Origin of the sequence: Vreelandella sp. F11 (assembly GCF_042466685.1) — a bacterium.
Taxonomy (GTDB): domain Bacteria; phylum Pseudomonadota; class Gammaproteobacteria; order Pseudomonadales; family Halomonadaceae; genus Vreelandella.
Window position 1 is genome coordinate 854,056 of the sequence record NZ_CP170448.1, and the last position, 230,686, is coordinate 1,084,741.

184 protein-coding genes and 4 pseudogenes (2 of these 188 running past the window's edge) are annotated in these 230,686 nt (G+C 54.6%); 106 read left to right on the forward strand and 82 right to left on the reverse strand.

Annotated elements, in window-relative coordinates:
* The 6 genes and pseudogenes from guaB to traJ form a co-directional block, all read left to right on the forward strand.
* Nucleotides 1–658 carry the 3' portion of an IMP dehydrogenase gene (gene guaB, locus ACFIOZ_RS03930; RefSeq protein ID WP_226250377.1) on the forward strand. Its footprint begins 812 nt before the window's first position, so only the last 658 of its 1,470 coding nucleotides appear in the window; its start codon lies off the left edge, out of view; it ends in the stop codon at nt 656–658.
* A gap of 96 nt (nt 659–754) precedes the next feature.
* Complete coding sequence (guaA, locus tag ACFIOZ_RS03935) at nt 755–2,332, forward strand: glutamine-hydrolyzing GMP synthase (protein WP_386082398.1); 1,578 nt, start codon at nt 755–757, stop codon at nt 2,330–2,332.
* Between the two features lie 584 nt (nt 2,333–2,916).
* Nucleotides 2,917–3,777: a sce7726 family protein gene (locus ACFIOZ_RS03940; protein ID WP_386082399.1), complete on the forward strand. Its 861-nt coding sequence runs from the start codon at nt 2,917–2,919 to the stop codon at nt 3,775–3,777.
* A gap of 33 nt (nt 3,778–3,810) precedes the next feature.
* Nucleotides 3,811–4,755, forward strand: coding sequence for a sce7725 family protein (locus ACFIOZ_RS03945; RefSeq protein WP_386082400.1), 945 nt, complete (start codon nt 3,811–3,813; stop codon nt 4,753–4,755).
* 671 nt (nt 4,756–5,426) lie between these two features.
* Nucleotides 5,427–7,433 carry a tetratricopeptide repeat protein gene (locus ACFIOZ_RS03950; RefSeq protein ID WP_386082401.1) on the forward strand — a complete coding sequence of 669 codons (2,007 nt, stop codon included), beginning with the start codon at nt 5,427–5,429 and terminating at the stop codon, nt 7,431–7,433.
* 224 nt (nt 7,434–7,657) lie between these two features.
* Nucleotides 7,658–7,981: pseudogene (gene traJ, locus ACFIOZ_RS03955) on the forward strand (conjugal transfer transcriptional regulator TraJ).
* Between the two features lie 998 nt (nt 7,982–8,979).
* Here traJ and ACFIOZ_RS03960 read toward each other — a convergent pair.
* A complete protein-coding gene (locus ACFIOZ_RS03960; RefSeq protein WP_386082402.1) occupies nt 8,980–10,512 on the reverse strand; it encodes a hypothetical protein in 1,533 nt (510 codons plus the stop codon).
* 272 nt (nt 10,513–10,784) lie between these two features.
* On the opposite strand from ACFIOZ_RS03960, the pseudogene ACFIOZ_RS03965 reads away from it, so the two are divergent.
* Together ACFIOZ_RS03965 and ACFIOZ_RS03970 are read left to right on the forward strand one after the other, a co-directional pair.
* Nucleotides 10,785–11,738 (forward strand): annotated as a pseudogene (locus ACFIOZ_RS03965) (IS30 family transposase).
* A gap of 175 nt (nt 11,739–11,913) precedes the next feature.
* Nucleotides 11,914–16,446, forward strand: coding sequence for a hypothetical protein (locus ACFIOZ_RS03970; RefSeq protein ID WP_386082403.1), 4,533 nt, complete (start codon nt 11,914–11,916; stop codon nt 16,444–16,446).
* 342 nt (nt 16,447–16,788) lie between these two features.
* On the opposite strand, the gene ACFIOZ_RS03975 is transcribed toward ACFIOZ_RS03970, so the two are convergent.
* On the reverse strand, nt 16,789–18,489 hold the full coding sequence (locus tag ACFIOZ_RS03975) for a hypothetical protein (protein WP_386082404.1): 1,701 nt from the start codon (nt 18,487–18,489) through the stop codon (nt 16,789–16,791).
* Between the two features lie 528 nt (nt 18,490–19,017).
* Between ACFIOZ_RS03975 and ACFIOZ_RS03980 the strand changes: the two genes are divergently transcribed.
* On the forward strand, nt 19,018–19,512 hold the full coding sequence (locus ACFIOZ_RS03980; RefSeq protein ID WP_386082405.1) for a JAB domain-containing protein: 495 nt from the start codon (nt 19,018–19,020) through the stop codon (nt 19,510–19,512).
* 131 nt (nt 19,513–19,643) lie between these two features.
* Here ACFIOZ_RS03980 and ACFIOZ_RS03985 read toward each other — a convergent pair whose 3' ends face one another.
* Both ACFIOZ_RS03985 and ACFIOZ_RS03990 read right to left on the reverse strand, forming a co-directional pair.
* Nucleotides 19,644–20,873 (reverse strand): SIR2 family protein, encoded by a 1,230-nt coding sequence (locus ACFIOZ_RS03985; RefSeq protein ID WP_386082406.1) that lies wholly within the window; start codon nt 20,871–20,873, stop codon nt 19,644–19,646.
* A gap of 180 nt (nt 20,874–21,053) precedes the next feature.
* A complete protein-coding gene (locus tag ACFIOZ_RS03990) occupies nt 21,054–22,007 on the reverse strand; it encodes a hypothetical protein (RefSeq protein WP_386082407.1) in 954 nt (317 codons plus the stop codon).
* A 226-nt stretch (nt 22,008–22,233) separates the two neighbouring features.
* Between ACFIOZ_RS03990 and ACFIOZ_RS03995 the strand changes: the two are divergent.
* From ACFIOZ_RS03995 to ACFIOZ_RS04005, 3 genes and pseudogenes are all read left to right on the forward strand, one after another.
* Nucleotides 22,234–22,559: pseudogene (locus tag ACFIOZ_RS03995) on the forward strand (hypothetical protein); the annotation flags it as partial.
* Nucleotides 22,560–22,630: 71 nt separating this feature from the next.
* Nucleotides 22,631–24,361 (forward strand): hypothetical protein, encoded by a 1,731-nt coding sequence (locus ACFIOZ_RS04000; protein ID WP_386082408.1) that lies wholly within the window; start codon nt 22,631–22,633, stop codon nt 24,359–24,361.
* Nucleotides 24,358–26,061 carry a hypothetical protein gene (locus ACFIOZ_RS04005; RefSeq protein WP_386082409.1) on the forward strand — a complete coding sequence of 568 codons (1,704 nt, stop codon included), beginning with the start codon at nt 24,358–24,360 and terminating at the stop codon, nt 26,059–26,061. The genes ACFIOZ_RS04000 and ACFIOZ_RS04005 overlap by 4 nt, the downstream gene beginning before the upstream one ends.
* Nucleotides 26,062–26,150: 89 nt before the next feature.
* Here ACFIOZ_RS04005 and ACFIOZ_RS04010 read toward each other — a convergent pair whose 3' ends face one another.
* The 11 genes from ACFIOZ_RS04010 to ACFIOZ_RS04060 all read right to left on the reverse strand — a co-directional run bounded on the left by ACFIOZ_RS04010 (nt 26,151) and on the right by ACFIOZ_RS04060 (nt 37,989).
* Entirely contained in the window at nt 26,151–26,558 is a 408-nt protein-coding gene (locus ACFIOZ_RS04010; RefSeq protein ID WP_386082410.1) for a hypothetical protein, read from the reverse strand.
* A gap of 195 nt (nt 26,559–26,753) precedes the next feature.
* Complete coding sequence (locus tag ACFIOZ_RS04015; protein ID WP_386082411.1) at nt 26,754–27,464, reverse strand: SDR family oxidoreductase; 711 nt, start codon at nt 27,462–27,464, stop codon at nt 26,754–26,756.
* On the reverse strand, nt 27,464–27,847 hold the full coding sequence (locus tag ACFIOZ_RS04020) for a 5-carboxymethyl-2-hydroxymuconate Delta-isomerase (RefSeq protein ID WP_386082412.1): 384 nt from the start codon (nt 27,845–27,847) through the stop codon (nt 27,464–27,466). Before ACFIOZ_RS04020 ends, ACFIOZ_RS04015 begins: the two co-directional genes overlap by 1 nt.
* A 15-nt stretch (nt 27,848–27,862) precedes the next feature.
* Nucleotides 27,863–29,245, reverse strand: a complete 1,383-nt coding sequence (locus ACFIOZ_RS04025) for an MFS transporter (RefSeq protein ID WP_386082413.1) — start codon at nt 29,243–29,245, stop codon at nt 27,863–27,865.
* On the reverse strand, nt 29,242–30,522 hold the full coding sequence (locus ACFIOZ_RS04030; RefSeq protein ID WP_386082414.1) for a hypothetical protein: 1,281 nt from the start codon (nt 30,520–30,522) through the stop codon (nt 29,242–29,244). Before ACFIOZ_RS04030 ends, ACFIOZ_RS04025 begins: the two co-directional genes overlap by 4 nt.
* A gap of 47 nt (nt 30,523–30,569) precedes the next feature.
* Entirely contained in the window at nt 30,570–31,448 is an 879-nt protein-coding gene (locus ACFIOZ_RS04035) for a hypothetical protein (protein WP_386082415.1), read from the reverse strand.
* A gap of 8 nt (nt 31,449–31,456) precedes the next feature.
* A complete protein-coding gene (locus ACFIOZ_RS04040; protein WP_386082416.1) occupies nt 31,457–33,226 on the reverse strand; it encodes a thiamine pyrophosphate-dependent enzyme in 1,770 nt (589 codons plus the stop codon).
* A gap of 16 nt (nt 33,227–33,242) precedes the next feature.
* A complete protein-coding gene (locus ACFIOZ_RS04045; protein WP_386082417.1) occupies nt 33,243–34,382 on the reverse strand; it encodes an enolase C-terminal domain-like protein in 1,140 nt (379 codons plus the stop codon).
* Entirely contained in the window at nt 34,360–35,232 is an 873-nt protein-coding gene (locus ACFIOZ_RS04050; RefSeq protein ID WP_386082418.1) for an alpha/beta fold hydrolase, read from the reverse strand. The genes ACFIOZ_RS04045 and ACFIOZ_RS04050 overlap by 23 nt, the downstream gene beginning before the upstream one ends.
* 11 nt (nt 35,233–35,243) lie before the next feature.
* The gene (locus ACFIOZ_RS04055; RefSeq protein WP_386082419.1) at nt 35,244–36,908 is read right to left on the reverse strand and encodes a GH3 family domain-containing protein; all 1,665 of its coding nucleotides are present in this window, start codon (nt 36,906–36,908) and stop codon (nt 35,244–35,246) included.
* A gap of 97 nt (nt 36,909–37,005) precedes the next feature.
* Nucleotides 37,006–37,989, reverse strand: coding sequence for an aldo/keto reductase (locus tag ACFIOZ_RS04060; RefSeq protein WP_386082420.1), 984 nt, complete (start codon nt 37,987–37,989; stop codon nt 37,006–37,008).
* A gap of 333 nt (nt 37,990–38,322) precedes the next feature.
* Between ACFIOZ_RS04060 and ACFIOZ_RS04065 the strand changes: the two genes are divergently transcribed.
* Nucleotides 38,323–39,210, forward strand: coding sequence for a LysR family transcriptional regulator (locus ACFIOZ_RS04065; RefSeq protein ID WP_386083987.1), 888 nt, complete (start codon nt 38,323–38,325; stop codon nt 39,208–39,210).
* Here the strand turns inward: ACFIOZ_RS04065 and ACFIOZ_RS04070 are convergent.
* Nucleotides 39,202–39,345 (reverse strand): annotated as a pseudogene (locus ACFIOZ_RS04070) (IS30 family transposase); the annotation flags it as partial. The gene ACFIOZ_RS04065 and the pseudogene ACFIOZ_RS04070 overlap by 9 nt on opposite strands.
* On the reverse strand, nt 39,344–40,264 hold the full coding sequence (locus ACFIOZ_RS04075) for a DMT family transporter (RefSeq protein ID WP_386082421.1): 921 nt from the start codon (nt 40,262–40,264) through the stop codon (nt 39,344–39,346). The pseudogene ACFIOZ_RS04070 and the gene ACFIOZ_RS04075, both read right to left, overlap by 2 nt.
* Nucleotides 40,265–40,357: 93 nt before the next feature.
* Between ACFIOZ_RS04075 and ACFIOZ_RS04080 the strand changes: the two genes are divergently transcribed.
* The 9 genes from ACFIOZ_RS04080 (at nt 40,358) to ACFIOZ_RS04120 (ending at nt 45,668) form a co-directional block, all read left to right on the forward strand.
* Nucleotides 40,358–41,332, forward strand: coding sequence for a LysR substrate-binding domain-containing protein (locus tag ACFIOZ_RS04080; RefSeq protein ID WP_386082422.1), 975 nt, complete (start codon nt 40,358–40,360; stop codon nt 41,330–41,332).
* Between the two features lie 292 nt (nt 41,333–41,624).
* Nucleotides 41,625–41,894 (forward strand): hypothetical protein, encoded by a 270-nt coding sequence (locus ACFIOZ_RS04085; RefSeq protein WP_386082423.1) that lies wholly within the window; start codon nt 41,625–41,627, stop codon nt 41,892–41,894.
* Nucleotides 41,895–41,897: 3 nt separating this feature from the next.
* Nucleotides 41,898–42,422 (forward strand): helix-turn-helix transcriptional regulator, encoded by a 525-nt coding sequence (locus ACFIOZ_RS04090; RefSeq protein WP_386082424.1) that lies wholly within the window; start codon nt 41,898–41,900, stop codon nt 42,420–42,422.
* A gap of 34 nt (nt 42,423–42,456) precedes the next feature.
* Nucleotides 42,457–42,675 (forward strand): hypothetical protein, encoded by a 219-nt coding sequence (locus ACFIOZ_RS04095; protein WP_386082425.1) that lies wholly within the window; start codon nt 42,457–42,459, stop codon nt 42,673–42,675.
* Between the two features lie 371 nt (nt 42,676–43,046).
* Complete coding sequence (locus ACFIOZ_RS04100; protein WP_386082426.1) at nt 43,047–43,868, forward strand: type IV toxin-antitoxin system AbiEi family antitoxin domain-containing protein; 822 nt, start codon at nt 43,047–43,049, stop codon at nt 43,866–43,868.
* Between the two features lie 14 nt (nt 43,869–43,882).
* Nucleotides 43,883–44,131: a hypothetical protein gene (locus ACFIOZ_RS04105; RefSeq protein ID WP_386082427.1), complete on the forward strand. Its 249-nt coding sequence runs from the start codon at nt 43,883–43,885 to the stop codon at nt 44,129–44,131.
* Between the two features lie 181 nt (nt 44,132–44,312).
* Nucleotides 44,313–44,495 (forward strand): hypothetical protein, encoded by a 183-nt coding sequence (locus ACFIOZ_RS04110; protein ID WP_035563869.1) that lies wholly within the window; start codon nt 44,313–44,315, stop codon nt 44,493–44,495.
* A gap of 505 nt (nt 44,496–45,000) precedes the next feature.
* Nucleotides 45,001–45,255 (forward strand): FitA-like ribbon-helix-helix domain-containing protein, encoded by a 255-nt coding sequence (locus tag ACFIOZ_RS04115; RefSeq protein WP_280112863.1) that lies wholly within the window; start codon nt 45,001–45,003, stop codon nt 45,253–45,255.
* A complete protein-coding gene (locus tag ACFIOZ_RS04120) occupies nt 45,252–45,668 on the forward strand; it encodes a type II toxin-antitoxin system VapC family toxin (RefSeq protein WP_386082428.1) in 417 nt (138 codons plus the stop codon). The genes ACFIOZ_RS04115 and ACFIOZ_RS04120 overlap by 4 nt, the downstream gene beginning before the upstream one ends.
* Nucleotides 45,669–45,799: 131 nt before the next feature.
* Here the strand turns inward: ACFIOZ_RS04120 and cml are convergent, their stop codons facing one another.
* The 3 genes from cml to ACFIOZ_RS04135 form a co-directional block, all read right to left on the reverse strand.
* The gene (gene cml / locus ACFIOZ_RS04125; RefSeq protein WP_386083989.1) at nt 45,800–46,978 is read right to left on the reverse strand and encodes a CmlA/FloR family chloramphenicol efflux MFS transporter; all 1,179 of its coding nucleotides are present in this window, start codon (nt 46,976–46,978) and stop codon (nt 45,800–45,802) included.
* 516 nt (nt 46,979–47,494) lie between these two features.
* Nucleotides 47,495–47,971 carry a DUF805 domain-containing protein gene (locus ACFIOZ_RS04130; protein WP_386082429.1) on the reverse strand — a complete coding sequence of 159 codons (477 nt, stop codon included), beginning with the start codon at nt 47,969–47,971 and terminating at the stop codon, nt 47,495–47,497.
* Nucleotides 47,972–48,445: 474 nt separating this feature from the next.
* Complete coding sequence (locus ACFIOZ_RS04135; protein ID WP_386082430.1) at nt 48,446–48,820, reverse strand: GFA family protein; 375 nt, start codon at nt 48,818–48,820, stop codon at nt 48,446–48,448.
* Nucleotides 48,821–49,353: 533 nt separating this feature from the next.
* On the opposite strand from ACFIOZ_RS04135, the gene ACFIOZ_RS04140 reads away from it, so the two are divergent.
* From ACFIOZ_RS04140 to ACFIOZ_RS04175, 8 genes are all read left to right on the forward strand, one after another.
* Nucleotides 49,354–50,364 carry a hypothetical protein gene (locus tag ACFIOZ_RS04140; RefSeq protein WP_386082431.1) on the forward strand — a complete coding sequence of 337 codons (1,011 nt, stop codon included), beginning with the start codon at nt 49,354–49,356 and terminating at the stop codon, nt 50,362–50,364.
* Nucleotides 50,365–50,557: 193 nt separating this feature from the next.
* Complete coding sequence (locus tag ACFIOZ_RS04145) at nt 50,558–51,508, forward strand: DUF808 domain-containing protein (protein ID WP_386082432.1); 951 nt, start codon at nt 50,558–50,560, stop codon at nt 51,506–51,508.
* Nucleotides 51,509–51,769: 261 nt separating this feature from the next.
* The gene (locus ACFIOZ_RS04150) at nt 51,770–52,351 is read left to right on the forward strand and encodes a DedA family protein (RefSeq protein WP_386082433.1); all 582 of its coding nucleotides are present in this window, start codon (nt 51,770–51,772) and stop codon (nt 52,349–52,351) included.
* Nucleotides 52,352–52,615: 264 nt separating this feature from the next.
* Entirely contained in the window at nt 52,616–53,626 is a 1,011-nt protein-coding gene (locus tag ACFIOZ_RS04155) for a TRAP transporter substrate-binding protein (protein WP_386082434.1), read from the forward strand.
* An 83-nt stretch (nt 53,627–53,709) separates the two neighbouring features.
* On the forward strand, nt 53,710–54,213 hold the full coding sequence (locus ACFIOZ_RS04160) for a TRAP transporter small permease (RefSeq protein WP_386082435.1): 504 nt from the start codon (nt 53,710–53,712) through the stop codon (nt 54,211–54,213).
* A gap of 4 nt (nt 54,214–54,217) precedes the next feature.
* Nucleotides 54,218–55,498, forward strand: coding sequence for a TRAP transporter large permease (locus ACFIOZ_RS04165; RefSeq protein ID WP_386082436.1), 1,281 nt, complete (start codon nt 54,218–54,220; stop codon nt 55,496–55,498).
* Nucleotides 55,499–55,522: 24 nt separating this feature from the next.
* Nucleotides 55,523–57,121: a gamma-glutamyltransferase gene (gene ggt / locus ACFIOZ_RS04170; RefSeq protein ID WP_386082437.1), complete on the forward strand. Its 1,599-nt coding sequence runs from the start codon at nt 55,523–55,525 to the stop codon at nt 57,119–57,121.
* Between the two features lie 25 nt (nt 57,122–57,146).
* Nucleotides 57,147–57,833 (forward strand): TetR family transcriptional regulator, encoded by a 687-nt coding sequence (locus tag ACFIOZ_RS04175; protein ID WP_386082438.1) that lies wholly within the window; start codon nt 57,147–57,149, stop codon nt 57,831–57,833.
* Nucleotides 57,834–57,876: 43 nt separating this feature from the next.
* Here ACFIOZ_RS04175 and ACFIOZ_RS04180 read toward each other — a convergent pair whose 3' ends face one another.
* Nucleotides 57,877–58,713, reverse strand: coding sequence for an AraC family transcriptional regulator (locus ACFIOZ_RS04180; RefSeq protein ID WP_386082439.1), 837 nt, complete (start codon nt 58,711–58,713; stop codon nt 57,877–57,879).
* 106 nt (nt 58,714–58,819) lie between these two features.
* On the opposite strand from ACFIOZ_RS04180, the gene ACFIOZ_RS04185 reads away from it, so the two are divergent.
* The 3 genes from ACFIOZ_RS04185 to ACFIOZ_RS04195 all read left to right on the forward strand — a co-directional run bounded on the left by ACFIOZ_RS04185 (nt 58,820) and on the right by ACFIOZ_RS04195 (nt 60,519).
* Nucleotides 58,820–59,596, forward strand: a complete 777-nt coding sequence (locus ACFIOZ_RS04185) for a sulfite exporter TauE/SafE family protein (protein ID WP_386082440.1) — start codon at nt 58,820–58,822, stop codon at nt 59,594–59,596.
* 238 nt (nt 59,597–59,834) lie between these two features.
* The gene (locus ACFIOZ_RS04190) at nt 59,835–60,209 is read left to right on the forward strand and encodes a type II toxin-antitoxin system RelE/ParE family toxin (protein WP_386082441.1); all 375 of its coding nucleotides are present in this window, start codon (nt 59,835–59,837) and stop codon (nt 60,207–60,209) included.
* Nucleotides 60,202–60,519, forward strand: a complete 318-nt coding sequence (locus ACFIOZ_RS04195) for a helix-turn-helix domain-containing protein (RefSeq protein ID WP_386082442.1) — start codon at nt 60,202–60,204, stop codon at nt 60,517–60,519. Before ACFIOZ_RS04190 ends, ACFIOZ_RS04195 begins: the two co-directional genes overlap by 8 nt.
* An 89-nt stretch (nt 60,520–60,608) precedes the next feature.
* Here the strand turns inward: ACFIOZ_RS04195 and ACFIOZ_RS04200 are convergent, their stop codons facing one another.
* Both ACFIOZ_RS04200 and ACFIOZ_RS04205 read right to left on the reverse strand, forming a co-directional pair.
* The gene (locus ACFIOZ_RS04200) at nt 60,609–61,688 is read right to left on the reverse strand and encodes an ATP-binding protein (RefSeq protein WP_386082443.1); all 1,080 of its coding nucleotides are present in this window, start codon (nt 61,686–61,688) and stop codon (nt 60,609–60,611) included.
* Nucleotides 61,685–62,443, reverse strand: a complete 759-nt coding sequence (locus ACFIOZ_RS04205; protein WP_386082444.1) for a response regulator — start codon at nt 62,441–62,443, stop codon at nt 61,685–61,687. The genes ACFIOZ_RS04200 and ACFIOZ_RS04205 overlap by 4 nt, the downstream gene beginning before the upstream one ends.
* A 179-nt stretch (nt 62,444–62,622) precedes the next feature.
* Between ACFIOZ_RS04205 and ACFIOZ_RS04210 the strand changes: the two genes are divergently transcribed.
* Genes ACFIOZ_RS04210 through ACFIOZ_RS04220 form a run of 3 tightly spaced genes read left to right on the forward strand, consistent with a single transcriptional unit; the run spans nt 62,623 to nt 68,460 of the window.
* Nucleotides 62,623–63,783 carry an efflux RND transporter periplasmic adaptor subunit gene (locus tag ACFIOZ_RS04210; RefSeq protein ID WP_386082445.1) on the forward strand — a complete coding sequence of 387 codons (1,161 nt, stop codon included), beginning with the start codon at nt 62,623–62,625 and terminating at the stop codon, nt 63,781–63,783.
* An 18-nt stretch (nt 63,784–63,801) separates the two neighbouring features.
* Nucleotides 63,802–66,906, forward strand: coding sequence for a multidrug efflux RND transporter permease subunit (locus tag ACFIOZ_RS04215; protein WP_386082446.1), 3,105 nt, complete (start codon nt 63,802–63,804; stop codon nt 66,904–66,906).
* 39 nt (nt 66,907–66,945) lie between these two features.
* Nucleotides 66,946–68,460: an MFS transporter gene (locus tag ACFIOZ_RS04220; RefSeq protein ID WP_386082447.1), complete on the forward strand. Its 1,515-nt coding sequence runs from the start codon at nt 66,946–66,948 to the stop codon at nt 68,458–68,460.
* A 128-nt stretch (nt 68,461–68,588) separates the two neighbouring features.
* On the opposite strand, the gene ACFIOZ_RS04225 is transcribed toward ACFIOZ_RS04220, so the two are convergent.
* Nucleotides 68,589–69,098 carry a cupin domain-containing protein gene (locus tag ACFIOZ_RS04225; protein ID WP_386082448.1) on the reverse strand — a complete coding sequence of 170 codons (510 nt, stop codon included), beginning with the start codon at nt 69,096–69,098 and terminating at the stop codon, nt 68,589–68,591.
* Between the two features lie 234 nt (nt 69,099–69,332).
* Between ACFIOZ_RS04225 and ACFIOZ_RS04230 the strand changes: the two genes are divergently transcribed.
* Together ACFIOZ_RS04230 and ACFIOZ_RS04235 are read left to right on the forward strand one after the other, a co-directional pair.
* Entirely contained in the window at nt 69,333–70,532 is a 1,200-nt protein-coding gene (locus tag ACFIOZ_RS04230) for a Bcr/CflA family efflux MFS transporter (protein ID WP_386082449.1), read from the forward strand.
* A 414-nt stretch (nt 70,533–70,946) separates the two neighbouring features.
* Nucleotides 70,947–73,073 (forward strand): TonB-dependent siderophore receptor, encoded by a 2,127-nt coding sequence (locus tag ACFIOZ_RS04235; protein WP_386082450.1) that lies wholly within the window; start codon nt 70,947–70,949, stop codon nt 73,071–73,073.
* Between the two features lie 80 nt (nt 73,074–73,153).
* On the opposite strand, the gene ACFIOZ_RS04240 is transcribed toward ACFIOZ_RS04235, so the two are convergent.
* From ACFIOZ_RS04240 to ACFIOZ_RS04255, 4 genes are all read right to left on the reverse strand, one after another.
* Nucleotides 73,154–73,450, reverse strand: a complete 297-nt coding sequence (locus ACFIOZ_RS04240) for a DUF1330 domain-containing protein (protein ID WP_022519811.1) — start codon at nt 73,448–73,450, stop codon at nt 73,154–73,156.
* Between the two features lie 173 nt (nt 73,451–73,623).
* Nucleotides 73,624–74,088: a 3TM-type holin gene (locus tag ACFIOZ_RS04245; RefSeq protein WP_386082451.1), complete on the reverse strand. Its 465-nt coding sequence runs from the start codon at nt 74,086–74,088 to the stop codon at nt 73,624–73,626.
* Nucleotides 74,085–74,372 carry a hypothetical protein gene (locus tag ACFIOZ_RS04250; protein WP_386082452.1) on the reverse strand — a complete coding sequence of 96 codons (288 nt, stop codon included), beginning with the start codon at nt 74,370–74,372 and terminating at the stop codon, nt 74,085–74,087. Before ACFIOZ_RS04250 ends, ACFIOZ_RS04245 begins: the two co-directional genes overlap by 4 nt.
* 17 nt (nt 74,373–74,389) lie before the next feature.
* Complete coding sequence (locus tag ACFIOZ_RS04255) at nt 74,390–74,938, reverse strand: glycoside hydrolase family 104 protein (protein WP_386082453.1); 549 nt, start codon at nt 74,936–74,938, stop codon at nt 74,390–74,392.
* Nucleotides 74,939–75,818: 880 nt separating this feature from the next.
* Here ACFIOZ_RS04255 and ACFIOZ_RS04260 point away from each other — a divergent pair.
* The 4 genes from ACFIOZ_RS04260 to ACFIOZ_RS04275 all read left to right on the forward strand — a co-directional run bounded on the left by ACFIOZ_RS04260 (nt 75,819) and on the right by ACFIOZ_RS04275 (nt 80,460).
* Nucleotides 75,819–76,514, forward strand: a complete 696-nt coding sequence (locus ACFIOZ_RS04260; RefSeq protein WP_386082454.1) for an XRE family transcriptional regulator — start codon at nt 75,819–75,821, stop codon at nt 76,512–76,514.
* 723 nt (nt 76,515–77,237) lie between these two features.
* On the forward strand, nt 77,238–78,311 hold the full coding sequence (locus tag ACFIOZ_RS04265) for a hypothetical protein (protein ID WP_386082455.1): 1,074 nt from the start codon (nt 77,238–77,240) through the stop codon (nt 78,309–78,311).
* A 1-nt stretch (nt 78,312) separates the two neighbouring features.
* Complete coding sequence (locus ACFIOZ_RS04270; RefSeq protein ID WP_386082456.1) at nt 78,313–78,444, forward strand: hypothetical protein; 132 nt, start codon at nt 78,313–78,315, stop codon at nt 78,442–78,444.
* A gap of 264 nt (nt 78,445–78,708) precedes the next feature.
* The gene (locus ACFIOZ_RS04275; RefSeq protein WP_386082457.1) at nt 78,709–80,460 is read left to right on the forward strand and encodes a hypothetical protein; all 1,752 of its coding nucleotides are present in this window, start codon (nt 78,709–78,711) and stop codon (nt 80,458–80,460) included.
* Between the two features lie 233 nt (nt 80,461–80,693).
* On the opposite strand, the gene luxS is transcribed toward ACFIOZ_RS04275, so the two are convergent.
* Nucleotides 80,694–81,218, reverse strand: coding sequence for an S-ribosylhomocysteine lyase (luxS, locus tag ACFIOZ_RS04280; RefSeq protein ID WP_386082458.1), 525 nt, complete (start codon nt 81,216–81,218; stop codon nt 80,694–80,696).
* A 79-nt stretch (nt 81,219–81,297) separates the two neighbouring features.
* A complete protein-coding gene (gene hisI, locus ACFIOZ_RS04285; protein ID WP_386082459.1) occupies nt 81,298–81,711 on the reverse strand; it encodes a phosphoribosyl-AMP cyclohydrolase in 414 nt (137 codons plus the stop codon).
* 116 nt (nt 81,712–81,827) lie between these two features.
* Between hisI and ACFIOZ_RS04290 the strand changes: the two genes are divergently transcribed.
* Entirely contained in the window at nt 81,828–83,012 is a 1,185-nt protein-coding gene (locus ACFIOZ_RS04290) for an S-(hydroxymethyl)glutathione dehydrogenase/class III alcohol dehydrogenase (RefSeq protein ID WP_386082460.1), read from the forward strand.
* An 18-nt stretch (nt 83,013–83,030) separates the two neighbouring features.
* Here ACFIOZ_RS04290 and ACFIOZ_RS04295 read toward each other — a convergent pair whose 3' ends face one another.
* Nucleotides 83,031–83,543 carry a hypothetical protein gene (locus tag ACFIOZ_RS04295; protein WP_386082461.1) on the reverse strand — a complete coding sequence of 171 codons (513 nt, stop codon included), beginning with the start codon at nt 83,541–83,543 and terminating at the stop codon, nt 83,031–83,033.
* A gap of 194 nt (nt 83,544–83,737) precedes the next feature.
* Between ACFIOZ_RS04295 and pip the strand changes: the two genes are divergently transcribed.
* The gene (pip, locus tag ACFIOZ_RS04300; RefSeq protein WP_386082462.1) at nt 83,738–84,688 is read left to right on the forward strand and encodes a prolyl aminopeptidase; all 951 of its coding nucleotides are present in this window, start codon (nt 83,738–83,740) and stop codon (nt 84,686–84,688) included.
* Here pip and ACFIOZ_RS04305 read toward each other — a convergent pair.
* The 7 genes from ACFIOZ_RS04305 to ACFIOZ_RS04335 all read right to left on the reverse strand — a co-directional run bounded on the left by ACFIOZ_RS04305 (nt 84,685) and on the right by ACFIOZ_RS04335 (nt 91,293).
* Nucleotides 84,685–85,866 (reverse strand): AAA family ATPase, encoded by a 1,182-nt coding sequence (locus ACFIOZ_RS04305; protein WP_386082463.1) that lies wholly within the window; start codon nt 85,864–85,866, stop codon nt 84,685–84,687. The genes pip and ACFIOZ_RS04305 overlap by 4 nt on opposite strands.
* Before the next feature lie 181 nt (nt 85,867–86,047).
* Entirely contained in the window at nt 86,048–86,428 is a 381-nt protein-coding gene (locus ACFIOZ_RS04310; RefSeq protein WP_386082464.1) for a hypothetical protein, read from the reverse strand.
* A gap of 35 nt (nt 86,429–86,463) precedes the next feature.
* Nucleotides 86,464–87,615 (reverse strand): alpha/beta hydrolase, encoded by a 1,152-nt coding sequence (locus ACFIOZ_RS04315; protein WP_386082465.1) that lies wholly within the window; start codon nt 87,613–87,615, stop codon nt 86,464–86,466.
* 130 nt (nt 87,616–87,745) lie between these two features.
* Entirely contained in the window at nt 87,746–88,171 is a 426-nt protein-coding gene (locus ACFIOZ_RS04320; RefSeq protein ID WP_386082466.1) for a Rid family hydrolase, read from the reverse strand.
* 248 nt (nt 88,172–88,419) lie between these two features.
* On the reverse strand, nt 88,420–89,823 hold the full coding sequence (locus tag ACFIOZ_RS04325) for an ATP-binding protein (RefSeq protein WP_386082467.1): 1,404 nt from the start codon (nt 89,821–89,823) through the stop codon (nt 88,420–88,422).
* Nucleotides 89,792–90,478 (reverse strand): response regulator transcription factor, encoded by a 687-nt coding sequence (locus ACFIOZ_RS04330; RefSeq protein WP_386082468.1) that lies wholly within the window; start codon nt 90,476–90,478, stop codon nt 89,792–89,794. The genes ACFIOZ_RS04325 and ACFIOZ_RS04330 overlap by 32 nt, the downstream gene beginning before the upstream one ends.
* Nucleotides 90,478–91,293 (reverse strand): MipA/OmpV family protein, encoded by an 816-nt coding sequence (locus ACFIOZ_RS04335; RefSeq protein WP_386082469.1) that lies wholly within the window; start codon nt 91,291–91,293, stop codon nt 90,478–90,480. Before ACFIOZ_RS04335 ends, ACFIOZ_RS04330 begins: the two co-directional genes overlap by 1 nt.
* A gap of 249 nt (nt 91,294–91,542) precedes the next feature.
* Here ACFIOZ_RS04335 and ACFIOZ_RS04340 point away from each other — a divergent pair, with 249 nt between their 5' ends.
* From ACFIOZ_RS04340 to ACFIOZ_RS04350, 3 genes are read left to right on the forward strand one after another with little or no spacing between them, the layout of a single operon-like run.
* A complete protein-coding gene (locus tag ACFIOZ_RS04340; protein WP_386082470.1) occupies nt 91,543–92,661 on the forward strand; it encodes an efflux RND transporter periplasmic adaptor subunit in 1,119 nt (372 codons plus the stop codon).
* Nucleotides 92,658–95,717 carry an efflux RND transporter permease subunit gene (locus ACFIOZ_RS04345; RefSeq protein ID WP_386082471.1) on the forward strand — a complete coding sequence of 1,020 codons (3,060 nt, stop codon included), beginning with the start codon at nt 92,658–92,660 and terminating at the stop codon, nt 95,715–95,717. The genes ACFIOZ_RS04340 and ACFIOZ_RS04345 overlap by 4 nt, the downstream gene beginning before the upstream one ends.
* 8 nt (nt 95,718–95,725) lie before the next feature.
* A complete protein-coding gene (locus ACFIOZ_RS04350; RefSeq protein WP_386082472.1) occupies nt 95,726–96,868 on the forward strand; it encodes an amidohydrolase family protein in 1,143 nt (380 codons plus the stop codon).
* Nucleotides 96,869–96,991: 123 nt separating this feature from the next.
* On the opposite strand, the gene crtB is transcribed toward ACFIOZ_RS04350, so the two are convergent.
* The 10 genes from crtB to ACFIOZ_RS04400 form a co-directional block, all read right to left on the reverse strand.
* Nucleotides 96,992–97,918: a 15-cis-phytoene synthase CrtB gene (gene crtB / locus ACFIOZ_RS04355; protein ID WP_386082473.1), complete on the reverse strand. Its 927-nt coding sequence runs from the start codon at nt 97,916–97,918 to the stop codon at nt 96,992–96,994.
* Nucleotides 97,908–99,401: a phytoene desaturase gene (locus tag ACFIOZ_RS04360; RefSeq protein ID WP_386082474.1), complete on the reverse strand. Its 1,494-nt coding sequence runs from the start codon at nt 99,399–99,401 to the stop codon at nt 97,908–97,910. The genes crtB and ACFIOZ_RS04360 overlap by 11 nt, the downstream gene beginning before the upstream one ends.
* Nucleotides 99,398–100,588: a lycopene beta-cyclase CrtY gene (crtY, locus tag ACFIOZ_RS04365; RefSeq protein WP_386082475.1), complete on the reverse strand. Its 1,191-nt coding sequence runs from the start codon at nt 100,586–100,588 to the stop codon at nt 99,398–99,400. Before crtY ends, ACFIOZ_RS04360 begins: the two co-directional genes overlap by 4 nt.
* Before the next feature lie 60 nt (nt 100,589–100,648).
* Nucleotides 100,649–101,710, reverse strand: a complete 1,062-nt coding sequence (fni, locus tag ACFIOZ_RS04370; protein WP_386082476.1) for a type 2 isopentenyl-diphosphate Delta-isomerase — start codon at nt 101,708–101,710, stop codon at nt 100,649–100,651.
* Complete coding sequence (locus ACFIOZ_RS04375; protein WP_386082477.1) at nt 101,700–102,200, reverse strand: sterol desaturase family protein; 501 nt, start codon at nt 102,198–102,200, stop codon at nt 101,700–101,702. The genes fni and ACFIOZ_RS04375 overlap by 11 nt, the downstream gene beginning before the upstream one ends.
* A 15-nt stretch (nt 102,201–102,215) precedes the next feature.
* Nucleotides 102,216–103,424, reverse strand: a complete 1,209-nt coding sequence (locus ACFIOZ_RS04380; protein ID WP_386082478.1) for an ABC transporter permease — start codon at nt 103,422–103,424, stop codon at nt 102,216–102,218.
* Nucleotides 103,421–104,398: a heme ABC exporter ATP-binding protein CcmA gene (gene ccmA, locus ACFIOZ_RS04385; protein ID WP_386082479.1), complete on the reverse strand. Its 978-nt coding sequence runs from the start codon at nt 104,396–104,398 to the stop codon at nt 103,421–103,423. Before ccmA ends, ACFIOZ_RS04380 begins: the two co-directional genes overlap by 4 nt.
* Before the next feature lie 9 nt (nt 104,399–104,407).
* Nucleotides 104,408–105,286, reverse strand: coding sequence for a polyprenyl synthetase family protein (locus tag ACFIOZ_RS04390; RefSeq protein WP_386082480.1), 879 nt, complete (start codon nt 105,284–105,286; stop codon nt 104,408–104,410).
* A 200-nt stretch (nt 105,287–105,486) separates the two neighbouring features.
* Nucleotides 105,487–106,719, reverse strand: a complete 1,233-nt coding sequence (locus ACFIOZ_RS04395; RefSeq protein ID WP_386082481.1) for a sensor histidine kinase — start codon at nt 106,717–106,719, stop codon at nt 105,487–105,489.
* The gene (locus ACFIOZ_RS04400; protein WP_386083991.1) at nt 106,719–107,396 is read right to left on the reverse strand and encodes a response regulator transcription factor; all 678 of its coding nucleotides are present in this window, start codon (nt 107,394–107,396) and stop codon (nt 106,719–106,721) included. The genes ACFIOZ_RS04395 and ACFIOZ_RS04400 overlap by 1 nt, the downstream gene beginning before the upstream one ends.
* Before the next feature lie 426 nt (nt 107,397–107,822).
* Between ACFIOZ_RS04400 and ACFIOZ_RS04405 the strand changes: the two genes are divergently transcribed.
* The 3 genes from ACFIOZ_RS04405 (at nt 107,823) to ACFIOZ_RS04415 (ending at nt 110,704) form a co-directional block, all read left to right on the forward strand.
* Nucleotides 107,823–109,664, forward strand: a complete 1,842-nt coding sequence (locus tag ACFIOZ_RS04405; protein WP_386082482.1) for a DUF3413 domain-containing protein — start codon at nt 107,823–107,825, stop codon at nt 109,662–109,664.
* A 160-nt stretch (nt 109,665–109,824) separates the two neighbouring features.
* On the forward strand, nt 109,825–110,049 hold the full coding sequence (locus ACFIOZ_RS04410; RefSeq protein ID WP_386082483.1) for an efflux RND transporter permease subunit: 225 nt from the start codon (nt 109,825–109,827) through the stop codon (nt 110,047–110,049).
* Between the two features lie 88 nt (nt 110,050–110,137).
* Nucleotides 110,138–110,704, forward strand: coding sequence for a sugar O-acetyltransferase (locus tag ACFIOZ_RS04415; protein ID WP_386082484.1), 567 nt, complete (start codon nt 110,138–110,140; stop codon nt 110,702–110,704).
* Nucleotides 110,705–110,847: 143 nt separating this feature from the next.
* On the opposite strand, the gene ACFIOZ_RS04420 is transcribed toward ACFIOZ_RS04415, so the two are convergent.
* Entirely contained in the window at nt 110,848–111,591 is a 744-nt protein-coding gene (locus ACFIOZ_RS04420) for an SDR family oxidoreductase (protein WP_386082485.1), read from the reverse strand.
* 166 nt (nt 111,592–111,757) lie between these two features.
* Here ACFIOZ_RS04420 and ACFIOZ_RS04425 point away from each other — a divergent pair, with 166 nt between their 5' ends.
* A complete protein-coding gene (locus ACFIOZ_RS04425) occupies nt 111,758–112,690 on the forward strand; it encodes an AraC family transcriptional regulator (protein WP_386082486.1) in 933 nt (310 codons plus the stop codon).
* Nucleotides 112,691–112,734: 44 nt separating this feature from the next.
* Here ACFIOZ_RS04425 and ACFIOZ_RS04430 read toward each other — a convergent pair whose 3' ends face one another.
* The gene (locus ACFIOZ_RS04430) at nt 112,735–113,571 is read right to left on the reverse strand and encodes an SDR family oxidoreductase (RefSeq protein ID WP_386082487.1); all 837 of its coding nucleotides are present in this window, start codon (nt 113,569–113,571) and stop codon (nt 112,735–112,737) included.
* A gap of 109 nt (nt 113,572–113,680) precedes the next feature.
* On the opposite strand from ACFIOZ_RS04430, the gene ACFIOZ_RS04435 reads away from it, so the two are divergent.
* Entirely contained in the window at nt 113,681–114,574 is an 894-nt protein-coding gene (locus ACFIOZ_RS04435; protein ID WP_386082488.1) for a LysR family transcriptional regulator, read from the forward strand.
* Between the two features lie 60 nt (nt 114,575–114,634).
* Here the strand turns inward: ACFIOZ_RS04435 and ACFIOZ_RS04440 are convergent, their stop codons facing one another.
* A complete protein-coding gene (locus ACFIOZ_RS04440) occupies nt 114,635–115,024 on the reverse strand; it encodes a RidA family protein (protein WP_386082489.1) in 390 nt (129 codons plus the stop codon).
* 140 nt (nt 115,025–115,164) lie between these two features.
* Here ACFIOZ_RS04440 and ACFIOZ_RS04445 point away from each other — a divergent pair, with 140 nt between their 5' ends.
* Nucleotides 115,165–116,088 (forward strand): LysR family transcriptional regulator, encoded by a 924-nt coding sequence (locus ACFIOZ_RS04445; RefSeq protein ID WP_386082490.1) that lies wholly within the window; start codon nt 115,165–115,167, stop codon nt 116,086–116,088.
* Here the strand turns inward: ACFIOZ_RS04445 and ACFIOZ_RS04450 are convergent.
* From ACFIOZ_RS04450 to ACFIOZ_RS04460, 3 genes are read right to left on the reverse strand one after another with little or no spacing between them, the layout of a single operon-like run.
* Complete coding sequence (locus tag ACFIOZ_RS04450) at nt 116,069–118,153, reverse strand: FUSC family protein (RefSeq protein ID WP_386082491.1); 2,085 nt, start codon at nt 118,151–118,153, stop codon at nt 116,069–116,071. The two genes, ACFIOZ_RS04445 and ACFIOZ_RS04450, sit on opposite strands and share 20 nt — an antisense overlap.
* Before the next feature lie 3 nt (nt 118,154–118,156).
* Nucleotides 118,157–119,041 carry an efflux RND transporter periplasmic adaptor subunit gene (locus ACFIOZ_RS04455; protein ID WP_386082492.1) on the reverse strand — a complete coding sequence of 295 codons (885 nt, stop codon included), beginning with the start codon at nt 119,039–119,041 and terminating at the stop codon, nt 118,157–118,159.
* A 48-nt stretch (nt 119,042–119,089) separates the two neighbouring features.
* A complete protein-coding gene (locus ACFIOZ_RS04460) occupies nt 119,090–119,308 on the reverse strand; it encodes a DUF1656 domain-containing protein (protein WP_386082493.1) in 219 nt (72 codons plus the stop codon).
* A gap of 235 nt (nt 119,309–119,543) precedes the next feature.
* Between ACFIOZ_RS04460 and ACFIOZ_RS04465 the strand changes: the two genes are divergently transcribed.
* From ACFIOZ_RS04465 to ACFIOZ_RS04475, 3 genes are all read left to right on the forward strand, one after another.
* Entirely contained in the window at nt 119,544–119,993 is a 450-nt protein-coding gene (locus ACFIOZ_RS04465; RefSeq protein WP_386082494.1) for an Rrf2 family transcriptional regulator, read from the forward strand.
* Between the two features lie 149 nt (nt 119,994–120,142).
* Nucleotides 120,143–121,036 carry an NAD(P)/FAD-dependent oxidoreductase gene (locus tag ACFIOZ_RS04470; protein ID WP_386082495.1) on the forward strand — a complete coding sequence of 298 codons (894 nt, stop codon included), beginning with the start codon at nt 120,143–120,145 and terminating at the stop codon, nt 121,034–121,036.
* Nucleotides 121,037–121,146: 110 nt separating this feature from the next.
* A complete protein-coding gene (locus ACFIOZ_RS04475) occupies nt 121,147–121,884 on the forward strand; it encodes a YoaK family protein (RefSeq protein WP_386082496.1) in 738 nt (245 codons plus the stop codon).
* A gap of 94 nt (nt 121,885–121,978) precedes the next feature.
* Here ACFIOZ_RS04475 and ACFIOZ_RS04480 read toward each other — a convergent pair whose 3' ends face one another.
* On the reverse strand, nt 121,979–123,145 hold the full coding sequence (locus ACFIOZ_RS04480; RefSeq protein WP_386082497.1) for an MFS transporter: 1,167 nt from the start codon (nt 123,143–123,145) through the stop codon (nt 121,979–121,981).
* Between the two features lie 140 nt (nt 123,146–123,285).
* On the opposite strand from ACFIOZ_RS04480, the gene ACFIOZ_RS04485 reads away from it, so the two are divergent.
* Nucleotides 123,286–124,125, forward strand: coding sequence for a helix-turn-helix transcriptional regulator (locus ACFIOZ_RS04485; protein ID WP_386082498.1), 840 nt, complete (start codon nt 123,286–123,288; stop codon nt 124,123–124,125).
* 178 nt (nt 124,126–124,303) lie between these two features.
* On the opposite strand, the gene ACFIOZ_RS04490 is transcribed toward ACFIOZ_RS04485, so the two are convergent.
* Entirely contained in the window at nt 124,304–125,206 is a 903-nt protein-coding gene (locus tag ACFIOZ_RS04490) for a LysR substrate-binding domain-containing protein (protein WP_386082499.1), read from the reverse strand.
* A 183-nt stretch (nt 125,207–125,389) separates the two neighbouring features.
* Here ACFIOZ_RS04490 and ACFIOZ_RS04495 point away from each other — a divergent pair, with 183 nt between their 5' ends.
* On the forward strand, nt 125,390–125,968 hold the full coding sequence (locus tag ACFIOZ_RS04495; protein WP_386082500.1) for an NAD(P)H-dependent oxidoreductase: 579 nt from the start codon (nt 125,390–125,392) through the stop codon (nt 125,966–125,968).
* Nucleotides 125,969–126,043: 75 nt separating this feature from the next.
* Here ACFIOZ_RS04495 and ACFIOZ_RS04500 read toward each other — a convergent pair whose 3' ends face one another.
* The 3 genes from ACFIOZ_RS04500 to msrP form a co-directional block, all read right to left on the reverse strand.
* A complete protein-coding gene (locus tag ACFIOZ_RS04500; RefSeq protein WP_386082501.1) occupies nt 126,044–127,837 on the reverse strand; it encodes a S8/S53 family peptidase in 1,794 nt (597 codons plus the stop codon).
* Between the two features lie 101 nt (nt 127,838–127,938).
* On the reverse strand, nt 127,939–128,556 hold the full coding sequence (gene msrQ, locus ACFIOZ_RS04505) for a protein-methionine-sulfoxide reductase heme-binding subunit MsrQ (protein ID WP_386082502.1): 618 nt from the start codon (nt 128,554–128,556) through the stop codon (nt 127,939–127,941).
* Nucleotides 128,556–129,572, reverse strand: coding sequence for a protein-methionine-sulfoxide reductase catalytic subunit MsrP (gene msrP / locus ACFIOZ_RS04510; RefSeq protein ID WP_386082503.1), 1,017 nt, complete (start codon nt 129,570–129,572; stop codon nt 128,556–128,558). Before msrP ends, msrQ begins: the two co-directional genes overlap by 1 nt.
* A gap of 174 nt (nt 129,573–129,746) precedes the next feature.
* Here msrP and ACFIOZ_RS04515 point away from each other — a divergent pair, with 174 nt between their 5' ends.
* The 9 genes from ACFIOZ_RS04515 to ACFIOZ_RS04555 all read left to right on the forward strand — a co-directional run bounded on the left by ACFIOZ_RS04515 (nt 129,747) and on the right by ACFIOZ_RS04555 (nt 138,252).
* Nucleotides 129,747–131,402: an FMN-binding glutamate synthase family protein gene (locus ACFIOZ_RS04515; RefSeq protein WP_386082504.1), complete on the forward strand. Its 1,656-nt coding sequence runs from the start codon at nt 129,747–129,749 to the stop codon at nt 131,400–131,402.
* 58 nt (nt 131,403–131,460) lie between these two features.
* Entirely contained in the window at nt 131,461–132,435 is a 975-nt protein-coding gene (locus ACFIOZ_RS04520) for a DUF2157 domain-containing protein (RefSeq protein WP_386082505.1), read from the forward strand.
* Nucleotides 132,432–133,514: a DUF4401 domain-containing protein gene (locus ACFIOZ_RS04525; protein WP_386082506.1), complete on the forward strand. Its 1,083-nt coding sequence runs from the start codon at nt 132,432–132,434 to the stop codon at nt 133,512–133,514. Before ACFIOZ_RS04520 ends, ACFIOZ_RS04525 begins: the two co-directional genes overlap by 4 nt.
* Entirely contained in the window at nt 133,511–134,047 is a 537-nt protein-coding gene (locus ACFIOZ_RS04530) for a GDYXXLXY domain-containing protein (RefSeq protein ID WP_386082507.1), read from the forward strand. The genes ACFIOZ_RS04525 and ACFIOZ_RS04530 overlap by 4 nt, the downstream gene beginning before the upstream one ends.
* Before the next feature lie 158 nt (nt 134,048–134,205).
* Nucleotides 134,206–135,933 (forward strand): mechanosensitive ion channel family protein, encoded by a 1,728-nt coding sequence (locus tag ACFIOZ_RS04535; protein WP_386082508.1) that lies wholly within the window; start codon nt 134,206–134,208, stop codon nt 135,931–135,933.
* 57 nt (nt 135,934–135,990) lie between these two features.
* The gene (locus tag ACFIOZ_RS04540) at nt 135,991–136,188 is read left to right on the forward strand and encodes a hypothetical protein (protein ID WP_386082509.1); all 198 of its coding nucleotides are present in this window, start codon (nt 135,991–135,993) and stop codon (nt 136,186–136,188) included.
* Nucleotides 136,189–136,293: 105 nt separating this feature from the next.
* Nucleotides 136,294–136,665 carry an antitoxin Xre-like helix-turn-helix domain-containing protein gene (locus ACFIOZ_RS04545; protein WP_386082510.1) on the forward strand — a complete coding sequence of 124 codons (372 nt, stop codon included), beginning with the start codon at nt 136,294–136,296 and terminating at the stop codon, nt 136,663–136,665.
* Entirely contained in the window at nt 136,662–137,411 is a 750-nt protein-coding gene (locus tag ACFIOZ_RS04550) for an RES family NAD+ phosphorylase (RefSeq protein ID WP_386082511.1), read from the forward strand. The genes ACFIOZ_RS04545 and ACFIOZ_RS04550 overlap by 4 nt, the downstream gene beginning before the upstream one ends.
* An 85-nt stretch (nt 137,412–137,496) precedes the next feature.
* Entirely contained in the window at nt 137,497–138,252 is a 756-nt protein-coding gene (locus ACFIOZ_RS04555) for an alpha/beta hydrolase family protein (RefSeq protein WP_386082512.1), read from the forward strand.
* 103 nt (nt 138,253–138,355) lie between these two features.
* On the opposite strand, the gene ACFIOZ_RS04560 is transcribed toward ACFIOZ_RS04555, so the two are convergent.
* The gene (locus tag ACFIOZ_RS04560) at nt 138,356–141,823 is read right to left on the reverse strand and encodes an acyl-[ACP]--phospholipid O-acyltransferase (protein ID WP_386082513.1); all 3,468 of its coding nucleotides are present in this window, start codon (nt 141,821–141,823) and stop codon (nt 138,356–138,358) included.
* 160 nt (nt 141,824–141,983) lie between these two features.
* Between ACFIOZ_RS04560 and ACFIOZ_RS04565 the strand changes: the two genes are divergently transcribed.
* Nucleotides 141,984–142,733 carry a helix-turn-helix domain-containing protein gene (locus ACFIOZ_RS04565; RefSeq protein ID WP_386082514.1) on the forward strand — a complete coding sequence of 250 codons (750 nt, stop codon included), beginning with the start codon at nt 141,984–141,986 and terminating at the stop codon, nt 142,731–142,733.
* Here ACFIOZ_RS04565 and ACFIOZ_RS04570 read toward each other — a convergent pair.
* Nucleotides 142,730–143,665 carry a LysR substrate-binding domain-containing protein gene (locus ACFIOZ_RS04570; RefSeq protein ID WP_386082515.1) on the reverse strand — a complete coding sequence of 312 codons (936 nt, stop codon included), beginning with the start codon at nt 143,663–143,665 and terminating at the stop codon, nt 142,730–142,732. The two genes, ACFIOZ_RS04565 and ACFIOZ_RS04570, sit on opposite strands and share 4 nt — an antisense overlap.
* 97 nt (nt 143,666–143,762) lie before the next feature.
* Between ACFIOZ_RS04570 and ACFIOZ_RS04575 the strand changes: the two genes are divergently transcribed.
* Nucleotides 143,763–144,692 carry a DMT family transporter gene (locus ACFIOZ_RS04575; RefSeq protein ID WP_386082516.1) on the forward strand — a complete coding sequence of 310 codons (930 nt, stop codon included), beginning with the start codon at nt 143,763–143,765 and terminating at the stop codon, nt 144,690–144,692.
* A gap of 36 nt (nt 144,693–144,728) precedes the next feature.
* Complete coding sequence (locus tag ACFIOZ_RS04580; protein WP_386082517.1) at nt 144,729–145,595, forward strand: putative RNA methyltransferase; 867 nt, start codon at nt 144,729–144,731, stop codon at nt 145,593–145,595.
* A 151-nt stretch (nt 145,596–145,746) separates the two neighbouring features.
* On the opposite strand, the gene ACFIOZ_RS04585 is transcribed toward ACFIOZ_RS04580, so the two are convergent.
* The gene (locus ACFIOZ_RS04585; protein WP_007111402.1) at nt 145,747–145,953 is read right to left on the reverse strand and encodes a cold-shock protein; all 207 of its coding nucleotides are present in this window, start codon (nt 145,951–145,953) and stop codon (nt 145,747–145,749) included.
* Between the two features lie 397 nt (nt 145,954–146,350).
* On the opposite strand from ACFIOZ_RS04585, the gene ACFIOZ_RS04590 reads away from it, so the two are divergent.
* Nucleotides 146,351–147,607, forward strand: coding sequence for a dicarboxylate/amino acid:cation symporter (locus tag ACFIOZ_RS04590; RefSeq protein WP_386082518.1), 1,257 nt, complete (start codon nt 146,351–146,353; stop codon nt 147,605–147,607).
* A 35-nt stretch (nt 147,608–147,642) separates the two neighbouring features.
* Nucleotides 147,643–148,125: a nucleoside deaminase gene (locus tag ACFIOZ_RS04595; protein ID WP_386082519.1), complete on the forward strand. Its 483-nt coding sequence runs from the start codon at nt 147,643–147,645 to the stop codon at nt 148,123–148,125.
* Nucleotides 148,126–148,193: 68 nt separating this feature from the next.
* Here ACFIOZ_RS04595 and ACFIOZ_RS04600 read toward each other — a convergent pair whose 3' ends face one another.
* Nucleotides 148,194–148,367: a YqaE/Pmp3 family membrane protein gene (locus tag ACFIOZ_RS04600; protein WP_290834869.1), complete on the reverse strand. Its 174-nt coding sequence runs from the start codon at nt 148,365–148,367 to the stop codon at nt 148,194–148,196.
* A gap of 154 nt (nt 148,368–148,521) precedes the next feature.
* On the opposite strand from ACFIOZ_RS04600, the gene ACFIOZ_RS04605 reads away from it, so the two are divergent.
* Complete coding sequence (locus tag ACFIOZ_RS04605; protein WP_386082520.1) at nt 148,522–150,597, forward strand: TonB-dependent receptor family protein; 2,076 nt, start codon at nt 148,522–148,524, stop codon at nt 150,595–150,597.
* A gap of 95 nt (nt 150,598–150,692) precedes the next feature.
* On the opposite strand, the gene ACFIOZ_RS04610 is transcribed toward ACFIOZ_RS04605, so the two are convergent.
* From ACFIOZ_RS04610 to ACFIOZ_RS04620, 3 genes are all read right to left on the reverse strand, one after another.
* On the reverse strand, nt 150,693–153,236 hold the full coding sequence (locus tag ACFIOZ_RS04610) for a glucose/quinate/shikimate family membrane-bound PQQ-dependent dehydrogenase (protein WP_386082521.1): 2,544 nt from the start codon (nt 153,234–153,236) through the stop codon (nt 150,693–150,695).
* 213 nt (nt 153,237–153,449) lie between these two features.
* Complete coding sequence (locus ACFIOZ_RS04615; RefSeq protein WP_386082522.1) at nt 153,450–154,448, reverse strand: NADP-dependent oxidoreductase; 999 nt, start codon at nt 154,446–154,448, stop codon at nt 153,450–153,452.
* 226 nt (nt 154,449–154,674) lie between these two features.
* The gene (locus tag ACFIOZ_RS04620) at nt 154,675–155,055 is read right to left on the reverse strand and encodes a septal ring lytic transglycosylase RlpA family protein (RefSeq protein ID WP_133732982.1); all 381 of its coding nucleotides are present in this window, start codon (nt 155,053–155,055) and stop codon (nt 154,675–154,677) included.
* A gap of 323 nt (nt 155,056–155,378) precedes the next feature.
* On the opposite strand from ACFIOZ_RS04620, the gene ACFIOZ_RS04625 reads away from it, so the two are divergent.
* Nucleotides 155,379–156,824 (forward strand): hypothetical protein, encoded by a 1,446-nt coding sequence (locus tag ACFIOZ_RS04625; protein WP_386082523.1) that lies wholly within the window; start codon nt 155,379–155,381, stop codon nt 156,822–156,824.
* Nucleotides 156,825–156,963: 139 nt separating this feature from the next.
* Here the strand turns inward: ACFIOZ_RS04625 and ACFIOZ_RS04630 are convergent, their stop codons facing one another.
* Complete coding sequence (locus tag ACFIOZ_RS04630; RefSeq protein WP_386082524.1) at nt 156,964–157,842, reverse strand: DMT family transporter; 879 nt, start codon at nt 157,840–157,842, stop codon at nt 156,964–156,966.
* 101 nt (nt 157,843–157,943) lie between these two features.
* Here ACFIOZ_RS04630 and ACFIOZ_RS04635 point away from each other — a divergent pair, with 101 nt between their 5' ends.
* Entirely contained in the window at nt 157,944–158,816 is an 873-nt protein-coding gene (locus ACFIOZ_RS04635) for a LysR substrate-binding domain-containing protein (RefSeq protein ID WP_386082525.1), read from the forward strand.
* Nucleotides 158,817–158,918: 102 nt separating this feature from the next.
* Complete coding sequence (locus ACFIOZ_RS04640) at nt 158,919–159,476, forward strand: cytochrome b (protein ID WP_226248024.1); 558 nt, start codon at nt 158,919–158,921, stop codon at nt 159,474–159,476.
* Between the two features lie 22 nt (nt 159,477–159,498).
* On the opposite strand, the gene ACFIOZ_RS04645 is transcribed toward ACFIOZ_RS04640, so the two are convergent.
* Nucleotides 159,499–161,304: a sensor domain-containing diguanylate cyclase gene (locus tag ACFIOZ_RS04645; protein ID WP_386082526.1), complete on the reverse strand. Its 1,806-nt coding sequence runs from the start codon at nt 161,302–161,304 to the stop codon at nt 159,499–159,501.
* Nucleotides 161,305–161,471: 167 nt separating this feature from the next.
* Nucleotides 161,472–162,344 (reverse strand): LysR family transcriptional regulator ArgP, encoded by an 873-nt coding sequence (locus tag ACFIOZ_RS04650; protein ID WP_386082527.1) that lies wholly within the window; start codon nt 162,342–162,344, stop codon nt 161,472–161,474.
* A gap of 207 nt (nt 162,345–162,551) precedes the next feature.
* Between ACFIOZ_RS04650 and ACFIOZ_RS04655 the strand changes: the two genes are divergently transcribed.
* The 5 genes from ACFIOZ_RS04655 (at nt 162,552) to ACFIOZ_RS04675 (ending at nt 169,383) form a co-directional block, all read left to right on the forward strand.
* Complete coding sequence (locus ACFIOZ_RS04655; RefSeq protein WP_386082528.1) at nt 162,552–163,829, forward strand: imelysin family protein; 1,278 nt, start codon at nt 162,552–162,554, stop codon at nt 163,827–163,829.
* Between the two features lie 108 nt (nt 163,830–163,937).
* The gene (locus ACFIOZ_RS04660; RefSeq protein WP_386082529.1) at nt 163,938–165,407 is read left to right on the forward strand and encodes a di-heme oxidoredictase family protein; all 1,470 of its coding nucleotides are present in this window, start codon (nt 163,938–163,940) and stop codon (nt 165,405–165,407) included.
* 42 nt (nt 165,408–165,449) lie between these two features.
* A complete protein-coding gene (locus ACFIOZ_RS04665; RefSeq protein WP_386082530.1) occupies nt 165,450–166,475 on the forward strand; it encodes an imelysin family protein in 1,026 nt (341 codons plus the stop codon).
* 3 nt (nt 166,476–166,478) lie between these two features.
* Entirely contained in the window at nt 166,479–167,567 is a 1,089-nt protein-coding gene (locus ACFIOZ_RS04670) for a DUF1513 domain-containing protein (RefSeq protein ID WP_386082531.1), read from the forward strand.
* Nucleotides 167,568–167,730: 163 nt separating this feature from the next.
* Nucleotides 167,731–169,383, forward strand: a complete 1,653-nt coding sequence (locus tag ACFIOZ_RS04675; RefSeq protein WP_386082532.1) for a multidrug ABC transporter permease/ATP-binding protein — start codon at nt 167,731–167,733, stop codon at nt 169,381–169,383.
* Nucleotides 169,384–169,388: 5 nt separating this feature from the next.
* Here ACFIOZ_RS04675 and fhuF (ACFIOZ_RS04680) read toward each other — a convergent pair whose 3' ends face one another.
* The 4 genes from fhuF (ACFIOZ_RS04680) to ACFIOZ_RS04695 all read right to left on the reverse strand — a co-directional run bounded on the left by fhuF (ACFIOZ_RS04680) (nt 169,389) and on the right by ACFIOZ_RS04695 (nt 174,002).
* Nucleotides 169,389–170,177, reverse strand: a complete 789-nt coding sequence (fhuF, locus tag ACFIOZ_RS04680; RefSeq protein WP_386082533.1) for a siderophore-iron reductase FhuF — start codon at nt 170,175–170,177, stop codon at nt 169,389–169,391.
* Nucleotides 170,178–170,325: 148 nt separating this feature from the next.
* Nucleotides 170,326–171,093 carry an ABC transporter ATP-binding protein gene (locus ACFIOZ_RS04685; RefSeq protein WP_386082534.1) on the reverse strand — a complete coding sequence of 256 codons (768 nt, stop codon included), beginning with the start codon at nt 171,091–171,093 and terminating at the stop codon, nt 170,326–170,328.
* A 524-nt stretch (nt 171,094–171,617) separates the two neighbouring features.
* Nucleotides 171,618–172,961: a glycerophosphodiester phosphodiesterase family protein gene (locus ACFIOZ_RS04690; protein ID WP_386082535.1), complete on the reverse strand. Its 1,344-nt coding sequence runs from the start codon at nt 172,959–172,961 to the stop codon at nt 171,618–171,620.
* 243 nt (nt 172,962–173,204) lie between these two features.
* On the reverse strand, nt 173,205–174,002 hold the full coding sequence (locus ACFIOZ_RS04695) for an inositol monophosphatase family protein (RefSeq protein WP_386082536.1): 798 nt from the start codon (nt 174,000–174,002) through the stop codon (nt 173,205–173,207).
* Nucleotides 174,003–174,307: 305 nt separating this feature from the next.
* Here ACFIOZ_RS04695 and ACFIOZ_RS04700 point away from each other — a divergent pair, with 305 nt between their 5' ends.
* From ACFIOZ_RS04700 to ACFIOZ_RS04740, 9 genes are all read left to right on the forward strand, one after another.
* Nucleotides 174,308–174,835, forward strand: coding sequence for an RNA polymerase factor sigma-70 (locus ACFIOZ_RS04700; protein WP_386082537.1), 528 nt, complete (start codon nt 174,308–174,310; stop codon nt 174,833–174,835).
* A gap of 123 nt (nt 174,836–174,958) precedes the next feature.
* Complete coding sequence (locus ACFIOZ_RS04705) at nt 174,959–175,165, forward strand: FecR/PupR family sigma factor regulator (protein ID WP_386082538.1); 207 nt, start codon at nt 174,959–174,961, stop codon at nt 175,163–175,165.
* 256 nt (nt 175,166–175,421) lie between these two features.
* Nucleotides 175,422–175,667 carry an MbtH family protein gene (locus ACFIOZ_RS04710; RefSeq protein ID WP_226248056.1) on the forward strand — a complete coding sequence of 82 codons (246 nt, stop codon included), beginning with the start codon at nt 175,422–175,424 and terminating at the stop codon, nt 175,665–175,667.
* On the forward strand, nt 175,657–176,397 hold the full coding sequence (locus ACFIOZ_RS04715) for a thioesterase II family protein (RefSeq protein WP_386082539.1): 741 nt from the start codon (nt 175,657–175,659) through the stop codon (nt 176,395–176,397). Before ACFIOZ_RS04710 ends, ACFIOZ_RS04715 begins: the two co-directional genes overlap by 11 nt.
* On the forward strand, nt 176,375–177,043 hold the full coding sequence (locus tag ACFIOZ_RS04720) for a 4'-phosphopantetheinyl transferase family protein (RefSeq protein WP_386082540.1): 669 nt from the start codon (nt 176,375–176,377) through the stop codon (nt 177,041–177,043). The genes ACFIOZ_RS04715 and ACFIOZ_RS04720 overlap by 23 nt, the downstream gene beginning before the upstream one ends.
* Before the next feature lie 31 nt (nt 177,044–177,074).
* A complete protein-coding gene (locus ACFIOZ_RS04725; RefSeq protein WP_386082541.1) occupies nt 177,075–178,076 on the forward strand; it encodes a TauD/TfdA family dioxygenase in 1,002 nt (333 codons plus the stop codon).
* Between the two features lie 46 nt (nt 178,077–178,122).
* The gene (locus ACFIOZ_RS04730; RefSeq protein WP_386082542.1) at nt 178,123–182,727 is read left to right on the forward strand and encodes a condensation domain-containing protein; all 4,605 of its coding nucleotides are present in this window, start codon (nt 178,123–178,125) and stop codon (nt 182,725–182,727) included.
* Nucleotides 182,728–182,752: 25 nt separating this feature from the next.
* A complete protein-coding gene (locus ACFIOZ_RS04735; protein ID WP_386082543.1) occupies nt 182,753–185,950 on the forward strand; it encodes a non-ribosomal peptide synthetase in 3,198 nt (1,065 codons plus the stop codon).
* 58 nt (nt 185,951–186,008) lie between these two features.
* Nucleotides 186,009–202,361: a non-ribosomal peptide synthase/polyketide synthase gene (locus ACFIOZ_RS04740; protein ID WP_386082544.1), complete on the forward strand. Its 16,353-nt coding sequence runs from the start codon at nt 186,009–186,011 to the stop codon at nt 202,359–202,361.
* Between the two features lie 211 nt (nt 202,362–202,572).
* Here ACFIOZ_RS04740 and ACFIOZ_RS04745 read toward each other — a convergent pair whose 3' ends face one another.
* The 4 genes from ACFIOZ_RS04745 to ACFIOZ_RS04760 form a co-directional block, all read right to left on the reverse strand.
* Nucleotides 202,573–203,481 (reverse strand): ABC transporter substrate-binding protein, encoded by a 909-nt coding sequence (locus ACFIOZ_RS04745; protein ID WP_386082545.1) that lies wholly within the window; start codon nt 203,479–203,481, stop codon nt 202,573–202,575.
* A 92-nt stretch (nt 203,482–203,573) separates the two neighbouring features.
* Entirely contained in the window at nt 203,574–205,709 is a 2,136-nt protein-coding gene (locus tag ACFIOZ_RS04750) for a TonB-dependent siderophore receptor (RefSeq protein ID WP_386082546.1), read from the reverse strand.
* 238 nt (nt 205,710–205,947) lie between these two features.
* Complete coding sequence (locus tag ACFIOZ_RS04755) at nt 205,948–206,793, reverse strand: formyltransferase family protein (RefSeq protein ID WP_386082547.1); 846 nt, start codon at nt 206,791–206,793, stop codon at nt 205,948–205,950.
* 174 nt (nt 206,794–206,967) lie between these two features.
* Nucleotides 206,968–208,260, reverse strand: a complete 1,293-nt coding sequence (locus tag ACFIOZ_RS04760) for a lysine N(6)-hydroxylase/L-ornithine N(5)-oxygenase family protein (protein WP_386082548.1) — start codon at nt 208,258–208,260, stop codon at nt 206,968–206,970.
* A gap of 174 nt (nt 208,261–208,434) precedes the next feature.
* Here ACFIOZ_RS04760 and ACFIOZ_RS04765 point away from each other — a divergent pair, with 174 nt between their 5' ends.
* Nucleotides 208,435–210,081: a cyclic peptide export ABC transporter gene (locus tag ACFIOZ_RS04765; protein ID WP_386082549.1), complete on the forward strand. Its 1,647-nt coding sequence runs from the start codon at nt 208,435–208,437 to the stop codon at nt 210,079–210,081.
* Here ACFIOZ_RS04765 and ACFIOZ_RS04770 read toward each other — a convergent pair.
* Nucleotides 210,067–210,675, reverse strand: coding sequence for a cytochrome b (locus tag ACFIOZ_RS04770; RefSeq protein ID WP_386082550.1), 609 nt, complete (start codon nt 210,673–210,675; stop codon nt 210,067–210,069). The genes ACFIOZ_RS04765 and ACFIOZ_RS04770 overlap by 15 nt on opposite strands.
* A 4-nt stretch (nt 210,676–210,679) precedes the next feature.
* On the reverse strand, nt 210,680–211,612 hold the full coding sequence (locus ACFIOZ_RS04775) for a siderophore-interacting protein (protein ID WP_386082551.1): 933 nt from the start codon (nt 211,610–211,612) through the stop codon (nt 210,680–210,682).
* 183 nt (nt 211,613–211,795) lie between these two features.
* Here ACFIOZ_RS04775 and fhuB point away from each other — a divergent pair, with 183 nt between their 5' ends.
* The 5 genes from fhuB (at nt 211,796) to ACFIOZ_RS04800 (ending at nt 217,087) form a co-directional block, all read left to right on the forward strand.
* Nucleotides 211,796–213,796 carry a Fe(3+)-hydroxamate ABC transporter permease FhuB gene (gene fhuB / locus ACFIOZ_RS04780; protein ID WP_386082552.1) on the forward strand — a complete coding sequence of 667 codons (2,001 nt, stop codon included), beginning with the start codon at nt 211,796–211,798 and terminating at the stop codon, nt 213,794–213,796.
* Nucleotides 213,793–214,581 carry a siderophore-iron reductase FhuF gene (gene fhuF / locus ACFIOZ_RS04785; RefSeq protein WP_386082553.1) on the forward strand — a complete coding sequence of 263 codons (789 nt, stop codon included), beginning with the start codon at nt 213,793–213,795 and terminating at the stop codon, nt 214,579–214,581. Before fhuB ends, fhuF (ACFIOZ_RS04785) begins: the two co-directional genes overlap by 4 nt.
* A gap of 61 nt (nt 214,582–214,642) precedes the next feature.
* The gene (locus ACFIOZ_RS04790) at nt 214,643–216,301 is read left to right on the forward strand and encodes a multidrug ABC transporter permease/ATP-binding protein (RefSeq protein ID WP_386082554.1); all 1,659 of its coding nucleotides are present in this window, start codon (nt 214,643–214,645) and stop codon (nt 216,299–216,301) included.
* 163 nt (nt 216,302–216,464) lie between these two features.
* Nucleotides 216,465–216,695 (forward strand): CopG family transcriptional regulator, encoded by a 231-nt coding sequence (locus ACFIOZ_RS04795; protein WP_386082555.1) that lies wholly within the window; start codon nt 216,465–216,467, stop codon nt 216,693–216,695.
* Nucleotides 216,695–217,087, forward strand: coding sequence for a type II toxin-antitoxin system VapC family toxin (locus tag ACFIOZ_RS04800; protein WP_386082556.1), 393 nt, complete (start codon nt 216,695–216,697; stop codon nt 217,085–217,087). The genes ACFIOZ_RS04795 and ACFIOZ_RS04800 overlap by 1 nt, the downstream gene beginning before the upstream one ends.
* Before the next feature lie 22 nt (nt 217,088–217,109).
* Here the strand turns inward: ACFIOZ_RS04800 and ACFIOZ_RS04805 are convergent, their stop codons facing one another.
* The 3 genes from ACFIOZ_RS04805 to ACFIOZ_RS04815 form a co-directional block, all read right to left on the reverse strand.
* Nucleotides 217,110–217,385, reverse strand: a complete 276-nt coding sequence (locus tag ACFIOZ_RS04805) for a HigA family addiction module antitoxin (protein WP_386082557.1) — start codon at nt 217,383–217,385, stop codon at nt 217,110–217,112.
* Nucleotides 217,386–217,399: 14 nt separating this feature from the next.
* Nucleotides 217,400–217,678, reverse strand: a complete 279-nt coding sequence (locus tag ACFIOZ_RS04810; RefSeq protein ID WP_386082558.1) for a type II toxin-antitoxin system RelE/ParE family toxin — start codon at nt 217,676–217,678, stop codon at nt 217,400–217,402.
* A 113-nt stretch (nt 217,679–217,791) separates the two neighbouring features.
* Nucleotides 217,792–218,709, reverse strand: a complete 918-nt coding sequence (locus ACFIOZ_RS04815; RefSeq protein ID WP_386082559.1) for a helix-turn-helix transcriptional regulator — start codon at nt 218,707–218,709, stop codon at nt 217,792–217,794.
* Nucleotides 218,710–218,794: 85 nt separating this feature from the next.
* On the opposite strand from ACFIOZ_RS04815, the gene ACFIOZ_RS04820 reads away from it, so the two are divergent.
* From ACFIOZ_RS04820 to ACFIOZ_RS04865, 10 genes are all read left to right on the forward strand, one after another.
* Complete coding sequence (locus ACFIOZ_RS04820) at nt 218,795–220,786, forward strand: TonB-dependent receptor (RefSeq protein ID WP_386082560.1); 1,992 nt, start codon at nt 218,795–218,797, stop codon at nt 220,784–220,786.
* Complete coding sequence (locus ACFIOZ_RS04825) at nt 220,783–221,814, forward strand: methyltransferase (protein WP_386082561.1); 1,032 nt, start codon at nt 220,783–220,785, stop codon at nt 221,812–221,814. The genes ACFIOZ_RS04820 and ACFIOZ_RS04825 overlap by 4 nt, the downstream gene beginning before the upstream one ends.
* On the forward strand, nt 221,811–223,055 hold the full coding sequence (locus ACFIOZ_RS04830; RefSeq protein ID WP_386082562.1) for an MFS transporter: 1,245 nt from the start codon (nt 221,811–221,813) through the stop codon (nt 223,053–223,055). The genes ACFIOZ_RS04825 and ACFIOZ_RS04830 overlap by 4 nt, the downstream gene beginning before the upstream one ends.
* 74 nt (nt 223,056–223,129) lie before the next feature.
* Nucleotides 223,130–223,684: a sigma-70 family RNA polymerase sigma factor gene (locus tag ACFIOZ_RS04835; RefSeq protein ID WP_386082563.1), complete on the forward strand. Its 555-nt coding sequence runs from the start codon at nt 223,130–223,132 to the stop codon at nt 223,682–223,684.
* Nucleotides 223,685–224,710: a FecR domain-containing protein gene (locus tag ACFIOZ_RS04840; RefSeq protein WP_386082564.1), complete on the forward strand. Its 1,026-nt coding sequence runs from the start codon at nt 223,685–223,687 to the stop codon at nt 224,708–224,710.
* A gap of 93 nt (nt 224,711–224,803) precedes the next feature.
* Nucleotides 224,804–227,278, forward strand: a complete 2,475-nt coding sequence (locus ACFIOZ_RS04845) for a TonB-dependent siderophore receptor (protein ID WP_386082565.1) — start codon at nt 224,804–224,806, stop codon at nt 227,276–227,278.
* 358 nt (nt 227,279–227,636) lie between these two features.
* Nucleotides 227,637–228,479, forward strand: a complete 843-nt coding sequence (locus ACFIOZ_RS04850) for an ABC transporter substrate-binding protein (RefSeq protein ID WP_386082566.1) — start codon at nt 227,637–227,639, stop codon at nt 228,477–228,479.
* Between the two features lie 114 nt (nt 228,480–228,593).
* Entirely contained in the window at nt 228,594–229,118 is a 525-nt protein-coding gene (locus ACFIOZ_RS04855) for a sigma-70 family RNA polymerase sigma factor (RefSeq protein ID WP_386082567.1), read from the forward strand.
* 9 nt (nt 229,119–229,127) lie between these two features.
* Complete coding sequence (locus tag ACFIOZ_RS04860; RefSeq protein WP_386082568.1) at nt 229,128–230,117, forward strand: FecR domain-containing protein; 990 nt, start codon at nt 229,128–229,130, stop codon at nt 230,115–230,117.
* Nucleotides 230,118–230,210: 93 nt separating this feature from the next.
* Nucleotides 230,211–230,686, forward strand: partial view of a TonB-dependent siderophore receptor gene (locus ACFIOZ_RS04865; RefSeq protein ID WP_386082569.1) — the beginning only. Its footprint extends 1,993 nt past the window's final position; only the first 476 of its 2,469 coding nucleotides appear in the window; it begins with the start codon at nt 230,211–230,213; its stop codon lies beyond the right edge, outside the window.

Genomic DNA, 230,686 nt, shown 5'->3' on the forward strand with positions numbered 1-230,686 from the left:
AGTGATTGGCGGCAACATCGCCACCGCCGGTGCTGCCCGGGCGCTGGCCGAAGCAGGCGCGGATGCCGTGAAAGTCGGTATCGGCCCTGGCTCGATCTGCACCACGCGCATTGTAGCCGGCGTTGGCGTACCGCAAATTACCGCGGTTTCCAACGTGGCCGAAGCGCTCAAAGAGTACGACATTCCGCTGATTGCCGATGGCGGCGTGCGCTACTCCGGTGACTTGGCCAAAGCGATTGCCGCTGGCGCCAGCGCCGTGATGGTCGGTGGCCTGCTGGCCGGTACCGAAGAAGCCCCCGGCGAAGTCGAGCTCTACCAGGGCCGTACCTACAAAGCCTACCGTGGCATGGGCTCCATGGGTGCCATGTCCCAGAGCCAGGGCAGCGCCGACCGCTACTTCCAGGATAAGAGCGAAGGCGCCGAGAAGCTGGTGCCGGAAGGCATTGAAGGCCGCGTTCCCTATAAAGGCATGATGAGCGCCATTGTTCACCAGCTAATGGGCGGGCTGCGCGCCTCCATGGGCTACACCGGCTGCCGCGATATTCAGGAAATGCGCACCAAGCCGGAGTTCGTACAAATTACCGGCGCTGGCTTTAACGAATCCCACGTCCACAACGTGCAGATCACCAAAGAAGCTCCCAACTATCGGGTGAGCTAACCAGCAAGATTAGTTATATGGCGCGGCGGGCATTGCCCCGCCGCTTGCTTTTTGGCCTTACCAGCGGCACCCACACCGCTTAACCGAGACCCCGCCATGAGTGACATTCACGCCCATAAGATTTTGATTCTCGACTTCGGCTCGCAGTACACCCAACTGATCGCCCGCCGCGTACGCGAGATTGGCGTCTATTCCGAAGTCCGCGCGTTTGATATCACCGAAGAAGAGATCCGCGAGTACAACCCCAACGGCATTATCATGGCCGGTGGGCCGGAATCCGTGACGGAACTGGACTCCCCGCGTGCGCCTCAGTGCGTGTTTGAAATGGGCCTGCCGGTGTTTGGTATCTGCTACGGCATGCAAACCATGGCCGAGCAGTTGGGCGGTAAGGTAGAAGGCTCCAACCAGCGCGAATTCGGCTACGCACAGATTCAGATCGACGAAGACAACGCGCTGTTCAAAGACATCAAAGACCACGTAGACGCTAAAAGCGGCAAAACCCTGCTGGACGTATGGATGAGCCACGGCGACAAGGTGGCCGAAGCGCCCACCGAGTTCACCGTGACCGCCTCCACGCCGAGCTGCCCGATTGCCGCCATGGCCTGGGAAGAGAAGCAGTTCTACGGCGTACAGTTTCACCCGGAAGTGACCCACACCCTGCAGGGCCAGCGCATTCTCGAGCACTTCGTGCTGGATATCTGTAAAGCTGAAAAACTGTGGACGCCTGCACAGATCATTGAAGACCAGGTACAGCGCGTGCGCGAGCAAGTGGGCGACCGCCACGTACTGCTCGGCCTCTCCGGCGGTGTGGATTCTTCCGTGGTTGCCGCATTGCTGCACAAAGCCATTGGCACCCAACTGACCTGCGTATTTGTCGATAACGGCCTGCTGCGTAAAGCGGAAGGCGACCAGGTCATGGAAACCTTCGCCAAGCATATGGGCGTGAAGGTGATCCGCGTAGACGCCGAAGAGCTGTTCCTCGGCAAGCTAAAGGGCGAGAAAGACCCGGAAGCCAAGCGCAAAATCATCGGCAACACCTTTATCGACGTATTCGATGAAGAGGCCAGCAAAATCGACGGCGTCGACTTCCTGGCCCAGGGCACCATCTACCCGGACGTGATCGAATCCGCTGCCTCCAAGACCGGCAAAGCGCACGTGATCAAATCCCACCACAACGTCGGTGGCCTGCCGGAAACCATGAAGCTCAAGCTGGTCGAGCCGCTGCGCGAACTGTTTAAAGACGAAGTGCGCAAACTCGGCCTGGAACTCGGCTTGCCCTACGATATGGTTTACCGCCACCCGTTCCCTGGCCCCGGCCTGGGCGTGCGTATTCTGGGTGAAGTGAAGAAAGAGTACGCCGACATCCTCCGCGATGCCGACGCCATCTTCATCGAAGAGCTACGCGCCTCTGGATGGTACGAAAAAACCAGTCAAGCCTTCGCTGTGTTCCTGCCGGTTAAATCCGTAGGTGTAGTCGGCGACGGCCGCCGCTACGAATGGGTCATCGCGCTACGCGCGGTAGAAACCATCGACTTCATGACCGCCCGCTGGGCGCACCTGCCTTACGAGCTGCTGGAGAAGGTTTCCAATAGGATTATCAATGAGTTGGAAGGGGTTTCGCGGGTGACTTATGATGTCTCCAGCAAGCCGCCTGCTACTATTGAATGGGAGTGAGGTGCGCCTAGGTATAATGCCTGACGCGGCTAAGCTGACCAAGGTCAAGGGTCTACCAAAGGGTAGGCCCTCTTTCTTTGCAATTCGTAACAGGATTAGGTTAACTCAGGTTAAGGTCGCTGAGACGACTGCCTATAGAGCAGGAAGTACAACGCAGACAGAACTGTCGCAGGGAAAGGATGTCATCCTTGGCGGTAGCGTGTTGGGAAATCAAAATTCCGTCGGCTTTTTTTTGAATTTTCTAACAAAAAACTGCAGGGCCGATAGACTATTCTTCATATAAACCAGTCGGTAAAAGGTTAGAAGAAGGTTCCATTTTCGCCGCGAAAGCAGCATGGTGGAAATGCAGCAGACACGCTCATCGGAGCTATATTGCATAGATGTACTTAATTAGCGCTTCTTGGCCGATGGGCACGGGTGCTCTGGAGCCAAGCTGCGCGCCGTGATGTATCTGGTCAGAATGGTCGATTCTAAGTGGTGCTGCTTAAATTCACCTACCACTCGATGGAATGAATCTTCTAGAATCAGCACCCTATTTTGCAATGCCTTGAAGAGGCTTCGCACACAGAAGGAGGATAAGGTTCTTGGTAAATACTCTATATTCATCATTTTTCCGCTCAAAAAACCTTATCGAAACTGCTTGGCACGGAACAACGGAAGTGACCCGAGGCGTGATTAAGCACCTAGTTGAAGAGCGGGTAATGAACGACACAGATCCGCTCGCCTATGCATGCGACCTTGCCTATGAGCGGTTGCTCTTGTCGTCCCGCCCCGAATACGTGTATAAAAATGTCCTTTTGTCGAAAATGGTGTTCGGGACGCATAGCCCAGCTACTACATCTTGGTTGTATGAGTTCCGAGTTGGTGAAGCACGTGCAGATGCAGTTTTGATCAATGGCGTTGCAACAGCCTTCGAGATAAAAACAGATCTTGATGATTTTTCTCGCGCCCAGTCTCAGCTAGAGGCTTATTATTCTTGTTTCGATAGAGTGGTATTTGTTGTTGGTGATGGGCAAGTTAAAAAAGCTCTTAAAGTTTTGCCGGATTATGTGGGCCTCTTAAGGCTTTCTACCAGGTGCCAGCTTTCAGAGATTCGGGAGGCAGTGTCACACACAAAAGATCTTTCCTCAGAAGCCATGTTTCACCTTTTTCGAAAAAAAGAACGCGAGGTTCTACAGAGTAAATACGACGTTTTTACTGATCACCTACCGCCGATAGAACGATACTCTGCTGCCCGTGATGCCATCTCTTTACTACCTCCGAAAGCTATTCACGAAACTTTCGTAGAGGCTCTCCGGAAACGAGAGCCTGCGACAAAGAAAGCAGCTATTTCTCACAGGCTACCCAACTCATTACGTGCCGCTGCTTTCGGATACAAAATGAGGAATGCTGACTGGTTGCTTCTTGCTTCGAGACTTCGAGAGCCAGCTTCCAACGCGCTTTAGGTTAAAATTCAGTTGTTAGCATGGAGTATAAGTATGTATTGGCCATTTTTTCGCTCTAAGCAAGAAGAAATGATTGCGCTAAAGGAACTTGGATCCCATTTGGGAAGTAACCTTGTAGTCCCCATTATCAAGCCGCACGATGCGACTTCGCGAGTTGAAGGGCAGATATCTAGAGTGTTGCAAGCAGGTTTGCGAACTGCACTCATCGTTAATACAAACGAAGGCTCTCCTGTGCCTTCAATCGCACAGATTATGGCGATGGAAAACAACTTAACAAATGCATATCCGAATCAAATATTTCCAACATTGGAGGTGCGACCTGGTATTACTGCTGCGGATGTGAGCGGATTTCTTAATACTTACAGTGGCCGAACCCAAGTTTTCGTGCATCGGGCACACACTCTTAATGCTGCAATTTTTCCCTCCAGTGATGCGATTCACATTTTTGAATCACATAAAGTTTCCCCGCATTTCATTTCTTCTTTTTCTGCGTCTCGACGCGTGATTCTTCGTGATGGGTTCAAAAAGCAATCTGTTAACGGAGACTACCCTTCTGTCTCTTATTTTGATGATTTGGCTTACAGTTATTGTGCACATGGTTACGATGGCTTTGGTGATTTTTCGGCCATAGGAGATGTGCCTTATAATAAAGGTGGAGGTCAGCCGAGTCACGTTGCTCTTCACCTTACAGAGCCAAATCAGAATAACACTTTTCACTGTCGTCACTTTGTTTCTGCTGTGCCACCAGCGACAACTGATGTTCAAACAAAGTATTTTGATGCGCTGGCACAGTTGATAGGGCATACGGGCTCGCCAGGAGTAGGTCCATTCAGTACTTTGGGAGTATCAGATTACTGTAAAAATCATGGGGCGGGAACTTTTCCTGGTTTAGGTTCTCCAAAACGTTGGTCTACAAAGCATCATATTCAATTGGTTCATTCTGTTCTTACTGCGTCTTTTGCTGTCCCTTGGATCTGAAACATGCATTGTGTCGCTGACATTATAATGTTTGGTTAAAAAGAATGGTTCTTATGTGTTGGATGGCACTTTGAAAGAGTCCAAGAAAATACCCTGAGCAACCGGCCATTAACAAGAAAATCCAGGCGACGCCTGTCTATGCATTGATCTGGTGTTATGTTCAATCTATCTAAATGTCCGCTTTTGGCCGAGGCTGTGTGAAAGCCTAAAAATCAGTTGGCGATTACAGAATTCAGCCGTATTGGCACGACTATCGGCTAGTAATACGCTTCAGAGTGCCTTCCTTTATTTCCATGTCTGAAATTGTTCGAGATAAAGCCTAAAAAATATCTTCTATAAAGCGTAACCGACTTCTACTAAGTGCGGTAGAGCCGGGGTCAGCATACCCTATGCTCGCATCGCCTGGATCAAACCCTTGGAACCGAGGATATTAATGACGCGTTTCATGTTGTAGGCAAGCACATGTAAGGCTCATTTCCGTGATGACGTTCTTAAGCCCTTTGGCGACGTCACCCCATCTTCAGTAGCACTGCAAAATTGACGCTCCGCCCACAATAAGTCTTTCATCTGCTGAGCTTGTAAAGGGAGGTGCTGCTACCCGGAACTTAACTTCTACATTCTATATTTCATATGGGAAATACGCTGAAGAAAATAATCGGCAATTTTCAGTATTGGATTTTGACATCATTGAGGATAAAAAAGAAATGGCTGGCGATATGGAATGCTTTGACGACCTTCCAAAGCGTGCCTCTAATCATGTGACGGAGGAGAAGGCAGAGACGGCATTTCAGAAATGCCTAACAGAGAGTGGTCGCTTTATCCTTCAGCGTGCTGACCGCAAGGACTATGGTACAGACTGCGAGATCGAAATTGTCGAGGATGGGAGAGCCACCAACATTAGGATTCACGTTCAGCTTAAGGGCACCGAGCGTGCACTGAATGCGGACGGCTCTCTCAGCGTTGAAATTAGTCGCACAAACCTGAATTACCTACTGATGCATCCGCATAGCTTTTATGCTGCCTATCACGTCCCAACGGCGACGCTACGCATCTGCCTTGCTGAGACTGTTCTCCGTAAATACGAGCATGCTGGAAAGAACTGGATCCAGCAGCAATCACTTACAGTCAGCTTTACGGAAGCTCTGACGACAGTGCGGTTAGGGCGACTTGCTGAATTGTCCAGTTCTGCAACTCGAGCGGCACGTAATCGTCGTGTTGAACAGGCCCGGGCGGCCCCAGGAGATTTGATTGGTCTCCTTCGCCGAGCTGTACCGGAGGTTCATGTTCCTGATGATCCAGACTCAGCTCGACAACTCTTGGAACACCTATATGAACAGGATGCTGATGAGGAAATTAGTGCCGCCTTTGACCGATTCATGGCCGTGCTTGGATCAGACGACGATGCCATGGGCTGTGCTTATATGTCCGAAATCAACTTGGGCATGTCCGAGAGAAGCCAGTTTCCTGAGCGGATCGAAGCAGCAGTGATTCATTTTAAGAAACAGCTTAGTGCGGGGCGCTACGAGCAGGGTGGCCTGTATTACACGATCGGTAATGCCTACTCGGCGCTCGGCCGAGAGGATCACGCCACAGAGGCCTATAAGGCAGCGTTGCTCGAACCTGCATTCGCGAATTCGTCAAGTCTGGCATCCCAAGGCCATAAGAATCTCGGGACAAGCTTTGAACGGCTCGGAGATGAGGTGCGAGCAGTTAAGCACTATCGCGAAGCTTTGCGGATGAATCCTCTCCTTCCTGAAGCCCATTATGCCTTGGCCCAATTCTACGTGAGTGAGGGCGAGTGGAAGAGCGCTCTTGAGCATCTGGATCAGGCCGTCTTCACAGATCCTACATACGCTAAAGCAGCTGGAGTTGCGGGTTGGCGAGCTAACGTGCTTTTCAACATGGGAGAGGGGAGTGCTGCGTTCCGCGAAATCAACAGTCTTCTAGCCCAAGCCGACCGCGAGCCATGGGTTTGGCCGTTTTTCGCACGACTGGTAGCTAGTTTCGGTCGGGCTACGGCTGAGAATGCGCGTCAGGCGCAGGGTTTCTGGTATCGCTATGTAGACGCTCACCCCGATACATCCGGAGGCCGTCGCGAGATGTTATTGGTGATCTTATATTTGCGGGCGGAAGGACAAGATATAGGCCAAACCTATACGGAGTTTCTGGATAAGTTTGTTAGGCATATTAAGCACATTGATAACACGGACGAAGCCGCGTTTTTGTGGGATCGCCTCGGACACTGGGCACAGGATGAGGGCAACTGGCTAGAAGCGGAGCGCTGTTTTCGGATGGCCTACGATCTGGCTGGCGGGCACTACGGCTACTGTCTAGGAACCGCTCTTAACTTTCTTGGACGATTTAAAGAGAGTCTGCCGATCCTGCTCGAGCAGGCAGAGCATATCCAACCCGATGCAATGAGCTGGTTTCAGCTTGGCGCGGCGTATGGCGATCTTGGGCAATCCGAACAAGCCATTGAATCCTATAAGAAAGCGCTCAATCTTGATTCCGACTACGACTTGGCGATGTTCAATCTAGGTGGTGTCTACTGGAATAGTGGGGACATAGTTGAAGCTTTGGAGATTTGGCGGACGGCGATTGAGCGTTTTCCAGACCATGAGCTTACCGCCAAACTCCAACGTGATTTCCCGCAGTTCTTTCCTCGGGGCACTGACTAGCCATTTATCCGTATACACGCCTGATTTTGATGTGGTTGGTTTTACCTGTTTAGCGTTAGAAAATTGGTGTCATAAGTTGGCAATGGCCCTCGGTGTCAGGATAGTTGTCGTCAATATGTTCACGATACCGGTTACGACCAGGCCGAAACTGGCCGAGCGATACTGGAAGCCTTCCATGAGGCTCTGGCCGCTATCCGTCAGGCGACAGGGAGCTAAGAAAAAATATGATGAACGATAAGACAGAACGAGTAACGAGGAAGAGCAGCACACCAATCAAAGTGTATTGCCTTCCCGAAGAAAAGAAACAGATCGAGGCATAAGCAAAGCGAGATGGCATGAGTGCTGAGCGCTATCTGCGTGAGGTCGATCCGGATTATCACATATTCGGCGTGGTGGATTATGAGCAGATTCGGGAGTTGACTCGGTTCAACGGCGACCTTGGCCGGTTGGACGGTCTGTTGAAGTTGTGGCTAGCCGATGACTTGCGAACGGCTCAATTCGGCCAGTCAACAATCCTTGCTGTTCTCAGCAAGATTGAGGCAGCGTAGGAGGAAATGGGAAACGTCATGACCAAGATTGTTGTTATACCGAGGCCTAACTCATGACAAAGGCCAAAGCGAATCGCCGCTGATTGCTAAAGCTGGCACCGCATCGAATGTACTCGTCATATGGACTTCTGCGGGCTAGTTCGACTTTGGAAGCATAAGATTCCGCCATATCCTGGCGAAGCTATAAGAGTTCGTGGGCTGTAAGTCTACCAATGTCTCGGCTGGCGGCGTCACCTTCGAGTGGCGAGACTTGGTTGTTGCCATTACTAGACTCTGTGGGATTCATCCTCCCCATGTTTCACCCTCAATTCGCCCTGTATACAGTCCATAAGAAGATCGTTTTCCGAGCTGACAATATTCAACAAGGATTTCAGCGTTTATTCAGAACGTTCACGATTGTGATGAGTACCCAGGCGGATATTCGTTCGAGGTTAGCTATCAAGTTGACGTCACAGCAGATGAACTGCCGCAACTAACGATTGGCAATTTGTTCTTCGAAGTGCAACAAGCTTAGTAGGCCCCATCGCCTTAAATGCCTAGATATACAGAATGTTCGAACTACCACTAACAGGGAGCCAAACTGGTGACAGTCCGCTTTGGGGTAGGCAGCTGTCCGCCACCTGACCGAAAGGACAGACTGCTCTCAGTCTGATCCAGATGCTTGTGTCTCGCATGCGTGTCCCCGCTTCTGGCGGAACCGTGAGAACATGCGCCGATCATAAGACGAACCTTGGTTCGTTACGATGCTGCTTTTATATGCATATTTCGATCATGTTATTTATTATGGCATCGAAGGATGATGATTTTTAAACTTGTTGTTAAATAATGTTTATTAAGGCTGATTTATAACTAAGTGGGAATAAAAGTTTTTTCAAAGCCCCGTAAGTGCTGGGGCTTTTGCTAAGAATATCAGTAGCGGTTAGGCAATTAACACGAGTGCTGGCTAGACTTAGAGCATTTATGGTCGGGTTGGTTTTAGATAGGATCTAGTAAATTAATTAATCGGCTAAAAGATGATCTTCTAAATCTTTATTTGGCACACTTTCTTGATTTTTAGTTAACCATTCTAAAGTAAGTATGGGTGCAGAGCGCATACGTTCTTTTGCTTGCGGGGTTGAAACATCAATCTCATTGAAACGCCCCTCAAGTTTTCTTAGGTGAGCATAGCAGCCTATATCAATTGCAAAGGCTTGAAAAGTGCCCGCTTGAGACTTGTGGGTTAAGGCTGATCCACAGTTGTGAATAATTCTATAATCAAGAAGCCTATAGATTAGCCCGCGAACTTGATCATTTTTCTTGAGAAGTTCTTCGCTAATATTAAAAATATTTATTTTTCTCTCAAGACAGAATTCTCGAATCAGATAAATTCCTTTTAGAAGACCCTCTTGCTCTTGATCTTGCGAGTCTTGCTTTAGTTCTTCGATTCGCCTTTCAAAATTGGAGCGGCTGCTTATTCTTACGTCATCTTTCCCAATTTTTCCATCGCCTTGGCTAACAGACGGAAGAATTTCTAAGAAAAGAGACATAACATCTCGTGGAACACCCCCTCCAGCCATCACTAGTCTAGAAAATCCTTGGCCTTTAAATAGCTCTGAAATTTCTTTTTTTGACATATTTGCTATCCTTCCAAAACCCTCAAGAATAGCTAAGTTTCGGCGACGTGTTTTTTCAAAGTCCCCAAAGTCGTAGTCGATGCTTACAGGCTGGAAGTCATGACGCTCTTGAGCTCCAAAAGGCTGTCCATCTCTGTCAACGTACAATGTGCTAGCATGCCTTAAGGTTGCAATCTTAAAGAAGAGAGGCAAATCTTTGCATAACCGGTGTACATAATCTACAACAAATGCTTGATGTACACGGTCTAGATGGTATAGGTCATCTATTTGAATAAAAACAAATTTAACTTTTCTCGAAATTTCAAAGAACTCTCTTATTTTTCTTTTATATCCGGGTAGATTTTTGTCGAGTTCTTTAAGCTTTGATTGGTGTTCTTGAAATGCCTGTTCTACACGAATAGAAGCGGCTGATGATTTGTCCGCCTTAAGTCCTAAATTTAGTCCGGAGTGCTTGGCGCCTGCTGAGGCTGATGTGGTTGAATTATCTTTTCTGCTCTCTTCAACTGTAATGTTTTTACTTGATTCATCAGGTCTTTCTTTAATACTGAAAATGTCAGAAATTACTTCATCAAGTATTTGTCGGAGTCTTTTTTTCTTTCCAAACCAACCAGTACAATTTTGCTGTAGCTCGAAGAAAACAGACTCTAAAATTTCTAATAATACATCTGGGAAACTATGCCTTTTGAAATCTTCGCAATTCAAATAAATTGTACGTATTTCATCAGAAGCCTGCTCAGCAGACTTGAACATTAAGAGAGTTTTTCCGCAACCTCTACGCGCAAAAATTGCATGATTTTGTTTGGCTCGCAAATCAAAAATTAGCGAGTCGGTGTCTACATAGGTTACGGAATCGCTGTGTCTCTGAATTCGCAAGTTTTCTGTAATTACTTCTCGGAGTTTAAGTATTTTTTCGGCCATTTTTGTCCTTGGTGAGTGCTGTGAGATTTTATCTCTTTCTAATTTTAGTGAATTTTCAAGATCTCTATATTTCAGTTCTTCGAGAAGCTTGGCTGAATGAGACTATTTGAAATTAGATGAGTTGATATTTTATGCTGAGTCAGCTGAGGAATTCAACCGGAAGTTGAAACACCTGTGATAGAAAAATAAATATTCCGGCAGGATTCGTTTAAGCCAGCTGGGCCGCAGAAACTGAGTCCAACACCTTAAAATTTTAGTAAGGTGTTAGACTTATGGCCTACACAGAGCCCAGTATGGAAGAGCGTTCCACCATATAGGTCAGTCTTTGGTAGAAGCTGAGGCTTCGACAAATAGCCAATGTGTTGCAACGATCTCCGACCTCCATCAGCCGCGAAGTACGATGCAATAAAACTCAGTGCGGTGCCTATCATGCTTATTATGCACAAACACATCGTTGTGCCAGGCGTGTCTTGTGCCGCCTTAAGCATGAGCTGCTTCTGGGCAATGATCGCTTTGAGCTGGTTATGTATATGCTTCTCAACTGCTTGTCTCCAGAGCAAATCATAGGCAAGCTCCGGGGTATGATAATGCCCCGATTTGAAGATGCTTACGTTTGTCGCGAGATGTTTTAGAGCGCCATTTACGCGTTTCCTGTGGGTGAGCTTAAGAAAGAGTTGATCCACTGCCTTCGCCAAGGCAAATCGACGCGTAACCCTCAGCGTTGGCAAATACCCGATACGTAGAGCATCCATCTTCGACCGCCAGAGATTGAGAAGCGTGCAATGCCAGGCACTGGGAAGGCGACTTTTAATCGAAGGTAAGAACATTACCTCTCCTGTTGGCACGTTAGACGCACTGAGTAGTGGGTACGTCATTCTAGCCAAACTCAACGATGCAATGGGAACCTCAGCGGTGAAAGGGTTTAGCACAGCGCTCAAGCGGATGCCGATAGCGGCGTGTAAAAGCATGGCCTACGACCAGGGCCGGGAAATGGCAAAGCCTGCAGACATCTCCCCGGCAACGGGGTAGCAATGAAAATATCAATGACCTGATACGATAGTATTTACCAAAGGGAACTGATCTTTCAGCACACTCAATAAGAGCTAGATGCTATTGCGTTACAGCTGAATATGAGACCTTGGAAGCGCTTTCCCTTTAGGTGTTGGATTGAAGAGGTGAGTGAGCTATTAGCGGGGCATCAAGGAAACCTACCAGCTGTTCATTAACGAGTGTCGCATTTAGAGTCTGCATCCACCCATTTGTTAGTGATTGTTAATATGTTTTTATTAGACACGAGAAGCGCTTTTTTAATTGGAGACAGCGTTTTTTATAAATTTTGCGGTAAGCTCAAGGGAAGTTATAACTGCAAAAAAACTTTAAACTTGAGTTAGTAGAATGCCTATGCCAACGCCAACCATAAATTTCCAATCTATCCGCTCCCATCACGGCAGCCAACATGGCGGGTTTGAGGAAGTTGTATGTCAACTCGCGGCGCTTGACTCTCCTAAGGAGCTTTCCTTTCATCGTAAGGGCGCCGGTGCTGACGCAGGTCTAGAATGCTATCGTGTCGAGCACGACGGGTCGGAAACTGGCTGGCAGGCCAAGTATTTTTTCGAGCTTGGTAGTGGCGAAGCAGGGCAGCTCAAGGAGTCCTTCGATAACGCCGTAGCCAAACACCCGATGTTAGCCCGTTTCATCGTCTGCCTGCCGTTCGACTTATCGGATGGGCGTGTCGGTGGACGTAAGTCCGAACGAGATCGTTGGGACGATTGGGTAACAGCACGACAGGCCTCTATTGCTCCCCGTGTGGTCGATATCGTGCTCTGGGGCAGTTTCGAGCTGACCGAGCGGTTGTCGCGGAACGACCCACTGCATGTTGGTCGTCGCACCTACTGGTTCGATCTCCCGCATTTCGGGGCCGAATGGTTTAGGGATAGGTTCGAAATCACCCGCATGGGGCTTGGCCGTCGTTACACGCCCGAGCTCAATGTCGAACTTTCAATCCGCCAGGCCTTAGCCGCGTTTGCGCGCGACCCCGAATTTGTGCGTCGGATCGCTGGTTGGGCTGATAACCTAGACGAGGCGCGGCATCGCTCACTGCGTTATATCGGCGCAGCGTTGGAGGCCACGAACAACATCGATGTGGCGATGCTTACCGAACAGGTGGCTGCGATTTCTTCGGCGTTTCGCACAGCTCCGCTCGGTCCCACAGATCCGCTGCCATTTGATGAATGGCGTGCCTTGGTCACGGCTGCGACCACTACGCTCGACTGCTGTTGGGCGGCGATCTGGAAGCTGCGCAGTCAGTCTGACGACAATAGTGAAATTGTTCGCAATGGTCTTTATTTTGCTGAGCATTTACGTGAGGCGCTTGATCGGGTTGCTGCGTCGCTTGATGCTCCATGGACTAGTCTCGCTAATACGCGACGCTTGCTGCTTAGCGGTGAGGCCGGTGTCGGCAAGTCGCACTTGCTTGCCGATGTCGCTGAACATCACATCGCCCGTAGCTTTCCTGCCGTGCTAACTCTCGGCGGCGCGTTTAGCGACGCTGATCCCTGGCGGCAGATTGCCGAACAGTTTGGGCTCACCAATACCCCGCCAGACACGATCCTTGGCGCGCTTGACGCCGCCGCTGAGGCCACTGGTACTCGTGCGCTGGTGATGGTCGATGCGATCAATGAACGAAACGGTATAGCGGTTTGGGCTGAACGGCTCGCTACATTCCTTGCTGTTGCTGACCGCTTTAGCCACGTGGTAATACTGGTTTCATGCCGCACCACGTTCCTTCCCTATATCGTACAAGATATTGACGATAATACGTTACCCCGAATTAAGCATCCTGGTTTTGCAGGCAAGGCGGCCGAGGCTGCGCGACGTTATCTAGATCAGCGCGGCATAGTGCGCATGGCAGCTCCGCATTTCGCGCCCGAGTTCGAGAATCCACTATTCCTACGCAGTTGCTGTGACATGTTAGAACGGCGGGGCGAGCGTGAGTTGCCGCGTGGCCTCGATGGAGTATCGAGCGTCTTCAATTTTTATTTCGGGGCGATCGTCGAAACTCTCAATCAGCGCATGAGATTGGTGCCCAGGCGCAAGTTCGTGGAGAAAGGCCTTAGAGCACTCACCGAAGCGATGGTCGCGGAGGGTATTGGCTACCTGTCGATCGATAAGGCAACTCAGATTCTTGATGAGGTTCATCCATCTGATGGGCGTACCGATCAAGACCTGTTTTTCCAGCTAGAAAACGAAGGAGTAATTGCGGTCGAACTAGTCCGTGAGGGAGATGCTACCATTGAAATGGTTCGCTTTACATTCGAACGGATGAGCGATCATCTTATTGCCCAGAGATTACTCGATATTCATGTCGGTGACGGTGATCCCGTGCCAGCCTTTGTCACTGGAGGCCCGCTCGCGGCATATGTGGCGGGCCGGGATTCATACCAATTTGCAGGAATCGCTGAGGCGCTCGCCGTCCAACTACCCGAGCGCTACGGAATTGAAATCATTGATGTGGTCGACAATAAGAGTGACTGCTGGAATCTGGTTCATGCTTTTCAGCTCAGCTTATTGTGGCGCCGTCAGGACTTCTTCTCCGAGCGAACCCTCGAATTGGTAGAGGAGTGGGCAGATGTGATCGGCGGTGATGCAGTGCTTGAGACGTTGCTCTTAATAGCAACCGAACCTAATAACCGTTTCAATGCTGATTATCTCGACCGCTGGCTGCGCCCGCTCTCGATGCCCGAACGCGACGTTCAATGGTCGACCCGTGTCATGCTCCTCATTGAGGAGAGTGAGGCAGGAGAGGAAGCGATCAACACGCTGATCGAATGGGTACTTGCTAATGGCTTAGGTCAGATCCAGTCGGCTCGCGCGCGGCTTGCCGCGATCACGCTAACTTGGCTCACTAGTCTCAGCCATCGTTGGATCCGCGACATGGCTACAAAATCACTTGCGACGCTGTTGGTTGATCGCTGCGATCTCGCTGCTATTCTGATCAGGCAATTCGCTGATGTCGATGATGCTTATATTCTCGATCGCTTGCTCGCGGCAGCCTATGGCGCGGCAACACGTTGCACGAGCGACGAGGGAATCGCCGAGCTTTCTCAGGCTGCTTTTACAGCGGTCTTTGCGCGTACTCCTCTTTCAACTCACGCTCTTGTCCGCGACCATGCGCGCGGTATTGTCGAATTCGCTGCAAGCCGCGGTGTCCTGCTTCCTGATGTGCCGCTTGACCGAGCCCGCCCTCCTTATTCTCGTGGAAAACCGCTTGAAACTATTAGTGAAGAAGCACTCAGCGACTATGTCCAAGACTATGGTGCCGGATCGTTCCGCGATCAGATCTACAGCTCGGCTGTAGAAGATGGTGATTTTGCACGTTATGAGATCGATTCGCTCGTAGATAAGTTCTTAAGGCTCCCACGCGAAGAGCGCGGTCGTTCAATCTCTGAGATTTATGATGAGTGGTGCAAAAAAGCTATCGTACCGCATCCCGAACGACAGGCAGCGTTAGCACAACTTGTGAGCGTCGCAGAACATGTATCCTCTATTACTCACGGCTTTGACATTTGGGGGCATGCTGGTGCGGATGACTTCAATAAAGCATACCGTGCCGCTGAACAGCAGCGTATGGAAGCAACCGAATCGCTCGAAAAACTGCTCGAGGAGGAGGAAATCCAGGAATTTCGGATCCGTGCTGCTAGCTATATCAACGATCGCATGTGGGATGAACACGCTGCGGTAACTCACCCAACATATTCTGGTGAACAATCGCGACGTTGGGTGGCCTGGCGGGCACATGAGCTTGGTTGGATCTCTGAGCGCTTCGCAGAGTTTGATCGTCATATGGCAAGTTCCGACCGCATGGAGCACCGAACTGAGCGTATCGGAAAAAAATATCAATGGATTGCTTATCACGAACTGGCTGGGCGGTTAGCTGACATCGCTCTAGTAGAGGGTGATTTTAAAGGTGAACCAGAGTTATACGACGGGCCATGGCAAATTGGAATACGTGAGATGGATCCAACCATTCTCGTAACCCGAACCAAGCAACATGATTCAGATCATCAAGGTTCAACTTGGTGGTCGCCTTATTCCCCTAATTGGCGCGAGGATTCGCCCGAGGCGCGGATTGCGTGGATGGAAGATCAATTACGAGATATTCCCAATCCTATTCAACAGATTGATGTCGCCGATTCAGATGGCCGACGCTGGTTAGTGCTTAATACAACTGTTGGCCGTAATCAATGGCGTATGGTCAATGGAGAGCGCGTGATTCATCGGATGACCTGGCATAAGGTCAAATCTATGCTTGTAGCACGAAATGACGTTGAGCGTTTGGAGAAACATCTCGCGGGTTCCCCGAGGGATCGAGACAACCCACCAGAAATTGAGATGCCTTGGGGTAGCTATCTTGGCGAATATCCCTGGCATCCTGCATTCGAAAGTATTGATGGTGTCTGGAACCTTGGTATCGGATCCAAACTCCACACTCAAGCAACTGTAGCTAATTGGTTTGTCGAGCGTGCCGGCCACAATTATTCGGTGGAGGAGAGTTTTAATCTTACGATTCCCGCCCCGGCGCTAATGCGTGGCCTCCATCTTCGTCTAGCTGACGGGCGTTCGCTTGCCTACTCTACTTCCAATGGGAAAGTTCTTTTCAAAGACCCTTCGGCTAATGAGCCTGGGTTTAGTGCGGCGGTCGTTGATCGTGATGCGTTCCGTGCCTTCCTAGACGCTGAGGGGCTAGAGATAGTGTGGATTGTCACGGGCGAGAAAAGTGCTCACGGTGGCCCACCCCATGGCCGTGGATGGGGTGGAATGCTTAACTACTGGGGCATTTACCGATTTAATGGTGACTCTATCCGCGGTGAGCTCAATTACAAACGCCAAGATGCGAGACCCGAGCAATTGAGGGAGCTTCTGGCCTATCCATGACACAATGAGACAGTTCATAGCTGAAAGCAGCTGTTGTGGATGGCGATGCGTCAGATATGCATTAGCCGGCGCCCACGCTAGCACTTCCTCCAGATCCCATACCACGCAGCGCCCGGTGAGCCGGAAGCGGCAAGGGAGTTCGGTTCGCTACTCCATTTCATAGATGGTTGTCTCTGCTAGGGGGCCATTCGGACGTAGCTCCTGACGTCATGGGTCAGTACGCTGCTATTGGCTCCCTTGCAATTCATTCACCTCCAAATTACGAAGCTGGCTCGACGGAGCTAGCTAGATACGCCTTACGTGCCAGCTTGGACAGCTGGTGGCTCGACTGATAACTCAACGCTACAAGCTAAACTCTGGCCCATCGTGGGAGTGGGGAGGGCGCCGATGCTTATGTATAGTCTTCTGGTATCCCTTTTCTGGCGTGTCGCGATAATATTCGCGCAGCCTTTTTCTCAGCGCAAGGACATAGGGCTCATCCTCGATGGCGACTAGAAATAAATGCCGAGGGAGACCTCCTGTCGTTCCACTTCCGAGGATGCGAAACGCATCCTCAATTGTGTCAAACGGTTCGCCCAGGTCGGATTCGGAATTACACAAGCCGAAGCTAACGAAGCTGGCCCAGTCCCAGCCATCTTTCCGCACATCTAGTCGAAGGTAGGTGGATCCAGGATCCTTCTGCGCATTGAGCGCGCACTGTTGCAGGGCTTCAGCTGAGCTGACTGTTGGCACTGGAGGATAAAGAGTAAACGGTGACTCATGGTAAAACAGGTAGTAACCCGCCCTAGGCAATCTGGAAAGCTTGGAAAGCTGGCCTTTGCTACTCCCTATGTTGGCAATGCCCTGTTTGGCTCGCTTGGCCTGTAGAAGCACGGCCTTCCGGCACCTCAATCCACCTACGGTCAGCGAAATGATGATGCCAAGGTCGGCTCCCACACGGGCTTCTTCGGCCTTACTCGCGAGTTGAAGTGTGCCCAGATAAGATGAGGACTTTGGATAGCCGAATTTCGGAATCCGTTTGGCGGCCCATCCTGACAACCAAGTTTCTACGTTGGTACTGAACCGGCCGTTGAGCGGATCCTCATGCGCCTCGGTGTCGGAAAGGAAGTCCGCCATTTGTTGTGCGCACTGGAACATAGACCAGTAGATAGTCCAGAGCACATCGACAGTAAAGTGCTGTGGCGATGTCGCTAGCAGCGGGAGAAGCTGCCACTGATCCGCCGGATGGGAACAGAGCGCTAGTTTCCTGGCTGGTTCACCTAGCATGCTGGCGGCTGCAAGTTTGGCCGAGGCCTCGGCAATTTCGGTAAAGGCGCCTGTAGCGGGAATGCCAGCATGGTCGCTATAAGCCCTATCCCGAATGTCCTGGGCTTCCTGCTGCCAACCTGCGTAAACAGCTGCAGAAGGACGAATCTGGAAAACGAGCTTCTCCAGAAGTTTTGTGGCTTCCACTACGTGATCTGTTTGCACCAAACCGGCAATGCTCTCGAAATTCTTGGCAAAGTCTGCGGCCAACCAACCTTCGCCGCATGCCGCGGTCATCGGCGCAGTTGCTACCTTCTGGAATTTGGCTAGCACTGCATGCCGTGCCTGATAGGACGAAAGGGTTTCATTCAGTGCAAGCAGTTTTCTCCGTTGCTCTTCTACATCGCGGTTGTGTACGGCGATGTCCCTGGTCCGCTGTGCTTTCACCTCTGATTCGTCGAATTGACGTTCGGCTTGCGCGTACTGGTCCTTGGTATGCCGCCAATCGCGCCATGCCCGAAATGTGTTCACGGGAGAGAGGATCCAGCCTAGCCCACTTTTCTGTCTAATACTGAGAAAGCGTTTCCTGCGTGTTACGGCCTGGGTACGCATTGGCGAGAGGGCTGTCTCGCGTTCTTGCTCCTCGCTTCGAAAGGCTAAGCCTTTGATACGACGGATTTCCTGTTCTGTTGCCCGAATCTGCTGGGCCAAGGAGCCGACAGTGTGCGATAGAAAAGAGGTCAGCCCGCGGCTGGTGAGGGCAAGAGCGTGCCTGTCAGAAATATGATTCGATGTCATCTTTGGCTTCCTGGCCTTATAGGTCATTTGCCGTTGCAGGGCAATTGCGCTAGAAGTAGCATCAATCTTTGAAGCAGTGTACCTGACCACCTTGCTGCCGCGCGCGATGCTGATGGGGCGATTGCAACAAAAGATGCAGCGGGCGCAGTTGTGGATCAGGCAGGGCAAGACAAACAATATCTAGTTCTAGCTACATCGTCCATGCATCCCTGCTTGCCGCCGTTGACTTGCGGGCTACGCACCGCGCTTCGTGCCGAATCGCGGCCATCCGGCTTTGATCCCTGACGCCTCCGGCCCAAAAGGGCCTGCGCGCTCCGCTTGGTATGATCGAGTGTGTGTAGTGGGTATGGTATGGGCGGTCTTGCTGTTCCCTTCACCGTAACACTGCGTTTTCGCCGTCAAGGGCCGCAAGCATTGCCGTAAGCGTTTGCTGCGCGGCCATGGCCGTTCATGACCCTGTGACAGCTTGCGCTGCGCAATGCTGACGCCGGTTCAGGGCAATTTCTCCCGAGCAACCGGAGCACGCTCATGACACAATTGTCCTTTTCCTCGTTCGATTCCTCTCTGCTGGCCCATGACGCGCAAGGGCGTTACCTGCCGGCGTCGGTAGATCAGATTCTTGACGCCGCGCGCCAGGTCATCGACCACAAAATACAGCGCGGTATGTCCTTCACTTCACCAACACTTGTCAAGGAGTACCTGTGTGTCAAACTGGCTGTTTTCGAGCACGAAGTCTTCGCAGTACTGTTCCTCGACTCGCAGCATCGCTTGATCGAATACACTCAGATGTTCAGGGGCACCATCGACAGCGCTTCGGTGTATCCAAGCGAGGTGGTCAAGGAAGCGCTGCGGATCAATGCGGCGGCGGTGATTTTCTCGCACAACCACCTCAGCGGAAATTCCGAGCCGAGCCGTGCCGATGAAGCCATCGCCAAGCGGCTCAAGGAGGCTCTGGAGCTGGTGGATGTACGCGCGCTGGATCATGTCATTGTCGCCGGTAGCGACACCACGTCCTTTGCCTAACGTGGCCTGATCTAACTCTGGGGGCTTCGGCCCCTTTTTTTGCTGCGCCTGATGGTGTGACTACATTACTGGCGTCTACTCCCAAGGAGGACTTGACGGCGGCGGACTATCAGCGCTAATTGTCAAAAGCACTATCGAAGATGGTTCAGAATCTTCTGAGGATTCCGGCAGGCCTCCAGCATTCCGTTGTACCAAACACTCAATGGATACGTTGGGTTGTTAGAGACTTCTAGCTCACGCTTTGCACGCAGATCGGCAATACAGGCTGGCGCCGAGTGGCCGACTGAACTCATGGTGTGCGCATCACCGGGCAAGGTCTTGAATAGATTGTAGGACCAGGCATCGTATCTGAACGGAAGCGGGTCTTGATTATCGTCTGCCCAGTCGACCAGAACGATTGGCCGATGTCGGTCTCTAACCTCGGAAAATGCCGTGTTTAGATGTAGATCGCCAAAGCCATATCCAAGGAATAGCAAACTATCGGCTTCGTGCACGAGACGGTTGACCTGCGCGAAGTACGTGCGGAAAGGTTGCCGAAGAATCTGTTGGGTCTTTCCGTAACCGGCCACGAAGGGAGACATTGGATAGGTCGTCCCTTCCATTGAGTCCTGACTGTTGCGACCGGTCGCATGAACCGTATGACTCTTCGATGGCGCAGCCACCCAGGTGATACCGTGCATGTCGTGTGCAACGCCTGTCATCGCGAAATGCACTGAGCCATGTAGGTGGTAGATGAAGTTCCAGTCTGTTCGGGTCAGGACGGACATCGGATCGAACTTGCCATCTGCGTTGAACCCAGTATAAAGATCCGGCGACGCTTGGGTGAAAAGGTTGTCATAGTTGAGTGTGATGATGCCGATATCAAACTCTTCCTTTAGTGCAGCCAGGAACTGCCTGAGTTCGGCGATCTCTGCTGCCTTCGCTTTGCTCGCGTCAGCGCAAGCGTCGATGAAGTGATTGACCAGTTCACTCATCAACGTGCTGGTCAGGTTCCCCAGAACCGCTCCATCGGCAGCTTTCCTAACCCGTCCGTGGATCACTTCCGGCAAAGAATTGGCCGTAAGCAACGCATTGGATCCGTGCAGCCGATCGAGGTCAGATAGGTAGGGAATCAACAGGTTGAGTTGGTACAGTATTTCCTCGAAATTCGCCCATTTGCGCAACCCCGGCTTCGTTGCACAACCGTAATACGCATTGATCGCGTCCCGGCAGTGACGGTAAAGATTGGAGGTAGGTTTTTTTGCTAGTGGGTGGCTATTGCTAGTGCTGGTGTCGAAAAAAACGTCTATATCGCTAACGGAGGGTAGGCCGAAATCCATGGATGCGCCAGCACCAACGGTTATCAATAGTTTCTTCTTCATAGGAATAAGTCCAGGTAAAAAAAGTTTCATAGTACAGGACACTTGAGGGCCGCGGCAGCGACCATCTACGCCCGTCAGATCAAGGAAGGTGACGGCACTGAAAGCTGGCCTAGTCACGCAGCAAGCCGACGGCCTGCCGGCCACTTCATTGTTGCAGGGGCCTTTATTTGCACATTAACGTCAATATCGAGGTGTTGTGAGGTTACACAACAGCAGAGTTGCCGGAATTTCCAGTGCTTGGTTCTGAGCCGGTATCAAGGAATAGTGGACATAGTCTGTTGATATAACGGAATGTACTCTGCATGATGGATGCTCAACAAGGCATTGCTCAGATTTACTGCATATATCAACAAATGAACCGTCATTCACAAAGACAATCAGTGCTGCATGGCTATCATTTGGTGTTACATATTGGCATAGCTGCGATAACGCGTTGTAAAGCGCGCTAGGGCCTCTCCAGATTTTGCACTCGGCTACTAATTGATGGCCGTTACTGGCAACCCCATCAAATGATGGCTTTGCTACCACAATGTCAGCATGCCCTTGAAATGCATGCGTTTCAGCGCCAGCCTGAAAACCGTCTCTCTGAAGTGTCAGCACAAGCTGCGAGCGCAATGCGTTCTCATCAAGTCCCTTATGGAGCTGGGCATTTTGCTCCCAGTGCTTTACATATTGCTGGATCACCTGCATGGGTGATGACCTAATTAAAGGTTGGTATGCTGAAGAGGCTATCAACATGCTTAAAAATTGTTCTACACGCTCAATAGTTTCATATTGTCCCCAATACAGCCTGAGCATATATCGGACGGTGTGATTTTCTGGGTAGCTTGCTTCGAAATCTTGCTGTGCAGCCTGGCCTATGGAGTTGTAATCCTGCTCTGGAGGAATTGATTTCCTTACGTTCGACACATACTCATCTATAAGCATGGACTTGTTAACATATGAAGTGTCGAGGCTTCCCTTTAAGTAATAGGCGCAGCCGCCGCCCTCCGCATACATGTCTCTTATTGGTGAGTTATGGCTCACATCGAACACGAACTCATTTTGATTTTTAAGACGCACCCAATCATTATGATATTCACTGAACTGATTGCACAAAACTTGCAAATTTTGCAGAATTTCTACCACATTCATATTGATATATCCTGTCTTTTTTGGCGCTCTTACATGGCATTATACAAAACAACTTCAACTACTCAGTAGTTTCTGTGAACCACGACAGGGCTGCATTTGCCCCAGCAGTTAAGAGGCCACGCGCTGGTTCTTATCGGCACACACCAGCGTCTGCAGTGTGCTCTGTAGTATTGCGAGACTATCGGTCAGAGCTGAGAAAAGGCATGGCATAGCCTAAAGGCGCTAAGCCGACGTCATTTTCATCGAGGAACTGCACAAAGCCGATTGGTACCATAAGACCAGCCAAGCCTTCGCGGTATTCCTGCTGGTGAAATCTGTCGGCGTGGTTGGCGACGGCCGTCGCTACTAATGGGTCATCGCCCTGCGCGCCGAGGAAACCATTGACTTCATGATCGCACGCTGGCCCACCTGCCGTACGAACTGCTGGAAACCGTCTCCAACCGTATCATCAATGAGATGGAAGGCATCTCCCGCGTGACCTACGACGTCAGCAGCAAGCCCCCTCGACGATCGAGAGGGAGGCTCTTATGTAGCACTATAAGCGCGAAATAGACTGGGAAATTTCATCGACCCTGAGGATCTTGTAAGCTCTTTTGGGAGCGAACGATCAAATAGGTAGACCAATGGCAACAGAGGGAACACCGGTAGACGAGACGGAATTAGCTACTCAGCTCCGCACAAGCGGCTTGGTTCGTGCTATTGCGGATCGAGAGTTCCGGCGTCTAGACGATAACCGCTCTGCGTTGGTCGAGGCGCTCGCGGCGATACTGAACGCTACCGATGCGCCACCAATTGATCTCCATGTCGAAGATGCGCTGGCAGAGCTGGAGGGACGGCGCTTCTTCCTCGTCCAGCATGTTCTATGCGACCTGATGCCTCTTCTGAATGTAGATCAGGAGGTCCTTCTTGCCTTCATCACGCGCTTGCTGGATACAGGTGGCAACGATCTGGATGCTGGCGCCCTGAGTACCGCTTTTGGGGAATGGACGAAGAAAGACGCAGCCAGATCTTCCCAGGTTTACGAATCAGCACGTACCGGCGATAACCGCGCTCTGCGTCAACTATCCACGGTTCTCCTAATGAACGCTGATGTCGAGGAAGGCCTAATTTTCGCGCAAGCTCACGATCGGGAAGCGAAGCTCGCAGCCATCTCGGCTTTGGGTGCCATGGAATTGGGTAAGCGCTACCGTGAGGTACTCGACACACTAACCCAAGAAGCGTCCAGCGACGATGAGGGTACCGCCCTTCGGTCTCTCGAAGCGGGCTACCGCGCTGCTGCAAAGCGAAAACTATGCGCACCAGCCAGTTTCGATGAACAACTCGAACGGGTTCTTCAGACGCAGAGCCCATCTGCTATTCACTTGGCGGCAGATCTCCTTTGGCGTTATCGAGAAGGCCTCACAGAGAATGTCATAGACCTGTGTCTCTATACCGTTGCAGATGTTGACCCAGACGATATTGTAACCATCTCGCACATTGATCATGCCTCATACCAACTTGTGAGAGATGGGCGCGCTGAAAAGGTGATCCGACTACTTGGTGAGTTGATCGATCGTTCAAAGGGGCAGATTACGCTAGGCGCGTTCCAGAGTACGTACCACGCGTTGACGCATGCAGGCGGTGAGGTGCTTGGTAGTGCGGTTATTTACTGGTTGCTCAATGGGGGAGTACACACTCGTAAATGCGTGGCGAATGAAGTATGCAGTGTTGGGAACGATGTTCCACCTTTCTCAATCCCCAAGTCCTCTCTTCCAACGGACTCATCAGACCAGCTGTTCCTTTGCCGGAAGGCTGTCGGGTGGTTCTTTATCGATCCACTGGCAGCGGTTGCTATACCATTAGCGATACTTCGCGACGGATGCCCGGATATAGCCAGTGATGTCCTCAGTCTGATCTACAACCCTCTGCTCCTGAGCTATGGTGGCAAGTTGAAGGACTACCTTGAACGCTACGTTGAAGAAGGCGGAGCGAACGGCTCTAGTATTACTGAACTGCTCACACGAAAGGCTGCCTTTCAGGATGCGATGGAGGGTATTGAACATTTGGTTGAACTGCACCCCAGCGAAATGCAGCGTGAGGTAGAGCGTACGCAGTGGAACGAGAGGATGGAACGAGGCATGGAGCAGGAAAGTCGGAGATCTATATTTGAGGATATCTTCGCCAAGCAATATATCCTTTATGGCCGCTCTTCGCTGACGCCGATTCATACTGGTGAGGGCGCCACGCATTTTACCGAGATCGAGATGAAATCGTTCTCGGTCTCGTCCGAATTGCCTCTCCTCAATATTGTTGACCCGGTCGGTCTCGAAAACTTGCTTGTACACCTCAAACTTGAGCCGCGAGAACAGCGATGAAACTTGTCTTGACGCACTATCTGCGCTCTCTACGCGAACGTGAGGAGCTCGATGCAATTTTGCCCGATCTTCTGGCTGAGAGTGGGTTCGAAGTTCTAACCCGTCCACGCCGTGGCACGGGGCAAGCCGGTGTCGACGTCGCTGCAGTCGGTCCCAACCCTGATCGAGATAATGTTAGAAGTTTGTTCTTGTTTACAATCAAGTCCGGTGATTTGACGAGAGAGCATTGGGATACCGGTCAGCAGGCCGTTCGGCCGTCGCTTAACGAGGTTCTGGATGACTACATCCCGAACCGCATCCCGCCACACCTGACGGATCTGCCCATCGTCATTTGTGTCTGCATGGGTGGGGAGATGCGTGAGAATGTTCGAGCCCAGTGGAGTGGCTTCTGCCGGACGAACGAGAAGGCTACCGTGCACTTCGCCGAATGGAATGGGGATCGCCTCGCTGATCTGATCCTTAGCGGCATGTTGCGTTCGGAGTTAATTGAGAGCGAAAGCCGAGGCGTGTTTCAGAAGGCGCTAGCGATGCTTGACCATCCCGACGTCGCATATCGGCATTTTAGCAGCTTGCTCAATACCATCTTCACCAAACCTAAGAACCAGACAGAGCGCACACGTCAGCTACGTAAGGCCTACCTGTGCCTTTGGATACTCTTCGTATGGGCTCGCGACGCCGGTAACCTCGAGGCAGCGTATCGAGCATCTGAGCTGGTGCTGCTACGTAGCTGGCCGTACTGCGATAATACCCGTCTGCGCAAAGGGTCGACGCAACAGGAACGGCTGGCTCATTTCGATCAGGTCTTGAAGCTTCATTTCATCATCGCCAACCTTCTTCTCGTCGAGAAGATTGGGCCGTTCGCCGATAAGTGCCACGCGCTTTCAATGGCCGTAAATTCTCGCAACGCGGTCGACATCAACCTTGCACTGTTCGAGACACTGGGAAGGTTGTCTCTTCACGGACTATGGTTGGATGCCATTAGTGCCTCGCAGGATGAAGCGTTTGCGCAGGCAATGAGCAAGGGGGCGGACAAGGTGCTTAATATAGTGATCGGGATGCTTAACGCGAACCCGACGCTTGCCGCCCCAGTTCGTGATGATTTCGCGATCGAACTAGCTCTTTTCATGCGTCTTGCAAGTGTGCGCGGCCGTCTTTCCGATGTCGCCGACTACATCCGTGGCATGTCCGATCACCTGTGCAACGGGCTGAGAATTCGGAATCACTATCCGACGCCGATGACAGAGTATCGAGATGTTCTCGCCCATCCCATAGACCGCAGTGATGCATACTTCGAAGAGCATACGCGCGCGGGGATTCTTTACACCTTCGTACTCGCTTGGCTTGCGATGATCGGAGATCAGGAACGTGCAGAACGTTTGCGTAGCACGTTGTTGGAGCACGCTCCGCACATGACACACCAAATCTGGATTCCCGAAGGACGAACGGATGATGTGTTTTGGAATGGTGATCGAGATCATGGGTTGTCGGTACCAGGGCTGCCACTCAACGACTCGCTAGAGGCCGTTTTTAATCTACTTAATCGCGTGATGGAAGAGCATCCGTTGCATGAGCGAGTAAGTGCTGTGAGAGTAGGTCTGATCCCTATCTTTCTCACAGCCTGCCGCCATTATCGTATGCCTTTGCCACCGCACGTTTGGCGAGGTCATGATCGTACCGCGCCGGACAGTACCGCCTCCTGAATTGAACTCTTGTAAAGCTGCGCAAGCAGAAGAACACTTCACGATGGAACAGTTATTAAAGCCTTTCAAGCTGAGCGCTTGGCGAAAGTTTAGTAAGTGCTCACCGTAATCAGAACAGTAACAACAATAGACAACACTATACCCATCATGGTGGTGCCGCTAACCGCCTCCTTGCGAAACAGCGAACCGAATACGACCGGTATCAACGAGTACATCGACACAATCACGATGCTGATAATGGCGAGTTGTCCTTCCCGTGATAGCGCATAGAGCGTAAGCCCCGGTGCACTGATACCGCCTGTTACGGTTGCGAAAAGTAGAAAGCGTTTTCGTGCTGGCTTTGTATGTTGGTAAAACGGCAGTAAACACAAGGCTCCGCTTAGCATGCATAGGGCGATACTATACAACGCCGCATGGTTAGGCGCCTGCCCAAGGAAGTGCAGTTGCAGTGTAAACCCCAAGCCCCCCAACCCAAAGAGCAGGCCTGTTCGGATCATGCTGTTCATCTGTTTTTTGTTTATCTGGCTGCCGCTCGCCGTTAACCGTTAACCAGATAGCGAGCAGGGCGATCATCACTCCGAGCGCGACGCGATCACATAGACATGTTGGGGAGATGACCGGTTGAGCTATAACTACTCCTGGCTGGTGACCAGGAGTAATAGTGGCAATAAGAGCTTTCCTAACGGAAACAATCAGGCTATCCGACCACCTCCGTCGACATATACTGTCGATCCTGTGGTGTAGTCATTGTCTATGAGAAAGCAGACTGCTTTCGCAGCATCGTTCGGTAAACCGACACGGCCGATAGGCAATTTATTAGCCGCCATATCAAACATCTCTAATCGTTTTTGGCTTGGCAGTGAGTCCCATAACTTGGTATCCATTAGACCAGGAGAAACAGTGTTGACGCGCACTGGCGCAAGCTCCAATGCCAGGGCGCGACCTAAGGCTTCAAGCGCCGCATTGATGGCGGATTGCAGTGCGCTCGCCTTTCCAGGGCGTACTGACAAATAACCCGCGACAAAGATGATGGAACCCTTCGCGGACACAGGAATGTATTTCGCTGCGGTATAAGCCCCCCAGAATTTGCTGTCCATGGCATGCCGGGCATCGTCAACGTTCAATGCCATGATGCCCCCCATAGGCGTGTCAGCGGCGCTAATCACCACATGATCCCAACATGGGCTGTCCTGCAGTGCCTGGATCTGAGCGGTGTCGGTGATATCAAGCTCCAGATGCTGGGCGGTATCGCTAAGCAGGCGCTTTGCCTCGTGCAACTTGTCAAGGTTGCGCGAGGCAATGGTCACGTTGGCGCCCATACGGTCAAGGATTTGTGCTGTTGCGAGTCCAACGCCGGAAGACCCGCCGATCACGAGTACAGATAAATTCATGAAGTCGAGCATTAGGCTTTCTCCTCTAAGTCAGAGGAACGGACGCGAGCGTAGGATTCTTTTTCAAGTTCGGTGATCTGTACCGCAATGTCACAGTTTCCATGAACCAACGCCTCATTGAAATATTCGGACAGAACCTCAAGGGCCACCCGCGAAATGTCCTTTTTTTGTTGCGTGCTCTTCCCGATGAAGGTCTCGATATTCAGTCGGACAAATGAGGCATTGTCCTTGGTTAGCCCGACATAGAAGGTGTCGACAGGGAATACACGAGATTTGAAATCTTGGATTCGTAAATCACCGGCTTTTGCCAGTTGAACGTGGAGGGTGCTGAACAGTCGTTTGCTGTCGATGCCAGCGCCTACATTTGTAGAATATTCAAGTGTCATGTGAGGCATTGTAAGATTCCTTTCTCAGGAGGTTGTTTCAGAAACAGCAGCATGAGGTTTGCTAAACTTGGTTAGCACTAGGCCAGCGCAAAGGATAAGTGCGATGAAAGCAATACACAGTGCTGGGATGATGCCCTGAGTGAACGAGTTAGTTGCAAAGTCACCGAGCATCAGCCCCATTGACGCCACGCCAATGAGCCCACCGATCTGCCGTGAGGCGTTGAGGACGCCTGAGGCCACGCCGATATGCTGGCTGTCGGCGCTGGATAACATTGCATTTGTCATCGCGGGCACGGCAAGACCAATGCCTAACCCCGCAACAATGAATTGCACAAGCATTGCACTGTACGAATGGAAATCTATAAAGGGGATGATGGAGGCATACCCCACAGCTGCTAGGCTGGTGCCCACCAGTAAGGTTTTCCTGAAACCACTGCGAACCATCAACTTGGCGGAATAGAGATTGGCGATCATGATTGCGCCGGTCATTGGTAGAAATGCCAACCCGGTTTGCAATGGCGAGTAGCTCCAGCCGTATTGGAAATACAGGCTGAACAGAAACACCAATCCATAGAACGCGAAATTGACCAAGATTCCGATTAGCGCAGAGGCGGTAAATTGTTTATTGGAAAACAAGTAAAGCGGTAGCATCGGCGAGTCGGCACGGTGCTCAACTAATATGAACAAGGCGGTGGTTGCAACGAAGCCAGCGATGCTTAGTAGTACCTCCTTCGATTGGAGACCATAGGCATTCACTTGAATCAACGCATATGTAAGAGATCCCAGTGCTGCCACCACCAGCAACTGACCTGCGATGTCGATCTTGCGTTCAATCAATGAATTTTTTTCCACCACAAATACATACGCGACCGTGATGCCCAATGCCGCGATTGGAATATTCACGTAGAAGATTGAGCGCCAGCCAAACATCGAAATCAGCACCCCGCCGAAGACAGGACCTAGCGCCAGGGCCATACCACCCGATGCCGCCCAGAAGCCGATGGCACGACTGCGTTCATTGGCGTCGGGAAAGGTCTGGTTGACGATTGCAAGTGATGCAGGAACTATCAGGGCTGCGCCGATACCCTGCAGCAGTCGAAAAACGATCAGTGAGGTGAGGCTGTCTGCGCTGCCACACAGCCAGGATGCCAAGGCAAATAGTGCAAAGCCGATCAGGAACACACGTTTGGGGCCAAATCTGTCACCGAGCGAACCGGTGGTCAACAAAAACGAGGCGAAGGTGAGGGTATAGCCATTCACCACCCATTCCAGGTAAGCGAGACTGCCTTCGAATTGCTCGTAGATTTGAAGCAATGCCACGTTAACGACGCTAACGTCCAAAATGACGATAACAAAAGCAAGACACGCAGACGCCAAGCTTAGATTCTTTCTTAGTAAAGTGTTCATTGTGCGATCCTTACCAGGGGGTGTTGACCAGGGAGTGAAGTTTCCAATAGCCCCAATTTGGTCATGAGCGCATAGTCGATTTCCTTGACGATAGAATCAGACATGGCCGGGCTGGCGTAGGAATAAAGAAGATGTAGGCGTCCGCGAAAACTGGACAAGTGTAGAACGACGCTGTAGTTGGCCATGTTCCGATTGACGGCGGTTTCCACAAAGTCCACTTGTCGATAAATGGCAGATGTGAAGTCGCTGATGCCACTATTGGTGATGCAAGGCCCTAGGAAAGTATCTGCGGCGCATAGCTCAGAGACTTTCAATTTGATGTGGCTATATCGAAGTGGACTGGGTGCCCAGGAACTACTGGCTTTCGATAGTGCGCTGCGATATTGGATGGCCTGGCTATCCAGCGGTATAGGCATTGCCTTCATGGGGCTCTTCAGTACATGGATATTGCAGCCGAGACCGCTCGCCAAGGCCTCGTCAAAGTGGCGACGCGAGTTGATTGCGGTATACAGTTCAACCTGTTTGATGCCGAGGCTGCAGGCATATGCTTCGGCGAGTGCCGCAGCAAAACACTCGTTCAAGGTGATGCCGCGCGCTTTGCAGGTCGTGATGATTGCTGCTGAAAGCTTGCGATCAAGCGTGCGGCGAAGGATTTTGGTTTTTCGGCCTGCAATCGGCGAGATGGTGCAATGGCGTTGGGAATTCGAGGCAATGCCGAGCGGCAGCGTAGACTCTCCGGCAGGAGCTGCTGTCACCCGCTTCAGCGGCTGTTTGCTACGATTAGGTATGAGCTTCGTCACCAGCCCTGTGCTGACATTCCAAAGTATGATTTCCAATAGCGACTGCAGCAGTACACGAGTGGTGAACGCATCAGAAATCACATGGCTTCGTGTGAAATAGATGTAGAGTGCTTTGGGCACTATGATGACTGAAAGCCTCCAGGGCCAGTCGGCTTGTAGTGGCGTGTTTATTTCTGTGATGAAAAGCTGTTGATGCTCAACTCCCTGGCTTTCTTGGTGAATTGTCAATTGCTCTGGCTGGTATGGCTTGCAGTAAAAAAATAGCTCCTCGTGTTCGGAATCTGTTTGGCTACTATGGATGGCGATGTTCAGCACCTCGTGCCTAGCGGCCCATTTTCTCAAATTGGCAGAGAGGGCGGTACTTTCAAAATCGCCGTTCACCCGGGCGGCTGTCACTACCTGTGTCGAACCATTTCCCATTTCGTGCATGTAATGGAAAGCCGCCTCGATATCGCTGAGTGCTCTAAGTATTTCCATAAAGTCCTCGTGCTTTAATGAACTGCTTTTATCCCAAGGAAAAGCGGTTACGCCCCTTGCAATACGAGTCGGTTGGAGAGTGACAAGTCCAGTTCATTGAATCGAAGCGAAATCGTGTCGCCGTCAATGAGTGAATGCCCTTGGTCGAAACTGTTCTGGTCCGCGCCCAAGAAGATGTAATGCATCAATCCTGTTTGTCGGAGTGCGGGTGACCTGAACAACATATCGATCAGTTGCTCCTGCTTGTAATAAAGCTGGTCGATTCCGGTTTCAAAGGTGCTGCTGAATGCAACCTGATGGTTTCGGAACACGTTGCAGGTTCCCGTTAGAACAAAGGGCGGTGGATGGAGAAAAATCCGCTCGCTGACAGAGCACTCCTTTAACTTGGCATAGGAAAATGCGGTGGGTGACGCCTTGATAGCGCCAATGTCGGTAATATCGTTACCGACGGTGAACCCGATATAGTGCGGCTTGCCCTGAGTATCGATCATATAGATCAATACAATTTCGGCTTCCTCACAGATCGCAGTAACACCGTGCTCAATGTTGAACGGCTCCCCGTCTGTTTTCAGCACATGCCCGGGGCCCTTGTAGAACCAAGCAGGTGTAGGGTTAGCTGTATTGCCGGAGGACAAAACCTTTTTTTTGTTTGTCAGTCCGAAACCGCTAACAATGACCCCTGACTTCTCCGGTAGTAGCAGAGGCGGTAGTAAAACGCGTTCTTTGGATGTGGTGGCTGAGAAGCCTTGTTCTGGCGTCGATTCAATAACCAGTTGCTTGAATAGTGAAAAATTATAATTGGACCTCAGCAAGAGTTTCTGAAGTTCGCCGGGTACATAGTGATAGGCCAATAATTCTCCATTGCGGCTGTGAGAAAACGAAATGTAATGTTGGTTGCGGTAGGTGAATTCAAAAAACGTATTCATCGGCATGCCTATTGAATGAGTAGCTCTACTACTGCCGGTTTCCCGTGTTGACGGATATATGTCACCGCCTCGACCACTGTGGCCGCGATGTCCGCTGCGTTCTTTACGGTGGGATAGGCTTTGACATTAAAGGATTGGGCGAGCTGGACGAAGTCGACAGGGTTTTGAAAGAAACTGGTCGCAATATGAGCTTTGTCGATATCCCGGTTGCGGCCACTTGCCACACGGATAGCGTGTTGGGTGGAGTTGAAATACAGTTGATTGTTCATTACGACAATCAGAAGCGGGACATTGTAAGCGGATAGTGTCCACAGTCCGCTCGGGGTATAGAGGAAATCACCATCAGACTGCAGATCGACACACAAGTAATCCTGATCTTTGAGTGCGAGTGCAGCTCCAGTTGAAGCCCCTAGTCCATAACCGAGCCCACCCCCACCGTTAAGGCCCAGGTAGCAGTTAGGCCTTTCGAGGTCCCAGAGCTTTTTTACCCAGCCATCCACCGTGATGCTTCCGCTGTTCGTCAAGACCCATGGAGTGTCTTTCAGGCCAACCCACACTTCCTGAACGGCGATGGAAACGTGGGGCACCGCGTATGTACGATGCTCATCAAGCTGCTTCTGGATACTCGCTTTTGACGCGCGTTGTGCCTGGATAAGCCGATCTTCACTGAATATTTTCTCAGACCTGTGAGCTGGTGTTTTGAGTTGTGCATCTAGGGCGGTTAGTTCGCTGAGCAACGATTCGAGAGATGCACAGGTGTCACCGATGTACGCTGTGCAGTTCGGAACGGGACGTTGATAATCGGTTGCCCATTTGCTGCTGAGCAGGTCGTTGCAATCTATAGTTGCAATCTCTACCTTGGTCGTGAGGTCGCTCAGTTGCTGGTCTGGGAAGATATCCAGCAAGGCTCCTTCCAGATCCTGAACCTCTAGGGCGATGACTAAATCAGCGAGAACGAAGTTATTCCTATCGTACTGGGTACCGTTGCGTAGATGGCGACTCGGGAAATTGAATCTGTTACCCCGATCAAAGATCACTGCTTGAACGAGCTCTGCAACGGCGACCAATGGCATTATGGTAGAGGGATTCCGACCTGAGAAATCCACGACGATTAGGGGCGCCTTGGCCTTTATCATCTTCTGTGCAATGGTGCGAACCGCGGTGTCACCCAGGCCGGGTAACTGAGGCGGGATTTCAGGCACAGGCATGGCTGCCAAAAGATTGTCTTGCAGCGGTTGCTCCTGAACGTCGAAGTCGACTGCGACCAGGGTTGGGGCGTGGACGCCCGCTTCCATGAGCTTTCTTGCCTTGTTAAGTGACATGACAGTAGCTGATTGACTGGTTGGCTGATCGCTCCATTTGACGAACTCGTTAACTGCGGCGGGTAGGTGCGTTGAGGTATGAATCCAGTCGATCCATGGTCGGCGCTTGGCGGCGTCGATGGGCCCATTCCCCGCGATCATGAACAAAGGCACTCGGTCGCACCAGGCATTGAAGATAGCCATTGACGCGTGCAGGAGTCCGACATTCGCATGAATGAGTATGGCCATGTGCTTGCCAGAGGCCTTGTAGTAGCCGTGGGCAATAGCCACCGCTATTTCCTCGTGGCAAGCCATCACAATCTCGGGGGCAAATCCTTTGTTAGCCTCAAAGACGAGCGAATCGTGAATTCCACGGAAAGAGGCGCCTGGATTGAAAACGACTTTGTCAAAACCGTTCGCACTCAAGAACTTGACGATATAGTCCGAAAAATAGGTGGTGTCCGGAAAGTTATTCACAGGAGACTCCCTTCGCTTAAATAAAGCGAGTTGTTTCGAATTGCTTAATAGCAGCTGTCGTTACGGTGCCAAAACCGATATCGACGGGAGCGGTTATGACATTTTTTACGCGGTTGACTCTAGATGAAGGCCGTGCGACTGGGGTGGGGAAAAACAGATCGGATTGTCCCGCTTCCGTTGTAAAAGCTTTGGGAAGCAAGAAACTCAATGTTCTGCCTGCATCGATCAGCGTTGCACATTCGGCAACTTGCACACCTACCTGATATCCGATGCCAACTGCGTCGGCGAAGCGTGCCAATTTCAGTGCTGGGGTGATGCCGCCGAGTTTGGCAACGCGTAAGTTGAAATACGTGCAACTTTCATGTTTTACCGCTTCTATGGCGTCTTCCTGGTTGCACAGTGATTCATCGAGCATTACCTTGATGCCCGTACTGCGCTGGAGCTTGGCGAGTGCTGAAAAACTGTGTGGAAGCAGAGGTTCTTCAATAATATTTACTTGTCGATCACGCAATGCTTTACAGCGAATGACCGCTTGGTCGAACGTCCAGCCCATATTGACGTCGAATATAATCTCCGTATCTAAACCTATTATTGAACGCAATCTGTCCAGAGTTTCTAAGTCATCGGAAAAGCGTGAGGTCGCTTTTACCTTCACGAGATGAAACGGTCCATGACTTGCCATGAATTCTTCTAATGGCAGGGAGGAATCCTTGACCTGAGAAAACGGTCTAGTTGTTTCCTCCCGTTCGGATTCTGTTAAGTATGCTAGTACCGACGTCTGCAATCGTTTGCAAAGCACATCAATTGCCAATAACTCAAGCGCGCAGTTAGTATTGTTCTGCGGTATGAAATCCAGCAGTTGGTTCACGCCGCATTCAAGCACTTCCTGCAACACACCGGCAGGGTCTGAAGATTCAAGACCAGAGTGGTAGCGTTTCCAATTTAGCTGTGCCAGCTCGGAGTCGACCGAATCCAGTGTCTCGCCCGTGACGTAGTTCCTGGGAGCGCATTCCCCGTTAGCTCTGACCTCCTCGTTTTCAAACGTGAGGATCAGCGACTCGGCTCGAGTTCTTTTCTTAGCTGAATGGCCAAAACTCCTAGCCATCGGCATATCGACTGTGTAGGCGGTTAACTTACACATGTGTACTGTGGCCATTGGAAGACACATAGGCCGAGACCCAATTAATCAGGCGTTGGCAGACGTTCGTGTAAAGCAAGTAATGCTTGTTTGTCGAAAGTTCCAGCGTCTCTCCCAAGTAATCGAATAGAGATAGGTACTGTTTTTTCGCACTTTCCAGATTGACGACAGGGTCTTCATAACCGCTAATGAAGATACTTGGCGTGTTCCGACAGAGCTCTTTTTGGTACAGGTACATCATTTCCATTTCGACTAGGCGAGCACGTGATGAGGCCTTGATCTTTCGGGTTGCAAGCTTGTCATTACTGATGAAATCCACGTAGCGGCGTTGATCGGAAAAGTCCTCTGGTTTCAGGCCTGCATCCCAGTACTCGTTCGACTGTTCGCGCAGCATCGCCTGGATTTTTCGTGGTGGCAGGGTGTGGTGAATTTTCCCCAGCCAAGACGAGCAGAAAACCAGAGACTCAAAATCAGTGTTGAACTCTGGGTCTGCCAGAAGGGCGGCAAGAAAAGAGCCGCCCAAGCAATGTCCAAACAACCCGAGCGGTATGGAATCACCGATCTTTGCCCTGACAACCCGGATGGCCGTGCGATAGTCTTCCAGCATCAGTTCGACAGGCGGTAGTTCGCCTCGGGAGCCATCACTGAGCCCGCACCCCCGGCGATCGAGAACATAGAACGCCACATCGTTTTCCGCGAACTGGCAACCTGCTTCCCAAAGCCAACCTGCATGGCTTTGTAACCCATGAAAATAGAAGACAGCGGCCTTCGGCGCTTCTGGCGTCCATGAGTGGAGCGCAAGATTACAACTCTCCATGGAGAGGTATTCAATACAACGTTCTAAATGTCTGGTATTTAAGATGTTCATGTCTGGCCCCATTAACGAGTTATTACGGCAGAGAGAAAATCAAGGTCTTGCTGGAAAGGCTTATACTTGTACTGGTTGGCGTTCGCACTGGCTCGCTTGCTCTCGACATAGCGAGTTATCGCATCCGATTCCACTGTGATTACCTCGATAGGGGCGAGCCTGTTCGATTCACGTTTTGCAGCGTATTCGATGTTTTCAACTTTTAATTGGCTATCCAGCGTTGTGGCCAGCACCGAGGAGTTGTGTGTGTCGCCGGATGTTACTTCGACCATGAAGGTATAATGGGGAGGCTCTCCCCAATTTGGCCCACACATGAATAGCCCCATCTCCATCTTGTGAATTTGGAACGTTCTTTTAATAGCTTCGGATATTTGTGTTTCGGTCAGCTTTTCTCCCGTAAAGGAGTGGAAGACGCCGTCTCGTCGAATGAAATGTATCCAAGGAATGCCATTAACGATTTTATCGACTCGGTAAATATCGCCGGTCCAGAGGCGGTAGAAGCCATTACCTTGGCTCATTATGAGATGGTAGTCGTTTCCCTCTTTTAGCTCGTCGAACAGCAATGTTTTTACATACTCACGACGCTCTACGATTTCCCGCAACGGCACGTCGGAGGGAACAAACTCAAAGTAGGCTTGGGTAATGGCGAGCGGTTGGCTATACGCAGTATCGTCGACCGGAATGGTGGTCACCCCCTCCGAGCCGCAACTCATAAAGGGAAGCTTCTTGACGCCGGGGAAAATGGAATCCAGCTTGCCTTTATATAAACTCGCCGAGGCGGTCAACCAGCAACTGACAAACTTCAGTTCCGGCCATATGTCGACCAGCGTAAAGTCAGGACGCGCTAGTATCGAATCCAGTGTTTCTGCCAGCGGCTCGTTTGGGGCGTCAAAGGGCTCACCTTTTAAGGTGCCGTTATGAATGTCTTCGATCAAGGTACTGCGGAACTTTGAAAAATAGTCTTTGATCGAGATGAGCGTGCTGGGATTGATTGCTGAAATGCAATGCAGCCGTTTACCCACGAAGTGTCGGATGCGGAGATACATTTTCTGATCATGGGCAATCGGCATCTCCGGAACAAACCATGGTTCTTCATACCATGGGGGGAACCAATCTTCAGTGCCGATTCTTGGGTGGCGGTTACTGATCGCCTGGTAATACACTCCTTGTAGATGCTCCTGTACGTTCTCCCTGACCGTTTGGGTGTCTAGCACGGCATAGGGGTGATCCATGATTTCGGGATAATTTCGAATATAGGTTGCCCACAGAACTTTCATGGCCGGTATTCGATAGGCCTGAAGCCAATGTAGGGTGTAAGGGATCTTCTTAGGTAAGCCGGTCGTCCCGCTGGTTTTTAGCCAGCGCATGACTGGACTACAGGTGAGTACGCCGCCTTTACATTGAGCTTCTCGCTCAATTAAAGGTGTGAAGTCTTCATATCTCATGATGGGTAGGATGTTACGAAATGAATCTTCATCGTTAACATACTCGGTATAGGATTGTTCTCTCCAATGTAGAGAGTTACGGCTAATATCTATGATGTCTTGCAGTACATTTCGCTGTACTTGCTTCGGATTTTGAAGTGCGCCCAGGTATTTATCATAAGCCGCCACGCACTCTTCTAAGAATTCATCTTTGCGTTCATACCAATCGAGAGAACGATCTTTACGAGACATGGAAATTTCCTTCTTCTCTAATGACGGGTTTATTGAACTAACGGGAAATCGTATCTACGCAGTAGACGGCTCTGAGACTGATATCTTGGGAAGCCAACTACCGGTCAACGAAGGCCATCATTCTTTCGTTGTAGCGTGGCCCTGAAGCAGGGAGCTCTCTCGTAATCTGCTCAAGAGCGTTCATCACCTCGGGTGACAGCGAGTAGTGACTGGCCTCGCAGTTTTCCTCGAAGTATTTGCGTCGTTTCGTGCCAGGGATGGGGACGATATCTTCGCCCTGAGCCAAGATCCATGCGATGGCGAGTTGAGCGGGCGTCATGCCCTGAAGTTCGGCGAGGGTTCTGATCTCTTTTGCAATTGATACATTGTTGTCGTAGTTTGCACCTTGAAGACGCGGATCCTGAGCGCGGAAATCCGATGCAGGGTAGTGTTCCGCGCGCTCTACGGTACCGGTGAGGAACCCACGCCCCAGGGGACAGAAAGACACGAGGCCGATACCGAGTTTCCTGAGAACCAGGAGCACATCCAGTTCGATGTTGCGCTCCCACAAAGAATATTCGCTTTGCACCACTGACAGAGGGTGAACGCGATGGGCTCGTTCTATAGTGTTGACCCCCACCTCGCACAGGCCAAGGTATTTCACTTTACCTGTGTGAACTAGGTCACCCATTACGCCGACCACCTCTTCGATAGGGATGTCCGGATCAAGACGATGCTGATATAGAATGTCAATGTAATCGGTGTCCAGGCGCTTCAGGCTGGCGTTCACTACATCGACGATATGTTCGGGGCGGCTGTTGACACCGACTATTTTGCCCCCTTGCAGGTCAAATCCGAACTTCGTCGCGATCACCGCTTTTTCGCGAATACCTTTGAGCGCCTTGCCGATAAGGACTTCATTGGTGAACGGGCCATAGGCTTCCGCGCTATCGAAGAAATTCACCCCGAGGTCGATGGCTTTGCGCAGTGTTTTGGACGACTCAACATCATTGGGCTTGCCATACCATTGACTCATGCCCATACAGCCGAGACCAAGCCTGGAAACCATTAGACCTTGTGAGCCGAGTTTTATATGTTTCATCGTTCACTCCTGAAATTGAGTTGATCTACATTTATTTTCTTAACTTTAATCAATGAGAAATCATGCACCTCTTTTGTATCTAGATCCGTACACCTTAAGAGCCACTGAGGCGTGGAATGGTGTTCGGTGCTACCGAAGTGGAGATATTCCACTTTTATATTTCTTTCTCTTTCTATGCCTTCCCAATTCTCGTAGATGACCTTCATCAGACTTACCTCCTGAGCTGGTTTCTATAGTTGTTCTATTGCTAAATTAAATAAAGGCAATATAATTAAAAACACCTTTTAGCATGACTAAAAAGAGTGGTTGCTTGTTATGGATAAATTAAAAGCGATGCAGGTTTTTGTTCAGGTGGTCGACAGTAACAGCCTTACCAAAGCTGCTCAGAAACTTGATCTTTCCGTCGCGATGGTTAGCAACTATCTGAAATTTATGGAACATGAATTAGGTGCGGCTCTGCTTGTCCGAACCACACGAAAGATATCCATTACGGATTTCGGGGCCTATTATTACAAGACATGCCATAGTGTCTTTGATCTGTTGCGTGAAAGTGAGGAAGTGGCTTCCCATATCATTGAAAACCCAGAAGGAGTTCTCAATATTTCCATGCCTCGCTCGTTTGGCATATTTGGGTTCCTACCGGCACTTGAGAAATTTTATCAAGCACATCCGAAGATAAGAGTTGATGTTTCGATAAACGATTCATTAGTGGATTTTTCTGATAGTCGCTTCGATGCTGCTGTGCGTCTAGGTTCGCTTTCGGATTCCTCCCTTGTAGCACGGCCCCTTAGACCCTACACGCTGGTTTTGTGTGCTTCACCCGAGTACGTGGCTAGGAAAGGAGAGCCTGCTACACTTCAGGATTTACTGGGACATGACTGTATCGCGACGCATTTTGACGATCATAAGACCGCATGGAACGCGCTACAGAATACCTGGGAATTCATAAATGCCGATGCCGAGTTCAAAAAAGTATCTGTTCCGGCACGAATGCAACTGAATGACGCTCAAGGTGTTTGTGTTATGGTTTTAAGCGGACAAGGCATCGCCTTACTTCCAGAAGTTATGGTAAGTTCTTACTTGGCAGAAGGTCGATTAGTTATGCTGTTGCCAGATTATAAGATTCCGCATCGGCCGATGAGTTTGGTATATAGAAAAAACTGTTATATGCCTTCTAAGTTGAAAGCATTTATTAGTTTTGTTGTTGAGGAATTTAGTTGATTTTGCATGCTGCGCCATTTCGCGGCCTTGGCCATAGGTCATGCTTTTTCGAGCAGTCGACGGTATCCGGTTCAAGGCAGCATTGAAGCCTGGTACCGCTGATATAGCGGTGGCATCGTTCATTTTAGCGAGATTAGCCCCGCCGTTGCCGTAACACCATCACCCCCGCGATTAAGATCATGCCCATACCCACCCAAGTCATGGCATCGGGCACCTCGCTGAATAGCAGGTAGCCCCAAAGGCTGGCAAAGATGAGGTAGGCGTAATCAAAGGTGCCGATCAACGCCGAAGGGGCAATTTGATAGGCCCTTGCCACCCCGGTATTCACAATGATCAGCAGTAGGGCGTAGGCGCCCACGATCAATAACGCTGTGGCGTCTAGCGGTTGCCATCCGGCGAACAGGAACGGTGCGCGTTCGGCAAGTGTTGCCGTGCTGTTGATTGCCACCAGCAAGCTGAAGAGAGTGCCTGCTGCCAGGAAGGCTAGATTTAATCCCAGGGTGAGAAGTAAGGGGTGTTCTCTTTGGCAGTGGTGGCGAGTGACCAGCATGGCTAGCGCATAAAAGAGGGCGGCAAGCACGGGTAGCAGTGTGGCAGGTGTGAAGGTGTCGCCTCCAGGGCGCAACACCACCACCACGCCCAGGAATCCGCAGAGTATGCCCAGCCAGGCCTGGAGTGAAAGATGCTCGCCCGCCCCAAAAGCAGCCAGCACGGCAATAAACAGCGGCGTGGTGTAAATGGCGACCGCCGCCACCGAAAGGGGAATCAGCGGTAGTGCTGCGTAGTAGGCTATCCACATCAGCAACAGAAGCAGGCTTCTAATCGCCACCCAGCGCAGAGATCTTACCTTTGGGCGGGGGCCTGAATGGCCAATGATCAACACTAACAGTATCGGCAGCGATAGTGATGACGCGATGACATAGAGTTGCCATAGCGACATACTGGCACTCAGATACTTAACCAGGGCGTCGGTCAACGCCAGCAGAAACACAGCCCCCACGATAAGGCTTATGCCCTGTAGGATATTATCTTGTGGTTCAGCGGTGGCCTTCATTGCAGCGTTCCAGAGTTGAATTCCGCTCTAGAATGCCGCTGCCTCTAGCAGTACTTCAAACAACTTCTGCGTCACAATGCATGAGCTCAGATTATGGATAACTTCATCAAGTATCTTCCACCACTGGCGACGCTACGACCCTTTGAGGCTGCTGCCAGGCTGGAAAGCTTTTCGCGCGCGGCCGATGAACTCCACCTGACCCAGGCGGCTATCAGTCGACAGATCCGTGCGCTGGAGGAAGACCTTGGCGTGATGCTTTTCGAGCGCCGTAATCGCAGTGTGTTTCTTACCCGCGAGGGGCGTGAGTTTGGCCGTACGGTCTCCCAGGCGCTGGAAAGCGTCGCCACGGGGGCTCAGGCGCTGCGCGGCGACCCGGATGATAAGCGCGTCGTGTTGTTCTGCCAGTTATGCGAAGCGTTCTATTGGCTGATGCCACAGCTGGCTGACTTTAATCGTCGCTATCCTGACATTGAGATACAACTGGCGACGTCGACACGGCCGATTACCGAATTTAGTGACAACTTCGACGTCGCGCTGCAAACCAACGGACGACCCAGCGGCAGCTATCGATTGGTGTTTACCGCCGAGGACGAGATATTTCCGGTCTGCAGCCCAGCTTACCTGAACGTTGTCTCCACGCCGCTGAGTCTCGATGCGTTACTTAATCATCGATTGCTGCACCACCACGCTGAACCGCCGGATTGGCTGGAGTGGGATGACTGGTTTCGGGCCATGGGGCACTTTGAACTCTCATCAGCGGAGAGTGCTGTTTTCGATAGTTATCCACTGCTACTGCAAGCGGCTGTCGCGGGGCACGGTATTGCACTGGGGTGGCGGCGCACGACGCAACGCTTAATTGAAAATGGCGAACTGATCCGCCCGGTGGCAGAGAGCTTGCCCCAGCACGATGCCATCGCCCTATACACACGCCAGGGCGCACCTCAACGCGTAGGCAGCGAAGCGTTATTGGGTTGGCTGCGTGAGGTGTTGGGTGATGGGCAGATTGCTAAAGCGACAGGCTTGGCGCTAGATGAAGTGGCTAAGCTGCACACTGAAGGTAAGCGCTGACCTGCTTTTATTTACATATTCCCACTTCATACATCAAACGAAAGGGCAGTCCAAATGACTGCCCTTTCTGTATTTGGCTGCTGAGGATGGCAGGCATCCCCATGCCATGAAAGTCCCCTGCGTCAGGTTAAGTGTTGCACCTACTGATATTCTTTCTTAAATTTTAATTAGGGAATTAAAAGAGACACTTGGGTCTATCTATTTAGATGAACGTCGGCAAGCATATGAATTGCTGCTGCAATGGTTGTCAATTGACAACCATTGAAGGGGGCTTCATACTCAGAGGCAAATAATGACTCGTACAGCACATCCGAAAAAAGAGATCGAAACTGCCCTCAAACATGCGGAAGCGGAGGGCTGGCGAGTTGAAGTCGGCGGTAGTCACGCCTGGGGCAAGATTTACTGTCCCTATAATGATGATGAATGCCGCTGCGGTGAGTTTTGTATCGCGAGCGTGTGGAGTACACCGAAAAATCCCGGCAGCCACGCCTGGGCAATTCGGAGAGTGGTGGACAAGTGCTCGACCCACAAGCGTCGAGACGAAGCGGAGCCGGAGGATTGAAGAATGGAATATGTTTTTACGCTGAAATACCAACTGGCTGATAGTGACTCTGACCTAGATGCGCTAGTGGAGCGTTTGGGTGCTGCCGGTTGCGATGATGCTCTAGTGGGCGTGGGGCAGCCGGGCCGCTTGGCGCTGGAATTCTCTCGTGAAGCGGGCAGCGCCGAGGAAGCGGTTCACACTGCCCTGGTTGACGTAAAAAAAGCGATCCCTTCCGCGCGGCTGATCGAGGCTTCGCCGGATCTTGTTGGCCTGACGGATGTAGCAGACGTTGTGGGCGTTTCGCGACAGGCAATGCGAAAGCTGATGCTCACCCACCGAGCGACGTTTCCTGTGCCGGTTCACGAAGGCAGTGCCTCCATCTGGCACCTGGCGGAGGTGCTTGACTGGTTGATGACCCGAGGGGGTTACCAAATTGATGTTGGCGTGCTGGATATTGCGAAAGTAGCATTAGAAGTGAATATAGCCAAAGAGGCGATCCGCCATCCGGTTCGTAGCCGCGAGGAAATGGAGTTGCTGACCGCGTAGCCAACAGTTCAATAGTTTGTTGGAGGATAAAGACATGTTGGCAGAAAATTTGGAAAACTGGGCTCAGCAAGAGCGCCAAGTAGGCATTCAGGAAGGCGAAAAGCTGGGCATCGAGAAAGGTGAGAAGCTGGGTGTTGAGAAAACAGCCCGTAATCTGCTTAAGCTGGGGGTGCTGAGTGATGAGCAGATTTCTGAAGCGACAGGCTTGGCGCTAGGTGAAGTGGCTAAGTTGCACACTGAAGGTCAGCGCTGATCCTTGCTTTCATTTACGTATTCCCGCTTCACACATAAAACGAAAGGGCAGTCCAAGTGACTGCCCTTTCTGTATTTGGCTGCTGAGGATGGAAGACATTCCCCATGCTATGAAAGAACTTGATGCAATGGTTCATATTCAGTAGTGAATAGCTGTTTGACGTGAATCAGCAGTGCGCGCTTAGCAAAACAAGCTAGTGGCAACCTGATTTCCTTTTGGCCTAAACGGTAGCCACTTAACCCAGTGGGTAAGCAACGCTTGAGGGCGGGTTCAGGATATAGCCAGAAGGCTCACCCATAGTGATCAAAAAACCTTTTAGGTAAACCTCGCATTCTCTGGACAGAGTTTTTGAAAGCCGTATTATGTTCACTATGAGTGAGCAAAAAGTATCAAAATTAAACCGCTTGTTAGCTAGCCTGGGAGACTCAGATTTAGTCTCCAGCCGCTGGTTGCAGGCGCATGGCTATTCGAGAAGCCTTGTGGCGCGCTATGTCACTAGCGGTTGGCTGGTGTCTCCGGCACGTGGCGTCTACCTGAGAAAGGGCGGGCGGTTGCAGTGGCAGGGTGTATTACGAAGCCTGCAAGAGCGTGAGGGCTTGGCGTTATACGTCGGTGGGCGCTTCGCGTTGGCAATGCAAGGGCATGAACACTACCTGCGGCTCGGCGAAGCTGCCACGGTAACGCTTTACGGGTTTACTCGGCCGCCTGGTTGGCTTAGCCAGTTGGATATGTCTGATCGATTTGAGTTCTGCGGCAAGCCCCCGTTTGACTGGCCGGTACCTGATTTCACTGCTGATATGCAGAAAAATCAGTTGCTTGAGCAGGGCCTTAAGCGGCAAGAGGTGCTTTCTGGGGTGGGAAGCATCGTTTGTTCTACACCTGAGCGTGCGATATTGGAATTGTGTGATGGCTCCCCTAGCGCAGCGCTGGTTTACGAAGCTGATACGCTTATGCAGAGCTTGGCCACACTGAGCCCAAGGCGCGTGACGGCATTGCTACGCCATTGCAACAGCATCAAAGCCAAGCGACTGTTTCTTGCCCTGGCGGATCGTTATCAGCATGCGTGGTTACGCCACCTATCGTTGGATGAGGTAGAACTCGGCAGTGGTAAGCGCGTTCTGGTGCCCGGTGGATGTTTGCATCCGATTTATCAGATCACGTTACCGAGGGACTTGGATGAGCACTTGGGATAAACGCTACACCGACCGTGTACAGCTGCTGGTCGATATTCTCCCAGTTGGTACGTCTTGCTGAGTGGATAGATGAGCCTTCGCGAGAATTTCTGCTTTCTGTTGAAGATGAGCAGCCGGACTTTGATCTGATTGGCCTGCCCCAGGCCCACGAACTGCCCGGCGTTAAACGCAAGTTGCAGAATTTGGCTCGCCGTTCAGGGGATAAGCGTCGGGCAGATAGGCTTCAATTAGAACAAGCGTTGTCGCGGCTTTGGCCTAAGTAATCACATTGAGAGTCTTTATTTTAATAGTATTAGTACAGCGCTCTCAGTCGCTGATCCACTTCACTTAGAGGTCAGTATCTGGTATTGCAAAAGTATTACCCGCTGGCTTAAACGCCACTTGCAGCGGCTAGGGGCTGAGGTCGACCTCAATCAGCTCAACAGTTTGGTGGAGGATAAAGACATGTTGGCAGAAAATTTGGAAAACTGGGCACAGCAAGAACGCCAGGAAGGCGAAAAGCTTGGCATTGAGAAAACGGCCCGTAATCTGCTCAAGCTGGGGGTGCTGAGTGATGAGCAGATTGCTGAAGCGACAGGCTTGGCGTTAGATGAAGTGGCTAAGCTGCGCACTGAAGGTCAGCGCTGACTTGCTTTCATTTACGTATTTCCGCTTCCCACATAAAACGAAAGGGTAGTCCAAGTGACCGCCCTTTCTGTATTTGGCTGCTGAGAATGGCAGACATTCTCCATGCCATAAAAGAACCTGATGCAATGGTTCATATTCAGTAGTGAATAGCTGTTTTGGCGCGGAGCGGTAGTGCCACTTGTATTTGCAGCAACTACCGATGCGCTCAATTTAGATGTTTTACGTGGCTGAGCCCTATTATAAGAACCCCCTTTACTAGCCCATGAGCCGAATATAAATTTTAATCGGCTCACAATATGATCTTAATCATCGGTGCAATCGGCTCGTGTAGTGCTGGGATAGCACCATCATGACCCTTGCAAAAGGTTGGTCTACTACGATCTTCTCAGCGAACTAGCTCTTTGATGCAAGCATCGTCCATATGCTTGCTTTATGCATTCGATATGATATTTTGAATGCAGCCAGGGCGCCGCCGCGCTTACTAAATGCGATAGGAGGTCGAGCTATGGGCATGATGACGATCAGAAGCATTCCTGACGAAGTACACAACGCACTGAAAGCGCGCGCCAAGAAAAATCATCGCAGCGCTGAAGCTGAAGTGCGTGCCATTCTGGAAGAAGCCACACGTCCAGCAAACCGCTTCAAAATGGGCGATGCCTTGGCGAATTTGAGCCGTAAAGCCGGGTTGACCAATGAAGACGTTGCTGCCTTGGAACAGGTTCGCGATCAGACACCTGCTGAGCCGATGAGGTTTGAATGATCGTTCTCGATACCAATGTTATTTCTGAGGCGATGAAACCTGATTCTGATCCGGCCGTCAGAGCTTGGCTTAATGAGCAGTCGGCCGAAACCCTGTATCTGACTACTGTCACACTGGCTGAGTTGATGTTTGGCATTGCAGCGCTGCCTAATGGCAAGCGCAAGGAGATGCTCAGCGAGGCATTGGATGGCCTTATGGCGCTGTTCAGAGGGCGAATTTTGCCTTTTGACGCTGACGCCGCTAGCAAGTATGCCGAACTGGCCGTAACGGCTCGAACCGCTGGGCGTGGTTTTCCCGTGCCGGACGGCTATATTGCAGCGATTGCCGTATCCCAGGGCTATCAAGTCGCATCACGCGACATGGCGCCATTTCAGGCGGCTAATGTGGGCGTAGTTAACCCTTGGGAGGTCTAGCTGTTCTTTACAAGCTACCCGGCGGTGGGCGCAGCACGCGTTATTCGGTGCTGCTTGGGTGAACAGTGGATGGCACCTTGTAGTGGCGATCTTTGCCATTTAAGGCTTGATCGCCACTGAAAAAGAACGAACTACCTCTGCTGTTTATACCGCGTTAATCCTACAAGCGCAGCCAACGTCATTGCCGCCATGCCGCCTGTATAAGCGATAAGAGGCCAAGCGGTACTACCATTTAGCGCTATCACAGCACCCGTGCCTATCACACCGACGATAAGACTTTGAACGCAGAAGTGCAGGGCAACGGCAGTGCCTGCCATCTCGTTAAATTCGTGAAGTGCACCATTGGCGGTAACGGAGGTTGTTAACACAATTCCGGTCGCAACTAGCCACATTGGTAGAATGAAAGACCAGAAACTGGGCGTCAGGAAGATTTCGCCCAGCCCAAGCAAACTCGCGCTTAAAAGTAGTAGTAGCATGCCACGAGTAACGCAGCCGGGGATCCCCCAGCGAGCCACAAAGCGCTTGGCGAAGCGTGTTGTTGCAATCATCACGATCGCTACCGTAGCGAAGGCATAGCTGAAACCTAGTTCAGAGAAGCCAGCCCCTTCAATGAGTACCCGCGGGGCGGTAGAGAAGAACACAAAGAATGAGCCCATTGCGGTGCCGAAAGCCAGCGTATAGATCCAGAAGTAAGGGCTCCTGAGTACGATACCAAAGCTTGCTCCACTAGCTTGTGTTCTGGTTCTCTTGGTCTCGTGCCATTTCGGTAATACGAATGGCAGTGCTATGAGTGCTGAGATACACAGTGCAAGGAATATGGCTTCCCAGCCGAAATATCTCGCAATTAAGGCTCCTGCAATGGGGCCTAGTGCGGGCACGCAAGCCAACATCGCGTTCATTAGGCTATAGATAACCGCGCTTTCGGGTGTATCCGCATAAACGTCGCGCACCGTTGCGAAAACGGCCACCAACATCGCGGCTGCACCCGCAGCTTGTACTAGTCGTAGTAAAACGAAAAGCCAGGCTGAAGTAGTCATCGCGAGTGCCAATGAAGTTGCAGCGAATACCACTACCCCACCCATCAATATCGGGCGCCGACCAAAACGGTCTGAAAGTGGCCCAAAGATAATCTGACCTACACCCAGCATAATCATGTAGAGGGTAAGCGTTAGCTGCACTACCTCGGGTGTCGTTCCGAGAATTTGCGGCATCGCAGGCACTATCGGCAGGTAAATATCCATGCCGAGCGACGCGAGAATATTAAAGGGAGCCAGTAATGCCAGCGCTACCGGCAGGCTGTAAGTCCACAGTCGAGATTTTCTAGTAGGCACGATGAATCTCCGCGCAAATAAGATTATTTGGCGGCGGCCTACCTTTACGGAATTGGTTTAAGCAGGCTGCCGCAACAACGGGAAAGGAGTGTTGCTGCGGCTTAATCGCCTGACTTTTTTGAACCCATGAGTCTGTGCTTCAGTCATTGGCCTAATAGCTTTAATAGCCTATCAGGAAGAGGGGCGTGTGCAAGCCTATAGCAATAGTTTAGAGAGTATAGCCACCGACAGCTGCTCTTGGTGGAAGCCGCCATATCTCGCCAGTAAGAAGCTATTTACTATTTACCACTCACCACCGCAATCAGCACCGTCGCCACACTAGGAGTCACAATGCGGATAATAACCAGTTGGCCTTCCTGCGATTGCACATACAGTGTAAGCCTCAATGCACTGACGCTGGGTGCTGCGGTTGCCAGCAGCCTGACCATACTTCCGTATTGGATCTCTCGCCCAGAAAAAAGCAATGAGTGCCCAAGGGCGATGGTGACTTATGCGTTATAGAGTTGCTGTTAAAAAGAGTAAAGACAGCATCACTAGTAATGACACATATACGCATTTGCTATTTTTAGGAGGTGCGGGGCCGAAACGATTCTCACCTTGAGTGCCTGGTAATAATAACATTAGTAGTAGCATTATAGGTGTTGCGATGGGAACGAAGAAAATCAACATCCACCATCCTGTTGCATTGAAATCATTTAATCTGCGTGTACAAAAGATAATTCCCATCACTGAGAGCATAATTAATACAAAAATCATAAATAGACTCAGTGCGTCATGCCACTCAGGATAGTAAAGAGTCCATAAAACATTGCTGGCAGCACCTATTGCCGCCCATATGATAAAGATAAGCAGCGAATATTTTAAAAAGCGCAACCTCCCTAATCGGCCGCGGCTATTCAAAATATCCAAGCTAAGCCCTGGCTTTTTAGCTTTGCTATGGTTTGAATCTGATGAGTGTGCAGGTTGGCTCATAAACTTCCATGTTAGTTTTAATTTATTGTAAACGCTTTAACTGCCGCCCGCCACTATCATCACCATCGCCATAATTGAAAACACTATCCCCCTCATAACGTTGCCGCTAACCCTTGCCCTGCGCACTAGTGATCCAAACACGAGGGGAATCAGTGGGTACATCGACATAATCACGATGCTGATAATGGCTAGCTGGCCCTCCCGCAATAATGCATACAGCGTTAGCCCTAGTGCGCTGATACAGTGCCCAGTTAATGGATTCTTCTACTCTGAAAAGCCACCGTTAGGTTTCGTACAGCCTCCGCTATCAATAAGTCAAACAGTTTGGTGGAGGATAACGGCATGTTGGCAGAAAATTTGCAAAACTGGGCTCAGCAAGAGCGCAAAGTAGGGATCCAGGAAGGCGAAAAGCTGCGTATTGAAGATAAGCGCTGATCGCTTGCCTTCTGACCTGAGCGGAAGCCCTTGAACTGCTCAATCTTCCCGATCCCGGTCATATCGCTCTACGTCAGGGAAGGGCGGTAACCAATGCTCGCGGCGAATATTCCAAAGCTCATACGTCGGTTTCAGTTGATTGGGTGAATCAAGGGCGCCCAGGTGTATTTCGATTTCTTCCTCGCTTACCGAAAAAACCGACGAACCGCAGGTCGGGCAGAAGTAGCGCCCCTGATAACTGTTGGGTTCGCCTTCGATAATGACAGCTTGCTTGGGGTAATCCGCCGCCGCGTAGAAAAGCGCCCCATGATGCTTACGACAATCCATACAGTGGCAAATACCTACCCGCAACGGCTCGCCATTGGCCACGATTCGGATCTTACCGCAGAGACAGCTACCTGTTAGTTGTTCCATTGCCAATCTCCAGAAGATTCATACATTCAAAGTAGGTGGCACTTCCTGTGTTGTCTTGCTGCCGTCTCGCTCGTATTTGATGCCAGCAAACTGAAATAAATCGAGCTGTTGCAGGAAGCGAATGAGCCCTCTAAGCCCGGAATTCGGTCGTATCTCGGTTACAAGCAGGCGTTGGTCTTAACGGCGGTTAAGCGGGTAACTCGCTTTACGGCGACTCTTTAAAAATAGCTACTTTGTGAACTATAAGTACACAAAATTTGATGATACCAAAGAGGTTTTCGGCGAGCTATTGGGTTAAAGATTAATTTTTGAACCATCAGGTTTTGTCTGGAAAATCGGCAAAACAACGGATCGGAATCGCCTAGACTACAAAGATGAGTGGAAGCAAAGTATAATTGGCTAGGGCGTATTGGAGGTGTTCAAAGTTTGAATGATTTTATAAACACGCTTCAACAACTGCTGGTCAGTATCCTGCTTGTTGTCCAGCATCTGTACGCCTACCTCGAATGTTACTGTAATACCAAGGGAATGATATGTTTCACATCTTGAAAGAACTTTACTGGTTCCGCTCAAAGAGCGAGCCGCGCATGGATCGGCACCGCTACTGGCTGGCTGCCTACCTGTTATTGAGCGTCCAATTAGGGGGGGCGCTTCTTGTGAGCCAAGACCGTCTCTTATGGGACATGACATCAAGCTACTATCCTGAAGCTTTTTTTTGGATTCACTATTTTACGCCGCACTTCTCATTGGATCTCGCATTGATCGTGCTGCACATCATTGTAGGTATTAACGCCTTCGGCCGGGTTGGGGGTAGCCTCGCAGGGATCGGCACTTATTCATTAGGGGCTTTATCCTCAATGAGCAATTGGGCGGCATCGAACAGTATGGAGGAGGGGCTTGGCTACCCACTGCTATCGATGGTGTTGCTGGCCATAATAGGCGTCGTGGCACTGTTCATGGGTTTCACGTTGCGCTCTCTTCGCGACGTCGAACCGTCACATGCACTTTTGCGTCAGCGGCCGGACATGCCTACGGAAAAACAGCTGAACTGCCTGGCCTTCTTGCGTCGCTACCTGTTTGTCCATTTGGTAATCGGCGTGGTGGGCGTTGCCATTAGCGGCATTATGGTTTGGCGCCTCAACAACCTATCAGTGATGGATTACTACGGGGCAGCCGATTCAACGTTGCAGACCGGTGGCTTGTTCCTACTGCTACTGGCATTGGTGGGAGGTATCTGGATCCTCGCGCTAATCGCCAAGCGATTAAACAGTTTTACCGATGCTACGGCGGTAATTTTCTGCTGGGGTATAGCCCTGACAGTCGTCATCGGAGGCGGTACGGTCTGGCTGGCAGTAAACGGGTTCTATGATAATAAGTGGCTGTTTCTACTGGCCAAAACAGTCGGTCTCAGCCTGTTGCCTATCAGCGTTGGCGCTCAGATTTATTTGCTAACCAAGCCTTCTAAACAGCTCTCCTCGGCAGAAGCGGCAATGGTGGAGCCATCGGGGCAGGCAACTGCTACTTCAGCGCAGATCGCTACCTGACGTTCCCCACTAAGCGACCATATCCAGCTTAACAAATACGCGGGCATGGTCGCTTATTATCAGAAAATAGCTGTTAGCAAGAGCCAGCAGGGCTGCTTTGGGCTGTCGTGCCCGATACTTACTCTTATTGGTGCTCTTACCCAGCCGCTTTGTGCTCTACTATCTGCACCTGTTATTCACGGAGGAAGCACCCATGGCCATAGGCGGCTTGATAGGATTGCTGGATGACATTGCCGCATTGGCGAAGTTGTCCGCAGCATCACTGGACGATGTGAGTGCCGCCGCTGGGCGTGCAACGGCGAAGGCGGCCGGGGTGGTGGTGGATGATACGGCGGTGACGCCGCAATATTTGCAGGGGGTAACCGCTGAGCGGGAACTGGCGATTGTGAAGAAGATCGCGCTGGGCTCGATCCGCAACAAGCTGATTTTTATCCTGCCGGTGGCGCTGCTGCTGAATCACTTTTTGCCCGCGCTATTGCCGATCATCCTGATGGTGGGCGGCACCTACCTGGCCTTTGAGGGCGCTGAGAAGGTCTGGCACAAGCTCTCTGGTCAGCATGACGACGATAAGCCAGCGGTAGAGAAGGGGCCGGAGGCCGAGAAACAGATCGTGAGTGGCGCCATTCGTACCGACCTGATTCTTTCCGCTGAAATCATGGTGATTGCGCTTTCAACCGTTTCCCATCAAGGGTTCTGGTCGCAGATGGTGAGCCTGGTGGTGGTCGCGTTTGTCATCACACTTCTGGTGTATGGCGTAGTGGCGCTGTTGGTCAGGATGGATGATATCGGCCTGAAGCTCGCCCAGCGGGAGAGTTCGGGCATGCAGACACTGGGCCGTGGTCTGGTGACCGCCATGCCTAAGGTGCTAGCGACCATCTCAGTCGTAGGAACCGTCGCCATGCTCTGGGTGGGTGGGCATATCCTGATGGCCAATCTGGGTGCCGATGGCACGGGTTGGTTCAACGCGCCCTATGAGTGGGTACACCATATCGAGCATGGCATTAGCGAGGCAACCGGTGCCTTGGGCGGCACACTGGGTTGGAGCTTCAATACGCTGTGCTCTGCGGTGATTGGCTTTTTGGTAGGCTCTGTGGTGGTGGGGGTGGTGCACCTCGTTCCTTCTAAAGAGGCGCATGTCGAGTAGGTGCGAACAGCGAAGGGAGCCTCAGGCATCTAAATGCCTGCCGGTAGCGAATCAACAGGCCTGGAGAGTCACCCGGCTCTGTCTGAAAGCTGGCTGTGCTCGATCGTGGTCAACATGGCAGAGTGATGGCGAAACCGACGTCGAACTACTTATATAAGCGTTGACGTTGGTTAGTGCTGACCAGTAAATGAGTGGCAGGTCACTGTAGCGCCCACACTCTGAGCTGCTTTATGCAGAGCGCAACTTTATGGATGAACGCCGATGACGTTTGAACATCTCGTGGCAGATTATGGAAGCTTCGGCCTGTTCTTGGGTGCAAGCCTGGAGGGCGAAGCCATCGCGATGCTTGGCGGTATTATCGCGCATCAGCATCTGGTTGGCTTTTGGTCCGCTGTAGGCTCTCTCGCTTTGGGCTCCTTCCTCGCGGATCAAGTGTTCTTCCTGCTCGGTCATTGGTGGCGCAACAGCACTTACGTCCGTTCGATCCATAATAGCGTAGCGGGAGGGCATGTACTGACGACGTTCAACGCTCACCCGAATGTTTTCGTGTTCTCATTTCGATTCATCTATGGCCTGCGCATTGCCAGCGCGGTCACCATCGGCACGACCGACTTTCCTTGGCCGCGATTCATCTTGCTCAATGCCGTTTCGGCGTTGGTCTGGGCGACGGTATGGGTCACGCTGGGTTACGTTTTCGGGAAGACGATAGAGGCGCTTTTTGCACGACTCAGCAACCTTCCTCATTTTGCGCTTGTTAGCGTTGCAGTTGGCATCTGCGTCGCGATATTGGCCGTGATCGCTGCTAAGAAGAGGCGAGGTCAGCGATTGAGTACGGATGATTGAGCGACGAAGAGTCCCAGGGTATGCCTGCACGTTCTTACCAGTCGCTGTCCGTCGCTGTAATGGCACTAGATCAATTCGCACCATATTGAGTCTTTTGGCACAAATTTGGTGCGAATTGATGCCTAGAGACGCTCTGTAAGCGGCAGAATTACTGATTTTTTGACATGGCATGGTAATTGCTTAGTGAATTAAGTAAGTAAACAGTTACTTAATTCGCTCCATGAAGAGTGTTTTCTGAATGGGCGCAATGGCAAGGATCACACCATGAAAAAGCAATTTAAGAATATGAAGCTGAAGGCTCTCGCTTGTAGTTTTGCATTGGGCGCTTTGGCACATACTGGTATGGCAAGCGCCGATATTAATATCAAGTTTCACCATGATTTGCCTGAAGATAGTGCGCAACACCTGGCGGCTGAGCGCTTCAGGGACATTGTGGCTGAGCGTAGCGGCGGTGAGGTTTCAGTCGAAATTTTCCCCAATAACACTCTCGGTGATGATGTCGAGGTCACCCAGCAGTTGCAGATGGGGGCTGTGGAAGCCGCCATTATTCCGACCGCCAAGCTATCGGGCTTCGTTCCCGCCATGCAGATCGTCGACCTGCCTTTCTTGTTCCCTTCTCCTGATGTCGCCCACACCGTTCTCGATGGGCAGGCCGGTGATGATCTATTGGCAACGGTAGAGCAGGTGGGCCTGAAGGGGGTTACTTTTTGGGAAAGTGGTTTTAAGCAATTTACCTGTGACCAACCCGTTAATGGCCCAGAAGACTTCGCTGGCCAAAAGGTACGCGTGATGCAAAGCCCGATCATCATGGAGCAGTTTAAAGCGATGGGCGCGAACCCCGTACCGATCTCCTTCGGCGAAACCTATAACGCCCTGCAACAACGCATCGTCGACTGCCAGGAAAATCCGCTGGTATCGATTACGCAGATGAAATTTTATGAAGTGCAGTCCGACGTGATCATCAGCAACCATGCGTATCTGGCCTATGCCTTCCTCTTCAGCCAGCGCTGGTTCGATAGCCTAAGCCCTGAAAATCAAGCGCTATTGACGGAGGTGGCCCGTGAAACCACGGCCTTCCAGCGTGAAGAAACCTCACGGCGTGAAGCGGATTACATTGCCACTATCGAAGCCAGTGGCACGAACGTCAGCACCTTGGATGATGCCCAACTGAGTGCTTTCAGAGAAGCCACGGCGCCGGTACACGATGAGTTTGCCAGTGACATTGGCGCAGATCTAATAGCGGAGTTTCAACAAGCTATCGCGGATAACCAATAGTCGCGCGTCAACTATTAAAGGGCTGATCGGTTTTCCCTTTGGCCCTTTCTTCCCCCTTGTTTACATCGCTGGTGGAGAACGCTATGCGCAAACTTGATCGCCTAATATCGCGTGCCGAGGAGGTTTCGATTGGCCTGCTGATTTTATCGGCCTCCTTGATTCTTTTCGCCAATGTCATTGCCCGCTACGTGTTCAACGATGGCTTTTCGTGGGCGGAGGAGTTGGTTCGTTACCAAATCGTATGGATGGTGCTGCTTGGCGCGAGCGTGGCTGCGCGGCAAGGCATCCATATTGGCATCGATATTCTGCGCAGGTTTAGTCCTCCGCTGTTGGCGAAATGGATAGCGTTGCTCGTTCATGTGGTTTCTATCGCTTTTTGCCTCTTCCTGGTGTTTTACGGTTTCCAGTTAACGGAGCAAACCCATCGGTTTGGTCAGGTGAGTTCTGCTCTACAAGCGCCCATGTGGATCGTTCAGTTGGCCATTCCAGTGGGGGCTCTTTTAATGGGCATTCGATTTACCCAGCATTTCTTCCGGACATTGCTGGGTAGAGAGCAAGCCACTGCCCACCTTGATCAAGTTGGATAAAAGCATGGTTATTACATTCCTGGTGTTATTGGCTGTGTTGATGTTAGTGGGGACGCCCATCTTTATCGCCTTGGCGGGCTCCGTCACGGTGGCGATGGGTAGCTTTAGCCATATTCCTTTGGCCATCGTGGCCGAGCGCTTGTTTGCAGGGTTGGATAAGTTTCCATTGATGGCGATCCCCTTTTTTATTCTCACCGGTAGTTTGATGAGTGCGGGTGGTTTATCGCAGCGAATCATCCGCTTGGCCAACTTGTTGGTGGGGCGTTTTACCGGTGGCATGGGGATGACGGCGGTATCCGCGAGTATGTTTTTTGGTGCTATTTCCGGATCGAGCCCGGCCACGGTGGTGTCGGTGGGCTCATTGCTCTATCCGGCCATGCGCAAGGAGGGGTATTCGGGTCAATTTTCGATTGGCGTGCTGGTGTCTGCCGGTTCATTGGGCATCATCATTCCGCCTTCGGTTGTGATGATCGTCTACGCGGCGGTCACGGGGGTGTCCGTGGGGGCATTGTTCATGGCGGGAGTGGGAGCCGGTTTGTTATACGCCGCCTGCTTGTTGCCTTACTGTTGGTACCGCGCCAAGAAAGACGGTGTCACTCCCATGAAGCCGCCAAGCTGGGGTGAAGTGCTGCTGGGATTCAAAGATGCTTCGTGGGGGTTAGGGGTACCCCTTGTCGTTTTGGGCGGGATTTACCTGGGTATCTTTACGCCCACTGAAGCCGCCGCTGTATCAGTGATTTATGCTTTGTTGGTCTCAGCCCTGATTTATCGTGAGAAGAGCTTTGCAGAGTTATTTCAAAGCATGATTGAAGCGGCGACCACAACGGCTCAGGTAATGATTATTCTCGCTGCTGCGTCAGTGCTGGCGTGGTTTCTTTCCAGTAATGGGCTAGCGGCGATGTTGGCCAACGCTATCCTGTCGTTATCCGACAATCCGTACCATATCTTCCTGCTGATCAATGTGACGGTACTGATTGCCGGCATGTTCCTCGATGCTTCCTCCATCATGGTGATTCTTGCTCCCCTGTTTTACACGGTGGGCATCCGCGTGGGTATTGACCCTGTCCATCTGGGGGCAGTGCTGACAGTGAACGGGGCGATTGGCATGTTTACGCCGCCCTTTGGTCTCAACCTGTTTGTGGCAGGCACTATCAGCGGTGTCGATTACGTCCAGGCGGTACGTGGTGCCTTGCCCTTTATTGGCATTGCTCTATTTGCCTTGATACTGCTGACCTATATTCCTGCGATCAGTATGTGGCTACCCAATATGGTGTATGGCGGCTAAACAGCCCGAATAAGGAGGGTAGCAATGTCTATTAGCACAACTTCATCAGCGTTGGCGCATTCCCATGAGGGAGTGGTGACCAGTCCCCATACGCTGGCAACAGAGGCGGGTCTTAAGGTACTTCGTGAAGGGGGCAACGCGGTCGAAGCGGCGATCACCATGGGGGCCTGCTTGTCAGTGACGTATCCGCACTTTACCGGCCTTGGCGGCGATGCCTTCATGATCATCGCGGATGCAAAGGGGGGTGTGCAAACCCTGTCAGGCATTGGCCAGGCGCCCCAGGCCAAGTTGGAGCTGTCGGGTCAATTGCCCGCGCGGGGGCCTGGTTCCATGTTAACCACGGCGGCCACGGTCGATACCTGGGGGCAGGCGCATAAGATTTCCCGTCAGAGCTGTGACGGCCAAATGGGCTGGGCAGCGCTGTTGGAGCCAGCGATACAGCTAGCGCGAGAGGGCTTCCCGGTGACGCCATCGCAGCGCTTCTGGCTTGATTTTCGTCGCGATGACCTGGCCATGATGCCCGGCGTACGAGAGCTCTTTATGTCAGGCGGGAAGGTTCCCCATGAGGGTGAAAAGCTATACCAGCCACAGCTGGCCGCTTCACTGCAGTCCATTGCGACCCACGGCTATCGGGATTTCTATGAAGGGCAGTTGGGGGCAAAAATTGCCGCAGGGCTGGCAGCGGCTGGATCTCCACTTACAGCCTCTGATTTAGCGGCTACCCGAGCACGTATAGAAACGCCGCTATCGGTGCCCTACCGGGGTGGCGAGCTGTTGGCCCATCGACCGCCCACCCAAGGGATGACCACGCTGGAAATCATGGGCATTCTTGAGCGCTTCGATCTCTCTAACATCGAGGAGGGCAGCGCTGATTATTACCACTTGCTGGTGGAGGCGGTTAAGCGTGCTTTTCTGGATCGTAACAGCCACCTGGCTGATCCTGACTTCTCGTCGGTGCCTTGTGAACGGTTGCTATCGCCTGCCCATCTTGATGCTGAAGCGGCAAAAGTGGAGGCGGAGAAAGCATTGGATTGGCCCTTTACTTACCAGCATGGCGATACGGTTTATCTGGCGGCCGCTGATCGTTTCGGTAATGCCGTCTCGATGCTACAAACTATTTATTACGATTGGGGTAGTGGCGTCAGTGTCGGTGATACGGGGATTTTGTGGCATAACCGTGGTGCCGCTTTCAGTCTTGATCCTGCTCATCCGAATGTGCTTGCCCCTGGAAAGCGCCCTTTCCATACCCTTAACCCGGGGATGTATCGTGTCGATGGCAAACCGCGTTTACTTTATGGTACCCAAGGTGCTGATGGGCAGCCGCAAACCCTCGCTGCCGTGCTGACGCGCTTGATAGACTATGGCATGGATCCACTCAGTGCGCTTAAAGCGCCACGCTTTCTACTAGGGCGAACCTTTTCCGATGGTCGTGACACGTTAAAGCTGGAGCAGGATGCGGGAGAGGCCGTTTTGGCTGAATTGACCCGGCGTGGTCATCAGGTGAGCCCGCTACCCGCACAGAGTGCCTTGGCTGGCCACCCGGGCGCGGTCGTCATCGACCCGGCGAAAGGCTTTTATGCGGCCCATGACCCTCGCAGCGATGGCATCGCGTTAGGGCTCTAGCCTCAAGAGAAACAAGGATGTGTTCATGACAAAAAGTAATACGCTCGATGTGAAACAGCGTGCCCGTAGCGAAGGCAAAAATCGCCGTAATGCGCATGAAACACGCGAGCGCCTGCTTCAAGCGGCGACTCAAGAGTTTTGCGAACGCGGCTACGATGGCGCTCGCATGGAACGTATCGTGCGTGCAGCCGATTGTAATGTGCGCATGGTTTATCACTACTTCGATGACAAAGAAGGCCTTTACCTAGCGGTTCTCGAACGGGTCTATGAGGAGCTGCGCGCCAAGGAGCAGGCACTCAATCTAGGCAACCTCGAGCCTGTGGCGGGTATGCGTGCGCTGGTCGAATTTACGTTTGATCACATGGCCGAGCATCCTGAGTTCACCAGCTTGGTGCGCAATGAGAACCTGCTGGGGGGGCGCATGCTGCGCAAATCGAGCAAAGTCGCCCAGCAAACGACGCCGCTCGTCGGCATGATCCGGGATACCCTAAAGCGAGGGGAAGCAGCAGGGTTATTTCGCTCGGCTGTAGACCCTACCCAGCTCTACATTTCGATTCTTTCGCTATCCATTATTCACATCAATCAACGCGACACGCTATCCATCATCTTCGAGCAGGATCTGGCTGATCCTGATTGGCTTGCCGAGCGGCGTGCCCATGCGGTCGAGGTAATACTCTCCTATCTATGTGTTGAGTCCCGGGTAATCAAATAAGCGATACGGGCTATTGGCAGAATGCCGATGCTTTCTTATCGACTCACTCATTTGCTCCATAAGTAGACGACCGCACACCATGCCCTGAGCCGCCGCTTTCTTCCGGTGGGCGACTAGCCGCCCGAACGAAGGCCGTGGGGGATTGGCCGAGCACCTTGCGAAACATGTTGGAGAAAGCGGCTGGGCTGTCGTAGCCGAGCTCCAGTGCGGTTCGGGTAACGGAATTACCAGACAGCAGCCTGGGAATAGCTGCCATTAGGCAGGCCTGCTGGCGCCATATCGCAAAGGACATACCGGTCTGCTGACGGAACAGGCGGTTAAATGTGCGCTGGCTGCGATGTAACTGCTGAGCCCACTCTTCTGGAAGGCTGTGAATGTTCGGCTGGCCAAGGCACTCTCTGCACAGTGTGGCTAATTGAGGATCGTGGGGCAGGGGCGCAAACAGTGGCAGCGATGTAGCCAGTTGGAGCTCGTGCAGGAGTAGTTGTGCCAGGGCGCCATCGCGCCCGCTTTCATCATAAAGTGCGGGGATGTGGGCAGAAGCCAGCAGCAGGTGATGCAGGAGAGGCGTCACGACCAGCACCTCACAGCTGCGCGATGTGCGTGGCGCAATGTGGGACTCGATATACAGGCTTCGGGTACTCACCCCATTCATGTGCACTTGGTGCCGCTTACCTGCGGGCAGCCAGACGCCGCTGAACGGGGGCACCATCCAGGTGCCATCATCCGTATTGACTTCCATCACGCCGGTCATCCCATACAGAAACTGGGCGCGGCGATGGGTATGAAAGTCGAGCAGTGTGCCGGGGCGGTAGTCAGTGCCGATGGCTACCAAGGGCCGTGCTACATGGTCTACGTCTGACAAGGGTGTATTGAGCATTGTCGTCAACTTGGCCGAAACACAATGATTATTGTCCAAATGGCGAATGTCGGCCAGTCCTCACCGAAATATCGTTTCTCCTATTGAGTTCATTAGGAGAGTGCCGGTGTATAGCGTATTGCTAATTTGTGGCGGGGTGGCCGGAGTCACGACCGTGTTGTTCGGTTTCGGCGGTGGGTTTGTGGTGGTTCCTTTGCTGTATACCCTGCTGATTTCTGTACATGGGCCGAATAGTGGTATCGGTCAGGCGGCCATGCATATAGCAGTGGCTACTTCGACCGCGCTGATGGTGTTTGCGGCTTCCCTGTCTACATGGCGCCACCATCAACGGCAGACCGTGCAATGGCACCTGGTGCGTCCGCTGGTGGGCTATATTGCCATGGGTGCCGTGCTTGGCGCGGCGGCTGCCGTGTCGTTAAGTGGCGAGTGGGTGCGCTGGGCGTTTATCGGCTATCTGGGTATTACTATTCTGGATGCTGTGCTTCGTCCCGGTTTTCTGCATCAGGCGAGAGGTGATATACGCCCCATGGGGCATCTGGTAACAGCGATGACAGGAATGTTCATTGGGGCTGTCGCTGCCTTGCTGGGCGTGGGTGGCAGCGTCATGACCGTACCGCTCATGCGCCGTAGAGGCGCAAGTATGACGGCAGCCACCGCCATGGCTAATCCGTTGTCGTTGCCCATGGCGGTGAGTGGCACCGCGACGTATGTGCTGATATCGGCAAATCACCCAGTGTTGGGGGACTGGTATGCCGGTTATGTGGATCTGCGCGCCTTGCTGGTACTCGCAGTGGGCTCATGGCTCGGAATCCGCCTGGCGTCGAACTGGATCGGGCGCATTCCTGATCGCACCCATGCCAGGGTGTACCTGTTACTGCTGTAGTTGGTGCTGGCGGTGATGGTTTTTGTGCGTTGAAGCGCCCGCTTTTACTTGACAGAATCATGGCAATTTTTATGTATAAATGAACAGTCTTTTGGTAAGGTTTACTTAGTCTCTGATGGCAGGCGCTTGAACCTCTCCTTTAGTATGGAAAGGTGACTCAAGCATTGGCTGAAAAGCAGCTAATCTAGCGGTGTGTCACACTATGTGTTATCTTTTTAAAGAAGCAGGAGCGTGATTAGTGAGGGTCTTCAAGAATGCTTGGTTTGAGCGTTTTGCTAAGAAGCAGAAACTTACGGATACCGCATTACTTGATGCCATCCTGCGGGCTGAGCAAGGTTTAATTGATGCCGATTTGGGTGGTGGAGTGATTAAACAGCGTGTGGCCCGCCCAGGGCAAGGTAAGTCGGGCGGGTATCGCACGATTATCCTTTATCGTCAGGCAGATCGCGCCTTCTTCGTATATGGTTTCGCCAAAAGCCAACAGAGCAATATCAATAATGAAGAGCAGGTGGCTTTCAAGCAGGCAGCTCAGTATATCCTCGACCTTTCAGAAGAGCATTTGTCTGAGATGATTCGAAGGGGCCAGTTTGCGGAGGTGAAAGATAATGACTAAGGAATACCGTAGTGAGGCGATGGCCGCGATCCATGAAACTATGGAAGCGTTGCATGAGGTGGGCGCGGTCGATAAGAAGACGATGCGCACTTTTGATGATACTTGCCTGACGAATGCACAACCGATCCCACCTGAAGCGATCCGGGCACTTCGTGAGCGTGAGCACCTTTCTCAGCCTGTTTTTGCCCGTTATCTCAACGTCAGCAAGAATTTGGTTTCTGATTGGGAGCGAGGCGTAAAACGACCTGGTGGGCCAGCGCTGCGCCTTCTTGCGATAATAGAAAAAAACGGTATTCAGGCTATCGCTTAACGCCACTTTTTAGCAGCGGCTCGCGATTGTGCTGCCACCGACCTCCGACCATTCAGCAATCACGCGCTATGTGATTACGTACTATGTCATCAAGCCCTATGTGATTGAGAAGGCCAGCGCAACTCAAAACAAGACCCACCCTCATCAGAAGGGTAGCATTTAGCCTCGCCACGATGGGCTCTGGCAATAGCCGCCACCACCGCCAATCCGAGCCCACTTCCTCGCTTGTCTCCTGGCATACCACTGTCAACGTCCTGCGCATGCCGGAATGCCGTAAAAATCTGAGAAGCATATTCCTGAGGGATACCTGGGCCGGCATCTATAACACGCAAAACACACCACCCGTCATTCTGGCGCGTTTGGATGATGAGGGCCCCTGGTGATGCATGCTGGCGAGCGTTTTCCAGCAACGCTAGCAATGCCTGACGAATACGGACGGGGTCGCAATACGTGGCGCCAGATTGCAGATCAAGGGTTGGATAATGATTTGATGCATTTAGGGCATGCCTACAAAATTCTATGACTGATTCAATTTCAGTCGAAAGATCACATTGCTTGATCTCAAGGTTGAGATGGCCGCTTTCGGCCAAGCTTACGGCGCGAAGGTCTTCAATCAGTTGTGCCATGCCGTCGATTTGGGTAAGGAGGCTCTGAAACTGGGGTCTTTCGGGCGGGAATACGCCTTCTGCCAAGCCCTGCAGGCGCCCGCGTAAAATAGTAACGGGCGTACGCAGCTCATGGGCAATCGCCGCATTCCAGAAGGTCATTTCCTTGGACATTCGCTGTAATTGGTCTGCCAAGGCATTGAAGTCGTTGGCTAACACGGCGGCCTCGCCTAACGAGCGATCACCCGTCGTGGCGCGTGCGTCCAGGTCGCCTTGCGCGACGCGACGCATGCTGTCTGTGACGGAGTTGAGGGGTACCAGAATGCGCCGCGCCAAGTGAATGCCCACTATCACGGCGAACGCCAGCCCAACCAGCGTAGTGCTAACGAGCCAAGCCCACTCTAGCCCCGACGGGAACATGTTGGGTTCGCTAATCGACCCCTGCCAAAAACGGAAGGTAATAAAATAGAACACATAAGAGGTCACCACGACTAACAGCGTTATGCCAAACGCCATCGCTGCCATTGTCAATGCGATTGTGCGGCTTAGCCCAATGAGCTTCATTCTGCCCCCCATAGGCGATACCCAACGCCGCGTATGCCTACGGGCATACCTATTACATCGACATCTTCCAGTTTTTTACGCAGCTTGCTGATATGGCTGTCGACAGTGCGCTCAAGCGCCTCGCCCTCGGGCAGGCAGGCGGCCAACAACTCTGCGCGGGTGCAAACTTTTTTGGGCGCGCGTGCAAGGTGCGTCAACAACCTGAATTCGGTGAGCGTCAACGCAAGGCTGTGCGACTTTTCTCCCACCTGAACAAAGGCTTCGTGCTGTTCCAGGTCGATCTCAAAGGGCGGCACCCGGAGGACATGGGGTTGATGGCTAGCATCAGCCATGGTGCGTCTTAACACTGCCTGAATGCGTGCGACGACCTCGGCAGGGTTAAACGGCTTGACGACATAATCGTCGGCACCAAAACGCAGCCCCATCAGTTTATCGATGTCCTGATCCATCGCGGTCAACATGATGACGGGCGTCTCACCGCGGTGGCGAACCTCTGACAGTACCTGCCAACCATCCAGCTTAGGCATCTTTACATCAAGTAAGACGAGATCGGGTTTCATCGACAAATGCATGTCCAGTGCCTTGCGTCCATCTTCTGCGTAGATGGTTCGGATGCCCGCACGTTTCAGATAAGCCTGCAGGATATCAGCGATCTCAGGCTCGTCTTCGGCGATGAGCACCAGTGCTTGCAGGGCAGGAGAAGAACTTGGCGACTGATGCGTCGGGGACATGTAAGTGCCTAATGAAACATTCATTGTGTTCTCCATCATATCTACACATACCGTCGACGTTAATACCACGCTACAGCGATATAGTCCCCTTCAATTCTATGAGTAGGCAAATGTTTGCCTATTTCTGCAAGCGCTAACTATGTCTGCAGAAACTATGACTGCAGGAACTATGTCTGCAGGAACTATGCCTGAAGGAACTATTCATGACGATCGGACGTTTTTACCGTAAGGGTGGCTTCTGTGCCTTGCTGGTAACCGTGCTCACCGCCTGTGGGCCAGTTGAGCAAGAAGTAGCATCGCCTCCTGCCCAAGTGTCTGTGGTTACCATAGAACCCGTTAAGTTAGAGCTGACCGAAGACTTGCCGGCCCGGGTCGTGCCGTTTCAAGTGGCGGAAATTCGTCCACAGGTTAGTGGGATTGTTCAACGTCGACTTTTCGAGCAGGGCACCGACGTGAGTGCGACGCAGCCACTATTCGAAATCAACCCAGCACCGTTTCGCGCTGAAGTGGAAACGGCAGAAGCGGCGTTGCAGAAGGCAGAAGCCGAGCTTACTCATGCCCGGGCGCAGTCAGCCCGGTTGGAGTCGCTGGTCAGCGGGCAGTCGGTAAGCCGCCAAGCGTATGACGATGCCGTCTCCAAAAGTCAGCAGGCCGCCGCGGAGGTGGCCCAAGCGCGTGCCACGCTGTCACGCCGCCGCCTTGACTTGGAATTCTCCACGGTGGCTTCCCCCATTGCAGGCCGAATTGATCAGGCGTTGGTGACGGAGGGAACGCTGGTCGCCAGCAGTGATAGTACGCCCATGGCCCGTGTTCAGCAGATCGATAAGGTCTATGTGGATGTTCGGCGCTCGGCTTCCTCACTTGAATCGCTTCAAGACGCGATGGCGGCGCAACCCTCCCTCGACAATGGCTTGCCGGTCACGATCCTCGGCGGCAACGGTACACCCTACGATGTCACCGGCCGCATTCTTTTTTCGGGAATCAATGTGGACGCCAGCACGGGTGACCTTTTGCTGCGTGTGCTCGTGGACAATCCCCATCGGCGCCTGCTGCCCGGTATGTTTGTGCGTGCTCGCGTGCCCTATGCACGCTATGACAACGCGTTGACGGTGCCGCAACAGTCCGTGGTGCGCATTGGCGGTAAGCCTTACGTCTGGTTGATTGGTGCTAACGACAAGGCATTGATGATCTCAGTAGAGCTTGGTGAGTTGGCGAACGGCCATTATCGGGTGCAAGCGGGGGTGACAGAGGGGCAGAGGGTCGTCGTCGAGGGTATAGAGCGACTGGCGGAGGGTATCGAAGTCAGCGCGACTGATTGGCATAGGTCACCGCCTCTTGAGGCTTCAGTGGCATCTTCTTATTAAGCTTCGGGAGTCTCCGCAATGCCCCAGTTCTTCATTCAGCGCCCAGTCTTCGCGTGGGTGGTCGCGCTGTTTATTATCTTGTCGGGTGTGATCGCCATTCCTAAGCTGCCGGTCGCTCACTACCCTTCGGTAGCGCCTCCGTCGGTGACCATCACTGCGACGTATCCCGGCGCCACACCGCAGACCATGAACGACGCCGTGCTCAGTCTCATCGAACGAGAGCTGTCCAGTGTCAAGAACCTGCTGTACTTCGAATCGTCCGCTGACGCTTCGGGGGCGGCGTCTGTCATCGCCACCTTCAAGCCAGGCACAAACCCGGAACTGGCCCAAGTGGATGTTCAGAATAGGCTCAAGGTCGTCGAACCCCGATTACCCCAGGCGGTTCGTCAGGATGGGTTGAGCGTAGAGTCAGCGTCATCCAGTTTTCTGATGATCGTGGGTCTGAATTCCGAGGATGGGCGCTTTGATGAGATCGCCCTGAACGACTATATGGCGCGCAATATCGTTGAGGAGCTGCGCCGCATTGACGGCGTCGGTCGTGTGCAGCTGTTCGGTGCTGAGCAGGCGATGCGCATCTGGATAGAGCCGGAGAAGCTGATTGCTTTCGGCTTGTCGGTGAATGATCTCTCGACCGCGATCACGGAGCAGAACGCGCCGATTGTGCCGGGCAGCACCGGCGCATCTCCGGCCTTACCCGGCCAAAAGGTGTCCTCACTGTTGACCGCACAAGGGCAGTTGAGCACGCCGGAAGAGTTCGCTGCTATCGTGCTTCGCGCCAATGTCGACGGCTCCAACGTGGTGTTGGGCGATGTGGCGCGAGTCGAGTTGGGCGCCCAGTCCTACGGCTTCTCCAATCGTGAGAATGGCCAGCCAGCGACGGCGGCAGCCATACAGCTGGCCCCCGGTGCCAATGCGGTTCGCACGTCGGAAAGTGTGCAGGCGCGTTTGGCTGAGTTAAACCAGGCGCTACCCGCGGGCATGAGCTCATCGATCCCCTTTAATACGGCCCCGTTCGTTAAGGTGTCTATCGAGAAGGTCATCCATACCCTCATGGAGGCGATGGTTCTGGTCTTCCTGGTGATGTTGCTGTTCCTACAGAACATCCGCTACACGCTAATTCCCGCACTGGTTGCGCCGATTGCGTTGTTGGGAACCTTCACGGTGATGCTGCTGGCAGGTTTCTCAATCAACGTGCTGACGATGTTTGGCATGGTGTTGGCGATTGGCATCATCGTCGATGACGCTATCGTGGTGGTCGAGAACGTTGAGCGCATCATGGCCAAGGAAGGATTGTCGCCAAAGGACGCCACCATCAAGGCGATGAAGGAAATCACTGGCGCGGTGGTGGGCATCACCCTGGTATTGACGGTGGTGTTTATTCCGATGGCCTTCTCCAGTGGCTCGGTCGGTGTGATCTACAAACAATTCGCGCTGGCGATGGTGGTCTCGATTCTGTTCTCGGCGTTTCTGGCGTTGACGCTGACACCGGCGCTATGCGCCACCCTGCTCAAGCCCATTAAACCGGGGCACCACGACAAAGGCGGTTTCTTCGGCTGGTTCAACCGGGCGCTTAACCGTATGACCGCCCGTTACGAATCGCGTGTGGGGCGGCTCGTCGCCCGCAGCGGTCGGTTCATGCTGGTGTTTGTGGTCATCGCAGGTGTGCTGCTGCTCGCCTTCCGCCAGTTGCCTTCGGCTTTTCTGCCGGAAGAAGATCAAGGTTATTTTATGACCAGTATCCAGTTGCCCGCCAATGCGACCACCGAGCGTACCTTGGATGTCGTCAAGGCGTATGAGGAGTACGTCATGGCGCGCCCTGCCGTAGACGGCAATATGTCTATTTTGGGCTTCGGATTCTCAGGATCCGGCGCGAATACGGCGCTGACGTTCACCACGCTAAAGGAGTGGGGGCAGCGCGACGGTGCCACGGCGGCGAGTGAAGCGGAAGAAACTCAGCAGGCCATGAGCCAACTGAACGAAGGGACGGTGATGAGTATGTTGCCGCCGGCCATTGATGAATTGGGCACCAAATCCGGCTTTACGATGTTTTTGCAGGATCGACGCAACCAGGGGTCGGCCGCCCTCAAGGCTGCCGAGACGACGCTGCTTGAACTGGCGGCGCAGAGCAAGGTGGTTAGCGACGTCTATTCCGACGGCCTTCCGGAAGGGGCGAGCATTCGGCTGGACATCGATCGCCAGAAGGCCGAAGCGCTCGGGGTGTCTTTCACCAACATTAGCGACATCCTGTCTACCGCGATGGGTTCGTCCTACATCAACGATTTCCCTAATGAGGGCCGGATGCAGCAGGTGATTATGCAGGCGGATGCGTCGGCGCGCATGCAGGTTGACGACGTGCTCAAGCTGCACGTGCGTAATAGCAGGGGAGGCATGGTGTCCCTGGCAGAGGTGGTTACCCCGGTGTGGGATGAAACACCGCTACAAATGGTGCGCTACCTGGGCTATCCCGCCACCAGCATGTCCGGTAGTGCGGCGAAGGGGGCTTCCACGGGTGACGCCATGGCGGAAATGGAGCGTCTGGCGCAGCAACTTCCGCCCGGCTTCGCCGTGGCCTGGACGGGGCAGTCCCTTCAGGAGCGCCAGTCCGCTGCTCAGGCACCCATGCTGGTGGCGCTATCCATCCTGGCGGTATTTCTGGTGTTGGCCGCTCTTTATGAGAGCTGGTCTATTCCGCTGTCGGTCATCCTGGTTGTGCCGCTGGGGTTGCTGGGGGCGGTGGCTGCTATGTTGCTGCGTGACCTGCCTAACGATGTTTTCTTCAAAGTCGGTATGGTCACCGTGATCGGGCTGTCGGCGAAAAACGCGATCCTGATCGTTGAGTTTGCAAAACAGTTGCGTGAGCAAGGTAAGGGGCTGATGGAGGCCGCGGTGGAAGCCGCCAGCCTGCGCCTGCGCCCGATCCTTATGACTTCACTCGCTTTCGGCTTGGGGGTGGTGCCGCTGATGGTGGCGTTTGGCGCCAGTGCTAAAACCCAGCATGCGATAGGCACGGGGGTGTTCGGCGGCATGGTTAGCGGAACGCTGCTGGTGATTCTCTTCGTCCCGGTGTTCTTCGTTTTCGTGATGGGTCTTCAGGAGCGTGTTAATGGCTGGCGCACCCCATAACGGGAAGTTATATCCAATTATTCAGGAGTTAAGTGGCTAATGCTTGCTGCTATCCCACAACGCTGGCTGGTTCTGTTTGCCGTCATGCTGGCGTTCCTGCCCGTTGTCATCGATATGACGATCCTGCACGTCGCGGTACCTGTGCTGACGCCAGCGCTGGGTGCCACGGGTACTGAGGTGCTGTGGATCATCGATATTTATCCGCTGCTGATGGCGGGCCTGCTGGTGCCGATGGGCACGCTGGCTGACCGAGTCGGTACGCGCCGTGTGCTGCTGACCGGGCTCTTGGTGTTCGGGGTGGCGTCACTACTGGCGGCATTCTCGACGACACCCGTCATGTTGATCGGTGCTCGAGTGCTGCTCGCCATGGGTGGGTCGATGATCATGCCCTGCGTTCTGGGTGTCATCCGCAAAACCTTCGAAGATGAGCGCGAGCGTGCGATGGCCCTTGGCCTATGGGGAACGGTGGGAGCCGCAGGTGCGGCAGTGGGCCCATTGATTGGTGGTGCCTTGCTGGAACATTACTGGTGGGGCTCGGTATTCCTGATAAATGTGCCGATCATGCTAGTGGTGGCGCCGGTCACCTATGCGCTGCTGCCGCGCCGCGAGGCGACGACGCCAGGCAAATGGGCGTTCGGTCAGGCCTTGATTTTGCTTATTGGTATCATCTCGGTGGTTTACGGCATCAAGTCTGGGGTGGGAGCGGGGCAGCCGCTGTGGCGTGCAGGGTTGGTGCTCCTCTTGGGGCTAGCGATGCTGACCTGGTTTACACGTATCCAGTTGCGTTCGGCGGAGCCGATGCTGGACTTATCGCTATTTCGCCATCCGGCCATTGTCGTAGGTATGGTGATGGCGCTAGTGGCCTCCGGCGCACTGGCAGGCGTCGAACTGACGCTGGCGCAAGAGCTGCAGTATGTGCTGGGCAAGACACCGCTGCAGGCCGGTCTTTTCATGGTGCCGATCATGGCGGCTGCGGCAGTCGGTGGGCCTGTTGCAGGTTACCTGTCCAACCGGTTTGGCTTACGGCTGGTGGCCAGTATGTCGATGGCGTTCGCGGCAACTGCTTTGGGCTATCTGGCGCAGGCTGACTTCCATGCGCCTGACTGGACAGTGCCAACCTCTTTGGCCGTGCTGGGGCTAACCCTGAGCATCGGCCTGGCCGCTTCCTCGATTGCCATTATGGGGTCAGTGGATGCCAGTAAAGGAGGTGCAGCAGGCTCTTTGGAAGCCACCGGGTATGAATTGGGTAGCGGGCTCGGCATCACCCTGTTCGGGGTTTTCATGGCCAGCGTGTACACCAGTACCATCGTGCTGCCGTCACACTTGGAGCCAGCACTCGGTGCACAGGCTGTGCGCTCGATCAGCGACAGCATCGTTGTGGCACAAGGGCTTGCCGCCGATCAGGCGGACGCACTCATCCTGGCCGCGAAGGCGGCATTCTCCACCACGCACTCGATCCTACTGACAGTCGCTGCGATTCTGATCGCCTTGCTGTCGGTGATGGTGTTTCTGATATTGGGTAGCCACCCAGGCAAAGTGGGTGCGCATGAGTGAGGTTGGTCGGGCACTGGTGGATCCATGCGGTTCTCGCCCCAGCGTTAGCTGCCAACGTGAACGTTGTGGGTTGTTTTGGCAGTCTCATCTATCTGTCTCGTCCATCGAACAATTGATCAACAATTGCCTTATCCCCACAGTTTCGTTAGTGGCCCACCTACCGGGGAATTCTCGGGTAAGCCAACGCCTGCCACCCGTTCTTGCGCTGCCGCAAGCTGTGCGGGGTCGCCGCGCTCTATTTCCGGCTTTTGGCCGGGTGGGTAGGCGCCTACCATGCAGAAATCGTCGTCCGCCTCCAGGCTGGCATGCCCAACCCCCGCTGGCAGTACCAGTACATCGCCTGGGTAAAGCACCAACTCCTGGCCGTTAGGGCCACCCAGCCGCGCTTTGGCTTGGCCTTGAAAAATGCCTAGCGCCTCGTGGGCGGTGGAGTGAAAGTGGTCGAAGTCATATAGATGGTAGCGCCACGCAGGCGGCCAGCCGTGCTGTTTGAACATGTTTTCAAAGGTATTGGCCCGCTCCTCTGCATTGCTGATGTCGAGAACCTGGCGATAAATCAGTACGGGCAGTGGGGAGTTGGGATAGCCGGTCACTTCATCGCTATCTAGGTGGAGTCGTTCTGGCTGGGGGGTAGACATCCTTGCCTCCTCGTTCCTTGTTGGGGTGTGCTTTCAGCTGGGTTTTAAAATCGGTTTTAAGCATAGTTTTTAAAACATTTTTTTGCATAGTCGAGAAAACCAATAAAAGACTGGCTGCTTGTTTTGTGGGTAACCGTCCCGCCCCCTCATTTTCTATTCGATTGTCTTAATAGTCTCAGCCGGTATCATAGCGTTGATGTTGATCATCATTACGCCCTTTTACCGCGAGCTTCTATGACCCAACCTAAAACGCCCTTCATTGTGGTGCTGAGCTTGGCAATGACCATGATGCTGGGCCCGTTTTCCATGGATACGTATCTGCCAGCCTTTCCGGTCATCGGCGAATCGCTGGGGATTTCTCAGCAAGCGGTATCGTTGAGTGTTTCGGTGTATGTATTTGCGTTGGCGTTGGGGCAGTTGATCGGCGGTGCACTTTCGGACCGCTTCGGCCGCCAGCGGGTGCTGATGAGCGGGCTGGCGATTTTTGCGCTCTCAAGCCTTTTCATTGGTATGGCGGACTCTTTGGACACCCTGCTTGGCGGGCGGGCAATTCAGGCCATTGGCGCCGGTTTGACTCTGGTGTCGGTACCGGCGTTAGTGCGCGACCGGGTGGCGGGCCGCGACGCTGCGAAACTGTTCTCGATGATGGGCTTTATCATGGTGTTGGCGCCTGGCATTGCGCCAAGCGTAGGCAGTGCGATTCTGTTGCTGGGTTCCTGGCACACTATCTTCTTCGCCTTGGCGGTATACGCGCTGCTGCTAGTGCCGTTGCTGGTGCGGGTGCTCTTTACCGGCAAGGGCAAGGTGTCGCGAGCGAAAAGCCCTCAAATGAGCCTGCTGGCGCGTTATAAATTGGTGTTGTCGACCAAGCCGGCTCTGCCGTTCATTGTTTGGCAAGCGGCCTCTTTTTCCACCCTGATGATGTTCATCACCTACGCCTCACTCATCTATCAGGGGCACTTCGGCCAGTCGCCCTCGAGCTTTTCGATGCTGTTTGCGGCGAATATCGTCGCGATGCTGATCTTCAATATTCTCAATCGTGTGCTACTTTCCAGGCTGCCGTCGCTGCGTATTCTGCAGTTGGCGACCGGCTGTCAGGCAGTCGGCATACTCTTGCTGTTGATGGCTGCTTTTATGGAGTGGCCGCTGTACGCCTTCCTGCCTGCCATGATGCTGACCATCGGTGCGGTGGGGGCGATCTCGCCGAATATTCAGGCCTGCTTTTTGGAATTCTTTCCCACCAGCAGTGGAACGGCCGCAGCGCTGCTGGGCGCAGCCCAGTTCGGCATCGCTGGGATTCTGAGCGCATTGTCTGCCTTGCTGCCGCATACGCTTGAAGCGATTATCCTGGCCATGGCCGCCTGTGGCTCGGTGGCGTATCTGATGCTTGCCCGCTCAATCATCAAAGGGCGTGCCGCTGTAGAGGCTCACTAGGTCAGGCTCTACCCACTTGTTGCTAACAGATCCTTGCCAAAAGCCTCGTGTTATCCAAAACACGGGGCTTTTTTATGTTGTGAACTTGGGCCGTTGGCGGTGTGGAGCCCGCTATGCCGGCCGAGCGGGGCCAGACTGCTATGGAACAGTGCCACGCTTCCTCTAAAAGCTTGAGTCGTCGATAAAGCCGACCCCACCGAGAGGTAAGGCCCTAGTTCTGGGGTTATGACAGATAGGCCGGGTAGTAAAGCGTCATCGTGTGTTGTGATTATGATCAATAGTTCAAAATAAATGATTATGATTGGCATTAGCACTATTGACTCTGCGCTACCACCTTCGGATACTCTCACGGCCTTTTAAAACAGAACCACAAGGCGAGCAGGGCAGGTTTATCCATTTCAAGGGATCTTCAACATGACTGATAGCAATAGCACAGTGCGGCGCAACGCAAGTCGGGTACGGTGGCAGCAGACTACTACCGCCATTCTGTGCGGCACCACGCTGGTGACTATTCCCATGCTCGGGAACGCGCAGGAAACCGGCGAAGGCAGTGACGATAACGAGGGATATCGCCTTGCCCCCATTATCGTCAATGCCCAGGCCTACGCCGATGATGATGCCAATTCGATAGTAGCCCAGGAGCTGTGGGTGGGCGGCAAGGTCGCCACCAGTATTCTCGACACCCCTGCCTCCGTGTCAGTCATCACTGAGAAAGAGGTCGAGCAGCGCAACGCCTCCACCACCGAGGAAGTGCTGCAATATACCCCCGGGATTCTCACCGATTATTACGGCACCGATGACCGTAACGACTATTTCAAAATTCGCGGGTTCGAGGCCACCACCTACCGTGATGGGCTGACGCTTGGCTCAATGCGCGGAGTACGTGAGGAGCCCTACGCTTTCGAGCGTGTCGAAGTATTGCGGGGGGCCAACTCGACCCTGTTTGGCCCGGCGGATCCAGGTGGTTCGGTCAATTTCGTGAGCAAGCGGCCACGATTTGAGCGGTTTGGGGAGGGCTATCTCTCCTACGGTTCATTCGACGCGAAAGAGGCTGGCCTTGATGTGGGCGACACCCTGAACGCCGATGAGACAGTGGCCTACCGTTTCACCGGTACCCTCCGGGACAGTGATCGGGAATACGATCACTCCAAGGATAACAATGGTTTCTTGATGGGGGGCTTGGCCTGGGAGCCGACAGATTACACAACAGCGAGCGTTATCTTCGATTACTTGAAGCGTGATGATACCCCCAATAGCGGTGGTTATCCGCTTGATCGGGAGTACGACCGTAGCGATTTCTTTGGCGAGCCTGGTTTCAACTATCACGACGTCGAGCGTAGCAGCATCACCGGCCAGCTCACCCATGATTTCAACAACGGCCTGACCCTACGCGGTAACCTGCGTTACAGCGATCTGACCGACGACTTCGGTTACGTTTATATCACTGACTCTGCCGCGCGAGTCGGCAGCGTGGTGGATCGCGACTATTTCGGCACCGACAACGAAGCCCAGGAGCTGATTGGTAACGCTATTCTGCAGTACGACGCGCGCTTTGACCGGGTCGATAGCAGTACGTTGGTGGGTGTCGAGTATCGTGATGCCTCAACCGAAGACAGTTCGTTTTACGGGGATGCGACCTCCATTGATATCGCAAACCCCGTCTTTAGCGGTGCGCCGAGTAGCCTCAATGTCTATAGCAGCAACAAGCAGGACTTCACCACCGAGTCGGTTTTCCTGACCCAGAACTTGTCCTTCTATGACCGATTCATTGTGACAGCGGGCGTGCGTAACGACTCCATGGATGTCTCCAGCACCAATATGGATGGCGTTCGCGATTCCGATGACTTCTCTGAGACCTCACTTCGCGGGGCGCTGACCTATCGCGTCACCGACGAAATTTCTACCTATGTCAGCATGGTGGAATCTGTTGCACCCCCTACGATCGGTGTTGAGCCTGAACGGGGTGAGCAGTACGAAATTGGTGCGAAATATTCTCCCTTTGGTACTAATGCGCTGTTCTCGGCGGCCATCTATGACTTAACCAGGGACGACGTCACCATCTCGGTGGTACAGGACAATGGCGTTATTGAGCGGGAAACCGTGGGTGAGTCCCGGGTGCGGGGTCTTGATCTGGAGGCCAAGGTTGAGTTAACCGATAGCCTTAGCGTAGCCGGTGGTTACTCCTATATGGAGTCGGAAGTGGTACGCGACAGCAACGCAGCCAGAGAGGGTAACGAGTTCACTGCAGCACCCAAACATACGGCGTCGCTGTGGGGCTACTATACCTTGCCAAGCCAGGATATGAGTGTTGGCCTCGGCGCCCGTTACATCGGCTCCTACTACTTTGATGTCGCCAATACGTCAAAGAGCAGTGCGGCAACGCTGTTTGACGCGGCCTTCAGCTACCAGCTCACCAAAGATGCTGACCTAGCCGTCAATGTCAGCAACTTGCTCGACGAGCAGCACGTGGTCGGTTCAAGCACCGCTGACTACTATAATCCAGGTCGCGAAATCAGCGCGAAAGTGAGCTATCGCTGGTGATGTAATTCCGCTTATATCCCAGAGGTAAAGCAACGGCAAAACGCCCCGACTTAAACATTAAAGGCGGGGCGTTTTGGTATTTAGGCTTCTGTTAGGCCATCAACGATAAAGACCCGGTAGTCGGCGCCTTGGAAGCGGTGTTTGCGGGCTTCCTGGTAGGCGGGGCTTTGGTACCAGGCGCGGGCGGCAGCCATATCCGGAAAGCGCAGAATCACCGCACCTTCCATAGCGCTACCTTCGAGCACTTCGAAATCGCCGTAGAAGGCGAGCGGTTGCGGATCGTGGCCTTCGCGAGCGGCTTTTGCCTTCTCGCCGTAGCGCTCCATTTCCTTGGCGTCGTGAGTATGCTCACGGGTCAGTACGACGTAAGCGGGCATTAAATTCTCCTTATTTATCACGAAAGCTGTTGGAGCTGAACATAGGCAAGGAGTTCAACGGTGAAGCCCTTGCCGCCCTGCCTAGTATCGCTGGTGATCTGGGGTTAACAGAGTAACTTGGGGGCTCAGGCAACATATCACAGCTTAGCCGCGTTGCTACTCAGTGAAATTGGTTACTGCTTTGGAAGCTGCTGGTAAATATTGTGCTGGGCTTTTGCCTGCTCCTGAGCCACTTGCCCGTTTTGCCATGTCGATATGCCACGCTCGGCGGTCTGTCCTGCGATATAGCCGCCGACGCCAAGTGTCATCAGGTTCCAGAGTGCTTCGGGCAATGGCAGCGTCAGGCCCACGGCAAACATGGCGGATAGGTAAGGCGCGATCAGATAGTTATTAGCGACGATCGCTACGATGGTAAGCATTAAGATAGGACGCCAGTTGCGTTGCAGCCAGCTTTCGCCTAAAGCCTCAACAAGCACGACTTGCATCTGGCTTTTGAGAGCGCTGTTTTCTGCATCGATCAATTGAGTTTGTATCTCGTGCTTAAGCCGCGCCGCCTCATCTTTGTCGGTCAACGTCTTATCGATCACGCTAAAAATCGGGCCGGTGATAACAGATAACGCTTTAGTCGCTATGTTCATCGCAAGCCCTCCAGCTCTGACACTCGGCTATTTAGGTTATTGATACGCCCCTCGAGATTATCAAGCTCACGGCGCGCATCCACTGTGCGGTAGTACGTATCGCCCCAGCTTTTCAGCTCATGGCGCATTTCCTGAAGCATCAAGTCCTGCATAGTCAGGCGCTCTTCTAATACTACCGACTGCTGGCCGAGTTTCACCAATTCAGAGCCAGCCCAAATGATCAGCGTTACTAACAGCACCTGGACTCCTGTCTGCATATAGCGCTCAAATATTGAAGGTCTCACATTACGTTCCTGAGCCATTACGCCGCCCTCCGAAGCTTGATGCGCTCGTACCAAGTTTGGTCGTTAGTGCACAGCTCACCGTGGGCGCGTTTGAACTCCAGCAGCAGGCGCTCAAGCGAATACTCATGCTGGCCGTACCCAGCCCCTGGCAGCGACGCCCAAATATTCCTGCAGCGGTGAATGGCCTCGGCGATATCCCCCACCTGAATTAGGCGCAAGGCTTGCTGTTCACGGATTTGCTGAATTGCACTTAGGTCTTGGCTAATTGGCCCGAAGTCGGGCAAGTTAAGCTTGGTGCGGTAGTGTGGCCAAAAGCGGCTCAACTGCTGGTATCGGCCTGCAGCTGAAGAGTACAGCCCTTTACGCACTTTCACGCTTTGGCGAGGGTGGTCGGCATAATGATCCATTAGGATCAACTTGCTTGGGATAGAGCCGACAATCACACGGTAGCCGTTATCAGTGCGGGGGTCTTGAAGCATGGGCTTGCCTATCTCAGCAAACGCCAGTACGTCGAGAAATGCGCATACATTCTTGCCGTCAGTGGCTTGGGGAGTAATTCGGGGCATGTAGGTCTCCAACGCCTCATGATGTGAAATGATGAGGTGTTTCATCACAGGACGAGTCTTTCTCGTTAATAAGCAGTGCTAAGGTTTTAGTCTAGGCTGCGCTTTGGTACACACTTTTGTGCTAAAATTTTGACTTGGCCTCACTGTTGGTTAGTCCTTGTTAGTTGGTCTATAGAGCACTTAGCCTTAGGAAAGCCATCAGCACAGCTCACGGAAGGTTTTTGCTTCATCTGAATATTTCTATACCTATCTTGCGTGGATGCTTGCCCATTATTCCGACGACCTGAGACATGGATTATTGCTACTGCAGTACCCATATTTACCTCACTGAATTACTTCAAGGCCCGATACGCTCTCAAGCGTTTAATGGCGGGCTTTTGGTTTATGGTTGATTTCGATACGCCTTAGCAGGGCCTCTTAAACGCCCCAAGCGCGACCTAAGTCCTTTGGCATTTAGCCGCTCGCAGTGACTTTCTAAACTGCATCACGTAAAGCTGATCTTTCAGCGACTTTGCTATAAATCACGTGCTAAACATCATGTCCACTTTGGGTTAGCACCTGGGTAACTGAGCGTTCCAGGAATATGCTAGGGCGAGGTTGCGGCGCCATTACACGTAGAGATGTCCACCTGAACGCATGTAGAAGGAACATTTCCTGATTCGCGCTACTGCTAAGAAACACCGCAATTCCCGGTCAAAATCGTGATTGCCTGTTCGAGTGCCTTTTCGGCGTCATAGCTCAGTGCACAAGTATTTCCTGTAATTAGGATAAACCTGTAATTCTTTGGTTACAAGTATATCTTGTTTAGCTTGTCACAAGCTTGCCTTGTACACTGCTGAAAATTTACATCATTCAGTCAAAAAGCGCTTTGGGCAAACCAATGGAATTTTCAGAACGACTTAAAATGGCCCGTGAAAGACGTGGTCTTACCCAGACCCAGCTGGGCGAGATGCTTGGCGTTTCTGCCCAGTCGGTTCAACAGTGGGAATCAGGTGGTACTATGCCTCGCCACAAGCGCATAGACTCATTGGCGAAGCAGTTAAATGTGAGGCCGCAGTGGCTTATCCTGGAGCAAGGCCCCATGGTAGAGGGCGTGCAAGATGAGGTGGTGCTACACAAGACGGAGCTATACGAAGAAGAGGGTGAAATACCGCCCGATGAGATTGAGGTGCCTTTTTTTCGTGAGGTTGAAATGGCAGCAGGAAGCGGAAGAACCCAGGTAATAGAAAATCACGGCCGCACAATGCGATTTAGCCTTCAACGTTTGGCCAGGGCAAATGTCCAGCCTTGTAACGCTGGTTGCGCCACGGTTACCGGTAATTCTATGGAGCCTATAATTATAGATGGCTCGCCTATCGGTATCGATAAAGGCTGCCGCCACATAATTGATGGGAAGATATACGCGCTCGACCATGACGGCATGCTTCGGGTCAAAAAACTCTACCGCTTACCACTTAACCGCATGCGCGTAGTCAGCGAAAATCACGAGGAATTTCCGGAGGAAGTGTATTCGATGGGGGATCCAGAAGCACCGAAGATAATTGGGCGTGTATTCTGGTGGGAAACTTTTTCGTAACAAGTCTTTTTGTATGAAAACCGCCCTTTGAGGCGGTTTTTTTTCGACTGCAATTCAAGCAATTACATTTTTTTCTTGCCTGGATTATATAAGCAGCTTGTGTTTTGCTTGATATTACAATTTTTTCTTGTATAGTTAGGCTTATTGCAAGCAGCATGACCCGCACCACCGGGCAACGTGGATGCTCTTTAACAATTCGATAAGCCTAGCCGCCCGTAGGGGATTGCATCTCACAAGAGGTTGTTAGGAATACGCCGCCCAGGGCTGTCGAAATGCTGGGAATGGTGAAAGGGCCGCGCTGACTGCACAGTGGAATATATGTCTGTGCACTCGGCAGAGAATAGAGCGAATTGCCGACCGCCAGGGGGGCAGACTTGGCAAACAAGCTCGGTTATCAGTCAACGCTAAACCAGCCTCCATTGCAGGGGCTGCCGAATCAACAGCAGTAAGTTGCGCCTGACCCGCAGCAATATAACGATTTGAAGACGAAGTGCCTATTTAACCTATATTCACCATACAGTTTCTCTCAAAACAGCATCTTACGATGGCAAATTAAACCGAGCCAAGATAAGGAGGTGATAGCACCCTAAACCTAGCCCATGCAGGTAATCAACTGAATAAAGACCACTATTATATCCCGCGTTTATTTTAAATCGGGGAATGCATGAACACTAAACCTATCTATACTTAAGCAATACTAAGCCTAAGCAATAGGAGAATTTTATGAGCGTAGTCCGTATTAACGAAACCCAGCCTCTTTCCGGTGCCATTACAGATCTGCCCGACAACATTTACGGCAATTACAACAGCCCCCTGTATCAGTTGATACAGGGAGGGCTACGTAATCAGCCAACCACTGACCCTAACCCCATTTTATTTCTTCAGAAGTACTCGTCTGCTAACCGCAACCAGAATTCATCGGAATGGGAACAAGGTGGGCTTTACTCACAGTTAACTAAGGTTACCGGTAACGCATACGGTGCCGCAATCACTGGAAATGCCCGAGTCACTGGTGGATCCGGAGACTCCATCGGGATTCATGCTCGCTGTTCTCGGGTAGCCCCAGGTGGTCGCGGATATGCTCTTTGGGGATATTTTTCCGGCCCAGTGCAGAGTAGTGAAGCTAGCCATGCAGCTGAACTTAATGCCAACGTAGCCTATGACCCTGGATATGGCTCTAACCACCAGCTTGTCCGGGTATGCATGGCTGATCGATCAGCTGACACTAACCGATTCGGTAGCGCCCTGACTGTAGGCCGAAATACTAAAGGTGGAGATAACAACGGCTTTCATACCGGGCTTCGATTTGAAGCAGGTTCCATCGTACGCAGCACTGGAAATGATGGAGAGGCCATCCGTATAGATGCGCCAATTAATTCCTCTGGAAGCATCGGTGGCCTTCGCTTCGCCCGAGCTAATACCTCGCACGGCGGTGTATTCAAGTATGCCTTCAAAACAGATGAAGCGGTTTTCGCTGACAATGAAGTCGGGCGTCTTGGCGTCACACAGCGTCTTTCCTGGTACTCCAACGGAGCCCGTCGAGTTAGCTTGGTGGGGGGCAATACTACCCTCAGCATTACCGGAGGAGCCCTTAATATTGCCAATCCAGTAAGTGACACGGGATTACAAATAGCCGGTACTAAAGTGCTGGGCCAACGCAAAGGCGGCTGGGGAGGAGTAAGCGGTACCACGAGTCGAGCGTCATTTAATACATCAAATGTCACAACTTCTCAATTGGCTGAGCGAGTTAAGGCCCTAATTGAAGACCTGACAGGTCATGGTCTAATTGGAGCTTAATATGAACGAGATAGAGAAGATACGTGCAGTAAGTGAGTTTCTCATGCGCTGTGATTTGAAGGGCCACGAAGTACCCTACTTCAACGAAGCCATGCAGTACCTGAAAGAACTGTCTGAAAAAAATCAGCAGTAAATGAAGAGTAATACGTGTAAGCAAGGGCGTCTTTAATTGACATTATTAGCTGCTTAGACTAATTGAAGGGTATGAAATAATGTAGATTATATGGTCTATGACATAAAGCAGCTTACATAATCGGATATGATTTTAGTTGCGTATAATTTAATGCGCTGTGAATTGATGTTTTATCCAGATTATTGAGCTTCTTTACAACACTTCTGTCTTTTTTTAGACGACAAAAAATCATTATCATTAACGCAATATATGAAGGAAAAATAGATGAATAATAGCAAATCTCGCGATAATAAACTTGAAGAATTGGATGGTGCTGCGACGAGAAGTGTCAGCAACTTAGCGGATAGTATTAGCTCTGCAGAGGTTACTACGTCTACTGGTACTCAAACAGTTCTTGAGGCGTTAGATACTAGGTGGAACGTGCTCGTTAAAGGAGGTGAATCCCCCCGCCCACTTGATGAACAACTAGCTGAAGCTATGTATGTAGAAAACTTCGGTGCAGTGGGCGATAACGTTACTGACGATACGGCTAGCTTGCAACTGGCATTAGATAGTGGTGAAGATGTATACCTTTCCTCCGGAAAAACGTATCTTATTTCTGATACTCTGAGCATGACAACACCTAACCAACGTTTCGGTGGCAATGGTACTATTAATTTTAAAATTGCCAATAACGAACCCTCTCGACCAGCTGTATACTTAGCCAAGGGTGCCGATAAAGCTATCTTATGTGTACGTGCAGTTAACCACAATGGTCAGAATCATGGCCCTATTAACGACCGTGGTGGGCACCTAATTTGGGCTTCTGCTATCTTCTTGGAGGCTGATGAGTGCGAAGCTCGTAACGTTACTGTTCTTAACGGTGCGGATAATGGTATCGCAGTTTGCCGTATTGAAAATGATACTATTATCGCTGGCGCGCCGCGTATGGTGCGAGTTACTGGTTGTCGCGGTTCTAACTGCGGTTGCGCAACTGGCTTGAAAGAGCTAATTGATGGTGTGCCTACGCCTCGTGGTCGCCTTGGCGCGGCGGTCGATATTGGTTCAGGCAATAACTGCATCGTTTCTGACTGCTTAGATGAAGGCTCTTATATTGGTTTCATTCTAGATTTAGGTGCTGGAGCCCAAGCAGTATTCAGTAACTGTATTGCCTATGCTACTAAGCGCGACTATGACTGGACTGGTACAACTGAGTCCGGTACTGGTTTTTACATTGGAGGATCAGATAGTCACATAGTCAATTGCCAGGCCTTTTTCTGTGAGAATGATGGCTTTTGGTTCGATGCAATTGCTTCTTATACTTCCGGCACTAACTTGATGTCTTATGGCTGTAAACGTCATGGTTACCGTATTGACAATGACTTTGCCACTTTCACATCCTGCGTTGCAAAAGCTAATAGTCAAGACCCTGAAGCCTTCGGTGTTGGTTATCTAATTGGTGGCCCGAGGAATAAGGCTTTTGTTACATTTCTTGGTTGTATGGCTTTCCAGAATCATAAAGTAGGTTTTTACATTCCTTCGGGTGTCACTAACGCGACACCAACGCTGATTGGTGGCCGTTACGAAGGCTTAATCGCTAACGTCCTTAATGATGGCGCCAATTCCAAGATTGGTTCGCTTATGTCTAACAACGGCAATATGGGGGCTGGCACTACAGAGCCAGAAGCTTCCGGCTTTCACGTTGCCGGAAAGAAAATGGCTGGTAATTTAGGCGATACGGGAAACGCTGGCCAATTTGCTATTAGCCCAGAAAATTCCAACTCAAAGCGTCTCTCTTTTGAGTATGACGACACTGCCAATATGGCACGCATTCAAGCTATAGAAGCAGGCATTTCACATCGTATCTTACAGATTAATCCATACGGTGGACATGTTACGGTCGGCAAGGGGACGTTTGATAATACTCTGGTTCTAAACAATCATTACCTATGGGTAGACTCCAGCAGTCGATTACGTATTAGCTATGGGCCTCCTGCTTCAGACAATGCTGGAGCAGTCGTTGGCTCACAAGCCTAACTAGGAGCCTATTTAGTAGTTTTGAGGTGGCCCCGGGGGGCTTTAGCACCCCCCGGGTTAATGTGGTTTGGCCATCGCTAAGCGTGCTTTTTCGTCCTAACGTGGCACATAGGGTTTCATTCGTGATCTTGCCATGGTAACCAATTAGTGGCACTAGCTAATTTGCCGATATTAAGGTAACAAAATAGTGGGTGATGACGCGCTGATAATACTCTTGTCGCTGTCTGCTTCACCTATTCCACGTCGTTACCTAGCGCCTTTAAGCGCTCAGAGCTAAGGGCGATGTCCTCATTTTTATTAACCCCAATACCTTGATCAATGATGCCTTGGGCAATGCGTTTGGCGTCGTCTAGCGAGTGCATCACGTAGGTGCCGCACTGAAACTCATTGAGCTCTGGGATCTCTTCCATACGATTAACCGCCAGTACATCACGCATGGCCGCGTGCCACGCTTCGCCGACGCGCTCTTCCGTTGGGCTGCCCAGTAGGCTCATATAAAACCCGGTACGGCAGCCCATGGGCGAAATATCAATAATTTCGACGCTGTCGCTATTCAAGTGATTGCGCATAAAGCCAGCAAATAAGTGTTCCAGCGTATGGATGCCTTTTTCACCCATCATGTCTTCATTGGGCTTGTTAAAGCGCAAGTCGAACACGGTAATGGTGTCGCCGGAAGGCGAGTGCATGGTTTTGGCAACCCGCACCGCGGGGGCGTCCATGATCGTATGGTCAACGGTAAAACTATCCAGTAATGGCATGTTGTCTCCTTGCTGAGTTATACCTCTTCAGTTGGGCAACGACTCAGTGTGTGTCACTTCCCATTAGATGGCTTGTAAATTAATGGTTCAACGGCGCGGTGATAACCTCGACTGTCTCGCGGTGGATGGCGTTGTAGAAGCAGCTGGGTCGTCCAGTGTGGCAGGCAGGGCCCTGCTGGTCGACCTTCAGCAGCACTGCATCGCCGTCGCAGTCTAGCCGTGCCTCTACCAAGCGCTGGCGATTGCCGGAACTCTCGCCCTTGCGCCATAGGGTTTGCCGCGAGCGAGACCAGTAGCATACTTGCCCCCTGTGAAGCGTTTCGCTTAGCGCTGCGTGGTTCATCCAAGCCAGCATCAGTACTTCGCCGCTATCGTACTGCTGAGCGATAGCGGTGATCAGGCCGTCAGCGTTCCAGGGTATAGATTCGATCACCGCTGCCAGCGGACGGCATTCACCACGCTCGGCATTCTCTAGCTCTATCCAAATGTTCATCGGTGGCTCGCATTGCTAAAAGATAATGTTATAACATATCATAATTGATACCTTGGGCATCAAGGTTTACTAGGGGCAAAACACATTAATACCCAGTCCAACCACTGGAGAGGATGATGAAAACACGTGCTGCTATTGCCTGGGAGCCAAATCGACCACTTGAAATCGAGGAGATCGATTTGGAAGGCCCCAAACCGGGTGAAGTCTTGGTCAGAATTGTCACCACAAGCCTGTGCCATACCGATATGTTCACGCTGTCTGGAAAAGACCCTGAAGGAAACTTCCCATGTGTTTTGGGGCATGAGGGCGTGGGGATTGTTGAGGAGATCGGGCGCGGGGTCACATCGGTGGCGCCTGGTGACCATATTATCCCGCTCTATACACCAGAGGATCCGAACTGCGCCTATATCCGCTCTGGCAAAACCAATCTTAGTCAGACAATTCGTAAAACCCAGGGGCTGGGGCTAATGCCGGATGGCACCAGCCGTTTCTCCTACAAAGGCAAAATGCTGCATCACTACATGGGAACGAGTACCTTTAGTGAATACACGGTTCTGCCTGAGATTGCCGTTGCCAAGATCAGCCGTGATGCTCCGTTGGCAAAGGCGAGTGTGATGGGGTGTGCGATACCCACCGGCATGGGCGCCGTCAGGAATACCGCCAAGGTCAAGCCAGGCGATACGGTAGCGGTATTTGGGCTGGGCGCTGTTGGTATGGCCGTTATTCAAGGCGCCAAGCTTCAGGGCGCTGGGCGGATCATTGGCATTGATGTTAATCCAGCCAAGTTTCCACTTGCTTTATCTCTGGGGGCTACCGAATGTCTCGACCCGAATGAATACAGTGAGCCGCTGCACGAAGTGATCATCGAAATGACTAACGGTGGCGTGGACTTCTCCTTCGAAGCCGTTGGCAACGTTCGCTTAATGCGGGCGGCGCTTGAGTGCTGCCATAAAGGGTGGGGCGAAAGCATCATCATTGGGGTTGCCGGGGCGGGGGAAGAGATTTCGACCCGGCCTTTCCAGCTGGTTACCGGGCGCGTTTGGCGAGGTAGTGCGTTTGGCGGGGTGCTGGGGCGTTCCGAGCTTCCGGGCATGGTCGATGAGTGGTTGTCGGGACGTTTCGATGTTGATCCCTACATTACGCACAATATGACGCACGACCATATCAACACAGCATTTGACCTGCTGCGCAGCGGCGAGGCGATTCGATCGGTTATGCACTATCAGCCCCAGGAAACAATGACAGAGCCCTTGCCGGGAAAGATTATCGGAGAGCAGTTTACTCAGTCTCAGCCTGCTTGAGGGTAATAGGCGGCTTAGCTAGCCGCCTTGTTCAGGCTCTGGCTCGATGATTATTTCATGCTTCCGCCGCTCATTTTCCAGTGCTGCCAAGGCAATTTGGTAGCAATCTTCGATGTGGCGGTTGCCCATGTACTTCATCGCGCTGAAGCTAATACCCCCTGCGACGGCGCTACCTACAAAAGGAACGAACTTAGCAACGCCTTTGGAGGCTACCTTGACGCCCATCCTGCTGAGCAGGGTCATAATAAGTGTCTTTGTAATGTATTTGCCCGCCATCTTGCTGCCTGTGTTCGAGATCACCGTCATCACAAATAGCTTGGACTCTGTATCCAGGTTCTCGATCTGTTCCGGCGTTAAGCCAAACTTTTGATTAATTTTGGGAATTAACCGCATCAAAATGGCCACATCTGAGCCAATATCTAAGCCCGGTATGGGTATAACCGCAGTGCCAGCAGAGAGGCTTGAGCTTTTCGTTACCATCGAACGGCATGACTGTTTAATGCCTTCGAGTTCTTCTATTGATTCAATCATGATGAGATCCTTTCATTTATTGCCTGCTTGATCGAGTGCTGGCTGTACCACTCCCTGGTTCACTTCCTTCCCTAGATACTAACATTCCTGACCGCTCTTCGACGTCATTTGAGAATCGACTGTATTAAAGTCGTCGGCGAAGGTAAAAGTGTCAAACGGTATTTGGAAAGGCGAAACTGAAGCGGGAGGCTTGAATGACGAACTTGAGAAACCTATACCCACCGATCGAACCCTACGAAACAGGCATGATCGATGTGGGGGATGGCCATACGGTCTATTTTGAGCGTGTGGGCAAACCGGGCGGTAAGCCTGCGGTGTTTCTGCATGGTGGCCCCGGCGGTGGAATTTCGCCTGATCACCGACGTCTGTTTAACCCTGAGAGTTACGACGTTCTTCTCTTTGACCAGCGCGGCTGTGGTCGTTCAGAGCCCCATGCCAGTATCGAAGCCAATACGACGTGGCATTTAGTGGAAGACATCGAGAGGCTGCGTGAGCATATTGGCGTAACCCAGTGGATGGTTTTTGGCGGTTCTTGGGGGTCTACCCTAGGCCTTGCCTACACCCAGACGCATCCAGGCCGTGTCAGTGAGTTGATTTTGCGAGGCGTCTATACGGTCACCCAAGCGGAGATCGACTGGTACTATCAGTTTGGTGTATCTGAAATGTTCCCCGATAAGTGGGCGTCGTTTCAGGCGCCTATTCCTGAAACAGAGCGACACGATATGGTGGCCGCCTACCATCGTCGTTTGATGGGGGACAACCCTATTGTTCAGCTTGAAGCAGCCAAGGCATGGACAATATGGGAAGGTGAAACCATCACTCTGCTACCAGCCCCTGACTTATCAGCTCCCTACAGAGAAGGACATTTTGCGTTAGCCTTTGCGCGGTTAGAGAACCACTATTTCACCCATCGCGCCTGGCTGGAGGAGGGGCAACTGCTTGCTAACGCCGATAGGCTAAAAGGTATTCCCGGCGTTATCGTTCATGGTCGTTATGATATGCCATGCCCCGTTCGTTATGCGCTGGCGCTGCATAATGCTTGGCCAGATTCCGAGTTCCATTTGATCGAAGGCGCAGGGCATGCCTGGAGCGAACCCGGCATTCTTGATCAGTTGATACGAGCGACAGATCGCTTTGCTTCTTAATCCAACCACTGCCAGGGCGGTTCGTCCAGCCACCCCTGGCCCAGGATGGTCGTCTCGCCAAATGCTTTATCAAGCGCAATAGAGTGGCAGGCCTCATCTTGCTCCAGTGTTGCCACCAAGCGTGGCGCGTGGGAGACCACCCAAACTTGGGTGTCCCGCGATGCACGGATAATCAGGCGGCCTAAGGCAGGTAGCAAATCTGGGTGGAGACTGGTTTCTGGCTCATTTAATACCAGCAGGGAAGGCGGCCTGGGGGTGAGCAACGCCGCCACTAACAGCAGATAGCGAAGTGTACCGTCGGATAGTTCCGACTGGTTCAAAGGGCGCAACAACCCTTCCTGCAGAAATTGCAGCAGAAAACGGTTACCGGCGTCGGCCTCAAAATTGATGGTGCTCCCTGGAAAGGCGTCTTCAATTGCCCTGTACAGCGCCTCTCGGTCGCCAATCTCGTGAATAGTTCGCAATGCGGCCACTAGGCTGTGTCCGTCATGATCGAGCACTGGGGTACGGGTACCAATTTGCGGTGTGCGAATGATGGATTGCGGATCGGTTCGGAACTGATCGTAGAAGCGCCAGCTGCGGATTGTTTGTCGTACAGCATGGACTTCAGGCACGGCAACCGGGTCGCTGATTTCATTCAGAATACTTTCGTAGCTATTGAGGTGAGCGTTGTATACCTGCCATTTCCGACCGACGCGCACTTTTACGACAGATCCCACTCGGTCGATCAAGCAACTGCTGGGTCGGCAAACGTCGCCTGCCCAAATGCATTCACGTTTTATCTCGGGATCAAACTGGAACATGGAGGGATCCCCGTACCCCGCAAACCCCTGAGGCGCAGGCATTCCCAGTGAAATGGCGTAACCAAACTCCTCTCCGACGAACCCCAGCCTAAGGCGGGTATTGCTTTTTTTGGCGGTGCCCTCAATGGGGGCAGATCCGTCTCTCATACTGTTGGTCAGCTTTTCCGGGCCAGCCCAGAAGGTGTAATCAAGTCCACCTTCCTGAGCAATTGAAGCGATCAGGTTGCCTTTTGCTGTGTCTGCCAGTAACCGCAGCGACTTGTACAGATTGGATTTGCCACAGCCGTTGGGCCCGGTCACTACATTGAGACCGGACAGGGGCGAAACAACGTTTTTCAGACTGCGGTAGTTGGAAACGGCAAAAGCGTTGATCATAAGCTCTAGGTGGTTGAGGGCGAGCCGCTTCGAGCAGCATGGAAATGCCAGTTTAGCGTTGAGTACACCCAGCATGGAAGCGGTAGCGGCGATCACTATTGTCCGCGAAGGGATCGACAGGGGCTCATTAATAAGGTTGCGTATCGAATCGATGGCGCGCCTATTACTTCTTCTCATTAGATCAGGTTAAGAAATATATAACGACTACTGTTCCTGCTCCTGCCATTCCTATTGTATTAGTGAACTCTATTATCTCATCCTCAATATCGCTCAGTAGCCAAGCTGTAGTGTTTTTTGATTTTATTTTAGAAAAAATTAAGGCTGTAGTGCTAGATTCAACGCTGAAGAAGGCAATGACGATTTCAATTGACCCTGCATTAAAAAGCATCATGGGTAAAGCTAAAAAAACAGTTAACATTGTTATGATGCTTAAAGCAAAGCGCTGTGCATGACTTAACGTTCCCGGCGTTTCCGGTAGCCAGACATTTGAGAATAACGTCTTATCTTCCGTACATAGCGTTAGAGAAAAATACTTGGTGAGTGAGGATTTAGATATAACCATTTTATTGCACCTGTTCTTCAAGAGCCCCGAAAAGCTCAGTCTCCTGTTACTTCGCGGATATCATCGAGGAGCTCGTCAAAGTAGGGATTCCAGGTAAGGCGGGCGTGGTATTTTTCCGCAGCGTTCAGGCCCCATGCGCCGAACCAGAGGGTGTCTGGGTCATCAGGTGGCGTGAGGCCGTCCTGGCCGTTTTCCAGCATGAGGTAGCTGCCCGCTTGACCGTAATAGGTATTCTCGGGCGCAAACAGCACATTCATATGGGAGAAGGTACTAATGCGCTGATCGGGTAGGTGGCTGGTAAAGGCGGTGACGCGTGGATCGTCAAGGTTTTGCGGTGTGTCACCGTACCATATGAAGCGTGATTTACGATTGGGAAAGCGGGTTTGAAAGGCAGTAAGCGTCGCGTTGGGGTCAAGGACGCTATCATGCTGGCTCATCGTTATGAGTACGGGTTTATCAAAGCGCGCGGTGTCGAGAGATTTTTGTACGGTACTGACCGAGCGGTAATAGAGAGAGGCACCGCGTGTAGGAAGTGACTGGTAAGTGGCGATATTGTTCTCGTCATCAATGTCGAGCCAGTCCCATAAATAGGAAATGGTTGGGGCGAGAAATAAATAGCTGCTATTGGGGTGAAAGCCTGGGGAAAACAGCAGTAGCCCGTCGACATTGTCGTCTGTGAACGCATGGGAGGTGACCAGGTTGCCGCCGGTTGAGAAACCGCCAAGCCAAAGTTCATCGACCTCCGCTGCTAGCAGTTCGGCGTGATGGGCAATAATTTTTTCCCAATCTTCATTATCCGGCAGCATCAGATCGGCGGGGCGTGTGCCGTGGCCAGGCAGAAGAATAGAGCGAACCAGCCATCCGTCATTCGCCATGGCGGTGGCGATATCGATGAAATACCACGGGCTTGCGCCCAGTCCATGAACTAACAGGATACCGCGTTTCGCCGGTTTATCCGGGCGGAGTTCGAACGGCGTATTGAGCGCTATTTCAAGGTCGCGGTCTTCACTGATGAAAGCGCGGTTATTCGCAATCCATGCACGTGTATCGTGCACATATTGATCGAAACTCTCCTGATCATAGGTAGGCAGGCTGCCTGAGGATTGAAAGCGTGGAGAATCCGGTGGTACGGCGCAGGAAGTCAGCAGAAAGAGTGTGAAAAGTAGAACGCTAAGGCGGCTAATCATGGAACCCTCTCTGTAGGTGCTTGCGTCTGAAATAGAGTCACAAATTGTGCTCCCCTTACTTAGAATGATCAGGCTGGCGGGCTGTGTAGTGTTTAACGAGCAGCGTGATTATTTTGACTGTTACGGTCATTTAGCTATTTAAGGCAAACCCCGGCAGCACTGCCTCGGCCTCAATAGCGATTAACCACTCCGGTTCGGCAAGGCCGTACACAATTAACCAGGTGGCAGCTGGTGGCGCGATAGGGAATCGGTGCTTCAACGCCTCCATCACCACCTGCTGTTCATACCGCACGGATTCGGCTAAGTAGATTCGTAGCATTACCACCCGGGTGAGATCGCCCCCAAGACTTGTTAGTAACCGTTCGATATTGTCGAGTGCTGCCTGGGTCTGCTCGGGCAACTCTGGGCCCGCTAAATGGCCCTCTGTGTCGACGCCCACCTGGCTAGACATCAGCACCCGGGTGCCACCTTGGACTAATACGGCCTGGCTATGACCTTCGATCAAGGTATTGGGCAGGTTGGGCGGATTTAAGGGCTTGCGTCTTAAAATATGCATTACAAACTCCGTCCTAAGTTCATAGGGTCGCTTGCAAGAATGACTGATCGGGCAATCATGGGTGATGCTCTGTTGGGTCAGCCATTACCACTAGCTGACAATATCGGCCTACTTTACTTTCTCGTTTCTTACTGAAAGTACGTTTGCATCAAATTGATCTCTAACGAAGAGTGCGCAAGGCATTTCATTTAAAGCACGCCTGCCGTGGGCGCCTTGCGTGGGCGTTCATCTTGACGGTGGTACACACGTTAGCTATTAATATTTTCGCGGGAATCGCTTTCACTGGCCTCGTTTTCTCTGCATAAGGTCATGACCAACCCAGGATGGGCGTTGTGGGCCGAAAGTTCCCAACCGTGTGCCATGGCAATCTCTTGGCAGATCGCTAGTCCCAAGCCTGCTCCATGGTCACGCCGATGTGCCCCACGCCAGAAGCGTGAGAACAGCAGGGCCAATTGCTCTGGTTCGACGCCTGGGCCACGGTCACGCACAGTTATTATATTTTCCTGGATCTCCATGCTGACAAGGGTCTGCTCGGGGGCATGCTGGATGGCGTTCTCCAGCAAGTTCTTGAGCAGGGTGAAGCATGCCCCGCGATCAGCCTTCCATGTCACCCCTTGATCCGGGGCAAGCACCGTTAAATGCACGTCGGCGGACTCTGCCATGCGCTGTAAGTAGGTAGAAGCCTCGTGGGCGATGTCCTGCATCCGAACAACGCTAAACTGGTAGCTGTGTGCCTCACTCGCTTCGGCCAGCAGTAGCAGTTGTTGCACTTGGCGCGTCATGTACTCGACATCGCTCAATAGCGCCTCACGATCATTGTTACCATCTGCGATCAATTCAATCTGTGCACGAATCAACGCCAAGGGTGTTTTTAACTCGTGTGCTGCATGGCCGAGAAACTCCTGCTGTAGGCGATAACCCCGCTCAAGGCGTTCCAGGGTGTGATTGAAGCTATCCACTAGTGGCGCAATCTCCGCGGGCACCGCGTCCGTATTCAGCCGGGCGTTGATGGAGCGCGGCGAGATGGCCGCCGCGGACTCCGATACGTCTCGCAATGGCTTGAGGGTATAGCGCAGGGTAATATAGGCGCATAATCCGAAGGCGACGAACAGCACAAGTCCAAACACCGCCACGGCAGCGACCACCTGCGGAAAGGACACGGTATAGACGACATCCAGGAACCTCGCACTGACCGCGAATTGCAGATACCACCTTCGCCCCTCATGCTCAAGGGGCTGCGTTGCGCCGTAGAAGGTCTTTCCCTCATGCTCGAAGGTGAAGTTGCCGCGTGCCAGCCGAACAAGATCGCCGTCGGCCGTCCAGAACTCCTCACCTGAGCTGGAAAAGACGGCCACGTTTCCGACTTCATCCAGAATCCGGTAAGCCGCTTCGCGCTGCGGACCCTCGTAAAGCCAGGCGCGATCCTCCAGACTCGAGTCGAAGCCGACGGGTCGGCCGCGACTGTCGAACTCGATATTGTCTACTAGCCCCTCGGCCGCGTCGGCCAGATCCATACGAGCCAGTAGGTCGCTCTTAAGCACCACTGCAGCAGCAATTACCAGCAGTGTGATACTCAGCACCATGCCCGCCACATAGGCCAGCAGCACTTTCAGCCTCAGGCTATTTAGCGTCATCCGCTTGACGAAGCGCATACCCCATTCCTCTGACGTTGGCGATCCGCTGGCGCGAGCCGATGGCCCGCAGCTTGCGGCGTAAACGGTGCAGGGCGACATCCAGGGCGTTAGGTGTTACCGCCTCGCTTAGGCCCCAGGCCGCTGCTTCCAGCGCGCTGCGGCGTACGACCTCATCGTGCTTGTATAACAGCAACTGCATAATATGCAGCTCCGCCGGGGCAAGGGTAATGCTCTCGTCGCCGCTAAACAGAACGCCGCTTTCCGTATGCAGTCTCAGGTCGCCGTGAATGGGGTCGATTGAATGGAATTCCGCAGGGCGGCGTAGCAAGGCACGGACACGTGCCACCATCTCATCCATGGCAAACGGTTTGGGCAGGTAGTCGTCGGCGCCGGCTTCGAGTCCTTCTACCCGGTCATGCAGCGCATCGCGCGCCGTTAACACCAGGCAGGGCACGCTAAGGCCCGCGTTGCGCAACTTCTTGAGCAATAGCAGCCCGTCCCCATCCGGCAAGCCTCGATCGAGCACCAGTGCCTGGTAGGATATCTGCTGAACGGCAGCCCATGCTGCATCAATGCGGTCAACCACATCCACGGCGATGCCAGCGTTCACCAGCCCTTGGTGCATTAGCTGGGCTAGGCGATCGTGATCTTCGATCAGCAGTATCCGGCTCATCAGAAGGTGTAAAGATAGCCAACTAACACGGCGTTTTGGGTCGAGCGATCCACCAGTGGGCTGTCTTTGATTTCGTCTGCCAGGCTCGTGACCTCAACACCTATCAGCACAGAGTGATGCTGGTCAAACTGGTACACGCCGCGCACCCCCGCCTCGATATTGGTAGCCGACTCTCCCTTATAGGCGGGGCGATCGAAGCGAACCTCATTATCGCGAACGCCGAAGTAGTAATCTACGTTCTTGTCGTCCTGCCAGGATGCCCCAACGTATGGGGTTAGCATTATATGTTCGCCGAATTCCCACGTTCTCTCCAGACCAAGATCGATGCGCTGCCCGTCGCTGTTGCCGGAGACGTCGGTGAGCCATTCGGCGCTGACCTCGAACAGCTCGCTTTCCCACTCCACTTTTGCCCCCGCCCAGAAGCCGCCCTCGCGCTCACTCATGCCGTTGAGAATCGAGGCATCGCCTTGCTCGTAGCCGCTCTCATCGTACTGGGCGACGATGCCGAAATTGAGCTGTTGTGAGTCGTTGATAACAAGACTCGGCAGTTTAAATTCGATTTCCGGACCGAAGACACTAATGTACCGGTTTTCGATCAGGAGCAAGGGGAATGGGGTGTTTTCCCTGTCGATACCGGCATAGGGATCCTGCTCGCTTATTGCGCCTACGCCTAATCCCCAAGTGGTTTCGTCTGAGCCCTCTTCGTCGGCGAACGCCAACGGAGAGGCAATAACAAGACCTCCGATAAATGCGGCTGTCGCCAATCTTATAGTGGTGAGGCGGCCGTTCAGCAATAGCGACTGATGAGAACCCATGATTGCACTCCTAGTTTGTTGTGAAAGGGAGAGTGATAGGAAAGCGCCATCATCAGGAGGGTTATCTTACGCGTTTCTTACTGGTGTCGGATTTATTTAAAACGTTACGTCAGTAAGAAATGAGAAAGGAAAGCAGGCCGATAGTAGTTCAACTGAAATTCTTGGATTTTCTTTTTCAACAATGAATTGAACCCTTTGAATCAGGCCTGGATTATGCCATTTCCAAAAAGAAAAAGTTGTTTCGGCATTATGATTGTCGTGATTGCTAGCGCTGCCGCGCTGGCATATATACAGGCGGTGTCAGCTGAAAGCGATGCTGCCGCCGAGCCGACGGCGCAGCCCTCCCTATCCGTCAACGTGACGACATTAGAACCTCAGACGCTGCCGACGACGATTGCGGCTAATGGTGATATCGCTGCGTGGCAGGAGATCATTATCGGTACCGAAATTGGTGGCCTGCGGCTGGTAGAGGTCAAGGTAGACGTGGGTGATGAGGTCGCGGAAGGGCAGGAGCTGGCCGTTTATAACGACACGACGGTGCGTGCAGAGCTGGCTAGGAGTCGCGCCGCCGTGGCGGAAGCTGAAGCCACGCTTGTAGAAGCGAATGCCAACGCCCAGCGTGCCCGCAGTTTGAAAACCACTGGATCGCTTTCAGAGCAGCAGATCCAGCAATACGAAACCGCCGAACTCACCGCCCGGGCGCGACTAGGCGTTGCGCAAGCGCAGAATGAAGCCCAAGCGCTCCGCTTGACTCAGACGCAAATTGTCGCCCCGGACGACGGTTTGATTACCTCCCGCTCAGCCACTGTTGGCGCGGTTACCGGCGCCGATCAGGAGCTGTTTCGGTTGACGCGCCACGGTCGGCTGGAGTGGCGGGCCGAGGTCGCCGCGTCCGATCTGGTTAACCTGCATCCCGGCCAGATGGCCAGGATAAGCCTGCCTGGCGGATACGAACTCGAAGGCCGTATACGCACGACTGCGCCGCTAGTGAATCCCTCTACTCGAAATGGTCTGGTCTATGTCGATCTGCCGGTAAGCGATGTCGCCCGGGCGGGCATGTTTGCACGGGGTGAGTTTGAACTGGGCAGTCGCCAAGTGATGACGCTACCCCGCGCCGCGGTGCAACTACGCGATGGCTTTGGCTACGTTCATCGCGTCAGCGATGAAGGCCAAATAACGGAGCAGAAAGTTGCCCTTGGTCAGCAAACGGATGATCGCATCGAAATTCGCGACGGGCTTGAGCCCGATGCCAAGGTGGTCGCCTCGGGCGGTGCTTTTCTGGGCAACGGTGACCAGGTTCGGGTGATTGAAGGAGAGCCCGCTCATTCACCCCAAACGGACGATACCGACGCCGAGGAGGGGGTATGACGCTCAATACCTCATCCTGGGCGATTCGCAATCCTATTCCGGTGATCCTGCTCTTCATCCTATTGACCTTCTGGGGGCTCATCTCCTTCCGAGGCTTGTATATTCAGGACTTGCCGGATGTACAGCTGCCCCTCGTCGAGCTCTCCGCCTCGTTGCCCGGGGCGGCCCCCGCCTTAATGGAGAACGAGGTTGCCCGCAAGATCGAGGACTCCATCGCTACCGTCTCCGGCGTCAAAAATATCTCTACAACGCTGACGGATGGCAATGCCGACATTGCTATCGAATTCAGGCTGGAAAAGTCCTTGCAAGAGGCTATTGAGGACGTGCGCGACGCTGTTGCACGCATCCGCTCAGATCTACCCGCCGACCTGCGTGATCCAGTGATTCGCAAGGGTGAGTTTTCCAGTGAGCCGATTGTACGCTACGCGGTGAGCTCCTCCGATCTAGACGATGAGGCACTCTCCTGGTTCGTCGATGACAAAATGACCAAGGCCGTATTGGCGGTGCCCGGTGTTGGTTCGGTTCGGCGTATCGGCGGGGTCGATCGCGAAGTCCGCGTGGCATTGGATGCGGATCGCCTGCTGGCGATGAACACGACAGCGCTGGATATCTCCCGTCAGCTGCGTCAGGCGCAGTTAGAGGCCCCTGGAGGCCGCGTGGATGTCGGCGGTGCCGAACAGGCTGTGCGCATCATCGCCAACGCTGAGTCCGCTGCTGAGCTTGCGACGATGGAACTGGCACTCAGCGATGGCCGCCGTATTCGCCTTGATCAGGTGGCGACGGTTACCGATACCGTGGCCGAGCGGCGTTCGATTGCATTGATGAATGGGGCGCCCGTGGTCGGCTTCGAGATGACCCGTGCCGAGGGGTACGGCGAGGTGGATGTGGCCGAGGGCGTGCAGTCTGCGCTCGCAGAGTTGCAGGCGCAATATCCTCATATAGAGGTCGAAGAAGCCTTTAATTTCGTCGGGCCGGTGCTGGAGAACTACCAGGGCTCTATGCATATGTTATTCGAGGGCATGGCGCTGGCGGTGCTGGTGGTGTTCTGCTTCCTGCGCAATTGGCGTGCCACACTGATTGCGGCGGTTACGCTTCCGCTGTCGATCATACCCACCTTCGCTTTCATGCACCTGATGGGCTTCTCGCTCAATGTGGTGACGTTGCTGGCGCTCTCGCTGGTGATCGGGGTGCTGGTGGATGATGCCATTGTCGAGATTGAGAATATCGAACGGCACCTGCTAATGGACAAGCCCCCGCGCCAGGCTGCTATGGATGCTGCGGCAGAAATCGGCTTGGCCGTTGTCGCCACCACCTTTACGCTGATTGCCGTTTTTCTGCCCACGGCCTTTATGAGCGGCACCGTCGGGCAATTCTTCGTTCAGTTCGGTTGGACGGCCTCGGTAGCGGTGCTGTTTTCGCTGCTGGTGGCGCGCCTGCTGACGCCCATGCTGGCTGCGTATCTGCTGCGCAAACCCCAACATCCCTCGCGCGATCCAACGTGGATTAGCGTCTATCTGTTCGTTGCTAACGGGTGCCTGCGCCACCGTAAGACAACGCTCCTCGCAGCGGCGGCCTGCTTTGCAGGAGGTATCTGGCTGGCCTCGACCCTGCCGGGTACCTTCATACCCCCCGATGATGATTCCCAGACGCAGGCGACGCTCACCCTGCCGCCCGGTAGCACCTTTTCTGAAGCGGCGGCGCTTGCCGAGCAGGCACGCTCACGCCTGGTGACGCAACAGCATGTCGTTAGCGTCTTCGCGGCTGTCGGTGGGGGCTCCGGCAGCAGTGACTCTGATGTGACCTCGGTTGAGCTGACCGTTGGTTTGGCGGATCGCGCAACCCGCACGGGCGTTACGCAGCAAGACATAGAGCAGCAGTTGCGGGTTGCACTCGACACACTTCCCGGCGTGCGAACTCGCGTAGGCGACGAGGGGGATGGCTATGAGCTGGTGCTCGCCGGTGAGGATAGCCGAGTGCTTGAACTGCATGCCCGCCAAGTCGAGCGGGAGATGCGCGCCATTCCCGGCATCGGTGCGGTGAGTTCGACGGCCAGCTTGGTCAGGCCTGAGCTCCTTGTGCGCCCTGATTTTGCTCGCGCCGCCGACCTTGGGGTCTCGGCTCAGGCCATCGCCGATACGCTGCGCATCGCGACAGTAGGCGATAACGCCGAGGATCTTCCTAAGTTGAACTTCAGCTCGCGTCAGGTGCCGGTGATGGTTCGACTGGCGGATGCCGCTCGGGAGGATATGGCGACCCTTAAACGGCTACCAGTGTCTGGTGCGAACGGGCCAGTGCCTCTGGAGAGTGTGGCTAACGTTGAGTGGAGCAGCGGCCCTTCGGAAATCACCCGGCATGACCGTCTGCGCAACGTCAATTTCGAGGTAAGCCTGCAAGGGCAGCCTTTGGGAGAAATCGAACAGGCCGTGCAGGCACTGCCCAGTTTACGTCAGTTGCCGCGCGGCGTGTTTCAGGCAGCAGAAGGCGATGCAGAGGAAATGGCGGAGCTTGCCTCAAGCTTCGGGATTGCCATGCTGACCGGCGTGCTGTGTATCTACATGGTACTGGTGCTGCTACTCAAGGATTTCATGCAGCCGATCACCATTCTGGTGGCACTAGTACTCTCCATCCCTGGGGCTTTCCTGGCGCTGTTCCTCACCCAGACGCCCGTGTCGCTGCCCGCCATGATCGGATTGATCATGCTGATGGGCATCGCCACCAAGAACTCAATCCTGTTGGTGGACTACATCATCATCGCCCGTCGGGTGCATGGGGTGGAGCGTGTGGACGCCATTCTTGATGCCTGCAAAAAACGTGTCCGGCCCATCGTGATGACCACCATTGCCATGGGGGCGGGCATGATGCCAATCGCTCTAGGATGGGCTGGCGATCCCAGCTTCCGGGCCCCCATGGCCTTTGTTGTCATTGGTGGGCTACTCACGTCAACGCTTCTGAGCTTGCTGGTTATCCCGGTGGTGTACAGCTACGTGGATGACATCGGCAATATCCTGGGGCGGTTCAAGCTGCCCCCAAACCACGCAACGCAAACATCGGAGTAGAAATTGTCATGAAAAAGATCGAAAAAACCCTAGAGAGCCTGACAATGGGACGCCGTAGTTTTCTAACTGGCGCGGCTGCACTTGGTGTGGGTGCCGGGTTGTCCGCGCCTGCCATTATCTCCAGTGCTGCCGCGACTGAGAAATCGGTCATCGCGTTGCGAGACCAGGATCTGCCCTTTATCGCCACGGAAGAGACCTATACCACCGAGGAACTGATCGCGCTGAACGCGATTAACGATCAACACGTAGAGTACCTCCGTGAAACGGGTCTTGCCGAACTCGGCCCTGGCCGCATCGGCGCAATGGATAAGGCGGGGATCAATGTTCAAATCCTCTCCGCACATACGCCGGGTGTGCAGAATGTCCCCGGTCAGGAAGGCATCGATTTTGCCTATCGTCTCAACAAGATGATTGCCGATGGCCCAATGACCACCCATCCGGGGCGGTACCAGGCCTATGCAACCTTGCCTCTGCAGAACCCGGAAGCATCAGCGGACGAACTGGAACGCGCCGTTCGGGAAGATGGCTTTGTGGGGGCCATGACCAATGGATTCATTGGCAACCAATTCCTCGACCATCCGGATTTCGAGCCCATTCTGGCGCGCGCCGAAGCGCTTGATGTGCCGATCTACCTGCATCCAGGCTTTCCCCCGGAAGACGTGTTCAATATTTATTACAACACCATGCGGCCAGGGTATGACCAATTGTTCCAGAACTACATTTTCAGCGGTTCAGGATATGGATGGCACCAAGAGGTGCTGACTCAATGTCTTCGACTGATCATCACTGGGGTGTTCGATAAATTTCCTAAACTGCAGATGATTATCGGCCATATGGGAGAGGGCCTTCCGTTCTACTACGAGCGTATCGTGGGAGATATGAGCGAGTCGACTGAAGACTCGCTGAACAAGCCTATCGGGCAATATTTCAGTGACAATTTCTGGTACACAACCAGCGCATTCTTCCAGGACGAATTGCTTCATCTTTTGCTGAGGTACATCAGTGTGGATCGGGTGATGTTTGGAACGGATTACCCGTTTGCAGACATGAAGCAAGGAACCGACTGGTTTCGGGCGGTGAACTTGCCTCGTGAAGCCAAGGAAAAAATTGCGTTCCGAAATGCAGAAAAGCTGTTCGGAATAAAGGTCTGACGCATCCGCCCGGGATCGAATGATGCCGATTGGTTTTGGCGTCAGCGGGGCCATAACCGGAGATCACTTTGGCTGTATCAGCGCAACTGCTGGAAAAGCACGGAGGTTCCATGAAGAAAGCCGCTACGCTGGACGCTGCCAGAGACCGCTAGGCCTTGGCGCTGGCTTTTGCCAGCGTGATGCCACCGCGTGAGCGAGTCCCAGACCCAGCAGGCGCGCCTTGTCCACCTTGCCGGTCGAGATGCGCGTGTCCCAGGCCCGAGCACCGTGCGCTTTCACCTTGATCCCGATTTCCCGATAGACGCCGTGGGCGGTGCCGATGGCCCAGGCGCAGCGAGGCGGCAAGGCCGTCAATCCACCGCGGGCGGAGTCATAGTAGGGTTCCGCCCGATCGATCAGTTGTCGGGCTAGGCCTGCCAGGGCCTCACGATGCCTTGGCGCGGTCATCTCCTGGCGTGGAATGCCGGCTTCCTCCAACCACTGTGCAGGCAGATAGCAGCGACCGATGTGTGCATCCTCGATGATGTCCCGGGCGATATTGGTCAGCTGAAAGGCCAGCCCCAGGTCGCAGGCGCGATCCAGGGTCGCCTCATCCTTCGCGCCCATGATCCAGGCCATCATGATGCCCACCACGCCGGCCACGTGATAGCAGTAGTCCAGGGTATCGTCGAGGGTGACATAGCGCCGCTGTGCCACGTCCATGGCGAAGCCGTCCAGGTGAGCCTGGGGATAGCGCTCGGGAATCCCGTGGCCGAGAGCAACCTCCTGAAAGGCGGCGAAGGCCGGGTTTTGCATGGGCTCCCCGGCATAGGCGCGACGCGTCGAGTGTCGCATTTCGTTCAGGCGCGTCTCGCTGCTTTCGCCCGTTGTATCCTGAGCACGAAAGCCCAGCTGTTGGTCGTCGATCACATCGTCGCAGTGGCGGCACCAGGCATAAAGCATCAGGGCACTGCGTCGAGTGGCCGGATCGAACAGCTTGGCGGCGGTGGCAAAACTCTTGGAGCCCACGGCAATCGTCTGCGCGGCATGCTGTCCTAGCTTATCGGTCATTGAGTCGCTCCAGCATCAGGCCAGCAGTGGCCTTGGCGGAACCGATCACACCGGGCACCCCTGCGCCGGGATGGGTGCCCGCCCCTACCAGATAAAGGTTGTCGATCCTGGCATCCCGGTTGTGGGGCCGGAACCAGGCGCTCTGAGTGAGAATCGGCTCCAGAGAAAAGGCGGAACCCAGGTGGGCGTTGAGCTCCTCGCGAAAATCCAGGGGCGTGAAGTGCCGACAGGTCACCAGGTGCTCCCGAAGCCCGGGAATATAGTGGCGCTCCAGGTAGTCGAGAATGCGGTCGCGGTATATCGGACCCTGGGTTTCCCAGTCGATGTTCGCCTTGCCCAGGTGCGGCACCGGTGCCAGAACATAGTGAGCGCTACAGCCTTCCGGTGCCAGGCTCGGGTCGGTGACACAAGGGGAGTGCAGGTAGAGGGAAAAATCCTCCGCCAGGGTGTCCGCGTTGAAGATCTCGTCGATCAGTTCCCTGTAGCGGGGGCCGAAGCACACCGTATGGTGCTCCAGGCCTTGTGGTGGCCTGTCCAGGCCAAAATAGATCACGAACAGTGACATGCTGAAACGCTTGCGGCCCAGAGACCTGGCTTGGCGGGTGCCGCGGGAATGCCCGTTCAACAGTCTGCTGTAGGTATGCATCACGTCCGCGTTGGAGGCCAGTGCATCCGTCGGGAAATGCCGGCCATCCGTCAGGGTGACGCCGTTCACCCGATCCCCTGCGGTTTCGATGCGTGCCACTTCCGCGTTCAGTTCGAGGGTGCCGCCGAGGTCCTCGAACAGTTGGATCAGGCCCTGCACCAGGGCGCCGGTGCCGCCCCGGGGAAACCATACGCCCCACTCCCGTTCCAGGGCATGGATCAGGGTATAGATGGAAGAAGTGGCGAAAGGGTTGCCCCCCACCAGCAGGGAATGAAAGGAGAAGACCTGGCGCAGGTGCGGATCCTCGATGAATTTCGAGACCATGGAGTAGACGCTGCGCCAGGCCTGAAGTTTCGCCAACTGTGGCCCGGCGGCGAGCATGTCGCGAAAGGCCAGAAAGGGCACGGCGCCGAGCTTGCGATAGCCCTCCTCGAACACCGCCTGCGAATAGCTCAGGAAATGCCGGTAGCCCTCTACGTCCCGGGGATTGCGCTCGGCGATCTGTCGCTCCAGGGCGGCCTGATCGTTGACGTAATCGAAGGCAGGGGCATCTTCCCAGCATAGCCGGTAGAAGGGCGTGACCGGCAGCAGTTCGACATAATCTGCCATGTGTTTATCTGCCAGACGAAAGAGCTCTTCCAGGGCGGAGGGGTCGGTAATCACCGTCGGACCGGCATCGAAGGTGAACCCCTGGTCTTCATAGACATAGGCGCGACCACCGGGCTTGTCGCGTTTTTCCAGCAGGGTGGTCTGGTAGCCCCCGGATTGCAGGCGAATCGCCAGGGCCAGGCCGCCGAAGCCGGCGCCGATCACCAGGGCACGTTGAGGCTGGGTCATGAGCGTATTCCGAAGAAGGTGGATGAGATCTTTTGCGGAGAATTCGCCCGCACCGCCTTGAGCGCTTCGCCAAGCGGCACCGGAGGCTTGCCCATTAGGATGCGCACCTTGTCGGCATGGGTCAGGCGCCCGGCGTAGAAGCGTTCGATCAACAATTCCGACAGACCGTAGAAGCGTTGCATCACCTGCCAGCGCCGCTCCGGGCGGCCCGCCAGGAACAGCATGCGATTGAGCAGGCGAAAGTAGCCCTGGCGTCGCCATTCCCGGGCGGCGAAGGCATGGATGGCCTGGAACAGCGACGCCGAATCGAGGTTTTCAAGCTCGGCGATGCGCTCCGCCAGACCCATGGCCTGGGGCAGGGAGTAGCCGGTAGTGGGGTGGAACAGTCCGGCGCGGAGGCCGCTTCGCGGCTGGCCCTGGGCGTTCTGCCAGAAGGCATCGAAATCACCCGCCAGGGTGATCGGCAGTACGCCGCTCTCCTCCCGCAAGGTATCGACGATCTGCCAGTCGCGATCCCTCGCGTAGGCGTCGATATGCTCCTGCAATCGGGCCGCGTTCGCCTCCGGGCGATCCACGTAGTGGGTATCCTCGATCAGCAGGGTATCCTGGCTGAAGGGCAGCACGTAGACGAACCGGTAGCCGTCCTGCTGTGGCACGCTGGCGTCCATGAGGATCGGTTCATCCAGGCCGTGGGGCTTGTCCAGACGCACTTCCCGGCCGAGAAATGCCTGATGGCCGAGGGCTAGGTGGGCACTGTCGGCGGGGCCTCGGCCGTCGATTACTGCGTTTGCGTGCAGCACCCGGCCATCCTCGAGTTCCACGTGATGCGGTGAAAAACGGGCCACGCGCGTGTCGACCCACAGGTTGTCGCCCAGGGCCTCTTCCAGAATGCGGGCGAAATCCTGGGAGAAAATACTGGTATAGCCCCCGTTCAACAGGCGCTGGCGGTGCGGGAAAATTACCCGGTGCCGTGGCCAGCGACGGCCCACCAGGGGCGCCAGCCAGGCATGTTGGGCTTCGGAGAGATCACCATCGTGAAACGACCAGGTGTGATGACCACCGGGGCGGCTTTCGCTTTCCAGCATCAGCAGGCGCAACCCTGGCCGCGCCTGGGCCAAGCGCAGGGCGATCAGGCCGTTGGCCAGACCGCCACCCACCAGTATCAGGTCATATCTTGGCGCGTTCATGAGCCATACCCCGTCGCCCGCGACCGGCGCGGCTGGACAGGGGCGATGACGGCGATATACCTACTCATGGGGCGCTTCCAGAGGGACGCCGCGATCATCCAGCAGCACCGCTGAACGCAAGGCATGCAGATCGGCGCTGCCGGTACAGAAACAGGCGATACGCAGTTGCTGGATGACCACCTCGAAGTGCTCGACCACCGCCTGACTGGATTCGGTGGCGCTCTCAAGCACTGCCGCGGCCTGGCCCACCAGATCCGCGCCCAGGCGGATAGCCTTGGCGGCGTCCACCCCATCGCGAATGCCGCCGGAGGCAATCAGCGGCGTCTCTGGAAGGGTCTGGCGCACCGCGCGAATGGCCTGGGCAGTGGGGGTGCCCCAGCCGGCGAAGGCCATAGCGACCCGGCGCTGAGTCTCGCCTGTCGCGCGTTCCGCCTCCACCGCCGCCCAACTGGTGCCGCCCGCGCCGGCCACGTCGATCATCGCCACGCCTTCTTCCACCAGCGCCCGGGCCACCTCGGGGGAGATACCCGCGCCTACTTCCTTGACCACCACCGGTACCTCGAGCGACGTGACCAGCGTGCCGATGGCCTGAAGCACGCCACGCCAGTCCCGGTCGCCGCCCTGTTGCACCGCCTCCTGCAGGGGGTTGAGATGGACGATCAATGCATCCGCCTCGATCATCTCCACCGCACGGTGCGCCCAGTCGATCCCCTGGGGTTCCCGTAGCTGGCCCGCGCCGATATTGCCAAGCAGGGGAATATCCGGGGCGATGCGTCGTAACTGCTTGGTTAGGCCATGATCGCTGCCAGACTGCAGGGCGACTCGCTGGGAGCCGACGGCCAGGGCGATACCCAGGTGTTGGGCGGCTTCTGCTAGGTGATGATTGATCGTTTTGGCCCGCTCGGCACCGCCGGTCATGGAGCTGATCAACAGCGGCGCGTTCACTGTTTTATGGAAAAGTCGTGTGCTTAGATCAATCTCGTCCAGGTTCAGCTGGGGCAAGGCACAATGGGCGAAGCGATAGTCGGCGAATCCCGTAAGGGTCGACGTGTTAGCCCGACGAGCGTCCAGCACGATGTCGAGATGATCATTCTTGCGTTTCACCATACTGTCATCGGTCATGTCGCGCTCCCGCTGGCGATGCAGCTCGTTGCTGCTTTAGGCGTTTTTTGAGTTTTCTGACATCTGGCGCGTAAAGGAAGCCAAAGGACACAGCACCCTCCCGAGTACGTACGGCATGATGTATTCGGTGAGCTTGAACCAGACGCTTCAAGTAGCCGCTCTTCGGCTGCCAGCGAATCGGCCAGCGTTGGTGAACCATACCGTCGTGAAACAGAGAGTAAGCGACGCCGTACAGCGTAATGCCCGACGCGATGGCCATGAGTGGCTTCCAGTAAAGATCCCCCACAGCAAACATGCCGACTACCACCAGCGAAAACACCACAACATACAGGTCGTTTTTCTCGAATACGCCCTCAGTGGGTTCGTGATGGGATTTGTGCCAGTGCCAGCCCCAGCCGTGCATAATGTACTTATGGGCGTACCAGGCGAACACTTCCATGCCCAGGAAAGCCGCTATCACAAGCATGAGCATCCAGAACCAGTCCATCATGTTTTACAACCTCTCTTAGGCCGGCGTCTTGAATAAGGGGAGGGCAGCTAAAAGCAGGCTCACCAGCGCCACGGCAGCCAAGATGCCGCTGGGCTGGGCTAGCTGAGCCCAGCTGTCGCCACGAATCAACGCCCCGTAAAAACCTTCAATAGCCCAGGCATTCGGCGTGAACAGGCTCACCGTCTGCAACCAGTCAGGCATCATGAAACGTGGCACCATTGAGCCGCCGACGCTGGAAATAATGAGCACAAAAAACGAAGAAAAGGTTGTCGCCTGTTGAGTTGTTCGACACAGCGACAGGAGTAAAAGTGCCAGCCCAGCACTCGCGGCGGCGCAGGCAAGTGCCATGACAATGACTTTCGCCAAAGCGCTCTCTATCTGTAGTCCAAAACCGAATCTTGCGACCAGGAATATAGCGCTAGCCTGCAAAAATCCCAGACTTAACAAAAACAGAAACCGTCCTAACAGTAACCGTGAATGCGCAGCTTTGCTGAGCAGGAGGCGTTCGGCGATACCGTTTTGGCGCTCTTCCAAACTGACCATACCCGCGTTCACGGCGGACAATAACAAGAACAGAATAGTGGTGGCGCCCGCATAGTAAGCAATACCGCTAAGCCCAGATATAGACGCTAGCGCCTGACCATAAACGGGTTGTAATTCGATAAAGGCGTCTTCGGCGGCTGCGCTGTCCGTTTCCCTAGCAATGGTTTCTAAAGCGGCGTCCAGACGCGCCTGTTGTTCGGGCGAGAAGCCATCAACCAGAGCTTTTGTGCTTTGCGCAAGACGTTGCGCAAGAACCTGTGGTTGTTGGGAGGCCAGACTTTGTCGCAGCCATCCTTGTAAAGACAGGGCGGCAAGTTCACGGGTGGGTTCGCTGATGATGGTAAACAGCGGACTGTTGTTCGTATCCAGTGGCCCGTGAATAATCACCGCTGTGTCGAAATTGCCTTGCCGCACCTCTTCCAGTAGTTGAGCACGGCTCGAATCGGGTAGAGCCGTAATCTCTACATCTTCACTCTGTGTCAGGTACTGCGCGAAGTCTTGCAATACCGGATCTTCGCTTTCCAACACGAGCCCTACCCGCAAGTGCAGGTCGCCTTCCGTGGCACCGGAGAAGATGCTGGCGAAGATGGCGAACACCAAACTGGGCAAAGCAAATGCCAAAAGTAACGCTCCGCGGTCACGCCATAAACCTAAGGCCATCACCCAAAAAATTGCCCTCATGGCACCGTCTCCGCCGCAGAATCGGTTTGAGCACTGGTAAAGTGCTGCATCACGTTTTTTAAACCGGGCCGGCGTACCGAAACCTCGGCAATGACATCACGTGCTTCGCCCAAGCCGCGATAGAGGTGATCGACCAACCTATCCAGCGGTAGATCACTTTGTAGCCACCATTCACTGCTCTCATCACTACTCTCATCACTGCGAGGGCGAAAACCGATCTCCTGCAGCCGCTCACAGAGTGCCGGGGAGAGCATGTGAACCGTACGCACAACGAATAGCTGACGGTTGCCGAAGGTCTCCTGTATTAACGTCTGGGGCTCGGCCAAGGCTTTCAGTTGGCCTTGATGAAGAAGGGCTACGCGGTGGGATAGCACTTCAGCTTCATCTAACTCATGAGTAACAACGACCACGGCCGCCCCTTGCTCGGCGCGGCGGCGAATAAGGTCGTGGATTGACATGCGCACACTCAGATCGACCCCGGACGTGGGTTCGTCCAGCACGAGTAGAGAAGGGTAGGAGACCAGGGTGGCTGCCAAGTGTAAGCGCCGTTGCATACCACCGGACAAGTGATCCACCCGCACATGGGCTTTGTCTGTTAACTCGATTTCTTCCAGCGCTTGGCTGACCCGTGTGGGCACCTGGTGGCGGCTGACACCTGCGCAGCGCGCGAAAAACTCCAGGTTCTCTCGCCCCGTCAGGTGCCGGTATAAACCCAGGAACTGGGGGGTGAAACCGATGGAATGTTGATAGGCCTTACCCGGAGAAAGCGCTTTTCCTGCAATGAGTATTTGCCCAGAGGTGGGGCGCAGCTTGCCGGTGATGGCGCGCAACAATGTCGATTTTCCAGCACCGTTAGGCCCGAGGATGCTGAGTATTTCGCCTGGACGTACCTGTAAAGAAACGCCGTCTAAGGCGCTGTGGCTGCCGTAGACAACCCGTAGTTGATCAATGGTGAGTGCTGCAGTCGTCGTCATTCGCAAGGTCTAAACCCCAAGCCTTTGCGCCGCACCGTTAAAGGTAACGAACTGTTGTTCCACGAGCGCTGCGAGTAAGGATTCATCGTATCCTGCTCTACTCAATTGCTCTCTTGCCATTGCTTGTGCATTGCTCAATGCGCTGCGAACTTCTTCCGGTGTATAAAGAGAAAGCAAAGTGGTTTTCGACGCATCCTGCTGCACGTCCTTACCGGTCTCCTGCACAAAGGTAGTGTGATCCAACATATCATCGTAAAGCTGAAACAGCAGACCAAAGGCACGGGCAAAGCGCGTCAATGCGTCTATCACTTCTGCATCCAGCCCCCTAAGTCGTGCACCGGTGACGACAGCAAACTCAAACAGGCAACCTGTTTTCTGGTGGTAGAGTTGCTCAATTGCGCTCTTGGAGGCCACGGACTGATTTTGTAAATCAGCGATCTGCCCGCCAACTAATCCCATAGAACCAATAACATGACTGAGATGAGCGCTCACGGCGACTTTGGTGGAAGCATCCACGTTGGGGCAGTCGGCGATAACCCCGTACGCGAGGTTGAGGAAATTGGTTGATGCAAGAATGGCTGTGCTTTCGGAAAAGCGTATGTGCGTGCAAGGGCGATCGCGGCGCATAGTCGCATCGTCCATGCAGGGCAGGTCGTCGAGAATCAGCGAAGCGGTATGTACCAGTTCCGATACGCAGGCCATACGGAGGGTGCGGCTGTCAGTGGCCACGTTCGCAGCCAGAAGCGTAAGAAGTGGGCGCAAGCGCTTGCCTGAACCCAATAAGGCGTAATGCATTGCTCGATGTAGATGCGAGGGCGATGTTTCTTGAGCTGGCAGAAGATTCAGTAAGGTTGCGTTTATCATGCTCTTTAGATGGACAGCATCCATCAGTGGAGTCATTGGAGCCGAGATGGTTATTGGTGCCTGTGTCTCGCTCGCGATAGACGCGGGCTCTGCGGCGGATGCTTGCGGCTTGCGTGTAAAGGTCACCCTGTACCCCCGATTGCCTACCTATGCGGCCGTCATAAAGTCAGAGCTGACTCCATTGAACCGCCATTTGAAAATGGTACTGACCCAGTCTTTTTGGATCACCACGAAAGACGGGCGACTACACGCTTCTCATCAGCGAGTAGCGAAAACGACCAGCCATTGCGCTCACACAGCCGTTGCACGATACCCAGGCCAAGACCATACCCTTGAGATGACGGTGCCTCAGTCTGCTTGTACCGCTTATCAGCATCACTGCTCACCTGATTGGTGACCAAGAGTTCATGCTCTTTAATACGAATCATGATCGGGCCGTGCGCGTGGAGCGTATGCTCGAACGCATTTCGCACCAGATTATTGACCGCAATAGAAAAGGCCTGTGGATGTCCGTTGACTATGGGTTTTGCGAGTTCGTCGATATCAACATCGACGAATTTGCGGGTCAGCAGGTAGCGCTGCTGATCTATCGCTTTGCTCACCAGCGGCATCACTAAAAACTGCTCGTCATAAAATCCGTCGTCGGTTTCGCGAGCGAGGCACAAGAACATTTCAATCGTGGTTTTCATATCGAGCGTAGCGCGCCTCACTCGATCTACCACCTTCACATCGGCCGCTGACAAATCACTTTGTTCAAGCAGCTCAAGTGCGCCTGTTATGACCGTGATCGGCGTCCGTAACTCATGACTGGCTGAACTGGTAAAATATCTTTCCCTCTCAACAAATGCGCTGATACGCTCAAGCGTCTTTTCGATAGTCCTGGCGAGCACACCAACTTCATCATCGCCGAAACGGCTGGCCTCTATGCGTTTATGATCTTCGGCCGATAGTTGTTCCGGGTCGATGTTCGCGACTGCTTTGGCGAGTTGTGCCACAGGGGCGACAGCTTTGCGCATAACAACCACGCCCAGCGCGAAACCAAGAGTAGCGAGCGCACCCACGGCACCGGTGATAAAGAGCAGCCACCACCAATCCTCTGACGACGCAGCTTCAATCCCGGCAACATCGAACACCACAAAGCCGTGTTGCTGTTCATCGTCGGTAGGTACTACCGCGACATGCAGTTCTATATTCTCGAATTCGTACAAGCCCTCATCGGGATTGGTTTGTGCCCATTCCCTCAATGATTCAGGCAAGCTACCGACCTCATCGTACCCGCGAAGGTTCATCGGCATAGAGGGGTAGCTCTCTGCTGCACGCTGCAGCTGATGCTGGAGCACCCGGTCTTCGGTAAACCTGATCGCAGCGAAGAAGGCGAACCCCCAGGCCACGCTCAGTACAGCAACGCACACCGCAAATGCAATGGCGACACGCGTGCGCAAGCTGTGCCGGTACATTACTGAACATCCTCTGCAATTCGGTACCCGATACGATGCACGGTATGAATTAATGGGCTATCAAACGGCCTATCGATAGCCTGGCGCAGCTTGTACAAGTGCGAGCGAAGCGCATCGCCATCAGGGCGCTCGTCAGCCCACAACAACGTTTCGAGATCATCGCGAGCCACAACAGACGGCGCCTCTTCCATCAATCGTTGAAGTAGTCTCATGCTGGCAGGGGTTAGATCGATGCGCTGCCCCGCACGATGCACTTGCAGCGTGGATCTGTTCATCGTCAGATCACCAACCGTTAACAGATTGTCGGTTTTTCCGTGACTACGTTTGTACAGCGCCTGCAGTCGCGCATGTAGCTCTTGCAATGCGAATGGCTTGACCAAATAGTCATCGGCTCCCGCCTCGAACCCCTTAAGTTTATCGTCAAGCGTGTCTCTCGCCGTTAGCATGAGCACGGGCGTTTCTACTTTGGCATCAGCTCGCAGCTTCTTGCAGAAACTTAGGCCATCCATCCCTGGAAGCATCAGATCCAGAACGATAACGTCGTACGGATTTGTCAATGCCAGGTACATCGCGCTTATACCGTCGAAGGCAAAATCCACAACATAGCTATGCTTTTCGAGATACTCAGCGATGTTTTCGCAAATGTCGCGGTTGTCTTCGACAATCAACACTCTAATCGGCGCCGCTCTAAGCACGTTTCCCATCAGCTGATCTCCCTTTTCAGGCATAACCCAGTCGTAGACCAATTAGCGGCTCGGCCTCGCTGTCTTGATGAAACTCTGGGAGGTTAGCAAAGCCGATGTGACTAAAACGTCGCTGAAATGTGAAAGCGACAATCTAGTGATACTAGCAAATGCGAATAGGACGGTATCGGCTTCTTCTACAGCTTGTCTGACCTTTTAGTCGCATCCAGCTCTCGCATGGATCGATCTTCGTCGCATGGGACGAGGCTGTCCGGTAATGCGTTTTTCAGAAGTCTTAGCGGGGGATCGGAACGATCAAGAAGTATGGCGTAAGTTTTCAGTAAGTGAGCGGCTGCGACAGTCAACACTCTTTCCACCCAACGTTGACTGAAGGGCCTCTGATCTTTGAAGAATTCGCGCATGCTCTATCGACTCCTGCACCGGTGGCGCTGGCTTGGCGCCTGGACACTGGCCAACCTGCTGCTTGCCTGGATGATCTCGCTGCGTTATGTCGGCTATATCCAGCCCGAGGGGGCCGAGCAGTGGGGCTACCTGCTGATGGTTTTCCTCGGCCATCTCTCGCTGCTGGTATGGCTGGGAGCTTTGCCGATGTTCCTGCTGGCCACGCTTTTGCGCGGCATCGGACTATGGCTGATGACCACCCTGTGGGCGAGTGGCCTGCAACTCCTGCTGCTGCTCGATACCTTCGTCTACGCTCAGTATCGCTTCCACCTGAGCGGCTTTATCCTCGACCTGCTACTCAACGCCGGGGGAGACGTGTTCAGCTTCTCATGGGTCGCCTGGGCACTGACCGTCGGTGGCGTGCTGGGTATGTTGGCGGTGCAGGGAGGTCTCGGGCTGCTGTTCAGGCGACGTCCACCTTCACGGCCGGTGGTCGCCATGCTGGTAGTGAGCTTGTTGGCCCTGCTGGGGGTGAACGGTTGGCATGCCTGGGCGGATGCTCACTACGATCGCGACATCACCGGCATGACGCGTCATGTGCCGGTCTTCTATCCGGCTACTGCCAAGCGTTTCTTCGTCAAACAGGGGTGGGTCGACCCCCAGGCAGTGCGCGATCGGGTGGAGCTCAAGGCGACGGACGGAAAGGCGCAGGGCCTGGTCTACCCCTCCGCGCCGCTGAGCTGCTCGCCGTCGGTGTCTTCCGACAACCTGCTGCTGGTGCTGGTAGATGCCCTGCGTCACGACATGCTCACTCCTGAAGTGATGCCGAATCTTTACCGGTACGCCAGTCAACCCGGTTGGTTCAGGGCGCGTGAGCATATCAGTGGTGGTAACTCCACCAAGGCCGGCGTCTTCAGCCTCTTCTATGGCCTGCCAGTCACCTACTGGGATGCATTTACTGCCAGCCAGACGCCCCCGGTGCTGATGGAGCAATTCGAGGCTGCCGATTACCGCTTTCAGGTTCTCTCTTCGGCGACGCTGGTGAGCCCTGCCTTTGACCGTAACGTTTTTGCCGGCCTCAAGGATGTCTCTCTGGAGCCAGCACAGGGCGAGCCCTGGGTGCGCGACCAGCAGATCACCGATGACTGGCTAGCCTGGATGGACAAAGAAGAGGCAAGGTTAGATGAGCGGCCGTTTTTTGGTTTCCTGTTCTATGACGCCGTGCATGGCTACAGCCATCCGCCAGACTTTCCGCGGTTCACGCCCTATTGGGAACATATCAACCACATGAGCCTGGGGCCTGGCTTTGATCCGGAACCTTACTGGAACCGCTATCGCACGGCAGCACGCTATGTGGATCAGCAATTGGGACGCGTACTCGATGACCTGGAGCGCCGTGGGCGGCTTGAGGGTACTGCGATAGTGATTACTTCCGATCACGGAGAGTCCTTCAACGAACATGGCAAGAACTACTGGGGACATGGCAGCAACTACACGCCGGAGCAGGTTCAGGTTCCGTTGGTGATGCATTTGCCGGGGCGATCCGGTGGGACGTTGGAGCGGCGAACGCATCACGCCGATATCGCACCGACGCTGCTCGAGGAGCTGCTCGACTGTGAATCGGCTCCTCAACATTACACCCTGGGGCAAAGCCTGTTGGATGTCGAATCCCATCGCGACTGGATGCTTTCAGGCAGCTACATGGGTTATGGCATCCTGATGCCCGACTACCAGGTGGCCGTGCACCCCACAGGGGCCTTCGAAGTCTATGACTACCGCATGAACGAACTCGACGATATCAAGCTCCAGCCCCGGGTGTCGAACGAGGTACTCAGGGCGCTGTCGAGGTTCTATCGATAAGACATTCAGGATGGAGCGCTGCCCGCTTCAGCATACGGAGTGAATCAGTCATTGGACGTGATGTCCTGCTGAGCGCTTACATCGCTATCATTGGCATCGCTCGCTCTGCATAGCGTCACTGCTGGTGGATTACCTCATCATCGCTCGTCGGGCGCATGGGATGGGGCACGCGAGCCCCATCCCATGCCTGCAAGAAGCGTGTCCGGCCTATCGAGATGACCACTCTTGCCATGGGGCGGATATGGTGCCGATCGCCTTGGGATGGGCGGGCGATCACAGCTTCCGTGCTCCCATGGCCCTTGTGGTCATTGGTGGGTTGATGACGTCCACGTTTTTAAGCCTGTTGGTGATTCCGGTTTTTACAGTGGCATTGATGGTTTTGTGAACTGGCTTAGACACTTGACGACTAACCACAGAGTGATAACGACGGCTGGGGTTAACTAACATTGGGGTTCCATTGAGGAAGGTAACGAATGCGATCAGAAAAAGACAAAATGCTAGCAGGCGAGCTTTATAATCCAACTGATCCGGTTTTGCTAAAAGAGCGTGAAGAGACAAGGCGAAAAGTGAGGCTCTATAATCAAGTTTTGGAAACTGACGCTCAGCGATTGGCTGCTTTAAAAGCGTTGTTTGGATCGACAGGAGAACACCTCTATGTCGAACCCAACCTACGCGTGGATTATGGGTATAACCTACATGTAGGCGAAAACTTTTTCGCCAACTTCGACTGCACCCTGCTGGATGTTTGTGAAATCCGCTTTGGCGATAACTGCATGCTGGGGCCAAATGTGCAGATTTATACCGCCACCCATCCGCTTGATCCGTATGAGCGTAATGCGGGTAAAGAGTACGCAAAACCGATTTTTTTTGGTGATAACGTCTGGATTGGTGGCGGGGCCATCATTAACCCAGGCGTTCGGGTAGGCAATAACGTTGTTATAGCGTCGGGCGCCGTCGTGACCAAGGATGTACCCGCTAATGTGGTGGTAGGCGGGAATCCTGCTCGCATAATTAAAAATATTGCAGTTAAAGATGGGTAACCGTTAGCTTGCGTTGAGTTAAGGGAGTGCCTTCTATCCTTTATTCGCTCTGAGCATGGTTGTAAGACGTGAATGGACAAATGCACTGCGGCCATCAGCAAACAGTGCATGTGCGAGTAAAAAGGCTAGAGGATATAGTGAACTCACATCTTGCTGAGCATCTCGACCGCTTGATCGAAGTGTCCGTCACGCTCTGCCCAGCGCAGGAAGTTGACGTTTTCCACCAGGATTTCCTTGGGCGTGGGCTTATCTTGGAACAACGTCATGACTTCGTCGATAAAGTCATTAAGCGGCATATAGCCTTCACGGGTCGACTGCCCAGGTGTCAGTTCTGTCTGAACCGCAGGAGGAGCGAGCTCAATAAGCTCGACCTTGCCCTTGAGCTGTTCGCGCAGGGATATCGTATAGGAGTGGATGGCTGCTTTGGTGGCGTTGTAGGTTGGCGTGCCGCTCAGCGGTACAAAAGCTAAGCCAGAGGAAACGTTCACGATGATGGCGTCGGGCTGGCTTACCAGGTGGTCAGTGAGCGCGTTTGTTAGCCGGATGGGCCCCAGCAAGTTGGTGACGACTGTCTGCTCGGCATCGCTTAGGTCTCGGGTGCAGGACAAGTCCTCGCGACGCATAATGCCCGCATTGTTAATCAGCACATTGAGGTTGGGATGCTCGGCGATGACACGCTCAGCAAAGGCGGTGATCTCCTCTGGATCCTCAACATCGACAACCATCGCGTGCATGTCGCGCTGACCAGCAATGGTTTCCTCCAGCGTATCCATACGCCGCCCGGCGACGATCACGATGTTGCCAAGCGCATTGAAGCGTAAGGCAAGTTCACGACCAATCCCGGAGCCGCCGCCGGTGATAAGCATGGTGTTTCCTGACATTTTCATGGTTTAACTCTCCATCTACTTTTAGAAGCGAATGCCACTCACTTTTTACCAATTTGGCGGCGGCGTGGCTTGCCAGCATCTACACAAAACTTGCCTGATCCTGTAGGCGAGAAGAAAAGCCTTCATCGCCATGCTAACGTTGAGCCGAAACGCTGGAGGAAAGCTCATGAACTCACTCAAACAGGCGGTTCAGACATATACCAAGCGCCACGCCGATAGGGATGGCTTGGCGTTAACCCTTGTGCCAGGGCTGCGAATGATGTGCGTTGAGGCGCCTACTGGCGATCTGCATTCGGTCTATAAGCCATTGGTTTGCCTGATTCTGCAGGGTGCCAAGCGTATTCTTGTCGGCAACCAGCAGAAGGTCTTGTCCGCTGGGCAGTCGGCGATTATCAGCGCTGATATGCCTGTGGTGGGTAGAATTGTGCAGGCAAGTGCGGAGGAGCCCTATCTAGCCGTTGCGGTCGAACTGGATAGGGCAATCTTGCGTGAGCTAGCCGCTCATATGGGGAGTGGCCATACCCAGCGTCCATCCGAGATGCAGACGCTATTCGCCGTAGACACCGAAGCCGAGGTGATTGACTGCGCATCACGGCTGATGAAACTGCTGGATCGCCCCGATTCAGCGCCGCTTCTTCGCCCAGGTATCATGCAGGAGTTGCATTATTGTCTGCTGTCAGGCTCTCATGGGGCCGTTTTACGGGATATTGCCGACCCGGATAGCTACGCGAGCCGCCTTGCTGACGCCATAGCACTCTTGCGAGCCGAATACACGTCTCGTGTGTCGGTGGAGCAGCTAGCGGCGGAGGCTGGCATGAGTATCAGCTCGTTTCACAAACACTTCAAACACATGACCTCGCTAACACCGGGCCATTATCAACAGCGGCTGCGTTTGATTGAAGCGCGCCGCCTGATGTTCGACGAGGGGAGCTCCGCGAGCAATGCTGCCTTTGAGGTCGGTTACGAGAGCGTATCGCAGTTCACCCGCGAATACGGTCGTCTTTTCCAAACGCCGCCGAAGCGTGATGCTTTGCGCTACCAGAAATCTCTCCAAGCGGTTGATGGTGATATTTCTGAATCGCAACGAATAGGCGCGTAAGTTAAGGCAATACATAGCGGGAGTTGCTAGTCAACAGGCCCTAATTAAGTCACTTCATCCCTATCCGCAGATAGCGCTACCTCCTTATATGTTTCGAGCGACTCAAGCCGCTCTTTTAGCGCATGGCTAATGGAGTCATAGGCCGTGCTGCCTAACGTAATACGCAGCGGTGGGTTCGGCATGTCGGTTATTTTAATGATGGCATCAACGGTATTGCCTGCATCGCCTTTAATGGCCAGGGCGCCTGAAGCCAGTGCTCTACGCAGCGCGCCTGCTGGGGTATCTTCATAGATTGGCGTCGTGAATGTGCGATCCAGCCCTTCAGCAAAGTGGGTGGCAGTGGGGCCCGGCTCGGCGATAATGAAATCAATACCGAAAGGTGCGACTTCCTTAGCCACGGATTCGACAAACCCCTCGATGCCCCACTTCGTGGCGTGATAAAGGCTGAAGCTTGGATAGGCGATCTGGCCGCCCTCTGACGATACCTGAACGATGCGGCCGCCCCCTTGTTCGCGTAGATACGGCAGTACGGCACGCAGGAACTGGATAGAGCCTGTGAGGTTAGTCGCGATTTGCCGCTCAATCTGTTCATCGCTGGCTTCTTCGGCAGCGCCAAAGAGCCCATACCCCGCATTGCTGACGACCACATCGATTCGACCGAACGTCGTGAACGCTTGCGAAACAGAATCTCTCATCGTCGGCGTATCTGTCACGTCGAAGGTCAGTATCTGCAAACGATCTCCATGCAAGGCGAGCAAGTCGTCCAGCGACCCCTTGCGGCGTAGCGTTGCTATAACGCGGTCGCCGCGTTCAAGCAGCCGTTCAGTAAGCAAGCGGCCGAGGCCGGTGGATGTGCCTGTGATAAGCCAGGTTGTAGCCATGAGATAACTCCTAAGTCATTCATCAAGTGTTGCAAGACAAAGGCTAGGGCAGTAACACTGGTAAGAGAATACTCATCAATTGGCATGAGGAGGTGAAAGTAATTCACCAATGAGTAAGCCAACGCTAACCGACCTCAAGGCGTTTCAGGCCGTGGCGGAACATCGCAGCTTTCGCCGAGCAGCCGACCTAATGGGGGTGAGCCGCTCTTCACTCAGCCACACCGTGCGCACGCTTGAGCAACGGTTGGGTACTAGACTGCTGCACCGAACCACACGTAGCGTCTCGCTGACCGAGAGCGGCGAGCGGCTGTTATCGCGGCTGAGCCCGCTATTGAACGACTTGGCGTCCATCCTGGAGGATGCTTCCAGCGCCGAAGGAAAAATCACGGGGCGGCTGCGTATCAATGGCAGCGAAGGGGCCGTGCGACTGTTGCTGCAAACCGTGGTGCCGCGCTTTCTTGCCCTTCATGAGGGCGCCGAGCTTGATCTCGTGGCCGAGGGGCGGCTGGTGGATATTGTCGAGCAGGGGTTTGATGCGGGCGTAAGGCTGAGAGAGGCGGTTCCCCAGGATATGATTGCCATCCCCGTGGGGCATGAACTGCGTTTTCTTGCCGTTGCCTCCCCTGACTATCTACGTGGCCGGGTGGCACCAACGACACCGGACGACCTGGCCTTTCACCAGTGCATAAGGCAAAGGCTGCCAAGCGGTAAACTCTACCGCTGGGAGTTTCAGCAGCACGGTCAGGACGTGGCGGTAGATGTGCCCGGGGCGCTGACCTTGGACAGCAGCCAACTGATGGTGGAGGCCGCCGCGGATGGTTTGGGGATTGCCTATGTGCCAGAGTCCTATGCACACGCCTATTTGCGCGATGGAAGGCTGGTCACCGTGCTGGAAGCCTGGTGCCCACACATCACCGGGCTGTGTCTTTACTACCCCAATAACCGGCATGTGCCGCCCAGCCTGCGGACTTTTATTGATCTGCTACGAGAGTTGTGGCCTTGAGATTGCAAGTGCTCTCTGAGGGCATCCAGTAACCATTGGCCACCATTCCATGAGAACTTCTTATGGAAGCCTAGCAATGACCTTGATTTCAAAGTCGAATCCCGCCAGCCACGTCACGCCGACCGCCGTCCAGTTAGGGTAAGGTTTTTCCGGAAAAGCACGCGCCTTGGCTTCCAGCCAGATAGGGAATTGGGCTTCCGGCTCAGTATGGAAGGTCGTCACGTCGACGATATCCTCGAAGCTTGCACCCGCTGCTTCCAGGACACTCTGTAGGTTGTCGAAAGCAAGCTGCACCTGAGCGGCGAAGTCCGGCTCGGGCGAGCCGTCTTCACGGCTGCCGACTTGGCCCGATACGAACAGTAGATCGCCGGAGCGAACGGCAGCAGAATAAGCGTTCTGTTCATAAAGCACCTGGCGGCCTGGTGGGAAAACAACGTCACGTTTAGTCATGTGAATCTCCATCAATAGGTCGAAGTCGACCCTTTATCTACGATGGCGTCACTTTAGGCTGTCATTAGAGGTGGATAAACGGCGAATTCTGTTCAACATTGTTTGTATATTTCAAACAATCAAAGGTGTTTAGCGCTCTCATGGATCGTTTTAACGCAATGCAGGCTTTTGCTCGGGTCGTGGAGACGGGCAGTTTTACCAAGGCAGCTGAAACACTTCACATGAGCAAAACCAGCGTGACGCAGTTGGTGCAACAACTAGAGGCACGACTACGGGTAAAGCTGCTCAACCGTACCACGCGCAAGGTGAACGTAACGGCTGACGGCGCCGCCTATTACGAGCGCGTTATCAAGCTTCTGGCTGATATAGATGATGCTGAAACCAGCCTGTCCAACGCATCCGTTTTGCCTCGCGGCCGACTAAGAGTGGACGTCCCCAGCCCTTTTGCACGCATGATTCTAATTCCAGCCCTGCCCGCATTCCATGCCCGCTATCCCGATATTCAACTCGATATGGGGGTGAGTGATCGCATGGTGGATTTGATCGGTGAGAGCGTGGACTGCGTGGTGCGTGGCGGAGAGCTTACCGATCTATCGTTGATAGCGCGTCGCGTGGGCGACCTAAGGCTCGGTGTTTACGCCGCACCGGGCTATCTGGAGAGAGCTGGTGCCCCTTCACACCCACAAGAGCTGTCGCTCCCGCCTCACTACATCGTTGGTTTTAGTTGGGCACGTTCTGGTTTGGCTTTTCCCTACGCCCTGCACCGCAATGCAGAGCGTATCACCGTGCAGGGGCGCTATGTGATCTCGGTCGACGATGGGAACGCTGGGCTGGCAGCAGGCCTGGCGGGTCTCGGCGCAATTTGGCTCCCGGATTACATGGCCAAAGAGCACGTATCGCGTGGCGAGCTGGTACGCTTATTTGAGGGTTGGCACCTGGAGCCGATGCCGATGTACATCGCCTTTCCACCGAACCGGCACGTCAGCGCGAAACTTCGCGTATTTATCGATTGGGTCGTAGAGTTGATGGCGCAGCATGCGCCTATTATTGATCGGCAGGCATAGACGCACTAATGGATAAGCGAGTGGTTGCGCGAGGGTGCGTCGGCCGCTCTGCCATAATTCTCCCCAGGCGCTCCAGAGCCAATTCGAGCCGCTCAATCAAGCCTTCCAGCAGTACACGGCGGTCAGCCGGCACGTCGCCGTAAGTCTTTATCGCCTCATCCAACTGCTGGCCTGCTTCACGAATCCCTTGGGGCGCGCGTCCGTTGGCGCTCTCTTCAAATCCGCTGGCCAGCGTGCGTAGCAGGTGCTGATGCGCCTCGCGGATTCGCGGGTGCGGTGCATCATCCAGCCGATCACGCAGGCGCAGCGTGGCGGTGCCTACATCCAGCCCGGTCAAGCCAAGAATAAACAGGTGGCGCTGGTCTTCGGGCAGCATGTCGTCGTGCTGGGCCAAGTGAAGAATCCGATCCGCCATATGGCCGCTGAAGCGGGTTTCGGCATCGCGAATCGAGCGCCGCGTTAGTTCATGAATGTCTGTGGAAATGGCGTTGATCAACCGCCGCCGTCTAAGGCGCGTGCCTAGCCCCGGCAGCAGACGAAAGCCCATGACCACGCAGCTAAGCCCGATCACCACGGCCACCACCCGGTTGGTGAAACTATCGAATGAAAAATCCATACCGTTGCCGGGCATGGTCAGCAGAATATTGAAAATCGTAAACGCCAGGCAGTACCCCATCGTGGCCGGGTTAGTGGCGCCCAATAATCCCAAAAAAAGCGGCGTACCAAAGATAAGTGCCAACAGGGGAAAGCCGTTGGCCTGGGAAAGCAGTACATGGCCGAACAGAAAGGCGCTGGGAATCGCTGCCAGCATGCCTTTGTAGAACATCATGGTGATCGCGAGGGGGTTGTCTCGGCTGGCGAAGAAGGCGGAAAACAGGGTGCCCAGCATCATCGCGATCATGGCGCTCTGCCAGGCGGTGACAATCCAAAAAGTCGCCAGTAGCGAGAATACCAGCCCCGAGCGTATAGCGTTGATACTCGCAGCGAGGTGGTCACGGTGCCAGGCCAGCGGCGACGAACGCAGCGTGTGGCTAGCCGGTGAAGCAATCGCTTCGCGGGCGTCGAGCATCACCATGGCGTGACCAATCGATTCACGTAGCCCCAAGCGCAGGCGCCGGTCGAGCGGGGCCAAGCTACTCTCATCATCGTTTTCAAGAACCTGATGGCGTAATCCTTGAAGCGCTTTTCTGGCCTCGGCTACGCCTTTGACATGTTCGGCATCGCGAAAACCTTGGGCGACCTGCCCCGCGAGTTCGATACTTTGCGGGGAGAGCCGGTCGGCGTGGTCGTGCATCAGTTGATGCAGCGCCTGCAGGTTGGCAAAAAAGCGCAGCGTGCGGCGCGTTAATACGTGGGTTGCGCGCACTCGGCCGGGGCCTACCGGGCCTTCAAAACGGGCGGCCTGGCTATCGGTTTCCAGCAGGGTTAATGGCCCGAGGCTACTGCGCAGGGCTTTCTGCATCGCCGGGATATCGTCGCTGGCTTCCAAGCGCAGGGCGGCATGCTCAAAAGCTTCGTTAATCACGCTGTCGGCCTGAGTCGCCAAGTGCGTTCCTACATGGGTTGGCCACAGCAGCGAGCTAACCAGCATGGCACATAGTGCGCCAAGCCCCAGTTCAGTCAGGCGTGCCACGGCGATATCAAAAATCCCGGCGGGCGTGCTACCGCTGGAAATCACCACGATCAGCATCGCGGTCACCGCCGCCATCAAGCAGCCGTAGGTGTAGTTATTGCGCCACAGCGAACCTACATAGGTACACAACATAATCCAGCCGGTTAGCGCGATGAGCGCGGGAACGCGAGCCTGTGCGAACAGCGCCATAATCGCGATGCCTGCCACGGCGCCAATAAAGGTGCCAACCAGCTGGCAGATGCCTTTCTCGACCACCATGCCGCTCATGGGGCGAATCTGCAGAAACGCCGCCGACATCAGCGCCCAGTAGGGGCGTTCAACGTCAAACCAGAGCGCAACATAGAGGGCGAGCATCATCGCCAGGGTGGTCTTGATGGCAAATTTGACCGCCGTGGCATTGGGCATTAAATAGGTGCTAACAAACGGCGACATAGGTTACTCAGGCTGCTCGGCAGCGTTTTCGGCAGGGCGTACACGCACGGTCGCTGTCATGCCGACACTCAGCAGCGTTTCATCAGGAACCTCATCGAGTGAAATACGCACCGGAATGCGCTGCGCCAAGCGCACCCAGTTAAAGGTGGGTTCCACCTGGGGCAGCAACTGCTGGTTTAGGGTTGTATTGCTGTCGGCGATGCCCCGGCCAATACCGACCACTCGCCCATCCAGGTGAGTGTCGCCGTTCATCAGAATCACATCTACTGGGTCGCCCACGTTGATTGAGCTCATTTTGGTCTCTTCAAAGTAGCCCACCACATAGAAGGAGTTCTCAGCAATCAGCGCCATAACCGGCGAGCCGCGATTGACGTAAGTACCCGCGCTAAGCTGTACGTTGAGTATGTAGCCACTGACGGGAGCGGTTATTTGGGTGCGCGCTAAATCAAGCTGGGCACTGGCCAGCTCCGCCTGGGACTGTTGTAAATCGGCTTCGGCAATCCGAGAGTTGATCTGGGCGATCTGCTGGTTTTCCGCGCTGATCGCACGATTGTTACTCAGCTGGTTACGCCGACTCTCTTCGGCACGATTGAGTTCTAATGTCGCCTGGCGATGCTCGACCGTTGCCTGAGCGCTGTCGACCGCCGCCTGATAGCGCGTATTGTCGATGGCAAACAGCGTATCGCCCTGGGCAACATAGTCGGTATCGGCCACTTCAAGCGTGCGCACCCAGCCTGAAACATCGGGGGCAATAGTAACGACTTCGGCGTGAACCCGAGCGTCCCGAGTCCAGGGGGTGTAAAGGTAGTAGCGCCACAGCCAAGCACCAGCGGCAATGGCTATGGCGACTATGATTAAAGTGAGCACAATACGAAGCGAAGGGCGCATCAGCGATTCTCTCAAGGGCTATCTCAAAGGGCTGTTTCAAGGGCTATCTCAAGGGCTTTGAAGCAACACAGTAAACAGGAAGGTAGTGGCTGCTGTAAAAATGACAAACAGCGAGATATCGAACCAAGCCTCGTACCAGAGCGCGTACTCGCCCGCCACCCAGTGCAGCAGCGAGCGAATAGTCAGCGTAGCAATAAAGCCAATGAGCGCGTAGATCAGTAGCGGGCTTAAATAGATGCCACCAACGGCGATTTCTTGAAGACCCATAACAACCTTAAGTGGACTAGCAGTACGAAAATTTAACCACAGCCGGGAACAAATCAGCCGACAGTATAGTGAGAATAAACATAGATTGCCTGGAAAGGGGAACCAAGTGTCATCACTTTAGGGGTGACACTGATGGGGTGCGTGTTTAACCCCGTTGCGGCTGTGTTAAAGTGCTATGACGTCGATTCTCCTTTATTTTCGCTGAATAGTTGATCACTGCCCTTGAGAACAGCCCGTGAGAACAGATAGCCGCCTCTCTCGCATGCTGCATGTGCTGCTGCACATTGCCCGAGAATCTCAGCCGATTACCTCCGAGCAGATTGGTGCCATGCTAGGCACCAACGCTGCCGTCGTTCGACGCACTATGGCCGGGCTTCGTAAGGCGGGGTATGTGAAATCTGAGAAGGGGCACAACGGCGGCTGGCGCATCGCCTGCGATTTGCATAGCGTAACGCTGCTGGATATCCACAACGCCGTAGGCGGGCCGCGGATTTTCGCCATTGGCACGGACCGTGATAACCCGGACTGTGCGGTAGAGCAGGTGGTGAATGCGGCGCTTTTTGATGCCATGCGCGAAGCGGAAGCGCTGCTCATAGACCGCCTGGGAGCAGTCACATTGGCTGAGCTAGCTGAACAGTTTGATGATATTGCGACTCGGAAAGGCTACCAACTGCCGTCGCCTTAACGCTTTACTATCTGCCTAATTCATTCGAACCGTCGTTGTTAATATTGTCATTGACCGCTATGCGCCTTTTATTGTATCAATAAAAGATACATGATATTGGTTTGTTCACTCTTGGCTTGTAAACGCTGGGCGCAATAGGAGGTAGGGTAATGAATTTTGATGCAGTCATTATTGGCGGCAGCTACGCAGGCATGGCAGCAGGGTTACAGCTCGCCCGTGTGCGGCGGAAAATAGTGCTGGTCGATGCAGGACAACCCCGCAACCGGTTTGCCTCTCACTCCCATGGGTTCTTAACTCAGGATGGGGCCTCGCCTGCGGAGATAGCAGCAGAGGCCCGTAGCCAGTTGATGGAGTACCCAACGGTTGAGTGGCGCACGGGGCAAGTAGAGGCGATAGCCGGGCAGGTGGATAACTTTTCTGTCGCGCTGGCCGATGGCAGCACCTATTCAGCACGACGCATCATTCTGGCCGCTGGCGTTACCGATGAGCTTCCAGTGTTGCCGGGGCTCGCCGAGCTATGGGGCAAACACGTTTTCCACTGCCCCTACTGCCACGGCTATGAACTGGGCAAAGAGGGCATCGGAGTGCTGGCCACCTCAGAGCTTGCGATGCACCACGGCTTGATGCTGCCCGACTGGGGCGCAACCACACTGTTTCTAAATGGTGCCTTTGAGCCCAATGCCGAACAGCTGGCGCAGCTTAAGGCGCGCGGCACCCAGGTAGAGTATGGCGCAGCGGCACGTCTTAGTGCGCAAGCAGAGGGCGTTGAACTAGTGATGCAGGATGACCGCGTGTTTCCACTGAAGGGTTTATTTGTTGCGCCACGCATTCACCTTGGCTCGCTGGTAGTGCAACTAGGCTGCGAACTTGAGGAGTCTCCCATGGGTAGTATCGTCAAAACCGATGCAATGCAGGCTACTTCAATCCCCGGCGTGTTCGCCTGCGGCGACGTAGCGCGTGCTGCGGGCTCTGTCACCTTTGCTGTAGCCGACGGCGCCATGGCGGGGCTCTCTACCCATAGAACGCTGATGTTTGGCATTTAACACTTGAAGTCAGGCGTCAATATGTCAGTTACCTCTCAATTAGTTAAATTAGAACTATGCTTTAGTATTAGTGTCGTACTTGCCAACTCTTAGGTGGTTGGAGAAGGCGTTTGTTAATCAAAAAGAAGAAAGCTCGTTCTCATACCGAGGATCGTTGCCTGGCACTGGTACTGGCGACGGCTGCAGGTATTCTCAATGCCATGGCGTTGGGGGCTTTTGGGTTTCTCCCTTCGCATATGAGTGGCAACGCCTCGCAAATGTCGACTGAAGTGGTCAGCTCCGATACCTATGGCTTGTTGTTTTTGGCAGCCCTGCTCTCGGCATTCGTGATAGGTAGTACGCTCGCACGCGTTGCTGTGGTCGTGGGGCAGAAGCTCAGAACCATCTTCTGCCTGATTCTCTTGGTGGAAGGCGTGGCATTGACGGCGGTGTCGGTGTTTGAACTGCTGTTTTATTCGACACGCTTCAACGAGGAAGTACTGATAGCCCTGGGCTTCTTGATGGGGGTACACAACGCGACGTCAACGCAACTCTCAAACGGTCGGGTGAGGTCGACTCACGTAACCGGCACCCTAACGGATGCTGGCATCGCGTTAGGCTCGTTCCTATCGTCCTTGGTGGCACGGGGTGAGGCGACCGACCGCCGTGCTTGCCGAAAGCAACTCTATACGCATTTGACGACGATTTTTTCATTTCTGACGGGGTGTGTCGTCGGATTTGTGTTGTTCAATTTGTTTGGTTTCAAGGCAATGCTGGGACTGGGGGTTGTTTTGATGATCGTTCCCTTGAGCGCAATTGTTATCACAGTGCGTACGGCAAGTAAGTTGATGGACGCCAGAAGAGCCTAACGGGTAGTGACGTCTCATCGCCGGTCGCACAGTTATGACTCACTAAATTGCAGTGGCATCCCCGGTGCCCTCTGCTAATAGCCTGCCTATGGCATTAATGTTGGGTATTTACCAAAAGCGCCAACTGTACTAATGCCCCTACTGCAGCGATAGCCCCCGCGCTCACCGCTAATGTCGAAACGGGCAGGTGTAAGGCAAGCAAAACGCCGCCACTCGCCGCCCCCATCGCGCTGCCTAAATAGAGCGCCGATTCATTGAGTGCGACGGCTAGGTTACCGTCGCCGTGGGTTTGACGTGTACGGATGAGTTCGTTGTTTTGTGGTACCTGAAGCGCCCAACCCACGGCGCCCCAAAGCGCAATTGGCAGTAATGTCAGCAGAGGATGAATGGATGCTGCAAAGGGCAACGAGATGAGCGCTATAAAGAGCAGCAGCATAATCGCCAAGGTAATTACCGGGCCGTTAAATTTGTCGACCAATGGGCCAATCAGAAAGCTGCCCACGACGCCGCCAGTTCCCCATACCCACAAATAACCGGTAATCGACTGAACAGCGCCTGAATCGGTGGCCGCCATAAAAGGGGCGATAAAGGTATACATGCCCAAACTGGCAATGGCGCCTAACAAAGATACCGTCAGAATGGCTATCGCATGAGGGCTTCTCAAAATAGCCAGTTTGCGAGCAAGAGTCAGCGCTTGAGCGGATGGCAGCGCAGGTAGTTTTGCGTGAAGCCCGCCGTAGGCGATGATGCCGAGTACTGCGATAAGCCACATCGCTGACGCCCAACCTAAACGCTCGGCCAGCAATAGGCTGATCGGCACACCCAATACCGTGCCACTTGCCATGCCACCCATAATGATGGCAATCGCTTTACCACGCTGCGATTCGGGCGTGATGGCGGCTGCGGCGGCAATGCCCATAGCAAGATAAACCCCGGCGCCCACGCCTGCGACCGCTCGCCATATAGCGAGGGATATAAAGCTAGTGGCCAGCGCGCTGGCAATGTTAGCCACAATAAAAACAGTCAACGCCACTAGTAAGCCCCAGCGTTGATGATGGCCGGGCAGGAGTGCCACGACGACGGGGGAGCCTAAGCCATAGGCCAACGTAAACGCCGTGACTAACTGGGCCGCCTTGGCGGTAGAGACACTAAAAGCGTCGCCAATAAGTGGAATAAGCCCAGCGGTCACATAAGAGGCCATCCCCAGCGCAAATGCCCCCAGGGCTATTAAATAAACCGATAAACGAGACTGATCAGCCATTACGCTCTCCATGTTAGATAAGGATCGAAAAATCACCGCTAGTTCTGCCAGCGAGAGGCTATTCTGGAGAGGCTTTTAAGGGGGTACAATTTAACTGTTTATGCTATTACTAAAAGTGATAAGTTATTAAAGGTAATAAAATGACTGCTGCCCGAACGCTAACTCGAACGCGGGAAGACTTGGCTGCGTTTCTACGCAAGCATCGCGAGAAAATTGCTCCGGAAGCGGTGGGGCTGCCTCGTGGCCGTCGAAGGCGCACGCCTGGGTTAAGGCGCGAAGAGGTCGCCGCTTTAGCGGGCGTGGGGCTGACTTGGTATACCTGGTTGGAGCAGGGCCGCGATATTAGTGTATCGGCGGCGTTTCTGGACAACTTATCCAAGACGCTCAAGCTGGATGCGGCTGAACGCCGCCATCTGTTCTTGCTTGCCCATCAGCGGCTACCCTCTGAGCTAGGCAAAACCTGGTGCAGCGTGCCGCCGCTGGTGCAAACCTTGATGGACGACCTGCCCACCCGGCCTGCCTATATCCTTAACTTGCGCTGGGACGTGCTGGCCTGGAACGCTGCCGCTGATAAGCTGTTCAGCTTCTCTGCCCATACACCTGAACGCTGCAATATGCTGTGGTTGTTATTTACCGACCCTGCCATGCGTCAGCTGTTATCCCCCTGGGAAGAGCAGGTTTGCCAAATGCTATCCAGCTTCCGACGCGACTTTGCCCGGGCGACCGAAGATCCTGCCATAGAGGCATTGGTGGAAGAGCTAACCAAAGTGGCGCCTGAGTTTAAGGCATGGTGGAAAAATCAGGAGGTCAACGCGCCCTGTCAGGGAGTGCGTCATCTTTATATTGAAGTGCTTGGTTCTGTAGCGCTTGAACACACGTCGCTCACTGTTGATGAAGAGCGGCATCTGCGGCTGGTCTACTATGCCCACAAAGGCACCAATAGCGAGCAGCGGGCTTTTAATGAGTGGGTGGCGGGTTAAATAATGTTGTCTAAGAGTGCAATGTAAGGTGGGCACCGATCTGCCCGAAGGATCATGGCGTGGGTAAAAGACAAACAAGGTGAAAATTGGCTTTGCATTGAAATCCAAAGAAAGGGGGAATGTTTACCGTTGACGCTAGTGCTCTTGTGGCATGCAATGGATAAGCTTAGATCGCCCTTCACCTCTGCAAATACTTCCCTGGTAGCTGTTCTACTAAAAACTCCATAAACAGTCGAGTGCGCTGGGAAAGCGTGGTTTGGCGGTAGTACACAGCATTGACGGCTTGAGTCTGCAGTTGTGTGCAGTCGGGTAATACATCTACCAGTATGCCGTGGCGACGGGGGGAGATGGTCATGAAGTCGGCCAAGCAAACAATACCTTCTCCCGCAATGGCCAGCTCTATCAGCGTGCTGCCGCTGGAGGCCGCCAGCGATGGCGTGATATGTAATAGTTTGCCGTCGGCGCGGAGTAGGGGCCATTGATTGAGATGATCTAGCTGGTTAAACCCCAGCAAGCTGTGCTGTTGAAGATCTTCAATATTTTGCGGTACGCCGTTGCGTTCAAGATAGGTAGGGCTGGCAAGAAGGCGCAGCGGGCTATGGCCGAGTAAGCGTGCGTGCAGTGATGAGTCCTCCAGGCTGCCGATGCGAATGGCCAGATCAACCCGCTGCTCGAGCAGGTCGACAAAGCGATCATGGGTATCCAGCTCCAGCGTAATGCCAGGGTAGCGGGCGCGGAACTCGCCAATCACCGGCACAATCACGAACTGCATAAAACTGGGGGCGGCGTTAACTCGCAGCCTGCCTTGGGGCTGGTTGTGGCGATCCAGCATTGCCTCTTCGGCTTCTTCAACGGCAGCCAGAATATGGCGGCAGTGGTTTAGAAACGTTTCGCCCTCTTCGGTAAGTTCCAAGCGGCGCGTTGTGCGACGTAATAGCGTGGCGCCAAGTTTTTGCTCCAGACGGTTAAGCGTACGGCTAACCCCGGAAACGGTCATGCCAAGCCGCTCAGCGGCGCCGGTGATAGAGCCGCTATCCACGACTGTCACAAATGCTTTCTGTTCTTCAAGGGTGGTTTTCATAAATTGCTTTTCATAGCGCTGCCGTTTGCCTTAGTGAGTGTTTAACATTGTTGATTTAAAATCAAAAGAGTCTTGCTGTTACGTCGCTTCTTTTTCCGCGCTGTTACTCCCACAATACGCGCCATTAACGTCAAACCTACACGGTTAGCTTTGATGATGAACCTCTTTGGGAGAAAGCGTGAGATGAAGATTCTACTGATTAACGGTGGCAAGGCGTTTGCCCACTCTGGCGGCGAGCTCAACAATACCCTGCATGGCGTGGCAGTGAGTACGTTGCAGGAAATGGGGTATGAGGTGCGCGAGACGGTGATTGATCAAGGCTACAATCTTGAGACCGAAGTGCAGAACTACCTATGGGCGGACACCATTGTGTATCAGATGCCTGGCTGGTGGATGGGCGCGCCATGGATCGTCAAACGTTACATTGATGAAGTGTTCACAGAAGGCCACGGTTCACTCTACGCCAGCGATGGCCGCTCGCGGCAAGACCCCACTAAGCAGTATGGCAGTGGCGGCTTGCTGCAAGGGCGCCGCTACATGCTGTCGCTGACATGGAATGCCCCTTTGGAAGCCTTCGACGAGCCGGACAATTTCTTTGAGGGGCGTGGTGTGGACGGTGTTTATTTCCCATTCCACAAATCGCAGGAGTTTATCGGCCTAGAGGCATTGCCGACCTTTATCGCCAACGATGTGATGAAGATGCCGGATGTCGATCGCGACAAAGCGGCTTATCGTGCCCATCTTCGCCAAGTACTTGGCTAAACTGCTTGGCTTAACGTAGTTAATTCGGACAAGCCCACCTCGCGAAGTGGGCTTTGCTTGGCTGATTTATCTGACCTAGCGATCCCGATCCAAGCTTTGCACCGTCAAATCCAGCGCTTTGTACATATCCAACCGGGCGGAAAGGCCGATATCCGGGTGATTCAGCTCGTTGGCCCGCTCCGATGGCAATATCGGCGCAGTTAGATCATCCGCATCTGTCGGCTCGAAATCGTACTCTTCACCGATCGTCATGGCGCTGCGGCGAAGCAGCATGCGTAACTGCGCCGGGGTAAGTTCTGGGTCAATTGACATCATTGCCGCTAATAGGCCGGCCACCAGCGGGGTCGCGTAGGATGTTCCGCAATGGGCTTCGCCTTGCTCACCTTCGATTAAAGAAGAGCCCCGCACACAGGCCGCTGCGGTGATATCCACACGCATATCGATATTTGACGCGTTACGTTTGACCACATAGCGGGGGTCGTCCACCTGCACATCTTCATCGCTGCGCTCATGCCCACCCACGACAAACAGTTGGTCGGTAATAAAAGAAGAGGGCAGGCGATAATCGTCACTTCCCGAAAATGACGACGCGTTGCCTGCAGAGTTCACGACCACTACATCGGGGTGTTCGCGGCGCAGCCATAAGAAGAACTCTTCGAGCAGTTCTTCGTAACCGCTCATGGCGATGCCGGAACGCACCAGTGAATCGATTTCCTTCCCGTTAACGTCGATTGCCCCTACGCGGTGAATTCCCCAACTCCAATTGAGTACGCGTACTCCGTCCTCTACCAGATTGACTGAAGCAGCAACATTCGCCGTTATGCCTGCATCTGAGTTGCGATCCACAATCACGTCGAAGCCAGGGCCCACATCGTCCAACCCGCGTAAAAAACCACTATTGCCGCCGCCATTCCAGGCTGCGGCATATACCCCAGCGACCGTTGTGCCATGCCCATCGGGCTTAGCTGCGTCGCGGGCGTAAACGCAGGTTCTAGACGACCCAGTGCGACAGTTACCCAGGTAATCGGTAAAATCCGGCGCGTCGAAGTCCACCTCTCGCTCGATAACGCCAATACGCATAGGCTGCGTCTCGATATCCCCGCCGTGGCCCTGACGTGATAAGCGGCGCTGGTAATAGTTCACGGCATCCAGAAAACGATTCGACGCCCACTCCTGATTATCTGCAGCGGGCGGCTTTTCCGTTTCGCTCTCAATGCTCTCTTCTGCCCCCGACTCTTCGACCACCACCGCATCCACGCTCACTTCGCTGCCTAGCCTAAGTACCAGCGCGTCGCGCTCTTCCAGGTTGCTGGCGGGCAAGCGCAACTGATAGGTATTGAGCGGTGGGATCATACCGACGACTTCGGCGTCGTACTTCTCTGCCAAACGCTGGGCCTCCTCGGCACCGTCGTGGCTCTCTTCAATAATCAGGCTGATCAGATCCACGTAGGTGGTGATGCCATCCATGTTCTTCGCCACCTCTTGATCGGTGGCGGCTACTACGTGGCTGCCGTTAAGGCTGAGCCAAACCGGGTTGCTGGACTGCTCACGCTGCTCAAACCACAGTGGGCCGCTTTGCGCATCAGCGCTGCTGATGCTTACACGCACCTGGTCGTTGTCGCGGGTGATGTCATCTGGCTGAAGTGCTGTACCGTTCAGCTTTATCTGAAAGTCGTTGTTCTCAAGCCCACTGACGCGAAGACAGAACTCCTGCATATCCAATTGCAGTAGATTGCCACAGCGCTGCAGTTGCTCGATGCGCAAAGGCTGTTCTTCGTTTGCAGACTGCTCAGCAACCGCGGTAGATCCGATCAACATTAATGCCAGCGCTGAAACCAGCCGCCCAGCACCCAAATACGTTGCTGCCATATGACTACTCCAAACGCTATCCGATTGATTGCACACAGCATAAACGCATTAGCTGAACAGAACATGAACCCATTTGGTACGAAAGGGTATCTATTGAGGCTTTAACGGCTAAAACGATAACGCAGTTTAGGCAGGGAGCGGGCAACAGGCGGCAGGCGGGTGGCCATAATCAGCGCAGCCATAGCGGCATACATTGCCCACTCTTGCATATCGGCGCGCACCACCCAGAAGAAGTGCAGCAGCACCAGCCCCAAAATGGCGTAGGAGAATTTGTGCAGCGGCTTCCAGCGTTTGCCTAGGCGCTTCATCGACCACTTGTTAGACGTCGCTCCCAGCGCGGCAAGGCCGATCAGCGCAATCATACCGACGATAATATACGGGCGCTTGATGATCTCACTACCCAGCAATGCCCAGTTAAGCCCCAGAATAAACAACGCGTAACTGAGCATATGTAGGGTGGCGTAAGCCAGCGACCAAAGCCCTAACTGGCGCCGGATCAGCGCAAAGCCTTTCCAGCGGGTGAGCTTGGTCAGTGGGGTAAGGCTAAGGGTGAATAGCAGCAACCACAGCGCGCCAATGCCGATATTCAATAGCAGGTAGCGCCCCGGTTCGGGGCCTGCGGCGTTATTCGCCACCTGCCAGCTCCAAAACAGTAGCGGTGCTAGCGCCGCCAGAAATACCGCGACGCGCCAGGCTAGCCATTTGTGCTGCGTTGCCATCAGTAGTTCTTCCTCAAATCTAACCCCGCATACATCTCGGCGACTTCGTCGGCGTAGCCGTTAAACATCAAGGTATCGATGGTGTTGGGGTTGAACAGGCTGTTAGGCAGGCGCCGCTCGGTGGCTTGGCTCCAGCGGGGGTGGTCTACCTCTGGGTTAACGTTGGCATAAAAGCCGTACTCATCGGCGGCAATCTGCTGCCAGGAGTTGACCGGCTGCTCTTCTACCAGCGAGATGCGCACAATCGATTTGATACTCTTGAAGCCGTACTTCCAGGGCACTACCAGCCGTAGGGGCGCGCCATTTTGGTTAGGTAGTTCGCGGCCATACATGCCCATGGCCAGCAGCGTTAGCGGGTGCATGGCTTCATCCAGGCGCAAGCCTTCCACGTAGGGCCAGTCGATGATTGAGAAAGAGGAGCGCTGGCCACGCATCTGATCCGGGTCTACCAGGGTTTCAAAGCGTACGTACTTGGCTTTGCTGGTGGGGTCGGCGCGCTTGATGATTTCCGCCAGCGGAATGCCCAGCCAGGGGATGACCATCGACCACGCCTCGACGCAGCGCAGGCGGTAAATGCGCTCTTCAAACTGCGAAGGCTTGACGAAGTCCTCTAGGGCAAAACGCCCACCGTTATTGACTTCGCCATCGACTACCACACTCCATGGCTCTGTTTGTAGGCTACCCGCATGGCGGGCGGGGTCGCCCTTGTCAGTGCCGAACTCGAAAAAGTTGTTGTAGCCACTGGCGTCATCAAAGGGGGCGATTTTATCTTTGTCTGGATCGCTAGGGGTAATGGCCCGCCATTGGGTCTCGCTGATTTTCTCCTTTAACCAGGCTGGCGCATCGCCTTCAGGCACGTCCGAGTAGTCGGCGTTGGCACGGGCGTGACCGGATAGGGCAAGCCCGGCACCTAGGCCTGCCACACCGCCCATAAAGCGCCGCCGGGAGAGGTAGATAGATTCCGGCGTGACATCGGATTCGTGTAAATCACTCGGTTTGGCAATCTTTATTAGCATTGGGTGTCTCCACTAAGGCCTTTGTGGGTAGCATATGGGTGAATGCAGCATTCGATATTAATGGGTGTAGTAAGTTCGCCAAAACTTACACAAAACCCTTACGTTTTAAATTGAGCCGGTCGGGGTAGCTTGATTGCCCCTTAGGTGAACTGTTGATAAGGAGTTCGTGTTCAGATGATCGAAGCCCGGGGATTGACCCGTATTCCTCTGCGTAATGCCGTCTTTGTTGCCTGCCTGATTCTGCTGTTGGTTTCGCTGGTGGGGGTGGTGTTCTCTTTAGCATGGCTTTGGGGCGTGGCGATCTTTGGCATGCTGGCTGGGCTGGGGCTTTATGATCTACGTCAAACGCGGCGAACTGTGAGCCGTAACTATCCTGTTCTGGCCCATTTTCGCTATGTTCTCGAGTCTATTGGGCCGGAAATACGCCAGTATTTTATTCAGTCCGATCTTGACGAACGTCCATTTTCCCGTGAGCAGCGTGCCGTTGTATATCAGCGTTCTAAAAATGAGAGCGATAAAAAGCCTTTTGGCTCGCTACTGGATATGTATCAGCCGGGGCATGAGTGGATCAACCATTCGCTCCTCCCTTACGCTATTGAAAACGCGGACTTCCGTGTGCACGTTGGCGGCAGTCATTGCAGTCAACCTTACCTGGCAAGCGTACTGAATATTTCTGCGATGAGCTTTGGTTCGCTTTCGAGCAACGCCATTGAAGCGCTTAATGCAGGGGCGTGTAAGGGTGGTTTCTATCACGACACTGGGGAGGGGTCGATCTCCCGCTACCATCGCAGGCACGGTGGTGATTTGGTCTGGGAAATAGGCTCTGGCTACTTTGGCTGCCGTCACGACGATGGCTCGTTTAACGAGGAGCGCTTTGCCGCCAACGCCTGTGACGATCAGGTGAAGATGATCGAAATCAAGCTTTCCCAGGGCGCTAAACCGGGTCATGGCGGCATACTGCCAGCGGCCAAGGTAACTGCCGAAATTGCCGAAGCGCGGGAAGTGCCCATGGGGCAGGATGTCATTTCCCCTGCTGCTCACTCGGCCTTTTCGACGCCGTTGGAGTTGATGGGTTTTATTGCCCGCCTGCGTTCACTTTCGGGTGGTAAACCGGTCGGCTTCAAGCTGGCGATTGGCCACCCCTGGGAGTGGTTTGCGATCGTAAAAGCCATGCTGGAAAGCGGTGAGCGGCCTGATTTTATAGTTGTGGACGGCGGCGAAGGGGGAACCGGCGCGGCGCCGCTGGAGTTTATTAATCGTATGGGGGTGCCGTTAACCGAAGCCGTTACGCTGGTGCATAACACCCTGGTGGGAGTCGGGCTACGCGAGGAGATTCGTATTGGTGCGGCGGGCAAAATCATGTCCGGTTTTCACATCGCCCGAACCCTGGCGCTAGGGGCGGATTGGTGCAATTCGGCCAGGGGGTTTATGTTTTCACTGGGCTGTATTCAGGCACTTAACTGCCACTCCGACAAATGCCCCAGCGGCGTAGCTACGCAAGACCCCAATCGCAGCCGCCATTTGGATATTGCCGATAAAACATCGCGGGTCTACCACTTCCACCGTAATACCTTAAAAGCGCTGGCGGAAATGCTGGGCGCCGCAGGCCTCAGCCATCCTAGTGAACTGGGGCCTGAGCACATTATCCGACGTGTCTCGGAAAACGAGATTCAGTCCTACGATCAGATATTCACTTTCTTAAAACCCAATGAACTGCTCAATGCAAAGTGCGAGCACACGGTATTCAAGCACTATTGGGAAAATGCCCGAGCCGACTCCTTCCAGCCGCCTGCGCAGATTGCTCGGCTGCGCTTTACTAAGTTGGAGTGATTGTGGCGCTTAGCCTAGATTCCTGTGTTTCCACTGCGCTGTTTAGAATGGAGCCCCCATGGCCTCTACCCGCTGTGAACTGATATTACTGATTGAGCAGGGAGTGATACCGCCTGAACAGATGACGCGCGCAGTGCAAGCGTCTGGGTTACACCCTTCTCCCCGCGCCTGGGCGGTGTTTATTGATCGCCTGCTGCTGTGGCTAGGCGGCTTGGCGCTGGTCTTCGCGGTGCTGTTTTTCGTGGCTTACAACTGGGCAGAAATGGGGCGCTGGCTGCGCTTTGGGATGGTGCAGGCAGCAATGGTGTTGGCGGTGGGCATCGCTGTTTGGAGCAAAGCCACTCCTACGGTTAAGCGGGTAGCACTAACGACTGCTTCGCTGCTGGTAGGCGTTCTGCTGGCGCTATTTGGGCAGGCCTACCAAACCGGTGCCGATCCTTGGCAACTGTTTTTTAGCTGGGCGGTGCTGACGCTGCCCTGGGTATGTGTGGCGCGCTTTGAGCTGCTCTGGGTGCTGTGGCTGGGGTTACTTAATCTGGCTATTGGGCTCTATTTTCGTACCTGGGGAGGGCCCTTTGGCGTTTTGGCCAGTAGTGAGGCCGCGCAGTGGGGGCTCTTTATACTCAACACCCTGGTCTTGGCAGCCTGGGAGTGGGGCGCCCGTTTCCAGAACTGGCCACGGCAGTGGGCGTTACGCTTGTTGGCGCTAGGCAGTGGAGTGCCGATAACGCTGTTAATGATGACGCTGATCGTCGATTCAGGCCTCTCGTGGTCGCCAGTGCTGGCGGCTTACCCGCTCTGGCTGGCCGCGCTATATGGCATTTACCGCTACTGGCGGCCTGATCTGTTTATGATCGCAGGGGGCTGTATTTCGCTGTTAACAGTGGCCACGCTACTGCTTGCTAGGCTGTTGCTCTGGGAGGGTGATTGGCAGGAGGGAAGTCTGATGCTGATCGCCATCGCGGTGCTGGCTATGGGCGCGGGAGCGGTGGTTTGGCTGAAGCGGCTGCATCAGGAGATGTTCCAGTCATGAACAGCATTAATGATTTAAAAGCCAGGCTGAGCCAAGTGGGTATTGCTTTACACGAGCCAGCAACCCCTGCACCGCTGGAAACACCCTGGTTTGTGCGCGTGCTGCAGGCGTTTGCTGGCTGGCTGGCGGCGCTGTTTCTACTCGGCTTTATCGCCATGGGCGTGGTGTTCGTGGTGGAGAGCCCGGCAGGATCGTTAGGTCTGGGGATGGCGATGATCGGCGCGGCTTATGGGCTATTTCGCAAAGCTCGCAGTGATGTGCTTGAACACTTGGCGCTGGCGGTGAGCCTGGCTGGTCAATTGCTAGTGGCTTGGGCAGCGATAGAGTTCTGGAGTGAATCCACTTATCCACTTTGGTCACTGCTAGGATGGTCACTATTTGGCTTGCAGGCTTTACTGGCACTGGTAATGCCGAGCCTCCTTCACCGCACGTTTTCCACCTGTGTCGCCAGCTTGGCGCTTTATATGGCGCTAGCGATGAGCGCGATGGCGTTATTGGCGAGTGGGCTCGTGCTGTTGGCGCTGACGCTACTCTGGCTAAATGAGTTTCGTTGGCCTGGGCGTATTCGGGTCGTACAGGCATGGGGCTATGGTTTGTTATTAGGCCTGTTGGTGATGCAAGGATTGGCGCATAGCGGCCAGCCGTTAGTCTTCTGGTTTGACGCCCATAGCGCCTGGGGCCTGGCATGGTTGGCCCCTTGGTTGAACGCCGTGCTGGTAGCGCTCTCTCTGGCGCTGCTGCTGTATAAAGTTGCGCAATCCAAACCTCATTGGGCTTTCTATCTAAGCCCGATCGCGTTGCTGTTGTTCAGTTTCTATGTGCCTGGCGTGGGGCAGGGTCTGGTCGTTGTTTTGTTAGGGTTTGCGATAGGCCATCGTCTAGTGATGGGCCTTGGGGTATTTTCGCTGCTGGTGGGCATTGGCAGCTATTACTACTGGCTCGACGCGACGCTATTAACCAAGGCGCTAACCCTGCTGGTTATCGGTGGCGTGCTGCTCACACTACGTTTGGCGCTACACAAGTGGTTGAGTATAGAGAGAAGTATGTCGTCGCCTTCTGAGGGAGGGGGCGTTAAATGATATTGAAAGCCAAGCGCAATCGTTGGATCCTACTCATCGCTACTGTGGTCGTGCTGGCAGTGGTGAACGGGGCTATTTGGCAGAAAGAGCGCCACCTGGCAGAGGGTGAAATCGTTTACCTGGAGCTTGCGCCAGTCGACCCGCGCTCATTGATGCAGGGCGACTATATGGCGCTGAACTTCGCGCTAGGAAACCAAATTCACAACGCACTGTTTCAACAAGATGAATCTCTGCCATTAACCAACAAAGCAAGCAACGGCTACGTAGTTGTGCGCTTGGATGAACAGCGTATCGCCCACTTTCAGCGCTTGGATGGTGGTGCCTCGTTAGCAGACAATGAACGTCAATTGCGCTACCGGCTGCGCAGCGGTCAGGTACGCTTCGCCACCGATGCGTTCTTCTTCCAGGAGGGCCACGGCGAGCGCTACGAGGCTGCCCGCTACGGGCAGTTTAGGGTGAATGACCAGGGCGAGCCGCTGTTGGTTGCTTTATACGATGATGAGCTTAACCGGTTAGGCGAAATAACTAAGTGATGCCCGCCTTAACGCCCCTACGCCTTGCACCTTCAAGCAAGGTAGGCTGTACTTTGTCCTCCCACTGACACGGATTGCCCAGTAATAACGCTGGGTTGGCTCGGCGACGGAGCTGTCGGTGGTTAGCAAATTGGCCCACTTAAATGAATAAGGCATATATGAAAGCACAAGGCTCGTGGCTCGTATGGGGTGTGTTGGTGCTGGTACTCACCTTTTCCAGCCTATGCGCGGCGCAAACTCAAGGAGGAGAGAGCGAGGACAGTCGGTGGTTTACGGTTGACTCGCTCAATACAGGGCTTGGCGAGGCTCCTGAAGAGGCCGTCCGGGTAACACCAAGGGAGTCGATCAGGAGTTTTCTGGAGCTGACGGGGCAGGAGGAGTATGAGGCCGCTGCCCATATGCTCAACCTTGCCGAATTCCCAGCAGGCGAGCAGCGCGAGCAGGGGAGTGAGCTAGCTCGACAACTGGCAGAGATTTTCCAACGCGGTGAGTGGCTGAGTGTTTCTGATCTGCCCGGCCGGGAAGATGCGGTGATTGAAGAGTCTTCGGGTGAAAATCCGCGCGTCGGTGAGACACGTCGTAATATCGAAGTGTCGTCCTTAAAAGCCGATGGGGAAACCTACGATATTCGGCTGGGCCGTTACCGCGTCGGTGAACAAGAGCCAGTCTGGCTAATCATGCCGATCAGCGTGTCATACATTCCCGTGCTTTATGAACAATACGGCCCCTCGATGCTGGAAAGCTATATCCCCAAGCGTCTCCAGGGGTCATTTGGCATCTTGAAGATTTGGGAGTGGATTGCTATTCCACTTTTCTTGATCTTCGTTGGCATGGTTGGGTGGGCGATTCACCGTTTGATTGGTTTGATATCGAAATGGCTGCCTTCAGGGATATCGAGCATTTTTGCCAGTCAAATCGGTACCCCCGCCGCGCTTATTGCGATGTCTCTAGCCACCCAAATGTTGCTGGATTATGTGGTGTCGTTTTCGGCCGTGGCCACGACCACTTTCCGGGTACTATTGATCACTGTTTTGGCTTGGGCTGTCGGCACGATTTCATTGCGTTTGGTGGATACCATCATGCTGCGTTTGACGCGGCGTATTGTCGGCGAAATCGATGATACCAAGCCCCGAGACCAGCGTAGGCTGCTGACCTCCCTATATGCGCTGCGACGTCTTATTATTTTGATCACCGTGACCGGTGTTTCCATCTACATTCTTGGGCAAATTCAGCTCTTTGAATCACTTGGCTTATCCATCCTGGCTTCTGCCAGTGTATTAGCGGTACTAGTAGGTGTTGCGGGCCAGGCGGTATTGGGCAATATTTTGGCGTCGTTTCAACTATCGTTTGCCAAGCCCATTCGTATTGGCGATCTGGTGATTTTTGAAGATCAATGGTGCTACGTAGAAGGCATCTTTTATACCTTCATTCGCTTAAGAACCTGGGACGAGCGGCGTTTGATCGTGCCCGTCACGTACTTTACGTCCAAGCCGTTCGAGAATCTGTCGGTCAAGAGTACCAAGATGTACCGATTCCTGGAGATGAGCCTACATTTGAGCGCCGATATTGGCATAGTAAGGGATAAGTTTATTGAGTTTGCCAAAGAAGAAGATAGCGTTATAGAGCACCACAAATTGCTGTGCTACGTGACCGCGCAAACGGGTACCGCACAAACCGTCTCTTGTTACCTAATGACCTCAGACCCAATGGCGGGCTGGGCGGCCGAAATGAGTGTAAGAGAAAAACTGTTGGCCTTTATTCGCGATAACCATCCCGAGTGGTGGCCAAGAGAGATCGTGGTCATCAGTCACAACGATATCGCCCGTGGGGCGCAAGGTAAGCACTCTTCCGGCACGGATAGTGCTGAGGTAAAACCATCGGAATAAAATACTGCTATGCAGCGTCAGACGGCGCTGCTTTCTCGTAAATAACAATAAAGAGGAGTGACTACGCACGCGCTCGTTGAACAAGCGACTGGGCACTGGGTTTATCTTGCCCCTCTTCTTAGCGACCCATACACAGAAGCTGAATACGATGTCCAGGTTGAAGCACTGGATGAAATTCTTGATCTCGTCGGCGAAGATGAGTCCCAACCCCTTGCCAGCTTGGCGAGTAGCTTTGGCGGGCACGGCACTAAATGAAACCATTTGCTTGACCACCTAGATAAATAGGAAAATTGTGCTCAGTGAGTGAATGAGGAACTTTTTTGCTATTATTGATGAAAATCCATCTCTCAGAGGTGCGCCATGCCAACCCTTACTCAAACAAAGCCCACCCCGGAAATGGTGCTAGCTAAAGCAGTTTTGCGTGCTGCTGAGCAATTGGGGTTATCGCAGTCTGATTTGGCAGAGGTGCTAGGCGTACACCGCACGACTATTACCCAACTTAAAAAAAGCCTGAAGCTTGACCCGAACTCTAAGCAGGGTGAACTAGCTCTGCTGCTTATTCGCTTGGCTCGAGCATTATTCGCTCTTACCGGAGGCGACCAAGCATGGATTAAGCATTTTATGCGAACATCCAACCGTGTTACTGGTGGCATCCCGGCCGAGCAGGTAACACGGTTGGAGGGGCTGTTTGCGGTACTGAGATTCGTGGATGGTATGCGGGGTAAAGTGTGAGTGTGTGGGAAGCCTGTGGCGGCGAGCGAAATATTGAGCCTATTTCCGGAACCCTTTATCGACTGGTGGAAAGTCAGGAGCAAGTCGCAACGCTTAGCTATGTCGACACATTAGAAGAGCAGGAGATGCTTGAAGCACTGCTTGAAACTGCTAAACCACCTTACCCTGAACAGGAGCGAGACCTGCACTATCTTCTAAAAACCCCTTTTCGGTATCCCCCTCTCAAATGGGGGGCACGTTTTGGCCGTGTGTTTGAGCCAAGTATTTTCTACGGTGGTAAGGGCATTGCTACCACTCTCGCTGAATCTGCCTACTACCGACTGGTTTTCTGGTACTCCATGGAAGGTGAGCCCGTTACCGCCTCGCTGCGCTCAGAGCACACACTCTTTTCTGTAGACTATGCCGCTAAACGGGGAGTGAGGCTATACGCAGGCTCCTTTGTCGACCACCTTGCGATACTGAAACATCCAGTTGATTACGCCCCCTGTCAGCAATTGGGTAGCGCAATGCGTGGGGCAGGCGTTGAGGCGTTTGAGTACGCCTCCGCAAGAGATGTTCAGGGTGGTGCGTGCGTGGGCTTGTTTACACCTGAAGTGTTCGAACAGCATGAGCCAACCGACATGCGTCCATGGCTTTGCGTAACCAATGCCGATCAAGTGTCGTTCAAATGCAAAGATGCACTTGGTGTGTATACCTACTATCTCAATGACTTTCTGTATAACGGTGTGTTGCCGCTTCCTGCTTAGATGACAAGATTGGCACTTGTTGATGATTAACACATTGTTGGTAGAAAGAGTTATGACAAAAAAACGCGAAGGAGTGGTTGCCTAAATGCCATTAAATATCGTGCAGCGCGCACTACCCGGCTGGGGTGTCACTTATAGTCCGCCGGGCGATGGCCCCTTTCCAGCTATTATGCTGCTGCATGGGTCTGAAGGCGCGTGGGCAGGGTGGAGCCACCGGGACGCGATGCTATTCGCAGCGCATGGTTTCCTCGCATTTCCCTATGGCTACTCAAGCGGCGGCAATGCCTGGAACGCGGGGCATATTATCGATTACCCGCTCGAACGCAGCGTGGAGGCGTTTAAAGCCCTACGAGAATTCCCGTTCGTTGATGAACAAGCAGGGCTTTATGGTCTTTCACGCGGCGCCGAGCACGCGTTATTGCTCGGCTCACTGATGGCAAGAGATAAGATCGAAGGAGCGCCAGATGCTATCGCGGCTCATAGCCCGCCCGATGTGGTGTGCGGTGCCTTTGATGCGCGCAGCTTTCGCGATGCGGGGGATCCAGGCTGGCAAGCTTGGGATGTCAGTAAGCGCGCCTGGACATGGCGTGATAGTCACGAAGGCTTGCTGCCGACCACACAGATCGAAATTGAACGCTACCCTGGGCCGCTGTTTCTTTCCCATGGCACGCAAGACCGAATGTGGTCGGTTGAGATGAGCAGGCGCCTGGAAAAACGCCTCATTAAGAATGGCCTCAGCCCGGAAGTGCACTACTACGAAGGCGAGGATCATATACCCAGCAGCGCTGGGCAGAATAAACATTACGAGCTGCTTCTGGAGTTCTTTTCAAAGCACCTTTAATGCCTGAGTTCATTGAACAAAGACTCAGTTTTCTCCCACCCAAAAGAAGCCCCACTTGGCTGCTAAGAGGGGCACACTGGCATAGTGTTTCTGTTCTTTAGCGCTAATTAGCATCTTCTAAATGCGCCTGAGCCAAACGTTTCGCCCCGGCAAAATCCGCTTTTCCAGAGCCAAGATGCGGAATGCTCTCTACTGTAAGCCAGTGGCTGGGGATCATCATGGGGGGCGTGCCGTTGGCGAGCATAGTGGACTTAACGGTTTTGGCGTCTAGCGCTGTTTCTGATAGCAGCACTATGCGCTCACCTTTGCGGCTATCGGGAATGCTAACCGCCATCAGCGCCGTATCTGTATCCTCCAGGGCCGCTTTAACTGCCCCTTCAACCGCGCTGAGACTGATCATTTCACCGCCAATCTTGGCGAAGCGGGCGTAACGGTCAATCAGGGTCAAAAAGCCATCTTCATCTATATAGCCTTTATCCCCTGTGATGTACCAGCGGTGGCCATCGGCCTCGTGGAGCGCTTTGGCCGTGCGCTTGGCGTCATTGAGGTAGCCCTGCATGATCTGCGGCCCGCTGATCAATATCATGCCCGCCTCGCCGGTGGGCAGCTCTTCAAAGCTCTCCGGGTCGACGATTTTGAAGCTGGTACCGGGCAGCGGCATACCCACGGTGCCTACTTTGCTGCCCCGCTGCACCTGCTGATAGTGAACGCCCATGGCATCGGGAAGGTTGACGGAAGCAACGGGAGCGATTTCGGTGGCGCCGTAGCCTTCATAAATGGGCTTGTGGAATTTCAGCGCGAAGTCGTTACGCACGTTGTCATCGAGCTTCTCTGCCCCTGCGACTACGATTCTCAAGCTCTCCAGCATCAGCGGATGCACCTTTGTGCTGCGTACAAACAGCCTTAAAAAGCTGGAGGTGCCAAACATGATAGTGGCTTTGTGCTTGGCAATAGCGCCCGCGATGCCGGGGGCATCGGTCGGATCGGCGTGGCACACCAGCGGCAGCCCTTCAATCAGTGGTAGCAGCTGGGTAACCGTGAGGCCAAAGGCGTGAAACAGCGGCAGTGAGCCCATTACAACGTCATTGCTCTGGGTATTGAGCACGTCGGAGGTCTGCTTGATATTGGCCATCAGGTTTCGGTGGCTCAACATCACGCCTTTGGGTTCGCCTTCGCTTCCGCTTGAGAACAGGATGGCGGCGGTGGCATCGGCATCGTGACTGTGGCAGAAGCAGCGCTGTAGTAGCCACGTCGGCAATACTCTCACCGCGAGCCAGGTACTCAAGCGCTCAGCATGGCCAATCGTGGTCTGCAGGTCTTCTAAAAAGACCACCTGCTGCTCACTGAGCAATTGGGTAACGTTGAGCCCGCGCTGCTCAAGCTTCTTCACAAAGCGCTGTGAGGTGAACACGGTGGCGATTTCCGCCTGGGAAAGGGCGGACGTCAACGCTTCTTGGTCGGCGGTGTAATTAAGATTCACCAGCGTTTTACCTGCTAGCAGTGTGGCCATATTGGCGATAACCCCGGCACTGCTGGTAGGTAGCAGTAGGCCAACGTTCTGCCCAGGGTTGAGCTTGCGAATACGTTTTGCCATCAGCAGGCTGGCGGTGAGCGCTTGGCTTGCGTTGAGTGGGCGGCCCAGCGTATCCGCCAGGGCAAGGTCGCTAGGGCGGCGCTTAACGCTTTGAATCCAGGCGTTAGGCAGGGTGGGTAGCGCACCCATGGCCCGGTGCCAGGAACGGGTAGCCTGCTCAAAAATACGCCGTTTAAGCACATCAGCGGGGGTATCTTTAGGCAGCGGCTTGCCAAAGGCGACCACTACCGAACGGTGCAGCGGCGCGTTGCGTAGCTCTTTTAATTTGCTGGAGGAGCGGGAGAACTGGCTGCCCCACAGGCCGCGTAGGTAGAAAGGCACGATTTTTACATCGGGGTTAGCCATTTCACAGGCGCGCTCATAGCCGCGGCGAAATTCGCCCAGTTGGCCAGTGCGGCTAATCGCCCCTTCTGGAAATAGGCACACTACCTCGCCCGCGTTGAGTTGTTCAGCGACATCGGCCAGGGCTTTTTCGGCACCACTGCCACGCTCGATGGGAATACAGCCCAGGGATTTTAAGAACCAGTTGAGGTACCAGCGCTGGTAAACCGATCTAAGCATGACAAAGCGTACCGGGCGGGGGCTGGCGATCTGTACCATGGCCCAATCCACCCAGCTGATATGGTTGCCCAATAGCAGCACGCCTCCCTGGGCAGGCAGGTTCTGCAAGCCATGTACATCGACCCGGTAGCGGCGTGTCAGCAGAAAGCTCAACAGAAAGCGCACCAAACTCTGTGGCAGCTTAATAATGGTGTAGCCGCCGCCGACCATCGCCACCGTGGCGATGAGTAGCAGCAGGTAGTGGCTATCAACACCTGCCAGTGCGAACAGCGCCGTGAGCAGCAAAAAGCCCAACATGGCGATGTTTTGAATCCAGTTATTGGCGGCCAGCACGGTGCCTAGCTCGTTGTCGGCGGCGTGAAACTGAATCAGGGCGTTAAGTGGCACAATAAACAGCCCACCCATCATGCCGATAAACACAAAGTTCAGCGCTTGGCCAACAGGCGTGGTTAACAGCGGTAGGCACCATAAACCCACGGCCACCCCGACGGCACCGACGGGAATCAAGCCCGTTTCTATGCGGTTATGTGAAAGCTTGCTGGCAAGCATAGAACCCAGCGCAATCCCGATACCGCTAGCGGCTAGAATGCCTTGCAGTACCAGGGTGTTATCAATACTGAGGGCATCTTTGGCATAAGCGGGGAAGGCCGCCAGCAGCACTTGGCCCACTGACCAGAACGTGGCAAGGCCGATAATGGAGAGCCTGATGACAGGCTGGCGAGCGATAATCCGCAGATTGTCTTTTAGGGCAGTGCCCTTGATGTAGCGCTGCCAGGTTAGCGGTGTGTCTGACCGAGTGGTGTGATCAAGCGGAAGGCGGTAAAGCGCCAACATCTGTAGGGCACTATTGAGCACCAGCAGCCAGCCCAAAGGGGCTATTTGGCGCAACAGCTGCGCTGGGGTTTGATCCTCCGGTGAGACCCAGGTCTCAAATAGCGCGGTAAATGCCACAGTGCCTGCCAGAATGGCGCCAATCGTAACCGCCTGGATCAGCCCGTTGGCTTCCGCCAAACGCGGCTTGCCAAACAGCCCTTTTACCAAGCCGTATTTGGCTGGGGAGTAGAACGCTGATTGAATCGCCAGCAGCAGTGTCATCGCAAAGGCCAGCCAAAACCAGCCTTGGTAGTAGGCAGCGGTGATGCCCAGTGACACCGCCACGGCGGCCCAGGCTGATGCGCGCAGAACGCGTACCTTGGGGTAGCTGTCTGCCACATGGCCCGCCGGGCTAAACAGTAAAATAAACGGCAGCAGGATAAGCCCGTTGACCAGTGCGGTGAGCACGACCTGTGCTTCACCGTCGTAACTTTTGAAGATGGTGTTCTGAATGACGATCTTGTGCCCCAAATCTACAAAGGCATTAAGAAAGATGGCGATCAGGTAGGGCAAAGCACCCTTGATATGTAGCAGTCGTTGCATGGTTGTGTAGCCTTATAAGTCCCTGTAAGTAGTCGCACTTTCTAAGCAAGGCTTACTGGTTGCAACTCATTTGCACAAAGTTGTGTTATAGGTGCTGGTTGGTATCATTATTTGCTACTTTTTATGTGTAGTGCACCTTCATTCTGCTTACGAGATTACTATGTCCCAAGCCGATTCGCTGATTGAAACGCTAAAACGCCAGCTGCGCGCTCAGGGTAAAACCTATGCCGATGTCGCTCAGTGGCTGGCGCTGAGCGAAGCCTCCGTGAAGCGGCTGTTCGCAGAGAAGCACTTTACGCTTTCGCGGCTGGAGTGTATCTGTGACCAGCTAAATATCGAATTCGCCGAGCTAGTGAAGACCATGCAAGCAGACGAGCAGCGTCTGCAGGCGCTCACCCATGGCCAAGAGCAGAGTATTGTGGATGACCGTGAGCTGTTCCTGGTAGCTGTGTGCGTTATCAATGGCTACAGCTTCGACGAAATTCATCACCAGTACCAGCTAAGTGAAGCAGAGTGTATACGACAGTTACTGAAGCTTGAGCGGCTTAAACTTATTGAGCTACTTCCTGATAACCGGATCAGGCGGCGGGTAGCCGCCAGTTTCCGCTGGCAGGCGGATGGGCCCATTCAACGCTTCTTTCAGCAGTATATCGCTAACGAGTTTTTCCGTTCCCGTTTCGATAGCGACAGCGAGAAGCTGGTGGTACTCAATGGCCTGTTGTCCCCCGCTGGTAATGCCGAGTGGCAGCAGACCATGCAGCGCTTGGCTAAAGAGTTTCATGCGCTATGCGAACGAGAGAGCGGGCTGCCTATCCACCAGCGGTTTGGCACCACTTCCGTGCTGGCGGTAAGGCAGTGGCAGTATGGGTTGTTTCAGGATTACAAACGTGAAGCCGAGGCGAAATCCTAAAGCGCTGTACCACGAAAATGAGCGGCTTCTTGCTCTAACCACTCGATGAAACGCGCCACTGCCGGAGGTGTTACCCCTTCAGAAGGCAGAACCAGTTCATAGGCGAACGGAGAAGCGAGCGGATACTGTTCCCCAAATGGGCGCACCAACACGCCGCTGGCAAGCCGATCGATCACGAGAGGGTAACTGGCCAGCACCACGCCTTGCCCGGCCATAGCCTGATCGAGCGCCAAGCTGTAGAGCGAGTATTGGCGCTGGTGGGGGAGCTTCTTGATGGCCACTCCGGCGTTTTTAAACCAGTCTTGCCAGCTTGGGATCGGGTGGCCCGCATGGCTGCACCAATCCACGGTGAGCAGTGTCTGAGCCAGCAATTCGGCGGGCTCGTGTATATTTTCCTGCGCTAACAGGGTGGGCGAGCAAACGGGAAAGAGGGTGTCTTCAAATAGACGCTGGCTGGTAACGCCGGGCCAAGGCCCCTGGCCGTAGCGCAGCGATAAGCGTGCCCTGTTGGGCATCCATAACGGTGGCGTTAAGCGCGCCTCGGCATCCAGAGAGATCTCGATTTGCCGCTCACTGGCTTCAAAGCCGGGTAAGCGGGGGAGTAGCCAAAGCTGTAGGAAAGAAGGCGGGGCACTCAGTAGTAAGCGAAAAGCGTCTTCTGAGCGCTCGGTGACGTTCTGTACGCCGCTGGCAATACGCAAAAGGCCTGCCTGCACATCTTCGGCCAGTACCCGGCCTGCTTCGGTAACGCACACTCCATTGGCATGACGTTCAAAGAGCACCACGCCTAAGTGATCTTCCAACTGTTTGACCTGTCGGCTAACGGCGCCAGGCGTTACCCCGAGGCGATAAGCGGCGGCTTTGAAGCTATTTTCTCGCACGGCTTCGGCAAACGCGCGCAGTGCATTCAGCGGTAGCCTTTCAATTCTCATGGCGTGAGTTTTCCTAAGCCTAGACCCGATAAGTAATCGTTTGTATGCAATGACGCTTACTGCTGCAATGGGCCCCTATAGGTTATAGGAGCCTGCAATGAGTAATCAAAAAATAGCCGCCACCGACCACACTGCCTGCATGGTTGGTCGATCACAGCGAAAGTCAGTGGACGCAACGGCAGCATCGCTGATGCTGCTATTTTGCCTGGTGTTGGGTTTTCAGCAGGTGGCGATTAAGGGTGTGGCTGAGGATATCTCACCCATTGTACAGATGGCCCTGCGCTCCATTATGGCGCTTTGCCTGGTCGGCGGGCTGGCTTATTGGCGCGGTATTCGCTGGGCGGATGTGGGTCACCACTGGGCCCCTGGGTTGTTGGTGGGCCTCGGGTTTGCTGCCGAGTTCGCTTTTATCGCCTGGGGGCTAACCTATACCTTGGCGTCCCATATGTCGGTGTTTCTGTATACTGCGCCCATCTTCGCTGCCCTGGGTTTGAATCTTTGGGTACCTGGCGAGCAACTCTCCATTCGCCAGTGGTGGGGCGTCGGCTTGGCATTTCTGGGTATGGTGGTTGCCATGGCGCCAAGCGGCGCCTACAGCATCGAGATTGTTATCGGTGATGCACTGGGCTTGCTGGCAGGGCTCTCTTGGGCGGCCACGACCGTCGTGATCCGTAGGACATCGCTTTCCGAAGCGCCAGCAGAGCTCACTCTGAGCTATCAACTGAGTGTGACGGCGTTGTTGCTCCTGCCGGTGGCGGCTATGTCCGGGCAGTTAATGAGCGCGCAGTTTACCCCGATGGCGATAGCCAGCCTCGGCTTTCAGACGCTGATCATTTCGTTTGCTGCGTTGCTATTATGGTTCACCTTGTTGCGCCGCTACCGCGCTTCGCAGTTAGGCGTGTTTTCTTTCTTAGCGCCGCTTTTCGGTATTCTGTTTGGTACACTGCTGCTCAATGAACCGCTAAGCATTAATTTTATAATCGGCGGTGGCGTTATTTTAGTTGGCATCATTCTGGTGACTCGCTAAACGCATGCACCCATCTACCTTTGCGAAAACACCGATATGAGCATTACCCCTTTTCAAGCACTGGCGTGCCCGTTAGACGGAAAACCACTCAGCCGGTCGGATGGCGCTTGGCGGTGCTCTGATGGTCACAGCTTTGATATCGCTAAACAGGGTTATATTAACTTGCTGCCGGTGCAGCAAAAGCGTTCCCACGATCCGGGCGATAGCAAGGCTATGGTAGCTGCTCGCCAGCGCTTTCTTGAGGCGGGGCACTATCAGCCCATTGCGGACGCCGTCAGTCGTGCAGTCTTGAACCACGCTGAGGCTCAAACGCTAAGCAGTGAGCCGTTTAGCTGTCTGGATGCGGGCTGTGGTGAAGGTTACTATCTTCGCCAATTAGCTGACGCTGCGACTAACGCGCTATCACTTTCGCTGATGGGTTTGGATATCTCTAAGTGGGCGGTGCTGGCGGCGGCCAAACAAGATGCTAAGCAATCACCGCTAAGCAGTTGGGTAGTGGGCAGCAATGCGCATTTGCCAGTGCAGACGGGAACACTGGATAGCGTGCTGTGTATGTTTGGCTTTCCTGTGGCTAGCGAGTTTGCTCGTGTGCTAAAAACGGGCGGTGTGCTGCTACAAGTAGAGGCGGGGCCTGATCATTTGCGGGAGTTACGGGAGGTTATTTACCCGACGTTAAAGCCTGAGCGTTCAAGCGAGGTAGAAGCACCTGGGGGCTTTACGCAGCATAGCAGCGAGAGAGTAAGTTACTCGTTAACACTGAAGAGAAGCGAAGAAATTGCCGATCTGTTGGCTATGACGCCGCACCTTTATCGGGCCAGTGCAGAAGGGCGTGCACGCGCAGCGGCACTGGAGACATTGGTCACTACGGTAGATGTGCGGGTAGTACAGTGGCTTCGAGTTTAGCTTTTGCCTGATTCAGGGGCTGAAGGGAATTGTCGTACTTGCCACATTCGCAATGTTCAAACGCAACAAGGCCCGCATAAGCGGGCCTTGTTATCCGAACCTCGAAAGGTTCGAGCAAATTCTAAAGCGCTATCTCTTGAGAGATTTAGGCTTAGGAGATTTGCTTGATGTTTGAAGCTTGAAGGCCTTTCTTACCCTGGGTAACGTCAAAAGAAACGTTAGCACCTTCTTGCAGGGTTTTGAAGCCGTCTGCTTGAATTTCAGAGAAATGGGCAAACAGGTCATCGCCGCCGTCAGAAGGAGCAATAAAACCGAAGCCTTTAGTATCGTTGAACCACTTAACTGTGCCAGTAGACATAATAAAATCCTTTCGCGCAAAGCGCATTGTAAAGTTCCTGGTATCACCCAGATTAATAGTGGATAAAACAAGGAATACAATTGCAGTCTTGCCGAAAGATTTTGTACACGTCTATCTGGTACATTTCTAAATCTTTTTCGTACACTTCTGAAACCATGCTTGCTTGCTAACCAACTGACGCCACAGTGTCATGAATTCTAGCGTGTGTCAAAGCCTTTCTGGATTATCTTGCCTATGGAGTCAGTGAAAGCCTCTATTACCAGCCCATTTTCCATACGCTTTCAGTTGAGGCCGGTGAACGTTTCCTGTTTACCACTCGTCAGCATCGCTGTGCCACACTAACAGAGTGAGAGGTACTATTAGACCTACCAATTTCCTCAACTCTTTAGGGACTGAAATGACGAGCATCTGGAAGACCTATTCACAGGCGTCATTGATTTTACGCGTCACTATCGCGCTAGTGCTGGGCGTTATGGTTGGCCTTATCGGTGGTGAGGCAGTGGCTGCTTGGTTGGCGCCGTTGGGGGATTTGCTTCTACGACTACTCACTTTTTTGATTGTGCCTATCGTGCTATTCACACTGATGGTCGGGGTGAACCAATCTCGCGAGGGCAGTGCGGGTCGTGTCGGCGGTAAGGTGTTCGTTTATTACCTAGTCTCTTCAGCACTGGCGATCATGGTGGGCTTAGCGGTTGCCACGCTGTTTAGCCCCGGCAGTGGTATGACCCTGGATGAGAGTGCCAGTTTCTCGGTGCCCGAAAACCCAGGCGTTGTGGATACGCTGCTGAATATAGTGCCAGATAATATTATTGGTGCGTTTGCCGATCTCAACATGTTGGGCATTATTTTTACGGCGTTGGTGTTTGGCATCGCACTACTAAAAATGCGCCAATCGGAGCGCCAGCATGCCATGGGGGAGCGACTCTATGGTGTGATTGAAGCGCTCAACGAGGTCACGCTAAAAGTGATGTCGGGAGTACTGCACTACGTGCCCATTGGCGTGTTTGCGATTGTCGCCGAAACGGTGAGTCAGCAAGGGTTGGCAACGCTGCTCTCATTAGGCGATATGGTGGTTGTGCTGTATGTAGCCCTGGCAACCCAACTGCTTATTTATTGCGGCATCATGCGGCTGTTTGGCGTGAAGCTGCGCACCTTTTTCCGCGAGGCCCGTACACCCATGGCTACGGCGTTTGCCACCCAAAGTAGCTCGGGTACGCTACCGCTGACGGTTAATGCTGCCCACCGCTTAGGGGTTCCCAAAAGCATCTATGGTTTCAGTCTGCCATTAGGGGCTACGTTAAATATGGATGGGGCGGCCATTCGTATCGCCATCTCAGCGGTATTTGCCGCCAACGTGATAGGTGCACCGCTGGATTTCCTTAGTATGGTGCAAATAGTGCTGATTGGCACGCTAGTGTCGGTGGGCACGGCAGGGGTGCCGGGGGCCGGCATCATTATGATTGCCACGGTGTTTGCTCAAGTAGGCTTGCCAATTGAAACCGTCGCGTTGCTTACCGCTATTGATGCACTGGTGGGAATGGGATGTACGGCGCTGAATGTGACAGGCGACTTGGTTGGCACGTCCGTCATTGCCCGTAGTGAAGGCGAGGAGTTGCAAGAGGCGTTTGGCGAAGAAGCGCCCGCGCGGGGGTAAAGGCAGCAGGCCAATGACAACTATAAGGAAAACACATGTTGAATGATCGTGAGATCGCCTACTTAACGCGTGCCGTCGAACTAGCCGAAGAGGCTCTTAACGCGGGGGATGAACCCTTTGGCAGCGTCCTGGTAAGTGCCGAAGGAGAGGTCTTGGCAGAAGACCGTAATCGCATCGCCGGAGGGGATTCTACTCAACATCCCGAGTTTTTCCTGGCGCGCTGGGCGGCGCAGCATATGACGCCGGAGGCGCGAGCCAAAGCGACCGTCTATACTTCTGGTGAACACTGTCCCATGTGCGCCGCCGCCCACGGCTGGGTAGGGCTTGGGCGTATCGTCTACGCCAGCTCGTCTGAACAGTTGGGGCGCTGGCTAGCGGACTTGGGTGTGGCGCCGTCGCCTGTGGCAACGCTGCCGATTCAACAGGTGGTGCCTGGGCTGAAGGTAGAGGGCCCAGTAACTAAGCTGGACGAACGTGTCCACGCGTTGCACAAGCGGCGCCACGCCAGCCTACCTTGAAGACATTAAAAAGCCGCCTAAGCGTTAGTTTAGGCGGCGTCGTATTCGCTAAACCGGTCTATGAAAACCTAGTGTTTCAATATCACATAAAACGCATGGATGATGCCGGGTATGAAGCCAAATAGCGTTAGAATAATGTTTAGCCAGAAATGCCCTTTAAAACCGACCTCAAAAAATACGCCGAGTGGGGGAAATATTACGGCAAAAATCATCTTGATTGGATCAGTCGCTGTAAACGCCATGAAGCCTCCTTTGCTTTCATTGGTGTAACTTGTACAAGTGTAGGCACGATCAATCTATTTATCCATGCCTTGGCGAATCCCCTGTGACTAGCCACGTAGGCAATCGTTCAACTCCGCCACTTATTTCCGCTTTATGCTGTTTGGAAGGGATCCCGTGTTCAATGCATCGTTAAAAAAAGTACCGTTAAAAGTAACCACTACATCTCTTTGTTTGTTCAGTTGCCTTGGTGCAGGCCAAAGTTGGGCTCAAGAAGGCCCAGCAGCCGACAACAGCCTAGCCACGCTGCAAGTCACGGCCCCACGACTCTCGCGAGAGCTTTACGCTACGCCCGCTGCGGTAACAACACTTGACCGTGAGGCCATTGCTCAGGGGCAACAGCGCACGCGACTGGATGAGGCGCTGGTGCGTGTTCCAGGGGTGTTCTTGCAGAACCGTGATAATTTTGCCCAAGGCCAGCGAATCTCCATCCGCGGCTTTGGCGCCCGGGCGCCGTTTGGGGTGCGCGGTATTACCGTAATGGTGGATGGTATTCCCTATACGTTGCCGGATGGCCAGGCCCAGCTAGATGCCATTGATCTGGACAGCGCTGAGCGCATAGAAGTGATTCGTGGGCCCTCTTCGGTGCTCTACGGCAACGCAGCAGGCGGGGTGATTGATATCACCACCGCCGATGGACGTGATAACCCTGGCTCGCGTGTGCGCACCGAAGTGGGCAGCGATGGTTACCGTAAGGCGGTCGTGCAAACAGGGGGGGCTCAAGGGGATTGGTCACACCATGTGAGCTTTTCAGCGCTTAATGTGGATGGTTATCGGGAGCAGAGCTCAACAGAGAAATACCTGCTGAACGCCAAGCTCCGCCGCGAGTTAGGCAGCGACCGGGCGTTAACCGCGATTATCAATCTGCTGGAAAATCCCCGCTCCGAAGATCCTGGTGCGCTGAACGCCCGCGAAGTGGCCAGTGGCCGCGATCAAGCGGCGCCCAACTCATTGGCGTTGGATGCAGGGCAGAATGTCGATCAGCAAATGCTCGGATTACAGTACGAGGATTTGTCCGCTGGCGCAGGCGAGCTCTATTTAAAAGGTTTTGTCGCCCAGCGCGATTTTGAGCAGCAGCTGCCCTATGTAGGCGATAGCCGCATTGGCTACCAACGTGACTATCTGGGCGCGAGCGCTGAGTATCACCATGAAGTGAGTCTGGGCAACCTGCCGTTGAGCTATATCACTGGGGTTGATGTGGCCCGCCAAGACGATGAGCGCTTCCGCAACGATGTAAACGGCCAAGGCGTTGTTGGCGAGCAGTTGGCGGAAGAGACCCAGACGGCGACCTCGATGGGGGTGTTTGCCCAGGGCGATTTAGCGTTAACCGAGCAGGTAACGCTTTCGCTTGGCGCACGCTTTGACAGCGTGGAGTTAGAGGTAGACGACCGCTACCTGAGCGATGGTGATCAGAGCGGTGAGCAAACCTTCAATGAGTGGAGTGGCTCGGCGGGACTTAGCTACCGTTACCGCCCTCAGCATCAGGTTTACGCGAATACCGGGACTGCGTTTGAAACGCCGACCTTCTCAGAGTTCGCCAATCCAGCGGGGGGCGGTTTCAATCCCGCTGTATCACCGCAAAAAGCCTGGAACCGTGAAGTAGGTACGCGTGGCTACATTGCACCGCTGGCCATGGACTACGATCTAACGCTGTTTTCGGTGCGTGTGCGTGACGAACTAGTGCCTTATGATGACGGCGGACGTACTTTCTACCAAAACGCGGGCGACACCGACCGCGACGGCGTCGAGCTGGCGCTGGGCTGGCAGCTTGCTGATCAGTGGCGGTTGGATAGTGCCCTGACGCTGGCAAGTTACGAGTTTGATCGATTCGCGACACCGTCAGAGCGTTTTGGCGGTAACCGCATTCCTGGGCTGCCCGAGCAAACCTGGGTCAATCAGCTTACCTGGCAAGGGCTTGATGAGCGCTTTGCCACTTTGGAAACCCAGTACACGGGCGATATGGTGGCGGACAACGCCAACGAGACAGAGGTTGATAGCTACTGGCTGGTGAACCTGCGGGTGGGCGATGGTTGGCAGTTGGGCGGCGATACACGGCTGAATGCTTATGTCGGCGTGCGCAATTTGCTTGATGAAGAGCACTACGCCAACGTGCGCTTAAATGGCACCTTTGGGCGTTTCTACGAACCGGCTCCAGGGCGCAGTGTTTATGGCGGGCTAGAGGTGCGTTTCTAAGCGGCGCTTTTCTAAAAGCTTTATCAATAAAAAAACGGGCGGCGCTCATTGATGAGGCCGCCCGTTCTCGTTGGTGATGAGGCTAAGCTAACCGGTTACTCCGGTAGCGCGTAGCCAATTACATAATCGCCCATCTTGGTGCCAAAGGTGCCGTGACCACCCGCCGTGACAACGACATACTGGCGGCCATCCTGACCGGTGTACGTCATCGGTGTGGCTTGGCCACCTGCTGGCAGGCGCGCTTTATACAACTCCTCGCCGGTGGTGATGTCGTATCCGCGCAGGTACTGATCCAGCGTGCCGCTCAAGAAAGACACCCCGCCAGCGGTGGTCAGCGGGCCGCCTAGCGCCGGAACGCCGACGTTCAAGCCAATCGGTAGGTCAAATGGCATGCTGTCTCGTGTGGTGCCATTGCGGTGCTTCCATACCACCTCGGCACTTTGCAGGTCGATACCGGCTACGTCGCCCCAGGAGGGCGCCTGGCAGGGTAGGCCGAGTACTGAAAGCAGCGGGCCGAGTTCAACGGCATAGGGTGCGCCTTCATTAACTTGTAGGCCTTGCTCACTGGCAGAGCCTTGACCCTCTTCCACTTCTTCGCGGGGTACCAGGGTGGAAACGAACGCCAGATATTTAGCCCCAGTGAAGAGCGCTTGGCGTTCGGGGTCAACTGCGACGCCACCCCAGTTCATCACACCCACGTTACCTGGATAAACGATACTGCCTTGTAGTGAAGGTGGCGTGTACTGGCCTTCGTAGCGCAAAGAGTTGAACTGAATGCGGCACATCATTTGATCAAACGGCGATGCGCCCCACATATCGCGCTCGGTGAGCGGCGGTGGCAGCAGGTTAAGCGCAGAGCGTGGCTGCGTCTCGGCGGTCCAGTCACCTTCCACGGCGCCTTGAGGTGCAGGCACCTCTTCGATGGGCACAATCGGCTCACCGGTTTCGCGGTTCAATACATATAGGCTGCCTTGCTTGGTCGGCTGAATAACCGCTGGCTGGGTGCCTGCATTAGTTGCCAGATCAATGAGCACCGGTTGTGCCGGTGTATCCATATCCCATAGGTCGTGGTGCACAAACTGATAAACCCACGCCACCTGGCCGTTATCGACGTTAAGTGCCACCAGGCCCGCGCTGTAAGTTTCATCGTTCTCGGTGCGGTCAGCGCCATACTGGTCAGGCGTGGCGTTACCCATGGGCAGGTAAACCAGGCCCAGTTCTTCATCAACGCTGATCGGTGCCCATACATTGGGGGAGTTGCGCGTGTAGGTCTCATCTTCGGGCAGTGGCTCGGTGTTGTCGGGGTTGCCGCTATCCCAATTCCACACCAGCTCGCCGGTATGCACATCAAAGGCACGGATAACCCCGGAAGGTTCGTCAGTGGAGCTGTTATCGGTGACGTGGCCGCCCAGAATGACCAGGTTCTCAGTGACCGTAGGCGGTGAGGTGGAGTAGTAGCCACCTGGTGAGAAATCACCAATATTGTTGGTGAGATCAATCTCACCGTTATCGCCAAAGCTAGCACACCGCTCGCCCGTGTCAGCATTCAGCGCAATCAAGCGTGCATCCGCCGTCGGCAGGTAGAGCCTGCGTGGGCACATAACATCAGTCTCACTGACCATCAATGGCTGCGTGTTGCCGTTTTCTTCTTCAACACCAAACAGCAGTGACAAGAAGGAGAGATCCAGGCTGAAAATATCGCTGTCATCGAAGATATCGAAAGAGAGTGCTGTTGCACTGCTCGGCGAAGCGTCGCTGTTCTCCGCTGCGTCGCTAGGCGTGCTTTCAGGAGCTGAGTAGCTGGCTGCATCGTAGTAGGCGAGGCCACGGCAGGTCATATGCGCCCAGCCGGAGAAGTCATCGGCACCCATGGTGCTGATCTCGGGGTCAAACGCCCACAGGGTTTCGCCCGTTTCAGGAGACAGCGCCATTGCCCGGCTGTGGGATGTACAGATGTACAGACTGTCGTTCACTTTTAGCGGGGTATTCTGATTGGTGATCTCCGGAGGCGCGTTGGGGCCCGCTTTGTCACCGGTTTGAATCCGCCATACCTCTTCAAGCTCGGCGATGTTGTCCGGGGTAATTTGATCCAGTGAAGAGTAGTGGGTGCCCGCATTGGTGCCGCCATAGGCGGGCCAGTCATCGCCCGCCACTTGGGCAGGGTTGGCGCTATCGGCTGATGTGTTGCTATTCGCCAGCGACCCTTCGATAGCACTGGGGTCGTTAAACTGACTGGCAATGGCCACGATAACCGCGGCAGCAATGCTGCCAACAAGTGCCAGACTGCCACCTTTCGAGCCTAGCGGCTTACGCCACCAGGGCAGGAGCAGCAGAATGCCGATTAAACAAAGGATGGCGACGCGAGGCACTAACTGCCACCAGTCGAGACCAACCTCCCACAACGCCCACCCCAAGGTGGCAAAAAGGATCAGCGCGTAGAGCCATAGAGCGGCGCCGCGACGCAGGATAAATAAAACGCCGCAAGCAATCATGCCAAGCCCGGCGATTAAGTAGTAGGCGCTGCCGCCTATGCTGACGAGCTTGCTACCGCCAAACGCAAGCACTAAGCCGATAATAAGTAGTAGCAGACCAACGACAATCGCTGGCCCTTTCCCGTGATCGCGCGTGTTTTCTTCCATGAGGTGTCCCCTTGTAACAACCTACCGACAACGCGCTTTAACCCATCGACAGCGCCGATGGGTTAAAACACATATCTCTGAAAGATGATTTTAATTATCAATTCGCTATTGGTCTAACGTTTTGACAATTTTTTCTTAGTGGCAGCGCTGGCCGCATCGAAATACGTGCTGCGGCCAGGGTTCAATGAGGATGGTGTAGAGGTGGGCAGAAGGCTACAGTTTTACCAGCATTTTACCGGTGTTGCCGCCATCAAACAGGGCCAGGAAGGCGTCGGGTGTGCTCTCCAGGCCCTCTTTCACTGTCTCTTTATAAACCAGCTTGCCTTCTGCTACTTGAGGGGCTACTTCGTTTAGGAAATAGGGGTAGCTAGACCAATGGTCAGCCACGATAAAGCCCTGCATTTTGGCTTTGCGCACGACCAACTGAGAGAGATTGCTCGGGCCGGGAGTGGGCTCTTTTGCATTATAGCTGTCGATCATGCCGCAAACGGCAATCCGCGCGCCTTCATTGAGCTGGCTCAATGCCGCTTCTAGGCAGATGCCGCCGACGTTTTCGTAATAGACATCGATGCCGTTGGGGCTGGCGAGCTTAACGGCATCGCTTAACTCCTCTGCAGTGCGGTCACGATAGCTAACGGGTTCAACACCCATTGACTCAAGCCAGGCTAGCTTATGAGCCGCCCCCGCAATGCCGACCACATGGCAGCCCTTGGCTTTGGCCAACTGTACTGCCATAGAGCCTACGGCACCGCTGGCGGCGCTGACCAGAACGTTATCGCCCGGCTTACATTCGGCAATCAGGTTGAGGCCCGTCCAGGCAGTCATGCCCGGCATGCCCAGTACGCCTAGATAGGCCTGTTCAGGAACGTCCATATCGGGTAGCTTCGTAACACCCTTGGCAGGCAGTTGAGCGACATCCCGCCAGCCGCCCATATGGCTGACTTTGTCGCCCACTTTTAGGCTTGAGTCATTGGTTTCGATCACCTCGCCAATGGCGCCGCCTTCCATGGGCTTGCCGAGTTCAAACGGCTCCACATAAGTGCGAATTCCGCTCATGCGTCCGCGCATATAAGGGTCGACGGAAAGCCAGTGATTGCGAATGCGCACTTCGCCCTCGGCAAGGTCGGGCAGGGTTTGTGTTTCCAGCTTAAAGAGTGCCCTGTCGGGCAGGCCGGTGGGATAATCGGTGAGCGTATAAAATTGTGACTGCATAAATGCCTCCTGCGAATACTTAACGTGTGTCAAAGTCCTTGTAGCATAGAGACCATTAGCCTGCTTGCAAGTTCGTTAATGTACCGGGATCTAGGTAAGAAAAAGAAACAGGGCGACCATTGCTGGTCGCCCTGTCTGTTGACTGCTTTCAGATAACGATGCTTCGTGTGCTGTCGCATTGATTAGGCTAAGGGGTATCACACAATAATGAAGGATGTGTTATCCGTTAATCCAACAGCGTTACCATCACTGGAGCTGTACCGCGGCGAATCATGCCAAGCTTGGCTGCCGCGCGTTTAGATAAATCAATAATGCGCCCTTGAATGAAAGGGCCGCGGTCATTGATCAGTACTTCCACCTCTTGCCCAGTGTCTGGGCGTGTCACCAACACCTTGGTGCCAAATGGCAAGCTCGGGTGGGCGGCGGTCAGCGCCTGCTGGTCAAAGGGCTCTCCACTGGCAGTGGGCGCTCCTTGAAAGCGGTCACTATAAAAGGAAGCGACGCCTTCCTGTGTTTCTGTCTCGTGTGCAAAAGCACTATTGGCAGCACTGCTTGCTATTACCGCTGCCAAACAAATCGTTCGGATCAGTCGTTTTTGGGCTCCCATAGGAGTACCTCGGTTTTGCGTGTTACGAATCCCGCACTATTGATGAGGTGCCTGATAGGCTCGTTGATACTACCCTTGTCACATCGAGTCAGCAAGCTTTGAGAAGATCGAAGCAAATAGGTTCAATTTCAAGATTTTTTAATCGCTATTATGTCGCCTTGGGTTTCAGTGACTTATCAGCCCAAGCATGAAATGAATAGCGAAAGCACTTTGTGCAATGCAGCGATTTTCATGAAACACTCACTTTAATTGAGTAAGCATCTTATAATCCCCGATGCTTATCTAATTAATGATTGTCATTCTGACTCACTAAGGAACCCCCCATGGCTAGATCTTCTTCGTTTACGTTTGTATTAGTGGCAATCGGTGGCGCAGCCGTTGGTTTTCTCGCCGCGCAAATTATTCCTTTGCCGGGGCAAACTGTCGATGAAGCGCCTGTCGAAACTGCTGAGACAACAGATCAATCGCCGGTTGCCGAGGCAATTGTTGGCCTTGAAAAGCTCACGCTTGATGAGCGCCTGCGTGGTGAAATAACCTCGGCCAGCGAGCTAAACGGTAACGATGGCAGCCGCTTCATGCGCTATGCAATCGCACTGGAAGAGGGTGAGATTGTTGAGATTTCTCTCAACGGGGCCTTGCAAGGCTTAGTGGCGCTTTATGATGATCAGCTACAACTGCTCGATAATGCCCCTGTCGTGCGCCATCGTATCGAAGAGAGCGGCGACTATGTCGTGGTGGTTAGCGGCGCCGATGCGCATAGCTATGGTCCGTTTACCGTTGACAGCCGAACCGTTGAACTGACGGATGCCGACTCTGTGGCGGTGGGGGAGCCAATCGATAGTTGGCTACAAGGGGATGCCCGTGAAATCACCCTGAACATAGAAGAAGCGGGTCTTTACCAACTGGAAATGCGTTCTGACGACTTCGACGCTTACTTGGAGATTAAAGGGCCGAATGGCTACGCCCGCGAAGACGACGACAGTGCCGGTAATTTAGACGCGCGCATTGCCGATTTTCTGGAGCCCGGTGAATATACCCTGACGCCCCGCAGTGCCTATGGCGATGGCAATGGCGTTTATACGCTCTCAGTAGAGCCTCACGAGTTACCGGGGGACGGTGAACTGCGTAATGATGGCGCGCTTACTCCCGATGACTCCCTCAACGGCTGGTTTAGCGGTCAGGCGCTTAGCTACCAAGTAGAGGTGGAAGAAGCAGGCATGTACCAGATTGAGATGCGCTCCAGTGACATCGATTCCTACCTGGTACTTGAAGGGCCTAACGGTTACTACCGCGAAGATGATGACAGTGCCGGTAATCTGGATGCCAGCATCGCTGATTTCCTGGCTCCCGGAGAGTATCAATTAACGGCGCGGACTGCCTACGGCGAGAGCAGCGGCATGTTTACGCTCTCCATGGAACCGCGTGATATGCCCGATGTTGACCTGCGTAATGAAGGCACGCTTACCCCTGGTGAGGCGCTAAACGGTTGGTACAGCGGTGCACCACTGACGTATCAGTTGGAGGTAGAAGAGAGCTCGTTAGTGACGTTGGAGATGCGCTCTGCCGATTTTGATACCTTTATCGAGATTAGTGGTCAGGGCTTTGCCGCCAGCGATGACGACGGCGCGGGCGGTACTGACTCACGGCTTCAAGAGCCGTTGCTACCCGGCACGTACACGGTAAGCGCACGGGGTTTTAGCGCTACCGGTAGCGGCTTGTTTGAACTAAGCCTTGAAATGGAGCCCACGGAAATTCCCCCAGAGCTTTAATGGTTAGCGTTAACCGATAATGGCCAACGCCCTTGTCGCTTATCGTGATAGGGGCGTTGGTTTATTGGTCGATGGTGAGGAGTGAATTGTGCGGAGTAAATGGTAAGGCGTGAGGCGTAAATAGTTAGGCGTGAGAAGGTTAACGGCCAGCTTTTAGGCAGCCTACCACTACCAGCACTGCCGCGGCGGGTAAACGCCAGTCCAGCACGCTCATACCTGCCAGCACTAGTAGCAGGGCGGCCAGGATCGGCACGCCATACGCCAAGCTTCCCACCAGGCTTGCGTGCCCCCAGCGCAACGCTTTATCCCAGGCCACCATGGCCATCCCGTAAGGCCCTAACCCCAGTGCAATGCCCGCGAGTAACGCTTCGCCGCTGGGAAAGGCAAGACTGCCCTCCAGTATTAAACTGGCGGCCACGGCGATAGCGCAGGCGATAAGCAGTAGTCGCGGTAGTAGTGGCGTTAAGGCCACTGGCGCCGCCTGGCTTAACCATGAATAGATCGCCCAGCAGCAGGCGGCCAACAGGGCTAGCGCGTAGCCTGTGGTGGCGCCGCCCAGGCCTCCATTGATGGCTTGAGGCACCAGTAGCAGTGCCGCGCCTGAAAACGCAATCAGTGCGCCGACAACCCCTGCAATTTGCAGGCGGCCAAAACGGCTCCATTGGCTGAGGAGCACAAACAGCACCGGCCACGTGTAGGTAATCAGTGCCGCTTCGGCGGCGGGCGCTAAACGCATGCCAATAAAGTAGGTGCTGACGGCGCCAAAGATAAGCAGCGGGATACCCACCCAAACACTCAACTGCCAGCCCGCGCCGCAGGCGGCTACGTTAACCCGGCGGCTTAGCGGTAGCGTTGCTAATGACCCCGCTAGCAGGGTAACGGCGGTTAGCTGCAAGGGCGGTGTCGCTTTGGCAAACTCAGCCAGCAGCGGCGCCGCACTCCAAAGCATCACGGCCACCAGCGCCGCACCAACACTGTACCAACGTGGAAATAACGCGGGGGAGTGAACGGGATGCATCAGCGTTCTCCTTGATTAGTGAATGTGCTGAGCAGCATACTCATCATCAAAGCATCACAATATCGATCTTTTATGATCGTTTTCATCAAGCTTGGTGATATATGCGTGCACCCACGTTAGACCTAACCCTACTACGAACTCTGGTGGCGATTGCGGACACCGGCAGCGTCACCGCAGCCGCTAAACGGTTGGCGTATACCCAGTCCACTGTGAGTATGCAACTGCAGCGGCTAGAAGCGCAGCTCTCGCTTACGCTGCACGAGCGGGAAGGGCGGCGAATACGCTTTACTTCAGAAGGTGAGCGATTACTCAGCCATGCCCGACGGCTATTAGCGCTTAATGATGATGCGTGGAGCGATATGCAGGCGCGTCAGGTCACCGGGGATCTTACCCTCGGCATCCCTGAAGATTACGCCTCGCTGCTCCCCTCGGTGTTTGCCTACTTTCATCAGCTTTATCCCGCCGTGGGGTTAAAGGTGATCTGCGGCACCAGCGCGCATCTCGTTGAGCAAGTGAAGGCTAAAGAACTGGATCTTGCTCTGGTGACTCGACAACGAAACTCGCCGGGCGGCGATGTCATTCGACGGGAGCCGCTATTGTGGGCGGTCGGTATGAACCAACAACCGCTGCTAAGCGACCCATTACCTTTGGCGCTCTACTCACCGGGGGCTGACGTATTCCGTGAGGTGGCCGAGCAGGCGCTGCAGTCGGCAGGCCGCAGTTGGCGCGTAGCCTACACCAGCCAATCCATGGCGGGATTGGCGCCTATAGTGACCGCTGGACTGGCCATCGTAGTGGTGACGCGTAGCATGTTGACCTCGGCGCTGAGGCCACTGGATGAGAGTAGTGGGCTGCCGACGCTGCCGATGATTGAATTGGCGCTTCACCGGGCGCCTCACCGCCCATCTGAACCTGGCCGCCGATTGGCCGAGTTAATACGCGAACAACTGGCAGTGCATGAGCAAGCGCTATAAACAAGGATTGCTTAGCGTTGATGACCGTGTAGTGCTTTAATCAGCGCCAGGGAGCGTTACTGACTAGAATGAAGAGCGAATAAAGGCTTTTAGGAGCACTACATGCACGAACTGGATCACTATATCTACCCGCATCGGGTGTTGCACTGGCTGGTGGCGGGGGCGGTGTTACTCTCCTTGGCCAGCGGTTTAACGTTAGGCTTTTTGGGCTATGAGCGCACTGTTGCTTTAGTCGGCAATATGCTTACAAACCTGCTGTATACCAGCCATAAAACGCTGGGGGTGTTGATACTGCTGCTAATGACGCTACGTATTATTACCCGGCTGGCCTTTGTGGTACCTGACCACGAGCCGCCCCTAAATGCCTTCGAGCGGCTGGTGAGTACCAGCGTCCATCATTTGCTGTACATAGCACTGATTGTTATGCCCTTACTGGGGTGGGCTGCGACTGCCAGCGGCGGTTTTCCAGTGGAGTTTTTCCACTGGCATTTACCAGGCTTGATTGGCGAGCGCGAGCAACTGTCTGAACAACTCTTTATGTGGCATGAACGTCTGGGGTGGGCCATTTTAGGCTTGGTGGTGCTACACGTTGCCGGAGCTATGTTCCATTGGAAAATCAAGCGCGATAACGTTATGAAGCGTATGAGCCTGTTTGATTAATGACCGCACGACCGGTGGGCATCTAACTCGCCGAGCCGTAGCGATAGAACTCTACAGCTTGGCGTGATTTGACTGCGTACATATGGCTATCAGCTTCTCGCAGTAAACTCTCAAGAGTGGCGTCCTCTGCTCCCTGGCAAGTGCTTACCCCGATGCTTACGCTAACGCTAACTCGCTCACCGCACGGGAGTTTGATCGGTGCACAAACAGCTTCGTTGACACGCGTCTGTATACTCTCAAGCGTGTCGTGATGTTCAAGGTTCTCCATAATAATAATGAACTCATCGCCGCCAAAGCGTGCGCAGTGGTCGCCCGTTCGTGCCAAGTGGGCGATGCGTTTAGCTATCTGTTGTAGTACGAAATCACCTGCCTCATGGCCGTAGCAGTCGTTAATGGGTTTAAAGCGATCAAGATCAAGCATTAGTAATGCCAACCGCTGGTCATATTGACGATTCCGTTCCAGGGCCTCTGCAGCGCAGCGCGCCAGGCCGTGTCGATTTAATAAGCCGGTCAGCATATCGCAGTTGGCTAAATGCTCCAGTGCTCTAGTACGAGCGGCGACTTTTTGTTCCAGCACGGCTTCCTGCTTTTTAAGAGCAGCTAACATAGCGGCTTGAGCACGCTCTTTTTGCCGTTTAAGTTTGTTAAAGCGCGCTGCCAGCGCAAATGAAAGCAGTAACATTTCTAACGCTGAGCCAATTTGAATGCCGTGTAGAGTAATAAAATTCGCCGGCAGTATGCCCAGGTTGCGCAGTGCAAAGACACCTGCACCCAGCAGAAATAGCGACCAAGCGAATACGAATAGCCGAGCGCTGGGTAAGCGCCGCAAGCTGCAGTAACTGCCGCATGCCAGGAGCAGTAAAGCCGCCATAAAACCCGTTACATCCATGATGTGAAGCGCTGTGGGAATGGGCAGCAGCAGCGAGCCAATAACGGCGAGCCAGCAGTAGCTGCGAAAGGTGTTTAAGACTTGATGCCAGCGAGGGCAATATATCTCAGTATTAAGAAAACTCTGCGCAAACAGCGTGGCCATAGCGGAAGCAAACGTGAAACCAAGCGCCACCAAGCGTGATGTGTTTTCACCTAAAAAACTCCAGAACATGAGTGTGCCAATGCCGTTAAACGCGAGAATAGCCAGGCCAAAGCCAGCGACAAATAGCGAGTAGTGAAGAAATACGCGCTCTTTAAAGCCAAAAAACAGCAGTAAGTTATATAACCCCATTGCCAGCAGCATGCCGAAGTAGGTCGCCAGCCAAAAATTATGCCGGTCATTTTGGGTATAAAATGTCTCTGGCGTTAATAAGTTGTAGCTCAGCATCTTGCTGCCTGATGCAGCCACATGGGTATACAGAGTGACGGTTTCAAAGGCGGCCAGCTCCAGTGGAAAAACTGCCTGGCGGTGGGCGAGCGCGCGCTGTTCAACGGGTACCGCGCTGCCGCTTTGCTGCACATCGCTGCCCTGCTGGCGGAGTGTGTAAAGAGTAACGTAATCCAAGAATGGGTACTCAAACTCCACTATTCTGCGCTGGGGTTTGGGCGAATCGTTGTTCACCTGAGTTCGCAGCCACACGTCGCCTCGGGTATAACCGAAATTTAAATCTTGAGCGTCTTGGGTTGGCTGAAAAGGTCGCGGTTGGGCGAGTAAATCGTTAATCGATAAAGATGGCTTGTCTGCTTGCCAGTACTCGTTATAAGGGGCAAGTGAATAGATCGCCTGGTTTGGCGATACGGATAGTGGTGTGCTTGCCTGGGCCAACGGCATAAAACAAACCGCAAGCAGCAGCAAAAAGCCAGTGTAAACACCCGCTATAGGACGTTGTGCATGCATAGGGTATCGCTTTTTTCGTTATATTACCCCGTACGCTGTTCCCTGGGTTCCCTTGCCCGCCGGGGGCGCTAATGCGTCGACATAGCGCTAGCTGCTCAAATTTCCTTGTGCCGTAAATGAGCTCTTTGAGTGTAGTTGGCTTTGGAAAAAAATAGCGTTTAAAACCCTCATGCTTTGTGGATGACATAACTCAAATGTTGAGTAAGTCGTTGCATCAACGTGCCGCTATGGCGCCAAAAATGCCAGTATAAAGGCACAGCTAAAAAATGGCCGGGAGCAACACTGGCTAGTTGACCACTGGCCATTAATTCGCCGACCTGCAACTGAGGCATCATGCCGTAACCGATCCCAGCTGATGCTAAGCGCACAAACCCTTCTGAAGAGGGGCAGAGATGGTAAGGAAAGGGGCCATGGTAGCCGCACTGGGCAAGAAATTGGTGCTGCAACTGGTCATGAGGGCCGAAGACGATGGCGGGCGCCTTTTGAAAAGCCTCATCGCTGGGGCCGTTAGGAAAGTGTTGCGCCACATAGACGGGCGAGGCAAGCGGGTGGTAGTGCATTTCTCCCAACGCTACGCAGCGTGCTCCGGCAATCGGCTGTGGCGCAGCGCACAGGCAGGCCGCAACATCACCATCGCGTAAGCGTTTGAGGCCCACATCCTGATCTTCAATCACTAAATCCAACAGTAGCCCCTCCTGCTGGCAAATAGCGGCCACGGCCTCAGCCCACCAGGTGACCAAGCTATCCGCATTGATAGCGATCCTCAAACGTGGCGCCTGATCATCCAGCGTGGGCAGTGAGCCCCGCAGGTCACGCTCTAATAGCTGTACCTGCTGGTAATGGGTTAACAGACGCTGGCCCGCTGGAGTGGGGGCTAAATGAGGGTGGCGTACCAGCACCGGCTGGCCCAGACGAACTTCCAGCGCCTTGATGCGTTGAGAGACCGCCGACTGAGAGAGTCCCAGTACATCGCCCGCGCGCTCGAAGCCGTCGCACTCAACTACGGTTGCCAAGGCGTGAAGCAGTTTGTAATCCAGCATGGCGATGTTCCCAGGACAGAATAAGTGACATAAAGCAAAAAAAGGACGATTAATCCCAGTACTGCTCTCAATCTGAGTTTAAATAGGATTGAATCTCATAGGTCAATGAATTACATTTCAGGCATGGCTAGCGCACCCAATCGTCCTAGGTTGCCTAGCACTCTATGTGAGTAGTTTCTGTTACGCCACAGCCTAAAGGATACTTTAATGCTCGCCATCATGCTCCGTCGCCCCCTTGCTGGCATCGTTGCGCTTAGCGCGCTGATGCCTTTTGCCGCTGCTGACGACACCGTTAACGCCGACACCGTGGTTCACCACTACGCCGATCTGGCTCATGCCAATTACGCCGATGCACTGAGTGCCGCCCAGGCACTGAACGAGCGCATCGACGAATTGCTGGCCAATCCCACTAGCGAGACCCTGAACGCCGCCAAGCAAGCCTGGCTGCAGGCGCGGGTGCCTTATCAGCAGAGCGAAGTATTTCGTTTCGGTAATGCGGTGGTGGACGACTGGGAAGGGCAGCTAAACGCCTGGCCCCTCGATGAGGGCATGATCGATTACGTCGAAGGCGATGACTACCAGCATGAGCTGGGCAACGAAGGCGCCACGGCCAATATCATTGCCAACGAGCGCATCACTGTCGGCGGCGAGAGCCTGGACGTCAGCGAGATCACCCCAGAACTCCTCGCCGACCTGAATGAAATTGGCGGCTCAGAGGCTAACGTCGCCAGCGGCTACCATGCCATCGAGTTTCTGCTCTGGGGGCAGGATCTAAACGGCTTCGAGGCGGGCAGCGGCGAACGCCCGGTAAGCGATTACCAAACCGGCGACGACTGCACCCATGGCCACTGTAACCGCCGCCGGACTTACCTGGACGCGGTGTCTGATCTATTGGTTGACGACCTTGAGTGGATGGTGGCCCAGTGGGCACCGGAAACCGAGGGCAACTATCGCCAGGAACTGCTCGCCGAAAGCGATCAGGAGGGCCTGCGCCGCATGCTGTTCGGCATGGGTTCGCTCTCCCTGGGTGAGTTAGCGGGGGAGCGTATGAAGGTGGCGCTGGAAGCCAACTCTTTTGAGGATGAGCACGACTGCTTCAGCGACAATACCCACAACTCCCACTACTACAACGGTCAGGGTATTCAGAATATCTACACTGGCCGCTATCAGCGCCTAGATGGCAGCGTGGTCGAGGGGCCTTCGCTGCAAGACCTATTGGCTCAGGAAGATAGCGAGCTGGCCGATACCCTTGCGCAGCAGCTCGACGCCACGATGGCGCGCCTGGATGCGATCAAGCAGGCGGCTGAGGCGGAAAGCTCGCCGATGGCTTTTGACATGATGATCGCGCCGGGCAATGAGCAGGGCAGCGAGCTGATCAATGAGGCGATTCTCACCCTGGTAGCGCAAACCGGCTCCATCGAACAGGCAGCGGGCTCACTGGGCGTGACGTCGCTGCAGCCTGATGACGCCGGTCACCAGTTCTAGAAAGGACGAGCGTCAATGCGGAGCCGCCGATGGTGTTACTGTCGAGCGGCTCTGTTGGTTTTTGTTGAATGGCTTTGTATTCAGTATCACTCTTCTCAAGGTATCACCATGTACCGCTTACCCCGGTTTATCGTCCTAGCCAAGTGGGTGCCCAGCACATTAGCCCACAGCAGTTTCTTACTGTTCTTACTGGCCGCGCCCTTGCAGGCAGCCGAATCAGCTATACAAAATGAGCCACCTACCCAAGATTATCCCATTCAAATGACGCCCATGAGCGGCGGCAATGGCTCGGTAGAGCAGTTCGATCACAACGCCTATTCACTGCCGCTGGGTAATATGTCGATGACCAAACGGCTGGACTTCAGCGTCGGTAACAGCTTCTTTCGTAACCCCTGGGTGGTGGCGCCCGCCAGCACCGAGGCTCGGGATGGCCTGGGCCCGCTGTTTAATACCAATAGCTGCCAAGGGTGCCACTTGAAGGACGGTCGCGGGCACCCACCGACCGGTGATGAAAACCCTATCGCGCTATTCTTGCGCCTGTCGCTACCTTCTCAGCAAGCGGAGCCCGAGGTTTTGGAGCAGCGGGGCGCGCTTCCGGTACCTAACTACGGTTTGCAGCTACAAACCGCGGCGATTAGTGGTGCCGCTCCTGAGGGTAAGCTGGTGATCGCGTATCGCCCACGGGAGGTCGCTTTTGCCGATGGCCACAGCGTTACCCTCCAGGAGCCGCTCTACTCGATTGCCGAGCCTGCTTACGGCGAGCTGCCCGAGGATCTGCAGACCTCGCCGCGGCTGGCCCCGCCGATGATTGGCCTAGGGCTACTGGAGGCGATTCCTGAAGCCGACCTGCTGGCGGCTACCGACCCTGACGATGCCGATGGCGACGGTATTTCCGGCCGTGCCAATCGGGTCTGGGATCTCCGCACGGGTAGCACCGTCATGGGACGCTTTGGCTGGAAAGCCGGCGAGCCCAGCATTGAGCAGCAGGGGCTGCACGCCTTCGCCGGGGATATGGGGCTCACCTCCAACCTCGTGCCGCAAACCGACTGCATGGAGAGCCAGGGCTGCGATGATTTTCCCAACGGCGGCACGCCAGAAGTCAGTGATGACGTGGCCGACTTTGTGACCTTCTACGCCTCCAGCCTGGCAGTGCCGATGCGCCGCAACCTGGAAGACCCGGCGGTTCAGCAGGGTGCCGAACGTTTCAATGCCCTGGGCTGCGCCAGTTGCCATACGCCGCGCCATCGCACCGCCGCGGATGCCGAACGACCGGCGCTGGCTGATCAGATTATATGGCCTTATAGCGACCTGTTGCTGCACGATATGGGCGACGCTCTGGCGGATCATCGCAGTGAGTTCCAGGCCGATGGCCGCGAGTGGCGCACCCCGCCGCTGTGGGGTATCGGCTTGGCACAAACGGTTAACCCCCGGGCGGGCTTTCTGCACGACGGCCGCGCCCGTACCCTGGAAGAGGCGATTCTCTGGCACGGCGGTGAGGCAGAAGAGGCCACCCAGGACTATCGTGACTTGCCTGCGGATCAGCGTGCTGAGCTCATTCGTTTTCTTGAATCCCTATAAGTGTTGTTGAATTGTTGCAGGCTTGATTGCCAAGGAGTTGATGTGATCGCATCTTTTCGCCGCCTGGGGTTGCTGGCCTGTACGCTACTGGCCGCGCCGCTCTCTTTTGCTTCGGACACTCCCACGCCGCGGGATATCTGGCACGGCGCCGTGGAAATGCAGTATGCCGAGCTGAGTGCCGCCTCCGAGCGGCTGGAGGCGAGCGCCACACGCTTTTGCCAATCCCCCGATGAATCGCTCAGGCAACGGTTGGAAAATGACTGGCTGAGCGCCTATCAGGCCTGGCAGGCAGTGCGCTTTATCCAGTTTGGCCCCGTCGAGCAGAACAGCCGGGGCTGGCAACTGCAGTTCTGGCCAGATCGCAAAAACCTGGTGGGCCGTAAGGTTAATAGCTGGTTGAAAGCCCCTGACGCGCCCGATGCACAGGACATAGCCAATGATAGCGTGGCGATCCAGGGCTTTCCCGCTCTGGAGTACCTGCTTTATGACGATGCCATGGGCGAACTGGCCCTTAGCGATCCTGCCGCCTGCAACTTGATGCAGGCCATCACGACGCATCTCGCAGATACCACGAATGCCCTGCATCGCGACTGGCAGGCCTTTGGTGAGCACTATCTTGAGACGCCTGACTACACGGAGACCACGCTAACCAGCGCTATCCAGGCCCTTGAAATACTCGAAGATAAACGGCTCGGTGAACCCATGGGCCTTAAAGGCGCACCCGCCAACGGCTACTTGGCGGAGGCATGGCGTAGCGAACAAACGGTTCGATTGGTAGAGAGCAGCCTGGAGGGCCTGCGTACCGGATTCATGCCGGGGCTTACCGCCTTGCTGCGCGAAGCTGATGCCATGCCGCTAGCCGAGGCGTTTCGTGACCAGTTGGATAAGACGCTTGCCCAGGCCAGCGAACAACCGCCGGGCTTAGTGCCAGCCCTTGAAGACGCAGAGGCGTTTCGCGGCCTGCAGTCGCTCTACCTCGACATCAGTCAGCTGCGCCACCTGCTGGGTAACGAGATAGCCGCTGAACTGGGGTTGGTGCGCGGTTTCAATTCCAGCGACGGGGATTGAACCATGCAGCGACGCCAGGTACTTAAAGTGGGGTTAGGCAGCGTGGCTATGGCGCTGACGCCGCTGAGTTGGGCGCTACCCGCTCGGGAGGAAGCCGCGTGGCTGTTTAGCGCGGTGGATGACCCCAGCGGAGGGCATTACATCGCCGGGGTGGCATTGGATGGTCAAACCCGCTTTATGATCGAAGTACCCGAGCGCTGCCATGGTGGCTGTCTGCGGCCAGCTTCCCGTCAGGCGGTATTGTTTGCTCGCCGCCCTGGCACAAGGATGCATGTGATCGATGGGGACAACCGCCAATTAGCCCACACCATTGCGGCCGGGGAGGGCTACCATTTCTACGGGCATGGCGTTTTCGACCTGAACGGACGCTATCTGTATGTCACCGCCAATCGTTTGGAGGACAGCGCCGGGCTAGTGCGTGTTTACGACGCTGCCAATGGCTATACCCATGTGCACGATATGCCGCTGAGTGGTATTGGGCCCCATGAGCTTCGGCTGATGCCGGACGGCGACACCCTGGTGATTGGTTTAGGGGGTATTCAGACCCACCCTGACTATGGCCGGGTAAAACTCAATCTGGACACCATGGCCCCGGCGCTGCTGCTGATGGATCGTCACAGCGGCGAGATAGTGGCTCGCCATGAGCCTTCGCACCACCAGCTCAGTTGCCGTCATCTGGATGTAGCGGCGGACGGCACGGTGATTGCCGGGTACCAGTTTGAAGGCCCCGAGTGGGAGACCCACCCGCTGATATGCCGCCTGGATGCCCAGGGAGACTTCTCTGAACTGGCGCTGCCTGATGCGGTCACCTCCAGCCTGCACCACTACATTGCTAGCGTCGCGTTTAGCCGCGTTTCGGCAAACGTTCTGGTGACCGCCCCTCGCGGCAATCGGGTGCTGCTGCTGGATGCTGCCCAAGGAAAACTTGTCGCCAGCCTGGCGCTGCCCGATGCTGCCGGTGCCCGCTGCGACGGCAACGGCGGCTTTCTGGTCTCCTCCGGCCAGGGCGGTCTCTACCGAGTAACGCCTGACACGGCGACGCCTGAACTGCTCGCCAGTCTGGAACTCCGCTGGGATAACCATTTGACATAGCTTTTTGAAACAGTCCTTAGAACTAGCTTTTGAAACAGCTCTTAAGAATAGCCCTCTGACACCGGCTGTCAGGCCACTGGTTTGAACAATATTAATGACACCTTCTGGGTAAGAGACGCTGCTGGTAAACTTCAGCGCTCTTTACAGGAAGGCAAGGAGTCACATGGAACTGCTGCGCTTAGTATTTCATCACTACCGCTGGCCCTTTTTAGGCGCCATTGCTCTGAGCTTACTGAGCGCTGGCTTAGGGGTCGGGGTGATTGCGTTTATCAATCAGCGGCTGATTGAAGTAGGCAGTATGGCGGCGTTGCCGCAATTTCTAGGCCTGCTGGCGGTGCTGCTGGCGGTTACGCTCAGTACGCAGTTGGCGCTGACCGTGCTGGGGCATCACTTTGTATTTGACCTACGCTCACGGCTGGTAAAGCGGATTCTCGACACCGATATTGAGCGCTTGGAGCAGCTGGGCAACGCCACCCTGCTGGCCAGTCTGTCCAGCGATGTGCGAAACATCACCATTGGCTTTGTGCGCCTCCCGGAGTTGATTCAAGGTGTGGTGCTAACACTCGCATCGGTGGCTTACTTGGCATGGCTCTCGCCGCAAATGGTGGTGATCACCGTGGTGTGGATTGCGTTCACCATGGGCGTGGGCTGGGTGCTGGTGTCGCGAGTGTATCGCCACTTTCGCCTGGTGCGTGAAAGCGAAGACAGCCTCTATAAAGATTTCCAGGCGGCCATTGAAGGGCGCAAAGAGCTGGCGCTGAACCGCGACCGTGCCCGGCGCTTTTACGATGAGCGCTATACCGCCAATGCACGCGACTACCGCCACCACATTATCCGCGCCGATACCTACCATTTAAGCGCCAATAACTGGTCTAACATTATGATGTTGGGCGCCATAGGCGTGGTGTTTTTCCTCTCTAATGGTCTGGGCTGGGCGAATACCACCGTGGCTTCCACCTTTGCGCTGACGCTACTGTTTCTGCGCACGCCGCTGATTCAGGCGGTGGGCGCCTGGCCAACGCTGATCAGTGCCCAGGTCGCTTTTGATAAATTGAGCAGCCTGGAGTTGGCCGAGTACCAGTCAAGCTTTGCCGTCGACGATACGCTGGCCGATTGGCAGCGCCTGGAACTGGAGGAAGTCACCTACCACTACCCGGACACTGCCCAGGGCGAAGGCTTCCAGGTAGGGCCGCTCAATATGACCCTAGAACGCGGTGAGCAGGTGTTTCTGATCGGAGGCAACGGCAGCGGTAAGTCGACGCTGGCAAGGCTGCTCTCGGGGTTATACCGCCCCCAAAGCGGCACTATTAAGATTGATGGCGAAGTGGTCACCGCTGCTCAGTGGGATGCGTTTCGCGCCCGCTTTGCCAGCGTGTTTACCGATTTCCATCAGTTTGATCAGACCATGGGCCCTGAAGGGCTGCCCGCTGACCCGCAGGTCGTCGATACCTGGCTTGAGCGGCTGCAGATGCAGCACAAGCTGCAGTGGGAAGGGGATCGTGTCATCAACACCCAGCTCTCCCAAGGCCAGCGTAAGCGTCTGGCGCTACTGCTGGCCATTGCCGAAAAGCGCGATATCTTATTGCTGGACGAGTGGGCGGCGGATCAAGACCCGCAGTTCCGGCGGCTGTTCTACCGCGAGCTGTTACCGAACTTAAAAGCGATGGGGAAAACCGTGTTTGCCATCAGTCATGACGACAGCTACTTCGTCCACGCCGACCGGTTGCTGGAGATGTCGAAGGGCCAGCTAAGCGAGCTGAAAGGCGAACAGCGTGCACGGGCAAGTGAAGATGCCGTTGCTCAGATCAATATCTAACCGCATTAACGGGCGGCCTGTTTGGCGCGTTTGCGCGCCTCCAGGTCGCAACCCTCAAGGGGGCAGGTACCGCAGGTATCAAACTCATCCAGTAAGTAGCGCAGGCAGCAGAGCTTGCGCACCCGCTTAACCTCTTCACTCCCCTTGGGCGTAAAGTAACGCACCGGCTGAAACAGCGGGTTGCGCTTGCCGTTGGGCAGGTTGCGTGCTTCCAGCAGCGCCTTGGCGGCTTCAAACGCCTGCTGACTGGCAAGCGGATGCTCGCCCAGCGCATTGACGTAAAAGTCCAGATAGCCACCGGCATTGCTCCAGAACACTCGCTGAGCGGCGCCGGAGATGGCCGATAACTGTTCGATCAACGGTGCCCAGTGCTGCTCAATCAACGTCGCAAAACGCTCAAAAGGATCTTGTGTGGTGATCGGCGTACCTTCGTGGGGTAGCCACAGCCGCGAGGTAGTGCCTTTATCGTTAAAGATAACCTGCATCTCGTCCAGCCCCACCGGCAGGTCACGGTTAAGCAGCAGGTTGGCCGTCAACGTGGGAACGGTTAGCGCGCTGAGGTGCCACTTCGACCAGATCGAAACCACTGCCCGCAGGTCACCGCCTGGGTACTGTTCAGCGAAACGAGAGAGATCCTGTTTGAGCCAACGGGCATCCCGCCAGCGGGCGGTGTTGAACGCTTCCAGGGGCGGCGTGCCGCCAATTATTGGCGGCGTAAAGTTTGCCAACGGCCCGGTATAACAGGCGGCCAATGAGGGCTCGAACAGTTGTGGCTGACGCAGAGCAGAGGGCATCGCGGGCTCCATCACAGGGCTTTAACACAAGGTTTTGACACAGCACACAGGTAAAATATGGCATTCAGCTTAATCGATAATGCGTATCAGTTGAAGCTTTTGATTGCGAATGAGTGCTTTTAAAAGTGTCTGACCTCGGAGAATAGCGCTATTGAGCCACGGCGATATTGTGCTCTCCGTTGGGGTGCTTCATGACCTGCATCGGTAGGCCATAAATCGCTTCTAAGGTGCTGCAGCTCATCAAATCACCCGGGCTGCCATGGGCCAGCAAGCGACCGCTGTGCAGTGCCATCAGCTCGTCGCAGTAGCGCGATGCCATGTTGATATCGTGGAGAACGATAATAACCCCCAGATTTAACTCATCACACAGCTTGCGGATCAGCGCCAGCACTTCGACTTGGTGAGCAATATCCAGCGCCGCTAGTGGCTCATCCAGCAGCAGGAAACGGCTACCCTGAGCCAGTAGCATCGCCAGCCACACCCGCTGACGCTCACCACCGGAGAGCGTATCGACCAGGCGGTCGGCAAAGGCCTCGGTGTGCGTCAGGGCGATGGCGCGATCAATGGCCTCTTTGTCTTTCTGATTGTGGCGTCCTAGAAGACCGTGCCAAGGGTAGCGGCCAAAAGCCACTAGCTCGCGCCCGGTAAGGCTTTCGGCGCTGGGTAAATGCTGGGGTAGGTAAGCCACCTGGCGGGCAAATTCACGGTTGCCCCAATCACTCAGCGGACGCTGGTCAAAGTGAATCTCACCACGGCTGGTGGGCTGCTGTTGGGCCATTAATTTAATTAAGGTCGATTTGCCTGAGCCATTGTGGCCAATCAGGCCGTAAACCTTGCCTTCATGAAAGCTGTGGTCAATGGGATTTAGAATCGGCTTGCCATTAATCTCAAAAGTGGCGCCTTTGACCTCGAACATGAATCACTCCTGGCAATGGGGTTAATGATAATGGCTCCATTCTAGTGCTAATAGTTCTCATTTTTAACAAAAAAATGAAATGATTTTCGTAAGAGAAGGGAAACGCGGTTTGGGGAAGCAGAGAAGTGGATAAGCCCCAGCCAGCCTTTGATTACCCGCGGGAGGTGCACACCACCCCCGGCACCGCTTCGCGCTGCTTTTGCGCCGGGCCGCCGCTGCGGGTGCGCTGACGCTTACGCCGCGCTACAAAAACCATAGATTCAGCTTGGTGGCACCTGCGGGAGGCGGCGGGATGACGCCTAGAGGCACCTCAGCCCAACCCCGGCACCGCTTCGCGCTGCTTTTGCGGGTGCGCTGACGCTTACGCCGCACTACAAAACCCATCGATCCAGCTTCGTGCACATCCCGTAGCGCGTGGTAACGAGAACGCGAGTTCAGCGAGCGTTTGAGGCACCCGCGGGAGGCGTCGGAACGACGCCCAGTGGCACCTCAGCCAAACCCCGGCACCGCTCGCTGCATGCAGTTCAAGGCGCGCCCCGCTGCGCACAGTTATCATAGAAAGCAACCGTGGCTGGCCAATCGCTGAATACGCCAATGACCCCTACCTCGTTAACGAGGGCATCTAAGGTAATCAGTTTGTCGCCATCACGCTGGATAACATCGTCAGTGGTGCTGTGGTACCACTGGCCGCCTTCCTCCAGCGGCCCCGAGCGCTCAAGTGTCCAGGTGATCATGGATAGGCCTGCTTCCCGGGCGCGGCGGGCATAAAGTGAAGGTTGCAGACGCTTTTCCAGCTCGTCACTGCCGAACTCTGGATTCGCTTCAACTAGCATCCAGGTAGGCGGGGCGATTATCTGAACGCCGCTTTCCACCAGCGACTGCATACTTGGCTGCCACGTATCGGGGGTTGTGTGATCAAAGGAGCCATCGCTGTAGCGGCCATCCAGGTAAACCGCCTGATTTCCATACTCAGGTTCATGTTCAATCCAATAAAGCACATCATCCAGATTGAATGACTGCGGGAAGACATCGCTGGGGGAAACGCCTGCCGCTTTGTACTCATCTATCATCTTCTGGGCGTAAGCCTGCTGCGTAAAGCCCTCTGAATGACCCGTAAACGGCATTTCAACCTCAGGCACTTTCAGTTCTGGGGTCATCTGCACGCCAAGCTGCTGAAACAGCGCAATACTGTCGGCATGGCTCATCAATGTGCCGCGGGTAGCATAAAGCTCTGTGCGCCATTCGGGCGTGCCTGCCAGGTATTCTTCAAGGGTAGCTGCATCAGTGTTTACCCCCTCCATAGTGCCTTGCAGGCTACGAAACTCGGCTAAGGTAATATCGCTGGTACAGCAGCGAATATCTGCCGCATTCGTTAGCTCGCCGTTTTCTTCATTAAAAGCGGGAGGCACGCTGCATTTTTCAGCTAAGTCGGTCTCAACGATATTGGTGGTGTAGTGTAAATCGCACTGAGAGTGACGGCAGACGAGCTCCTCATCGGCAGTGAAGGCGACGTCGCACTCAAGAATGCCTGCCCCGCCTTGAGCGCCGGCAATATAAGATTCGAGAGTATGTTCTGGAAACTGTAACGGCGCACCACGATGCCCAATCGCCAAGGGAGACCGCTGCCATTGGGTTTGCTCCGCCGCACAGCTCAATAAAGAGGCTTTCAGTTCACGCTCGTGATCGTTATCCGTGCTCATGTCGTTCACCAGGAACAGCGGGCGCGGGCCCAGCGTTACCTGTTGTGCCGCTTTAATCAGGGCATCATCCCAGAGTTTTGCGTCAGTCTCGTCTTGAGCGGTAGCAATGTTAGCGAACAGCAGGCCACCAATAAGAAATGTACTAGTTAGAAAATCTGAATGCGCCATCAGCGAAATTCTCTTTACCGCGAAAGGGGTTTTTTGAGTGTAGGCAGGTTTCATGTGTTCTTCGATGACAACCTTTGAACGCTAATGGGCATCATGTTTAATTAATATATATTTGTAAGGCCAATCCCCATTTAAAGGCGTGCCAGAGAGGAAAGAACAAGAAGTAAGCTGTGCCTGCTTTCAGCCTTGACTGTTTGCGTCTGCGAAACAAGCTGTGTGCTGTAAGGGCACATTGATCGTTGATTAGCAGGCCTTTAAACACGCTAGCAGTTGTCCATGCCTCTCAGGGTGTGCTGCCAGTAAGCTGCTCCATTGAGCGGGATTCGCCGCACCAGAGAGATCCGTGACGGTATAGCCTGCCTCTCGGGCAATCACGACACCGGCGGCGATATCCCAAAAGTCGAGCGCGGCCCCTTGAGACCAAAAGGCATCAAAGCGGCCCAGGCTGGTATAAGCGAGCTCCAGTGCCGCCGAGCCTGGGCTGCGGATACCGGCTACCTGAGGCATTAAGGCGGCGAGTTGGCTTATGGCTATCGTGCAGTCGCCTTTGGCGTGGTAGGGCAGGCAGGTGCTTATTAGCATCTCGTTGAGCGGGCGCGGTTCCGGCGTACTGAGCGGTGTGTCATTGAGGAAGACGCCAATGCCAAGGCTTGCCCACAGCATTTCATCTAACAAGGGGTGATAAACAACCCCGATGATCAGCTCATCTCCCTTGGTGACTGCAATAGAGACCGAGAAATGAGGCACTCCATGCAGGAAGTTGCTGGTGCCATCAAGAGGGTCAATGATCACGGTATAGTGGCTATCGGTGGGTGTCAGACCGCTCTCTTCACCGAGGAACGCGATATCGGGAAAAACGCTGCTGATACAGTCGATAATGATGTTTTCCGCAGCCGTATCGTAGTAGCTGACAAAGTCTGACGCCCCTTTTTGTTCAAAGGCAATCCTACCCTTGAGCGAATATCCCTCGCGTAACAGCGCACCCGCCTCGTACGCCGCCTGCTTCACCGTTTCGAGCAGGTCATTGCTGCTATCAAGCATTGTGTTTCTCCTGGGCATTCATCGTGTCGTAGTGAATGGCTAAAACTGTATCCATTCAATGTAACTAGCCATTCATGACACGCCGATGACAGGCGTAAAGTTGGTTTAATGGTAGGTCATCTATGCGTTTGGCGTATGAGAGATCCCCCCGTTACATGTCGCTATTAACTGAGCCAACAAAAAATCAACCAGCATATCGTTATAAAAAGTGGATTAGCTCACACCGGTTGACTTACCCGATGGTAACGCAAATAATAATTGTTGCCATTTATTCCGTGGTGTTAATCAAGGCAGGAGGCCGTGCTGTGGATACCCAGACCTGGAGCGCTGAGTTAGAAGACATCTTCGTTAATCAGCGGCCCCGGCTCTGTTGTGTCGCCGCAAAAGTATTGGGCAATGCTGATCAAGCCGATGATGTTGTGCAGGATGCCTATCTGAAAATTTCAGAAGCAACCACGCTTTTTGAGGTAAAACAGCCCATATCCTATGTGTCACGGGTGGTGCGCAATCTCGCCATTGACCGCTGCCGTCGTTCCGCGTTTGAGTCAGCGCTGTTTGCAAAAGCAGAGGAGGGGGATAACGCCTCTTGTGCGTCACACTCACCTGAGGTGATTGCCATTGATCGCCAGGCATTGACCCAGGTGGTCGAATCGTTGAACGAACTGCCAGAGCGTACGCGACGCGCCTTTGAGCTTTATCGTTCGGGAAACCATACCCAGCGGGAAGTGGCGCTACAGCTAGGTGTTTCTACCACGTCAGTGAACTTTATGATTCGCGATGCGCTGACTCATTGCCACCAGTCGCTACAAGGTCGGTCGTTGCCAGATAAGTAAATCGGCGTTCCGTCCCCTCTTTGTTGTCGCTTTGTTACACTGTCAGCCAATAGCGTTGAGAATATCAGACGCTTCCATAGGCAGGTAATAAGCAGGCCGCAATAGCGAGGTTTGACAGTAACGATGGATAACGACAGCGGCGACGATGCCGTTTGGCAAACAGCGCTAGATTGGCTGATGCGCGAGCATGAAGAGACGTTAAGCGACGCTGATCGCGAAGCACTGCATGCTTGGTTAGCGGCTTCTTCCCAGCACCGCCGGGTATTCCATGAAGCCGAACAGCTATGGCTGTTAACGGGGCTGATCCCAAGCGGTGATGAGCGCAGCTGATAAACCACTGTTTTTTTACTCTCCTCCTTCGACTTTCAGGCTAACTCAATGGTCGCGAGCTAACGCTGCCTCCCGCTGGAGCAATTTTTAGCCTGGCAAGAGTCATGCTATGCCGACGCCCTAGCGACCCCTCCCCCTATTTTTTCTACTTTCTTCCTTTCCAGCATTAAATTTTCTGGTTCCTCACTCGTCACTAAGTAATGAGAAGCAATTGCGTTTTACTTCTCATTCCTTTGGCAACGATGAGGTTAATTCCATGACAAGCTGTTTTGATCGTGAAGATGGTGTCTTCCGCGTATTAGTCAATCACGAAGAGCAGTACTCCCTCTGGCCAGAGTGGAAGGCGATTCCTGCCGGTTGGACGGATACCGGCGTGCTGGGCGATAAGCCAACCTGCTTAGCCTACGTCGAAAAGACCTGGACAGATATGCGGCCACTCTCGCTGCGCCAGTGGATGGATGAGCAGGCCGGCGCTGAGGCGGAGCAGGTGAATGCAGGTTAAGCGTTTAAGGCTGCTCTGCCTGCCCTGCGCCGGGGCCAGCGCCACCATGTATCTACGCTGGAAGCGCCAGTTGCCCGCCTGGGTCGAGGTGTATCCCGTCGAATTGCCTGGGCGTGGCGAACGCCTGGGTGAGCCGCTTATCGATGACTTCGAGACCCAGGTGGTGCGGCTGTGCGAAGAGCAGGCAACGCGGTTGCGCGGTGATTTTGCCCTGTTCGGCCACAGCATGGGGGCGCTGCTGGCCTATGGCATGGCGGCACGCTTACGCGATGTGGGGCGCCCTCAGCCACGGATGCTATTCGCCTCAGGCAGTGCGGCACCCTCAATGCGCGACTCAGAGCGTTTAGCGGGGCTTGATAACGATAAGGCCTTAATCGCGGATCTGCGCCAACAGGGCGGCACCCCAGAGGAAGTCTTCGAAAACCCTGAGCTGCTGCGCCTTACCCTCGATATCTTGATGGCGGACTATCGCCTCTGCCGCAGTTTCCGCTATCGCGGCGGGTCACCGCTTGCTTACCCCCTACAGGTACTCGCCGGGCGTGAAGACGATATTGAGCAAGAGCGTCTGGAAGCGTGGCAGCGGGAAGCCGGCGGGGTGTTCTCTTTAGACTGGTTCGAAGGGGGGCACTTCTTTATTCGCCAGCAGCAACCGCAAGTGCTGGATACCTTAAAGCGGGCACTGGCCCGACGGCTTGAGGAGGTGCCCCATGCAGCGCCTGCGGTTAGCTGAAGGGGTGCCCGAGGGGCTTGAGGTATGGCGCTTAGCGCTCGATCTGAATGCCCCGGTAGCCGACGACGATGATCGTCTGCTGAGTCGAGCCGAGTGGCAGCGCGCCCAGCGGCTTCGCCATCACGCCGATGTCGTGCGCGCCGTGGCGACACGCGCTGCCCTGCGGCGACTGCTATCCGCGCACACCGGTATAGCGCCAGAAAAGCTGGTGTTCACTCAGAGCGCTTACGGCAAACCCGCGTTGGAAAACGCTGGTGGGCCTGCTTTCAATGTCTCCCACTCTGGCCATGTCGCCCTGATCGCGCTTGCTCCCGGCGGCGCGGTGGGGGTCGATATTGAGCGCTGCCGATCCGAGGCCGAACTGGCGCCGCTGCAAGGGCTGGTGCTATCGCCGAGTGAGCAGCTCGACCACGCACTGCCCTTTATGGAGCGCTGGGTGGTTAAAGAGGCGGTGCTCAAAGCCCTGGGCCTGGGCATTGCTGATCATTTGCGGGCGCTCTCGATCACTTCCTCTTTAGGGCCGCCAGACACCTATCACCTTGAGCACTCGCTTCCCGTTTCATCACCTTTGCAAGCATGGCCGCTGCCAGCGCCGAGTGGCTATGCCGCTGCCCTGGGCTATGTCAAGAGCTATATCCAGAGCTAACGCTACTCAACGACTTTTTAGGAGATCAATAATGGACAGCCAAAGCGCAACACTAACGCAACCAACCAACGTCATATCCAAACGTCAGGGGCCTGCTGATTCAGAGCTGCCCATTATGATTTCTCCCTCTTACCCAGGGCAGCCACTACTGGAAGCCTTTGGCGAGTTGCGTGCTGATATTGAGTCGCTGGTGGCCAGAGTCGGTGGGGTACTGCTAAGAGGCTTCGATGTTCCCTCCGTGGACGATTTTCAGCAGTTTGCCGCTGCGTTTGGTCATCCGCTGCTGAGCTATGAGTTCGCCTCAACACCGCGTTCAGCGGTTTCGTCAGGCATTTATACCTCGACCGAGTATCCCGCTCATCAACATATTCCCCTTCACAATGAGCAGGCCTACACCCGCGAGTGGCCGATGAAAATCTGGTTCCACTGCGTCACCGCTTCTCCCGAGGGCGGTGAAACCCCCATTGCCGATAGCCGCGCTATTTACCGCCGTATGCCCGCAGAGATCCGCGAGCGCTTTGCCCCCGGCATTCTCTACGTACGTAACTACGGCGATTTCGATATGCCTTGGCAAAAGGTGTTTAACACCGAAGACCGCGCCGAAGTGGAGGCATTCTGCCAGCGCGCGGGTATTCGCTGTGAGTGGAAGCCCGATGGCGACCTGCGCACTACCCAGCTATGCCAAAGCATAGAGACTCACCCTGTCACCGGTGAGCAGGTGTGGTTCAACCAAGGCCATCTTTTCCATGTCTCCAACCTGCAGCCAGAAGTGCGTGAATCGTTGGAAGAGCTGCTTGATCCCGAAGACATGCCGCGCAACGTCTTCTTTGCCGATGGTAGCCCCATCGACGATGCCATCTTCGATGAGATTCGCGGTGTTCTGGCCGAAGAAACGGTGATGTTCCCCTGGCAGGCAGGCGATGTGCTGATGCTCGACAACATGCTGGTTGCCCATGCGCGCACGCCGTTTAAAGGGCCGCGCAAAGTCGTCGTCGCCATGGCGGAAGGGCACGGCAACCTCTCCAAAGACTGAAGATAACGGCTCAACCCCACGGCCAGGAATTCCAGCAGGTACGCATATGAATATTAGGCACGCCCAGACAACTTGCAGTAGCTCGCCCCACAACGGTGCTTCTAACAACTTTGTAGAGCATTTAAGTCGCTTAGCTCAGGAAAGGCCCCATGACAGGGCGCTGATTGTGGTGAACGCTCAAGGCGAAACTACCCTTGACTACGCCACCTTGGAGCGGCGTTCGCGTGCTTTGGCCAGCGAGCTACAGCAGCGGTTCCCGGCGGGTGAGCGTGCCTTGATCCTGCTGGATAACGATGAGCACTACGTGGTGGCGTTCTTCGCCTGCCTGTACGCCGGGGTAATTGCCGTGCCGGTCTTCCCGCCGGAGTCGGCCAAACAGCAGCACCTGGCGCGTCTGTTGGCCATTGCCGCCGACTCCCAGGCTGCCTGTGTGCTTACCTCTACGACGATTATTGATGTGGTCGCATCTGCAAGCGAAGGCTTCGGCAGCGCCGAACTGATCCCCGTGGATGCCTTAGATGAGAGCCGCGCTGAACACTGGATTGAGCATCACCCAAAGCGTGGTGATATCGCCTTTTTACAGTACACCTCAGGCTCCACGGCCACGCCCAAAGGCGTGATGGTCAGCCATGGCAACCTGATGGCGAACGAGCGTGCTATCGAGACGGGCTTCTCGATTGGTGCCGACGATGTTTTCGTCAGTTGGCTGCCGCTTTACCACGACATGGGACTGATTGGCGGCCTGCTGCAGCCCATCTATCGCGGTATTCCTGCGGTATTGATGAGCCCCACCTTCTTTTTACAGCGGCCGGTACGCTGGCTGGAAGCGATCTCCCGCCACCGGGGTACCATTAGCGGTGGCCCCGATTTTGCCTACCGGCTGTGTCTTGAGCGTATCCGCGACGAGCAGCTTGAGGCGCTCGACTTATCTAGCTGGCGGGTCGCATTCTCAGGCGCCGAGCCGGTACGCCACGATACCCTCACTGGCTTTATCGAACGCTTCCGCCCGGCGGGCTTTGCCGCTGACACCGCAGCACCCTGTTATGGCTTGGCCGAAGCGACGCTATTGGTTAGCTGTAATTCGCGCGGTACAGGTGTGGTGGGCACGGCTTTTTCTCAACAGTCGCTGGCCGAGGGGAAGGCTGCCTCAGCGGTTGAAGGCAACACTCTGGTGGGCTGCGGTACACCGGAACCCGGTCACGCAATCGATATTGTCGATCCTGAGGGGCTTCACTCGCTGCCCAGTGGTGAAGTCGGCGAGATCTGGGTCAATGGGCCCAGCGTGGCACACGGGTATTGGCAGAACCCAGAAGCAACAGCGCAAGCCTTTGTCACCCGCGATGGGGTCAGTTGGCAGCGCACCGATGATACTGATGCACAGAACCACGACGCTCGTGATGATCGTTGGCTGCGCACCGGCGATCTAGGCTTTCTGCACGAAGGGCAGCTGTATATCGCCGGGCGCATCAAGGATCTCATCATACTGCGCGGCCATAACGTCTACCCCCAGGATATTGAGAGCGTTATCGAGGCGGAAGTGGAAGCAGTGCGCAAAGGGCGCGTGGCGGCCTTTGCAGTGACCACGCCGGAAGGCGCTGAAGGGATTGGCGTTGCGGCAGAGGTCTCCCGCGGCATACAGAAGCTAGTGCCCGCCGAGAAGCTGGTCGAAGCGCTAAGCGAGACGGTGGGGAGCGCTTGCCACGAGCCGCTTTCGGTAGTGTTACTGCTTAACCCTGGAGGCCTCCCCAAAACCTCCAGCGGCAAACTGCAGCGCAGCGCCTGCCGCCAAGGCTGGGAAGTGGGTAGACTGGATGCCTACGCCATTTACGCCTTTGGGCATTTTGTCAGCGGCGGCGACGATGACGCCAGCGGTGGCAAGGCATCACAATCTCTCGTGGAATCTGGGAGCGAAACGGAGCAGACGTTAGCTAAGCTCTGGCGCCAAGTGCTGGGAGACAACAAGGAAACGCCGCTGGGAAGCAATGCCCACTTCTTCGCCAGCGGGGGTAATTCTCTGGCGGCGGTGCAGTTGGCTTCACGCATTAGCGATCATTGGGCGATTGATTTCCCGACCAGATCGGTCATGGAAAAGCCGCGCTTTGGTGATGTGGTTGATGAAATAGAGCGGCGGTTAGCGGATCCTGCGGCCTCCCATCAGGGAGGTGGTCAGAATCCACTGATACCGATTTCCCGCCATGTGGAACTACCTTTGGCACCTGTCCAGCGCCGGCTCTGGCTGGTTGATCGCTTGGCAAGTCAGGCGGGCGACCGTGAGCGTGCCGCCTACAACCTTCCGGCGCTATTTTCCCTGAAAGGGGAGTTGAACATAGAGGTTCTGGAAAGCACCGTTAATGCCATCGTTGCGCGGCATGAAGCATTGCGTACCCACTACCCTGAAAGTGAGAGTGGTGATCCCATCGCAGTTATCGAGGATCAGCGAAACATCGAACTGCCTGTTTTGGATTGCAGTGATCTTCCTGAACGGGAGCAGCAGCGATATTTGCAAGATACCTTCGCCGAGTATGCGAACACACCGTTAGACCTTGCCGCTGGGCCACTAATTAAGGCGGGTTTACTGCGTTTTGGCGCACAAGAGCATGCCCTGGTGCTGGTCATTCACCACATCGTTTTCGACGGCTGGTCCACGAGCGTATTCATCAGGGAATTTGCCACTCTGTACGGGGAATTACTGGAAGGGGAGGAGTCTGAATTGCCCGAATTGGGTATTCAGTACGTGGACTACGCCGCTTGGCATGAGAAAGCACTGTCGGGAGCGGCCTTCGAGCAAAGTGCAACCTTCTGGCGTCGCTATCTCAGCGATGCTCCTAAGCTCTCATCACTACTGGGGGACTTCGCCAGGCCCAGCCAAGCATCCCATGCCGGTAGTGCCCTGAGCATGACACTGAGTCCAGACCTATCACAAGCGTTGAACAAGCTTGCCGCACAGCGTGGCACCACGCTATTTACGCTTCTATTGGCGAGTTTTCAGCTGTTGATGCATCGCCAGACCCGTCAACAAGACCTAGTGGTGGGAACCGATGTCGCTGGCCGTAGCCATCCTGATGTTGAGCCGCTAATCGGATTTTTCGTCAATGTCATTCCGCTGCGATCTCGTTTGGCTGATGGTCAGATTGATTTCGGCCACTGGCTTGAGCAAGTACAGACCAGCGTGCTGGATGCATTCGATCATCAAACTGTTCCCTTCGACAAAATTGTCGAGCTTTCGGGCATCAGCCGTGAGCGGGATCGTTCCCCCCTAATACAAACCCTCTTCGTACTACAAAACACGCCAACCGAGCGGTTCTCACTTCCGGGTCTTGAGGTGGAGGTAATGCCCCAGCCCCGGCAGGAGTCGAAGTTCGATATGGCGGTATTCGTTGATGAGAGCGATACCGGACTATCAGTCGAGTGGGTTTATGCCACTGCCTTATACCGACGCGAAACCATCGAGCACCTGACCGGTGCCTGGCAGTCGCTATTAGCGCAGATCGTGAAAGCTCCCAGCACGCTCGTTGAGGAGTTTCGCTTACCCCTAATGGAGAAACACGCTATGCAAAACAAGCTTTCAAAAGGTGCCAAACTCAACAAGCTTGGCAGCCTGAAATCCCAGCCAGGTACGCGCCCCTCGACCAAGAGTGACTCACCGATACGAACGGCATTGCTCGATGAGAAACGGGTCTTTCCTCTCGTGATCGAAGCGACGGACGCTGACCTTGATGCGGTGGCGTGGGCAACTTCCCAGCGTGACTTCATCGAGCAACACTTACGCACGCATGCAGGCATCCTGTTCCGTAACTTTGGTCTGACCACACCGCAAGAGTTTGAAGCCTTTGCCGAGGCTATCCAGCCGGGACTTTACGGCAATTATGGTGACCTGCCCAAGAAAGAAGGGGGGCGCAATACCTACCGTTCAACCCCCTATCCCGAGCGCCAGATGATTCTTTATCACAACGAAAGTTCGCATTTGGAGCGCTGGCCGCGCAAGCAACTGTTCTTCTGCGAATTCCCCTCTCCCGTGGGAGGTGCCACACCGATCGTGGACTGCCGGGAGATGTTGCGCCAACTGCCCGCCGATGTGGTGGAGGAGTTCGAGCGCAAAGGGCTGCTTTATGTACGCACCTTCACCCGCAACCTGGACGTGAGCTGGCGAGACTTTTTCAAAACCGATAGCAGGGAGGAGGTTGAAGCGCGGCTCAAAGAAGGGGGAATCGAGTGGCAGTGGTTTGGGGGCGATGAGCTGCAGACACGCACGCGCTGCCCTGCGGTAGTCACTCATCCAGTGACCGGTGACCGGGTGTTCTTCAATCAGGTGCAGCTCCACCACGTCAGTTGCCTTGAGCCTGATGTGAAGGAAGACCTGCTTGGCATGGTTGGCCAGGAGCGCCTGCCGCGTAATGTCTATTTCGGCGACGGCTCCGTGATTAGCGACGAGATGATGAAGGTTGTCGGCGAGGCCTACGAAGCTTGTGCCGTGCGCTTCGACTGGCGCCGGGGCGATGTGGTGATGGTCGACAACATGTTAGCGGCCCATGCCCGGGATCCCTACGAGGGGCCACGCAAGATCGTGGTAGCGATGGGAGACATCTATGAGCGTTCGGCGCTGGAAGAGGCTCAAGGAGCAAGTGCCGATGCCGAGTTGGTCGGTCAATGAAGTCACGGGGTTTGGGAGTCAATAAATGAATGCGATAACGGAACAGCAGAACCTTGCCCATTGGCCGCTTAGCCCTGAGCAGCGCGCAGTGTTGGTGGCGGTGGAAGCTAATGAAAATGATACCCAGCAGGCAGCATCGGCGCAGGCTAATGTCATGGTGGTCGATATTCAGGGTGCGCTTGATAGCTCGCGGCTGGAGCAAGCACTGAGCGACCTTAGGCAACAGCATGAAGCCCTATCTACGGCTTTGAAGAGCATGGCGGGGTATCGCGGGCTGCGACACCAGGCGCTTGAAGAGCTACCTGCTATTGAGTGTCGATATGAAGACTTACGCGGCAGCGATGATAAGGAAGTGCTGCTCAACGAGCCCAACGACTTTCTTAATAACTTTAGCGAGTCGCTGAAGCACCGGCCCATGGCCGTTGAGAGTGGCGAGCTGCTGCGTCCAGTGCTGCTGCAAACGGGTGAAGCCGCCTGGGTATTAGTACTGGCTGTTTCGGCGTTGGTGGCGGATCGCGGCAGTCTGCAGTCGCTGTTCTCGGCGTTGGCGGATGCTTACGATCAGAGCGGAGGCGCCGATGAGGAGTCGGCGCTGCAGTATTCCCAGTTCATCGAGTGGCGCGCTTCGCTCGAAAACGACGATGACGCCGAAGAGGGCCGTGAGTATTGGCAAAGGCACCAGCAGCATGCCGAGCAGGCAGGCGCATGCCGTTTACCTGCAAGGCAAGCGAATCGCTATGACGTGCGGGTAGAACATGAATATGTGGCTTGTCGGCTCGAATCAGACCTGGTGGCGCGTATCGATAGCCTGGCAGACAAGCTTCAAGTATCCGCAGAGGCAGTGCTGCAGGCGGCTTGGTGGGCGTTACTCGCCAGGATTAGTGGCAGTGAGCGTGTGCTAGGTGGCTGGCAACACGACTGCCGTCAGGATTACGAGGTGATGCAAGGGGCGATCGGGCTCTTCGACAAGGTACTGCCGGTACTGGTTGAAGGTGTCGCTGATAGCGATTTCTCTGGCTGTATCGCCCGTTTATCAGAGCAGTTAGAAGCGCATACCCAAGCCCAAGAGTATTGGTCGATTGACGCGCTGCATGATAAGCGCCACCTCGCAGTGGGGTTCGCATTTTCAGAAGGCGTGAATGAGTTAGATACGGCAGGTTTGCAGTGGCGCTTGCGAGAGTTGCCAGGGCCATCGGCAGAATTTGAACTTGCCTTGCAGATAGGCCGCAGTAAGAGCGGCGTGGTGGCGACGCTCTACGCCGACCCATCTTGCTATAGCCGAGCGGCGGCCGGGTGCCTGCTGGATCAGTACCAGGCGCTGCTGCAGGCGGGCCTAGCTGACCCAGCGCAAAAGCTATTTTCGGTGCCGCTTATCTCTCCTGAGCAACAGCAGGGATTACTGTCGATTGAGGACAGTGTGCTCGATGTGGGCGAGCGTAGCGTAGCTACCCATATCACTACATGGGCGGAATCGACGCCGGATGCCGTTGCCATTGAGGAGCAGGGCCGTACGTTGAGTTACGCCCAACTAGAAGCCCGCGTTAATGATATCGCTCGGTGGCTGGATGGTCAGGGCGTTAAGCGTGGAGATTATGTAGCGCTTGATTTGCCCCGTTCCACCGATTTGGTCGTGCTGCTATTGGCAGTATGGCGTGTAGGCGCCGCCTACCTGCCGCTCGACACTGAGTGGCCCGTAGACCGTAAACGGCAGATGCTTGAGGATGCCCAGCCTGCGCTAGTGGTGAACGCTGAAAACGCCGAGGCAGAACACGCAGCACTGGTTCTTCCCGGTATCCACAGTGTAGGGCTGCCACAAGAAGTGGAAGAAGTAGGTGGCGCATTACCGTTTCCAGAGCCAGAACTCGGTGACGTGGCTTACCTTCTCTATACTTCTGGCACCACAGGTACTCCAAAGGGTGTGGTGATTGAACATGGTCAACTGCTCAACTACGTCGCCGGTGCCACAAAGGCCATGGGGCTATCGGTATGCCAGCGCTGGGCACTGACCGGGTCGCTGGCCACCGACCTGGGCAATACGGCGCTGTTCGGTGCCTTGTTCAATGGTGCTCGCCTGGTGATCGCTGAGCCTGACGATCTGCAGGATGGCGATCACTTTGCGAACTTTATGTCGGCGGCCGATATCGATGCGCTCAAAATAGTGCCGTCTCACCTGGAAGCTCTGCTGGAGTGCGAAGTCCCCCGGTTGCCGAAAACAGTGATTCTAGGCGGCGAGGCAGCTTCACCTACCTTACTTTCGAGCATTGCGCGGATCTCGTCCGAGTGCCAACTATACAACCACTATGGCCCCACAGAAGCCACGGTGGGCGTTATGTTGCACCCGGTATCGCTGTCGCAGGATATGGCAGGGCCGTTGCCGCTAACCCAGCTGCTACCGAACTGCCGCTACCGAGTGCTTGACGATAACTTGCAAGCGACCCCCACCGGTGCCGTGGGTGAACTGTATTTGGGCGGTGCCCAACTGGCGCGGGGTTATCTCAATAGCGATGCTTCCGCGTTTGTCGAAGATCCCTTTATTGTCGGCGAACGGCTCTATCGCACCGGCGATCTGGCGTGTGTACTGCCCGAGGGGGGCGTACGCCTGATTGGGCGAGCCGACGATCAGATCAAGCTACGCGGTTTTCGTATTGAACCAGCAGAGATCGAAAGCGTGTTGCAAGCACAGCCAGGGGTTAAGCAGAGCCTGGTTCGCCTGATGGGTCGGGGGGCTGATACCCACGAACTCGTAGCGTTTTTGATCGGAGACTCCGAGGCGATGTCTGCTGAGGGCCAGACCCAGCTTCGCGAGCAGCTGACTGTGCTACTGCCTGAACCCATGCGTCCTTCTCGTTTTATCCCTGTTGAGCATTTCCCCCGGCTAGGTAACGGCAAGGTAGATACCCCCGTGCTGGAAGCCTTGGCACAAAAAACTGCGGAAAGAAAAACCTTGGTGAAGCCCCGGGATGCCGTGGAAGCCAACCTGTGCCAAGCCATGGCTGAGCTGCTGGGTCGCGATGAGGTAGGCATTGATGACGATTTCTTCGAACTGGGTGGGCACTCCTTGCTGGTGATCAAGCTGGTGGCCCGCATCCGTAAGCAGTTCGGCATCGAGATAGCCCCCGGCGTGGTATTCGATCATCCCAACGCTGCCGAGCTGGGTGCCGCTCTACGTGAGAGTTGTGCTGAGGCCAGCACTAGCGGTCTTGCTGAGATTGATACCGACTGAAATACCGAGTTTGCCTAGCAAAATTATTTGTAATGCGGTTAAGGAAGAGGATTTAGTGATGAAGGAAGTGGCTCATTCACAAGACGCAGCAGCACAAGGTAATGACAGAGAAGGGCAAGATAGAGTGTCTGAAGCAATACGTGAAGATGATGTATTGCCGTTGTCATACTCCCAGCAGCAGCTTTGGTTCCTGCACCGTTATTCTCCGGATATTACCGCCTACAACCAGCCGCGCGCTTACCGGCTTACTGGAAACGTGGAGACAGGGGCGCTAGAAAGCGCTTTTCAAGCACTGATTCAACGCCATAGCGTATTGAGAACACGATTCTTTGAGCGCAACGGTGTACCACACCAGTCTGTGCTCCCCAGCGTCCCTTTTTCTATTCGTAGAGAAGATCTCTCTGAACTGGCGGCACCAGAACAGGACGAAAGGCTGGCGCGTTCTATCCAGAATATCGCGCAGCATGTCTTCGATTTAGGCGCGCCGCCGTTGCTGGTAGCCCGTTTAATCAAGCTGGCGGAAAACAGCTATGTATTAGTTGTTTGTCTTCATCACATTGTCTCGGATGCCTGGTCTAACCGGATCATCGAATCCGATCTGAGTGAAGCCTATCGTCAGGCGCTGGGCCAAGACTGTGATACGCAGCTTCCAAGCCTGCCCGTACAGTATGGTGACTATGTTCTACAGCAACAGAAGAGAGTGGCAACGGGCGAAATTGATAAGGAGCTTAAGTATTGGAATGAGCATCTTGGTGACGATGTCCCGCCGTTAGCAATCTCCACTGACCATGTCTATCCCAAACAGCAAGAATTTCGGGGTGCCACAAAGCGTTTTGTATTGGATAGCAGCCTCGCCAGCTCCCTAAAAGCCTTTTGCCACCAAGAGCGCTTTACTCCTTTCGTGCCACTCTTCGCTGCCTGGCAAGTAGTGCTGGCCCGCTACTGTGGGCAGCAAGACTTCGCTATTGGCGTACCATCGTCAGGTCGCCAGCAAGAGGAGTTTCAGGAGGTCGTTGGCTTCTTCATCACCACACTGCCTTTTCGAGTAAGCGTGAATTCAGCCATGACGCTGGGTGACGTATGTCGGCAGGTCAAAAAAGATGCAGTGGGCTCGCTCAATCATGCTGATATGCCATTGGAGGTCTTGCTCGAACAACGGAAAGTAAAGCGGGATTCCGTTCGTCAGCCCCTATTCCAAGTTATGTTTGGTCTCCAGTTTCGATCTGATGAAGAGCAGCTTCAGTTAGATGATGTGTCTGTCGAACTAATTGATCTTCCTCAGACGAGTGCAAAGTTTGAGCTATCCCTGGATATGTTTATTGAAAAGGAGCAAGTAGTTGGTGCTCTAGAATTCAATACCGCTCTGTTCGATGAACAGACCATCCAACGTTTGATAGGTTACTACCAGAAAGTACTGAAAATTTTATTAGAAAAGCCGGAAACACAGCTCACCTCCATCGAACTACCTGATAACGCGGAAAAAGCATTGCTGCTCGATTGGGGAAGCCACGCAGCAACCGATAATCCGGTCGAGCCCATCCATCACGTGATAGAGCGCCAGGCTGAGGCAACCCCAGAGGCTACGGCATTAGTATTCGAAGATCAGTCGCTCAACTACACCGAACTTAACACCCGTGCCAATCGCTTGGCCCACTATTTAATCGGCCTAGGTGTAAAACCTGAGACCCGGGTGGGTATTGCTATTGAGCGCTCCATTGAGATGGTGGTAGGGCTGCTGGCTATTCTCAAGGCGGGTGGTGCTTATGTGCCACTAGATCCAGATTATCCGAGTGATCGGTTGGCCTATATGGTCAAAGACAGCGGCATCGAGCTATTGCTTACCCAGCAGCATCTTCGCGATGCGTTGCCGGTGGCCGATGGGCTGAACGTCATTGATTTGGATCGGTTGGAGGTTGCTCACCACGCGCCGACCAATCCGAACGTGGCCCTGCACGGCGAAAATCTTGCTTATGTGATCTACACCTCCGGTTCCACCGGGCGCCCCAAGGGCGCCGCCAACCGTCACCATGCACTGACCAATCGCCTACAGTGGATGCAGGAGGTCTATGGGTTAACAACCGACGATGCGGTGCTACAGAAAACGCCATTCAGCTTTGATGTGTCGGTATGGGAGTTCTTCTGGCCGCTGATGCAGGGGGCACGGCTGGTGATGGCGCCACCAGGCGCCCATCGCGAACCGGCACAGTTGGTTGAGCTGATTCGCACCCACAAGATCACCACGCTGCACTTTGTACCATCGATGCTTCAAGCCTTCCTAACCCATGGCGAGGTAGAAGCCTGCACCAGCCTGACACGCTTGGTATGCAGCGGTGAAGCGCTGCCTGCGGAGCTGCAGAATCAGGTATTTGCCCGCTTACCTCAAGTGGCACTCTACAACCTCTATGGCCCCACCGAAGCGGCCATTGATGTTACCCACTGGACGTGCCAAGACGATGGGCACAACCAGGTAGCTATCGGCCAACCGATCGCCGGTATCCGCACTTACGTACTGGATGGGGATCTTAACTTGGCGCCGTCCGGGGTTGCGGGTGAACTCTATCTCGGAGGTATTGGTTTGGCGCGGGGCTATCTGCATCGCCCTGACCTTACCGCAGAACGTTTTGTCGCTGATCCGTTTGCACAGGGCGAGCGCCTCTACCGTACGGGCGATCTGGTGCGCTGGCGGGAGGATGGCCAGCTCGAGTACCTGGGCCGCCTTGATCATCAAGTGAAAATCCGTGGCTTGCGGATCGAGCTAGGTGAGATCGAAGCCGAACTACTCGCTCAGCCGGCGGTTCGCGAGGTAGTGGTGGTCGCCCAGGACGGCCCTGGCGGTTCGAGGCTGGTGGCTTATGTGGTTCCCCAAGCCGACAGTGAACTTGACACCAACTCACTACGTGAAGCGCTGGGTCAAAAGCTACCGGATTATATGGTGCCGGGCGTCGTGGTCACACTCGAGGCACTGCCGCTGAATGCCAACGGCAAGGTAGACCGCAAGGCGCTGCCCGAGCTGGAGTTAGCCAGTGGCATGCACTATGAGCCGCCTCAAGGTGAGGTGGAAGAAGCGCTGGCAGAAATCTGGTCAGAGATACTTGGCGTCAAAAGGGTGGGTCGCCATGACAACTTCTTCGAGCTGGGTGGCGACTCGATTCTCAGCTTGCAAATCGTCTCGCGTATGCTTCAGGCCGGCTGGCGGATTACACCTCGCCAACTGTTCGAACGACAGAGCGTGGCCGAATTAGCGGCGGTAGCCGAGGTGGCGAACGGAACGCAGGCCTTAAGCTTCGGCAGTGCTGAAGGCGAAGTGCCTCTGCTGCCGATCCAGGCCGAGTTCTTTGCCCAGGAGATGCCAAAGCGTCACCACTGGAACCAGGCGGTATTGCTGCGTAGTCGAGAGAGTCTCGACACAATGATCTTATCGCAGGCGCTGGATGCGCTCGTTCGGCATCATGACAGCCTGCGACTGCGCTATTGGCAGGATGTCGACGGTGCCTGGCGGCAGCGTTATGCCTCAGTGGAGGATATCCAAGCACAGGATCTGCTGTGGGTACGACGGGCCAGCGATGCCGAGGAGGTTGAGGCCCTGTGCGAAAACGCCCAGCGTAGCCTGAACCTGACCGAGGGGCCACTGCTGCGAGCGCTGGCTATCGAGATGGGTGATGGTAGCTGGCGACTGCTGCTGGCCATTCATCACCTGGTGGTGGACGGAGTCTCGTGGCGCATCCTGTTCGACAATCTGCAGACGGCGTATTCTCAGGTGCGGGCTGGGCAAACCATTGAGCTGGCGGAAAAGAGCAGCAGCCTGCTGGATTGGGCGAGGGCTTTACAAGGCTATGCCGAGACCCATGGCGATGAACTGAACCATTGGCAGAGCCTGGCCAGCGTGCCCGTCGAACTACCCTGCGACGAACCGCATGGTGAGAATACCAGTGCCTGGCAAACCAGTATTCAACTGCAGTTGGACAAAGAGCAGACCGAGGCGCTTCTCAAGGCGGCACCGGCGGCTTACCGCACCCAGGTTAACGATATCCTGCTGACGGCTCTGGGTAGGGCGTTGTGCGATTGGAGCGGCCACGAACGGATACTGATCGACCTGGAAGGCCACGGTCGAGAGGGCCTGTTCGAGGGAGTCGACCTGTCACGCAGCGTAGGCTGGTTCACCAGCCTGTTCCCTGTGGCGCTGGCACCGCATGGCGAGTTGGGGGAGGCGTTGAAGCGTGTCAAAGAGGGCTTGCGCGAGATACCCAACAAAGGGCTTGGCTATGGAGTCTTCACGGATCTAGGCAATACTGAGCAGCAGCAAGCACTGCGTGCCCTGCCCAAGGCCCGAGTGGTGTTCAACTACCTGGGGCAATTCGATGGCAGCTTCAACGACTCGACACTTTGGGCACCAGCCCAGGAAAGTGCCGGTACCTGTTTCGATGGTGACGCTCCGCAGCAGCACGATTTAGCGATCAACGGCCAAGTCTACGCAGGGCAATTGACCCTTAGCGTACGCTTCAGTAAGGCGCGCTATCGCCATGCCTCCGTGCAGGCCCTGGCCAATCGCTTCCAGCGGGAACTGGAGGCGCTGGTCGATCACTGTAGCGGTGGCGTGCATGGGGCAACGCCTTCGGATTTCCCGCTGGCGTCCATCAGCCAGCAACACCTGGATCGCCTGCCGCTCGAGTTCGACAATCTGGCCGATCTCTACCCGCTGTCGCCTATGCAGCAGGGCATGCTGTTCCATAGCTTGTACGACGTGCATGGCAGTGCCTACCTCAACCAGTTGCGGGTGGATATCGATGGCCTGGAGCCCGCTCGCTTCAAGGCGGCCTGGGAGGCGGTGGTGGCTCGGCACGACATCCTGCGTAGCGGTTTCCTGAGTCAGGACGACACGCCGCTGCAATGGGTCGCCAGGCAGGTCGAATTCCCCTGGTTCGAGGAGGATTGGCGAGCTCGAGAGAACCAAAAAGTGGCACTTAACGACCTGGCCCAAGAGCAACGTCGCGCTATGGATCTATCCAAGCCACCGCTGATGCGTGTGGCCTTGGTGAAAGTTGGCAAGACACGCCACCACTTGATCTGGACCAGTCATCACCTACTGCTGGATGGCTGGAGTGGTGCGCAATTACTAGGGGAAGTGATCCGTCACTATGAAGGCTCCCTCTTACCTGCCCAAGCCGGCCGCTATCGCGATTACATCGAGTGGCTGAAGGAGCGTGATAGCACGGCCAGTGAAGCATTCTGGCGTGAATGTTTAGGACAGGTAGAAGAGCCGACCCGTTTAGCCGATACCTTGCCTGCCTCCTCCGGTTCGGCAACCGAGCCTGGAATATATCGCAGCGAACTTGAAAGCCTTCATGTCGACCGCCTGCAAGAAGTGGCGCGTCACGAGCGAGTGACACTGAATACCGTGCTGCAAGCTGCTTGGGCGCTGCTCTTGAGCCGTTTCATGGGGCAGCAGACGGTCACGTTTGGGGCTACGGTCGCAGGCCGACCCTCAGACCTGAATGGCGCCGATGAGATATTGGGATTGTTCATCAATACCTTGCCGGTCATCACGTCACTGAGACCTGACATGCGCTTGGGCGACTGGCTGCGTGAGTTGCTGGCCGGAAATCTAGCGTCAAGGGAGCACGAACATACGCCGCTTTATGAAATTCAGCGCTGGGCAGGAAATGGCAGTCAAGGATTGTTCGATAATATTGTGGTGTTCGAGAACTTCCCGGTGGATGAGATCCTGCTCGCGTCGGACAAGCGACAGTTGGCATTTTCATCAATTCAAAGCGATAGCGGCAATCACTACCCCCTGACTCTCCGCGTCAAAGTTGAGGGGGGGATAAGCCTAGATTATTTGTATGACACTGATCTCTTGAATGAAACCACGGTTCGGATGTTGGCGCATCAATTCGAATCCATCCTGAAGGATATTCAACAGGGGGATAGCGCTCAAGAAATTCGCCTGTGTGACTTCTTGTCGAAAGAAACGGAAGCCGGGGTGCCGGGAGTGATCCGGCCGTGGCAGGAAACGACTGTGCTGTCTCTTTTGGAACGGGTGGGTTGTGAATCGTCGAACAAATTGGCGGTGAGTGATGATGCGAACCGCTTGACCCATGCCGAACTAGACTCCCCGGCCCAGCGTCTGGCACAGGCAATGGTCGCCCAGGGGGTCGGCCCCGAAGAGCGCATTGCCATCCACGCCGAGCGCTCGTGCGAATACGTACTCGGTATCCTCGCTGTACTCAAAGCGGGGGGAGCCTTCGTACCGCTGGATCCGCAACTGCCAACGGAGCGTTTGGCCTATCAACTGGCCGATAGTGCCGCTCGCTTAATGCTGAGTAGTACGGCTTGCGACTGGAGCGGTGACGTTCCGGTAATGGCGCTGGCGTTTGCCGACGATTCTCCGGCGTCAGTAGAGCACGAACTACCCGTCATCCACCCCCACCAAACGGCCTATGTGATCTATACCTCTGGCTCTACGGGCAAGCCCAAGGGAGTGGCGGTGAGTCACGCTGCTCTAGCCAATTACGTGCAGGGGGTACTAGAGGCGCTGGCGCTACCAGAGGATGCCCGCAATATGGCGATGGTGTCGACGGTGGCGGCGGATCTGGGGCATACGGTACTGTTTGGTGCCTTGTGCACGGGGCGCACTTTGCACCTCATTTCCCCCGAGTGCGCCTTCGACCCGGATGCCTTTGCGGCTTATATGCGTGAACAGCAGGTGGATGTGCTCAAGATAGTGCCTAGCCACATACGTGCGCTGTTGAATGCTGCAACCCCGGCGGATGTACTTCCGAGCGAACGCCTGATCCTGGGCGGCGAAGCGACCGACTGGGCGCTACTGGAGCGTATAGCCGAACTCAAGCCAACCTGCCAGGTGCTTAATCACTACGGCCCTACGGAAACCACGGTCGGTATTCTCACCCAGCAAGCCGACATAGCCGATCGAGCTGCCAGCACACTGCCGATCGGCACGCCGCTGGCCAATGCTCGGGCCTATGTGCTCGACCCCTGGCTTAATCCGGTGCCGAAAGGCGTTGCTGGGGAGCTCTACTTGGGTGGCCCTGGGCTGGCGCAAGGCTATCTACAGCGCCTTGGGCAAACGGCGGAACGTTTCGTCGCCAGCCCCTTCCATGCGGGGGAACGGCTCTATCGCAGCGGTGACCGTGTGCGCCAACTGGCCGACGGTAGCCTGGAGTTCCTTGGCCGTATGGATGACCAGGTCAAGATTCGCGGCTATCGGGTGGAACCGAGCGAAATAGCTGCCCTGTTGCGCGAACAGCCGGGTATTGCAGAAGCTGAAGTAATTGCACGGGAAAACGAAGAAGGCCGCTCGCAACTGTACGCTTATGTGGTGATGACCGCCGGGAGCAACGTTGATGATGCCGCGTTACTCACGCAGCTTGGCGAGCGCGTGCCGGACTATATGGTACCCAGCGCCATGGTACGGTTGGAGGCTCTACCGCTCACCGCCAATGGCAAGCTGGATCGCAAGGCGCTGCCTGAGCCGGTGCAAACCGGCGGTGGTAAAGCCTTTGAAGCTCCCCAGGGAGAAGCAGAGGAGGCGTTGGCAGCGGTCTGGGCCGATGTAATCGGCTGTGAGCAGGTGGGTCGTAATGACAACTTCTTCGAACTGGGTGGCGACTCCATCCTCAGCCTGCAGATCGTCGCGCGCTCGCGTAAGCGTGGCTACAAGGTAACGCCCAAGCAGTTGATGGAAGGGCAGACCGTTGCCGCCGTGGCAGCGATGGCCACGCCCTTGGCGGCTGCCGTACCTAAACAAGCGGTTGCGCCCGATAAGGTGGCCCCCTTCGCACTGCTGCCGGTACAGCGCTGGTTCTTCGAGCAGAACTTCGCCGAGCCACACCATTGGAATCAGTCGTTGATGCTGGAAGCGGCCAGTGATGTAGATGCCGCGCTGCTACGGCGTGCCATTGAGGCAGTGGTCGATCACCATGGTGCCTTGCGGCTGCGCTTTGAGCGCGTTGGCGACAGCTGGCAACAAGCCTATAGCAAGCTAGCCGATGACCTCTTCGAGCACCTCGACTTGAGCGATCATGCGGATCCAACGCAGGCCATCACCCAGGCCGCCGATGCAGCGCAGCGCAGCCTAAGCCTGGTGCGGCCGTTCCGTGCCATCTGGATGGAGCTGGGAGGCGAGCGCGGCGGGCGACTGCTGCTAGTGGCTCACCATCTGGTGGTAGACGGCGTCTCGTGGCGCGTGATTCTCGACGACCTGCAAACGGCCTACACGCAGTTAAGTGCAGCAAAGGCGCTCGATCTGCCACCAGCCACCACCTCGCTTGATGAGTGGGCGCGCGCCCTGGCCGACTACGCCACATCGGAGGCGTTGGCTGAGCAACGCTCCTATTGGGAAGGTCTTGTCAAAGAGCCGGAGCCTAGCCTACCGGCACAGAATCTCCAGGGCAGCAACACCGTTGCCGATACCGCATCACTTGCCGGCAGCTTGTCTACTGAGGCAACCACGCAACTGCTGGGGCCGGTGCATAAGGCCTACCGTACCCAGGTGGATGACCTGCTCCTCACTGCGCTGTCGAGCGCCCTGTGCCAATGGGCGGAGCGAGACAGCGTAATGATCGAGCTGGAAGGCCATGGCCGCGAAGACTTGTTCGATAATCTCGATTTCAGTCGCAGCGTGGGTTGGTTCACCTCGCTCTATCCGGTTCGTCTGACGCCGGGTAATGCGGAACCGGGCTCGAGCCTAAAAGCGATCAAGAACCAGCTTCGCCAAGTGCCCGACAAGGGACTCGGCTACGGCGTGCTGCGCTATTTGAAAGAGGAACCCGCGCTGATGGGCGGAGCCTACCCCCAGGTCACTTTCAATTATCTAGGCCAGTTTGACCGCTCCCTGCAGGACGATTCGGCCTGGCGGCTCGCCAAAGAGAGCGCCGGGCAGCCCCGCGCTGCGCAAAGTGAGCGCCGGACTTGGATTGAGGTGGTGGCCTGGGTTCAGGAGGGCCAACTGCAGTTTGGCTGGCATTACAGTCGTGAGATTCACAGCGAGGCATCGATACATGCCTTGCAAGCAAGCTTCCAAGCGCAACTAGAGGCATTGATCAAGCATTGTGATAGCGGTGTTCGTGGTGCTACGCCATCGGACTTCCCGCTGGCGAGGCTGAGTCAGGCGCAGTTGGACGATTTGCGGTTGGACGTCGCCAATGTTGAAGACATCTATCCACTGGCGCCTATGCAACAAGGTCTGCTATTGCATACCTTGCTCAATCCAGGCTCTGGTATGTACATGATGCAGGATCGCTACCGGTTTGCTTCGCCGATTGATGTCAATGCTTTCGAGAAAGCCTGGCAGCGAGTCGTCGAACGGTATGAGGTGCTACGTACAGGGTTTGTTTGGCGTACCGAAGAGATGCAGTTGCAGGTGGTGTATCGGCAAGTTCCCTCCCCGGTGGAGTATCTCGATTGGCGCGATATCGATGAGCCTGAAGCGGAGCGTCGTTTGGCGGCTCTGTTGCGCAAGGAGCTTGACGATGGTTTTGATCTGGAACAGCCACCGTTGCTCAAAGTGCGTCTTATCCAACTCGCGGATAGCCTTTTTTACGTCGTACAGAGTTTCCACCATATTCTGATGGATGCCTGGTGTCGCTCTCTGCTGCTAACCGATTTTTTCCACTACTACGATGTTTATCTTCTAGGTGCGAGTCACGAACTGGCGCTGCCAAGGCCGTATAGTGATTTTATCGATTGGTTGCAGCAGCAGGATGCCAATGTGCTGCGCGACTATTGGCAACATGAGCTTGAAGGTTTCGATGAGGTAACGCCAATTCCCTTTCTTCAGTCACACGGTTCGCTCGACAGTGTGGCTACCGTGGCTGATGCTTTCTCCTCACTTTCCTTTGACGAAAGTGCAGAATTGCAGAATGTCGCCCGTCAGCATCAATTGACCGTCAATACGATCGTACAAGGGGCGTGGGCACTCCTACTAGGTCGACTTTCCCAATCAAATGATGTCCTGTTTGGCGTAACCGTGGCTGGCCGCCCCCTTGAGATGGAAGGGATACAGGAGACTGTAGGCTTATTTATAAATACAGTTCCGCTACGTGTAACATTACCTTTGCCACAGATGTCGATACTCGATTGGCTGCAGGCGTTACTGGCAAAAAACCTGGAGATGCGTCAATACGAACACTTGCCACTGGTAGACATCCAAGCGCTGGGTACAGTGGCCCGTGGGCGCAGTTTATTTGACAGTCTTTTTGTTTTTGAGAACGCGCCGATAGATGCCAGCTTGACGGGGAAAGGGCAAGACTTCCAGGTGGCAATCAAAGGCAACCGAACGCATACCAACTACCCTTTGACTGTCGTGGTCATGCCAGGCGATAAGTTAACGCTGCAGCTCTCCTACGATGCGCGCAAATTCGAAGGTGCCGACGTTGAGTGCTTGCTCTCGGGATTCCGCCAAGTGCTTTTGCAAATTATCGACAGGCCTGACGCTCCCTATCATGAATTGGAAGCGATGCCAGCAGGCGAGGTGGCAGCACAATTGTCGCAGAGCAGTGGGCAGTCAGTTGCTTATCCCTTTGAGCGAGGCTATATCGACTTGTTCCGCGAGCAAGTACGACAGCATCCACGCCAAGTTGCCGTTCGCCACCAGGGGGAACCACTCACTTATGAACAGCTAGAAGTTATCTCCAATCGCATTGCCCAGGCGCTGCGGCAAGCAGGGGTGAAACCGGATGATGTCGTAGCCCTGCATGCCGAACGCGGCTTGGCGTTACCGAGCATGATTCTGGGTACATTTAAGGCTGGCGGTGCTTATCTAGCGCTGGATACCCGGCTTCCTGATCAGCGTATCGCCGATATGCTGGCGTCCAGCCGGGCATCGGTTCTGGTTGTCACCACTGAGCAGACACCGCATCTCAAAGGTGTGCTTGCATCCATGCCTAACCCGCCGCAGATGTTTGTGTTCGAAGATCTCGTCGTGGCGGAAGGGCTAGAGGGGGATATCACCGTACCGGTGCACCCTGATCAGGCCGCCTATGTCATCTATACCTCCGGTTCCACCGGTGAACCCAAGGGTGTAGTCGTTAGCCATCGTGGCATGCTCAATAACCAGTTGAGCAAGGTTCCCTACCTGGGTCTGTCGGCCAGCGATGTTATTGCCCAGACCGCAGCGCTGAGTTTCGATATCTCCGTCTGGCAAACGCTGGCGGGGCTGTTGTGTGGTGCTTGCATCGAGATCGTGCCTGATGAGATTGCACGCGACCCCAGTGCGTTGCTTTCTTATGTGCGCGACAACGGTATTACGGTGCTGCAAAGCGTTCCCGCCCTGATCCAGGGAATGCTGAACACTGCCCCAGTCGATCTGCCAGCACTGCGCTGGCTGCTACCCACAGGCGAAGCCTCCACCTCCGAGTTAGTGCGCCAATGGTTTGCACGCTATCCGGGGATTCCGTTGGTCAATGCCTATGGCCCTGCTGAATGCGCCGATGACGTATCCCTGCACTTGTTGCGTAGCGACGATGACGAGCACGTAGCCGTGGTGCCAATCGGCAAACCGACCGATAACACCCAGCTACTCGTTCTCGACAACCAGCTGAACCCACTACCAATGGGTGTGTGTGGGGAGCTTTATGTCGCCGGTGTCGGGGTTGGGCGGGGTTACCTGAGCCAGCCGAAACTGACGGCGGAGCGCTTCGTGCCCAATCCGTATGCCGAAGTGCCTGGAGAACGGCTCTATCGGACGGGGGATCTGGCCCGCTATCGCACCGATGGCGTGATTGAATACATCGGACGCACCGATCAGCAGGTCAAGATACGGGGCCAGCGCATCGAGCTGGGTGAGATAGAGTCCCGACTGGTGGAGTGTGACGTTATACGAGAAGCAGTGGTGGTGACCCAGCAAGGGCCGGGTGGGGCACGGTTAGTGGCTTATACCGTCGCTCAGCCACATGAATCGATCGATACGGCAGAGCTACGCGAACGTCTGGGGCAAGTATTGCCCGACTATATGGTGCCAAGTGTAGTGGTGATGCTTGATGCCTTGCCACTAACGCCCAACGGCAAGGTGGATCGTAAGGCATTGCCCGAGCCCGACTTCGCCAGCAGCTCGCAATACGAGCCGCCCCAAGGTGAGACTGAAGAGACGCTAGCAGCGATTTGGAGCGAGGTGCTGGGCGTCGAGCGGGTAGGGCGCCACGACAACTTCTTCGAGTTAGGGGGGCATTCGCTGTTGGCACTGAATGTGCTTGAACGTATGCGAGCTCAAGGTCTGGCATCTCAAGTACGAACGCTGTTCCAGTCGCCCGAATTGGCGGCCTTCGCCAAGGCACTGTCCCTAGAGCCTGATAGGAAAAAGCTGGTTGTGCCGCCCAATAGGATTCCAGAGTATTGTCAGTCGATCCAGCCGGATATGCTGCCACTGATTGATTTGGATATAGATGAAATCAGTCGCATAGAAGATGCAGTGCCAGGCGGAGCGAAAAATATTCAGGATATCTACCCACTGGCGCCCTTGCAGGAGGGCATCCTGTTCCATCATCGGTTGCAGGAAGAGGGTGATACTTATGTACTCCCTTGCCTACTTGGTTTTGATAATCAGGAACGGCTTGCGCAGTTTGTTGCTGGTTTCAATCAACTGATTGCTCGTCACGATATTTTGCGCACTGCAGTGCTCTGGGAAGGGCTTCATGAACCAGTACAAGTGGTGTATCGGCACGCCTCACTAGAGGTGGAGTGGCTGGAACTGGAAGAAACCGGTGTTTTGTGCAGCGTTTCCGAACGACTAAACGCCTATGTTGATCCTAAACATTATCGCATTGAAGTACGCCAAGCCCCGATGGTGCGAGCAATTGCGGCACAAGACGCTGAGCAAGGGCGCTGGTTGTTGCAATTGCCTAGCCACCACCTAGTGTTGGATCACACCACACTCGATCTGCTGGTGGACGAGATTGCTCTCATCCAGCAAGGACGAGAAGACGAGTTGCCCCAACCGCTTCCATTCCGTAATTTCGTGGCGCAGGCAAGGTTGGGTGTAAGTCAGATAGAGCATGAAGCCTTCTTTAGAGAGAAGTTGGGCGATGTTGAGGAGCCTACTGCTCCGTTCGGAATGCTGGACGTCCGTGGCGATGGCAGCGACATAGAGGAAGTGCGCTTGCCGCTGGAGGCGGAATTGGCGCAAAAAGTGCGACAGCAGGCGCAGCGCCATGGTGTTAGCGCGGCCAGCCTTTTTCACCTTGCTTGGGCACAAGTGCTGAGTAAGACGACAGGGCGGGACGACGTGGTATTCGGTACCTTGCTATTTGGCCGCATGCAAGGTGTTGAGGGCGCCGACAGGGCTCTAGGAATGTTCATTAATACGTTACCTATCCGTATCAGGCTAGGTACGAACAGTGTGGCAGACTGCTTACGTCAGACTCATAGCGAGCTGGCTGAATTGCTGCACCATGAGCATGCCAGCCTTGGACTAGCTCAGCGATGTAGCGGAGTGACTGGAGGAGCCCCACTGTTTTCAACCTTGCTGAACTATCGTTACAGTGCTCCGAAAAGGGAAGAGGCAACTAGCCGGGCGTGGAACGGTATGGAGGCATTGGGCAATCGAGGTCGTACTAACTACCCCATTGTGATGTCAGTCGATGATTTTGGCGAAGGCTTCCAATTGGTGGGGCAGGCCATTCGCTCGCTCAGTGCTAAGCGGTTGTGTGGCTACCTGAATATGGCCATTGCTGGCATTGTGGAGAGCTTACAAACGGCACCGCAGTATGCTGTGAATAACATCACTCTGCTAGGGGCAGACGAGCAGTATTTGTTAAGCGAGTGGGGAGAGAATGCTGATCAGTACTCAGATGCTCTATCTATCCCTCAACTGATCGAACGTCAAGCTATGAAGACGCCAGAGGCTACAGCGTTAGTATTTAAAGATCAGTCACTCAGCTACTCCAATCTTAATGCTCGCGCAAACCGCTTGGCACACTATCTAATTGGTCTAGGCGTAAAACCTGAAACCCGTGTCGGTATCGCCATGGAGCGTTCTGTCGAAATGGTGGTGGGGCTGCTGGGGATTCTTAAGGCTGGCGGCGCCTATGTACCGCTGGATCCGGATTACCCGATCGAGCGGTTGGCTTATATTGCCGAAGACAGTGGCATCGAACTACTGCTTACCCAACAGCATCTGCGCGATACGTTGCCGATAGCCAATGGCGCTAGCATCATCGATCTGGATCGGCTGGATGTTACGCACCATGACTCGACAAACACGGCAGTGGTGCTGCACGGTGAACACCTCGCTTATGTCATTTATACCTCAGGCTCTACTGGGAAGCCTAAAGGCGCGGCTATCCGCCATGATGCCTTAACCAATTGTATGGTCTGGATGCAGCAAACCTACCAGCTCAACGATAAGGATGCCGTACTGCACAAGGCCCCCTTCGGTTTTGATGTGTCGGTATGGGAGATTTTCTGGCCGCTGAGTATGGGAGCACGTCTAGTGGTCGCCCAACCGGGTGATCATCGCGATCCTGAGCGCATCATTGAGCTGATCCAGCAGCATAGGGTCACCACGCTCAATTTTGTGCCTTCAATGTTGAAGGCCTTCCTGGCCTATCCTGATGTTAAGGCCAAAACTCGCCTCAAGCATATTATGTGCGGTGGTGAGGCCGTTCCAGCGGCGCTGCAGCAAGATGTGGCTGAGTGCCTTGATGGCGCCAACCTGCATGACCTGTATGGCCCAACCGAAACCACGATTCATGTCACGCACTGGTGGTGCCGTGATGACTCTCAACGCCAGATACCTATTGGGCGGCCCATTAGCGGTACCCGCACCTATGTATTAGATGGCGAACTCAATCTAGTGCCGCAGGGGGTAGCGGGTGAGCTTTACCTGGGCGGGGTAAGTCTGGCTCGTGGGTATCTAAACCGGAGTGATTTAACCGCAGATCGTTTTGTTGCCGATCCGTTTACAGCGGGAGAACGTCTCTACCGTACCGGTGACTTGGTTCGCTGGCGGGAAGATGGTCAGCTCGAGTACTTGGGGCGTCTTGATCACCAAGTGAAGATCCGAGGATTACGCATAGAGCTAGGTGAGATCGAAGCGGAACTGTTATCGCAATCGGAAATTAGCGAGGCAGTGGTGGTGGCCCAAGAAGGCCCCGGCGGCTCGAGGCTGGTGGCTTATGTGGTTCCCCAAGCTGGCATCGATCTCGACACCAGTGAATTACGCGAACGACTGGGTCAACACCTGCCTGATTATATGGTGCCGGGAGTAATAGTCACGCTCGATGCACTGCCGCTGAATGCCAATGGTAAAGTGGAGCGCAAGGCACTGCCTAAACCTTATTTAAAGGAAACCCGCGAGTACGTATTACCTTCAACGCCAGAAGCCCGACAGCTTGCCGAGATATGGCAGGAAGTACTGGGTGTTGAACAGGTCGGAGAAACCGACAACTTCTTCGAATTGGGTGGTGACTCTCTGCTAAGTCTAAAAGTAATGGGCCGTGTACAAGCCCTGCAGGAACCTAAGATCAACTTTAAGCTGTTCGATCTGATGCGGAAGCCGACTATTGCTGATCTGCTGGGAGTGAGGAATCACGCTGAGGTTCTGCCCAAAGGGGCTGTCATGCTCAATGGTGAGTGTCGCACTCAGCCGCCGCTATTCTGCATTCATGCCGTGATGGGAACGGTTTTTGACTATCAACCGTTGGCTCGGCGCTTGCAGGGAGTATGCACGGTTTACGGTCTGTCTTGCCGAATGCTGACCGACCCACAGCATCGAGATTCATCACTTGAAACAATGGCTGATGACTATGTGGAGACGATACGCCGCATACAACCCGTGGGGCCCTATCGGCTATTGGGGTGGTCTCTTGGTGGAGCATTGGCAGCGATGATAGCGGCACGTCTTGAAGGGTTGGGACAAGACGTGAGCCAACTGGCTTTGATAGATCCCTATGTACCTGGCGGTGGTCTGCACAGCGAGGATAGCTGGCAGCGAGATTTTGCTCGCTTCGCATCGGTGGTACTGCCAGGTGTTTCGCTTGAAGCGCTCGATGGTAATGTAAATTGCAGTGAGGAGCCGAGCGAAGAGATGCTAATCATTCAATTGGAGAGGCTAATGGCATCATACGGTGAATATGGTCGTGAAGGGTACGAAGCATTAGGTAGCGAGGAATTAGCTCGGATATTCTATGTTACACGCTATCTAAAATTACTCTCCCTGCAGGTTGATACCTTGCCGACAGTGAACTGTGAAGTGGACTGCTGGTGGGAGGCTGGAAGAGCTTGGGAAGAGCGTCAGGTGCTAGAGGGACAGTTGAATCGAACCCCGAGAACCTCAATTGAGACCCTTAATGATCATTTCTCAATCGTTGGAGATGACGTCCTATTATCACAGATAGAAAAGCAACTAAGTGTAAGTGCTGAACAGCAGCATCAAGAATCTGTGCAGGAGATATCTTAGAAATAAATTTATTGCATTATAATTATAATAGTCCTTCGATAGTGCGCCAGGAATACTTGGCGTGCTATTTTAATGCTAATTATAAAATTATAAGTGTTATGTTTTTATTTTTGTTTTCGGTATGTTGAATAATGTCAGGCTAGTAGTGCGCTTATAGCAACATTCAGCGAGAGCAGTGTGAGTGTCTCTATAGGGGGAAGTGGTTAGCTATTTAGTTAGAATCAAGGGCATTGACTAACGAGTCGGCGAAACGAATTGTAGAGGGGATAGCGCCAAAAACCCAAAAATTAGCATTGAGTAAAGTTGTGTTGTTTTTTTGAACGCTAGGCAGTCGGTTCCATAGGCCGCTTGCCATAATGCCATCTTGAACTGCTTTTCTACTTGGTAAGTGAGAGGCGTCAACAATGACTAGATGTACATCGTAATTAAATAATTCGCTTATACTGATGATTGAAAACTCCCACTGGTTGGTTGGGCCATCCCATGCATTGTCTAACTCAAGCTGGTCAAGAACTGTTCCTGGTAGACTATTTTCTCCGTAAACTCTGACATGCCTTTCGTCAAGAAATTGAATAATTAATAGTGGTGAAGGTATGGAGTTGGAAATTTCTCGAAGTCTGCTAAAGTGCTCCTCCGATTCTGAAATCAAGAAATTAGCCTCTTGTTCTCTTCCTACACGGACACCAATTTCTTTAGTGAATTTTACCATTTTTTCCCAGCTTCTCATTGGGTTGTTATCATAAAGTGAAAGTTGCTCTACAGGCGCTATTCTTGAAAGATCATCCTCTAAGTATATGTATTGAGGTGGTGCTAATATGGTGCTTACATTTATCGTGGAAATAAGTTCTTTGTTAGGCTGGGGAATAGTTCCTATGCTCACAAGGTTTTGAGGGGTAGAGTTTTCACCGACCCAACTTTTATAGTTGTTGACCCCACCCATAGCAACAGGTGTATCTAAAATTTCAAAAAGGGTTTCTGCAATGGCAAAGTCAAGAGTTAATACAGTGCCTTCTTCACTATTTTTTCGTCCGAGAGCAGGGAGCGAAGCCAGTAATATGACTACTGCTAAGAAAACCAGAAATATTATTTTCCGTAATGGCAACGTCAGCCCATAAGACATTATTTAAACCTTATCAGAGTGTTTTTTTAGCAAAAATTGTGTTGAGTAAAGAAAAGCCAGTGTAGGAAGGTATTCTGCACTGGCTTGGAAGGTTAGTATTGATAACGCATGGTTAGCATAAAGTTACGTGGTTCACCGTAATAGTTGTTGCGAGTGTTAGCTCTTAGCGTTTCAAAATATTTTTTATCCGTTAGGTTATTTCCCGTTAGAGCGAAGTCGAGGTGACGGTTAAAACGATATCCAATTAAGCTAGAGAGTATCGTATATCCATCCTGCTCCCATCGTGTTCCCCGGGCTTCTGCATAAATGCTGCTGACATAGTTCAGTCCGGCGCCAACTCTCCATCCTTCGTCGGGGTTGTCGGAAAAGTGGTAACGCGTCCATAATTTTAAATCGTGCTCTGTAGTATCGGTAGAGAAAGCGCGTCCTTCCTGGGTTGGGTCGTTTACGTATTCTGTTTGGGTATAGGCATAGCCTGCTGAAACATCCCAGCGAGGTAAAGGTTGCCCAGTAATTTCTAACTCGAACCCTTCACTTTCAACTTCCCCTTCAGCAACCGAGAAACCAGGGTTATCAAAATCAGTAACGCTACGGTTCTGATCCGTGATACGAAATACAGCAGCATGCCAATTTACCGTGCCGTTTAAGTGTTCGCCTTTCAGTCCCAGTTCAAACTGTTCGCCAGTTCGAGGTTCTAGAAAGTTTCCATCAATGTTTTGTGAACTTTGTGGTTGGAAAATGTCGGTATAGCTGGCATATGCTGAGACATTGTTTTTTATGTCATAGATTAAGCCCGCATAGGGCGTGAACTCACTATTAATCTCAAAATTATTGGAGGAATCTAATCGATCTTCAACTTCCCACCAGCTCATTCGGCCGCCGGCAATAAGTGTTGTATTATCTAGTAAGGAAATTTTTAGCTGGCTATATACGCCTGTCTCTTCTGTTTGTATATCTCTGGTGGTGCTAATGTTAAAGATAGGAAGAGGGGTGTCGGGGTTTGGGGCGGCCAGGTTTCGCTGGATAATTTGAGGATCTCCATAACCCCAAGTTGTTTGCTCTTCGGAAATTTTATGGCTGGCGCCCACCATGACGTTATGTGTTTTTCCAAGAAATGTAAATGGACTAGAAAGGGTTGCATCGACAAAGCTATCCTGGCGCGGATTTATTTGACGCCACTGCGAAATGTCGATGCTGTCTGTATTGGATGTTGGGATGCTTACGCCAGCGGTGCTTTGCTGAGTATCGCTTTCGCGTTCTATGTGGTTTGCAATCAGTCGAAAGTTTCCACCATTATCTAATTGATGTTCTATTTCGGCAAAATAACGTTCAATGCTCTCGTCTTTAATATCCCAAAGAGAGCCATGGTATGTAGATCGATCAATATTTAATAGCTCGCCATTGGCGAGTTGTGGAAGGCCATAATTAGGCCTGGATTCACCTGATTGGTTCATGATGCCGACAGATAAAGTTGTATTCGGAGTGAAATCGTACTCCAAGGTTCCGTAGCCAAGTGTATTCTCGGCGTAAACATGATCAATGAAGCTGCCTTTATCGTCATATACACCGACGAAGCGGCCACGTAGCCTGCCTGATTCGTCGAGTGCGCCGGTGATGTCGACCTCGCCACGATAAGTATCCCAGGAACCATAGGAAAGGGCGGATTGAAAACCAAAGTCCTCTTGGGCGCGCTTACGCACGAGGTTGACGGTTCCACTAGGCTCGCCTGATCCCTGAAGAAGCCCTGAAGGTCCGCGTAAGACTTCTACTCGATCCAGTACCGCAGTATCGAACATGGTATCCGTCACGCCAATCGCACTGTCTATTGGACTACCGTCAAGTAGTAAAGTATCAATCTCAAACCCACGGGATCGGAAGGTTGAAGCTGTAGGGCCATAGCTTCGTTTAGTTATTCCCGTGGTTTGTGACATGACATCGTCAAGTGTCGTCATGTTCTGGTCATTCATTCGTTCACGAGTAACCACGCTGACAGATTGAGGTATTTCCCTAAGAGACTGCTCCTGCTTGCCTATGGTTACTCTACTTGATGTATAAGAGCCCGTATCTTCCGTGGTGGGTTCTGAAATTGCTTCCCCTACCACTCTGACAACTGGCAGGTCAGATGAATCTGAATCAGCATTTTGAGCAAGCACAGCTGCCGACGTGCTGCAGGCAGCCATAGCAATGGCGGCCGTTAGCCACCGCTTGCGGAAAGTGGGTTGGTTCACGAATGTTCTCCTTGCATTGGGTTCATTTTAATTCTTAGTAAATGTTAATTGTTATTGTTTGTATTATGAATATCTGTAGCTCGGTGTCAACTTTGTGTGAGCCTCAGGGAGGGGTAATCCTGAATTCAAATCAAAAAGTGGGGATTGGCTTAAGATTATGGTGCGATGACTTCGTGCTCACCGGTATGGGAGCACGAAGTGTCGTTGCCTGATTTAGTGCTGCGGCTATTCAATTAATTCAGCATGTTGAGGAAGCCGTGATATCGTTTTTTAGAGATTCCAACCCCTCGTGAAGCGTAGGAAAGAGGCTTTTATTGAAGTTTCTCCACCGTAATTCAATGATGGAGTCATCGGGTTCGATATGAGTTTCCAATAGGTCGTAGATGACTTCGCCCGAATCAATCCCACCGTCGACATAATGGAGTGAGGCGCCAGTCTTGTTGATAGCAGGAGCGCTTTCGGTTTCCATTGTCTGCCAGTTGATAACTTTTTTCCCTTGAGCCCCGTACAGTGCATCAAGTGTTGCCGAAGCCCCCCGCCTTTGATAGGGGGAGTCTTGGCGCGTAAGTCCGGGATGGATATTGACTATCTTGCGATAAAAAGGACTATGGGGGCGGATTAGCTCGTCTAGAATGACTAATAGTCCGTCAAGGACGACGACGTCTGCTTCGACTGCCACTAACTTCTCTAGCAAGCTTTTTTCAAAAGTCGACTTCGCAGGGAGTCTATCGGGTGAGTCGCTTGGTAAGCGTCGGTAAGTGGATGGTATAGAGCAAAAGAGGTCGTCAATGTGGTGTCCCTTCACAAAGAGTTCTTGTGGCAATATCCATGGCTTTCCAGGTTGACGACAGAAACCATAGTCTTTGAGTTTCTCTTGGTCTTTTATTGAGCCTTCATCGTCATCATAAATCACTGTTTCCAGAGAGTAGGCATCGCCTAGCGGAGTCTCATTGAGAGATGTCACCAGGTGTTCAAGAGGGGACATCATGTACTGTTTCTCCCCCTTATACTCAATGTGTTGCCCAGCTTTATCGGCTGCAGCATTTCTCAGTGACAGGATATAAGCTAGTTTGAGTTTAGACATGTTTTATCCATGTTTTCGAATAGTAGATGTTAGTTTTAAGGCTCATCAGTCATGCTGACTTAGTGCCTGTGCTTCAACCGAAACGGTATTCAAGAACAGCATCTAGTTGTGACGCCCAGTGGCCAAGAAGTGGCCTGACCATTGGTATGATTTATGAAAGTGAGTTGGTGAAAACTAGGATATAGTAACCTCCTGCTTACAGGGAGAAGGGGCATATAAAGCAGGTGTCTGATCTAGTGCATCACAAATCTCACTTGTCCGTGCCGCCAAAATCGACAGCAGGGTATCGCTTAAACCATGGGTGGGCTCGCAGCTGCCTTGCAGGAAAATAGCCGGTTTGAACTCGGGCTTGGTGTAGAGCTGATAGTGGCGATTGACGGCAAAATCGGGCAGGTAGTCCGCAACGGGGGCCAGTAGCTGTTTATGGGTGTCGCGTACATAGCCGGTGGCTAACACCACGGCATCGTAGCGGGTGATATCCGTATGGCCACTCTCCAAATCGCGCACAAGTAGCTCAACGCCTTCGGTAGTCTCTTCGCTGCCAATGACCTCATGGCGACGGCGGAAGCGGTGGCGGGCCTGGCCGGTCACTTTTTGCTGATAGAACACATCGTAAATTTCCTGAATCAGCGCGAGATCTGGGGCTGAGTAGTTGGTGCTTTTGTACTCTTGCAGCAGCGCTTCCCGCTGGCCGGTGGGGTTGTTGAACACGTAGTCGGTGTATTCGGGATTGAAAATTTCGTTAACGAAGGGGCTATCGTCCGAGGGTTTAAAGGCCCATGCCCGGCTAATCAGATCCACCTGAACGCCTTCGCGGCCATGCAGATCAAGGAATATCTCAGCCGCGCTCTGGCCTGCGCCGATCACCGCGATGCGTTTGGGTGTATCTTGCTTCGCCAACTCTCTGAGGTAGTGGCTGGAATGGAAGACCCGTGGGTCGTCTTTTAGCCCGGCGAAGCATTCAGGCACATTGGGCGCACCACCCACGCTAATTACCAATGAACGGGTCAGCCTTTCCTGCACCGCGCCACTCTCATCCCGTGAGCGAACGCGGAGGTAGACGACCTCGTCGTTATCAGTTTCGGGTAGCACTTCAAACACATCCTCTCCATAGGTGCACTGGTGTTCAAAGTGGCTGGCGGTCCAGCTCAGGTAGTCATTGAACTCGTGGCGGCTGGGGAAGAAGGTCTGCAGATTGATAAAGTCCTGCAAGCGGCCTTTGCTGTGGAGGTAATTGAGGAAGCTGTAACGGCTCCCAGGGTTACGCGGCGTGACCAAGTCTTTGAGGAAGGAGATCTGCATATGGGCATTTTCCAGCAGCATATGCGGGTGCCAGGCAAAGCAGGGCTGGCGCTCAATAAACAAGGCATCCTTCGCTTGCCCTGCCTGGCGCTGTTCGTCGAGCGCAATGGCCAGGGCAATATTGGAGGGGCCGAAGCCGATGCCGATCAAGTCGTGAATATGCATAAGAGTCCTCGTGGCTGACGAGCCAATAAAAAATCACTCCGCCGGAGGGGCGGCGTTACTGGCTTCCTTATCTAAGGACGAATGAGAATAAGGCTTGTTTACATAAAAATTGCTTAACTTTTTGCGTGAGTGGTTCGTCTGTATGGATAGGTGTCGCTTTCCAATGAGGTGAATGTGCTTCCCTATCTGATTCGTCGAACCCGCGGGTTGATGACCGCCGCTGCCCTGGCCAGCATTCTCTCGGGGTTTTTCAGCGTGCTGCTGATTGCCCAAATCAATGCGGCGTTAAACAGCGATGCCGCCAGCCGTGCCAATGCGGCTTGGGGCTTCGCGGGGATTGCTGTGGCCCTAATGGTCTGTCGGATGGTGTCGACGGCGCTGTTTGAGCGGTTGGGGCAGCGGGCGCTGGCTGAGTTACGCAGTTTTGTCGCCCAGTGTGTGGCCGAGACCCCCTTTGCCCGGTTCGAGCGTGTGGGCAGTGCGCGGATCCAGTCGGCGCTCACCGAGCACAGCAATAACGTGGCGGTACTGTTCGTTAGCTTGCCGGTGATTTTGACCAATACGGTCATCGTGGTGGGGTGCTTGGGCTACCTGGCGATGCTCTCATGGCAGGTGTTCCTGTTTGCTTTAGGGGTGATTGGGCTGGGTGCTGTCGGCTACCATCTGGTGCATTTGCGCGCTATTCGTTATCTCCAGAGTGCGTCGTCAGAGCAGGATCGCTTGTTTGGGCATTTCCGCGCGCTGACCGATGGGGCAAAAGAGCTGCGCCTGCACCAGCGCAAGAGCCGGGTCTTTATGGATCAGATACTCGGGGAGTCGGTTGAAGGTGTGCGGCGACTGCGTACCTATGGCATGTCGCTGTTTGTGATCTCGACCAGTTGGGGGCAGTTCCTGATGTACGCCTTTATTGGCCTGGTGCTGTTTGTATTGGCAGGCGATGGGCCTAATCAAACCCAGGTAATGACCGGTTTTGCGCTGGTGTTTGTGTTTATGGTGACGCCCCTGGAAGGGTTGCTGATCAATATTCCGCGGATCAATATGGCGCGGGTAGCCGCTAGCCGAATTGATAACATCACCCGCGAGATGCCCCATGGGCAGGAGAGGCAGGCGTCACCTCAGGTGCCTGATTTTCAACGTCTTGAATTGCGCGACGTCACCCATCAGTACTACCACGAGCAGAGCGATGACTTCTTTGAGCTGGGGCCGATTAATCTGAGCTTTACGCCGGGGGAAGTGGTGTTTCTGGTAGGAGGCAACGGTAGCGGTAAGACCACACTGGCCAAAGTAGTGGTGGGGCTTTACCCGCCGGAAGGTGGCGAGGTATTGCTCAATGGCGAGCGGGTCGAAGCGGACGGCTGGGATGCTTACCGGCAGCTCTTCTCGGTGGTGTTCTCGGACTTCCATCTTTTCGAGCGTCTGTTGGAAGCGCCGCGGGAAGATCTCGATGAAGAGGGCAACCGTCTGCTGGCCAAGTTGCATTTGCAGCACAAGGTGCGCGTTGAGAACGGTGCGTTCACGACCCAGGCACTCTCCCAGGGTCAGCGTAAGCGCTTGGCGCTGGTAGTGGCCTACCTGGAAGATCGCCCGTTTTTGGTGTTTGACGAGTGGGCGGCGGATCAGGACCCGTTATTCAAGGAGGTGTTCTACTGCGAGGTATTGCCCGAGCTAAAACGCATGGGCAAAGCGGTGCTGGTGATTACCCACGATGACCGCTATTTCCACCTCGCGGATCGATTGGTGCGGCTGGAGAGCGGCAAGCTGTTGGCCCCAGAGCAGTCGGCTGACGCTGAGGTGGAGGTGGTACCCTCAGTGGCCACTTGACACCATCCGCGACAACACCTTGTCCTTGAGCCAGAAGCGGTGAATCAGCGCCATCGCGATATGGCCGATGACCAACGCACATAGTAGCCACGAGAGTGGGCCGTGAAGCAGATTGGCGGGGGCGGTCATCCAGGTGATGTCGCGCTCGACTTCGGGCACTAGCTCCATACCGTAAAAGCGCAGCGCCCCGCCACGCCCGTACTGACGCAGAATGGCAAAAGCGGGTAGCCAAATCAGCAGCCCATAAAAGGTGATATGTACAAGGCGCGCCATGCGGCCACCCCATCCAGGCGGCTGCGGAGGACGCTGCTTGCGGTTGACCCATGCCCAGCCAAGTCGCGTCAGGGTTACGATCAGGAGCATAAAACCCAACGAGCCATGAGGCCCGATGCTCGCCAAAAACAGTGTGATCACGTTTTCGCCCATTCCCCGCCAAGCCAGCAACACGGTAAATTGCAGCGTGATCAGTGCGGCGGTCAGCCAGTGCAGCGCACGGCTTATGCGCCCGTAGTGGCGGGGGCTGTCTCGCCAGCCAATAGGTGTTTGAGCAGGCGTGCTGGCGTGATCACTGTTTAATACCGTGCTGTTTGTCATGCCTTTAACCATTGGCTTTGCCCTGGCGCCAGTAGCCCATGCTGGTGACGTACTGTTTGGGTAGCCCGCACTCGTTAACCAGGTAGCGGCGCAGCTTCATGGCGACCTTGGTTTCAGCAGCTATCCAAGCGTAGAAGGGCGCGCTGTCATCCAAGGTGGCGGGTTCCCAGAGTGGGCCGTCCTCATCGTCGCTTGCGTCGTTGCTAGTGGCTGCCGTAGGCACGCCGCCTAGCGCTTGAATTTCCTTATGCAAATCAATATCGCGCACTGCTCTCATCAACAGCTCACCGTGCTGGCAGCCGGGTTCAGCATCACGGGTCAGCCAGTGCAGCTTAGCGGCTTGGGGCAGCAGCTGAACGTCGTCACTGCGGGGCACTTCGAACAGCGCTTCGACCCTGGGTTTGAGCGGCAGGTCATCAAGGGTTTCAAGAATGCCTGCGGCGGCGGGGAGGGCGGTTTCATCGGCGATGATCAGAATACGGCGCACGTCTTGGGGGGGCTTCCACTCGTAACCCAGCTTTGGGCCTTCGGCATTGGCGTCGGGGGCTGTCATGGCCAGGCGGTCGCCGGGGCGGGCGTGCATTGCCCAACGCGAGGCGGGGCCATTGTCGCCGTGGAGCACAAATTCAACGTCTACCTCGGCCTTCTCCGGCCGCAGGGCGCGAATGGTATAGGTGCGCGCAGAGGGCCGCTGGGCATCTGGTAGTGCGCGATAGGCGCCGTACCAGTCGTGCTCTTCCAGCTTGGCGATCTCAAACAGCGGGTCGAGGCTGCCACCGCCTTCGGGAAAGAACAGTTTGACGCGCTGATCCGGGGCGTAGGTCGCCATGTGGCCAACGTCTGGGCCGGTAAAGGTGAACCTGACGAGGGAGGCGCTGACTTGAGTGCGCCGGGCGAGGGTGATATCGAAAAGCTGGTAGCTCGGTTTGGCTGCCATAAGGAGGCTCCGTTACTTGTGCATCAATTAATGAGTCAATTGTAGTGCTAATTATTATCATTTAGAATCGTTGTCAATAATTTAACTATTAACCTCCAGAACGATTAAGGCTTAGACAATGACGCTGCTGCCTATTGCGCCCCGCGTGGCGAGCTGTTCGGTGATCACAGAAGGGTGTCCGCTATGCTAGGCGCCTCGCAAGTTGCCCAACGAGTGGGAGGCATGTCGCCCGCCAAAGCCTGTCTGATGCTTAGCCTGCCGATGGCGGTGCTATTCTGGATTGGCCTGGAGGGCCAAGGCGGTTTTGCGCTGGGTCTGCAGGCGTTAGTAGCGCCTTCCTTTGAGAATGTTGACGAGCTGTTGCTCTACTACGCCTGGTGGCCGCGCCTCTCGATTGCGCTGCTGGCCGGGGGCGGTTTAGGGCTGGCAGGTGTGCTGATGCAGCAGGTGCTGCGCAACCCCTTGGCGTCGCCCACCACTCTGGGGGTGGCGTCGGGCGCTAATCTGGCGTTGATGACCGCCACTTTGCTGGCGCCAGGGCTGCTTGTGGTTGGGCGCGAATGGGTGGCCTTGTTGGGCGGCGCGCTGGCGGTGGGGCTGGTTTTCCTGCTCTCCTGGAGGCGCGGTTTGGCCCCCATTGTGGTGGTGCTGTCGGGTCTGGTGGTCAATTTGTATTTGGGGGCGCTCTCCACCGCGCTGTTGCTGTTTAACCACGAAGCGCTCTCCGGGCTGCTAATTTGGGGCGCGGGCTCGCTGGCGCAAAATGGCTGGGACGGCGTGGCTATTCTCTGGCCACGGCTGGCGATTAGCTGTGTCGCCGCTTGGTTTTTGCTGCGCCCCTTGGCGGTGCTGGAACTTGACGACGCCAGCGCGAAGAGCCTGGGGGTCTCGCTTACCTATCTGCGCTTTGCAGGCATGGGGCTGGCCGTATTTATTACCGGCAGCATCGTCAGCGTGGTGGGCATCATCGGCTTTATCGGTCTGGCCGCGCCCAATATTGTGCGTATGGCCGGGGCGCGCCGGTTGGGCCCACGGCTAATCTGGTCGACGCTATTAGGGGCCGTGCTGCTGGCCACCACGGATCTGCTGCTGCAGCAGTTTGGTGGCATGGTGGCGGCCTTTATCCCAACTGGGGCGATTACCGGTGCCCTGGGGGCGCCACTGTTAATGTGGCTGATTCCGCGTCTAAAGCTCCAGGGCGATCAGCCGCCGAAAGGAGCGGGCGTTTTCGCCCATCGTCACCCTGCGCCTTCCCGCCTGGCCACCGGTTTAATCCTCGCGCTACTGGGTGCCACGCTGCTTGGGCTGCTCGTTGGCCAGGGTGTTGATGGCTGGTACTTGCTGTCGCCGGATAACTGGAACGTGATGCAGTGGCGAATGCCTCGGGTGATGGCGGCCGCCGCCAGCGGGTTAATGTTGGCGATTGCCGGGACGATTCTTCAGCGTCTTTCCGCCAACCCCATGGCCAGCCCTGAAGTGTTGGGTATTAGCGGTGGCTGTGCCATTGCGCTGATTTTGGGGATTTTCCTGCTGCCCGCGCCGACCAACGCGATGCTAATCGGGGTTGGCACCCTGGGGGCTTTCGCGACGTTAGTGGTGCTAGTGGGCATCAACCGCAAGAGCGGTTATCTCCCCGAGCGCTTACTGCTCACCGGGGTGGCGGTTAGTGCGCTGTTTGACGCCGTGCGCAGCGTAATGCTGGCGGGCGGCGACCCCCGCGGCCAGCAGGTAATCGCTTGGTTGGCGGGTTCTACCTATTACGTGGATCTTACCAATGCGGTGGTGGTCGGGGGTATCGCTGCGGTGTTGGCACTGGTCACGCTGCCCTTTACCCGCTGGCTGGATATCTTGCCCTTAGGCGCACCGACGGCCAAGGCGCTTGGGGTGACCCTTAACCGTGCCCGTTTAGCGCTGCTACTGCTCGTTGCACTGCTCACCGCCTGTGCCACCCTGGTGGTGGGGCCGCTGTCGTTTATTGGCCTGCTGGCGCCGCATATGGCGCGCTTGGTCGGCTTCTCACGCGCAGGGCAGCACCTGCTGGGGGCGGCATTGATCGGCATGCTGCTGATGGTGCTGGCGGACTGGGTGGGGCGTCAGATTATTTTCCCTTATGAGATACCGGCGGGCTTGGTTGCCTCCCTGATTGGCGGCGCTTACTTTATGTGGGGGCTGCGGCGGCTATGAGTCATGTGGCGATCAAGCCGAGTGAACTTTGGGCTGTGGCGGATCCCGCGGAGGTGTTGTTGGCACTTTACCGCCAGCCGCCGCTGGATAACGCCAAGGCCCCCTGTTTTGGTCAGCCTGATGAGTCGACATTGGCGGCTACTGAACTGCTGGATCATGAAGTGCTCTTCGCCCAGCTATCGCGTTACCGCCTGTACCACGGTGACGATGCTGATTTTCTGGCTGCTGCTTCGATATGGTCGAAATTTCATTTCAGCAGTGTCTCTATTCCAACGCTGGTGGCGAACCTGCTATTGGGTTACGGCCTGCCGGTCGGCGGGGATGAGCTGCGACTGGCGTTTGGCGACCATGGTCAGACTGCTCGTATCTGGTTGCCGCATGGTGGCGTCCCTCTGGCCTCAAAAACGCTTCAGGCACGTTTCAGTAGCCTATTCGATGACCACTGCGCGCCACTGATCGAGGCGCTTGCTGTGGTCTCCGGACTTTCTGCCAAGGTGTTTTGGAGCAATCTTGGTCACTACGTGGAGTTCGTGGGAAAGACCTGTTCGCGGCACCCGGAATTCAGCGGTGCGGGAGAACCTCTACTGGATTATCTCGCCACCAAGACGCTGCCCGATGGGCGCCGTAATCCACTCTATCAGCCAGTGCGTTACCTGGAATTGGGCGGTGAAACACCTGCTCGTGTACGGCGGCTATGCTGTATCAAATACCGATTACCCGGCGAGCCGCTTTGCGGTGGCTGCCCGCTAAAACCCGAAAATAAGCCGACCAAGAAACGCCGTTAGGTTAGCACGGCACGCTGCAGCGCTTCCTTTAGCGTTCAACTCTTGCAAGGAGCCAAAGTTAATGGAACTGTTCAGAATCGTATGGCGTGATTATCGTTGGCCGTTTGTGGCCGTGGTACTGCTCAGCCTAATAAGCGCTGGCTTGGGCATCGGTGTTATCGCTTTTATCAATCAGCGGCTGTTGGGCACCTTCACCGACCCCTGGCGCATCCTGCCCGAATTCCTGGGGTTGATAGCGCTGCTGCTGGTCATTACCCTGACATCGCAGTTGGCGCTGACCACGCTGGGTCACCATTTCGTCTACCGGCTGCGGGGGCAGTTGATCAAGCGAATTCTGGATACCAACATTGAGCGCGCCGAGCAGATTGGTAGTGCGCGTTTGTTGGCGAGTCTCTCCACCGATGTGAGTTCAGTGACCGTTGCTTTTATACGCTTGCCGGAACTGGTGCAGGGTGGGGTGCTGACAGTCGGCGCCACGCTTTACCTGGCGTGGCTTTCGCCTGCCATGCTGGGTGTCACCGCGCTTTGGGTGATCGTGACTATTTTAATTGGCATACGCTTGGTGGCCCGGGTCTATGGGCATATGGCCAAGCTGCGCGAAATACAGGATCGTCTCTATGCGGATTACCAGTCGGTAATCGAGGGGCGCAAAGAGTTGGCGCTCAACCGTGACCGGGCAGAGTGGCTGTATCGTGATGTCTACACCCCTAACGCAAAGGATTGTCGACGCCATTTTATTCTTGGTGATACCTATCATCTGAGCGCGGTGAACTGGTTCAATATTATGATGCTGGGGGCCATCGGTGTGGCGTTCTTTTTGGCCAACGGCCTGGGCTGGGCGTCCGTACAGGTAGCCACGACCTTCTCACTCACGCTGCTGTTTTTGCGTGCGCCGTTGATGCAGGCGATAGGCGCCTTTCCGACGCTGATTAACGCACGAGTAGCGTTTGAAAAAATCAGCAGTTTAGACCTGGCCGAGCACCGCGAGGCGTTCGGCCACTCTGCGCTGCGCCACGACTGGCAAGTGCTTACCTTGGAGCAGGTCAGCTATCGCTACCCGGATGAGGAGTCTCGGCCGGGCTTTGCTATCGGCCCCATCGATCTAACCTTAAAACGCGGCGAAGTGGTGTTTCTGATCGGCGGCAACGGCAGTGGCAAATCGACCCTGGCGAGACTGCTCACCGGGCTTTACCAGCCGCAAATCGGCTGCGTGCGGGTTGATGGCATGCCGCTGCGGGAAGAGGACTGGACACGCTATCGCCAACACTTCTCGGCGATTTATACCGACCTGCATCTATTTGACCGATTGATGGGCCCCGCAGGCGAGTCACCCGACCCGGCGCTGATGGAGGAGTGGCTGGCCGCACTGGGCATGCAGAGCAAGCTCGACTTCGACGGTGATCGCATCACTAACACCAACCTCTCCCAGGGCCAGCGCAAGCGCCTGGCGATGCTGTTGGCGGTTGCCGAGCAGCGCGACCTGTTGCTGCTGGACGAGTGGGCCGCTGACCAGGATCCTCAGTTCCGGCGGGTGTTCTACCGCGAACTACTCCCCCAACTGAGGGCACTCGGCAAAACGCTGGTAGTCATCAGCCACGACGACCACTACTTCGACCAGGCTGACCGGCTGCTGGAAATGCGCGGTGGGCAGCTAGTTGAACTCACTGGTGAGCAGCGGGAAGCCGCCAGCCGCGATGCGGTGGCGAGGGTGAATGGGTAGTCATTGATGTGAGTCGCTTAGCTAAGCCGCGCCCTGGTGATGGCGAAGTGCCCAGTGTTCCCGTTAGAGAATGAAGACCCCAGATACCGGTGAACTGCCAGCCTTGACGCTTTTATCGCAGGGACATATATTTCAACATATACTTGCTGGCAAGGGGTGTGTCATGGGCCAAGTTACGATTTATATCGATGATGATACCGAGAAGAAAATGGCGGCGGCGGCCAAGTCGATGAATGTCTCCAAGAGCAAATGGATTACCAATCTGATCAAAGAGGAGGTTGCCAATGAGTGGCCACAGGCGGTGGTCGAACTGGCTGGGGCTTGGGATGCGTTTCCGTCGCTGGAGGAGATTCGGGCAGAAACCGGCACCGACCAGCAGCGGGAACCACTCTGATGTATGTGCTTGACACCAATACGCTCATCTACTTTTTCAAAGGCATGGGCAATGTTGCCGATAACCTCTTGTCCAAAAAGCCCGGCGATATTGGCATACCTGCGATTGTGTTGTACGAGCTGGAGCTGGGTATTGCAAAATCGGCTGCTCCCAAAAAGAGAGCGATGCAGCTCGACAAACTGATCGACACTGTACAGGTTCTTGGGTTTTCCACCCCCGAAGCCAAAGCCTCAGCGCAAATTCGCGCGACCCTGGAAAAGCAGGGAACCCCCATCGGCCCCTACGATACTCTGATAGCCGGTACCGCGCTCGCCAACCAAGGTACATTGGTCACCCACAATACTGGGGAATTTAAACGCATTAAGAAACTAGCGGTTGAAGATTGGTACTAGCTGGGTGCGCGGTATCGCTCGGCTAAGCCGCGCCCTGGCTATGGCGAAGCTGAAAGAGGTCATAATTGGTCTGCATGGATAGCCAGAATTCGGCGCTTCCAGCGTTCAATTTTTCCAGAGCCAATGCCATTTCAGGTGTGACGGAGGCGCTGCCATTAATTACCCGGTTCAGGGTGTTGCGGTGGCAGCCGAGCTGTTCAGCGACCGATGCCACACTGCTAATCTTGTGGCCGTCTTCATCCTCAATCAGGCGCTGCCGGATAATGCGGCCCGGATGTGAGGGGTTATACATCGCCATGGTTTGTTCTCCCATCAGTGATAATCGTCATAGTCCAGCAGGTAAACATTACCGTCTCGGAACTCGAAGAACAGTCGCCAGTTACCCGACACCTTGATGGCATGCTGGCCGTCCAGTTTTCCAGTTAGAGGGTGAAGGCCCCAGTTGCCAGCAGCTATATCGTCAAGACTAGTGGCTGCGTCCAGTACGGTCAGGCGATCACGGAGACGGTCGACATGATCGGCACGGACGCCCTTAGTGCTTCCTTTCTCGAAAAACAACTTTAGTCCCTTATGCTTGATGCTTTTAATCATCCACCGAACCGACGTATGTCCAACTAGTTTTCAGTTATTGTAGCTTGTCGCGCGACAGTGTGCAATGCTGCCGAGACTCGCTCAGGCAGCTGTATCACCATCCGCAACGCTTGTTATAAACTGTTGCGCTGTTTAATGGCTTTAGGGGCATAACCGAAGAAGCGTGTGAAGGCTAAGCTGAAGTTACTTGGGTGCCGATAGCCCGTGGCGTAGGCGGCCTGAGCGACCTGCTGACCGTTTTCCAGCAGCGTATGGGCGTGGCGCATGCGCTGTTGATGAAGAAAGTGCTGAGGCGTCGTGCCAAACATGCGCCGAAACCCCTGCTTGAGTTTCTGCTCCCCTAACCCCACCCGTGCGCCCAAATAAGCCAGCGTCAAGGGACGGTCTAATTCGTTAAGAAGAATCTCGTGGGCTTGAACAATGCGTTCGGCGTCTGCGGTGGCGATGTGCTGTGTATGGCGGGGTTTCGGCAGCAGCGCTTCGAGTTGTTCTCCCAGCAGGCTGAGGGCGTGAATGTGTGTCTGGATACGAGAGCCGCCTGTTTGAATAGAAGCCTGGAGTGCCTGAAGATGCGCTCGGCTGCCCGCTGACGTGGGCTGAAACGCCAATGATCGACTACCTGCAGAGGCAGGGAGTGCTGATTGGTAGCGCTCCCCCAAATAGCGCGCTAGCCAGCCGGTGCTGGCAACCAGGCGTAGCTGAAGTACCGCTTCACCTTCCGGAATGTGGCGCTCTCCTTGGCTCTGGTGAAAGGCGGTTACCGTGGTGTGACCATGGCGAAAGTCGATACGTGGGCCCCAGCGTTCTCGGTAATCAGAGTGGCCTTGCAAACCAAACGTCATAATCACGCCCGCGCCCGTATGAGGGGTGTGGCTCTCTTCGACCCATGCTTGGCTAGCACGGTAGCGGGTGAGCACCACCGAGAGGCCATCATCTAGCACGCAGCACTGGGAGCCTTGCAGAGGCTTCTCAGGTGGCTGTGGTGCATCGCTACGCATACAAAGTGAATCGGTTTGCATATGAATGAGCATGATAATTGATATCGTTTGTCGCTAGCCTACTCCCTTAAGCACGCCTGCGCCAGCCGGCGGCAGAAACAGCGTTTAAGGGGGAACGATGCAGAACAACAGGGTGAAGAAAGCAGCGGCAATGCTTCTGCTGGGGGGATGCAGTATAGGTGGCGCTGCTCAAGGCGAAGGGCTGCCTGTGGTGAAGGTGACGGCCAACAAGGTGGCGCAGGCCGAGGAGGAGGTGTCCGCAAGCCTGGTGGTGATATCGGGCGAGACGCTTGCGGATGCAGGTGCAGCCGATATTGGCGACTTAGCGCGTTATACGCCTGGGTTGAGTTTTCAGCCCTTCGGCCAGTCGGGCACCGCGCTGCCGGTAATGCGCGGGTTGACCTCAGGCGCCACGGCGTTCTCTTCATCGGTGTTGATGCTGGTCGACGGTGTGCCGGTGGTAAGTGGCCAGGGGTTCGATCATAACCTGCTAGGTGTGGAGCGGGTCGAAGTGCTGCGCGGGCCTCAGTCGACGCTCTATGGTCGCAATGCCGAGGCCGGTGTGATCAGTCTGCATACCCGCCAGCCGGATGAAGGCCCTTATACCGAGGTGGAGGCTACGCTGGGAAGCCGCGAGCTAACCTCGCTACGCGTCGATGCCGCCCAGGCGCTGGTGCCCGAACGGCTCTATCTGGGCATCAGCGGCGAGTGGCGCCAGCAGGACGGTTTCGTGGAGAACCTGGCGGATGGGAATGAAGCGGATGATCGCCAGCGCCAGAGTGGGCGTCTGAGCCTACGCTGGCTACCGGCACAGGATACGGACGTTACCCTGCGCTATGGTCGACTGGACTATCGCGATGGCGCTGCCCCCTGGGGGCGGGCTGGGAGTGAGTCACGCCGCGTGACATCTGTTGATCCTGGCAGCAATGACTCGTCCGGTGAAGATGTCTCCCTGGATGTGCGCCATGCACTGACGCCAGATCTGACGCTACGTACCATTACCGCTCGACGGGAAGTTCATGATCGCGTCACTCAGGACACCGATCTGACACCAGCCCAGCGCTTTGCTGTCGGGCGCGACCAGCGTTTGACCACCCTATCCCAGGAACTGCGCCTGGAGCGCCAGGGCGATGAGGGGCAAAGCAGTTGGGTACTGGGCCTGTACGGCGACCGTGATGACCATCAACTGCAGTTCGAACAACGCAACCCGATGGGCACCCAGCGCAGTGAGGCGACGCTAGAGGCTGAGAATCTGGCGCTATTCGGGCAGTGGACGTTGCCACTTGGCGAGCGCTGGCGTCTGACGCCGGGGCTGCGTCTGGAGCAGAGCCGGGTGGCATTGACCCCACAGGGAGCCGGGCAGCGCAGTGAGCGCTGGCGCGACGTCACCTCGCAGTTGGCCCTGCAGTACCGCCTGGGTGACGACGACTGGCTGTACGCCCGCTATGCCGAAGGGTTTCGCGCCGGGGGATTCAACGCCTTCTCGGGTCAGAGTGACTATCCCGGCTACGAACCTGAGCAAGTGGTGTCCTACGAGTTGGGTATCAAGGGGACGGCGCTGTCGCAGCGGCTTCGCTATGGGCTCGCCAGTTACTGGATGACCATTGACGACATGCAGGTGCAGCAGGTTCTCCAGCCCGGCAGCGTACTGATCACCAATGCCGCCGCCGCACGCTCGCGGGGTCTCGAACTGGATCTTGACTACCTGCTGGGCGAACATTGGACACTCCAGGCGGGCCTGGCCCTCAATCGTACCCGCTTTCGCGAGTTCAATGACCTTAGCGGCGATCATGCCGGTAACCATAACCCCTTTGCGCCCGATATCAGCGCCCGTTTGGGGCTGCGCTACGACTCGCCTCAGAACTGGTATGCCCAGGCCAACCTCAGTGGCATGAGCAAAATCTACCTGGATGCAGCCAACCGTTTCAGCCGCCCCGGACATGTTCTGCTTGATGTGGCGGGAGGGTATCGTCATGGGCCATGGCAAGTGGGGGTCTATGTAAACAACGCGACTGACCGACGTTACGACGCCGTCGGCCTGCTCAATGGCAGCGTACGGGAGTATAGCCCGCCCCGGGAGATTGGCCTGCGCTTGGGGGTGTCGTTATGAACCACGTCGATGATTTACTTCCCCATGCACTGCAACTCTATTGGGATCTGGCGCTGGCCTCCGTGCAGGCCGAGGCCCTGCAGCTTGCCTTAGCAGAGGATCTCTTCGAAACGTTGGCCTCGCCCTCCACCCCCGAGAACCTGGCGCAAATACGAAAATGGCAGCCCGAAGCGACTCGTCACTGGTTGACGCTGTTGTGGAGCATGCAACTGCTCGACCGAAGCCGCGCTGCGACGGGCGAGTGGTATTACACCAGCAGTGAGGTGGCGCGGCGCTATCTGGCGCCTTCCTCAACGCTAGACTGTGGTGAGGCTTGGCGCTTTCGCCTTGCGTCTCTGCGTGATTTCGGCGCGGGGTTAGCCGATGGCCTGCGTGGACAACACCGCCCAGCACCACTGGCAAGCGGTAAGCGCTGGGCCGCGGCGGCAAGTAGCCATCTGGCACGTGAGCAGATAGCGGTGACAGCGCCTGCCGCCTGTGAATTGGTATCACAACGGCTCGGGCATGACGCACCCTGGCGGCTGCTGGATTTGGGGGGTGGCACGGGACAAGTCGCTGTGGGCCTGGCTAGTCTCTTTCCGCGGATGACGGGGGTGCTCTTCGAGTTGCCCGAGGCCGCCGAGGTGGCCGCACGACAGATTGCCGAAGCCGGCCTGGCACCGCGGCTCGAAGCATTGGGCGGCGACCTGGCGACGGATGACTTGGGTACAGGGTATGACCTGATCTGGTGCTCCTCGGTACTGCACTTCGTGCCGGATCTCTCGGCCAGCCTGGTCAAACTGCATGCCGCACTAAAGCCTGGCGGCGAGTTGATCTCCGTGCACGCTGAAATTCCCGAAGACCCCGAGACGGCCCGCCGCATGCTCTCCTATTATCTACCGCTGCTATGGCAGGGGCGCCGGGTGACCCAGGCTGGTGAGTTGCGCGAAGCACTGCTGGCTCAGGGTTTTGAGGTGTGCGAGGAGCGCCCGATCACTCTGCCCATGGCGCCTGCCACGGCCCTGGTGGCGCGCAGGAGAGCACAATGAATCGCTCTCTGATGGCCAAGCAATTGACGTTTGGCTGGCTCCACTTCGCCCTGGCATTGCCCAGTATCTATCTACTGTTGGGAATGCCCCTGGTGCTGCGCGAGCAGGGCTGGAGCGGCACACAAATTGGCTTGCTACAGCTGGCAGGTCTGCCAGCGATACTCAAATTGGTGATGGCAATTCCTGTGGAACGTTGCCGTCTCGGGGGCGGAGGCTACCGCGCCTGGGCTGGCCTGCTAGGGCTGCTGTTGGGCTTGGCGTTGCTGGGGGTGGCGTATGACTTTCCCCTCGCGCAGCCGCCGCGCTTCTATGCCTGGGTGCTGCTGATCAGTTGGCTGGCGACCTGGGCTGATGTGCCCGTGAACGCGCTGGCGATTCGCTGCCTGCCCGCCCATGAGCGGTTACGCGCCGGTGGGATTCGTTCGGCGGCGCTGTTCCTGGCCGCGGTGGTGGGCGGTGGCCTGCTGCTGGTGCTGCACCAGCGAGCGGGTGGGGCGGCCCCCTTCGTGCTGATGGCACTGCTGCTTGTGGTGGGGGGCATCATGCTAGGCGGCATGGTGATGACTTCAGAGACAGAAAGCGAACCACATGCCTCGGCAGAACCGCACTTTTTGCCACCTCATCAGGGTGGGGTGCTGAACTTTTTCCGTCAGCCCGCCGCCGGTGTCTGGGTGGCGTTGTTGATGCTGCTGTTTCCTTTCGTCGGCGCCGGCTGGATCTACCTCAAACCGCTGATGCTCGACCTTGGCATGCCAGCGGAGCAGGTTGCCTGGTGGGTGGGGGTAGGCGGTGGAACGATGGGCGCCCTGGCTAGCCTGGCGGGGCAACGTCTGGCAGTGGGGATCGGCATTAGCCGAGCCTTGCCGCTGTTCGCAGGATTGGGAGCACTGGCCTTGGCGACCCTGGGGCTGGTGAGCCACATGGCGGCCGGGCAGTCGCTATGGTGGCTGGGAGCGGGCCTGATAGCTTGCGCCATGGGAGCGCTATCGGGGCTGATGTTCGGCCTGATGATGCATTTCGCTCGTGCAGGGAGCCGGGCGCTGGATTACGGCCTACAGGCGAGCCTGTTCACCCTGTCGCGCCTAGCCGTGCCCGTGCTAGCCGGTATTGTGCTCGACCGGCTGGGCTACCCGGCTATGTTTACGGCGTTGGCGCTATGCATGGCGGCAGTAGTGGTGTTGGCGCTATTGGGTAGTAGGTTTTTGCAGGGGGTCATATCAAAAAATGGAGAGGTTCGTTGAGCACTGTGCATTGACACTCTCTGTGAATTGAAAAAGAATAAGAATCATTTTCGTAGAAATGGGGCACTTTTTATATGGCGGCGGCACCCCGATCAGCCGAGCCTGCGGCTTACCATACCGGCTGTCGAGACTCCCTCGGCCAGTTGTATCACCATCACCAACCCTGGTTGCAGCAGTTGCTGAGCCGGCGGCTGGGGTGTGGCGAATCGGCGGCTGATTTGGCCCAGGACGCCTTCGTGCGCCTGTTGCAAACGCCGCGTCATCTGGATAGCTTTGACGGCGCAAGGGCTTATTTGAGCCGCATGGCCAAGGGGCTGTGCGTGGATCATTGGCGCCGTCTGGATATCGAAAAAGCCTGGCAAGACGCCCTGGCCGCCCGCGCTGAAGCACACCTGCCTTCTGTCGAACACCAGCAGATCGTCATCGAAACGCTGTGCGAGATCGACCGCATGCTGGCGCGGCTGCCCGAAAAGGTGGCAACTGCTTTCCTGGCATCGCAACTGCAGGGTAAGCCCTATCGGCAGATTGCCGAGGAGCTAGGCGTCTCCGAGCGCATGATCAAAAAGTACATGGCCCAGGCCATGCTGCAGTGTACGTTGATTGAAGCCGGTTTTGAGGCCAACCTCTAAATGGCCTCGGCCGCTCGCCCTGATGACACCGCCAAGCGCCGCGCCTTGGCCGAGGCCGCCGAGTGGTTTGCGGAGTGGCAAGCGGGGGAGGTGTCGGCAACTGAGCGTCAACGTTGGCAGGCTTGGCATGACGCCAACGACACTCACCGATGGGCCTGGCAACAGGTGGAAGGCGTAAGCCGTCGTTTTACCGCCAACCTGGATGAAACCGAGCGCCACGCTGCCGACCAGGTCATCAGCTCGGCGCGGCATCGACGGCGGGGGCGGTGGCATCTGCTGAGTGGGCTCTCTAGCCTGGCAATCGTGGCTGTGCTGGTAGGGCTCTCCTGGCAGTGGACACCCTTGCCGCAATGGGTGGCCTACTGGGGCGCCGACTACCGCTCCGCCACCGGCGAAATCTCCCGCATCGAACTGGAGGATGGCACCCAGGTATGGCTAAGCAGCGCCTCGGCGTTGGATGTCGACTACGACCAGGAGCGGCGCCGACTGCAACTGGTGGCGGGTGAAGTGCTGATTAAGACCGGCAAAGACCCCGACCGCCCCTTTTACCTGGATACCCGAAGCGCCCGACTGACCCCCTTGGGCACCCGCTTCAGCGTGCGCCAACGCCAGGCCGACGAACTGCTGGCGGTGTTCGAAGGCGCGGTGGCTATTCAGACCCGTGGCGATGCCGACCATGCTAGCCAACGCCAGGTGGTCGACGCCGGACAGCAGGCCAGCTACGCCGCTGGCGGTATCGGTGAACTCAATCCCGCTAACGGCAGCCGGGCCGCTTGGGCCAATGGTGTTTTGCTGGCGGAAAATATGTCTTTGAAGTCGTTCGCCGCGGAGCTGAGCCAGCATCACCGTGGCCGCCTTGAGGTCGACCCGGCGGTGGCAGATCTAACGCTGCTCGGCGCTTTCCCGCTTGACGACTTGGAGCGCACCCTGAACATGGTCGAGACCACGCTGCCGGTGACGGTGCGGCAAGTGATGCCCTGGTGGATCAAGATTGAGGCAGGCGAAGCAAGTGACAGCCAAGAATAAAAAGAGAGAAATTGGTTTTTCGGGTTCCCCTTTTTCGCGCTGGTTCGATTCCCCTATATAAGCAGCCAAAAACCATCTGCAAGGGGAATCGAAATGCCGCAACAACGCACTGCGTTACAACCATCGCCTACCGCCACCCGTCCGTTTCCACGGCGTCGCCGCGCCCTCGCGCTGGCGGTACACCTCGCCGCCGCCGGTTTGTTAGCCACGCCGCTGTTGTCGCTGCCCGCCATGGCGCAAACCGCCCAGCAGCAAGCACGCCAGTACGATATCCCCGCTGGCCCGGTCAGCACGGTGCTCAATCGCTTCGCCGCTGAAGCGGGTGTTTATATCAGCGGCGCTGGTGAGCTAGGCGAGGGGCGCCAAAGCCCTGGGCTGCAGGGGCGGTATGGGGTAGACGAAGGGCTGGAACGGCTGCTGAATGGCACCCGCCTTAGGGCCGTACGGCAGGGGGATGGGAGCTATCGGCTGGTGGAGCGGCCTGGTGAGGTGGCCCTTTCTACGGTGCGTGTGGAAGCGGATTGGTTGGGGCGTTCTGCTGTGGGGCCCGATGATGGCTACCGTGCTCAACGCAGTCTGACAGCAACCAAGACAGATACTCCGATTTCAGAGACTCCACGCTCCATTTCGGTGGTAACGAGGAATCAGATAGAGGATCAGGGGGCGCAAACGCTGGAAGATATTCTGGAGTATATACCCGGTGTTAACAGGTATAGCTACCCTGGAGGCGAGTCTTTGGCCGGTGATATTTTCTACATCCGTGGCATGAACCAACGGGATTATGGCTACGGTACTTATCGTGATGGCCTGCGTGTTCAGCCCAATGCCTACTCCACATCTGCCGAGCCTTATGGTCTGGAGAGGGTCGAAGTGCTCAAGGGGCCTTCAGCGATTCTATACGGTGAAAATGTGCCTGGCGGAATGGTCAACTTGGTCAGCAAACGGCCTACTTATGAACATCAGGGCGAGGTTAACCTTAGCTATGGTACTCATGATCGCAAGCAGTTCTCTCTTGATGTGGCGGGTGCTCTCAACGAAGAGGGCAGTGTTCGTGGTCGGCTGGTGTCCTTGATACGAAATGCCGACACGCAAATCAATAGCATGTCAGATGACCGAGTCTACCTTGCTCCTTCGCTGGCCATCGACCTTAGCGATAGGGATACCCTGACCTTGCTAGGACAATATCAAAGGGATAGCACTCAAATGCAACTAGGGCTGCCAGCAGCGGGGACGCTACTTGGCAATGCTGGCGGAAAATTGAGTACTGATGTCAATCTGGGGCGTACGGATTGGGACGCTTTTGATCGTGAATTCTGGACATTGGGTTATGAATACGAGCACCGCTTTAATGCCAACTGGACGTTTCGTCAAAACGGGCGTTACACGCGATCTTTGGTAGATCGCCAGGAAACTTGGTTGCAATTCGTCGATGCAGGTTTCGGGACTAATATTGGCACCTATAATCTTGATCGGGCTAATGAATCTAGGGTTTATTCCATCGATAACCAGATGGTGGGTAACGTGACCACCGGGGCGCTCGAAAATACGTTGCTGTTTGGTGTTAGTTTTGACAAGACATCATTTGAACAGCAGCAGTATGCTGGTGATATAGCCAATGGCGAATTCGAGATTATTAATATTTTCGATCCGCTGTATAGCAGCGCGCCGCAAACCTCTAGGTTATCAGATGATGGCGATCTCAAGCAGGATTTGACTGGAACCTATGCTCAGTGGCAGGGCAAGGTGGGCGGTTTGATTGCACTGGTAGGTGGTCGTTATGACTGGTCAGATAGTGAATATGATGACTACACTGCAGCCAACGATGATACTCAGCGCTCCGACGAGGAATTCAGTTGGCAAGCCGGATTGATGTATCAGTTTGCCAACGGCTTCTCTCCCTACGTTAGTTACTCCACTACTTTCGTACCTGTACAGATCCAAACGGCTGATGAATTCAAGCCTATCACTGGAGACCAGGTAGAGTTAGGGGTGAAGTATGAGCCTGAGGGTTGGAATACACAGGTGACGGTTGCTGCTTACGATATCAATAAGCAGGATGACATTAGCTATGATGCAAGCTCCGGTGAATACCGACAAGTTGGCGAGACGCAATCCCAGGGCTTGGAAGTTGAGGTCAAAAGCGATATTAACGAAAGCCTGAGTTTGACCGCTGCCTATAGTTACATTGACGCCAGGATCATCGATGATGCGGGCTCACGCTTAGAAGATGAGCAGATTACTGGAATACCACGCCACCAAGCCTCTTTTTGGGCCAATTACACCTTTCGCCAAGGGGCGTTGAACGGCTTGCAAACGGGTCTTGGTGTCCGTTACTTGGGTAAATCCTACGCCTATCCGCCGGAGAGTCTAGATTATGGCACTCTCGAGGTAGGTAGCGAGACGCTAGTAGACGCGTCCATCGGTTATGATTTCGGCAATAATTGGAGCGCTAAGGTCAACGCCAAGAATCTATTTGATCGTGAGTATGTTGCCCGCTGTAACAACGGGGGACGTTGCTACTGGGGGGCCGATCGCACGTTCCTGGGTACCGTGTCTTACAGCTGGTAAGGCATTGGCCCTGAAGCGTATCTTGAATATTTCGCACCGACATCCCACATGGCGGTGCGACATTTTTATCCTTGCTTCTATAAGACCTTGTTGTCCAGCGAACCTAACATTGCCCATGCATATTCCCGTGAGTAAGAACGGAATGGTCTATTGGGCAAAGAGTTTCTAAAGCAGCCCAAGAACCTTATATGGCAAGTTGGTTGATCCTCAACTACTAAGTGGAAACGCTATATTCTACTCCGTAAAGGCAGGCATAATAGTGAAGTGTCACAGATGCACTCTTAATCGTTCAATATGTCTTAGCAGTATCCCCTTATTTTTAATTCTATTGGTTGGGTTGCAGACTAGTGCTGCTTCGATGGCAAGTAACGATATCAATGAATCATCATTGGCAACATTTGATTTCGCAATCGCCGAGACGCTCAATGCGATAGGCCATCCGCCTATGTTTCTAGCGGGTCTAAAAGGGTACGAAACCTACTCACGTCAAGATAATATCATCCTTAACACGACAAATCTTGGCTCCCGTTTTCTTCCCAACTATGAACTTCTTGCACATCATCCCCCAGAGCATATTCTAATTTCTCCACCCGCCCATGTCAGCTTAATACCAAGACTCAGAGAGATTGCTGATGTTAAAGAATATACGCTTTATAATTTTTCTAATGATGTTAATGCTGAGCAGAACCATTGGGAAGTGGTTGAGGAATTGACTCGTGAACTTGGTTCTCTTGTCAATGATTCTGTTGCTGCAGAGCAGTATGTGGAGAGAACCAACAGCTTTTTTGATGATTTAAAAAATCAGCTTAACAGCATAGACGTTCCCCTATTAATAGTGCGCTTAGTGGATGAGCGCCATGCTCGTATTTATGGTAAGGGAGGCGTTGAAGGTATGGTGCTAAATCGCCTTGGCCTTCAGAATGCATGGCAAAGAGATTTAGGCCAATGGGGGTCGATTACCGTCAGCGCAGTAGCCCTTTCTAATATCAAGGCTCAAATAATATTTCTTGAAAGCCCCTACGATCCACCTGGAGGGCAGAGACAACTCCTCTATGATGGTCAGTGGAGACACTTGCCAACCGTGAAAGAGGGCAACTATACAATTGTCCCTATCAACTACTGGTCTTGGGGAGGTTTCCCCTCCGCCCTTCGCTTCGCCGAATCCCTCGTTGAGGCATTAGAGGAGCCAACTATGCCCTAACACTGATCTGATCACCGCTATATCATTTGTAATGATAAGTATTATCACTTATTGTTTGCGTCTGGTTTTGCCCTTTTTTGGGCAGTTGGCACAGGCACTCAATGGCAACGGGCGATGGTATCGATAAAGCAACAGGGCAGAAGCGAGGTTCCTTTCGACGCCCTCTATCACAATCATCATAGCTGGCTGCGGCGCTGGTTGAGCGCCAAGCTGGGTTGTTCCCATACCGCTGCCGATCTCGCGCACGATACCTACCTACGCATACTGGCGCGGGGCACTACGCCAGCGCCGGAACAGTCACGCCGTTTCTTGACCAAAATCGCCAAAGGGCTGGTCGTCGACCATTACCGCCGTCGGCGAATCGAAACTGCCTATTTGGAAACTCTCAGCCTGCTTCCAGAGACACACGCGCCTTCTCCCGAGGAGCAAGCACTCACTATCGAAGCGCTGTTAGAGATCGATACGCTGCTCCATGAGCTTCCCGACAAGCCTCGCCGAGCTTTTCTTATGTGTCGCCTGGACGGCCAGAGTTATCAAGAGATCGCCGAGGCGCTGAATGTCTCGGCCTCTTCGGTAGAGAAATATATCGCCCGGGCGCTGCTGGCTTGCCACCGCGCGATAAGCGAATCTCAACCTTAAGTGAATGCCATGAGCCGCACGTCCACCGACGCCTCCCATGAGACCATCGATCCTGCCGTGCTAGAGCAGGCCAGCCTGTGGATGGCGCGCTTATGGAGCGACGACATTAGCGAGGCCCAGCGCGAAGCCTGCCTGGCCTGGCGACAAGCATCGCCGGAACATGAGCGCGCCTGGCAGCAGTTGCAGGCGATTGACGGCCGGTTGGCTGCGCTACCGCGTCACGCTGCTCGTAGCGAGCTGTTTTCGTCTTCCCAAGCGGTCTCCCGGCGTGGCTTGCTGCAGTGGGGCGGCTTGGCCGTGCTGCTAGGCGGGCTGGGGTTTGGGCTACCGCGTACGCCCCAGTGGCAGCGCCAGTTCGCCGACTACGCCACCGGTATTGGCGAGAGTCACGAAGTGACGCTGAGCGATGGCACTCATCTGGTCTTGGATACCGATACTGCTATCGACATAAGATTTGATGATCACCAGCGGCGGCTCCACCTGCTACGTGGCGGAGTGCTGATTACCACGGCAAAAACACCGGACGCCCGGGCATTCAGTGTTATGACGAAGGAAGGACTTTCCTATCCTCTGGGAACCCGCTTCAGCGTGCAGCAGCATACTGACAGCACCCAAGTGGCCGTTTACGAAGGCCGGGTGGCCCTGGAGCAGCGTGGAGGCACCGAACAGATAACGCTGGATGCTGGCCAGCAGGCTGACATGAGCGCCGATGGGGTATCGTCACCGGTGCCCTTGGAACCTGCTGGAGAGGCCCGCTTTCAGGGGCGGCTGGTGGCCGAAGGCATGCGAGTTAGTGAGGTGGTCGAGATATTGGCCCGCTATCGCCATGGCGTGGTGCGCTGCGCACCAGAGGTAGCTGACCGGCGGGTGAGCGGCGTGTTCTCGCTGCAATATACCGATCGCGCCCTGGCCAGCCTTGCCGATGCGCTGTCTTTAAAAGTGGTCTACCGAACGCCATTTTGGGTCACGGTCATGCCGCGCAGCGATGGCGAAAGCTAAGAAAAAAAATTTCAGAAAACATTGAGGGATTCTCGTTCTCGTTCGGAGTAGGAGATGTAGACATAAAAAATGCATCACTCAACGGGGATCTTCATGACGACGCAGCAAGCGCACTCACGCTTTATCCGAACACCTTTGGCCCGCGCCATTCAATACAGTCTACTCGCCAGCTGTTTGGCTGGCCTGCCCGCAACGGCGATTGCTCAGCAAGCCGCAGGGCAGAGTGCCGCGGCTCAGCAACGCTATTCCATTGAAGCAGGACAGCTCGATACGGCTTTAAATCGTTTCGCGGTCAGCGCAGGCATCGAGATTGCCTTCGATGCCACTTTGACCGCTGGCAAGCAGACCGCCGGGCTGCAGGGCAGCTATGGAGTAGACGAAGGTTTGGAGCGCTTGTTGGCAGGCACCGGCCTTGCGGCCGTGCGCAGTGCTGAGGGTAGCTATCGGCTGGAGATCCTGAATGAGCGTGCTGCTCAGAACTTAGAAACCGTTTCGGTCTACGGCACCCTACCTGCCCGCTATGAAGGCCGTTACGCTGACTCCTCGCTGCGTATTCCCAAAGATATTAT

Coding starts and splice junctions, on each gene's coding strand:
- ACFIOZ_RS04555 (WP_386082512.1), top strand. CDS start 137,497: ATGCCATTAAATATCGTGCAGCGCGCACTACCCGGCTGGGGTGTCACT.
- ACFIOZ_RS04245 (WP_386082451.1), bottom strand. CDS start 74,088: ATGAACATAGCGACTAAAGCGTTATCTGTTATCACCGGCCCGATTTTT.
- ACFIOZ_RS04050 (WP_386082418.1), bottom strand. CDS start 35,232: ATGAACATCTTAAATACCAGACATTTAGAACGTTGTATTGAATACCTC.
- ACFIOZ_RS04635 (WP_386082525.1), top strand. CDS start 157,944: ATGCGTGCACCCACGTTAGACCTAACCCTACTACGAACTCTGGTGGCG.
- ACFIOZ_RS04265 (WP_386082455.1), top strand. CDS start 77,238: ATGAGCGTAGTCCGTATTAACGAAACCCAGCCTCTTTCCGGTGCCATT.
- ACFIOZ_RS04115 (WP_280112863.1), top strand. CDS start 45,001: ATGGGCATGATGACGATCAGAAGCATTCCTGACGAAGTACACAACGCA.
- ACFIOZ_RS03990 (WP_386082407.1), bottom strand. CDS start 22,007: ATGAATGTGGTAGAAATTCTGCAAAATTTGCAAGTTTTGTGCAATCAG.
- ACFIOZ_RS04800 (WP_386082556.1), top strand. CDS start 216,695: ATGTATGTGCTTGACACCAATACGCTCATCTACTTTTTCAAAGGCATG.
- ACFIOZ_RS04670 (WP_386082531.1), top strand. CDS start 166,479: ATGCAGCGACGCCAGGTACTTAAAGTGGGGTTAGGCAGCGTGGCTATG.
- ACFIOZ_RS04110 (WP_035563869.1), top strand. CDS start 44,313: ATGTTGGCAGAAAATTTGGAAAACTGGGCACAGCAAGAACGCCAGGAA.
- msrQ (WP_386082502.1), bottom strand. CDS start 128,556: ATGGCAACGCAGCACAAATGGCTAGCCTGGCGCGTCGCGGTATTTCTG.
- ACFIOZ_RS04595 (WP_386082519.1), top strand. CDS start 147,643: ATGTTGAATGATCGTGAGATCGCCTACTTAACGCGTGCCGTCGAACTA.
- ACFIOZ_RS04450 (WP_386082491.1), bottom strand. CDS start 118,153: ATGTCGCCGTTTGTTAGCACCTATTTAATGCCCAATGCCACGGCGGTC.
- ACFIOZ_RS04760 (WP_386082548.1), bottom strand. CDS start 208,260: ATGCATATTCACGACTTGATCGGCATCGGCTTCGGCCCCTCCAATATT.
- ACFIOZ_RS03975 (WP_386082404.1), bottom strand. CDS start 18,489: ATGACATCGAATCATATTTCTGACAGGCACGCTCTTGCCCTCACCAGC.
- ACFIOZ_RS04815 (WP_386082559.1), bottom strand. CDS start 218,709: ATGCTCATTCATATGCAAACCGATTCACTTTGTATGCGTAGCGATGCA.
- ACFIOZ_RS04405 (WP_386082482.1), top strand. CDS start 107,823: ATGCTCTATCGACTCCTGCACCGGTGGCGCTGGCTTGGCGCCTGGACA.
- ACFIOZ_RS04615 (WP_386082522.1), bottom strand. CDS start 154,448: ATGCAGTCACAATTTTATACGCTCACCGATTATCCCACCGGCCTGCCC.
- ACFIOZ_RS04570 (WP_386082515.1), bottom strand. CDS start 143,665: ATGAGAATTGAAAGGCTACCGCTGAATGCACTGCGCGCGTTTGCCGAA.
- ACFIOZ_RS04610 (WP_386082521.1), bottom strand. CDS start 153,236: ATGGAAGAAAACACGCGCGATCACGGGAAAGGGCCAGCGATTGTCGTT.
- ACFIOZ_RS04275 (WP_386082457.1), top strand. CDS start 78,709: ATGAATAATAGCAAATCTCGCGATAATAAACTTGAAGAATTGGATGGT.
- guaA (WP_386082398.1), top strand. CDS start 755: ATGAGTGACATTCACGCCCATAAGATTTTGATTCTCGACTTCGGCTCG.
- ACFIOZ_RS04685 (WP_386082534.1), bottom strand. CDS start 171,093: ATGTTCGAGGTCAAAGGCGCCACTTTTGAGATTAATGGCAAGCCGATT.
- ACFIOZ_RS04030 (WP_386082414.1), bottom strand. CDS start 30,522: ATGGAAATACTTAGAGCACTCAGCGATATCGAGGCGGCTTTCCATTAC.
- ACFIOZ_RS04735 (WP_386082543.1), top strand. CDS start 182,753: ATGAATGCGATAACGGAACAGCAGAACCTTGCCCATTGGCCGCTTAGC.
- ACFIOZ_RS04590 (WP_386082518.1), top strand. CDS start 146,351: ATGACGAGCATCTGGAAGACCTATTCACAGGCGTCATTGATTTTACGC.
- ACFIOZ_RS04290 (WP_386082460.1), top strand. CDS start 81,828: ATGAAAACACGTGCTGCTATTGCCTGGGAGCCAAATCGACCACTTGAA.
- ACFIOZ_RS04215 (WP_386082446.1), top strand. CDS start 63,802: ATGCCCCAGTTCTTCATTCAGCGCCCAGTCTTCGCGTGGGTGGTCGCG.
- ACFIOZ_RS04500 (WP_386082501.1), bottom strand. CDS start 127,837: ATGGCAGCAACGTATTTGGGTGCTGGGCGGCTGGTTTCAGCGCTGGCA.
- ACFIOZ_RS04390 (WP_386082480.1), bottom strand. CDS start 105,286: ATGGATGCTGTCCATCTAAAGAGCATGATAAACGCAACCTTACTGAAT.
- ACFIOZ_RS04270 (WP_386082456.1), top strand. CDS start 78,313: ATGAACGAGATAGAGAAGATACGTGCAGTAAGTGAGTTTCTCATGCGC.
- ACFIOZ_RS04585 (WP_007111402.1), bottom strand. CDS start 145,953: ATGTCTACTGGCACAGTTAAGTGGTTCAACGATACTAAAGGCTTCGGT.
- ACFIOZ_RS04625 (WP_386082523.1), top strand. CDS start 155,379: ATGGCTAGATCTTCTTCGTTTACGTTTGTATTAGTGGCAATCGGTGGC.
- ccmA (WP_386082479.1), bottom strand. CDS start 104,398: ATGACGACGACTGCAGCACTCACCATTGATCAACTACGGGTTGTCTAC.
- ACFIOZ_RS04235 (WP_386082450.1), top strand. CDS start 70,947: ATGACTGATAGCAATAGCACAGTGCGGCGCAACGCAAGTCGGGTACGG.
- ACFIOZ_RS04375 (WP_386082477.1), bottom strand. CDS start 102,200: ATGATGGACTGGTTCTGGATGCTCATGCTTGTGATAGCGGCTTTCCTG.
- ACFIOZ_RS04470 (WP_386082495.1), top strand. CDS start 120,143: ATGAATTTTGATGCAGTCATTATTGGCGGCAGCTACGCAGGCATGGCA.
- ACFIOZ_RS04360 (WP_386082474.1), bottom strand. CDS start 99,401: ATGACCCAGCCTCAACGTGCCCTGGTGATCGGCGCCGGCTTCGGCGGC.
- ACFIOZ_RS04145 (WP_386082432.1), top strand. CDS start 50,558: ATGGCCATAGGCGGCTTGATAGGATTGCTGGATGACATTGCCGCATTG.
- ACFIOZ_RS04690 (WP_386082535.1), bottom strand. CDS start 172,961: ATGGCGCATTCAGATTTTCTAACTAGTACATTTCTTATTGGTGGCCTG.
- ACFIOZ_RS04005 (WP_386082409.1), top strand. CDS start 24,358: ATGAAACTTGTCTTGACGCACTATCTGCGCTCTCTACGCGAACGTGAG.
- ACFIOZ_RS04845 (WP_386082565.1), top strand. CDS start 224,804: ATGCCGCAACAACGCACTGCGTTACAACCATCGCCTACCGCCACCCGT.
- ACFIOZ_RS04425 (WP_386082486.1), top strand. CDS start 111,758: ATGAACTCACTCAAACAGGCGGTTCAGACATATACCAAGCGCCACGCC.
- ACFIOZ_RS04080 (WP_386082422.1), top strand. CDS start 40,358: ATGGATAACTTCATCAAGTATCTTCCACCACTGGCGACGCTACGACCC.
- ACFIOZ_RS04790 (WP_386082554.1), top strand. CDS start 214,643: ATGGAACTGTTCAGAATCGTATGGCGTGATTATCGTTGGCCGTTTGTG.
- ACFIOZ_RS04490 (WP_386082499.1), bottom strand. CDS start 125,206: ATGAAAACCACCCTTGAAGAACAGAAAGCATTTGTGACAGTCGTGGAT.
- ACFIOZ_RS04580 (WP_386082517.1), top strand. CDS start 144,729: ATGAGCATTACCCCTTTTCAAGCACTGGCGTGCCCGTTAGACGGAAAA.
- ACFIOZ_RS04230 (WP_386082449.1), top strand. CDS start 69,333: ATGACCCAACCTAAAACGCCCTTCATTGTGGTGCTGAGCTTGGCAATG.
- ACFIOZ_RS04055 (WP_386082419.1), bottom strand. CDS start 36,908: ATGTCTCGTAAAGATCGTTCTCTCGATTGGTATGAACGCAAAGATGAA.
- ACFIOZ_RS04810 (WP_386082558.1), bottom strand. CDS start 217,678: ATGATTAAAAGCATCAAGCATAAGGGACTAAAGTTGTTTTTCGAGAAA.
- ACFIOZ_RS04675 (WP_386082532.1), top strand. CDS start 167,731: ATGGAACTGCTGCGCTTAGTATTTCATCACTACCGCTGGCCCTTTTTA.
- ACFIOZ_RS04430 (WP_386082487.1), bottom strand. CDS start 113,571: ATGGCTACAACCTGGCTTATCACAGGCACATCCACCGGCCTCGGCCGC.
- ACFIOZ_RS04415 (WP_386082484.1), top strand. CDS start 110,138: ATGCGATCAGAAAAAGACAAAATGCTAGCAGGCGAGCTTTATAATCCA.
- ACFIOZ_RS04640 (WP_226248024.1), top strand. CDS start 158,919: ATGCACGAACTGGATCACTATATCTACCCGCATCGGGTGTTGCACTGG.
- ACFIOZ_RS04775 (WP_386082551.1), bottom strand. CDS start 211,612: ATGGCAGCCAAACCGAGCTACCAGCTTTTCGATATCACCCTCGCCCGG.
- ACFIOZ_RS04060 (WP_386082420.1), bottom strand. CDS start 37,989: ATGAAACATATAAAACTCGGCTCACAAGGTCTAATGGTTTCCAGGCTT.
- ACFIOZ_RS04560 (WP_386082513.1), bottom strand. CDS start 141,823: ATGCAACGACTGCTACATATCAAGGGTGCTTTGCCCTACCTGATCGCC.
- ACFIOZ_RS04565 (WP_386082514.1), top strand. CDS start 141,984: ATGTCCCAAGCCGATTCGCTGATTGAAACGCTAAAACGCCAGCTGCGC.
- ACFIOZ_RS04455 (WP_386082492.1), bottom strand. CDS start 119,041: ATGCGCCCTTCGCTTCGTATTGTGCTCACTTTAATCATAGTCGCCATA.
- ACFIOZ_RS03985 (WP_386082406.1), bottom strand. CDS start 20,873: ATGAAGAAGAAACTATTGATAACCGTTGGTGCTGGCGCATCCATGGAT.
- ACFIOZ_RS04335 (WP_386082469.1), bottom strand. CDS start 91,293: ATGGGTTCTCATCAGTCGCTATTGCTGAACGGCCGCCTCACCACTATA.
- ACFIOZ_RS04410 (WP_386082483.1), top strand. CDS start 109,825: ATGGGGCACGCGAGCCCCATCCCATGCCTGCAAGAAGCGTGTCCGGCC.
- ACFIOZ_RS04160 (WP_386082435.1), top strand. CDS start 53,710: ATGCGCAAACTTGATCGCCTAATATCGCGTGCCGAGGAGGTTTCGATT.
- ACFIOZ_RS04155 (WP_386082434.1), top strand. CDS start 52,616: ATGAAAAAGCAATTTAAGAATATGAAGCTGAAGGCTCTCGCTTGTAGT.
- ACFIOZ_RS04010 (WP_386082410.1), bottom strand. CDS start 26,558: ATGATCCGAACAGGCCTGCTCTTTGGGTTGGGGGGCTTGGGGTTTACA.
- ACFIOZ_RS04650 (WP_386082527.1), bottom strand. CDS start 162,344: ATGCTGGATTACAAACTGCTTCACGCCTTGGCAACCGTAGTTGAGTGC.
- ACFIOZ_RS04855 (WP_386082567.1), top strand. CDS start 228,594: ATGGTATCGATAAAGCAACAGGGCAGAAGCGAGGTTCCTTTCGACGCC.
- ACFIOZ_RS04325 (WP_386082467.1), bottom strand. CDS start 89,823: ATGCGCTTCGTCAAGCGGATGACGCTAAATAGCCTGAGGCTGAAAGTG.
- ACFIOZ_RS04520 (WP_386082505.1), top strand. CDS start 131,461: ATGGCCTCTACCCGCTGTGAACTGATATTACTGATTGAGCAGGGAGTG.
- ACFIOZ_RS04000 (WP_386082408.1), top strand. CDS start 22,631: ATGGCAACAGAGGGAACACCGGTAGACGAGACGGAATTAGCTACTCAG.
- ACFIOZ_RS04445 (WP_386082490.1), top strand. CDS start 115,165: ATGGATCGTTTTAACGCAATGCAGGCTTTTGCTCGGGTCGTGGAGACG.
- ACFIOZ_RS04210 (WP_386082445.1), top strand. CDS start 62,623: ATGACGATCGGACGTTTTTACCGTAAGGGTGGCTTCTGTGCCTTGCTG.
- ACFIOZ_RS04755 (WP_386082547.1), bottom strand. CDS start 206,793: ATGTCTAAACTCAAACTAGCTTATATCCTGTCACTGAGAAATGCTGCA.
- ACFIOZ_RS04350 (WP_386082472.1), top strand. CDS start 95,726: ATGAAAAAGATCGAAAAAACCCTAGAGAGCCTGACAATGGGACGCCGT.
- ACFIOZ_RS04225 (WP_386082448.1), bottom strand. CDS start 69,098: ATGTCTACCCCCCAGCCAGAACGACTCCACCTAGATAGCGATGAAGTG.
- ACFIOZ_RS04720 (WP_386082540.1), top strand. CDS start 176,375: ATGCAGCGCCTGCGGTTAGCTGAAGGGGTGCCCGAGGGGCTTGAGGTA.
- ACFIOZ_RS04065 (WP_386083987.1), top strand. CDS start 38,323: ATGCAGGTTTTTGTTCAGGTGGTCGACAGTAACAGCCTTACCAAAGCT.
- ACFIOZ_RS03960 (WP_386082402.1), bottom strand. CDS start 10,512: ATGGCCGAAAAAATACTTAAACTCCGAGAAGTAATTACAGAAAACTTG.
- ACFIOZ_RS04140 (WP_386082431.1), top strand. CDS start 49,354: ATGTTTCACATCTTGAAAGAACTTTACTGGTTCCGCTCAAAGAGCGAG.
- ACFIOZ_RS04715 (WP_386082539.1), top strand. CDS start 175,657: ATGCAGGTTAAGCGTTTAAGGCTGCTCTGCCTGCCCTGCGCCGGGGCC.
- ACFIOZ_RS04020 (WP_386082412.1), bottom strand. CDS start 27,847: ATGCCTCACATGACACTTGAATATTCTACAAATGTAGGCGCTGGCATC.
- ACFIOZ_RS04095 (WP_386082425.1), top strand. CDS start 42,457: ATGTTGGCAGAAAATTTGGAAAACTGGGCTCAGCAAGAGCGCCAAGTA.
- fhuF (WP_386082553.1), top strand. CDS start 213,793: ATGAGTCATGTGGCGATCAAGCCGAGTGAACTTTGGGCTGTGGCGGAT.
- ACFIOZ_RS04535 (WP_386082508.1), top strand. CDS start 134,206: ATGAAAGCACAAGGCTCGTGGCTCGTATGGGGTGTGTTGGTGCTGGTA.
- ACFIOZ_RS04195 (WP_386082442.1), top strand. CDS start 60,202: ATGACTAAGGAATACCGTAGTGAGGCGATGGCCGCGATCCATGAAACT.
- ACFIOZ_RS04310 (WP_386082464.1), bottom strand. CDS start 86,428: ATGGTTATATCTAAATCCTCACTCACCAAGTATTTTTCTCTAACGCTA.
- ACFIOZ_RS04600 (WP_290834869.1), bottom strand. CDS start 148,367: ATGGCGTTTACAGCGACTGATCCAATCAAGATGATTTTTGCCGTAATA.
- ACFIOZ_RS04515 (WP_386082504.1), top strand. CDS start 129,747: ATGATCGAAGCCCGGGGATTGACCCGTATTCCTCTGCGTAATGCCGTC.
- ACFIOZ_RS04240 (WP_022519811.1), bottom strand. CDS start 73,450: ATGCCCGCTTACGTCGTACTGACCCGTGAGCATACTCACGACGCCAAG.
- ACFIOZ_RS04795 (WP_386082555.1), top strand. CDS start 216,465: ATGGGCCAAGTTACGATTTATATCGATGATGATACCGAGAAGAAAATG.
- ACFIOZ_RS04100 (WP_386082426.1), top strand. CDS start 43,047: ATGAGTGAGCAAAAAGTATCAAAATTAAACCGCTTGTTAGCTAGCCTG.
- ACFIOZ_RS04575 (WP_386082516.1), top strand. CDS start 143,763: ATGAGTAATCAAAAAATAGCCGCCACCGACCACACTGCCTGCATGGTT.
- ACFIOZ_RS04305 (WP_386082463.1), bottom strand. CDS start 85,866: ATGATCAACGCTTTTGCCGTTTCCAACTACCGCAGTCTGAAAAACGTT.
- ACFIOZ_RS04495 (WP_386082500.1), top strand. CDS start 125,390: ATGAAGATTCTACTGATTAACGGTGGCAAGGCGTTTGCCCACTCTGGC.
- fhuB (WP_386082552.1), top strand. CDS start 211,796: ATGCTAGGCGCCTCGCAAGTTGCCCAACGAGTGGGAGGCATGTCGCCC.
- ACFIOZ_RS04695 (WP_386082536.1), bottom strand. CDS start 174,002: ATGCTTGATAGCAGCAATGACCTGCTCGAAACGGTGAAGCAGGCGGCG.
- ACFIOZ_RS04435 (WP_386082488.1), top strand. CDS start 113,681: ATGAGTAAGCCAACGCTAACCGACCTCAAGGCGTTTCAGGCCGTGGCG.
- ACFIOZ_RS03970 (WP_386082403.1), top strand. CDS start 11,914: ATGCCAACGCCAACCATAAATTTCCAATCTATCCGCTCCCATCACGGC.
- ACFIOZ_RS04460 (WP_386082493.1), bottom strand. CDS start 119,308: ATGGGTCTTCAAGAAATCGCCGTTGGTGGCATCTATTTAAGCCCGCTA.
- fni (WP_386082476.1), bottom strand. CDS start 101,710: ATGACCGATGACAGTATGGTGAAACGCAAGAATGATCATCTCGACATC.
- ACFIOZ_RS04420 (WP_386082485.1), bottom strand. CDS start 111,591: ATGAAAATGTCAGGAAACACCATGCTTATCACCGGCGGCGGCTCCGGG.
- ACFIOZ_RS04025 (WP_386082413.1), bottom strand. CDS start 29,245: ATGAACACTTTACTAAGAAAGAATCTAAGCTTGGCGTCTGCGTGTCTT.
- ACFIOZ_RS04825 (WP_386082561.1), top strand. CDS start 220,783: ATGAACCACGTCGATGATTTACTTCCCCATGCACTGCAACTCTATTGG.
- ACFIOZ_RS04745 (WP_386082545.1), bottom strand. CDS start 203,481: ATGTCTTATGGGCTGACGTTGCCATTACGGAAAATAATATTTCTGGTT.
- ACFIOZ_RS04075 (WP_386082421.1), bottom strand. CDS start 40,264: ATGAAGGCCACCGCTGAACCACAAGATAATATCCTACAGGGCATAAGC.
- pip (WP_386082462.1), top strand. CDS start 83,738: ATGACGAACTTGAGAAACCTATACCCACCGATCGAACCCTACGAAACA.
- ACFIOZ_RS04200 (WP_386082443.1), bottom strand. CDS start 61,688: ATGAAGCTCATTGGGCTAAGCCGCACAATCGCATTGACAATGGCAGCG.
- ACFIOZ_RS04150 (WP_386082433.1), top strand. CDS start 51,770: ATGACGTTTGAACATCTCGTGGCAGATTATGGAAGCTTCGGCCTGTTC.
- ACFIOZ_RS04730 (WP_386082542.1), top strand. CDS start 178,123: ATGAATATTAGGCACGCCCAGACAACTTGCAGTAGCTCGCCCCACAAC.
- ACFIOZ_RS04015 (WP_386082411.1), bottom strand. CDS start 27,464: ATGCTCGACTTCATGAATTTATCTGTACTCGTGATCGGCGGGTCTTCC.
- ACFIOZ_RS04220 (WP_386082447.1), top strand. CDS start 66,946: ATGCTTGCTGCTATCCCACAACGCTGGCTGGTTCTGTTTGCCGTCATG.
- ACFIOZ_RS04620 (WP_133732982.1), bottom strand. CDS start 155,055: ATGGGAGCCCAAAAACGACTGATCCGAACGATTTGTTTGGCAGCGGTA.
- ACFIOZ_RS04740 (WP_386082544.1), top strand. CDS start 186,009: ATGAAGGAAGTGGCTCATTCACAAGACGCAGCAGCACAAGGTAATGAC.
- ACFIOZ_RS04725 (WP_386082541.1), top strand. CDS start 177,075: ATGGACAGCCAAAGCGCAACACTAACGCAACCAACCAACGTCATATCC.
- ACFIOZ_RS04545 (WP_386082510.1), top strand. CDS start 136,294: ATGCCAACCCTTACTCAAACAAAGCCCACCCCGGAAATGGTGCTAGCT.
- ACFIOZ_RS04320 (WP_386082466.1), bottom strand. CDS start 88,171: ATGCATATTTTAAGACGCAAGCCCTTAAATCCGCCCAACCTGCCCAAT.
- ACFIOZ_RS04395 (WP_386082481.1), bottom strand. CDS start 106,719: ATGTACCGGCACAGCTTGCGCACGCGTGTCGCCATTGCATTTGCGGTG.
- ACFIOZ_RS04330 (WP_386082468.1), bottom strand. CDS start 90,478: ATGAGCCGGATACTGCTGATCGAAGATCACGATCGCCTAGCCCAGCTA.
- ACFIOZ_RS04135 (WP_386082430.1), bottom strand. CDS start 48,820: ATGGAACAACTAACAGGTAGCTGTCTCTGCGGTAAGATCCGAATCGTG.
- ACFIOZ_RS04805 (WP_386082557.1), bottom strand. CDS start 217,385: ATGGCGATGTATAACCCCTCACATCCGGGCCGCATTATCCGGCAGCGC.
- ACFIOZ_RS03945 (WP_386082400.1), top strand. CDS start 3,811: ATGTATTGGCCATTTTTTCGCTCTAAGCAAGAAGAAATGATTGCGCTA.
- crtY (WP_386082475.1), bottom strand. CDS start 100,588: ATGAACGCGCCAAGATATGACCTGATACTGGTGGGTGGCGGTCTGGCC.
- ACFIOZ_RS04645 (WP_386082526.1), bottom strand. CDS start 161,304: ATGCATGCACAACGTCCTATAGCGGGTGTTTACACTGGCTTTTTGCTG.
- ACFIOZ_RS04260 (WP_386082454.1), top strand. CDS start 75,819: ATGGAATTTTCAGAACGACTTAAAATGGCCCGTGAAAGACGTGGTCTT.
- hisI (WP_386082459.1), bottom strand. CDS start 81,711: ATGAACATTTGGATAGAGCTAGAGAATGCCGAGCGTGGTGAATGCCGT.
- ACFIOZ_RS04205 (WP_386082444.1), bottom strand. CDS start 62,443: ATGAATGTTTCATTAGGCACTTACATGTCCCCGACGCATCAGTCGCCA.
- msrP (WP_386082503.1), bottom strand. CDS start 129,572: ATGCTAATAAAGATTGCCAAACCGAGTGATTTACACGAATCCGATGTC.
- ACFIOZ_RS04710 (WP_226248056.1), top strand. CDS start 175,422: ATGACAAGCTGTTTTGATCGTGAAGATGGTGTCTTCCGCGTATTAGTC.
- ACFIOZ_RS04840 (WP_386082564.1), top strand. CDS start 223,685: ATGGCCTCGGCCGCTCGCCCTGATGACACCGCCAAGCGCCGCGCCTTG.
- ACFIOZ_RS04820 (WP_386082560.1), top strand. CDS start 218,795: ATGCAGAACAACAGGGTGAAGAAAGCAGCGGCAATGCTTCTGCTGGGG.
- ACFIOZ_RS04860 (WP_386082568.1), top strand. CDS start 229,128: ATGAGCCGCACGTCCACCGACGCCTCCCATGAGACCATCGATCCTGCC.
- fhuF (WP_386082533.1), bottom strand. CDS start 170,177: ATGCCCTCTGCTCTGCGTCAGCCACAACTGTTCGAGCCCTCATTGGCC.
- ACFIOZ_RS04530 (WP_386082507.1), top strand. CDS start 133,511: ATGATATTGAAAGCCAAGCGCAATCGTTGGATCCTACTCATCGCTACT.
- ACFIOZ_RS04835 (WP_386082563.1), top strand. CDS start 223,130: ATGGCGGCGGCACCCCGATCAGCCGAGCCTGCGGCTTACCATACCGGC.
- ACFIOZ_RS04705 (WP_386082538.1), top strand. CDS start 174,959: ATGGATAACGACAGCGGCGACGATGCCGTTTGGCAAACAGCGCTAGAT.
- ACFIOZ_RS03980 (WP_386082405.1), top strand. CDS start 19,018: ATGACACAATTGTCCTTTTCCTCGTTCGATTCCTCTCTGCTGGCCCAT.
- ACFIOZ_RS04130 (WP_386082429.1), bottom strand. CDS start 47,971: ATGAGCCAACCTGCACACTCATCAGATTCAAACCATAGCAAAGCTAAA.
- ACFIOZ_RS04830 (WP_386082562.1), top strand. CDS start 221,811: ATGAATCGCTCTCTGATGGCCAAGCAATTGACGTTTGGCTGGCTCCAC.
- crtB (WP_386082473.1), bottom strand. CDS start 97,918: ATGACCGATAAGCTAGGACAGCATGCCGCGCAGACGATTGCCGTGGGC.
- ACFIOZ_RS04655 (WP_386082528.1), top strand. CDS start 162,552: ATGCTCGCCATCATGCTCCGTCGCCCCCTTGCTGGCATCGTTGCGCTT.
- ACFIOZ_RS04255 (WP_386082453.1), bottom strand. CDS start 74,938: ATGCCCCGAATTACTCCCCAAGCCACTGACGGCAAGAATGTATGCGCA.
- ACFIOZ_RS04660 (WP_386082529.1), top strand. CDS start 163,938: ATGTACCGCTTACCCCGGTTTATCGTCCTAGCCAAGTGGGTGCCCAGC.
- ACFIOZ_RS04380 (WP_386082478.1), bottom strand. CDS start 103,424: ATGAGGGCAATTTTTTGGGTGATGGCCTTAGGTTTATGGCGTGACCGC.
- ACFIOZ_RS04850 (WP_386082566.1), top strand. CDS start 227,637: ATGGCAAGTAACGATATCAATGAATCATCATTGGCAACATTTGATTTC.
- ACFIOZ_RS04485 (WP_386082498.1), top strand. CDS start 123,286: ATGACTGCTGCCCGAACGCTAACTCGAACGCGGGAAGACTTGGCTGCG.
- ACFIOZ_RS04480 (WP_386082497.1), bottom strand. CDS start 123,145: ATGGCTGATCAGTCTCGTTTATCGGTTTATTTAATAGCCCTGGGGGCA.
- ACFIOZ_RS04525 (WP_386082506.1), top strand. CDS start 132,432: ATGAACAGCATTAATGATTTAAAAGCCAGGCTGAGCCAAGTGGGTATT.
- ACFIOZ_RS04295 (WP_386082461.1), bottom strand. CDS start 83,543: ATGATTGAATCAATAGAAGAACTCGAAGGCATTAAACAGTCATGCCGT.
- ACFIOZ_RS04340 (WP_386082470.1), top strand. CDS start 91,543: ATGATTGTCGTGATTGCTAGCGCTGCCGCGCTGGCATATATACAGGCG.
- ggt (WP_386082437.1), top strand. CDS start 55,523: ATGTCTATTAGCACAACTTCATCAGCGTTGGCGCATTCCCATGAGGGA.
- ACFIOZ_RS04630 (WP_386082524.1), bottom strand. CDS start 157,842: ATGCATCCCGTTCACTCCCCCGCGTTATTTCCACGTTGGTACAGTGTT.
- ACFIOZ_RS04085 (WP_386082423.1), top strand. CDS start 41,625: ATGACTCGTACAGCACATCCGAAAAAAGAGATCGAAACTGCCCTCAAA.
- ACFIOZ_RS04770 (WP_386082550.1), bottom strand. CDS start 210,675: ATGACAAACAGCACGGTATTAAACAGTGATCACGCCAGCACGCCTGCT.
- ACFIOZ_RS04165 (WP_386082436.1), top strand. CDS start 54,218: ATGGTTATTACATTCCTGGTGTTATTGGCTGTGTTGATGTTAGTGGGG.
- ACFIOZ_RS04180 (WP_386082439.1), bottom strand. CDS start 58,713: ATGCTCAATACACCCTTGTCAGACGTAGACCATGTAGCACGGCCCTTG.
- ACFIOZ_RS04120 (WP_386082428.1), top strand. CDS start 45,252: ATGATCGTTCTCGATACCAATGTTATTTCTGAGGCGATGAAACCTGAT.
- ACFIOZ_RS04345 (WP_386082471.1), top strand. CDS start 92,658: ATGACGCTCAATACCTCATCCTGGGCGATTCGCAATCCTATTCCGGTG.
- ACFIOZ_RS04045 (WP_386082417.1), bottom strand. CDS start 34,382: ATGGCCACAGTACACATGTGTAAGTTAACCGCCTACACAGTCGATATG.
- ACFIOZ_RS04440 (WP_386082489.1), bottom strand. CDS start 115,024: ATGACTAAACGTGACGTTGTTTTCCCACCAGGCCGCCAGGTGCTTTAT.
- luxS (WP_386082458.1), bottom strand. CDS start 81,218: ATGCCATTACTGGATAGTTTTACCGTTGACCATACGATCATGGACGCC.
- ACFIOZ_RS04035 (WP_386082415.1), bottom strand. CDS start 31,448: ATGAATACGTTTTTTGAATTCACCTACCGCAACCAACATTACATTTCG.
- ACFIOZ_RS04175 (WP_386082438.1), top strand. CDS start 57,147: ATGACAAAAAGTAATACGCTCGATGTGAAACAGCGTGCCCGTAGCGAA.
- ACFIOZ_RS04090 (WP_386082424.1), top strand. CDS start 41,898: ATGGAATATGTTTTTACGCTGAAATACCAACTGGCTGATAGTGACTCT.
- ACFIOZ_RS04315 (WP_386082465.1), bottom strand. CDS start 87,615: ATGATTAGCCGCCTTAGCGTTCTACTTTTCACACTCTTTCTGCTGACT.